At 72.6% G+C, this 230686-nt stretch carries 196 protein-coding genes, 1 tRNA gene and 2 pseudogenes (1 of these 199 cut by a window edge); 108 read left to right on the top strand and 91 right to left on the bottom strand.

Features of this window, described 5'->3' with window-relative positions; translation table 11 throughout:
• Positions 1-473: the final stretch of an MFS transporter gene (locus MTP10_RS13165; RefSeq protein ID WP_310709411.1), read on the top strand. The gene continues 1009 nt to the left of window position 1, outside the view; only the last 473 of its 1482 coding nucleotides appear in the window; the start codon falls outside the window, past its left edge; it ends in the stop codon at positions 471-473.
• 305 nt (positions 474-778) lie between these two features.
• Here the strand turns inward: MTP10_RS13165 and MTP10_RS13160 are convergent, their stop codons facing one another.
• From MTP10_RS13160 to xylA, 3 genes are read right to left on the bottom strand one after another with little or no spacing between them, the layout of a single operon-like run.
• Positions 779-1882, bottom strand: a complete 1104-nt coding sequence (locus tag MTP10_RS13160; protein WP_310709410.1) for a Gfo/Idh/MocA family oxidoreductase — start codon at positions 1880-1882, stop codon at positions 779-781.
• The gene (locus MTP10_RS13155) at positions 1879-2625 is read right to left on the bottom strand and encodes a sugar phosphate isomerase/epimerase (protein WP_310709409.1); all 747 of its coding nucleotides are present in this window, start codon (positions 2623-2625) and stop codon (positions 1879-1881) included. Before MTP10_RS13155 ends, MTP10_RS13160 begins: the two co-directional genes overlap by 4 nt.
• Positions 2622-3785, bottom strand: a complete 1164-nt coding sequence (xylA, locus tag MTP10_RS13150) for a xylose isomerase (protein ID WP_310709408.1) — start codon at positions 3783-3785, stop codon at positions 2622-2624. Before xylA ends, MTP10_RS13155 begins: the two co-directional genes overlap by 4 nt.
• A gap of 79 nt (positions 3786-3864) precedes the next feature.
• Here xylA and MTP10_RS13145 point away from each other — a divergent pair, with 79 nt between their 5' ends.
• Positions 3865-5064 carry an ROK family transcriptional regulator gene (locus MTP10_RS13145; RefSeq protein ID WP_310709407.1) on the top strand — a complete coding sequence of 400 codons (1200 nt, stop codon included), beginning with the start codon at positions 3865-3867 and terminating at the stop codon, positions 5062-5064.
• A 6-nt stretch (positions 5065-5070) separates the two neighbouring features.
• Here the strand turns inward: MTP10_RS13145 and MTP10_RS13140 are convergent, their stop codons facing one another.
• On the bottom strand, positions 5071-5934 hold the full coding sequence (locus MTP10_RS13140) for an arginase family protein (RefSeq protein ID WP_310709406.1): 864 nt from the start codon (positions 5932-5934) through the stop codon (positions 5071-5073).
• Positions 5935-6003: 69 nt separating this feature from the next.
• On the opposite strand from MTP10_RS13140, the gene MTP10_RS13135 reads away from it, so the two are divergent.
• Positions 6004-6537 carry a CGNR zinc finger domain-containing protein gene (locus MTP10_RS13135; RefSeq protein WP_310709405.1) on the top strand — a complete coding sequence of 178 codons (534 nt, stop codon included), beginning with the start codon at positions 6004-6006 and terminating at the stop codon, positions 6535-6537.
• 16 nt (positions 6538-6553) lie between these two features.
• Here MTP10_RS13135 and MTP10_RS13130 read toward each other — a convergent pair whose 3' ends face one another.
• The 5 genes and pseudogenes from MTP10_RS13130 to efeU all read right to left on the bottom strand — a co-directional run bounded on the left by MTP10_RS13130 (position 6554) and on the right by efeU (position 11299).
• The gene (locus MTP10_RS13130; protein ID WP_310709404.1) at positions 6554-7744 is read right to left on the bottom strand and encodes an aspartyl protease family protein; all 1191 of its coding nucleotides are present in this window, start codon (positions 7742-7744) and stop codon (positions 6554-6556) included.
• A 27-nt stretch (positions 7745-7771) separates the two neighbouring features.
• A pseudogene (locus MTP10_RS41955) lies at positions 7772-7888 on the bottom strand (twin-arginine translocation signal domain-containing protein); the annotation flags it as partial.
• Between the two features lie 91 nt (positions 7889-7979).
• Positions 7980-9278, bottom strand: a complete 1299-nt coding sequence (gene efeB / locus MTP10_RS13125; protein ID WP_310709403.1) for an iron uptake transporter deferrochelatase/peroxidase subunit — start codon at positions 9276-9278, stop codon at positions 7980-7982.
• Positions 9275-10432: an iron uptake system protein EfeO gene (gene efeO, locus MTP10_RS13120; protein ID WP_310709402.1), complete on the bottom strand. Its 1158-nt coding sequence runs from the start codon at positions 10430-10432 to the stop codon at positions 9275-9277. The genes efeB and efeO overlap by 4 nt, the downstream gene beginning before the upstream one ends.
• Positions 10433-10447: 15 nt before the next feature.
• Positions 10448-11299, bottom strand: a complete 852-nt coding sequence (gene efeU / locus MTP10_RS13115) for an iron uptake transporter permease EfeU (RefSeq protein WP_310709401.1) — start codon at positions 11297-11299, stop codon at positions 10448-10450.
• 236 nt (positions 11300-11535) lie between these two features.
• Here efeU and MTP10_RS13110 point away from each other — a divergent pair, with 236 nt between their 5' ends.
• A complete protein-coding gene (locus tag MTP10_RS13110) occupies positions 11536-13980 on the top strand; it encodes a lantibiotic dehydratase (protein ID WP_310709400.1) in 2445 nt (814 codons plus the stop codon).
• Here MTP10_RS13110 and MTP10_RS13105 read toward each other — a convergent pair.
• Complete coding sequence (locus tag MTP10_RS13105; protein WP_310709399.1) at positions 13972-14580, bottom strand: rhomboid family intramembrane serine protease; 609 nt, start codon at positions 14578-14580, stop codon at positions 13972-13974. The two genes, MTP10_RS13110 and MTP10_RS13105, sit on opposite strands and share 9 nt — an antisense overlap.
• Before the next feature lie 32 nt (positions 14581-14612).
• Entirely contained in the window at positions 14613-16055 is a 1443-nt protein-coding gene (locus MTP10_RS13100; protein WP_310709398.1) for an MFS transporter, read from the bottom strand.
• Between the two features lie 74 nt (positions 16056-16129).
• Between MTP10_RS13100 and MTP10_RS13095 the strand changes: the two genes are divergently transcribed.
• On the top strand, positions 16130-16753 hold the full coding sequence (locus MTP10_RS13095) for a TetR/AcrR family transcriptional regulator (RefSeq protein ID WP_310709397.1): 624 nt from the start codon (positions 16130-16132) through the stop codon (positions 16751-16753).
• On the opposite strand, the gene MTP10_RS13090 is transcribed toward MTP10_RS13095, so the two are convergent.
• From MTP10_RS13090 to MTP10_RS13075, 4 genes are all read right to left on the bottom strand, one after another.
• A complete protein-coding gene (locus MTP10_RS13090; RefSeq protein WP_310709396.1) occupies positions 16750-18114 on the bottom strand; it encodes a cellulase family glycosylhydrolase in 1365 nt (454 codons plus the stop codon). The two genes, MTP10_RS13095 and MTP10_RS13090, sit on opposite strands and share 4 nt — an antisense overlap.
• Before the next feature lie 2 nt (positions 18115-18116).
• Positions 18117-18935: a carbohydrate ABC transporter permease gene (locus tag MTP10_RS13085; RefSeq protein ID WP_310709395.1), complete on the bottom strand. Its 819-nt coding sequence runs from the start codon at positions 18933-18935 to the stop codon at positions 18117-18119.
• Positions 18932-19807, bottom strand: a complete 876-nt coding sequence (locus MTP10_RS13080) for a sugar ABC transporter permease (RefSeq protein ID WP_310709394.1) — start codon at positions 19805-19807, stop codon at positions 18932-18934. Before MTP10_RS13080 ends, MTP10_RS13085 begins: the two co-directional genes overlap by 4 nt.
• Positions 19808-19890: 83 nt before the next feature.
• The gene (locus MTP10_RS13075; RefSeq protein ID WP_310709393.1) at positions 19891-21174 is read right to left on the bottom strand and encodes an extracellular solute-binding protein; all 1284 of its coding nucleotides are present in this window, start codon (positions 21172-21174) and stop codon (positions 19891-19893) included.
• Between the two features lie 141 nt (positions 21175-21315).
• Between MTP10_RS13075 and MTP10_RS13070 the strand changes: the two genes are divergently transcribed.
• Positions 21316-22329, top strand: a complete 1014-nt coding sequence (locus MTP10_RS13070; RefSeq protein ID WP_310709392.1) for a LacI family DNA-binding transcriptional regulator — start codon at positions 21316-21318, stop codon at positions 22327-22329.
• 14 nt (positions 22330-22343) lie between these two features.
• Here the strand turns inward: MTP10_RS13070 and MTP10_RS13065 are convergent, their stop codons facing one another.
• Positions 22344-24080, bottom strand: coding sequence for a serine/threonine-protein kinase (locus MTP10_RS13065; RefSeq protein WP_310709391.1), 1737 nt, complete (start codon positions 24078-24080; stop codon positions 22344-22346).
• Between the two features lie 70 nt (positions 24081-24150).
• Here MTP10_RS13065 and MTP10_RS13060 point away from each other — a divergent pair, with 70 nt between their 5' ends.
• From MTP10_RS13060 to MTP10_RS13050, 3 genes are all read left to right on the top strand, one after another.
• A complete protein-coding gene (locus tag MTP10_RS13060) occupies positions 24151-24639 on the top strand; it encodes a DUF6789 family protein (protein ID WP_310709390.1) in 489 nt (162 codons plus the stop codon).
• A 47-nt stretch (positions 24640-24686) separates the two neighbouring features.
• Positions 24687-25043, top strand: coding sequence for a nucleotide pyrophosphohydrolase (locus MTP10_RS13055; RefSeq protein WP_310709389.1), 357 nt, complete (start codon positions 24687-24689; stop codon positions 25041-25043).
• 64 nt (positions 25044-25107) lie between these two features.
• Positions 25108-28323, top strand: coding sequence for a BTAD domain-containing putative transcriptional regulator (locus MTP10_RS13050; RefSeq protein ID WP_310709388.1), 3216 nt, complete (start codon positions 25108-25110; stop codon positions 28321-28323).
• A gap of 3 nt (positions 28324-28326) precedes the next feature.
• Here MTP10_RS13050 and MTP10_RS13045 read toward each other — a convergent pair whose 3' ends face one another.
• A complete protein-coding gene (locus MTP10_RS13045; protein ID WP_310709387.1) occupies positions 28327-28782 on the bottom strand; it encodes an SRPBCC domain-containing protein in 456 nt (151 codons plus the stop codon).
• A 91-nt stretch (positions 28783-28873) separates the two neighbouring features.
• Positions 28874-29332, bottom strand: coding sequence for a hypothetical protein (locus tag MTP10_RS13040; protein WP_310709386.1), 459 nt, complete (start codon positions 29330-29332; stop codon positions 28874-28876).
• A gap of 329 nt (positions 29333-29661) precedes the next feature.
• On the opposite strand from MTP10_RS13040, the gene MTP10_RS13035 reads away from it, so the two are divergent.
• The gene (locus tag MTP10_RS13035) at positions 29662-29805 is read left to right on the top strand and encodes a hypothetical protein (protein ID WP_310709385.1); all 144 of its coding nucleotides are present in this window, start codon (positions 29662-29664) and stop codon (positions 29803-29805) included.
• 583 nt (positions 29806-30388) lie between these two features.
• Here MTP10_RS13035 and MTP10_RS13030 read toward each other — a convergent pair.
• The 3 genes from MTP10_RS13030 to MTP10_RS13015 form a co-directional block, all read right to left on the bottom strand.
• Positions 30389-30724 (bottom strand): helix-turn-helix transcriptional regulator, encoded by a 336-nt coding sequence (locus MTP10_RS13030; protein ID WP_310709384.1) that lies wholly within the window; start codon positions 30722-30724, stop codon positions 30389-30391.
• Positions 30721-30930: a type II toxin-antitoxin system RelE/ParE family toxin gene (locus MTP10_RS13025; RefSeq protein ID WP_310709383.1), complete on the bottom strand. Its 210-nt coding sequence runs from the start codon at positions 30928-30930 to the stop codon at positions 30721-30723. The genes MTP10_RS13030 and MTP10_RS13025 overlap by 4 nt, the downstream gene beginning before the upstream one ends.
• A 403-nt stretch (positions 30931-31333) precedes the next feature.
• Positions 31334-31675: a hypothetical protein gene (locus tag MTP10_RS13015; RefSeq protein WP_310709382.1), complete on the bottom strand. Its 342-nt coding sequence runs from the start codon at positions 31673-31675 to the stop codon at positions 31334-31336.
• Between the two features lie 714 nt (positions 31676-32389).
• Here MTP10_RS13015 and MTP10_RS13010 point away from each other — a divergent pair.
• On the top strand, positions 32390-32887 hold the full coding sequence (locus MTP10_RS13010; RefSeq protein ID WP_310709381.1) for a GNAT family N-acetyltransferase: 498 nt from the start codon (positions 32390-32392) through the stop codon (positions 32885-32887).
• A 157-nt stretch (positions 32888-33044) separates the two neighbouring features.
• On the opposite strand, the gene MTP10_RS13005 is transcribed toward MTP10_RS13010, so the two are convergent.
• Positions 33045-33380: a hypothetical protein gene (locus MTP10_RS13005; protein WP_310709380.1), complete on the bottom strand. Its 336-nt coding sequence runs from the start codon at positions 33378-33380 to the stop codon at positions 33045-33047.
• 244 nt (positions 33381-33624) lie between these two features.
• The gene (recQ, locus tag MTP10_RS13000) at positions 33625-35430 is read right to left on the bottom strand and encodes a DNA helicase RecQ (protein ID WP_310709379.1); all 1806 of its coding nucleotides are present in this window, start codon (positions 35428-35430) and stop codon (positions 33625-33627) included.
• A 104-nt stretch (positions 35431-35534) separates the two neighbouring features.
• Here recQ and MTP10_RS12995 point away from each other — a divergent pair, with 104 nt between their 5' ends.
• The 3 genes from MTP10_RS12995 (at position 35535) to MTP10_RS12985 (ending at position 36949) form a co-directional block, all read left to right on the top strand.
• Entirely contained in the window at positions 35535-36335 is an 801-nt protein-coding gene (locus MTP10_RS12995; RefSeq protein ID WP_310709378.1) for an SDR family oxidoreductase, read from the top strand.
• Positions 36336-36363: 28 nt separating this feature from the next.
• A complete protein-coding gene (locus tag MTP10_RS12990; protein WP_310709377.1) occupies positions 36364-36609 on the top strand; it encodes a type B 50S ribosomal protein L31 in 246 nt (81 codons plus the stop codon).
• Positions 36610-36709: 100 nt separating this feature from the next.
• On the top strand, positions 36710-36949 hold the full coding sequence (locus MTP10_RS12985) for a DUF3040 domain-containing protein (RefSeq protein ID WP_310709376.1): 240 nt from the start codon (positions 36710-36712) through the stop codon (positions 36947-36949).
• Positions 36950-37032: 83 nt separating this feature from the next.
• Here the strand turns inward: MTP10_RS12985 and MTP10_RS12980 are convergent, their stop codons facing one another.
• The 3 genes from MTP10_RS12980 to MTP10_RS12970 form a co-directional block, all read right to left on the bottom strand.
• Positions 37033-37278, bottom strand: coding sequence for a DUF6343 family protein (locus MTP10_RS12980; protein ID WP_310709375.1), 246 nt, complete (start codon positions 37276-37278; stop codon positions 37033-37035).
• 34 nt (positions 37279-37312) lie between these two features.
• Complete coding sequence (locus tag MTP10_RS12975; RefSeq protein ID WP_310709374.1) at positions 37313-38017, bottom strand: maleylpyruvate isomerase family mycothiol-dependent enzyme; 705 nt, start codon at positions 38015-38017, stop codon at positions 37313-37315.
• A 135-nt stretch (positions 38018-38152) separates the two neighbouring features.
• A complete protein-coding gene (locus MTP10_RS12970; protein ID WP_310709373.1) occupies positions 38153-38875 on the bottom strand; it encodes a hypothetical protein in 723 nt (240 codons plus the stop codon).
• Between the two features lie 185 nt (positions 38876-39060).
• On the opposite strand from MTP10_RS12970, the gene MTP10_RS12965 reads away from it, so the two are divergent.
• Positions 39061-39933: a sugar kinase gene (locus MTP10_RS12965; protein WP_310709372.1), complete on the top strand. Its 873-nt coding sequence runs from the start codon at positions 39061-39063 to the stop codon at positions 39931-39933.
• 4 nt (positions 39934-39937) lie between these two features.
• Here the strand turns inward: MTP10_RS12965 and MTP10_RS12960 are convergent, their stop codons facing one another.
• From MTP10_RS12960 to MTP10_RS12950, 3 genes are all read right to left on the bottom strand, one after another.
• A complete protein-coding gene (locus MTP10_RS12960) occupies positions 39938-40807 on the bottom strand; it encodes an oxidoreductase (protein WP_310709371.1) in 870 nt (289 codons plus the stop codon).
• A 49-nt stretch (positions 40808-40856) separates the two neighbouring features.
• Positions 40857-42215, bottom strand: coding sequence for a N,N-dimethylformamidase beta subunit family domain-containing protein (locus tag MTP10_RS12955; RefSeq protein WP_310709370.1), 1359 nt, complete (start codon positions 42213-42215; stop codon positions 40857-40859).
• Positions 42216-42322: 107 nt separating this feature from the next.
• Positions 42323-43159, bottom strand: coding sequence for a hypothetical protein (locus tag MTP10_RS12950; RefSeq protein ID WP_310709369.1), 837 nt, complete (start codon positions 43157-43159; stop codon positions 42323-42325).
• 133 nt (positions 43160-43292) lie between these two features.
• On the opposite strand from MTP10_RS12950, the gene MTP10_RS12945 reads away from it, so the two are divergent.
• Positions 43293-43652: a DUF1622 domain-containing protein gene (locus tag MTP10_RS12945; RefSeq protein WP_310709368.1), complete on the top strand. Its 360-nt coding sequence runs from the start codon at positions 43293-43295 to the stop codon at positions 43650-43652.
• A 2-nt stretch (positions 43653-43654) separates the two neighbouring features.
• On the opposite strand, the gene MTP10_RS12940 is transcribed toward MTP10_RS12945, so the two are convergent.
• The 7 genes from MTP10_RS12940 to MTP10_RS12910 form a co-directional block, all read right to left on the bottom strand.
• Entirely contained in the window at positions 43655-44650 is a 996-nt protein-coding gene (locus MTP10_RS12940) for a LacI family DNA-binding transcriptional regulator (protein ID WP_310709367.1), read from the bottom strand.
• 35 nt (positions 44651-44685) lie between these two features.
• The gene (locus MTP10_RS12935) at positions 44686-46056 is read right to left on the bottom strand and encodes a GH1 family beta-glucosidase (protein ID WP_310709366.1); all 1371 of its coding nucleotides are present in this window, start codon (positions 46054-46056) and stop codon (positions 44686-44688) included.
• Positions 46053-46856: a carbohydrate ABC transporter permease gene (locus MTP10_RS12930; protein ID WP_310709365.1), complete on the bottom strand. Its 804-nt coding sequence runs from the start codon at positions 46854-46856 to the stop codon at positions 46053-46055. The genes MTP10_RS12935 and MTP10_RS12930 overlap by 4 nt, the downstream gene beginning before the upstream one ends.
• On the bottom strand, positions 46853-47812 hold the full coding sequence (locus MTP10_RS12925) for a sugar ABC transporter permease (protein WP_310709364.1): 960 nt from the start codon (positions 47810-47812) through the stop codon (positions 46853-46855). The genes MTP10_RS12930 and MTP10_RS12925 overlap by 4 nt, the downstream gene beginning before the upstream one ends.
• Positions 47809-49092: an extracellular solute-binding protein gene (locus tag MTP10_RS12920; protein ID WP_310709363.1), complete on the bottom strand. Its 1284-nt coding sequence runs from the start codon at positions 49090-49092 to the stop codon at positions 47809-47811. The genes MTP10_RS12925 and MTP10_RS12920 overlap by 4 nt, the downstream gene beginning before the upstream one ends.
• A 151-nt stretch (positions 49093-49243) precedes the next feature.
• Positions 49244-50134 (bottom strand): serine/threonine-protein kinase, encoded by an 891-nt coding sequence (locus MTP10_RS12915; RefSeq protein WP_310709362.1) that lies wholly within the window; start codon positions 50132-50134, stop codon positions 49244-49246.
• A 54-nt stretch (positions 50135-50188) separates the two neighbouring features.
• Positions 50189-52102 (bottom strand): N-6 DNA methylase, encoded by a 1914-nt coding sequence (locus tag MTP10_RS12910; protein WP_310709361.1) that lies wholly within the window; start codon positions 52100-52102, stop codon positions 50189-50191.
• A gap of 75 nt (positions 52103-52177) precedes the next feature.
• Here MTP10_RS12910 and MTP10_RS12905 point away from each other — a divergent pair, with 75 nt between their 5' ends.
• On the top strand, positions 52178-52948 hold the full coding sequence (locus MTP10_RS12905) for a protein phosphatase 2C domain-containing protein (protein ID WP_310709360.1): 771 nt from the start codon (positions 52178-52180) through the stop codon (positions 52946-52948).
• Between the two features lie 93 nt (positions 52949-53041).
• Positions 53042-53926, top strand: coding sequence for a CHAP domain-containing protein (locus MTP10_RS12900; RefSeq protein ID WP_310709496.1), 885 nt, complete (start codon positions 53042-53044; stop codon positions 53924-53926).
• Between the two features lie 27 nt (positions 53927-53953).
• On the opposite strand, the gene MTP10_RS12895 is transcribed toward MTP10_RS12900, so the two are convergent.
• Positions 53954-55006 (bottom strand): glucose 1-dehydrogenase, encoded by a 1053-nt coding sequence (locus tag MTP10_RS12895; RefSeq protein ID WP_310709359.1) that lies wholly within the window; start codon positions 55004-55006, stop codon positions 53954-53956.
• 86 nt (positions 55007-55092) lie between these two features.
• Here MTP10_RS12895 and icmF point away from each other — a divergent pair, with 86 nt between their 5' ends.
• Both icmF and tpx read left to right on the top strand, forming a co-directional pair.
• On the top strand, positions 55093-58317 hold the full coding sequence (icmF, locus tag MTP10_RS12890; RefSeq protein WP_310709358.1) for a fused isobutyryl-CoA mutase/GTPase IcmF: 3225 nt from the start codon (positions 55093-55095) through the stop codon (positions 58315-58317).
• A 99-nt stretch (positions 58318-58416) separates the two neighbouring features.
• Positions 58417-58917 carry a thiol peroxidase gene (gene tpx / locus MTP10_RS12885; RefSeq protein ID WP_310709357.1) on the top strand — a complete coding sequence of 167 codons (501 nt, stop codon included), beginning with the start codon at positions 58417-58419 and terminating at the stop codon, positions 58915-58917.
• Positions 58918-58981: 64 nt separating this feature from the next.
• On the opposite strand, the gene MTP10_RS12880 is transcribed toward tpx, so the two are convergent.
• Complete coding sequence (locus tag MTP10_RS12880) at positions 58982-59785, bottom strand: SAM-dependent methyltransferase (protein ID WP_310709356.1); 804 nt, start codon at positions 59783-59785, stop codon at positions 58982-58984.
• 169 nt (positions 59786-59954) lie between these two features.
• Here MTP10_RS12880 and MTP10_RS12875 point away from each other — a divergent pair, with 169 nt between their 5' ends.
• Positions 59955-60734 carry a helical backbone metal receptor gene (locus MTP10_RS12875; protein ID WP_310709355.1) on the top strand — a complete coding sequence of 260 codons (780 nt, stop codon included), beginning with the start codon at positions 59955-59957 and terminating at the stop codon, positions 60732-60734.
• Between the two features lie 19 nt (positions 60735-60753).
• Here the strand turns inward: MTP10_RS12875 and MTP10_RS12870 are convergent, their stop codons facing one another.
• The 5 genes from MTP10_RS12870 to MTP10_RS12850 are packed head-to-tail and all read right to left on the bottom strand — an operon-like array spanning position 60754 to position 65988.
• Complete coding sequence (locus tag MTP10_RS12870) at positions 60754-61920, bottom strand: ROK family transcriptional regulator (protein ID WP_310709354.1); 1167 nt, start codon at positions 61918-61920, stop codon at positions 60754-60756.
• Positions 61921-61923: 3 nt separating this feature from the next.
• Positions 61924-62805 (bottom strand): carbohydrate ABC transporter permease, encoded by an 882-nt coding sequence (locus MTP10_RS12865; RefSeq protein ID WP_310709353.1) that lies wholly within the window; start codon positions 62803-62805, stop codon positions 61924-61926.
• Entirely contained in the window at positions 62789-63709 is a 921-nt protein-coding gene (locus MTP10_RS12860) for a sugar ABC transporter permease (RefSeq protein ID WP_310709352.1), read from the bottom strand. Before MTP10_RS12860 ends, MTP10_RS12865 begins: the two co-directional genes overlap by 17 nt.
• Positions 63706-65067, bottom strand: coding sequence for an extracellular solute-binding protein (locus tag MTP10_RS12855; RefSeq protein ID WP_310709351.1), 1362 nt, complete (start codon positions 65065-65067; stop codon positions 63706-63708). Before MTP10_RS12855 ends, MTP10_RS12860 begins: the two co-directional genes overlap by 4 nt.
• Before the next feature lie 33 nt (positions 65068-65100).
• Entirely contained in the window at positions 65101-65988 is an 888-nt protein-coding gene (locus tag MTP10_RS12850; RefSeq protein WP_310709350.1) for a sugar phosphate isomerase/epimerase, read from the bottom strand.
• 112 nt (positions 65989-66100) lie between these two features.
• Here MTP10_RS12850 and MTP10_RS12845 point away from each other — a divergent pair, with 112 nt between their 5' ends.
• From MTP10_RS12845 to MTP10_RS41950, 3 genes and pseudogenes are all read left to right on the top strand, one after another.
• Entirely contained in the window at positions 66101-67129 is a 1029-nt protein-coding gene (locus tag MTP10_RS12845) for a zinc-binding alcohol dehydrogenase (RefSeq protein ID WP_310709349.1), read from the top strand.
• Positions 67130-67134: 5 nt separating this feature from the next.
• Positions 67135-67920 carry a sugar phosphate isomerase/epimerase family protein gene (locus MTP10_RS12840; protein WP_310709348.1) on the top strand — a complete coding sequence of 262 codons (786 nt, stop codon included), beginning with the start codon at positions 67135-67137 and terminating at the stop codon, positions 67918-67920.
• Positions 67917-69095: pseudogene (locus tag MTP10_RS41950) on the top strand (MGH1-like glycoside hydrolase domain-containing protein); the annotation flags it as partial. The gene MTP10_RS12840 and the pseudogene MTP10_RS41950, both read left to right, overlap by 4 nt.
• Before the next feature lie 9 nt (positions 69096-69104).
• Here MTP10_RS41950 and MTP10_RS12835 read toward each other — a convergent pair.
• Both MTP10_RS12835 and MTP10_RS12830 read right to left on the bottom strand, forming a co-directional pair.
• Positions 69105-70265, bottom strand: a complete 1161-nt coding sequence (locus MTP10_RS12835; RefSeq protein WP_310709347.1) for a zinc-binding dehydrogenase — start codon at positions 70263-70265, stop codon at positions 69105-69107.
• Complete coding sequence (locus MTP10_RS12830) at positions 70258-71226, bottom strand: Gfo/Idh/MocA family oxidoreductase (RefSeq protein ID WP_310709495.1); 969 nt, start codon at positions 71224-71226, stop codon at positions 70258-70260. Before MTP10_RS12830 ends, MTP10_RS12835 begins: the two co-directional genes overlap by 8 nt.
• A 99-nt stretch (positions 71227-71325) precedes the next feature.
• Between MTP10_RS12830 and MTP10_RS12825 the strand changes: the two genes are divergently transcribed.
• On the top strand, positions 71326-72300 hold the full coding sequence (locus tag MTP10_RS12825) for a glucosyl-3-phosphoglycerate synthase (protein ID WP_310709346.1): 975 nt from the start codon (positions 71326-71328) through the stop codon (positions 72298-72300).
• Positions 72297-73427, top strand: coding sequence for a glycosyltransferase (locus MTP10_RS12820; RefSeq protein WP_310709345.1), 1131 nt, complete (start codon positions 72297-72299; stop codon positions 73425-73427). The genes MTP10_RS12825 and MTP10_RS12820 overlap by 4 nt, the downstream gene beginning before the upstream one ends.
• A 28-nt stretch (positions 73428-73455) precedes the next feature.
• Here MTP10_RS12820 and MTP10_RS12815 read toward each other — a convergent pair whose 3' ends face one another.
• Together MTP10_RS12815 and MTP10_RS12810 are read right to left on the bottom strand one after the other, a co-directional pair.
• The gene (locus MTP10_RS12815; RefSeq protein ID WP_310709344.1) at positions 73456-75876 is read right to left on the bottom strand and encodes an FtsX-like permease family protein; all 2421 of its coding nucleotides are present in this window, start codon (positions 75874-75876) and stop codon (positions 73456-73458) included.
• Between the two features lie 17 nt (positions 75877-75893).
• On the bottom strand, positions 75894-76625 hold the full coding sequence (locus MTP10_RS12810; RefSeq protein WP_310709343.1) for an ABC transporter ATP-binding protein: 732 nt from the start codon (positions 76623-76625) through the stop codon (positions 75894-75896).
• A gap of 98 nt (positions 76626-76723) precedes the next feature.
• On the opposite strand from MTP10_RS12810, the gene MTP10_RS12805 reads away from it, so the two are divergent.
• Positions 76724-77332, top strand: coding sequence for a response regulator transcription factor (locus MTP10_RS12805; protein ID WP_310709342.1), 609 nt, complete (start codon positions 76724-76726; stop codon positions 77330-77332).
• Between the two features lie 7 nt (positions 77333-77339).
• On the opposite strand, the gene MTP10_RS12800 is transcribed toward MTP10_RS12805, so the two are convergent.
• Positions 77340-79412, bottom strand: coding sequence for a histidine kinase (locus MTP10_RS12800; RefSeq protein ID WP_310709341.1), 2073 nt, complete (start codon positions 79410-79412; stop codon positions 77340-77342).
• Positions 79413-79482: 70 nt separating this feature from the next.
• Complete coding sequence (locus MTP10_RS12795; protein WP_310709340.1) at positions 79483-80277, bottom strand: universal stress protein; 795 nt, start codon at positions 80275-80277, stop codon at positions 79483-79485.
• Positions 80278-80467: 190 nt separating this feature from the next.
• On the opposite strand from MTP10_RS12795, the gene MTP10_RS12790 reads away from it, so the two are divergent.
• Positions 80468-81016 (top strand): phosphatase PAP2 family protein, encoded by a 549-nt coding sequence (locus tag MTP10_RS12790; protein WP_310709339.1) that lies wholly within the window; start codon positions 80468-80470, stop codon positions 81014-81016.
• On the opposite strand, the gene pip is transcribed toward MTP10_RS12790, so the two are convergent.
• From pip to mscL, 3 genes are all read right to left on the bottom strand, one after another.
• The gene (gene pip, locus MTP10_RS12785) at positions 80970-81941 is read right to left on the bottom strand and encodes a prolyl aminopeptidase (RefSeq protein WP_310709338.1); all 972 of its coding nucleotides are present in this window, start codon (positions 81939-81941) and stop codon (positions 80970-80972) included. The two genes, MTP10_RS12790 and pip, sit on opposite strands and share 47 nt — an antisense overlap.
• 19 nt (positions 81942-81960) lie before the next feature.
• Entirely contained in the window at positions 81961-82551 is a 591-nt protein-coding gene (locus tag MTP10_RS12780) for a hypothetical protein (protein WP_310709337.1), read from the bottom strand.
• A 121-nt stretch (positions 82552-82672) separates the two neighbouring features.
• Positions 82673-83107, bottom strand: a complete 435-nt coding sequence (gene mscL / locus MTP10_RS12775; RefSeq protein ID WP_310709336.1) for a large conductance mechanosensitive channel protein MscL — start codon at positions 83105-83107, stop codon at positions 82673-82675.
• A 157-nt stretch (positions 83108-83264) separates the two neighbouring features.
• On the opposite strand from mscL, the gene glgX reads away from it, so the two are divergent.
• From glgX to MTP10_RS12755, 4 genes are all read left to right on the top strand, one after another.
• Complete coding sequence (glgX, locus tag MTP10_RS12770; protein WP_310709335.1) at positions 83265-85358, top strand: glycogen debranching protein GlgX; 2094 nt, start codon at positions 83265-83267, stop codon at positions 85356-85358.
• Positions 85351-87573 carry a malto-oligosyltrehalose synthase gene (treY, locus tag MTP10_RS12765; RefSeq protein WP_310709334.1) on the top strand — a complete coding sequence of 741 codons (2223 nt, stop codon included), beginning with the start codon at positions 85351-85353 and terminating at the stop codon, positions 87571-87573. Before glgX ends, treY begins: the two co-directional genes overlap by 8 nt.
• Positions 87563-89305: a malto-oligosyltrehalose trehalohydrolase gene (treZ, locus tag MTP10_RS12760; protein ID WP_310709333.1), complete on the top strand. Its 1743-nt coding sequence runs from the start codon at positions 87563-87565 to the stop codon at positions 89303-89305. The genes treY and treZ overlap by 11 nt, the downstream gene beginning before the upstream one ends.
• 290 nt (positions 89306-89595) lie before the next feature.
• A complete protein-coding gene (locus MTP10_RS12755; protein ID WP_310709332.1) occupies positions 89596-90831 on the top strand; it encodes a hypothetical protein in 1236 nt (411 codons plus the stop codon).
• 131 nt (positions 90832-90962) lie between these two features.
• Here the strand turns inward: MTP10_RS12755 and MTP10_RS12750 are convergent, their stop codons facing one another.
• From MTP10_RS12750 to MTP10_RS12740, 3 genes are all read right to left on the bottom strand, one after another.
• The gene (locus tag MTP10_RS12750; protein ID WP_310709331.1) at positions 90963-94469 is read right to left on the bottom strand and encodes a serine/threonine-protein kinase; all 3507 of its coding nucleotides are present in this window, start codon (positions 94467-94469) and stop codon (positions 90963-90965) included.
• A 395-nt stretch (positions 94470-94864) separates the two neighbouring features.
• Positions 94865-96463: an FAD-dependent monooxygenase gene (locus MTP10_RS12745; RefSeq protein ID WP_310709330.1), complete on the bottom strand. Its 1599-nt coding sequence runs from the start codon at positions 96461-96463 to the stop codon at positions 94865-94867.
• A gap of 132 nt (positions 96464-96595) precedes the next feature.
• Positions 96596-96886, bottom strand: a complete 291-nt coding sequence (locus MTP10_RS12740; protein WP_310709329.1) for an MTH1187 family thiamine-binding protein — start codon at positions 96884-96886, stop codon at positions 96596-96598.
• 549 nt (positions 96887-97435) lie between these two features.
• Between MTP10_RS12740 and MTP10_RS12735 the strand changes: the two genes are divergently transcribed.
• The 16 genes from MTP10_RS12735 to MTP10_RS12660 all read left to right on the top strand — a co-directional run bounded on the left by MTP10_RS12735 (position 97436) and on the right by MTP10_RS12660 (position 118191).
• Entirely contained in the window at positions 97436-97591 is a 156-nt protein-coding gene (locus MTP10_RS12735) for a hypothetical protein (protein ID WP_310709328.1), read from the top strand.
• On the top strand, positions 97588-100821 hold the full coding sequence (locus tag MTP10_RS12730; protein ID WP_310709327.1) for a penicillin-binding transpeptidase domain-containing protein: 3234 nt from the start codon (positions 97588-97590) through the stop codon (positions 100819-100821). Before MTP10_RS12735 ends, MTP10_RS12730 begins: the two co-directional genes overlap by 4 nt.
• A 40-nt stretch (positions 100822-100861) precedes the next feature.
• Positions 100862-102394 carry a UDP-N-acetylmuramoyl-L-alanyl-D-glutamate--2,6-diaminopimelate ligase gene (locus tag MTP10_RS12725; RefSeq protein WP_310709326.1) on the top strand — a complete coding sequence of 511 codons (1533 nt, stop codon included), beginning with the start codon at positions 100862-100864 and terminating at the stop codon, positions 102392-102394.
• Positions 102391-103842, top strand: coding sequence for a UDP-N-acetylmuramoyl-tripeptide--D-alanyl-D-alanine ligase (murF, locus tag MTP10_RS12720; RefSeq protein WP_310709325.1), 1452 nt, complete (start codon positions 102391-102393; stop codon positions 103840-103842). Before MTP10_RS12725 ends, murF begins: the two co-directional genes overlap by 4 nt.
• Positions 103839-104894 (top strand): phospho-N-acetylmuramoyl-pentapeptide-transferase, encoded by a 1056-nt coding sequence (gene mraY / locus MTP10_RS12715; protein WP_310709324.1) that lies wholly within the window; start codon positions 103839-103841, stop codon positions 104892-104894. The genes murF and mraY overlap by 4 nt, the downstream gene beginning before the upstream one ends.
• Complete coding sequence (gene murD, locus MTP10_RS12710; RefSeq protein WP_310709323.1) at positions 104891-106291, top strand: UDP-N-acetylmuramoyl-L-alanine--D-glutamate ligase; 1401 nt, start codon at positions 104891-104893, stop codon at positions 106289-106291. The genes mraY and murD overlap by 4 nt, the downstream gene beginning before the upstream one ends.
• Positions 106288-107598, top strand: a complete 1311-nt coding sequence (gene ftsW, locus MTP10_RS12705; protein ID WP_397334455.1) for a putative lipid II flippase FtsW — start codon at positions 106288-106290, stop codon at positions 107596-107598. Before murD ends, ftsW begins: the two co-directional genes overlap by 4 nt.
• A gap of 9 nt (positions 107599-107607) precedes the next feature.
• A complete protein-coding gene (gene murG / locus MTP10_RS12700; protein WP_310709322.1) occupies positions 107608-108684 on the top strand; it encodes an undecaprenyldiphospho-muramoylpentapeptide beta-N-acetylglucosaminyltransferase in 1077 nt (358 codons plus the stop codon).
• Positions 108681-110081, top strand: a complete 1401-nt coding sequence (murC, locus tag MTP10_RS12695; protein WP_310709321.1) for a UDP-N-acetylmuramate--L-alanine ligase — start codon at positions 108681-108683, stop codon at positions 110079-110081. The genes murG and murC overlap by 4 nt, the downstream gene beginning before the upstream one ends.
• A 222-nt stretch (positions 110082-110303) precedes the next feature.
• Positions 110304-110966, top strand: a complete 663-nt coding sequence (locus MTP10_RS12690; RefSeq protein ID WP_310709320.1) for an FtsQ-type POTRA domain-containing protein — start codon at positions 110304-110306, stop codon at positions 110964-110966.
• Positions 110967-111345: 379 nt separating this feature from the next.
• Positions 111346-112758, top strand: coding sequence for a cell division protein FtsZ (gene ftsZ / locus MTP10_RS12685; RefSeq protein WP_310709319.1), 1413 nt, complete (start codon positions 111346-111348; stop codon positions 112756-112758).
• Between the two features lie 435 nt (positions 112759-113193).
• Positions 113194-113886, top strand: a complete 693-nt coding sequence (locus MTP10_RS12680; RefSeq protein ID WP_310709318.1) for a YggS family pyridoxal phosphate-dependent enzyme — start codon at positions 113194-113196, stop codon at positions 113884-113886.
• A gap of 139 nt (positions 113887-114025) precedes the next feature.
• Positions 114026-114526 carry a cell division protein SepF gene (locus MTP10_RS12675; RefSeq protein ID WP_175588709.1) on the top strand — a complete coding sequence of 167 codons (501 nt, stop codon included), beginning with the start codon at positions 114026-114028 and terminating at the stop codon, positions 114524-114526.
• An 80-nt stretch (positions 114527-114606) separates the two neighbouring features.
• A complete protein-coding gene (locus MTP10_RS12670; protein ID WP_310709317.1) occupies positions 114607-114897 on the top strand; it encodes a YggT family protein in 291 nt (96 codons plus the stop codon).
• 108 nt (positions 114898-115005) lie between these two features.
• Positions 115006-115878 (top strand): DivIVA domain-containing protein, encoded by an 873-nt coding sequence (locus MTP10_RS12665; protein ID WP_310709316.1) that lies wholly within the window; start codon positions 115006-115008, stop codon positions 115876-115878.
• A 42-nt stretch (positions 115879-115920) separates the two neighbouring features.
• Positions 115921-118191, top strand: coding sequence for a hypothetical protein (locus tag MTP10_RS12660; protein ID WP_310709315.1), 2271 nt, complete (start codon positions 115921-115923; stop codon positions 118189-118191).
• Between the two features lie 145 nt (positions 118192-118336).
• Here MTP10_RS12660 and MTP10_RS12655 read toward each other — a convergent pair whose 3' ends face one another.
• Together MTP10_RS12655 and ileS are read right to left on the bottom strand one after the other, a co-directional pair.
• On the bottom strand, positions 118337-119887 hold the full coding sequence (locus MTP10_RS12655) for a carboxylesterase family protein (protein ID WP_310709314.1): 1551 nt from the start codon (positions 119885-119887) through the stop codon (positions 118337-118339).
• 225 nt (positions 119888-120112) lie between these two features.
• Positions 120113-123259, bottom strand: a complete 3147-nt coding sequence (gene ileS / locus MTP10_RS12650) for an isoleucine--tRNA ligase (RefSeq protein ID WP_310709313.1) — start codon at positions 123257-123259, stop codon at positions 120113-120115.
• 452 nt (positions 123260-123711) lie between these two features.
• Here ileS and MTP10_RS12645 point away from each other — a divergent pair, with 452 nt between their 5' ends.
• Genes MTP10_RS12645 through MTP10_RS12635 form a run of 3 tightly spaced genes read left to right on the top strand, consistent with a single transcriptional unit; the run spans position 123712 to position 125590 of the window.
• Positions 123712-124101 (top strand): TraR/DksA C4-type zinc finger protein, encoded by a 390-nt coding sequence (locus MTP10_RS12645; RefSeq protein WP_175588704.1) that lies wholly within the window; start codon positions 123712-123714, stop codon positions 124099-124101.
• Entirely contained in the window at positions 124065-124664 is a 600-nt protein-coding gene (gene lspA / locus MTP10_RS12640) for a signal peptidase II (protein WP_310709312.1), read from the top strand. The genes MTP10_RS12645 and lspA overlap by 37 nt, the downstream gene beginning before the upstream one ends.
• The gene (locus MTP10_RS12635) at positions 124661-125590 is read left to right on the top strand and encodes an RluA family pseudouridine synthase (protein WP_310709311.1); all 930 of its coding nucleotides are present in this window, start codon (positions 124661-124663) and stop codon (positions 125588-125590) included. The genes lspA and MTP10_RS12635 overlap by 4 nt, the downstream gene beginning before the upstream one ends.
• Before the next feature lie 69 nt (positions 125591-125659).
• Here MTP10_RS12635 and MTP10_RS12630 read toward each other — a convergent pair whose 3' ends face one another.
• The 3 genes from MTP10_RS12630 to MTP10_RS12620 all read right to left on the bottom strand — a co-directional run bounded on the left by MTP10_RS12630 (position 125660) and on the right by MTP10_RS12620 (position 130934).
• Positions 125660-127225 carry a protein kinase domain-containing protein gene (locus MTP10_RS12630; RefSeq protein ID WP_310709310.1) on the bottom strand — a complete coding sequence of 522 codons (1566 nt, stop codon included), beginning with the start codon at positions 127223-127225 and terminating at the stop codon, positions 125660-125662.
• A 75-nt stretch (positions 127226-127300) separates the two neighbouring features.
• A complete protein-coding gene (locus tag MTP10_RS12625; protein ID WP_310709309.1) occupies positions 127301-128932 on the bottom strand; it encodes a serine/threonine-protein kinase in 1632 nt (543 codons plus the stop codon).
• 10 nt (positions 128933-128942) lie between these two features.
• A complete protein-coding gene (locus MTP10_RS12620; protein WP_310709308.1) occupies positions 128943-130934 on the bottom strand; it encodes a serine/threonine-protein kinase in 1992 nt (663 codons plus the stop codon).
• A gap of 284 nt (positions 130935-131218) precedes the next feature.
• Here MTP10_RS12620 and MTP10_RS41945 point away from each other — a divergent pair, with 284 nt between their 5' ends.
• Positions 131219-132208, top strand: a complete 990-nt coding sequence (locus MTP10_RS41945) for a chorismate mutase (RefSeq protein WP_397334454.1) — start codon at positions 131219-131221, stop codon at positions 132206-132208.
• A 39-nt stretch (positions 132209-132247) separates the two neighbouring features.
• On the opposite strand, the gene MTP10_RS12610 is transcribed toward MTP10_RS41945, so the two are convergent.
• Positions 132248-132685, bottom strand: coding sequence for a hypothetical protein (locus MTP10_RS12610; protein WP_310709307.1), 438 nt, complete (start codon positions 132683-132685; stop codon positions 132248-132250).
• 144 nt (positions 132686-132829) lie between these two features.
• Positions 132830-133381 carry a hypothetical protein gene (locus tag MTP10_RS12605; protein WP_310709306.1) on the bottom strand — a complete coding sequence of 184 codons (552 nt, stop codon included), beginning with the start codon at positions 133379-133381 and terminating at the stop codon, positions 132830-132832.
• A 176-nt stretch (positions 133382-133557) separates the two neighbouring features.
• Here MTP10_RS12605 and dnaE point away from each other — a divergent pair, with 176 nt between their 5' ends.
• Both dnaE and MTP10_RS12595 read left to right on the top strand, forming a co-directional pair.
• Complete coding sequence (gene dnaE / locus MTP10_RS12600) at positions 133558-137082, top strand: DNA polymerase III subunit alpha (RefSeq protein WP_310709305.1); 3525 nt, start codon at positions 133558-133560, stop codon at positions 137080-137082.
• A gap of 114 nt (positions 137083-137196) precedes the next feature.
• On the top strand, positions 137197-138567 hold the full coding sequence (locus MTP10_RS12595; protein ID WP_310709304.1) for an amidase: 1371 nt from the start codon (positions 137197-137199) through the stop codon (positions 138565-138567).
• A gap of 18 nt (positions 138568-138585) precedes the next feature.
• Here MTP10_RS12595 and MTP10_RS12590 read toward each other — a convergent pair whose 3' ends face one another.
• On the bottom strand, positions 138586-139098 hold the full coding sequence (locus MTP10_RS12590; protein ID WP_310709303.1) for a hypothetical protein: 513 nt from the start codon (positions 139096-139098) through the stop codon (positions 138586-138588).
• Between the two features lie 121 nt (positions 139099-139219).
• Here MTP10_RS12590 and murA point away from each other — a divergent pair, with 121 nt between their 5' ends.
• A complete protein-coding gene (murA, locus tag MTP10_RS12585; RefSeq protein ID WP_310709302.1) occupies positions 139220-140530 on the top strand; it encodes a UDP-N-acetylglucosamine 1-carboxyvinyltransferase in 1311 nt (436 codons plus the stop codon).
• A gap of 70 nt (positions 140531-140600) precedes the next feature.
• Positions 140601-142997 (top strand): transglycosylase domain-containing protein, encoded by a 2397-nt coding sequence (locus tag MTP10_RS12580; protein ID WP_310709301.1) that lies wholly within the window; start codon positions 140601-140603, stop codon positions 142995-142997.
• Positions 142998-143002: 5 nt separating this feature from the next.
• Here MTP10_RS12580 and ybaK read toward each other — a convergent pair whose 3' ends face one another.
• Both ybaK and MTP10_RS12570 read right to left on the bottom strand, forming a co-directional pair.
• Positions 143003-143494 carry a Cys-tRNA(Pro) deacylase gene (ybaK, locus tag MTP10_RS12575; protein ID WP_310709300.1) on the bottom strand — a complete coding sequence of 164 codons (492 nt, stop codon included), beginning with the start codon at positions 143492-143494 and terminating at the stop codon, positions 143003-143005.
• A gap of 36 nt (positions 143495-143530) precedes the next feature.
• Positions 143531-144010 carry a nucleoside deaminase gene (locus MTP10_RS12570; RefSeq protein WP_310709299.1) on the bottom strand — a complete coding sequence of 160 codons (480 nt, stop codon included), beginning with the start codon at positions 144008-144010 and terminating at the stop codon, positions 143531-143533.
• A 150-nt stretch (positions 144011-144160) separates the two neighbouring features.
• Between MTP10_RS12570 and hisD the strand changes: the two genes are divergently transcribed.
• The 9 genes from hisD (at position 144161) to hisF (ending at position 150257) form a co-directional block, all read left to right on the top strand.
• Positions 144161-145468, top strand: a complete 1308-nt coding sequence (hisD, locus tag MTP10_RS12565) for a histidinol dehydrogenase (RefSeq protein ID WP_310709298.1) — start codon at positions 144161-144163, stop codon at positions 145466-145468.
• On the top strand, positions 145465-146550 hold the full coding sequence (locus MTP10_RS12560) for a histidinol-phosphate transaminase (RefSeq protein WP_397334452.1): 1086 nt from the start codon (positions 145465-145467) through the stop codon (positions 146548-146550). Before hisD ends, MTP10_RS12560 begins: the two co-directional genes overlap by 4 nt.
• Positions 146547-147140, top strand: a complete 594-nt coding sequence (hisB, locus tag MTP10_RS12555; protein ID WP_310709297.1) for an imidazoleglycerol-phosphate dehydratase HisB — start codon at positions 146547-146549, stop codon at positions 147138-147140. Before MTP10_RS12560 ends, hisB begins: the two co-directional genes overlap by 4 nt.
• Entirely contained in the window at positions 147137-147292 is a 156-nt protein-coding gene (locus MTP10_RS12550; protein WP_310709296.1) for a hypothetical protein, read from the top strand. Before hisB ends, MTP10_RS12550 begins: the two co-directional genes overlap by 4 nt.
• Positions 147286-147918 carry an imidazole glycerol phosphate synthase subunit HisH gene (gene hisH, locus MTP10_RS12545; RefSeq protein WP_310709295.1) on the top strand — a complete coding sequence of 211 codons (633 nt, stop codon included), beginning with the start codon at positions 147286-147288 and terminating at the stop codon, positions 147916-147918. Before MTP10_RS12550 ends, hisH begins: the two co-directional genes overlap by 7 nt.
• A gap of 107 nt (positions 147919-148025) precedes the next feature.
• Entirely contained in the window at positions 148026-148355 is a 330-nt protein-coding gene (locus tag MTP10_RS12540) for a hypothetical protein (protein WP_310709294.1), read from the top strand.
• Positions 148355-149083: a bifunctional 1-(5-phosphoribosyl)-5-((5-phosphoribosylamino)methylideneamino)imidazole-4-carboxamide isomerase/phosphoribosylanthranilate isomerase PriA gene (gene priA, locus MTP10_RS12535; protein ID WP_310709293.1), complete on the top strand. Its 729-nt coding sequence runs from the start codon at positions 148355-148357 to the stop codon at positions 149081-149083. Before MTP10_RS12540 ends, priA begins: the two co-directional genes overlap by 1 nt.
• Before the next feature lie 20 nt (positions 149084-149103).
• Positions 149104-149499 carry a Rid family hydrolase gene (locus MTP10_RS12530; protein ID WP_310709491.1) on the top strand — a complete coding sequence of 132 codons (396 nt, stop codon included), beginning with the start codon at positions 149104-149106 and terminating at the stop codon, positions 149497-149499.
• A complete protein-coding gene (hisF, locus tag MTP10_RS12525; RefSeq protein ID WP_310709292.1) occupies positions 149496-150257 on the top strand; it encodes an imidazole glycerol phosphate synthase subunit HisF in 762 nt (253 codons plus the stop codon). The genes MTP10_RS12530 and hisF overlap by 4 nt, the downstream gene beginning before the upstream one ends.
• 160 nt (positions 150258-150417) lie before the next feature.
• Here the strand turns inward: hisF and MTP10_RS12520 are convergent, their stop codons facing one another.
• From MTP10_RS12520 to MTP10_RS12505, 4 genes are all read right to left on the bottom strand, one after another.
• Complete coding sequence (locus tag MTP10_RS12520) at positions 150418-151779, bottom strand: glutamine synthetase family protein (RefSeq protein ID WP_310709291.1); 1362 nt, start codon at positions 151777-151779, stop codon at positions 150418-150420.
• Between the two features lie 61 nt (positions 151780-151840).
• Entirely contained in the window at positions 151841-152002 is a 162-nt protein-coding gene (locus MTP10_RS12515; protein WP_175588658.1) for a hypothetical protein, read from the bottom strand.
• A gap of 103 nt (positions 152003-152105) precedes the next feature.
• Complete coding sequence (locus MTP10_RS12510; RefSeq protein ID WP_310709290.1) at positions 152106-152573, bottom strand: ABA4-like family protein; 468 nt, start codon at positions 152571-152573, stop codon at positions 152106-152108.
• Positions 152570-153538 carry a hypothetical protein gene (locus tag MTP10_RS12505; RefSeq protein WP_310709289.1) on the bottom strand — a complete coding sequence of 323 codons (969 nt, stop codon included), beginning with the start codon at positions 153536-153538 and terminating at the stop codon, positions 152570-152572. The genes MTP10_RS12510 and MTP10_RS12505 overlap by 4 nt, the downstream gene beginning before the upstream one ends.
• A 93-nt stretch (positions 153539-153631) precedes the next feature.
• On the opposite strand from MTP10_RS12505, the gene MTP10_RS12500 reads away from it, so the two are divergent.
• The gene (locus MTP10_RS12500) at positions 153632-154255 is read left to right on the top strand and encodes a MerR family transcriptional regulator (protein ID WP_310709490.1); all 624 of its coding nucleotides are present in this window, start codon (positions 153632-153634) and stop codon (positions 154253-154255) included.
• 27 nt (positions 154256-154282) lie between these two features.
• Here MTP10_RS12500 and MTP10_RS12495 read toward each other — a convergent pair whose 3' ends face one another.
• Complete coding sequence (locus MTP10_RS12495; RefSeq protein ID WP_310709288.1) at positions 154283-154912, bottom strand: TIGR03085 family metal-binding protein; 630 nt, start codon at positions 154910-154912, stop codon at positions 154283-154285.
• A 117-nt stretch (positions 154913-155029) separates the two neighbouring features.
• Here MTP10_RS12495 and MTP10_RS12490 point away from each other — a divergent pair, with 117 nt between their 5' ends.
• From MTP10_RS12490 to MTP10_RS12410, 17 genes are all read left to right on the top strand, one after another.
• Positions 155030-156886 carry an ABC transporter ATP-binding protein gene (locus tag MTP10_RS12490; RefSeq protein WP_310709489.1) on the top strand — a complete coding sequence of 619 codons (1857 nt, stop codon included), beginning with the start codon at positions 155030-155032 and terminating at the stop codon, positions 156884-156886.
• A complete protein-coding gene (locus MTP10_RS12485; RefSeq protein ID WP_310709287.1) occupies positions 156883-158670 on the top strand; it encodes an ABC transporter ATP-binding protein in 1788 nt (595 codons plus the stop codon). The genes MTP10_RS12490 and MTP10_RS12485 overlap by 4 nt, the downstream gene beginning before the upstream one ends.
• An 82-nt stretch (positions 158671-158752) precedes the next feature.
• Positions 158753-159103, top strand: a complete 351-nt coding sequence (gene hisI / locus MTP10_RS12480; RefSeq protein WP_310709286.1) for a phosphoribosyl-AMP cyclohydrolase — start codon at positions 158753-158755, stop codon at positions 159101-159103.
• Entirely contained in the window at positions 159100-159885 is a 786-nt protein-coding gene (locus MTP10_RS12475; protein WP_310709285.1) for a Trp biosynthesis-associated membrane protein, read from the top strand. Before hisI ends, MTP10_RS12475 begins: the two co-directional genes overlap by 4 nt.
• A 181-nt stretch (positions 159886-160066) precedes the next feature.
• Complete coding sequence (locus MTP10_RS12470; protein ID WP_310709284.1) at positions 160067-160753, top strand: DUF4190 domain-containing protein; 687 nt, start codon at positions 160067-160069, stop codon at positions 160751-160753.
• A gap of 158 nt (positions 160754-160911) precedes the next feature.
• On the top strand, positions 160912-161466 hold the full coding sequence (locus MTP10_RS12465) for a CD225/dispanin family protein (protein WP_310709283.1): 555 nt from the start codon (positions 160912-160914) through the stop codon (positions 161464-161466).
• A gap of 5 nt (positions 161467-161471) precedes the next feature.
• Positions 161472-161897 (top strand): DUF2752 domain-containing protein, encoded by a 426-nt coding sequence (locus MTP10_RS12460; RefSeq protein WP_310709282.1) that lies wholly within the window; start codon positions 161472-161474, stop codon positions 161895-161897.
• A 119-nt stretch (positions 161898-162016) separates the two neighbouring features.
• Positions 162017-162862 (top strand): indole-3-glycerol phosphate synthase TrpC, encoded by an 846-nt coding sequence (trpC, locus tag MTP10_RS12455; RefSeq protein WP_310709281.1) that lies wholly within the window; start codon positions 162017-162019, stop codon positions 162860-162862.
• 17 nt (positions 162863-162879) lie between these two features.
• Positions 162880-164100: a tryptophan synthase subunit beta gene (trpB, locus tag MTP10_RS12450; RefSeq protein ID WP_397334457.1), complete on the top strand. Its 1221-nt coding sequence runs from the start codon at positions 162880-162882 to the stop codon at positions 164098-164100.
• 167 nt (positions 164101-164267) lie between these two features.
• Complete coding sequence (gene trpA / locus MTP10_RS12445; protein ID WP_310709280.1) at positions 164268-165068, top strand: tryptophan synthase subunit alpha; 801 nt, start codon at positions 164268-164270, stop codon at positions 165066-165068.
• Between the two features lie 176 nt (positions 165069-165244).
• Entirely contained in the window at positions 165245-168448 is a 3204-nt protein-coding gene (locus tag MTP10_RS12440; protein WP_310709279.1) for an endo-alpha-N-acetylgalactosaminidase family protein, read from the top strand.
• A 467-nt stretch (positions 168449-168915) separates the two neighbouring features.
• Complete coding sequence (locus MTP10_RS12435) at positions 168916-169419, top strand: MauE/DoxX family redox-associated membrane protein (protein ID WP_310709278.1); 504 nt, start codon at positions 168916-168918, stop codon at positions 169417-169419.
• Complete coding sequence (locus MTP10_RS12430) at positions 169416-170177, top strand: thioredoxin domain-containing protein (RefSeq protein WP_310709277.1); 762 nt, start codon at positions 169416-169418, stop codon at positions 170175-170177. Before MTP10_RS12435 ends, MTP10_RS12430 begins: the two co-directional genes overlap by 4 nt.
• Positions 170178-170202: 25 nt before the next feature.
• Positions 170203-171321, top strand: a complete 1119-nt coding sequence (gene lgt / locus MTP10_RS12425; protein ID WP_310709276.1) for a prolipoprotein diacylglyceryl transferase — start codon at positions 170203-170205, stop codon at positions 171319-171321.
• Complete coding sequence (locus MTP10_RS12420) at positions 171318-172022, top strand: VIT1/CCC1 transporter family protein (protein WP_310709275.1); 705 nt, start codon at positions 171318-171320, stop codon at positions 172020-172022. The genes lgt and MTP10_RS12420 overlap by 4 nt, the downstream gene beginning before the upstream one ends.
• Positions 172019-172837, top strand: coding sequence for a hypothetical protein (locus tag MTP10_RS12415; protein WP_310709274.1), 819 nt, complete (start codon positions 172019-172021; stop codon positions 172835-172837). Before MTP10_RS12420 ends, MTP10_RS12415 begins: the two co-directional genes overlap by 4 nt.
• Complete coding sequence (locus MTP10_RS12410; protein ID WP_310709273.1) at positions 172837-173436, top strand: hypothetical protein; 600 nt, start codon at positions 172837-172839, stop codon at positions 173434-173436. Before MTP10_RS12415 ends, MTP10_RS12410 begins: the two co-directional genes overlap by 1 nt.
• 32 nt (positions 173437-173468) lie before the next feature.
• Here the strand turns inward: MTP10_RS12410 and MTP10_RS12405 are convergent, their stop codons facing one another.
• A complete protein-coding gene (locus tag MTP10_RS12405) occupies positions 173469-174302 on the bottom strand; it encodes a MurR/RpiR family transcriptional regulator (RefSeq protein WP_310709272.1) in 834 nt (277 codons plus the stop codon).
• 65 nt (positions 174303-174367) lie between these two features.
• On the opposite strand from MTP10_RS12405, the gene thrC reads away from it, so the two are divergent.
• The 3 genes from thrC to MTP10_RS12390 all read left to right on the top strand — a co-directional run bounded on the left by thrC (position 174368) and on the right by MTP10_RS12390 (position 177680).
• Positions 174368-175432: a threonine synthase gene (thrC, locus tag MTP10_RS12400; protein ID WP_310709271.1), complete on the top strand. Its 1065-nt coding sequence runs from the start codon at positions 174368-174370 to the stop codon at positions 175430-175432.
• 135 nt (positions 175433-175567) lie between these two features.
• Positions 175568-176122, top strand: coding sequence for a hypothetical protein (locus tag MTP10_RS12395; RefSeq protein WP_310709270.1), 555 nt, complete (start codon positions 175568-175570; stop codon positions 176120-176122).
• Between the two features lie 31 nt (positions 176123-176153).
• Positions 176154-177680 (top strand): helicase HerA-like domain-containing protein, encoded by a 1527-nt coding sequence (locus MTP10_RS12390; protein WP_310709269.1) that lies wholly within the window; start codon positions 176154-176156, stop codon positions 177678-177680.
• Positions 177681-177689: 9 nt separating this feature from the next.
• On the opposite strand, the gene MTP10_RS12385 is transcribed toward MTP10_RS12390, so the two are convergent.
• Together MTP10_RS12385 and MTP10_RS12380 are read right to left on the bottom strand one after the other, a co-directional pair.
• Entirely contained in the window at positions 177690-178736 is a 1047-nt protein-coding gene (locus MTP10_RS12385; RefSeq protein ID WP_310709268.1) for a hypothetical protein, read from the bottom strand.
• A 237-nt stretch (positions 178737-178973) separates the two neighbouring features.
• Entirely contained in the window at positions 178974-179363 is a 390-nt protein-coding gene (locus tag MTP10_RS12380) for a MarR family transcriptional regulator (protein ID WP_310709487.1), read from the bottom strand.
• On the opposite strand from MTP10_RS12380, the gene MTP10_RS12375 reads away from it, so the two are divergent.
• Positions 179301-180005 (top strand): SDR family oxidoreductase, encoded by a 705-nt coding sequence (locus MTP10_RS12375; protein WP_310709486.1) that lies wholly within the window; start codon positions 179301-179303, stop codon positions 180003-180005. The two genes, MTP10_RS12380 and MTP10_RS12375, sit on opposite strands and share 63 nt — an antisense overlap.
• Positions 180006-180131: 126 nt before the next feature.
• On the opposite strand, the gene MTP10_RS12370 is transcribed toward MTP10_RS12375, so the two are convergent.
• Positions 180132-180599 carry a PaaI family thioesterase gene (locus MTP10_RS12370; protein ID WP_310709267.1) on the bottom strand — a complete coding sequence of 156 codons (468 nt, stop codon included), beginning with the start codon at positions 180597-180599 and terminating at the stop codon, positions 180132-180134.
• A 122-nt stretch (positions 180600-180721) separates the two neighbouring features.
• Complete coding sequence (locus tag MTP10_RS12365) at positions 180722-181414, bottom strand: MBL fold metallo-hydrolase (RefSeq protein ID WP_310709266.1); 693 nt, start codon at positions 181412-181414, stop codon at positions 180722-180724.
• Positions 181415-181525: 111 nt separating this feature from the next.
• Between MTP10_RS12365 and MTP10_RS12360 the strand changes: the two genes are divergently transcribed.
• On the top strand, positions 181526-182473 hold the full coding sequence (locus MTP10_RS12360; RefSeq protein ID WP_310709265.1) for a LysR family transcriptional regulator: 948 nt from the start codon (positions 181526-181528) through the stop codon (positions 182471-182473).
• A 50-nt stretch (positions 182474-182523) separates the two neighbouring features.
• Here the strand turns inward: MTP10_RS12360 and MTP10_RS12355 are convergent, their stop codons facing one another.
• Complete coding sequence (locus tag MTP10_RS12355; RefSeq protein ID WP_310709264.1) at positions 182524-183141, bottom strand: TetR family transcriptional regulator; 618 nt, start codon at positions 183139-183141, stop codon at positions 182524-182526.
• A gap of 87 nt (positions 183142-183228) precedes the next feature.
• Between MTP10_RS12355 and MTP10_RS12350 the strand changes: the two genes are divergently transcribed.
• Positions 183229-184149, top strand: a complete 921-nt coding sequence (locus tag MTP10_RS12350; protein ID WP_310709263.1) for an SDR family oxidoreductase — start codon at positions 183229-183231, stop codon at positions 184147-184149.
• Positions 184150-184170: 21 nt separating this feature from the next.
• On the opposite strand, the gene MTP10_RS12345 is transcribed toward MTP10_RS12350, so the two are convergent.
• Entirely contained in the window at positions 184171-184656 is a 486-nt protein-coding gene (locus MTP10_RS12345) for an inorganic diphosphatase (RefSeq protein WP_310709262.1), read from the bottom strand.
• Between the two features lie 87 nt (positions 184657-184743).
• Between MTP10_RS12345 and MTP10_RS12340 the strand changes: the two genes are divergently transcribed.
• Positions 184744-185412: a hypothetical protein gene (locus MTP10_RS12340; RefSeq protein WP_310709261.1), complete on the top strand. Its 669-nt coding sequence runs from the start codon at positions 184744-184746 to the stop codon at positions 185410-185412.
• Positions 185413-185442: 30 nt separating this feature from the next.
• Here the strand turns inward: MTP10_RS12340 and MTP10_RS12335 are convergent, their stop codons facing one another.
• The gene (locus tag MTP10_RS12335; RefSeq protein WP_310709260.1) at positions 185443-186993 is read right to left on the bottom strand and encodes a bis-aminopropyl spermidine synthase family protein; all 1551 of its coding nucleotides are present in this window, start codon (positions 186991-186993) and stop codon (positions 185443-185445) included.
• A gap of 222 nt (positions 186994-187215) precedes the next feature.
• Here MTP10_RS12335 and gltB point away from each other — a divergent pair, with 222 nt between their 5' ends.
• Both gltB and MTP10_RS12325 read left to right on the top strand, forming a co-directional pair.
• Positions 187216-191724 carry a glutamate synthase large subunit gene (gltB, locus tag MTP10_RS12330; RefSeq protein WP_310709259.1) on the top strand — a complete coding sequence of 1503 codons (4509 nt, stop codon included), beginning with the start codon at positions 187216-187218 and terminating at the stop codon, positions 191722-191724.
• A gap of 14 nt (positions 191725-191738) precedes the next feature.
• Positions 191739-193217 carry a glutamate synthase subunit beta gene (locus MTP10_RS12325; RefSeq protein ID WP_310709258.1) on the top strand — a complete coding sequence of 493 codons (1479 nt, stop codon included), beginning with the start codon at positions 191739-191741 and terminating at the stop codon, positions 193215-193217.
• Positions 193218-193290: 73 nt separating this feature from the next.
• Here MTP10_RS12325 and MTP10_RS12320 read toward each other — a convergent pair whose 3' ends face one another.
• Both MTP10_RS12320 and MTP10_RS12315 read right to left on the bottom strand, forming a co-directional pair.
• Positions 193291-194394 (bottom strand): glycoside hydrolase family 16 protein, encoded by a 1104-nt coding sequence (locus MTP10_RS12320; RefSeq protein WP_310709257.1) that lies wholly within the window; start codon positions 194392-194394, stop codon positions 193291-193293.
• A gap of 84 nt (positions 194395-194478) precedes the next feature.
• The gene (locus MTP10_RS12315; RefSeq protein ID WP_310709256.1) at positions 194479-195516 is read right to left on the bottom strand and encodes a pectate lyase; all 1038 of its coding nucleotides are present in this window, start codon (positions 195514-195516) and stop codon (positions 194479-194481) included.
• A 297-nt stretch (positions 195517-195813) separates the two neighbouring features.
• Between MTP10_RS12315 and MTP10_RS12310 the strand changes: the two genes are divergently transcribed.
• The 5 genes from MTP10_RS12310 to MTP10_RS12290 all read left to right on the top strand — a co-directional run bounded on the left by MTP10_RS12310 (position 195814) and on the right by MTP10_RS12290 (position 201211).
• Positions 195814-197013 carry a cytochrome P450 gene (locus MTP10_RS12310; RefSeq protein ID WP_310709255.1) on the top strand — a complete coding sequence of 400 codons (1200 nt, stop codon included), beginning with the start codon at positions 195814-195816 and terminating at the stop codon, positions 197011-197013.
• Positions 197014-197078: 65 nt separating this feature from the next.
• Complete coding sequence (locus tag MTP10_RS12305) at positions 197079-198869, top strand: S8 family serine peptidase (RefSeq protein ID WP_310709253.1); 1791 nt, start codon at positions 197079-197081, stop codon at positions 198867-198869.
• Positions 198870-198899: 30 nt separating this feature from the next.
• A complete protein-coding gene (locus MTP10_RS12300) occupies positions 198900-199250 on the top strand; it encodes a DUF2784 domain-containing protein (protein ID WP_310709251.1) in 351 nt (116 codons plus the stop codon).
• A 35-nt stretch (positions 199251-199285) separates the two neighbouring features.
• Positions 199286-200716: a pyruvate kinase gene (pyk, locus tag MTP10_RS12295; RefSeq protein WP_310709249.1), complete on the top strand. Its 1431-nt coding sequence runs from the start codon at positions 199286-199288 to the stop codon at positions 200714-200716.
• Positions 200717-200785: 69 nt separating this feature from the next.
• The gene (locus tag MTP10_RS12290) at positions 200786-201211 is read left to right on the top strand and encodes an Rrf2 family transcriptional regulator (RefSeq protein WP_310709247.1); all 426 of its coding nucleotides are present in this window, start codon (positions 200786-200788) and stop codon (positions 201209-201211) included.
• A 59-nt stretch (positions 201212-201270) separates the two neighbouring features.
• Here MTP10_RS12290 and dapD read toward each other — a convergent pair whose 3' ends face one another.
• From dapD to MTP10_RS12275, 3 genes are all read right to left on the bottom strand, one after another.
• A complete protein-coding gene (gene dapD, locus MTP10_RS12285) occupies positions 201271-202233 on the bottom strand; it encodes a 2,3,4,5-tetrahydropyridine-2,6-dicarboxylate N-succinyltransferase (RefSeq protein WP_310709246.1) in 963 nt (320 codons plus the stop codon).
• A gap of 78 nt (positions 202234-202311) precedes the next feature.
• Positions 202312-202731 (bottom strand): pyridoxamine 5'-phosphate oxidase family protein, encoded by a 420-nt coding sequence (locus tag MTP10_RS12280; RefSeq protein WP_310709244.1) that lies wholly within the window; start codon positions 202729-202731, stop codon positions 202312-202314.
• 244 nt (positions 202732-202975) lie between these two features.
• A tRNA-Leu gene (locus tag MTP10_RS12275) sits at positions 202976-203049 on the bottom strand.
• Between the two features lie 115 nt (positions 203050-203164).
• Here MTP10_RS12275 and MTP10_RS12270 point away from each other — a divergent pair.
• Positions 203165-203749 carry a response regulator gene (locus MTP10_RS12270; RefSeq protein ID WP_310709242.1) on the top strand — a complete coding sequence of 195 codons (585 nt, stop codon included), beginning with the start codon at positions 203165-203167 and terminating at the stop codon, positions 203747-203749.
• A 12-nt stretch (positions 203750-203761) separates the two neighbouring features.
• Here the strand turns inward: MTP10_RS12270 and MTP10_RS12265 are convergent, their stop codons facing one another.
• Complete coding sequence (locus MTP10_RS12265) at positions 203762-204427, bottom strand: hypothetical protein (protein WP_310709241.1); 666 nt, start codon at positions 204425-204427, stop codon at positions 203762-203764.
• A 371-nt stretch (positions 204428-204798) separates the two neighbouring features.
• Between MTP10_RS12265 and MTP10_RS12260 the strand changes: the two genes are divergently transcribed.
• Entirely contained in the window at positions 204799-206094 is a 1296-nt protein-coding gene (locus tag MTP10_RS12260) for an ABC transporter substrate-binding protein (RefSeq protein WP_310709240.1), read from the top strand.
• A 76-nt stretch (positions 206095-206170) separates the two neighbouring features.
• On the opposite strand, the gene MTP10_RS12255 is transcribed toward MTP10_RS12260, so the two are convergent.
• From MTP10_RS12255 to MTP10_RS12230, 6 genes are all read right to left on the bottom strand, one after another.
• Complete coding sequence (locus tag MTP10_RS12255; protein ID WP_310709239.1) at positions 206171-206656, bottom strand: hypothetical protein; 486 nt, start codon at positions 206654-206656, stop codon at positions 206171-206173.
• Between the two features lie 73 nt (positions 206657-206729).
• Entirely contained in the window at positions 206730-207596 is an 867-nt protein-coding gene (locus tag MTP10_RS12250) for an ABC transporter ATP-binding protein (protein WP_397334450.1), read from the bottom strand.
• The gene (locus tag MTP10_RS12245) at positions 207593-208561 is read right to left on the bottom strand and encodes an ABC transporter ATP-binding protein (protein WP_310709238.1); all 969 of its coding nucleotides are present in this window, start codon (positions 208559-208561) and stop codon (positions 207593-207595) included. The genes MTP10_RS12250 and MTP10_RS12245 overlap by 4 nt, the downstream gene beginning before the upstream one ends.
• Entirely contained in the window at positions 208551-209537 is a 987-nt protein-coding gene (locus MTP10_RS12240) for a branched-chain amino acid ABC transporter permease (protein ID WP_310709237.1), read from the bottom strand. Before MTP10_RS12240 ends, MTP10_RS12245 begins: the two co-directional genes overlap by 11 nt.
• 11 nt (positions 209538-209548) lie before the next feature.
• Positions 209549-210700 (bottom strand): branched-chain amino acid ABC transporter permease, encoded by a 1152-nt coding sequence (locus MTP10_RS12235; protein ID WP_310709236.1) that lies wholly within the window; start codon positions 210698-210700, stop codon positions 209549-209551.
• Between the two features lie 565 nt (positions 210701-211265).
• Positions 211266-211649, bottom strand: a complete 384-nt coding sequence (locus tag MTP10_RS12230; RefSeq protein WP_310709484.1) for a hotdog fold thioesterase — start codon at positions 211647-211649, stop codon at positions 211266-211268.
• 176 nt (positions 211650-211825) lie between these two features.
• Here MTP10_RS12230 and polA point away from each other — a divergent pair, with 176 nt between their 5' ends.
• The 9 genes from polA to MTP10_RS12185 all read left to right on the top strand — a co-directional run bounded on the left by polA (position 211826) and on the right by MTP10_RS12185 (position 225270).
• Complete coding sequence (gene polA / locus MTP10_RS12225) at positions 211826-214516, top strand: DNA polymerase I (RefSeq protein WP_310709235.1); 2691 nt, start codon at positions 211826-211828, stop codon at positions 214514-214516.
• 658 nt (positions 214517-215174) lie between these two features.
• On the top strand, positions 215175-216326 hold the full coding sequence (locus tag MTP10_RS12220; RefSeq protein WP_310709234.1) for a polysaccharide deacetylase family protein: 1152 nt from the start codon (positions 215175-215177) through the stop codon (positions 216324-216326).
• Positions 216327-216529: 203 nt separating this feature from the next.
• Entirely contained in the window at positions 216530-218020 is a 1491-nt protein-coding gene (rpsA, locus tag MTP10_RS12215) for a 30S ribosomal protein S1 (protein WP_310709233.1), read from the top strand.
• A 412-nt stretch (positions 218021-218432) separates the two neighbouring features.
• Positions 218433-219953, top strand: coding sequence for an ABC transporter ATP-binding protein (locus MTP10_RS12210; protein ID WP_310709232.1), 1521 nt, complete (start codon positions 218433-218435; stop codon positions 219951-219953).
• Positions 219950-221713: an ABC transporter ATP-binding protein gene (locus MTP10_RS12205; protein ID WP_310709231.1), complete on the top strand. Its 1764-nt coding sequence runs from the start codon at positions 219950-219952 to the stop codon at positions 221711-221713. Before MTP10_RS12210 ends, MTP10_RS12205 begins: the two co-directional genes overlap by 4 nt.
• Before the next feature lie 71 nt (positions 221714-221784).
• The gene (locus MTP10_RS12200) at positions 221785-222915 is read left to right on the top strand and encodes an epoxide hydrolase (protein ID WP_310709230.1); all 1131 of its coding nucleotides are present in this window, start codon (positions 221785-221787) and stop codon (positions 222913-222915) included.
• A 93-nt stretch (positions 222916-223008) separates the two neighbouring features.
• Complete coding sequence (locus MTP10_RS12195) at positions 223009-223461, top strand: GNAT family N-acetyltransferase (RefSeq protein ID WP_397200691.1); 453 nt, start codon at positions 223009-223011, stop codon at positions 223459-223461.
• 32 nt (positions 223462-223493) lie between these two features.
• The gene (gene coaE / locus MTP10_RS12190; RefSeq protein ID WP_310709228.1) at positions 223494-224096 is read left to right on the top strand and encodes a dephospho-CoA kinase; all 603 of its coding nucleotides are present in this window, start codon (positions 223494-223496) and stop codon (positions 224094-224096) included.
• Between the two features lie 145 nt (positions 224097-224241).
• Entirely contained in the window at positions 224242-225270 is a 1029-nt protein-coding gene (locus MTP10_RS12185; RefSeq protein ID WP_310709227.1) for a pentapeptide repeat-containing protein, read from the top strand.
• Positions 225271-225403: 133 nt separating this feature from the next.
• Here MTP10_RS12185 and MTP10_RS12180 read toward each other — a convergent pair whose 3' ends face one another.
• Entirely contained in the window at positions 225404-230461 is a 5058-nt protein-coding gene (locus MTP10_RS12180; protein ID WP_310709226.1) for a pentapeptide repeat-containing protein, read from the bottom strand.
• Positions 230462-230686: the final 225 nt, after the last annotated feature.

The raw sequence follows: 230686 nt of genomic DNA, 5'->3' as shown, positions 1-230686 counted from the left end.
TCATCACCTCAGGACTCGGCGTCGCGCTCGCCGCCAAGGCCGGCAGAGCCCTGCTGATCATCGGCTCGCTCACCATCGCGGCATCCCAGCTCGTCCTGTGGGCGATCATCAGGGACGGCAACGATCCCGGATACTGGCACCTTGCCCTCGCTCTTTTCATCGGCGGCCTCGGGCTCGGTCTTGCCGCACCCATCCTCGTCAACGTCGTCCTGGCCGGCGTCCCCGGACGCAACGCCGGCGCCGCGGGGGGCGTGCTCTCCACCGTCAACCAGATCGGCGGCGCCATCGGCATCGCCGTTCTCGGCACGGTCTTCTTCACCGCCGTCGCCGGATCGACGACCGGCACGCCGGGACTGGCCCACTATGGTCACGCGCTCAGCATCGTCCTCGTCGTCTCTGCGGTGCTCTACGTCGTGGCGGCACTCGTGATGCTCGCGCTCCCGCAGACCGCGGCCGAGCACGTCGACCGGTGAACCCGTGTGGGGGAGGACCGCACCGCTCAGCTTGCTGTTCAGCCACTGGTGGTCGATGTTCCTGCGCCGCTTCGACCTTGAGCACACGTTCCGCATGCTCAAGCAGATCCTCGAATGGACCGCCCGATGCTGCGCTCACCGGCCGCCGCCGACCGGTGGGCTGGATCATCTTGACCGCGCACACCCATCGGCGGCCGGACGGAGATGAACGGCGCCTCGAACGGCGGCGTCGCCGCCGCCGTTCGAGACGTCTTGATCCTCACGCCGGCCAGGCCCGGCCGGCTTCGGCAGGCCGGGCACGACGGTCAGGCCAGGGTCGCGGCGTGGGGATCCCAGTCCGCCGGGAGCGGCTCCGGCACGGGCGGGGCCGAGCGGACCCGCCGGAACTCACCCCGCTCCCCGGACTCCGTCACAGCCGTCATGATCTCCAGGACGTGCAGCGCCAGCTCGCCCGACGCGCGGTGCGGCGTGCCCGCCCGGATCGACCGGGCGAGGTCGAGGACGCCGATGCCGCGCCCCGCGACCGTCCCCTCCACCGGCAGCTCCCGCCAGTCGGCGTCGTGGAGCCCGCGGGCCAGCAGCGGCCCCTCGAAGGTGTTGGGGTCCGGAAGCGACAGCGCGCCCTCGGTGCCGACGATCTCGATGAGCCGCTTGGGGATCGGCGAGTCGAAGCTGAACGTCGCCGCCGCCCCGCCGCCGCCCGCGAAGTCGATGAGGGCGTCGACGTGCGTCGGCACCTCCACCGGGATCATCGTGCCCGCCTTCGGCCCCGACCCGACGACCCGCACGTCCCGGGCCCGGCGGGTGAGCGCCGAGACCCGCGCCGCCGGGCCGAGCAGGGCGGCCAGCGTGGTCAGGTAGTACGGGCCGAGGTCGAACAGCGGCCCGCCGCCCCGCTGGTAGAAGAACTCGGGACTCGGATGCCACGACTCCGGCCCGAGCCCCTGGGTGGCCGCGGTGACCGCGACCGGCTCGCCGATGAGGCCCGAGCGCAGCGCCCGCAGCGCCGACTGGATGCCGGCGCCGAGGAACGTGTCCGGCGCGTTGCCCACGCGCAGCCCGAGGTCGGCGGCCACGGCCAGCACCTTGGCCGCCTCCTCGGCGTCCAGCGCCAGCGGCTTCTCGCCGTACACGTGCTTGCCCGCCCGTAAGCAGGCCAGCGCCACCGCGGCGTGCGCGACCGGGACGGTGAGGTTGACGACGATCTCCACCTCGGGCAGCGCGAGCACCGTGTCGATGCCGCCCGAGACCGGCACGCCGTACCGCCCGGCGACCTCCGCCGCGCGGCCCTCGTCGAGGTCGGCGACGCCGAGCACCCGCACGTCGGGGAACGCCGTGAGGTTGCTCAGGTACTGGCCGCTGATCACACCCGCGCCGACGAGAGCGACTCCGACCGGCCCGCCGCTCACGCGTCCTCCAGGGAGCTCAGGTAGGCGCGGCTGGTCGCCAGCGCCTCGAACACGTCACCCGCGCAGTGGTCGAGCTCCACGATCCGCCACGCCCCGGCGGGCGCCGCCGCCAGGATCTCCGGCACCGGCATGACGCCCGCGCCGACCGCGGTGTGGGGGGCCTCCTTGCCGCCCGGCCCGTCCTTGACGTGCAGCGCGCTGACCCGGTCGCCGAGGCGGCGCAGCAGCGCGGGCACGTCCGCGCCGCCGACCGCCGCCCAGTACGTGTCCACCTCCAGGAACACCTCCGGCGCCAGCAGGCCGGCCAGCTCCTCCAGCGCGTGCCGCTCGCCGACCAGCGGCTCGATCTCCCACCAGTGGTTGTGGTAGCCGAGCCGCATCCCGTGGGCGGCGGCCCGCTCGGCCAGCCCGTTCAGCAGGTCGGCGGTGCGGGCCAGGCCGTCGCGGGTGGTGAACTCCTCGTGCGCGATGCCGCCCGGGATGACCACCAGCTCCGCGCCGATCGTCGCGATCGCGTCGAACACCGCCGCCGGCTCCTCGCTCAGCAGCGCGTACGCGTGCGTGATCGGCACGGACAGCCCGAGGTCGTCCGCCACCCGGCGGAACCCCTTCGGGTCGGTGGTCGGGTCGAACGGCTCGACGGCGCCGTACCCGAGCTCGGCGACGCGGCGCAGGACGCCGTCGCGGTCGGCGGCGATCGCGTCGCGGACGGTGTAGAGCTGTAAGGCGAGGGGGTTCGTCATCCGGCCACCCCGCCGCGCACGCCGAGCAGGTGCTCCAGCGCGAGCTGGTTGAGGTGGGTGAAGTGGTAGCCGCGCTCGGCCGCCGCCTCCGGGTCGAACTCGTCGGCGGCCAGGTCGGCGAGCGTCTCGCCGGGCGCGAGCGTGGGCACGGCGAGCTGGTCCACGCGGGAGGCGGCCAGCGCCTTCTGGACCTCCGGGTCGGCGCGGAAGGCGCGGGCCTTCTCGCGCAGGATGAGGTACGTCCGCATGTTGGCCGCGGCCGAGACCCACACGTCCTCGGGGTCCTCGGTGCGCAGCGGCTTGTAGTCGAAGTGGCGCGGTCCGTCGTAGCCGCCGTGCTCCAGCAGGTCCACCAGGAAGAACGCGCTCTTGACGTCGCCGTGGCCGAACACCAGGTCCTGGTCGTACTTCGGCCCGTGCTGGCCGTTCAGGTCGATGTGGAACAGCTTGCCCTGCCAGAGGGCCTGCGCGATGCCGTGGACGAAGTTCAGGCCGGCCATCTGCTCGTGCCCGACCTCGGGGTTGAGGCCGACCATCTCGGGGTGCTCCAGCTCGTTGATGAACGCGAGCGCGTGCCCGATGGTCGGCAGCAGGATGTCGCCGCGGGGCTCGTTCGGCTTGGGCTCGATGGCGAAGCGCATGTCGTAGCCCTGCTCGATGACGTACTGGCTGAGCAGGTCGAGCGCCTCCTTGTAGCGGGCCAGCGCCGCGCGGATGTCCTTGGCCGCGTCGGACTCGGCGCCCTCGCGCCCGCCCCAGCACACGTACGTCGTCGCGCCCAGCGAGGCGGCGAGGTCGATGTTGCGCATGACCTTGCGGAGGGCGTAGCGGCGGACGTCGCGGTCGTTGCTGGTGAACGCGCCGTCGCGGAACACCGGGTGGGTGAAGAGGTTCGTGGTGGCCATGGGGACCTTCATCCCGGTCTCGCCCAGCGCCTTGCGGAACGCCTCGATGGCCCTGTCCCGGTCGGGCTCGACGGCCAGCAGGTCGTCGTCGTGGAAGGTGACGCCGTAGGCGCCGAGCTCCGCCAGGCGGTGTACGGTCTCCACGGGGTCGAGCGCGGGCCGGCTGGCGTCACCGAAGGGGTCACGAGCCTGCCATCCGACCGTCCACAGGCCGAAGGTGAAGCGATCATCGGGGGTTGGATTGAACGAGCTCATGGTGCCCTCTCGCCGGTCTAGGATTAAGTCCACAATCTGCACATAATCCTCGGAGGCAGATGTGGCATCGTCAAGAGGCGTGCGGCACGATTCCATGCGCGCCCGCAATCTCGCCGTCGTGCTCGGTGAGATCCGCGCGGCGGGCCCGCTCACGCGGGCCGCTCTCGCCGAGCTGACCGGGCTGACCAAGACCACCGTGTCCAAGCTGGTCTCCGACCTGCTCGACGCCGGTGTGGTCGTGGAGAACGGAGCCGTCCGCGACGGCGAGCGCGGCCGGCCGGGCGTCGCCGTGAGCCTGAGCGGCCACCGGGTCGCCACGCTCGGCCTGGAGGTCAACGTCGACTACCTCGCGGCCTGTGTGGTGGACCTCACCCGCGCCGTCCGCGTGCGCCGTACCCGGCCCGCCGACAACCGCGGTTCCCGTCCCGAGGCCATCCTCGCCGACCTGCGGGAGCTGGCCGTCCAGGCCGTCGCCGAGGCCGAGCGCGCCGGGCTGCGCATCACCGGCGCCGCCCTGGCCGTGCCCGGCCCCGTCCAGGACGGCCTGCTGCGCAACGCGCCCCATCTCGGCTGGCGCGACCTCGGCGTGGCGGGCCAGCTCGGCCTGCACGACCTGGCGTGCGAGGTGGACAACGAGGCCAACCTGGCGGCGCTCGGCGAGCTGTGGTTCGGCTCCGGGGAGACCGACTTCCTCTACGTCTCGGGCGAGATCGGCATCGGCGCGGGGCTGGTGGTGGACGGATCGCTGTTCCGCGGCACGTACGGGCTGGCCGGCGAGCTGGGGCACGTCGTCGTCGTGCCCGACGGCCCCGCCTGCCGCTGCGGCGGCCGCGGCTGCCTGGAGGTGTACGCGGGGCAGGACGCGCTGCTCGGAGCCGTGGTGCCGATGCGCGGGCGCGTCGCGGCGCTGCCCGGTGCGGCGGCGGCCCTGCCCGCGGCCGCCGCCTCCATCGAGGGGCTCGTGTCGCTGCTGGAGGCGGGCGACCGGTCGGCCCTCGCCGCGGCCGGCCAGGCGGGGGAGGCGCTCGGGCTGGCGCTCACCTCGGCGGTCCATCTGCTCGACCCGGGGACGATCGTGCTGGGCGGGGCGTTCGCGCGGCTGTTCCCCTGGCTCGAACGGCCCGTGTCGGACGTCCTGTCGGCCCGGCTCCGGCAGATGCGGCGCACCGCGCCGCGGCTCGCGGTCTCGGCGATCGGCGCGGACGCGGCGATCCTGGGTGCGGCGGGCCTGGCGATGCAGCGGGTGATCGCGGACCCGGCGGGCGCCCTCGCCCTCTGATCTCTTTCAGGCCGTCAGTGCCCGGGTGAGGACGTCCGCGAGCAGGGCCGCCTGCGACCCGTCCTCGTCCAGGTCGGGGTCGAGGATCGTCACCTGGAGGCCCGCCGCGCCCGGCAGCCGCAGCAGGCCGCGCAGCAGTCGTACGAGCTCGTCGGGGGAGAGCCCGTCGGGGCTGGGGCAGTCGACGGCGGACATCACGGACGAGTCGAGCACGTCGGCGTCCAGGTGGATCCAGAACCCGTCGAGCTCCTCGCGGGCCAGCACCCCCGCCGCCGCCTCCTCGCCCCGGGACGCCACCTCGCCGGCGAGCACGTACGCGAGGCCGACGTCCGCGATGTCCGGCAGATCCTCGTCGTCCCGGACCCCGAGCACGATCACGTCCTCGTCGCGCACGTACGGCCGCAGGCCGTCGATGTCGGTCAGACGGCCGTCGCCGCGCCCGGTCACCAGCGCCAGGTCCTCACCGGCCGCCGCGACGCCGGCGTCGGATGAGTTGCCCTGGTGGCGGAAGTCGGCGTGCGCGTCGAGGTAGGCCAGCCCGTACCGGCCCTCGCGCCGCAGCGCCAGCGCGGACCCGAGCACGATCGAGCAGTCGCCGCCCAGCACCACGGGGAACCGCCCCTCGCCGCGCAGTCCGGCGATGCGCCCGGCCAGCTTCTCCGTGTAGGCGGCGATGGCCTGGCCGTTGCGAACACCGTCGCCGGGCTGCCAGGTGGCCACGTACCGGGGCGGCACCACGGCGCCGGCGTCGCTCGCGCCGAGCCGCTGGAGCAGCCCGGCGTCGCGCAACGCCCACGGGGCCTTGTAGCAGCCGGGGACCGTGCCGGACGCGGGCGGCCGCAGGCCGAGGTTGGACGGGGCGTCAAGCACGACGAGGCTTCTGTCAGTGGTTATACTGCTCATACTCCTGACGGTAGCACGGGATGATGGGATGGCGGAATGCGGGACTACGCGGAAACGGGCCTGGTGGCCCTCGACCTGGCCAACACCTGGGACCCGTACCTGGACGACCCGGAACGCCTGCCGGACGTGGACGCGCTGCGCCGCTTCTGCGCGGCGCTGCAGGTGGACGGGGGCGCGAACGGGCCGGAGGACCTGGAGGCGGTCCGATCGACGCGTTACCGGCTGCGCGCCGTGCTCTCCGTCGACCCTCAGGACCGGGCGCACGCCCTCGCCCGCTGGACGGAAGGCCTCCCGCTGCGCCCGGCCATCGAGGACGCGAACGGCGCCCCCCGGCTCCGCCTCGCCCCGGCACCCGGCGCCCCGCTCGCCGACCGCCTGGCCGTACGCGCCGTCCAGGAGTTGCTCGACCTCGCGGCGGAGGGCGACTGGGACCGCGTCCGGATGTGCGCCGCCGCCCCGTGCCGGGACACCTTCGTGGACCGCAGCCGCCCGGGCCGTCGCCAGTTCTGCTCCACCCGCTGCGCCAACCGCGCCCACGCCGCCGCCTCCCGCGCCCGCCACCGCCCCTGACACCTGTTTGGGCCACTCAGGCGATGTAGACGTTCATGCCTGCGTAGTCGAAGGTGATGGCGTGGGGCTTGAAGAACTCGTGCGTGAAGTTGGCGATCGTCTCGAACCCGAAGAGCTGGAGCCAGGGCCACCCGCCGACGACACCGGGGACGTTCCGGCCGACGGTCTTGCCGAGGCTCATCCTGGCGGGAGTGATCGGGTAGACCGTCATCCCGCCACCCGTGTCCGGATGGGCGTAGTCGATCTCGATGCCCGCCTTCTTGGCGTTCTCCTCGGTCGTCATGACGCCCATGCCCATGCCTCCCGTGTCGAGGGAGGCCACCCGTGGCCCGTAGTCGTTGAGGCTCCCCAGCGTGCAGGGCACGTGGTCGCCGGCCAGCCACAACGGCAGGCGGTCGGCCCCTGCGCGCCCGGCCTCCGCCCGGAGGTCGCGCAGCTGTGCTCCCGTCTTCCGCCGTAGGACGAGCGCCTGGTTCGCGTAGTCCATCGTGGCCAGGAAGTGGTAGAGCAGCGTGGTCCCGATGACACCCGACGGGCGAGAGCCGTCCGGCAGGTCCGGCATTCTCAGGTCGTACCAGACGACGGGAACGTTGCGCAGCACGATGTCACCCAGCTGGAACGACTCCATGACGCCGTGGTAGGTCGTCAGGGTCTGCCCGGCGGGATGGCTCGTGCTCGTGGACAACGCGCGCAGACCGGCCTGCTCCGCCATCTCCGTGGAGAAGGCGAGCGTCGCCCCGGTGTCGATGAGGAACCGCTTCGGCTTCGACCCGTTCGCGGCGGCCTCGACGCAGGGCAGAGGATCGACGCACACCAGGGGAACCCGCGTCCTCTGAGCGCCGCGCATCTCGTACGGCGTGCCGGTCACGCCGGCGTACTGGGTGGCGACCGCCGCGTCGCTCTGGTCGCCGGTGCTCCTCAGCAGCGGCACCGCGCGGGCGAGCCTGTCCTGCCGGACGTAGCATTGCGCGAGCTGCCGCCTCGAAAAGGTGTCGTCGGGCGCCAGGCGGACGGCCTTGCTCAGGAACCTCTCGGCATCCTCGAACTTGTTGGACAGCAGCGCGATGCGTCCGCGCTGCGCCACGCCGTGGGCGTTGCCGGGGTCCTGCCGCAAGAGATGCGCGTAGCCCCGATCGGCCTCCTTGAAGCTGCCGGCTTTGAACAGCTGGTCGGGGTCGATGGTCGATGACGAGGAGCTCAGGGTCATCGAGAGGGGCGCGCTTTCCGGGGGGCCCAGGTGCGGAGCCAGCGCGGCAGCTCCCGCGGCCAGGCCCGCACGCCGCAGGAACTTACGTCGATCGATGTTCTCAGGGGTGCTCGGCGTGGACGAGGATGTTCGGGGTCGAATCATGGGAGGTATTGCATCCAGCGATGTGTTCACTCCGTATAAACCCGGCGATCAGCGCCACGCGGGTCCTGTACGCGGGGGTGCAGGGGGACGGTCAGGCGAACAGGGCGCGGCCCCAGTAGTCGCCGGCGTCCCGGACTCCCGGCGGGCATGCGAACAGCCCGCTCGACACGTGCTTGATGTACTCGTTCAGCGCGTCGTGCCTGGCCAGGTTCATCTGCACGGGCACGAACTGGGTGCGCGGGTCGCGCTGGTAGGCGATGAAGAACAGACCGGCGTCGAGCCGCCCCAGGCCGTCGGAGCCGTCCACGTAGTTGTAGCCGCGCCGCAGCAGGTGGGCGTTGGCGTTGTGGCTGGGGTGGGCGAGTCGTACGTGGGCGTCCGCCTTGATGTACGGCTGGCCGTCCGGCCCCGTGGCGTTGAAGTCGGGCGTGTCGAACTCGGCCTTCCGGCCCAGCGGCGCCCCCGCCCCCTTGTCGCGCCCGAAGACGGCCTCCTGCTCGGTCAGCGAGGTGCGGTCCCACGTCTCGACGGTCATGCGGATCTTGCGCGTCACCATGTACGTGCCGCCGGCCATCCAGTCGGAGCCCGACGCCCACAGGTGGTCGCGCAGGAGCTGGGCGTCCTCCAGCTTCATGTTGTTGGTGCCGTCCTTGAAGCCCATGAGGTTGCGCGGCGTGGCCTGGGCCCGGGAGGTGGACGACGTACGGCCGAAGCCGAGCTGCGACCACTTCACCGACACCTTGCCGAACCCGATCCGGGCCAGGTTGCGGATGGCGTGGACCGCGACCTGCGGGTCGTGGGCGCACGCCTGCACGCAGATGTCGCCGCCGGAGATGTCCGGGTTGAGGTGCTCGCCGGGGAACTTGGGCAGGTCGGCCAGCGCCGCGGGCCGCTTGGCCGCCAGCCCGAACCGGTCGTCGAACAGCGACGGCCCGAACCCGATCGTCAGCGTCAGCCCGGAGGCGGGCAGGCCGAGCGCCTCGCCGGTGTCGTCCGGCGCGGCCTCCGGGGAGCCGCCGACGGCGCCGAACGTGCCCGCGTCCTTGCCCTGCGTCAGGCGGGCCGCCGCGGCGGTCCACTCCTGGAGCAGCTCGACCAGCTCGGCCCGCTTGTCGGTGATCACGTCGAAGGCGACGAAGTGCAGCCGGTCCTGGGCCGGGGTGACGATGCCGGCCTGGTGCTCGCCGTAGAACGGGACGGGGTCGGAGGTGGAGGCCGCCCGGGCCACCGGCTCGTCGAGCAGCGAGCGCGTGGCGACGGCGCCCGCGCCCACGACCGCCACCCCCGCCGCGCCGAGTCCGAACAGCTTCCTGCGGCTCAGCCCGCTTCCGTTGCCGCCCGCCTGGTCGCCGTGCTCGTCCACCGTCACCCCTCCTTGCCCGCTGTTCACTTCGCCACGATGGGGGCGATCTGGCTGATCGGCTCCCCGAGGGCGTTGATCGCGTCCGACAGCTTCTTCAGGTCGGCCTTGGACAGCTTGTCGTGCAGCTCCCAGCCGTCGCCCTTCTGGTGGACGGCCAGCGCCGCCTCGGCCGCCGCGAACCTCTCGTCGAGCGTCTTGACCAGGTCCGGCGCCCGCTCCTCCAGCACCGGCCGGAGCGCCTGCACGGCTGCCTTGGAGCCCTCGACGTTGGCGTCGAAGTCCCACAGGTCGGTGTGCGACCAGATGTCCTCCTCGCCGGTGATCTTGCCGGTGGCGACCTCGTCGAGCAGCTCCTTGGCGCCGTTGGCGAGGTTGAGCGGGGTCAGCTCCGTCGCGTTGGCCTTGGCGACGATGGTCTTGACGTCGGCGATCAGCTTGTCGGCGACGGGGCTGTCCTTGCCGACGTCCTTGGTCACCCACAGGTCCTTCTCGATGCGGTGGAAGCCGGTCCACTCCTCGCCCTCGGCGAGGTCGGCCTCGCGGGCGTCGATGGCGGGGTCGAGGTCGCCGAAGATCTCCGCCACCGGCTCGATCCGCTCCCAGTACGTACGGGAGACCGGGTAGAGCTCCTTGGCCTTGGCGACGTCGCCGGCCTTGACCGCGTCCACGAACTCCTGCGTCTTGACCAGCAGCGTGTCGCTCTGCGACTTGACGTACCTCTTGTACTCGGCGGTCGCGGCGGCCAGCTTGGCGTCCTTGGTGAGCGGCTTGTGCTCGCCCGTCACCTTCAGCGGGTTGCGGATGCCCTTGCCGACCATGCCGGGCTTGCAGGTCGCCTCGTACGTGCCGGCCGGCAGCTCGGCGACCACCTCGCGGGTCAGGCCGGGCACGATGTTCTCCACCTCGGCCATGACGCGGTCGCCCGGCGCGTACACGTAGAACTCGGTGACCTTGCTGCCGCCGTTGGTGATCGCGAACGTGCTGGTGCCGGCCGTCACCTCGGAGGCGGCCACCTTGCACTCGGTGTCGGACGCGGCCACGGTGATCTTCCCGGGCTTGCCGGCGGCCGCCGAGCCGGTGGCCGGCTGCTCGCCGGAGCCGCAGGCGGCCAGGCAGAGCAGGGCCAGAGCGCCGGCGGCCGGGATCAGGCCGTGCCGGGCGAGGGGGGTGCTGATGCGCATGGTGCTCCTCAACGGTCAGGCGGACGGCCGGGCGGCCGGGGTCGTGGACGTCGTGGTCGGCGTCGTCCTGGTGCGCTGCGGGCGCAGGAAGAGGAAGAGCGTGGGCACGAGGTACAGCAGCCAGGCGAGGGCTTCCAGCACGCTGGGCTGCGGCGTCAGGTTGAGCGTCCCGGCCAGCAGCGCACCGTACCAGGAGTCGGCGGGGACGACCGCGCTGACGTCGAAGGCGTAGGTGTTGAGCCCCGGCAGGATGGCAGCCTCCTGCAGGTCGTGCACACCGTACTTGAAGATGCCGGCGGCGACGAGGATGAGCAGCAGCCCGGTCCAGGTGAAGAACTTGGTGAGGTTGATCCGCAGGGCGCTGCGGTAGAGGCCCCAGCCGATCAGCACGGAGGTGAGCAGGCCCAGGCTGATGCCGGTCAGCGGCGCGGCGGTGGCGGTGGCGCCCTGGACGGAGGCGAAGAACAGCAGCGCCGTCTCCAGGCCCTCGCGGGCGACGGCGAGGAACGCCATGACGACGACGGCCAGGGAGCCCATCTGCAGGGCGTCGGTGAGCTTGCCCCGCAGCTCGCCGGAGAGCGCGCGGGCGGTGCGGCGCATCCAGAAGATCATCCAGGTGACGAACACCACGGCCAGCAGGGACGTGATCGCGTCGAAGAGCTCCTGGCCGGTGTGGCCGAGGTTGGCGGCGGTGAAGGTGAGCAGCGCCCCGAAGCCCACGGACAGCGCGACGGCGCAGCCGACGCCCACCCACACGTGCGGGAGCCGGTCCCTGCGGTCGCTCTTGACGAGGAACGCGATGAGGACCGAGACGACGAGCGTCGCTTCCAGTCCCTCGCGCAGTCCGATCAGGTAACTGGCGAACACGGTCACTCCCGCAGCGGCGTAGGAAAGGCTTACCTAAATTAGGGCAGGTGGAGCCTACCCAATGCAAGCGGGTCGACTGACACGCCCCTCCTCTTCGTGCCCCATCGCAGGTCAAAAGGGGAACGTCTACGGCGGCCTATTTCACCGCGTCCAACCGGTAAAGCCACGGCGCGCGTTGCCGCTGGACCGGCCGGGCCGAGGAAGGTGGCCCCAGGAGTCCGTACAGGGGGATCGCGATGGACGATCAGATGGGTGACGCCTTCGGCGTGCGGGTGGCGGGACTGCCGGCCGACGGGCTGGAGGAGTTGCGGTTCACGCGCACCTGGGCGCTGGTGGACGAGATCCTCGCGGAGGACCACGCCGAGGCGGGACGCGGTCACCACGGCGAGCCCGGCGACGAGCCGGACGACGACGACCAGGACGACGAGCCGGACGGCGGCCCGTACGGCGCGGGCGGACACAGGTTCGGCCGCGACCCGTACGGCGCGCCGGTCGAGGAGGGCGACGACGGCGACGGCTGGGCCGACGAGGCGCCGGGCGCGCTGGCCGAGGCGCTGGCGGCCGAGCTGGCCGACCGGGCCGACGCGCTGCGCTCCCTGGGCGGCGACGACGCGTTCCTGCGCGGGCTGGCCTGCGCCAGCCCCGGCCTGTCGGCCACGATGGAGAGCTGGCTGGCCAGGCCCGGCGCGGTGCCGAGACGGCCCAGGCTGGCACGCCTGGCCAGGAACGTCGCCCGCGCCGCTTCCACGGCCAGCCCGCACGCCGCGTTCACGATCAACGGGCTGGGCCGGTGGGCGGACACGGGACCGGCTCTGACCCCGGCCAGCGAGCTGCGCTGGAGCGCCGTGCCCGAGGTGGACCTCGCGACGGTGCGCCGCGTCTGGGCGGCGCTGGCCGAGCGGCCGGCGCTGCGCGAGGCCGTGCGGGTGCGGGTCAACCCCAGCCTGTGGCAGGAGGACGGCCGGCTGTGGTTCCTCGGAGCCGGGTCGCGCGCCGGAGACGGGGACGAGGGCGGGGGCAGCGGCGGCGGCCGGTCGGCCGGCGGTCCGTTCCGCGAGCCGGTCGAGGCCCCGGCGCCCGCCGCGGTCCTGGCCGAGCCGGCCGTCGCCGGGGCGCTGGCCTGGGTGCGCGCCACGCCCGAGCCGACTGTCGGGGCGCTGGAGCGCGCCGTCGCCGAGCCGGGCGTGGTGAAGCGGCTCCTCGACCTGGGGCTCCTGGAGCGGCTGCGGCCGTTCGCCGACCAGGCGCTGGACCCGCTCGCCGACCTCGCCGCCTGGGTGGAGGAGGTCCTGCCCGGCGACTCGCCGGACCGGCCGTGGCTGCCCAACGCGCTGCGCGAGGCCGTCGAGGCGACGTACGGCGAGCGCATCAGGCCCGTGGCCGGCTGGCTGCTCGCCCGGCTCGGCGACACGGTGGGGCTCGGCGAGCGCGGCGTCCGGCTGGAGACAGCCGTGTCGACGGCCCCGCCGGCCGTGTGCGGGCGGGCCGCCTGGCAGCCGGTGCTGCGCGACCTGGACGCCGTGCGCCGCCTGGCCGCCGTGTTCGACCCGGACCTTCCGGTCAAGCTCACCGCCGCCGAGCACTTCGTGGAGCGCCACGGGGCGGAGGCGTCGGTGCCGTTCCTGGCCTTCTACCGCGACGCCCCCGCCGCCTGCGCGGACCTGCGGGCGCTGCTGGACCGGACCGGCCCGCCCGGCGGCTCGCCGGGACGCCGGGTGGCCCGGCTGCGGCGCGAGACCTGGAACGCCCTGTACGCCTCGCCGCCCGACGAGCGGGGCGTGCTGGTCGCCGACCCGGACATCGTGGAGAAGATGGCGGTGTCCTGGCCCGCCTACGTCCGCCCGCCCGGCTCCATCACCTGCTACGGCCACCTGACGGCGGGCCCGGAGTTCGTGCTGAGCACGGTCACCACCGGCTACGGCCGGGGCGCCGGCAGGACCCGCCACCTGCTCGCCCGCGCGGGCGTGAGCGTGCCCGACGGGACGCGGCAGCCGGTGGCCGAATGCCTGGGCAGCTTCGGCAACCACCTGAACCTGCGGCCCGCCTCGGCCGTGGGTGTCGACTACCCGTTCACCGTCACGGACGGCGCGGAGCTGTCGCTGACGGACCTGCGCGTCTCGTACGATCCCGGCACGCTGCTCCTGGTGCTGACCGGCGCCGACGGCGAGCCGGTGCGGCCCGCCCACCTCGGCATGTCGGCGCCGCGCGCGCTGCCGCCGGCCTGGTCGTTCCTGGTCCGGGTGTTCGGCGAGCCGATGGGGCTGGCGCCGGTGCCGTGGCGTTCGGCCGCGGCCGTCGACGAGGTGCAGGCCAGGCCGCGGCTCCAGCTCGGCCGGGTGGTGCTGGCGCGGGCCGGCTGGCGGATGCCGGTAGCCGAGCTGCCCGTGCCGTACGAGGGGGAGAGCGACGCGGCGTTCGTGCTGAGGACGGCGCGCTGGCTGGAGCGGCACGGTATCCCCCGGCGGTTCTTCGTCCGCTTCGGCTCGGGGCGGCGCGCGGCCCGCAGGCCGTTCTACGTGGACGTCACCGACCACTTCCTGCTGCTGGCGATGGCCCGCTCGGCGGCCGGCAAGGACGGGAACGTGGTGCTGGAGGAGGCCCTGCCGGACCCGGCGGACGCCCCTTCCTACGGGGTGCACGGCAGGCGGGTCACGGAGTACGCGCTGGACGTCTCAGGCTGAGGTGCGCCGGGGCCGGAGGTCCGTCAGCGACGGCACGACGCGCATCGTGCGCAGGAACACCGCCCCGAGGAGGGCGCCGGAGAGCAGGGGCAGGCCGTGGTTGTCGCCGATGACGGCGAGCGCCACGGCCCCCGCGAGCAGCGCGCCGGCCGCCAGTCGCGGAGGCGCGGGGAGCCCGGCGCGGCCGGTCAGCACCCAGACGGCCAGGCCGCCGGCCAGTCCGGCGACGGCGACCGAGCTGCCCGCGCTGTACTGGCCGGTCAGGTAGCCGACGGCGTTGCCGGCCAGGGCGCCGGCCGCGTACAGGACGGCCCAGCGGAGCCGGCCGAGGACCCGCTCGGCGGCGGCGCCGACCACCAGCAGCATCAGCCCGTTGAAGACGACCTGGTGCCAGCCCTCGGGGTTGACCAGGATCGGGCTGGCCAGGCGCCACCACTGGCCGTGGAAGAAGCCGGGGGTGCGGGCGAGAGCCTGGGTGAAACCGGGCAGCAGCACGCCGAGGGCGGTGGTCACGGCGGTGACGCCGAAGACGGCCCAGGTGAGGACGGGGCGGGCCCCGGGATGCCGGGGGAAGACGAGATTCACGAGTGGTCCTTCCATGGCTCCTCCCATGATGGGGGCGCCGGGCATGGTCAGGCGGCGGGGACGAGCTCCTCCTGCGGGGCGGTCCGCGCCCGGCCGGCCGCGCGCAGCAGCGCCGCGCAGAGCAGGGCGGCGGTCATGACGGCCGCGGCCACCGCGAACACCACGTCGAGCGAGGAGACGAACGCCCCGACGGCGGCCGGGTGCGTGGCGAGGTCCGCGAGGTCGAGCCCGCCCGTCTTCTCGGCGAGCACGCGGGCCAGCAGTGAGCCGAAGGCGGCGGACCCGAGGGCCATGCCGAGGTTCTGGAACCAGCGGATGCCGGTGGTCGCCACGCCGAGGTGCGCGGCCGGCGCCTGCTGCTGGACGAACGTGATGAGCTTGCCGAGGAGCTGGCCGAAGCCGAGACCGACCAGCAGGAGCGCGGCCCGCACCAGCCACAGGGAGGTGTCCTCGCGCAGGAACGCGAGCCAGACGAGGGCGAGCGCCGTGGCGGACGTGCCGGCCACGAGCGAGGCGCGGACGGAGGCGTTACGCCCGACGAAGCCGGACGCGGTCAGCCCGATCGCCATGAAGACGAGGTAGCCGGCGGCCCCGGTGGCGCTGACCCCGCGCGCCACCTGGAGGTAGAGCATCAGGTAGATCATGGTGCCGACCATGGCGACGCTGCACAGGATCTGCACGAGGTAGGCGCCGCGCAGGCCGCCGACGCGGAAGAGGCTCAGGGGCAGGATCGGGTGCGCCGCCGTGGCCTGCCGCCGGACGAACAGCGCGAGTGACACGACCGCGGTGGCGCCGAGGCCGAGGATCATCGGCGAGCTCCAGGCGTACTCGGTGCCGCCCCAGTCGCAGACCAGCAGCAGCGAGCCGGCGAAGGCGGCGGCGAGCACGGCGCCGGCGACGTCGATGGAGCCCCTGGCGGCGTGCCGGGGGATGCGCACGGCCCACAGGGACCCGCCGATGATCAGCACGGTGATCGGGAGGTTGACGAGGAAGGCCATCCGCCAGTTCCCGTGGTCGGCGAACAGACCGCCCACGAGCGGGCCGACGGCGAAGCCGATGCCCCCCACGAGGCCGGCGAGCGCACTGGGACGGCCGTCGTCGCCGGGCTCGCGCAACTGCGCTATCAGCACCATGGTGACGCTCATCAGGCCGCCCGCGCCGATGCCCTGCACCGCGCGGAAGGTGATGAGCTGGGACATGCTCTGCGCCAGGCCGCACAGCAGCGAGCCGGCGGCGAACGTGCCCACCGCGCCGATGAAGACCTGCTTGGCGCCGAGCGCGTCGCACAGCCGGCCGTACAGGGGGAGCACCGAGGTGGCGCCGAGGGCGAAGGCGGTGACGAGCCAGGCGACGTGGTCGAGGCCGCCCGCGGGGTCGAGCTCGCGGACGATCGGGACGATGGCCGAGGAGACGATGTTCTGGTCGAGGACGGCGACGACGATGGTGAGAAGGCAGAGTACCTGCGCCACGCCGCGCTGGGTCTTGGTCATGGCGATACTCTAGGACGAAATTTACACCAAGACAACTTTTTAACTTGGTGTATTCTTGCGCCATGGAACTAGGCTTGCGTGAGTTGAAGAAGCAGCAGACCCAGCGCTCGTTGTGGCGGACGGCGATCGAGCTGTTCCTGGAGCGCGGCTTCGACAACGTGTCGGTGGCGGAGATCGCCGCGGCGGTCCAGGTGTCGAAGAAGACGGTCTTCAACTACTACGCAACGAAGGAGGACCTGGTCCTCTCCCCGATGGAGGCGCACGTGGACGACGCCGCCCGCATCGTGCGGGAGCGCGCGCCCGGCGAGACGGCCGTGGCGGCGCTGCGCCGTCACTTCCTCGCCATGCTCGCCGAGCGCGACGCCTCGACGGGGCTCAACGACACGCCGGAGGTCCTGAGCGTCATGCGGCTCATCCAGAGCACCCCCGCGTTGCAGGTCAGGGCGTTCGCCTTCCACCGGCACGCCCAGGAGCTGCTGGAGCGCGAGCTCGCCGCGCAATCCGGGCGCGACGACGTGACGGCCCGCGTGGCGGCGGCGCAGATCATCTACACGCGCGCCGCCCTCGTCACCGAGAACCTGCGCCGCCTGTTCGCCGGCGAGCCGGCCGACGCGGTCTACCCCGACGCGTCGGCCGACGCCGAGCGGGCCTTCGACCTGCTGGAGAAGGGGCTCGGCGACTACTGCGGCGGCCCCTAGCGGAGGCTGTCCGCCAGCAGGCCGAGCAGCGGCTCGCGCCGGTCGCACCGCTCCAGCAGGAACGAGTCGGCCAGCGCCACCAGCTCGTCGTCGCCGAGGCCCCTGAACAACTCGGCGTACTCCGGCAGCAGGGCCTGCGCGATGAGGATGTGCCTGACGAGGTCGTCGGTCTGGTACCGGGCGCCCCACGGGTAGGGGTTCCAGCCGGGGGCCTCGGTCTCGACCAGCCGGTGCAGCGGCGCCAGCTCGCTCGCCGTCTCCTCCATGGTCGAGCCCCACCGGTCGGCGCCCAGCCGCCGCTTCTTCTCGATGAACGGGCCGAACCGCTCCAGGTACGGCCCCCGGGCGCAGACCAGACCCTGCAGGCCCACGTCCTTGTACGTCCACAGCGACCAGCCGGCGTCGTACCCGTCGTAGATCTCCAGCTGGTCCCGCAGGATCTGGTAGCGCTGCCGGTCCGTGTCGGGGTCGCCGGTGTAGACGGGCCCGAACTCGCCCACCCACAGCGGCGTCCCCGTCTCCCGCTGGAACCGCGAGCGCCGCTCGAAGGCCCGCTCCAGCTCGCCCCGGTCGCACCACTCGCCGCGCGTGTACCCCGGGTACGGCCCGCCGTGGGCGAACCCGGCCAGGGCGTAGTCGTGGCAGACGAACACCGTGTTCTCGTACATCTCACGGAAGACCGTGAAGTCCGTGGCGTAGGTGTTGCCGTCGAGGAACAGCACGTGGCGCGGGTCGGCGGCGCGCAGCGCCTTCACCAGCCGGTCGTAGAACGGCCCGACGACCTTGCCCGACGGGTCGCCCGGCTCGTTGACCGGGTTGTAGCCCGCCACCCACGGATGGTCGCGGTAGTGGTCGGCGATCGCCTCCCACAGGTGCACGACCCGGTCCTGGAAGTGCCGGTGCTGCCACAGCGCCGCGACGTGTGTGGGGTTGTCGGAGTGCCAGTGCTGGTTCTGCGAGCCGGGCAGGGCGTGCAGGTCGATCACGCTGTACAGGCCGTGCGCGCCGAGCGCGTCGATCACCCGGTCCAGGTGCCGGAAGCCGTCCTCGATGATCTCGAACGGCCGGTCGTCGGACTCGAAGTGCCGGTAGTTGACCGGGATGCGCACGCAGTTCATGCCCAGCCCCGCCAGCAGCGCCGCGTCGTCCTCGGTGAAGAACGAGCCGAGCAGCCGCTCGAAGAACAGCGCCGCCCGATCCTCGCCCAGCACCTCGCGCACGGCCAGCCGCATCGACGACTCGTTGGCGGGGTACCCGGTGATGAAGTTCTCCATGTTGAGCCAGCCCCCGAGTCCCACGCCGCGCAGCCGCACCGGCGTGCCGTCGGAGGTCAGGAGCCGTGTTCCGGACACATGCAGCATGGTCACCCTTTCGTCGCGCCCGCGGTCAGTCCGCCGATGAGGTGCCGCTCGGCGACGGCGTAGAAGCCCAGCGCCGGCAGCATGGCCAGCACCAGGTAGGCGAGCACCCGCGCGGTGTCCGAGGCGTACTGGCCCTGGAACTGCTGCACGCCCAGCGGCAGCGTCCACGCCGACTCGTCGCTGAAGACCACCAGCGGCAGCATGAAGCTGTTCCAGCTCCCGACGATGGCCAGGACCGAGACGGTGGCGAGCGCGGGGCGCGCCATCGGCAGCAGGATGCGCCAGAAGAACCCGAACGGCGTGCAGCCGTCGATGGTGGCGGCCTCCTCGACCTCGCCGGGGATGCTGCGGAAGAAGCCGCGCAGGATGATGATCGTCAGTGGCAGCCCGAAGGCGGCCTGGGTGAGGATCACCCCGAGCGGGTCGTCGATCAGCCCGAACGTACGCAGCAGCACGAAGATGGGCAGGATGGCCACGGCGAACGGGAACATCAGCCCCACCGTGAAGACCGTGAACAGCAGCTCCCGGCCCCGGAAGGCGAAGCGGGCGAAGACGTAGGCCGCCATCGCCGACAGCAGCACCACGATCACGGTCGTCGCCACCGCGATGAACGTGCTGTTCCAGAGCTGGCGCCAGAACGACCCCGAGCCGAGCACGTCGGTGTAGTTGCCGATCACCCACGGGTCGGGCAGGCCGAAGGCGTTGGTGGAGAGCTGGTCGGTGCTCTTGAATCCGCCGAGCACCGCGTACACGACCGGCACGAGGATGAACGCGCCCACGATCCAGGCGACGGCGTGCAGGGGAAGGGTGTTGCGTCTCACCGGTGGTCTCCCATCGACGTCGTCGCGCCCTCCAGGTCGCGCCGCATCACGAACCGCTGGTAGAACAGCGCGAAGACGAGGCTCAGGCCGAACATCACCACGCTGATCGCGCTGGCGTAGCCCACCTGGTTGCGGCCGAAGCCGAACTCCATCATCGTGACCGCCATGGTCTCCGAGGCGTGGGAGGGGCCGCCCTCGGTGAGGATCCAGACGAGGTCGAAGAGCTGGATCGTGTAGATGACCGACAGGAACACGCTGATCCGGATCGTCGGGCCGAGCAGCGGCAGGGTGACGTGGCGGAACACCTTCCACGGCGTGGCGCCGTCGATCTGCGCGGCCTCGATCAGCTCGTCCGGGATGTTCTGCCGCCCGGCCAGGTAGATCATCATGTGGAACCCGAAGTACTTCCACGTCATCACGAGGAACAGCGACGGCATGACGGTGCCCGTGTCGGCCAGCCACTCCGAGTCCAGCCCGACCACGCCGAGGATCTGGTTGGCCAGGCCCGCGTCGGGCGAGAGCAGGAGCGAGAACAGCACGCCCGTGATGACCTCGGACAGCACGTACGGCGCGAAGAAGACCAGCCGGTAGACGGCCCTGCCGCGGACGCGCTGGTGCAGCAGCATGGCGATGGCCAGCGAGAACGGCAGCTGCACGCACAGCGACAGGAGGATCAGCAGGACCAGGTGCCACACGTCCTGCCGGAAGACCTCGGTGCCGAACAGCCGGGTGAAGTTGTCCAGGCCGACGAAGTCCGTGGGCAGGCCGCCGAAGCCGTTCCACTTGAACACGCTCGCGTACAGCGCGACCGCGATCGGCGCCACCACGAGCAGCAGGAACAGCACCAGGGCGGGCAGGACGAACAACGTCATCGTCACCCAGGGCCGGCGCGGGCGCCCGGGCGGCCGCGCGCGGGCCGGGAGCGCGGGCGCCTGCGGCCCTCGCGTCAGCGTCGTCATTCGCTCTTGGCCACTTCCGTGATGGCCTCGACGACCTGCTGCGGCGTCTTGGTGCCGCCGATGAGCTGGGCCACGCTGTCGTTCACCTCCGCGCCCACCGCGGGCGGGTACGCCTGGTCCAGGTAGAGCTGGAACCCGGTCGCGCCGGCCAGCGACTCCGCCACGATCTTGAGGTTCGGGTCCTTGACGGAGCTCTCCTCGCCTTGGAGGACGGGCAGCACCCCGCCCGCCTCGACCGCCCTGCTGTGGTTGGCCATGGCGGTGAAGAACTTGACGAACTCGACGGCCTCGGGCGGCGCGTCGGCGCCGACGGCCAGGCCGCCACCGCCGCCGAACGCCTCGGTGACCGTCCCCTTGCCGCCGTCGACCGCGGGGAAGGGGAAGAAGCCGAGGTCGTCGCCGAGGCCCTTGCCGGACGACTTCTGCACGGCCGGCGCCCACTGGCCCATCAGCTCCATGGCGGCCTTGCCGTTGGAGACGGACGCGGACTGGCCGTCGGGCGTGGAGTAGCCGGCCCCGAGGAAGCCCTTCTGGAACGGCTGCAGGTCGGCCAGCGCCTTGAGCTGCTGGCCGGCGGCCACGAAGTCGGGGGTGTTGAAGTTCTTGTCGACCGCGGCCTGGTGCATGGCCGGCACGCCGCCGATGCGCATGGCGAGGTAGGCCCAGTAGTAGTGGCCAGGCCACTTCTCCTTGCCGGCCAGCGCGATCGGGGTGGTGCCGGCCGCCTTGAGCTTCCTGACGTCGTCGAGGAGCTCGGCCCAGGTGGCGGGCGGCTGCTGGATGCCGGCCTTGGCGAAGAGCTTCTTGTTGTACCAGAAGCCGACCATGCCGATGTCCGTCGGCAGGCCGTACGTCTTGCCGTCGAACTGGTAGGCGGTCAGCGACGCCTTGGTGAAGGTGCCGAGGATGGGGGCGACGTCGGCGGAGATGTCCTTGACCAGGCCCGCGTCGATCTGCTGCTGAAGGACCCCGCCGCCCCACGAGGCGAACACGTCGGGTGCCTTGCCCGACTGGGTGAGCGTAGTGATCTTGGACTTGTACGCCTCGTTCTCCAGGACGGTGGCCTTGATGGTGACGTTGGGGTGCGCGGCCTCGAACTCCTTGGCCCGCTGAACCATGATCGTCTTCATCGGTTCGGTGGTGGACAGGTGCCACAGCTCGAGCGTCACCTTGGCGGGGGAGCCCGCAGTGCTCTTCTGCGGCTCGGCGGCGCCGCCACCGCCGCCACTGCAGCCGGTGACGAGAACGGCCGTCGCGATCAGCAGGAAACCACGTTTCATAGGGGTTCTCTCCTTCAGGCCGAAAGTTTCGTGAAACCCCCCGATAATTTCGTTGCCCGGAGCATAGGTAAACGGCCTGTTACGCGTCAATAGCAGGAACGGGAGCATCGCGGTGCCGAAAGTTTCGGTACACTTTCGAGCATGTCAGCGAAGAGACGGGTGACGATCGCCGTGATAGCCGAGGAGGCCGGGGTGTCCATCCCCACGGTCTCCAAGGTCATCAACGGCCGTCCCGAGGTCGCGCCCGCGACCCGCTCCCGCGTCGAGCGGCTGCTCCAGCAGCACGGCTACCAGCGGCGCGCCAGCGCCGGCGACACCCACGCCGGGCTGGTGGACCTCGTCTTCGCCGAGATCGAGTCACCGTGGGCCATGGAGATCGTCCGTGGCGCCGAGAGCGCCGCCCACGAGGCCGGGTCCAGCGTCGTCATCTCCGTCCTGCACACCCACGCCGGACCTGGACGCGACTGGATGGAGCGCCTGGCCGGTCGCCGCACCGACGGCGTCGTCATCGTCGCCTCACGCCTGTCGGCCGGCGTGCAGGACCAGCTCCGCGCCCGCTCGCTGCCGTTCGTCGTCGTCGACCCCGAGGGCGAGCCCGCGCCCGGCGTCGTCTCCGTCGGCGCCACCAACTGGAACGGCGGGCTCGCCGCCACCCGCCACCTGGTCGAGCTGGGCCACCGCCGCATCGGCGTGATCAGCGGTCCCGCCGACATGCTGTGCAGCCAGGCCCGCATCGACGGCTACCGCGCCGCCCTGGAGACCGCCGGCATGCCGGTCTCGCCGGAGCTGATCCGGCGCGGCACCTTCCTCGTCGACTCCGGCCACGACAACGGCCACGCCCTGCTGTCCCTCGACGACCCGCCCACGGCCATCTTCGCGGGCAGCGACCTGCAGGCGTTCGGCGTCTTCGAGGCCGCCCGGCAGCGCGGGCTGCGGGTGCCGGAGGACCTGAGCGTGGTCGGCTTCGACGACCTTCCGCTCGCCCGCTCGGCCTGGCCGCCGCTCACCACCGTCCGGCAGCCGTTGCAGGAGATGGCCGCGCTGGCCGCCCGCACGGTGCTCGCGATGGGACGCGGCGAGGTGCCGGAGTCGCGGCGCGTGGAGCTGGCCACGGAGCTGGTCGTCCGCGAGAGCACCGCGCCTCTTCGCCGCTGACCCGGCGGGATCGGTCAGGGCCGGAGGAACAGGGCGCGCCTCGTCTCCGTGCCCACCACGCTGCCCACGCACCGGTAGAAGCGCGCCCCCGCCGTGAACTGGGCCGCCGACGGCGGCATCACCTCCGACTCCAGCTTCCGCCCGGCGCGCTCGGCCGCGGCGTTGCGCGTGGCCAGCATCACCCGCGGGGAGCACACCCGCTTCACCGTCGGGTGCCTGGCCAGGTCGTGCTGGTCGTACGTCATGGAGTCGTCCGGTATCGGCGCCACCGCGTACGTCTCCCAGGAGTGCGTCTCCTCGCAGCCCACCCGCCGGGCCGTGGTGTCGCCCGCGATGATGACGAGGCCGCCCCAGCACTCGGCCTCCTTCACGCATGCCGCGCCGGCCGCCGCTGCCGCCGCCGGGCAGTCCTCGGTGTAGGTGTCCAGGCCGCTGAGCGGGCCCTTGGCGGGGCGTCCGGTCGCCGGGGCCGTCCCGGTGGGCCCGGTCCTGGACGGATCTGTCCCGGTCGGATCGGTTTCGGACGGGTCGGCCGGGGCGGTGGCCTGCCGGTCGGACGGCTCGCCGGTGACGCGGTCGTGGACCACGACGCCGACGGCGGTCGCGGACACGACCGCGAGGACGGTCACGAGCGTCAGGAGCAGTTTGGAGGCGCCGAGCCGGGCGGGCGCCTCGGTGTCGGCCTCGCGGCCGCCGCGCCGCCGGTGGCCTGTTCCGTCGTCCGCCGCGTGCGCCGGACCTGGACCGGGTCCGTGGGGCGCGGGATCGCGGGGCCCGTACGCGGGGTCGTCCGTCCTGTGCGCCGGGCCATGAGGAGCAGCCGGGACGTGCGCGGGCCCCGGGGACCCTGTGCCGAGGGACCCTGTGCCGAGGGGGACGGAGCCGAGGGGATGCGAGCCGAGGGGAACCGAGCTGGGGGGAACCGAGCCGAAGGGGGCGGCGGCGAGGGGGACGGCGGCGAGCTCGTCACGGAAGGTGGCCGCGTCCGGGGTGCGCTCGCGCGGGTCCGACGCCAGCGCCCGTCTCAGCACCGCCGTCAGCTCCGGCGGCACCCCCGGCAGGTCCGGCACCGGCAGACGGTGCAGCGCCAGGATCACCGCCAGGTGCGGCACGCCGCTCTCCGGGAAGCGCGGCGGGCGGCCCGACATGAGCGCGTAGACGGTCGCCGCGAGCGAGTAGACGTCACCGGCCGGGGTGGGCCCGGCCAGCTCGAACGCCTCCGGCGGGGCGTAGGCGGGCGTCAGCGACTCGCGGGTGACCGAGGCGTCCAGGCCCGGCGCGGCCCCGGATGCCGGCATCGTGGCCAGCCCGAAGTCGGACAGCGCGACCTGGCCGTACCGGTTGAGCAGGATGTTGGCGGGCTTGACGTCGCGGTGCAGCACGCCCTGCGCGTGCGCGGCGGCCAGCGCGCCGGCGATGCGGACGCCGACGTCGCGGGCGTCCGCCGGGGTGAGCCGCCGCCCCTTGAGCGACCCGCCGGGGCACAGCTCCAGCACCATGTACGGCCGGGCGTCGGGCAGCAGACCGGCGTCATAGACGGGCACCACGTGCGGATGACCGGACAGCGCGCCGGCGGCGGTGACCTCGCGCATGAAGCGGCGCCGGTCCCGGTCGGAGAGCAGGACCCGGTTGTCGACCTTGAGGGCGACCTCCCTGCCCACGGCCGACTGCAGGGCCCGGTAGACGACGCCGAAGCCGCCCTGCCCCAGCACGCCCCGGATCTCGTACCCGGGGACGGATAATTCCGACACGCGCGGAAGCGTAGCGCGTGCGGCCAGGCGTCCGAGTTTTCTGGTCGGCTACCGGGGCAGCCGGTACGACATGCTGCGAAACCTGGTGAACGGAGCCGTCGGGGGAGCCCTGGCCACGGCGGCGATGAGCGCGGTCATGGTGGCGGGCGAGCGCGCCGGTCTGATGGGGGACCAGCCGCCCAAGCGCATCGTCCGCGCGATCCTGCCCGGCCACCGGCACAGGAGCAAGCCGGGGGAGGGCGTGCTCGGCGCCGTGGCCCACTTCGGGTTCGGGGTGGGGTCCGGGGCGCTGTTCGGCGCGCTCGCCCGCGGCCGTCGCGCCCGGGTGCCGCTCGGCATCGCGTACGGCCTGGCGATCTGGGTGGCCAGCTACGCCGGATGGGTGCCCAAGCTGGGCACGATGCCGCCGCTGCACCGTGACCGGCCGGGCCGCCAGGCGGTGATGGCCGCCGGGCACGTCGTGTACGGCGTGGCCCTGGCCAAGGCCCTCAACCGCCTCGATCACCGTACCTATCACAGCACCGATCACAGCACCGATCACAGCACCGGCGCGGCCTGACGGCCGCCGGTGGCCGGGGCAGGTGGGGGCGGGTAGGGTCGGCGCACGTGAGCACCGAGTTGGAGCGGCTGACCGCACGGCTGCGCGCGTTCGCCGAGGCCCGGGACTGGGAGCAGTTCCACACCCCCAAGAACCTCGCGATGGCGCTGGCCGGCGAGGTGGGCGAGCTGGTGGCCGAGTTCCAGTGGCTCACCCCGGCAGAGTCGGCGAGCCTCGACCCGGCCACCCTCGACCGGGTCCGCTCCGAGCTGGGCGATGTGACCGCCTACCTGGTGCGCTTGGCCGACGTCCTCGGGATCGACCTGGTGGAGGCGGCGGGCGCCAAGCTGGACGAGAACGAGCGCCGCTACGACCCCGGCCGCTACCGCGGCTCGGCCAGGAAGGCGCCCCCGCTGTCCTCCTGAGCCGAACCCAACAGGGCTTCGGATGCTCTTCTCGCCGGCTCAAGGTCCCCCTAAGGTGACGGGCATGCGATTCGGCGTGCTCGGCCCGCTGGCCGTCTGGACCGACGCCGGGGAGAGCGTGGCGATCCCCGGCCTGAAGGTGCGGGCGCTCCTCGCCGATCTCCTCGTCAGCGAGGGGCATGTGGTGTCGGCCGACCGGCTGGTCGACGACCTGTGGAGCGGCGAGCCGCCGGGCAACCCCGCCGGGGCGCTCCAGGTCCGGGTCTCCCAGCTCCGGCGGGCGCTGGAGGACGCCGAGCCCGGCGCCAAGAACCTCGTCGTCTCCCGCGCTCCCGGCTATCTCCTGAGCGCCGAGCCCGGAGCCGTGGACGCCGCCCGCTTCACCGGCCTGCTCGCGCGGGCCGAGGCGGCCGACGGGCCGCGCGCCACGGCCGCGCTGCTGTCGGAGGCTCTCGGGCTCTGGCGCGGACCGGCGTTCGCCGACTTCGCCGACGAGGAGTTCACCAGGTCGGCGATCGTCCGTCTGGAGGAGCAGCGGCTCGCCGCGCTGGAGCGGCACGCCGAGGCGCGGCTGGAACTGGGCGAGCACGGCCTGCTCGCGGGCGAGCTGGGTGAGCACGTCGCCCGCCACCCGCTGAGGGAGCGGCTGCGCGCCGTCCACATGCGCGCCCTTTACCGGGCGGGGCGGCAGAGCGAGGCACTGGCCAGTTACGCCGGGCTGCGCGAGCGGCTGGCCGAGGAGCTCGGCCTCGACCCCGGCCCGGAGCTGGCCGAGCTGCACCAGGCGATCCTCGGGCAGGACCCCGCGCTCAGCGCCGTGACCGAGCGCCCGCCCACCAACCTGCCCGCCCCCGTCAGCAGGCTCATCGGCCGCGACGACGCGATCACCGAGGTCGCCGCGCTGCTGGCGGACCACAGACTCGTCACGCTGACCGGCAGCGGCGGCGTCGGCAAGACCCGGCTCGCGCTGGAGGTGGCCCACAGCCTGTCCGGCGCGTACACCGACGGGGCCTGGCTGGTGGAGCTGGCCTCGCTCGACCGCGCCACGGGCTCGCCCGCCGAGGCCGTCATGGAGGCGCTGGGCATCCGCGAGGGCACCGACGGCGCGACGCCCGCCGCCCGGCTCGCCGAGGTGCTGCGCACCCGCGAGACGCTGCTGGTGCTGGACAACTGCGAGCACGTCGTCGACCGGGTCGCCGACGTGGCCGACGCGCTGCTGCGGGCCGTGCCCGGGCTGCGCGTGCTGGCCACCAGCCGCGAGCCGCTGTCCCTGCCCGGCGAGGTGCTGTGGAGCGTGCCGCCGCTCGACGTGCCCGACCTCACCGCCTTCGACGCCGTCCTCGGCGCCTCGCCCGGCGCCGCCCTCGCCGCCGCCGAGCGGTCCGACGCCGTCCGCCTGTTCGTCGCCCGCGCCGCCGCCTCCACGCGCGGCTTCACGCTCGACGCGGGCAACGCCGAGGCCGTCGTACGGCTCTGCCGCCGGCTCGACGGCATCCCGCTGGCGCTGGAGCTGGCCGCCACCCGCGTACGGGCGCTCGGTCTGCGCGGGGTGGTGGCGCGGCTGGACGACCGGTTCCGGCTGCTCGCCTCCGGGCACCGCGGCGCCCCGCCCCGCCAGCAGACGCTGACCGCGGTCATCGACTGGAGCTGGGAGCTGCTGACCCCGCCCGAACGGGTGGTGCTGCGCCGCCTGGCCGTCCACGCCGACGGCTGCACGCTGGAGGCGGCCCAGGAGGTCTGCGCCGGCGACGGGACAGGCCGGGACCGGATCGACGAGCTCGCGGAGATCGCGGAGCTCGACGTCCTCGACCTGCTCGCCCGGCTGGTCGACCGGTCGCTGGTGGTGGTCGTGGAGGGGGCCGCCGGCGTCCGGTACCGACTGCTGGAGTCCGTCGCCGAGTACTGCCTGGACCGGCTGGCCGACGCCGGCGAGCTGGAGTCCGTACGGCGGGCGCACGCCCGCCACCACCTGGCGCTGGCCGAGCAGGCCGAGCCCGCCCTGTACGGCCACGACCAGCGGGAATGGCTGCAACGGCTCGACGCGGAGGCCGCCAACCTGCGCGCGGCGCTGGAGACGGCGGCCCGCGGCGACGACGCCGGCACCGCGATCCGCCTGGTCAACGCGCTGAGCTGGTACTGGTACCTGCGTGGCAGGCCGGGCGAGGCCCGGCGCTCCCTGGAGACGGCGCTCGCCCTCCACGGCGACGCCCCCGGCCGGGCCAGGGCGGCGGCCTGGCGGGCCGGGTTCGCCCTCATGCTGGGCGACCAGGCGACCTGGGACACCGCCGCCATCGAGGACGCCCGCGACCGGGCCAGGGCCGAGCTGTTCCTCGGCATGGCCGTGGCCGACGTTCCGACGGCGCAGGCGCTGATGGGCGGCGCTCTGACGACGTTCCGCGCCATCGGCGACGAATGGGGCATCGCGACAGTGCTCAGCAAACGGGCCCGTGACGCCTTCACGCAGCGCGACGTGGTCGCCCTCGAACGCGACAGCGAGGAGAGCGTCCGGCTGTTCGACAAGCTCGGCGACCAGTGGGGACGCCTCCAGGCCCTGGAGTGGCTGGGCGGCCTGGCCGAGATGCGGGGCGACGGCGAAGGGGCCAGGCTGCTGTTCGAGGACGGGCTGCGGGTGGCCGAGGAGCTCGGGCTGTGGAACGAGGCCGCCCGCCGTACGGCCTGGCTGGGCTGGGGGGCGCTGCAGGCCGGAGCCTACGAGCGGGCGATGGAGTTGTGCGGCCGGGCACTGCGGCTGTCGGTCGAGCAAGGGTTCCGGGAGGGCAAGGTGATGGCCGAGATGGGCCTCGCCTTCGCCGCGCGCCGGGCGGAGCGGTTCGACCTGGCCGAGCGGCACCTGCTCCACCTGCTCGAAGGGGTGCCCCGCCACCCCGGCGCCGAGCCCGCGCTGCACCTGCCCACCACGCTCGTCGAGCTCGGATACCTGCGCGAACGGCAGGGCGACGCCGAGGAGGCCCGGAAGCTGCACCTGGAGGCGCTGGCCGCGGCCCAGAGGGTCGGCGACCCGAGCAGCGTCACGTTCGCGGTCGAGGCGCTCGCCGCCGCGCTGGCCGCATCCGGCTCGCCGGACCGGGCAGCGCGCCTGCTGGGCCTGGCCGCCGCCGCCCACGAGGCCGGCCGGACGCCGGCGACGCCGTCGCAGACGGAGGAGATCGACCGGGTCACCGATCGGGTGCGGGAGGCACTGGGGGAGGAGGGTTTCGCGGCCCTGTACGAGGAGGGCAGCCGCCTGAAGCTCGACGACGCACCAGGCCTCGCCCTCTGACCTTCACGCCTGGGCGGCCACGTACTCGGCCAGACGGTCGAAGAACTCGATCCAGCCGGCCTTGGCCTGCTGGGCGTGCTCCTCGTCGGTGTTGACGCCGAACTGGTGGAAGCGCATCTCGGTCCGGCCGTCCTTCCCGGTCAGCTCCAGCGTGGCCACGGAGGCGGGGCCGTCGCCGGGGTTGTCCGGGTCGCCGGTGGTGAACACCAGCCTGCCGGGGCCGTCCACCTCGCGGTAGGTGCCGCCGAGCGGGGCCTCGAAGCCGCCCTCGCCGACCAGGACCACCTGCCACACGCCGCCGGGCCGCAGGTCGACGACGATCCGCTCAACGGGGGCGGTGAAGGAGCGCGGCCCGAACCACCGGGACAGGCGCTCCGGCTCGGTCCAGGCGGCGAACACCGCCTCGCGGGGGGCGTCGAGGACTCGGGTGATCTCGTACTGCGCGGTCTGCGTGGTCATCGGGGTGCCTTTCTCCGGTGGTCGTCGGCTTGACGAGTTCCACGATGCCGGAGCGGCCTTACGGTCTCCTTCAGGTGCTCTTAAGACCCGTTCAGCCGGCTTCCACCATGGGGTCGGCGGCCAGATAGCCGGTGACGTCGGGGGCCTGCGGCCGGGCCAGCACGTGCTCCACCCAGGCCCGCCGTTCATGCTCGATGGCCACCAGGTGCCAGACGCAGCCGATGGGCGCGTCGAGCGGCAGCCTGCGCAGGTCGGTCGTGCCCGGCTCGGCCCGCCACAGCCGCTGGAACAGGATGTCGGACTGCCACCAGCACACGTTCGCCCACAGCGCGTCGGTGCCCCGGTCCACGATCACGAACGCCACCCCGCCCCCCTCGGGCAGCTCCTGCTCGACGGCTCGCAGCGCGGCCTCCACCTCGAAGTCGTCCGGCAGCTCCCCGCCGGCGGTGATCCCGACGACCTTCACGCTCCATCCGCCCACCATGGTCACGCCCAGGGACCGGGTCCGGCGCGGGCGGTAGGGGGCTCTCGGTGGCTCCAGTGCGGTCATGGATCAGAAGGTAGTCCTGGACGTGCCGGGACCAGAAGCCCGTTCGGCACTCTCATCCGAACCGTTGCGCGGACGCGGCGATCAAGAGTGGTAAGCAACCGTCCGTGATCTTTGCATGACTTAATTAGATCTTGTTGTCATTAGCGGCTCTGGGTCCTCGTCGTCCACCACGCCGGCTGTGCGAACGTCTCACCCTCAAGAAGTCGCAAGGTCACATCGCCCTGTTGTCCGCGTACAGTTGGACCGCAGAGTGAGTACGGGTACTCGTCGTCCGCTGTTCCCCGCCCTCGTGGCTGCGGTTGTCGGTCCTGCCTGGCAGCGCGCACCTCATGCGCGACGACGAACTGGACGAGTTGAAGCAGAATCTGCGCCCTTGGAACGACGCCGGATTCGAGTGCATCATGGTTTCCCGCGATGATCTTCAATCCGGTACGTTCGCGAGCGTTGCTTACGAACAGGATGGTCTTCACTGAGGGCAGCCGGCCTTGGGACTGCGCCTGCTCCACACCCGATCGCCAACGGCGACTTCAATGCGTACCGACGCCATCTACAACACCCGCCGTCGACACAGCGCCGCCGACGGGCAACCCCCGATCGTCTACGAGCGGCAGATCATGACCGCCCGAACAGCCAGTAAGGCGAAGCCTCAGAGGACCATCGCCGCATAACCGAGTCTCCACGCTTTCGGGGGATGGACACGAGCCACAGGCGAATGTCCTTGGTGGTGAGCCGGCTGAGTTTCTTCTTGATCAGGTGTGTTGGGAAGTAGAGGCGTAGGCAGGCGCGGTGACGACGGTTGGACCCCGGGTGTCCGGCCCGGCATGGTGGAGCGTGCCCGAGGAGGAGATGACCACCCAGGACGAGGACTGCTGGTGGAAGGCGAAAACCTGGCGCTACGAGCACATCGGAGACCCGATATGGCAGCGCCAGCGGAATGACGGCCACATGCTTGAGACGCCCCGAGCTGATCGGAAGCCCGCAAGGCTGGGAGCCGTGCCCGCGCAGAGAAAGTATCCCCAAGAGTCGCGTGATCGGGCCGTGGAGATGGCGTTCGAGTTATGCGGCGTGGGTGTCGGTGCCACGCAGGATGTACAGGTCATCGCCGAACACCGCCGAGATCTGGAGTTGCCCGCCGAGGGCCTGCACGTACCGGGCGATGGCCTCCACGGTAGACACCTCACCGCGTTCGATCTGGGAGATCCGGCTCTTGGTCACTCCCATCAGGTCAGCGACCTCGGTCTGTGACATGCCCAAGCTCTTGCGCCGTTCGGCTAGCCGGTAGCCATCGATGTAGGCCTGATTGCGTCGCCGGGCCTCAGCCACGGCCTCCTCGCCGCCGGAGGTGGCCACGATGTCGGCGCGGACGTCGCTCCACTTGGGAAAATTCGTCATCGGTCCTTCTCTTCCGCCTCGCGTTCGGTCAAGTACTCCGCAGACAGCTCTTCGGCGCGGGGGATGGTCCGCCGATACCAGCCCGACCAGTCACCGGACTTATCCCCGCCGACCAGCAAGATGGCCGACCGCCACGGATCGAACACAAACAAGATCCGGATCTCGGAGCTACCCGCCGAGCCGGGACGTAGTTTCGGATCTCCCACTCCTCCACACCCAGAAGTGTAGCAAATGCTTTACCTGGAGGGAGGGCTTCACGACGCCGAATCGCTGACGACAGTCGGTCCGGCTCGCCCTGCGGTGCCCGGCCCGCCCCGGCGGTGGGGCGGGTGCCGAGCGGTCCGAACTCGTCGAAACCAAGCGGGCGATGACCGACACGGCATTGCCACCGCCGAGGTCGGCGCGATCATCGCCCGCCGGCAGCGGACCGTGCTGGTCGTGCCGCGCCGCACGATCCGCTGCAGCTGCTGGCCTACGTGGTCCGTGAGCCTGCGGACCTCGACCGGTTGCGTCCCTCGGCCTCCCGCGTGCCGATCGAACGTGATCAGCACCATCCAACCGGGAGGGACGCCCTACGCGCCAACCAGGTGATCATTTCCGGTCAAAGCACTAGCGCACGGCTAGCCACACCTGGCCGGAGCCGCGTGTCCTGGACAGCTCCAGCCTCCAGCACCCCGGCTTGGGGAACACGAAGCCCGTTCCCCACTCCTCGCCCGGTCGTTTCCAGTTGGACCCGCCATGCTGCTCGGGTCCGAACGTCCGGCGGGCCCGCGTGCCGTCCGGCAGCGTGGCGGTGACCGTCAACGGCCCTTCACCGGTCATCCGCCACACGATCTTCACCTCGCGACCCTTCCGGAACGGCACCGGGGCGAACAGCAATCCCCACACCTCCGCGCCCCGGCCCTCACCCCGCACCTCCGGAAACCCGCCGTCGGACGTCAGCACCGGCATCCCATGACACCCCTTCCCCGCCCCCGCGACGGCCGGGCTGGTCCCGTCACTCGTCCCAGGAGTCGCCGCCTCGTCACTCGCCGTGGGGGTCGCCGCGGCGCCGCCATTGCCGCTGGGCTTCGCCTCCTCGTTCGAACCGGGAGTCGTCGCCGGGGCGGTCGCCGGCGTATCCGGGTCTCGCCCTGGACCGCCCGCCTTCTCGGCTCCGCCGGCCGTGCAGCCGGCGGCCAGCAGCAGAAGCGCTGCTCCCATCGCCGTCCATCTCATGAGGCCTCCTCACTCGCTCACGTCCCATACACCGGGAGGCGGCAGAAGGTTCCCGTCATGATTTATGATCGTAAAAGGAAATAAAGGATCACGCCGAGAGCAATGAGCCAGATAATTGCTCCTATCGCCCCGATGACCAGGCATCCGGCCACCACGGTGCGTTTTCTTCCTCGGTCGCCCCATTCCTCGCGACCGTGATCCGGGTCCATGGCAAGAGGCTACGCCGGCAGCTTTTACCATCGTGGTGCCAATTCCCGTGATTGTCGGCGGTAATTCCGTCGCGGTGCCGAATGGTTCCACGGATGGATGCTCTTGAGGGGACCTCGTGAGGCCGGGGGAGGGAGTCGATCGGGAAGCGGTGCGGATCACCACCGTCTGGGATGTGACCGCTGGAGGTGCCGTGGTGCAGGGATCAGGAGGCGGCTGCCTGCTCGGTAGGCTGCCGCCATGACATGGTTGCCCGCTGATTTCGTCCATCCCACCCATGTCGAGCTCCCGGGTGGCGGCTGTCACCTACGCCCGATCACCGGCGCGGACACCGACCTGGACTACCCCGCCGTGATGGGTTCGCAGGCACGGCTCTGGTCGATCTACGGTGAGGCGTACGGCTGGCCCACGGCCGACATGACCTACGAGGATGACCTGAAGGACCTCGAGCGGCATGCGAGAGAGATCGAGGCGCACGAGTCCTTCAACTACGCGCTGTTCGACGACGCGGAGACCGCACTCCTCGGCTGCGTCTACATCGACCCGCCGGAGCGCCAGGACGCCGACGCCGAGGTGTCCTGGTGGGTGGTGGACGATCGCGTCGGCACCGACCTGGAACGCGCGATGGACGCGCTGGTCCCGCAGTGGATCGCGGAGTCCTGGCCGTTCGAGCGCCCGCGCTTCATCGGACGCGACCTGTCGTGGAAGGAATGGCTGGCCCTCCCCAAGCTCGCCTGAACCCGCCTGGCGCGTACCCGTAGGGACTGTGAATCACGGGTCCCTTGGGCTGGGGTGGACCGGACTCGGACTCTGGACAAGCCCGGTCCTCCAGCTCAAAGGCCCTTTTCTCGGGTAGGTGGCTGTGCTGGCCACGGCTCCCGGTGAGAGCGCGAGGCTAGTCCTGCAGCTCGTCGGCGTTGTCGTTCTCGTACAGTGCGGCGCCGTCCGCGTCGTCGAATGCGGCGGCGTTGTCGGTCTCGGTCTGGATGTTCTCCCACCAGTACGGGCGCCAGCCGATCGCGGGGTTCTTGCACCTTTCCGAGGAGTAAAACCCGGACACCACTTCGTCGTTGACGGAGTACACCCAGGTGGACGTGGTGCGTGAGGACGCGCTGCACTCGATCCCGATGCCGTCGTCCCCATGTGTGGCGGCGGCGGCCGGACCCGCCACCGCTCCGGCCAGTGCGAAGGCGGCGATCAACGGCCCGCCGGCGGCGATGAGGCTTCTCATGGTTCCCCCTGTTACCACGAAGTGACGATGCGTGATCACTGTATGTAGCGGCCGAAAGGGTTGCCGAGAGCGCCACGCCGATTGTCCGGCTAATGTGGCAGTGAAGCTGACCGCCCGATTTTGGGTGGCAGCGCGGTGGCGACGACCGTTCTTCGTGGGGCCGTCGCCACCGCCTCGCGCGACTGGCTGTGCTTCGGACCGTCACCGTCCGTGCCCAGGTCCTTCCAGAAGCGCCGGCCTCCGGTCAGGAGGCCAAGGTTTCCAGGACCTGTTCGCCGTATTTGGCGAGTTTGTTCTCGCCGACCCCGCTGACCGTGCCGAGCTCCGCCAGCGAGGACGGCCCCAGGGTGGCGATCTCGCGCAGGGTGGCGTCGTGGAAGATGACGTAGGCCGGGACGCCCTGCTCCTTGGCCGTGGCGGCGCGCCAGGCACGGAGGCGTTCGAAGACCGGGGCCGCCTCCGGCGGCAGCTCCACCACCGGACGCGAGGAGCCGCCGCCGGAGGTTCTGGAGCGGGCGGGGCGCTGGGCGTCGCGGCGCAGGTGGACCTCGCGCCGGCCGCGCAGCACGTCGGCGCTGGCGTCGGTGAGCACCAGCGTGCCGTGGGCCGGCTCCACGGCCAGCAGCCCCTGCGCCAGCAGCTGGCGCACCACTCCGTGCCACTCGGTGTTGCCCAGCTCGGCCCCCACGCCGAACACCGTCAGCGAGTCGTGGCCGTGCTGCAGCACCTTGGCCGTCTTCTTGCCGAGCAGGATGTCGACGATCTGCCCCACCCCGAACCTCTGCCGTCGCTCCCGGTCCAGCCGCAGGACCGTGGACAGCACCTTCTGGGCGGGGACCGTGGCGTCCCAGGACTCCGGCGGGGCCTGGCAGGTGTCGCAGTTGCCGCAGGGCTCGTCGAGGCGCTGGCCGAAGTAGTCGAGGAGCATGGCGCGGCGGCAGCCGGCGGTCTCGCACAGGGCCAGCATCGCGTCGAGGTGGAGGACCTGGCGCCGCCGGTGCGCCTCGTCGCCCTCCAGCGCCAGCCGCCGGTGCTGGACGACGTCCTGCAGGCCGTAGGCCATCCAGGCGGTGGCGGGCAGGCCGTCGCGCCCGGCGCGGCCGGTCTCCTGGTAGTAGCCCTCGACGGACTTGGGCAGGTCGAGGTGGGCGACGAACCGCACGTCGGGCTTGTCGATGCCCATGCCGAACGCGATCGTGGCCACCACGATGAGCCCGTCCTCCCGCAGGAAGCGGGCCTGGTGGGCGGCGCGGGTGGGGGCGTCGAGGCCCGCGTGGTACGGCACGGCGGGGATGCCGTTGTCGGCCAGGAACTCGGCGGTCTTCTCCACCGAGGAGCGCGACAGGCAGTAGACGATGCCCGCGTCGCCCGGGTGCTCGGCGCGCAGGAACTCCAGCAGTTGCCGCTTCGGCTCGCTCTTGGCCGTGATGCGGTACTGGATGTTGGGGCGGTCGAACCCGGCCACGAAGTGCCTGGCCTGGTCGAGGCCCAGCCGGGAGGAGATCTCGGCGTGCGTGGCCGGGGTGGCGGTCGCGGTCAGCGCGATGCGCGGCACGTCGGGCCAGCGCTCGTGCAGCCCGGACAGCGCGAGATAGTCGGGCCGGAAGTCGTGGCCCCACTGGGACACGCAGTGCGCCTCGTCGATGGCGAACAGCGAGATGTCGCCCTTGCCCAGCAGTCGCAGGGTGGAGTCGGTCCGCAGCCGCTCGGGCGCGAGGTAGAGCAGGTCGAGCTCGCCGGCCAGGAACGCGGCTTCGACCGCCTGCCGCTCGTCGAAGCCCTGCGTCGAGTTGAGGAACCCCGCGCGCACGCCGAGCGCTCTCAGCGCGTCGACCTGGTCCTGCATGAGCGCGATCAGCGGCGAGATCACCACGCCGACCCCGGGCCGCACGAGCGCCGGGATCTGGTAGCACAGCGACTTGCCGCCGCCGGTCGGCATGAGGACGAGCGCGTCGCCGCCCTTCACGACGTGCTCGATGATCTCCTGCTGGCCTTCGCGGAAGGAGTCGTAGCCGAACACCCGGTTGAGGACGTCGATGGGGGTATCCATGCGGCTACCTTACGTGTTCGCCGAGCCTCCGGCGCCGTGTTCGCCCACGGCGATCCTAGGCGAATCCTGTGATGACCCGGTGGGAGCGGGAAAGCCTGGGGATCATGAGTGTTTCGTATGTGGTGACCGGTGGAGGGCGTGGCATCGGCAGGGCGGTCGTGGAGCGGCTGCTCCGCTCCGGCGGACCGGGCGTGAAGGTGAGTGTGGTGGCCGTCGAGCGCGACGCCGAGGCCCTCGCCTGGGCGGGCGGCGGAGTGGTCCCCGTCGTCGGCGACGCCTCCGACGAGGCCGTCGTCGAGCGGGCGGCCGACCTGGCCCAGGAGGCCGGCGCGCTCGCCGGCTGGGTGAACAACGCCGCCGTCTTCCGTGACGCCTCCGTCCACACCTCGTCCACCGCCGAGATCCGCGCGCTGATCGCGGCCAACCTGGATCTGGCCGTCACCGGCTGCGCCGTCGCCGTGCGCCGCTTCCTGGCCGCCGGTACGGCCGGCGCCATCGTCAACGTCACCTCCCACCAGGCCCGGCGGGCGGTCCCCGGGAGCCTGCCGTACTCCACGGCCAAGGCCGCCATCGAGGGGCTGACCAGGGCGCTCGCCGTCGAGTACGGCAAGCGTGGCATCCGGGTCAACGCCGTCGCGCCCGGGTCGGTGGCGACGGAGAGGTACGAGGAGTTCCTCGCCTCGCTCGGGCCCGAGGGGGCGGCCGGCATCGAAGAGGAGATGGCGCGGTTGCACCCGCTCGGCAGGGTGGCCTCGCCGGCCGAGATCGCCGCCGCCGTGGCGTACCTGCTGGGGGAGGACTCGGGGTTCGTCAGCGGCGTGACGCTGCCCGTGGACGGCGGCCGGTCGGTGCTCGGGCTCGACCCCGAAGGGCAGGACCGAGACCCGGCCACAGTTTGGGAATGAAAACCGTTGTCATCGGGTTGGAGGGGGCATGAAGAAGAACCTGCACCCGTCGTACCGCCCCGTCGTCTTCCGCGACCCGAGCGCGGGGGTCGCCTTCCTCACCCGGTCCACCGTGACCAGCGCGAAGACCGTCGAGTGGGAGGACGGCCGCACGTACCCGGTCGTCGACGTGGACGTCTCCTCCGCGAGCCACCCCTTCTACACCGGGCGCGGGCGGATCGTCGACAGCGCCGGACGCGTCGAGCGTTTCCAGCAGCGGTACGGCAAGCGCTGACTCGAACACACTGACGAATCGCCTTCGGACAGACCGGGTCGCATGCCCCCATTACCAGTGGGTACAAAGCCTTCACCGGCGTGGGAGCAGGGTGATCGCGATGAGTCTCTCAGGAAAGGAACGCCGCATCCTCGCGGAAATCGAGTACGCCCTGGCCTTGGAGGACCCGGACCTGGCCAGGCGCGTCGCGGCGATCAACAGCATCGAATCAGGCGGCGAAGGGTACATGCGGCCGTACGGGGATCGGGCGCGGGTCTGGGTGACACGGCACGTATGGCTCATCGTGGGGTCCGTGGTGCTCGTGGTGGCGCTGCTCACCCTGGCCGTACTCCTCGCCTGACCGCCCGTCCGGCACTCCTGGGCCTCGTGGGCCCAGGAGGCGGCAGCGCCCCGCCAGACCCACGGGGCGGCCACAGGAAGGGCTCAGCGGCCCGGCGATCGACGGTGCCGCTTCAGGACCACGAGGTCGATCGCCGCGATGACCGCCACCGCGGCGGCGATCGCCGCCTCCCAGACCCACACCTCCTCGCCCGTCCGCATCGCGCGGACGGCGAAGAACACGGCCGCCGCGATGCCGATCACCAGCGCCACCCTGGACAGTCCCCGCCGGGCTCCCAGCGGGCTGCGCGCGTTCGCCGGCTCGTACCCCGCGCGGTCACGCAACCACATCGTTCCTCCCCCTTCCCCCCGGGAGATCGCCTGGTCAGGCCAGGCAGCGCAGCTTCGCGGCGAGCCGCGGGTCGAGCCCGTGCCCGGCCGGCAGCCGTCCCACGGTCGCGTGCACGAACTCGGGGTACGACAGCGTCGCGCTCACCCCGTCGGCGTGCGCCCAGATCTGGTCCGCCGTCTGCTCCACCTGGACGTCCGCGCTCTGCTCCGCCAGCGCGAACCGGCCCACCGCCACCCGCCACAGCGTCCGGCCGTCGGCCTCCTCCTCGGAGACGGGCGCCCCGACGTCGTCGGCGTGCGTGGCGTACTCCGAGTCGTAGTGGAACGTCTGCAGCCCCACCGGGTACGGCCCGGCCATGGTGTCGATCAGGTGCTCGGCTCCCAGCTCGCGCATGCGCCGCCGGGTGTCGCCGTTCTGCTCGCGCCACTCCGCCAGGACGTCCCGTACGGGCGTCGACCGGCGCTGCCGTACGGACCACTCGTTGAAGTCGTGGAAACCGTTCACCCCCTCGCGGGCGAGGCGGGTCAGCAGGCTCTGGACATTGCCGTCGAGGCAGGCGTGGTTGTACAGCTCCTCGCCCGCCAGATGCCCCAGGACGTCCCTGACCGACCACCCCTCGCACTGCGACGGCCGCTCCCACGCCTCGTCGTCCAGCCCCGAGAAGAACCGGTCGAGCCTGGCCGCCTCGGCGTCGAAGATGGCGAACGGATCGAACTCTTTCAGCAGGTCCTCAGCCATATTCCGACGCTACCCGCAGGACGCCGCCTCTCACGGCCACCCCCTGTGGGGGCCCGGGAAACACGGGAGCCCGGCCCCAACGAAGGGGCCGGGCTCCCGCTCAGACGTGCTCAGCGGTCGTGAGGACCGGTCGTGCTAGCGGCGCCAGGTGTACACGCGGACGTAGTCCGTGCGGCTGGTGCTGCCGTCGAGCTCGTCGTTACCGTCGTACACGGCCTTGAACGTGCCGCTCTTCCAGGCGCGCGTCGTGGCGGTGAACTTGCCGCCCCACTTGGTGGTGCCGGAGGCGACCCACTTCCAGCCGCTGGAGCCGTTGGCGCGGTAGTAGACGTTCACCTTCTCGCCGCGGACGCCCTCCCAGCCGTCGTCATCCACCTGGAGACGGCCGGAGAACCAGATCGACTTGCCCTTGCGAACCTTGTACGGGTCGGCGCTGAAGCGGGAGACCCGCGTCTCGGCCTTGCCCTCTTCGATCTCGACGCTGAAGACGGCCTCGTCGGTCGCGACGACCTTGCCGTCCTTGAACGCCTGGGCGGTGGCGCGCCACTTGCCCTCGGCGTCGTCGGAGTTGAACGGGACGCTGAAGCGCCACGACTCGATCTGCTTGGCCTCCTGGGCGCGCAGCGTGCGCACGCCGAGGGGCGAGACGCTCAGCTTGACGTTGTCCACGTCGCTGCTGGCGTCGACCTTGAAGAACGCCTCCGTCTCGCCGCCGTCCTTGACGACGACCGGGTTGGGCGTGATGTCCCTGATGTCGATGGTGGCGGCCTTGGTCTTCGCCATGGCGGCGCTGCCACCCGACACGAGCATGGCCCCACCGACGAGGGTGGAGACGATACCTACAGCGATCTTTCTCATGAGGGTGCTGATTCCTCTCCCCGTATCGCTGGAGTCGGCCCGGGAAGCCGACTCGCTTTACTACTTAGAGCCACTGTATGGGGAAAAGGTTGTCTAAAGTTCGTGCAAAAATTTGATCACAGGCGCTACCAGGGCAATCACCCGAAAATCCTTTTCGGATAGGCAGACCGGCTACAGTCTCGCCCATGACGGACGTCTACACCCTGGGCGAGGCGCTGGGAGTCGTCTCCAGCGGCCGGGTCCGCCACGAGACAGAGGCCCGGCTCGACGTCTGCGGGCCGGAGTTCACGCTGGCCATCGCCCTGGCCAGGCTCGGCCACCGGGCGTGCTTCCTCGGCAAGGACGGTGGGGACGAGCTGGGGGCGAGAGTCCTCACGGTGCTCAGGGGTGAGGGCGTCGACGTGGCCGACGTACGGGTCAGCGAGGGCGTCCGCACCGGGATGCTCCTCAGGGAGTCGCGCGTGGGCCGGGAGCCACTGGTGACGCACTACCGGGTGGGTTCCGCCGGCTCGGCCCTCACGCCGGGGAACGTGCCGATCGACCGGATCGCCGCCTCCAAGATGCTGCACGTCACCGGACTGACGGCGGGGCTCGGCCGGGACGCGCTCGAAGCGGTCCGCGCCGCCGTGAGCGCCGCGCGCACCGCCGAGGTGGTGATCTCGTTCGCCGTCCACTACGTCCCGGAGCTGTGGCCCTCGGTGCGGGAGGCGGAGGAGGTGCTGAGCGAGCTGGCCTGCGAGTCGCATCTGCTGTTCCTCGCCCAGGACGAGCTGGACCTGGTCAAGCCCGCGCTCACGCCCGAGCGCGAGGTCGTGGTGGACCGGGGCATGAAGGGCGCCAGCGTGCGGGCCCACCGGATGCGGTACGACGCGGCGGGGCTCCAGGTGCCGATCGTGGACCCGGCGGGCTCGGGCGACGCGTTCGTGGCCGGGTACATCAGCGCGGCGCTGGAGGGGCTGACGCCGCAGGAGCGGCTGCACCGCGGCACGGTGCTGAGCGCCGCGGCCGTGAGCAGCGCCAGCGACTGGCAGGGCCTCCCCACCCGCGCGGACCTCTAGGCGGTCACCCCGGCCGCCCCGCGAGCTCCGCGAGATCGTCCGCGCCGAGCTTCAGCGCGCCGGCGGCCACGTTCTCCTCCAGGTGCTCCAGCGAGCCGGTCCCGGGGATCGGCAGGACGTTCGGGGACCGGGCCAGCAGCCAGGCCAGCGCCACCTGCGGCACGGTCGCGCGGTGGCGGGCCGCGACGGCGTCCAGGCGCTCCGCCGTGATCGGCTGGAAACCGCCGACCGGGAAGAAGGGGACGTAGGCGATGCCCGCCTCGGCGCAGGCGTCGACGAGCGGGTCGTCGTCGCGCTGGGACAGGTTGTAGAGATTCTGGACGCAGGCGATGGGCGCGATCGCGCGAGCCTCGGCCAGCTCGGCGGCGGTGACGTTGGAGACGCCGAGGTGGCGGATCAGGCCCTCCTCACGCAGCGCGAGCAGCGTCTCCAGAGGCGCGGCGAGCGGGGTCCCGGACCGGTCGAGGTCGCCCATCCGCAGGTTGACCACGTCCAGGCGGTCCACGCCGAGCGAGCGCAGGTTCGCCTCGACGCCGCGGCGCAGACCGTCGGGGGTGAGACCGTTCTTGCGCTCCGCCGGAAGCGCGATGTCGGAGCCCTCGACCAGCGCCCCCACCTTGGTCACGATCACCAGGTCGTCCGGGTAGGGGTGCAGCGCCTCCCGGATCAGCTCGTTGGCCGCCACCCCGTCGCGCGCGTAGTAGTGCGAGGTGTCGATGTGGTTCACCCCGAGCTCCACGGCGCGGCGCAGGACGGCCAGGGCGGTCTCCCTGCCGGGCCGCTCGCCCCTCGGCCAGCCGGTCAGCTTCATCGCGCCGTACCCGATCCTCGCGACGCTCAGATCGCCGCCCAGCGCCCATCGTTCGGTGGTCACGATCACAGAGCCTAGGGCTTCCCGTGGTGCGGCCGGCCGGGTCGCGGCGTCAAGGGCGGTTCACGGGGCCCTGGGCGAACCGGGTCAGCAGGTTGCGGGTCGCGCGGCGGGTGAAGACCGCGGCGGCGTCGGTCACGCCGTGCCCGCACCGCCGGCCCCGCATCGCGCACACCCAGCGCATCGTCCCCGACGCGAACACCCTCGCCCCGCTGGGCGCGACGTAGTACGTGCTGGTGCTGACGGTGGACCGGCCGCCGCAGTTCACCGGCGACTCCGCCAGCACCTGGACGTCACGTGGTGACCCCGTCCCCACCCGGTCGGTCTCCACCCCGGTCATCCCCGGGAAACGGGTGCCGTGGGTGCCCTCGTAGATCCAGTGGTCCGGCCGGGTCACCACGTAGGCGGCCTCGGCCGGGAAGCAGTCGTACATCTGCCCGACCAGCGCGCTCTCCGGCTTCGACGCCCGCCACAGCGTGCAGGTGCTCTCCTTGTCGCAGGCCACCGTCCGGTCGTTCAGCCCGATCCGCCAGTAGACGGCGTTCGCCCCCAGGAAGGCCAGGTTGGTGCCCTGGTCGCGGGCGCGGGTGACGGCGGCCCGCATGCCGGGCGACCAGTACTCGTCGTGCCCCATCGACACCACGGCCCGCGCCCCGTCCAGCACCCCGGGCCGCAGGTCCAGGCTGGTGAGGTAGGCCAGCGGCACGCCGCTCCGCTCGGCCACCTCGATGGCGTCCAGCTCGAAGGCGAGGAACAGCCTGGCCCCCGTGGTGTCGTAGGGGCGGTCGAAGGTCACCTCGCGGGACCGGTCGGCGAACCCGCCGGGCCCCAGGTAGAGGCTGCGTCCACCCCAGAAGTTGTACGCCTGCCAGGTGGTGACGGCGTTCAGCAGCACGACCCGGCCGCGGGTGGAGGCCGAGCGCACGGTGATGGGGACGTAGCGCTGGCCGCCCGTGGAGGCGTCGAGGCGCAGCAGGTAGGCGCCCTCCCGCCAGCCCGTGGTGTCGACGGTGAGGGAGGGCTTCCAGTGCGCGGCCGTCACCGTGCCCTCGACGGTCCGCGCCGGCGGCTGCCGTCGCCCGGGGACCCGCTCCGAGCGCCACACCTCCTCCGCCTGGGCGCCCATCCGGAACGCCCGCGCGGTGAAGCGCGGCGCGGTGGTGGAGACGTGCAGCCGGAACCGCTCGCCGGGCAGCACGCTGGTGTGGTCGGCGTACCCCTCGATCTCGTGCTCGCCGCCCCGATGGGTGATGCGCCACTTCGCCGGCCGGCCCGGCGGCGCGGCGCTCGGCCGGGCGGGCGGCGCCGTCTGCGCCAGGGGCGGGGACGGGGCCGGGCGGCCTGGAGGGGAGGAGCTGCATCCGGTGAGCAGCAGGGCGAGGACGCCGAGGAGAGCGAGGGTTCTACGCACGGCTCCATGGTCATGGCGGCGGGTTCCGCGAGCACGGAGGCGCGGGCGGGCGGGGCAGGCTTGGCGGACCGCTGACGCCTACGTTGCCCGTAACGGGTGGCGGCCGGTCACGCGCGGTCGCGGGCCGGGGCTCCGGCCGGGCGGGGGCGGCGGGCCAGCAGGCCGCCGAGACCGGCCCCCATGATCAGCACCGACCCGCCCAGGACGAGGGCCCGCCCGTCCGGCCCCGCCTCCCCGCCGCCGCCCGTGTCCGCGCCCGCCTTGGGGACGGCGGACGATCTTTTGCGCGTGCTCTCCGGCTCGGAGGTCCCATCGGTTTCGGAGGAGGTCTCGGAGGAGGAAGCGTCCGCGGACGAGCTCTCCGAGGAGGAGACGTCGGACGAGGGGGAGGTGTCCGGGTCCGTGCCGGTGCCTGCGGCGACCGTCAGGGTGTACGCCGACAGCGCCCCGGGGGTGCGTACCTCGCACTCGATCAGGGGATCGTTCTCCATCGTCCCGATGTTGATGGCGCCGGGCCGGACGGCGCCGGTGCCCGCGTTCCGCGCCGTGGTCGTCATCTCGACGGAGGCCGGCAGGGGGATGGCCTGACCGGGGGTGATGGCGCCCAGTGGGGCGGTCCCGGTGGCGGAGGTGAGCTGCGGCAGGCCCGAGATCCCGGCGTGCGCGTAGAGGCTCACCCCCGCGGACAACCCGCTGCTCGGCGCCTTCAGCTCCGCGCCCGCCTCGTACTCGGCGCGCCAGCCGATGGAGAACGGCTGCCCCACCACGGCCGAGGCCGGCATGGTCAGCGTCACCCGGACGCGCACCGTCTGGGCCGGTACGGACTCGCCGGAGCAGGAGTACTCGACCACCTCCGCGCTCGCTCCCGCCGCGGGCGGCGAGCCGAGCGGCAGGAGGGCCGCCGCCAGCGCCACCGCCGAGGCGGCGAGGCGGATGCGAGCCATGGACCCAAGCACCGGCATGACGCTCCCAACGGCCGCGGTTCGACTGGGACCCCAGCATTCCACTCGTTGATCACGGGCAGATTGAGATCCGCGAGGGGACGGATGGGCATGAACAGGGCGAGGAGGCGGTCGCGTGAGGCACGTCATCGAGGTCATCGGCGAGCTCATGGACTTCGCCGGCGTGCTCGTCATCGCCGTGGGCACGCTCGTCGCGAGCGTGGCCTTCGGCCTGAGGTACGTCCGGACGCGTGAGGTGACCGGCCTCTACCCGGTGTTCCGGCAGGGGGTGGGCCGGGCGATCCTGCTCGGCCTGGAGCTGCTGGTGGCGGCCGACATCATCAGGACCGTGGCCGTCTCGCCCACGTTCCAGAGCGTGGGCGTGCTGGCCGTCATCGTGGCGGTGCGGACGTTCCTCAGCTTCTCGCTCCAGGTGGAGCTGGAGGGCCGGCTGCCCTGGCAGCGGGCCGTGCCGCCGAGCGAGCCGTCCCGCTGAGGTCAGGCGGACTCGCGCACCACCAGCTCCGTGGGCAGGATGACCGGGTCGGCCGGTTCGCCCTCGAACAGCCCGAGCAGCAGCCGCACCATCGCCGTCGCCTGCTCCACCACCGGGTGGCGGACCGTCGTCAGCGGTGGCTCGGTGTACTGGGCGGCCTCGATGTCGTCGAAGCCCACCACCGCCACGTCGTCCGGCACCCTGCGGCCGGCCTGCCGCAGCGACTGGAGCGCGCCCACCGCCATCAGGTCGTTGGCCACGAACACCGCGTCGAGGCCCGGGTCGTCGCGGAGGAGCTGGCGCATCGCCACCGCGCCCGACTCGCGCGTGAAGTCGCCCACCGCGACGATCGAGCGGCGGTCGGAGTCGCGCAGCACGGTGCGGTAGCCGCTCAGCCGGTCCTGGCCGCCGATCATGTCCTGCGGGCCGGCGATCGTGGCGATCCGCCGCCGCCCGAGGCCCACCAGGTGGCGGACCGCCAGCTCGGCCCCGCCCACGTTGTCGTTGTCCACGTACGGGATGTCGACGGGCACCGCGGGCCGGCCGTACGAGACGACCGGGACGCGCAGCCGGGACAGCGCGGCCGGGAGCGGGTCGGCGCCGTGCATGGAGATGAGCATGACCCCGTCCACGTGGCCGCCCGTGATGTACCGCTCGACCCGCGCGTGGCTGCTGGCCGAGGAGGCCAGCATGAGCACGACCTGCTTGTTGACCGTCTCCAGCTCGACGCTCGCCGAGCGGATCACCGTCGAGAACAGCGGATCCTCGGAGAACACCCGGGTCGGCGGCTCCGACACGACGAGCGCCACCGAGTCGGTGCGCTGGGTGACGAGGCTGCGCGCGGCCGGGTTGGGCACGTAGCCCAGCTCGTCGATCGCGTGCAGCACGGCGTCGCGGATGTGCGCCGCCACGGTCGTCTGCCCGTTGACGACCCGGGAGGCGGTGGCCCGGGAGACCCCGGCACGGGCGGCGACCGCCTCCAGGGTCGGACGCCTCATGTCTGCGCCGGCGAGAGGGTGAGCACGGGCAAAATCTACAGCCCGTTCCTGACGATCACGTCCCTGAACCACAGCGCGCTGTCCTTCGGGGTACGGGCCTGCGTGGCGTAGTCGACGTGGACGATGCCGAACCGGCGGCGGTAGCCCTCGGCCCACTCGAAGTTGTCCAGCAGCGACCACACGAGGTAGCCGCGCAGGTCGGCGCCCGCCTCGATGGCGCGGTGCGCCTCGCGCAGGTGCCCGTCGAGGTAGGAGACCCGGTCGGCGTCGTGGACCCGGCCGTCCACGACGACGTCCTCGAAGGCCGCGCCGTTCTCGGTCACCATGAGGGGCGTGCCCGGATAGTCCCGTGACAGCCGCAGGAGCAGCCGCGACAGGCCGTCCGGCACGATGGGCCAGCCCATGGCCGTGGCCGGGGCGTCGGCGCCCCGGAAGCCGACGTCCTCCGTGCCCGGCCAGGCGGCGTCGGCCGGCTCGCCGGGGCTGGCCTCCACCACGCAGGGGTTGTAGTAGTTCACGCCGATCTGGTCGATCGGCGCGGAGATCAGCTCCAGGTCGCCGTCCAGGATGTGGCCGGTGCCACCGTTGCGCCGCGCCGCCTCCAGCACCGCCTCCGGGTAGCGGCCGTGGACGGCGGGGTCGAGGAACTGCCCGGTCAGCAGGGCGTGGACGCGCTCCACCGCCGCCGCGTCCGCCTCCCCGGGCACCGCGGACGGGTCGCCGACCTGGGCGGGGGTGAGCACGGGCGCCGAGTTGACGACGAGCATGAGGCTCTCCGCCCCCAGCTCCCGCAGCCGGGCTGCCGCCAGGCCGTGGCCGAGCATCAGGTGGTGCGCGGCGCGCATCGCCGCCGCCGGGTCGCGGCGGCCGGGCGCGTGCACGCCGTTGCCGTAGCCGAGGTACGCCGCGACCCACGGCTCGTTGAGCGTGGTCCAGTGGCGGACCCGGTCGCCCAGCCGGGCGTGCACGGCCTCGGCGTACCCGGCGAAGCGGTACGCGGTGTCGCGGGCCGTCCAGCCGCCGCGGTCCTCCAGCGCCTGGGGCAGGTCCCAGTGGTAGAGCGTGGCGTATGGCGTGACGCCGGCGGCCAGCAGCTCGTCCACGAGCCGGTCGTAGAAGGCGAGGCCCCGGGAGTTGGCGGGGCCCGTGCCGTCCGGCTGGACGCGGGGCCAGGCCACGGAGAACCGGTAGGCGGCCAGCCGCAGCTCCCGCATGAGCGCGACGTCGTCGGCGTAGCGGTGGTAGTGGTCGCAGGCGACGTCGCCGGTGTCGCCGCCGGCCACGTTGCCGGGGGCGTGGGAGAAGGCGTCCCAGATCGACTGGCCGCGCCCGTCCTCCTTGACCGCCCCCTCGATCTGGTACGAGGCCGTGGCGGCACCCCAGACGAAACCTTCCGGAAAAATCATCCTTTGACTGCTCCTTGCATGATTCCGCCGATGATCTGCCTGCCGAACAGGGCGAAGATCAGGACGAGGGGGAGGGTGCCGACCGCCGTGCCGGCCAGGCCGAGCACGTAGTCGTTGACGTAGCCGCTGGCCAGCGTGGACAGGGCCACCTGCACGGTCGGGTTGTCCGGGGTGAGCACGACCAGCGGCCAGAAGTAGTCGTTCCAGGCCGACATGAACGTCAGCATGCCGAGCACCGCCGCCGCGGGCCGCGCGACCGGCAGCACGACGTGCCAGAACAGTCCCCATGTCGTGCACCCGTCCACCCGCCCCGCCTCCAGCAGCTCGCCCGGCAGGGCGCGCGACAGGAACTGGGTCATGAAGAACACCCCGAAGGCGTTGACCAGCGCGGGCACCACCAGCGCGTACATGGTGCCGGTCCACTCCAGCTTCACCATGAGCAGGTAGAGCGGGATGATGCCGAGCTGCGCCGGGACGGTCATGGTGGCGACCGTGACGAGCAGCAGGGCGTTGCGTCCGCGGAAGCGGAGCTTGGCGAACGCGAACCCGGCCAGCGTGGACAGGAACATGACCGCGACCGAGATCGACCCCGCGACCAGCACCGAGTTGACCAGGGCCAGGCCGAACGGCACGGTGTCGAAGACGCGGGCGACGTTGGCGAAGAAGTTGCCGCCCGGCCAGAGCGGCGGCGGCACCTGGGCCAGCGCCGAGTTGTGCCGGGAGGCCACCACCACGCTGTAGTAGAGCGGGAAGGCGGAGAAGAAGACGACCGCGATCAGGGTGAGGTAGCGCAGCCTCATGCCACACCGCCCTTCAGCCGGCGCGTGAGCAGGTAGTTGACCCCGGCGACCAGCACGACGGCGAGGAACATGAGCCAGGACGCCGCCGCCGCGTAGCCGAAGTCGAACTTGGTGAAGCCCTGCTCGTAGACGAACAGCGCCAGCGTCTGGTACTGCCGGTCGGGCCCGCCGCTCGCCCCGACGCCCCCGGCGCCGCTGCTCGCGCTGAACAGCAGCGGCTCGGCGATGATCTGCACGGCGCCGATCGTGGAGACCACGACCACGAAGACGATCGTCGGCCGGATCATGGGGATCGTGATCCTGCGGAGCTGGGTGAACCCGCCGGCGCCGTCGAGGGTCGCCGCCTCGTACAGCTCGCGGGGGACGGCCTGCATGGCGGCCAGGAAGATCAGCGCGTTGTAGCCCGTCCAGCGCCACATGATCATCGTGGACAGGGCGACGTGCGAGGTGGCCGTGCCCGCCGCCCAGTCGACCGCGCCGGCGCCGAACCAGGACAGCACCCAGTTGATCAGCCCGAAGTCCCGGCCGAAGAGCTGGCTGAAGATGACCACGACGGCCACCACGCTGGTGACGTTCGGCAGCAGTAGCGACACCCGGAACAGCGTCTGGAAGCGCAGCGGCCGGTTGAGCAGGTGCGCGAGCCAGATCGCCAGGACGAGCTGCGGCACCGTGGACAGGACGCCGATGGACAGCGTGTTGGCCACGGCGTTCCAGAAGTAGCCGTCGGCGAGCAGCGTGCCGTAGTTGGCGGCGCCCACGAACGCGTGCTCGTCCGACAGCAGCGTCCAGTCGTGCAGGCTCACCCAGGCGGTGTAGGCCAGCGGGAACAGCCCGAAGGCGCAGAAGAGCAGCAGGAACGGCGCGACGTAGGCGTACGGCGACACCCTCACGTCGAGGGTGTGCCGCACGCCCCGCCGGTGCCGCCGCCGGGCCACGGCGAGGGGGAGAGAGCTCATTTGATCTTCTTGACGTCCTCGAGGACCTGCGCCCACGCCTGGTCGGGAGTCTGCTTGCCCTGCTCGACCCGGCCGAGCCCGTCACCGATGACGACGCGGACCTCGGCCTCCTTGGGCCCGAGGTGCTGCGGTTTGAGCGCCTTGGCGGCCTCGGAGTAGATCTTGCCGATGGGGGCGTCGCCGAAGAACGGCTTGGTGAAGCTCTGGATCGACGGGTCGTCGTACAGGGCGGGGATCGACGGGAACGTGCCCTCCTCCTTGAAGACCTTGGCCTGGTTCTCCTTGGAGGTGAGGAAGTCGATCAGCTCCGCCGCCTCCTTCGGGTGCTTGCTCTGCTTGGGGATCATCAGGTGGGAGCCGCCGCTGTTGCCGGAGCCGCCCGGCACGGTCGCGATGTCCCACTTGCCCGTCGCGTCCTTGGCCTGCTCCTGGATGAAGCCGGTCATCCAGGCGGGGCAGATGATCGTGGCGAACGAGCCCTTGGCGAAGCCGGTGTTCCACGGCGGCGAGAAGGCGGCCAGCTTGGCGGTCAGCTTGTCGGAGGTGAGCTGGTTGGACAGGTCCCACGCCTGCTTCACGGCCGGGTTGGAGCCCACGATGATCGTGTCCTGGTCGTCGTACAGGCCGGTCGGCGCCTGGTTGACCATGGCGCGGAAGATCTCGCCGGGGCTGTCGACGAACTTGGCGCCGGCCACGTTCGCGGCGGCGAACTTCCGGCCGGTCTCGATGTACTTCTCCCAGGTCGGCCAGAGCGCCGCCACCTCGGCCCGGTCGGTGGGCAGGCCGGCCTTGGCGAACAGGTCCTTGCGGTAGCACATGGCCAGGCCGCCCACGTCGGTGCCGAGGCCGAGGAGCTGGCCGCCCTGCTTGCTCAGCCCCTGCTGCCACTTCCAGTCGAGGTACTCGCCCTGCCGCTTGTCCAGGCCGTACTGCTTGAGGTCCTGGAACTTGGCGGGCTGGGCGGTGAACGTGCTGATGTAGCCGACCTCGACGGCCTCGATGTCGTCCGCGCCGGCGTTGGTGGCCAGGCGCTTGACCAGGTTGTTGTGGTGGTCGTTGAACTGGGTGACGTTCTCGGTGATCTCGATGTTCGGGTGGGTCTTCTTGTACTCCTCGTAGAGCGGCTTGAAGCCGAAGTCGCCGAACAGGCCGATGCTGAGCTTGACCTTCTCGCCGGGCTTGGCGGCGGTCCCGTCGCTGTCACCTCCGCCGCCGCACGCCGTGGCCAGGAGGGACGCGGCGAGCAGGGGGACGGCGAGGCGCTGGAGACGAGGGGGCATGGGACCCTCCTGGGTCGGAGCGGGGGGTGTCGGTCGATGCGAGAGAGCGCTCTCTCGACAGAGTCGCGGGCCTCACCCAAGGCTGTCAATTGCTGTGAGATAACGATCAGAAAGGCTGAGAGAGCGCGTTCACGCCTATGGCGATCCGGTCTCAGGCGGTGAGGACGCGGCCGACCATCCGGGCGTACATGCGGCCCGGGCTCGGCGCCTTGGCCAGGAAGCCGGGCAGCATCGGCAGCCCCACCGCGTACGGCTCCAGCCGCTCGTACAGCTCGTCCGCCCCCGCCGGCCGGTCGTCGGGCCGCTTCTCCAGCAGCTCGGCCAGCAGCTCGCCGAGCCCGGCGGGCAGGCCCGGGATGGCCGGGGGTCGCTCCTTGACCTGCTTCTCGAACACCACGTAGTCCGTCGGCCCCGTGAAGAGCTGCCGGCCGGTCAGCATCTCGTGCATGACGCAGCCCAGCGCGTACAGGTCGCTGCGGGGCTCGGCGACGCCCCGCTGGATCTGCTCGGGCGCCATGTAGGCGGGTGTGCCGAGAATCTGCCCGATCCGGGTGAACGTCGTGACGTCGGCGTCGCGCAGCATGGCGAGGCCGAAGTCGAGCACCTTCACGCTGCCGTCGGGGCACAGCATGAGGTTGGTCGGCTTGAGGTCGCGGTGGCAGATCGACAGGGCGTGGGCGGCCGACAGCACCGCGCACGCCTGCGCGGCGATCGCGGCGGCCCACGGCACCGGCAGCGGCCCGTGCTCGCTGACCACGTCGGCCACCGTGACGCCCTCGATGAACTGCATCACCTGGAACAGCCGCTGCTCGTGGGTGCCGAAGTCGTAGAGCACCGGCGCGCCCGGGTGCTCCAGCCGGGCCAGGATGCGGGCCTCCCGGATGAAGCGGCGCTCCAGCTCGCCGTCCGGCCCGCTCGGCAGCCGCAGCAGCTTCACCGCGACCCGGCGGTCGAGATGGCGGTCGTGGCCTGCGTAGACGGCCCCCATGCCGCCCTGCCCGAGGGGGAAATCACCGAGCACGTAGCGGTCGCCGATGACCATTCGCCCCTCCACACCGCCTTTCCGGAAGAAACTACACCGTCAACCTCCCCTGCCTCACGGGGTGAGGCCAGGAGCGGGCGGGTGCAGGTGACCGTCGGCCAGCCCGTCGAGGCCCAGCCGGATGAGCGTCTGGCCCAGCGCCGAGGTCTCGCGCAGCGCGTCCTCCAGCACCGCGAGCTGCCGGAACGCCTCGCCGTACGCGCGCTGCTCCTCCAGCGACAGGCGCGGCAGGCGGGTGCGGCGCACGTCGAAGCGGCTGGAGCCGGGGGCCGCGCGGCCCCCGGCGGCCCGCAGGAAGCCGGCCAGGAAGTCGGGGTCGAGGCGACGCTGGTCCACCCGGTAGAGCGTGAGGTGCGGCCCCAGCACGCAGCCGCCCTCGGCCATGACCCGGACGCTGGAGTAGGACGCCACCACGTCACCGGGGCGCACCTGCACCAGGCCCTGCTGCCCGCCCGCGCGGCCGGAGGGCGGCGCGCCGCCGGCCACGTCGTCGGCCGTGAGCACCGCCAGGTCGCCGCCGTCGGCGGCCATCTTGGGCGGCGCCTGGAGCACCGTCACGAGGCCCTCCTTGATGAGGTCGCCGACGGTGGTGGCGGGCTGGTCGAGCGGCTGGTCCAGGACTTTCAGGTCGGGCGGTGTCGTGGAGGCGGCCAGGAAGCGGTCGCGCGCCTCGGTGAAGGCCCGCCCGACGTCGTCGCGGCGCTGGTGACGGGCCGGCGTCATGTCCACCTCGTCGGCCAGCAGGTCGATGATGCGCACCGTACGGTCGGAGCGGTCGTCGAGGTAGTCGCGCCAGGCCGGCTCGACGGCGGACAGGTCGGCCGTCGCGTCGAGGATGAGCACGTCGGACGGCGGGCGCTCGCCCGCGCGCGGCCGGCGCAGCAGCCACAGGTCGGAGCCGGGCAGCGCGACGACGCCGCGCAGGGCGCCGGCCCGCAGCAGGTTGGCCCGGATGCGGCGGCCCGCCTTGCGGCTCGCGGCCGCGGGCGGCATGAGGATCGCGACCAGGCCGCCCGGCTTGACGTGGGTCAGGCAGTGCTGCACCCAGGCCAGCTCCGGCTCTCCACGCGGCGGCAGGCCGTACTCCCAGCGCGGGTCGCCGGTCAGCTCCTCGTAGCCCCAGGCGCGCTCGTTGAACGGCGGGTCGCACAGGACGGCGTCGGCCTTCTCCCCGGCGAAGGCGTCGTGGCGGATGGCGTCGCCCGCGACGACCCGCGCCTCGGCGCCGCGCAGCCGCAGCCGGGCGGCGGTGATGCGGGCGGAGGTGTCGCTGAGGTCCTGCCCGAGCACGCGGGCCGCCTCGGGCGCGAGCAGCAGCGTGCCGACGCCGCACGCGGGATCCAGGATCGTGCCGGGCGCCGAAGGGTCCGCCACGGAGCGGCCCTCCATCAGGGCGGTCGGGGAGCGGCCGTCCACCAGGGAGGTCGTGGGCCGGCCGTCCGTCGCGGGGTGGGCGTCCGCCGGGACGGTGCTCACCAGGCGGACCATCAGCGCGGCGACGTCCTCCCGGGTCACCGAGAGCTGCCGCGAGTGGGCCTCCAGGTAGCGCTCGCACAGGAACTCGTACGCCCTGAGAGGGCCGTCGCGATCGGCCAGCTCGGTCAGCAGCCCCGCCAGCTCGGGCTCCAGCTCGCCACCGCCCCCGTCGGTGGACAGGTCCGTGGACAGGCCCGTGGAAAGGCCGGTGGAAAGAAACGTGCCCGCCGCGGCGACAAGTTCACCCAGGCGTAGATCTCCGGCGGCTTTCAGGCGCTGCCACACACGATCTCCGAGGGATACCTGGTAGGACTTCCCGTAGCGGCGCAGCCACGCCTCCACCTGCCGCAGCGAGAACAATGGCTGATTCGCGGTTCCGCCGACGGGACGGGGGAAGTCGTCGTGGCGGCGTCGCCAGTTGCTCACCGCGGCCCGCCCGACCCCCGCGAGCCGGGCGATGTCCCCGGCGTTCACGGTCGGGTCGTGGCTCATGCGACCAGAGTAGTTCACAAGAGTCTTCAGCGCATCTGCTTGTGAAGTCTTTCAACCAATGATTTACTGCTAGGTATGAAGCACAACATCCGCTATGCCGCCGGATCAGATGTGGGGCGCCGCAGGGAGCAGAACGAGGATTCCGGCTACGCGAGCGGCCGGTTGCTCGTGGTGGCTGACGGGATGGGCGGCCACGCGGCCGGCGAGCTCGCGAGCTCGGCGGCGATCGCCGTCATGCGCGAGCTGGATGCCACGCTTCCGGAGACGGGCTCCGACCTGGAGGCGGCTCTTGAGGGCGCCGTGCACGAGGCGGCGCGCCGGCTGGTCGAGCTGGCGGAGATCGATCCCGCGCGCAGGGGAATGGGAACCACGGTGACCGCCATGCTCTGGGACGGTTACCGGTTCGCCCTGGCTCATCTCGGTGACTCCCGCGGATACCTGCTTCGCGATGGTGCTCTTTACCAGATGACCAAGGATCACACACTTGTGCAGTCGATGGTGGACGAAGGGCGGATAACGGAGGATCAAGCCGCCGTTCATCCCCGTCGCTCCATGGTGCTGCGGGTGCTCGGCAGCGAGGGCCGGGCCGAGCCCGACATGGCGCTGCGCGAGGCCGAGCCCGACGACCGCTACCTGCTGTGCTCCGACGGGCTCACGGCCGTGCTGGGCCCGGAGACGCTGCACGAGGTGCTGACCACGCACCCCGACCCGGCGCTGGCCGTGCAGCGCCTCATCGACCTGGCCAACGAGGGCGGCTCGCCCGACAACGTGACCGTGATCGTGGCCGACGTGGTGGCGCCGGGCACGGGCGATGAGCAGGTCTACCGCGTCGGCGCGGGCGCCTAGGCCCGCCCCTTCGATCCCTTCGGTCACAGAAGTGCCTTTTCTCCTCAGAGCTAGCCACTTTCGCGGTGGGCGGCCCGCGCTCGCCGCGCGGCGATTACCGTACATCGTGATCTGCCGGATTTTCTGGGAGGAGTCGCACTGGACCCCATCGCGGAAGCTCTGCTGCGGCAAGTCCGTCCGGAAGTCGGCTACCGGGAGAAGAGCGGCCAGAACACCAAGTTCGGCCACTGGTACGCCGAGCGCGTCCAGGACGCCCAGTACCGGGACGCGCCCTGGTGCGACATGTTCATCGCCTGGGCGGCGGACCGGGCCGGCATCGCCGACTACGTCGGCCGGTTCGCCTGGACGCCGTCCCACGCGGCGTGGTTCATCAAGCAGGGCGCCTGGTCGTCCCGGCCCGAGCCGGGGGCGCTGGTCTTCTTCGACTGGAAGGGCGGCACGAGCTACCAGGGCATCGACCACGTCGGCATCGTCGAGAGCGTCGCCGGCGGAAAGATCCACACCATCGAGGCGAACGTCGACGGCGTCTGGCTCAAGCGCAAGGTCCGCGAGACCGACAAGGTCGTCGGCTACGGCCTGCCGCGCGTGGTCAAGGCCAACGCCACGCTGAGCGAGATCCGGGCCACCGAGCATCCGCTCGCGCCGTTGCCCAGGGCGCGGGAGCCGCAGGGGTCGGTGTTCGACGTGCTGGGCACGCCGCACGCGCTGCTCGCCGTCATGGTGCTGACGACGATCGTGCTCTCCTTACGCTTCGCCGGACGCCGCCGCGGCACCCACCGCCGCTTCACCTGGCCCTGGAACGCGCCGTCCGGCCCCCGCCCCACCGTCGTGTCCTGGACCGAGGCGGACCCCTCCTGGCTGGACGTGGACGACCACGACGGCGACCGTGTCCCCGTCGTCGCGGGCCACGGCTCCGGAGGTACCGCGCGCGGAGGCGCCACCCCCTCCCGTCGCCGCCCGTACGAGCCGAAACCCTGACGCCGGCACGGAGCGGCGCGGCCGGGATCAGCCGCCGAGGTCGATGACCAGCTTCACGTCGTCGCCGTGGCTCTCGATGGCCTGCGGCGCCTCCTCCAGCGGCAGCCGCCTGGTGATCATCCGCTCCAGCCAGGCGCGATCCGCCGCCGCCAGCGCCTCCGCCGCGGCCCGGAAGTGGCGCTGGTTGGCGTTGACCGAGCCGAACACCACGTCGTTCTCCAGCACGATCTCCCGGTTGATGCGCCCCACGTCCGCGTCCAGCACCTTGCCCGCCGCCGACACGCCGGTCAGGCAGACGACGCCGGCGGCCCCGCTCGCCACCAAGGCGTCGAGCACCATCGGACCCGCCCCCGTGGCCTCGACGATGATGTCCGGGCGCAGGTCGCGCACCGGCTCCAGCGTGCTCCCGGAGTGGAAGACGGCGCCGAGCGAGCGCACCAGATCGGGCTTGATCCCCTCGGTGACCCGGTCGATGACGTGGACCTCCAGCCCTCGCTGCTTGCCGAGCAGCGCGGCCAGCAGGCCGATCGGCCCCGCCCCGACGACGAGCGCCGTACGCGGTCCGAACCACGCCCGCGAGCCCACGGCCTCGATCTGCTCCCACGCCTTGGCCAGGACCGAGGCCGGCTCCATCAGCACCCCGACCCGCTCCAGCCCGGGGTGGAGCCGCACCGCGTAGTCCTCCTCCACGGTCCACCGCTCGCTGCCGTAGCCGTCGAGCGCCTTGATGCCGCGCTCGGTGTAGCGGCCGTTGCGGCACATGTCGAACTCGCCTCTCGCGCAGGCCGGGCACGGCTCCGGGTCGGGCCGGCGCACGACGCCCACGACGAGGTCGCCGGGGGAGAAGGAGGACCCCTCGGGAGCCCGGATCACCCTGCCGAGCGACTCGTGCCCGATGATCATGGTCTTCTTGTCGGCCTGCTCGAAGCCGTACTCGCCGGAGGCCAACTCCCGGTCCGTGCCGCAGATGCCCAGCGCCAGCCCCTGGACGAGCAGTTCGCCCGGTCCGGGCTCCGGGTCGGGCACCTCTTCGACGCGCAGCGTCCCCGGAGCTCCCGGCTGGAAGGTGATCGCACGCATGCCGTACCTGTACCCGGCGGGCGACAGGAAATAGTAGGACGTCCTAGTATCTTGAGAGTAGGCCGCTCAAAGAGGAGTGATCAGGCGTGCACGTTCCGGTCCATCCCGTCCGCTTCGTGACGGCAGCCGCCCTGTTCGACGGCCATGATGCCGCGATCAACATCATGCGGCGCATCCTCCAGTCACAGGGCGCCGAGGTCGTCCACCTCGGCCACAACCGGTCGGTGGACGACATCGTCACCGCCGCCATCCAGGAGGACGTCCAGGGCGTCGCGATCAGCTCCTACCAGGGCGGCCACGTCGAGTTCTTCACCTACCTCGTCGAGCTGCTGCGCGAGCGCGGCGCGGGACACGTCAGGGTGTACGGCGGAGGCGGCGGCGTCATCGTGCCGGAGGAGATCGAGCTGCTGCACTCCCGGGGCGTCAGCCGGATCTTCTCGCCCGAGGACGGCCAGCGTTACGGCCTGCCCGGGATGATCAACAAGCTCGTCGAGGAGTGCGACGTCGAGCTCGGCGACCCGCCCTCGGTGGACGCCGTGGTCTCGGGCGACCAGGCCGCCCTGGCCCGCGCGATCACCCTGGTCGAGTCCGGCCGCGCCCCGGCCGGGCTGCTCGACGGGCTGCGCACGGCGGGGGGCGCCGACGGGCCGGCGGGGCGGCGCGCGCCCGTGCTCGGCATCACCGGCACCGGCGGCTCGGGCAAGTCCTCGCTCACCGACGAGCTGGTACGGCGGCTGCGCGTGGACAACGACGACAAGCTGCGCATCGCGATCGTCGCCATCGACCCCACCCGCAGGCGCGGCGGCGGCGCGCTGCTCGGTGACCGCATCCGCATGAACAGTCTCGGCCCGCAGACCTACTTCCGCTCGCTGGCCACCCGGGGCGCCGCCAACGAGGTGCCCGCCTGCCTGGACGACGTGGTCGCCGCCTGCCGCGCCGCCGGGTACGACCTCGTGATCGTGGAGACGCCCGGAATCGGCCAGGGCGACGCCGGCATCGTGCCGCACGTGGACGTGCCGATCTACGTCATGACCCCCGAGTTCGGCGCGGCCTCCCAGCTGGAGAAGATCGACATGCTCGACTTCGCCGAGGCCGTGGTGATCAACAAGTACGAGCGGCGCGGGGCCGAGGACGCCCTGCGCGACGTGCGCCGCCAGCTCGTGCGCAACCGGGAGGCGTTCGGCGTCTCGCCCGACGACATGCCGGTGTTCGGCACGATCGCCGCCCGGTACAACGACGCGGGGGTGACGGCCCTCTACCACCACCTCAAGGGCCTGCTCGTGGACCGTGGCCTGCCGGCCGGGCCGGGGCTGCTCGCGCCCGTGCGCGGCCGTACCTCCGAGACCTCCGCCGCGATCGTCCCGCCCGCCCGCGTCCGCTACCTGGCCGAGATCGCCGAGACCGTCCGCGCGTACCACGCCGAGACGCTCGCCCAGGCGGAGGTGGCCCGGCGGCGCCAGCAGCTCACCGCCGTGCGGTCCATGCTGGAGGGCGAGGACGAGCGGCTGGCCGAGCTGGAGGCGCGGGCCGGGCGGGAGCTGACCCGCGAGAGCCGGGCGCTGCTCGACTCCTGGCCCGCCACCCGGGAGCAGTACACCGCCGACGAGCTGGTCGTCCGCGTCCGCGACCGGGAGATCCACACCCCGCTGTGGCGCGAGACGCTGTCCGGCAGCCGCATCCCCCGGGTGGCCCTGCCCCGCTACACCGACCACGGCGACCTGCTCCGGTTCCTGCGCTCGGAGAACCTGCCGGGCCGCTTCCCGTTCACCGCCGGGGTGTTCCCGTTCAAGCGCGACGACGAGGACCCCACCCGGATGTTCGCGGGCGAGGGCGACCCGTTCCGCACCAACCGGCGCTTCAAGCTCCTCTCGGAGGGACAGCCCGCCACACGGCTGTCCACCGCGTTCGACTCGGTGACGTTGTACGGCAACGACCCCGCCCCCCGCCCCGACATCTACGGAAAAGTCGGTACTTCGGGGGTGTCGATCGCGACGCTCGACGACATGAAGGCGCTCTACGACGGCTTCGACCTGTCGGCGCCCAACACGTCCGTGTCGATGACCATCAACGGCCCGGCGCCCACCATCCTGGCGTTCTACCTCAACGCCGCCGTCGACCAGGCCCTCGACCGGTTCCGCGCCGAGCAGGGGCGGGAGCCGTCGGAGGAGGAGGCGCGCGACCTGCGCGCCCGCACCCTCGCCACCGTCAGGGGCACGGTCCAGGCCGACATCCTCAAGGAGGACCAGGGGCAGAACACCTGCATCTTCTCCACGGAGTTCTCGCTGCGGATGATGGCCGACATCCAGGAGTGGTTCATCGCCAACGGCGTGCGCAACTTCTACTCGGTGTCGATCTCCGGCTACCACATCGCCGAGGCCGGGGCCAACCCGATCAGCCAGCTCGCGTTCACGCTGGCCAACGGCTTCACCTACGTCGAGGCGTACCTGGCGCGCGGCATGAACGTCGACGACTTCGCCCCGAACCTGTCGTTCTTCTTCTCCAACGGCATGGACCCCGAGTACAGCGTGCTCGGACGGGTGGCCCGGCGCGTCTGGGCCGTCGCGATGCGCGAGAGGTACGGCGCCGGGGAGCGCTCGCAGAAGCTGAAGTACCACATCCAGACGTCGGGCCGCTCCCTGCACGCCCAGGAGATGGACTTCAACGACATCCGCACCACCCTCCAGGCGCTGATCGCCGTCTACGACAACTGCAACAGCCTGCACACCAACGCCTTCGACGAGGCGGTCACCACCCCGTCGGCCGACTCGGTGCGCCGCGCCATGGCCATCCAGCTCATCATCAACCGCGAGTGGGGCCTGGCCCGCAACGAGAACCCGCTCCAGGGCTCGTTCGTCATCGAGGAGCTGACGGACCTGGTGGAGGAGGCCGTGCTGAGTGAGTTCGAGCGGCTGTCGGATCGGGGCGGCGTGCTGGGCGCGATGGAGACGGGCTACCAGCGCGGGCGCATCCAGGACGAGTCGATGCTGTACGAGACGCGCAAGCACGACGGCTCGCTGCCGATCATCGGCGTCAACACGTTCCGCAACCCGCGCGGCGACGAGCCGCACGAGCGGAAGCTGGAGCTGGCCCGCGGCACCGAGGAGGAGAAGCGGTCACAGCTCGACCGGCTGAGCTCCTTCCACGAGCGGCACCGGTCCGAGGCGCCGGCGGCGCTGGCCCGGCTGCGGGAGGCCGCCATGTCGGAGGCCAACGCGTTCGAGGTGCTGATGGACGCCGCGCGGGTCTGCTCGCTCGGCCAGATCACCGACGCCCTGTTCGAGGCGGGAGGCCAGTACCGGCGCAACGTGTGAGACGACGCTCCTGGATGCCGCCCCGGACGTCGGCACGGTGATCGATCCACGCGCGGATAGGATCGCCACCGGGGACCACAGCTAACAGGAGGTTTTCTCATGTCCGAGATCACGTTCAAGGGCAACCCGGTCACGGTCGGGGGCACGTTCCCGGAGCCCGGTGACACGGCGCCCGAGTTCAGGCTGGTGGGCAAGGACCTCGCCGACGTCACGCTCGGGTCGTTCGGCTCCTCGGTGAAGGTGCTCAACATCTTCCCGAGCGTCGACACCGGCGTCTGCGCGGCCTCGGTGCGCCGCTTCAACCAGGTCGCCGCCGAGCACCCGGAGGCCGTGGTGCTGTGCGTGTCGGCCGACCTGCCGTTCGCGCAGCAGCGCTTCTGCGGCGCCGAGGGGCTCGACGGCGTGACCATGCTGTCGCTCATGCGGGGGCGGGAGTTCCTGGGCGAGTACGGCGTCGCGCAGGAGTCCGGGCCGCTGGCGGGGCTCGCCGCCCGCGCGGTGGTCGTGCTCGACGGCGACAACCGGGTGGTCCACTCCGAGCTGGTGCCGGAGATCACCCAGGAGCCGGACTACGACGCCGCTCTCGCCGCCCTGAAGTAACCGCCTGTCCGTGCCGGGGCGTCGCGCGATGGTCGCCGCCCCGGCCGTACGGGCCGCACGGGCCTCAGCTCTTGCGGCCGACCCCGCACACGATGAGGGACGACTGGGGGTCGTCGGCGAAGTCGATCATGTCCGTCTCGTCGGGCCGCCACTGCGGCAGCCACACCATGCCCGGCTCGACCAGGTCGAACCCGGCGAACAGCTCCCTGACGCGGTCACGGCTGCGCAGGACCAGGGGAGAGGTCGCGCTCCGGTAGACCTCGACGCCCTTGTCCACGGCATCGGGCCGGGCGTCGCTGGTGCCGTGCGACATGACCAGGTAGCTGCCGGGGGCCATCGCCTCGCGCAGCGTCCCGATGATCTGCTCGGGGCCGTCGTCCTCGCTCACGAAGTGCATGACCGCGACGAGCAGCACCGCGACCGGCCGGCTGAAGTCGATTAACTTCAACACATCCGGATTTTTCAGGATGCTGCCGGGGTCGCGAGCGTCGCCCTCGACGACGGTGGTGTTCTCGTCGTCGGCCAGCAACGCGCGGGCGTGGACGAGCACGACGGGATCACGGTCCACGTAGACGACGCGCGCCCCCGGCGCGACCTCCCTGGCGACCTCGTGCACGTTCCCCTGCGTGGGCAGCCCGGTGCCGATGTCCAGGAACTGGGTGACCCCGGCCGCGGCCAGATGCCGCACGGCCCGCCCGAGGAACGCCCGGTTGGCCCGCGCGGCGAGGCGTACCTCGGGCGCGACGGCCAGGATCTTCTCGGCGGCCTCACGGTCGGCCGGGAAGTGGTCCTTGCCCCCGAGGTAGTAGTCGTAGAGCCGGGCGACGTTGGGCGTGTTCGGATCGAAGCCCAGCGATTCTCGCTCCAACCGGAGATCCCCCGATCAAGATGTAACGATCTTTATGGGGGATTCTACGGATTCGTTATGTCTCTTGTGGAGAAGCTGCGCACATTCGGCTCAAAATTCACTTGATTTCACTCTTTTTCGGTCAGGCTCTCCGGGAAGAGATCGTAGGAGACCAGGCAAGGGGGCATCTGTGGCGGAACGGGACGCGGACGACGACACCGGGACAGACGACACCGGGACAACCGTGCGGGTGCCCGAGGTCGTGACCAGGATCGTGTCGCTGGTGCCGTCGCTGACCGAGTCGGTGGCGGCGACCGTTCCCCACGCGCTCGTCGGAGCCACCGACTGGTGCTCGCACCCCGCGGACCTGGACGTCACGCGCGTGCGCGGCACCAAGAACCCCGACCTCGACGCGATCCGCGACCTGCGTCCCGACGTCGTCCTGGCCAACGCCGAGGAGAACCGGGAGCCGGACCTCGCCGCCCTGCGCGCGACAGGGGTGGCCGTCTGGGTGACCAGGATCGAGACCCTGGACCAGGCGTTCGTCTCGCTGGAGCGGATGTTCCGGCACGCCTGCCGCGCCCGGCCGCCCGCGTGGCTGGAGGAGGCCCGCGAGGTGTGGCGCGAGCCGGCTCGGGGGCCGCGGCGCACGGCGATCATCCCGATCTGGCGGCGGCCGTGGATGGTGGTGGGGCGCGACACGTTCACCGGCGACGTGCTGCGCCGGCTCGGCGTGGACAACCTGTACGCGGGTCATCCCGAGCGCTATCCCAGGGTGCCGCTGCCCGAGCTGGCCGCGAAGGCGCCCGACCTCGTGGTGCTGCCCGACGAGCCGTACGCCTTCAGCGCCGGCGATGGCCCGGAGTGCTTCCCCGGCCTGCGGTGCGCGCTGGTCAGCGGGCGCGACCTGACCTGGTACGGCCCCTCCCTCGTGACGGCCCGCGACCGCCTCGCCGGCGCGCTGGCGTGACATCCGGGGGAGAGGGGGGTCAGGTGCCGGTCCTGGAGCGCCCGGACGGGGCGGCGAGGGCGGCGTCCACGGCCTCCGGGCTCAGCACGTGCTCCATGACGATCACCGCCGTGCCCACGATCCCGGCCCGCCGCCCCAGCGAGCTGGTCACGATCTTCAGGTTGCGCGTGGTGTACGGCAGGCTGCGCCGGTAGACGCTCTCCCGGATGCCGGTCAGGTAGTGCTCGCCGGTCTCGGCCATGTCGCCGGCCAGCACCAGGACGCCCGGGTTGAGCAGGCTGACCGCGGTCGCCAGCAGCACCCCGAGCGTCCGGCCCGCCTCCTGGGCGCGGGCGATGGCGGCTGGGTCGCCGGCCTGGACGAGCCGCACCACGTCGCGGCTGGACTCCATGCCGAGGTCGGTGGCCAGGGCGTGGCCGCTGGCCAGCGAGGCGACGCAGCCGCGCGAGCCGCACGTGCAGACCCGGTCGTCGCTCTCGCGCAGCCGTACGTGACCGAGGTTGCCGGCGGCGTCCTCGACGCCCCGGTAGACACTGCCGTCGAGCACCACGCCGGTGCCGATGCCGGTGGAGACCTTGACGAGGAGCAGCGCCCGGGTGCTCCGCCAGGAGCACCACCACTCGCCGAGCGCCATCGCGTTCGCGTCGTTCTCCACGAGCACCGGCACGCCGAACGCCGCGCTGAGGCTCTCCCCGATGGGGTGGTCGTCCCAGCCGGGCATGAGGAACGATCTGATCAGCCTGCCGGTGCCGTGGTCCACCGAGCCGGGCAGGTCGACGCCGATGCCGCACACCCGCTCGCGCGGCATGCCGGTCCGGTCGAGCAGCCGCTGGAACGCCTGCCGCACCCACGTCAGCACGGCGTCGGGCCCCCGGTCGATGCGCATCTCGCTGTGCTCCTCGGCCAGCGGCCGGGCGGCGAGATCGGTGAGCGCGACATGGGCGTGGCCGGCGCCGAGGTCGGCCACGAGCACCAGGCGCTTGCCGGCGTCCAGGTCGAGCACGGAGGGCGGCCGGCCGCCCCCGGAGCTGGCGACGCCGGACTCGTGGATGTAGCCGGCCTCGATCAGCCGGTCCACCCGGTCCGTGATCGTGGAGCGGGACAGACCGGTGTACTCGATGAGTTCCTTACGGGTACGGCAGGAGCCATCGCGGATGAGCTGGAGGATGTGCCCCGCCGTCAGCATGGTCTACCCCTTCTCCGCTCCTGCCGTGAGGCCCTCGGTCAGCAGACGCTCGCCGGCGAAGAACACGATCACGATGGGCAGCGTGAGGACCACGGATCCGGCCATGAGCACCGTGGTCGGGATCTCGATGCTACCCGCGAGCTGGGACAGTCCCAGGGAAACCGTCCAGCTCTCCCGCCTCTCGACGAGGAAGAGCAGGGCGAACAGGAACTCGTTCCAGGCGATCATGAACACGTACAGACCGGTCGCCATGAGCGCGGGCTTGGACAGCGGCAGCACCACCCGCCAGATGGTCGACAGGCGCGAGCAGCCGTCGATCGCGGCGGCCTCCTCCACGCTACGCGGCACGGTCTCGAAGTAGTTGCGGAGCATGTATACCGTGACCGGCACGGTCTGCGCGATGTAGACGAGGATCAGGCCGGGCAGCGACCCGCGCAGCCCCATCATCGTGAACAGCACGAAGAGCGGGATGGCCAGCACGATCACCGGGAAGAGATAGACCGACAGGAACAGGAAGTGGACCTGCCGGTGCCCGAAGAAGCGCAGCCGGGCCACCGCGTACGCGCCGGGGATGGAGATCAGCAGCGTGACCACCACGGACGCCACGGCGACGATCGCGCTGTTGCGCATGAAGGTCAGGAACCCCTGCCGGTCCAGCACGTCCGCGTAGGTGGACAGCGTGAGGTTCCGGGGCCAGAGGGAGCCCGGGTCGAGGATGAGCTCCTGGATGTCGCGGACCGACAGCGTGATCATGTAGAGGAACGGGAACGCGGTGACGGCGACCAGCGCCGCGATCACCAGCGGCTTGAGCACACGCAGCGCCGCCCGCTCCACCCGGTCCCTGCTCATCGGCCTGGCGCTCGTCCGCTCAGCCGTTGCGCTCACGTTCGCCTCCCGCGAAGAACCTGAGGTAGAGGACCAGGAAGACGACCAGCACGACGGCGAGCACGATGGCCTGGGCGGCCGAGGCCCCGATGTCGTCGCGCGCGGTCAGGAAGTTGTAGACGCGCACGCTGACCACCTCGGTCCCGGCTCCGCCGCCGGTGAGCAGGTACACGTCGTCGAACTTGGTGAAGGTGAACACGAAACGCAGCACGGCCAGCAGCGCGATGACCCGCGCGAGCTGCGGCAGGACCACGTGCCGGAAGCGCTGCGTGGGCGTCGCCCCGTCCACCAGGGCCGCCTCCTCCAGATCGGCGGGCAGCGCCTGGAGCCTGGCCAGGATGAACAGGAACGCGAACGGGAAGTACCGCCACGCCTCGAACGCGATGACCGTCAGCAGCGCCACCGGCACCTCCACCCCGAGGAAGGTGCCCTTGGCCTGGCTGAGGAAGGCGATCGGCTGGCTGAGCCAGGTGTTCACGATGCCGTACTGGGGGTTGAGCATCGTCTCCCACAGGAACGCGACGGCCACGACCGGAGCCACGTACGGCACGAGGATGGAGGCCCGCACCAGCGTGCGCCCCCTGAACCGGTCGCGCAGCGCCAGCGCGGTGACCAGCCCGACGGCGATGGACAGCGCCGTGCCGGCCACGGTGTAGACGAGCGTGTTGACCAGCGCGGTCCAGAAGCCCGGCTCGGAGATCACGTACCGGAAGTTCTCCAGCGTGTAGTCGCCGAACAGGCCCTTGCTCCGGATGTTGATGAGCCGCACGTCCTGGAAGGCCAGCATGATCGCCCACAGGAGCGGCAGCACGACCACGACGACCGTGATGACCAGGGTGGGCGAGATCAGCGCGAGCCCGGCCCGCCCCTCCTGCTGCCTGAGGGTGCGGGGGCGCGGGCTCACTGGCGGATCCCGCGCTTGATGGTCTCGACGTCCTTCTTGGCCTGGGCGGCGGCGGCCTGGGGTGTCAGCGAGCCGTCCGCGACCTGGCTGAGCGCCTTCGGCACCGGCAGCTCACCCATCGTGGCGCCCACCAGCTTGCCCTGGCCCTGCGTGATGCCCCAGCGGCCGAAGTGGTCGGGGCCGGCGCGCAGCGCGTCGAGCACGGAGACCGGGTACACGTCGGCGAGCGGCTTCTTGGTGTCGACGCCGGCGGGCAGCTTGTTCCAGGCGGCGGCGTAGGTCTTGCGGGTGGGGAACTTGCCCTCCGGGGCCATCCCGATCCACCGCTCGTAGCCCTCGTTCATCGCGTACGCGACGAACTTGGCGGCGGGGTCCTTGGCCGCGTCGCGGGTGACGACCCACGAGACGATCTCCCCGTACTGGGCGGGCGCGCTCCCGTCGGGCCCCTTGAGCGCGGTGACGACGCCGGTGTTCCTGGCCAGCCAGCCCGGGTCCTTCTTGCACTGCTCACAGCTCGGCAACGCGTCCTTGCGCAGCCCCGCCAGCTCGTCGAGGATGAACGACGACCAGATGACCATGGCGGCCTTGCCGGAGAAGTAGGTGGCGCGGGTGGAGTCGACGTCCTGCTTGCCCTTGACCGAGTAGTTCCTGACGAGGCCGGCGTAGAAGCCGAACGCCTTAACGCACTGCGGCGAGTCGAGCGTGACGTTGCCGGAGCCGTCCACGAGCTGACAGCCGTTGGCCAGGGCCACGTGCTCGAAGCTCTGCGCGGTGAAGGAGTCCTTGGGGGCGATGGCCAGCGTGATGCCGGCGACGCCGCCGGTGTTGAGCTTGCGCGCCGCCGCCTCCAGCGCCTCGTACGTGTCGGGTGGCGCCAGCCCGGCCTTGTCGAACAGGTCCTTGCGGTACAGGACGAGCTGGGCCCAGGCGTCGCTGGGCACGGCCAGCAGCTTGCCGCCGGAGCTGTCGAGGTCGAGGGCGCGCTGGGAGAACGTGCCACGGCCCAGCTGGTCGACGACCTTGGCCGGCGTCTCGGTGTCGAGCAGGTCGTTGGCCTCCAGCTCGCGCACCGACGACAGCGGGAGGGCCCCGATGACGTCGGGCAGCTTGCCGGCGGCGGCCGCCGAGGTGACGATCTGGCTGAACTGGTCCTCGGCCACTCCGACCAGGTTCACCTTGATCCCGGTCTTCTTGGTGAAGTCGGCGGCGATCCGCTGCTGCACGGCCATCCGGTCGGGCAGGTTCTCCTCGGTCCAGACGGTGATCTGGTTGCTCGCCTTCTCCTCGTCGCCGCAGGCGGCCAATGTGGCCGTGGCCATCAGGGCGACACAGAGCACGGCGGTTGTCCTCTTCGGCATGGCGCGCTCCTCCGTTGCGGGGATATGCCGCACTTACCCCCGCACGAGATGGCGCAACGTCCGGTACGCGATACCGAGACCGGTCTGTACCCTGTCCGTGCTGCCGGTCCACTCGGGGTCCTCGTGCTCGACGGAGACCACCCCGTCGTACCCGCCCCGGCGCAGCGCGCCGATCACCATGGTCCAGTCGACCTGGCCCAGCCCGGGCACCCGGAACCGGTACCACCCCTTCTCGCCGCTGATCGGGCCGTAGAAGCCGAAGCGGTTGATGGTGCCCGGCAGCAACTCGGTGTCCTTGGCCTGCACGTGGGAGATCTGCGACATGTACGGCATGGCGGCCGCGACCGGGTCGATGCCGAGCGCGACGAGGTGCGAGGGGTCGTAGTTGAGCCGCAGCCCGAGCGTGAACATCCACTCCCACAGCTCGGGGGAGTAGGCCAGGTTGCCCGGGTAGCCGTCGGGGTGCCAGCTCTTCATCAGGCAGTTCTCGATGACGAGGTCGACTCCGTGGTCGCGGGCGTGGGCGACGAGGGGGCGGAAGACGCCCTCGGCGCGTTCGAGGTTGTCGCGGACCGACAGGCCGGGGTCACGGCCGACGAACGTGCCGACGGTGGGGCAGCCGAGCGCCGCCGCGGCCTCCACGCACCGGCGCACGTGCGCGTTCACCTCCGCCCCAGCGCGAGGGTGCAGATTGTTCTCGTAATAGGCGATCGAGGAAAGGGTGAGTCCGGTCTCTGCGAAGATTCTCCCGACCCGCTCTCTTTCGGCTTCGTCGAAACGGTCCACTCTGATGTGATTTCGGGTATCCGTCGACGGCCATCCGGCGACTTCGAGCGCCTCGAAACCATGCGCGGCGGCCCAGCGGGCGACATCCACGAGATCGAGCTCGGGGAGACAGGCGGTCAGGAAACCCAATTTCATTGTTACCTCCGTCGAAGTCCTGGACTTAAGAGTGTTATCCGCTCAACTATGGTCTGCGTGCACGTACTAATTCCTTGACTTTCGTTTGATCAATAATCGTAAGCGTGGGGGAATGCGCGTCATCACCTTTGAAGGACCAGGCCGCGTCCGTGTCGGCGTCGAGCCGCCCGCCGCCCTCGGTCCGGGCTCCGTCCGGGTCCGCACCCTGTATTCCGGGGTTTCGGCGGGCACCGAACTCACCGCCTACCGCGGCACCAATCCGTACCTCACCCGCAGGTGGGACGTCGAGCGCCGGCTCTTCGTCGACGGCCGCACCCACGCCTATCCGCTCACCGGATGGGGCTACCAGGAGGTCGGCGAGGTCGTCGAGGCCGCGCCCGAGGTCGCCGACCCGCCCGTCGGCAGCCTCGTGTGGGGCATCTGGGGCCACCGGGCGGAGGCCGTCGTGCCCGCCGAGCGGCTGGCCGGCCACGTGCTGCCGCCCGGCGCCGACCCGCTGACCGGCGTGTTCGCCCGCGTCGGAGCCATCGCGCTCAACGCCGTCCACGCGGCCGACCTGCGCCTCGGCGACCAGGTCGCCGTCTTCGGCCAGGGCGTCATCGGCCTGCTCGCCACCCGGATGGCCGTGCTCAGCGGCGCCCGGGTCCTCGCGGCCGACGCCATCCCGGCCCGGCTGGAGCTGGCCCGGGCCTTCGGGGCCGCGGAGACGTTCGACGTGCGCTCCGGCTCGGTCGCCGAGATCGTGCGCAAGCGCGTCGAGGGCGCCGACAGCGCCATCGAGCTGAGCGGCAGTCACCAGGGTCTGCACGAGGCCATCAGGACCGTGCGCCGGGGCGGCCGGGTCGTGGCCGCCGGCTTCTACCAGGGCGACGCGACCGGCCTGCGGCTGGGCGAGGAGTTCCACCACAACCAGGTGCAGCTCGTCTCCTCCCAGATCGGCGGCGTCGCCTCATGGCTGTCCCACCGCTGGGACGTCGAGCGGCTCCAGCGCACCTTCATGGAGCTCGTCCACCGGGCCGAGGTGAGCGTCCTCGGCCTGGTCAGCCACGTGGTCCCCGCAGGGGAGGCCGCCACGGCCTACGAGCTGCTCGACCACCGGCCGTCGGACGTCCTCCAGCTCGTCTTCCGATTCGAGGAGTGAGACAAGTGAAGCTTTCCGTCCAGGAGCAGCTTCTGCCCGGCCGCACGCTGCAGGAGAAGTTCGCCTTCGCGGTCGACGCCGGCTTCGACGCCATCGAGCTGCGCGGCAAGGGCGACTTCCACTTCGCCACCCGCCTGACCGAGCTCAAGCGCGCCCTGGCCGACGGCGTCGTCATGCCGACCGTGTGCGTGGACATGCCGCACTTCATCGGCGACTTCGACCCGGTCCGGCGCAAGGACGCCATCCAGCAGCTCAGGTCGCAGCTCACCGTGATCGCCGAGCTGGGCGGCATCGGCGTGATGACGCCGGCCTCCTGGGGCCAGTTCTCGCGCCGGCTGCCGCCGTTCGAGCCGCCCCGCGGTCCGGACGAGGACCGCGAGGTGCTGGCCGAGGCGCTCACCACGCTCGGCGAGCACGCCCAGCGCAACGGCGTGCTCATCATGCTGGAGCCTCTCAACAGGTACGAGAATCACATGGTGAACACGCTGGCCGAGGCCGTGTCGTACTGCTCGATGGAGGCGATCCGGGTGGCCGGCGACACCTACCACATGAACATCGAGGAGGACGACCCCTGCCGCTCGATCCTGCGGGCCGCCCCCTACCTTGCTCATATGCAGGTCAGCGAGTCCAACCGCAACCAGCCCGGCACCGGCCACCTCGACTGGGGCGCCCAGATCGCCGCCCTCGACGCCGCCGGCTACGACGGCTACCTGGCGCTGGAGTGCCGCCTGCGTGGCGAGCCGGACATCGTCCTTCCCCAGACCGCCTCCTTCATCAGGAAATTCCTATGATCCTCCGCGATGCCGTCCGCGTGCTCGTCGCCAACTGGGACGGCAGCTACACGGTCCCCTCCCGCACCCTCTACCCCCACCAGTGGAGCTGGGACTCCGCCTTCATCGCCATCGGCAACGCCCAGTGGTCGCCGCGCCGGGCCAGGTCGGAGCTGCTGACGTTGTTCGGGGCACAGTGGCGCGACGGCCGGGTGCCGCACATCGTGTTCAACCCGGCGGTGCCGGAGGGCGCCTACTTCCCCGGACCGGAGTTCTGGCAGGTCAGCGCGCCCTCCGGGGCGCGGACCTCCGGCATCGTGCAGCCGCCCGTCCACGCGCTGGCCGCCTGGCGCGTCCACCTGGCCGACCCCGACACGGCGTTCCTGCGACGGATCTATCCCCGCCTGGTCGCCCAGCAGGAGTACCTGCGCACCGCCAGGCGCTCGCCCGAGGGGCTCATCTCGATCGTCCATCCGTGGGAGTCGGGCATGGACAACAGTCCGGCCTGGGACGCGCCGCTGGGCGCCGTCGAGCCCGAGCCGTCCGCGTTCGTGCGCCGCGACACCACCTACGTCAGCGTGGACGAGCGGCCCACCGACCGCGACTACGCGCGTTACACGACCCTCGCCCGCGCCTACCGCGACACCGGTTACCGTCGCTCCGACGCCTTCCGGGTCGAGGACCCGCTGTTCAACACCGCGTACGGCGTGGCCGAGGTGGCGCTGGCCCGGATCGCGCGGGCTGTCGGGCACGACCCCGAGCCGCACCTGCGTGAGGCCGCCGCGCACACCTCCGCGATGGCCGAGCACCTCTACGACGACGGCCTCTTCCACGCCCGCGACATGCTCACCGGCTGCCTGGTGCGCTCCAACAGCGCCGCCGGGCTGACCCCGCTCATGCTGCCCGGCCTGCCGCGCGAGCTGGTCAACGAGCTGATCGGCACCGGGCTCGACCGTTTCGGGCTCAAGGACGGGATCCTGCCGAGCTTCGCGCCGGCCGCGCCCGAGTTCGACCCGGTCCGCTACTGGCGCGGCCCCGCCTGGATCAACCTCACCTGGCTGATCTGGCGGGGCCTGCGGCGGCGCCGGCCCGACCTGGCGGCGCCGCTCGCCGAGGGCATGGTCCGCGCCGTCGCCGAGTCCGGGTTCCGCGAGTACTTCGACCCGTTCACGCTGGAGGGGCACGGCTGCCACGACTTCAGCTGGTCAGCCGCCCTCGTCCTCGACGTCGCAGCGGAGGACGGCCTGGACGGCGTGACGCCGGCGGGCGGCCAGATCCGCGAGGAGGCCCGGCGCCTCGGCGAAATCGGCGACCTCGGTGACGAGGTGCTCGCGTAGCACCGCGCCGCGCTGCCCGAGCAGGGCGATCGTCTCGTACGAGAGCCGCTCCCTGTCCCAGGCGTGCGCGAGCCCGCGCGGCACCCGGCCGATCTGCGCGCACCGCAGCGACAGGCCGTTGTGGTGGAACTCCTCGCCGAGCCGCACCTCGTCCGCGCCGCCGGTGTAGAAGGCCAGGTCCACGACCGTGCCCTGTGGCCGCAGCATGCGCAGGGCCAGCGCGAGCGCCCAGGCCTGCCCACGGCACTGGAACACCACGTCGGCGCCCCGGTCGTCCGGGCCGTGCCGCCAGCGGCGCTTGAGCTCCACCGCCGGGTCCTCCTCCGTGGCGAGGGCCCCGGCTTCCAGGGCTCGGGCGCCCAGGGCCTCGGCGATCCGCAGCCGGGCGGGCGTCTCGTCCGCCACCACGACCTCCGCCGCCCCGTGCGCCAGCGCGAACGAGGCCGTGAGCAGCCCCACCACGCCCGCCCCGACCACGGCCACGCGCCGCCCGCGCACGCCGTCACCGAGGTCCCGCACCGCGGGTCCGTGCAGGTCGGCGGCGGCGTGCAGCAGCCCGTTGGCGCAGATCGGCCCCATGTGCGCGACGTAGACGCCGAGCACCGGGTCGAGGCCGGCCGGCAGCTCCACGAACCGGTCGGTCAGCGGGTCGGCCACGTACCCGGTGCGGTGGCCGTACGCCATCGCGACCAGCGCGCCCTCGCGCACGGCCGCGGTACGGGCCTCGACCACCCGGCCGACCTGCATGTACCCGATGCCGCGCACGGGATAGCGGACCGCCGGCGCGCCCGGCCGGAACAGGCCGAGCACCCGGTCCCAGGAGGCGGCGAGGTATGGGTTGGTGCCCTTGACGTAGGTCAGCTCGGTGCCCGCGGAGATCCCGCTGTAGGCGGTCGCCACCCGGAACCCGCCCTCGGGCACCTCGGGCAGCTCCTCCTCGGCCAGGGCGATCTTGCCGGGGGCCTCGACGCACAGCACGCGGCTGCGCACCGTCGCGCCGCCCGTCACTCCGGCGCCGTGGTCAGTCATCCAGGGTCACCGGCCTTCCCTCGGCCGCCGATCTGGCCAGCGCGAGCGCCACCCGGTGGGTGCGCAGCGCCTCCGCGTACGGCACCCGCACGTCGCCGTCCGCGCCCCGCACGGCGTCGACGAACGCCCGGTCCACCAGCGTCTTCGCCCGTCCGGCGTCCTCGACGACCTGGCCGCCGTCGACGGTCAGCGAGGTCTCGGTCAGCTCCAGGGCGACGCCGTCGGCGTAGACCTCCAGTCCCGCCCGGTGCTTGTGCCGCAGCAGGCTCGTGGTGGCCAGGGTGCCGGTGGCGCCGCCCGCGAAGCTCAGCACGGCGGCCACGGCCCGGTCCACCTCCCCGGCGGCGCCGTCGCCGCCGGGCGCGGCGGGCACCGCGTGGACCATGGTGACCTCGCCGACCAGGACCCGGGCCAGGTCGAGGACGTGGACCGCCTGCTCGACGACCTGGCCGCCGGACCGGGCCGGGTCCAGCCACCAGCCGACCGGGGGAACCTTGTCGAGCCAGTGGCCGAGCGCCAGCCGTACCGGACGGTCGGCCAGCAGGTCACGGGCCCGGTCGAGAACGTCCAGGTAGCGCCAGTGATGCCCGACTGCCGAGGGCAGTCCACGCCGCTGGATTTCGGACGCGATGTTTTCCGCGGTCTTCAGGTCGAGTGCGAGCGGCTTTTCCACGAAAATCGGGAGATTACATGACAGAACATCATGCTCTGGCTTACCGTGCGCGAATGGGGGCACACAGACGTATACTGCGTCGAGTCTGCCCGCCTCCAGGAGCCCGGCATGGCCGTCAAAAGCCGGGACTCCGTGACGCGCGGCGAGCGCCTCGGCCTTGAGGGGATCGACGTCGGCGATTCCGGCGATCACCACATCGGGAAAACCTGACAGCACGTCCGCGTGACGCGCGGCGACATTTCCGGCACCGATGATGCCTACACGGGTGGTTGAGGACACATCTCGCATATCCCACTTTTGCGCAAAATCAAACAACACGTTCAAACGTGCGGCTATAGGGAACATATGCGCGACCGTGAACCCCTAAAACAGAACGGGGCTGAGTGCATGGAGACAGAACTGCGGGCCTTGGCCAGGGCTCGGGAATGGTACGGTCCCCACTCGAGCACCGCGACCGAGTGGGTCCCCGAGGCCCTGCTCCTCGCCAAGGGAACGACCACGGTGAGCGTCGTCCTGCCGGCTCGCAACGAGGAGTCGACGGTCGGCGACATCGTCACCGTGATCCGCCGCGAGCTCGTCGAGCGGGTTCCGCTCGTGGACGAGGTCCTCGTCGTCGACTCCAACTCGACCGACGCGACGGCCGAGCGGGCCGCCGCCGCGGGAGCACGCGTCGTGGCACAGAACGCGGTGCTCTCCCACCTGCCGCCCCTCACCGGCAAGGGTGAGGCCCTGTGGAAGGGCTTGGCGGCCTCCAGCGGGGACATCGTCGTCTTCGTCGACGCCGACCTGCGCGACTTCGGCGCGCACTTCGTCATCGGCCTCCTCGGGCCGTTGCTGACCGACCCCGGCATCCAGTTCGTCAAGGGCGCCTGCGAGCGGCCGTTCACCGGCGCCGACGGGGTGCGGCGGCGAGGAGGCGGCGGGCGGGTCACCGAGCTGGTGGCACGCCCGCTCATCAACATGTTCTGGCCCGAGCTGGCCGGGTTCCAGCAGCCGCTCGGCGGCGAGTACGCCGGCCGGCGCGAGACGCTGGAGCAGGTGCCGTTCGTCACCGAGTACGGCGTCGAGCTCGGGCTCCTCGTCGACCTGCTGGAGCTGGTCGGCCTCGACGCCATGGCCCAGGTGGACCTGGGCGTCCGGGTGCACTCCCACCAGTCCACCGCGGCACTCGGCCGGATGGCCGGGCAGATCCTGCACACCGCCTGGACCCGTCTCGAACGCCAGGGGCGGGTCATGGCCGCCCAGCCGCCCGCCCGCACGCTCCTGCAGTTCGGGCTCGACGGGCAGGCCTCGCTCATGAACGTCGTCGTGGCCGAGCGTCCTCCGCTCGCCTTGCTGCTCGCCGAGGAGGACGTCGCATGAACGTGCTGATCAACACGGGACCCTGGCTCCAGGTCCCGCCCTCCGGCTACGGCGGCATCGAGAACGTCGTGGCCACGCTCGTGCCCCCGCTGCGGGAGCGCGGGGTGCGGGTCGTCCTCGCCTCCGTCGGGTCGAGCACGCTGGAGGTGGACGAGCTGGTCAGCGTCTACGACTCCGGCCAGTTCGCGGAGCTGCAGAAACCGTACAACCAGGTCATGGGGCTGGCGCACGCCCACCAGGCCATGGTGGCGCGCGAGCTGCGCCGCCGCGACGACGTGGACCTCGTCCACGACCATCTGGAGGTGGTCGGTCCGGCCGTGCTCTCCGCCCTCGACGGGCCGCCCGTGCTGCACACCCTGCACTGGGACCTGCGCAAGCACGCCGCGTTCTACGGCGCCTTCCCCGAGTCGGTCGCCGCCAACGGCGTGTCGGAGTCACAGCTCCGCACCGCGCCGGCCGCCCTGCGCGAGGCGGCGCTCGGCGCGGTCCACCTGGCCACCCCGCTCGCCGGCGCCGCGCCCCGGGTGGAACGCGGCGAGCACCTGGTGGTCATGGGGCGGATCTGCCGGCTCAAGGGCCAGCACGTCGCGGCCCGCATCTGCCAGAAGCTGGGGCAGCCGCTGGCGCTCGCCGGGCCGGTCAGCGGCCTCGGCACGCCGGCCGAGCTGGACGCCGTCGTCCAGGACCCGTACCACCCGCTGCACGGCCACCCGGACGTCCGCTACCACCTGGAGGCGGTCGGCCCCTACCTCGACGGCGACCTGGTCCGCTGGGAGGGGGCCGTCGCGGGGCGGCGGCGCGACGAGCTGTACGGCTCGGCGCGGGCCGCCCTGTTCCCCGTCCAGTGGGACGAGCCGGGCGGCACCGCGGTGGTCGAGGCGCTCGCCCTCGGCGTGCCGGCCGTGGGGCTGCGCCGGGGCTGCCTGCCGGAGCTGATCGACCACGGCCGCACCGGATGGCTGGCCGACACCGAGGAGGAGCTGGCCGAGTACATCCTGCGGGTGGACGAGATCGACCCCGAGGAGTGCCGGGCGGAGGCCACCCGCCGCTTCTCGCCGGGCGTCATGGCGGACCGCTACCTGGAGCTGTACGAGGCCACGATCAGGCGGCGGCGAGCCGGCGCCTGATCGTGGCCGCCACGCTCGGGCGGCGTCCTCAGTGGACCGCGGGGCGCCGCCCGAGCACCAGCCGGGCCGGCAGGGCGGTGGCGGCGAGCGCGAGCGCCGCCGCCGCGCCGGCCACGGCCAGGTAACCCGGCACGGGCACGGACGGCGCCGCCGAGCCCGTCATGCCCGCGGCGAACGCCGTCAGCGTCACCAGCGCGATCAGCGTGCCCGCCCCGACCGACACGAGCACCGCGGCCAGCGTCTCCAGCCGCAGCACGCGCAGCACCTGCCGCCTGGTCGTGCCCACCAGCCGCAGCAGCGCCAGCTCGCCGGCGCGGTCCGAGGTGGACATGGCCAGCGTGTTGACCACGGCGATCGCGGTGAAGGCGATGACCAGTCCCATGGCCACGTAGTTCACCCCGGCGTCCGGGGCGCTCACCTCGGCGGCCTCGGCGCGGTCGAGCACCCGCAGTCCGGGCAGGGCCGCGGCGAGCCGGTCCCGGGTCAGCGCGGGAGCCGACACCAGCAGCGTGCCCGACGGGTCGTCCACGTGCGCGGCGACGAGCGCGTGGTCCAGCGTCACGTCGCCGAACCCGAGACCGCGGGAGTAGAGGGCGGCGACCCGCGGCGCGACCGGCGTGCCGTCGCCGAGCGTCAGCTCCAGCCGGTCGCCCACCCCCACGCCGAGCCGGGAGGCCGCGGTCCGGCTCAGCGCGACCGAGCCGGGGCCGAACCCGTCCAGGGACCCGGCCACGACGCCCAGGTCCACGGTCCGGGCGTCCGGCGTGAGGCCCTGCGCGCCGTACCGGTCGAGCCCGGCCCTGACGGAGGTGCGCACCACCTCGGTGACGGCCTCCACCCCGGCCACCCGGCGTACCCGGGCGGCGGGCGTGCCCTCCCGGAGCTCCGGACCCGTCGCGGCGGGCCGTTCGCGGCCGGACAGGACGAACCCGGCGCGGATGCCGGCGTCTGCCTGCTCGCCGGCCGCCTGACCGAGGGTGACGGGGACGAACAGGATCGTGCACGTCATGGCGACCATGAGAGTGAGCGGCGCCATGACCGAAGCCGTCCGCCCGGCGCGGGAGCGCAGGTTGCGCGCCGCGAGGTGGCCGGCGGCGCCGAGGGCGCCCAGCGGCGTCCCGAGCGCCGCGACCGCCGCCCGCGCCAGCACCGGACCGAGCAGCGCCACGGCCGCCGCCCACACCAGCGCGGTGAGCATCGTCACCGGGCTCGCCGCCGCCTCCGTCTCCAGCCCGGACAGCACCAGCGCGAGCGCCGCGCCGCCGGCGGCCAGCACCGCTCCGGCGACGATCCGGCCCGTCGCCGGACGGCCGCTCTCCAGCGCCGCCTCGCCCAGGGCCTCCCCCGGCCTGATCCGGGTGCCCCGCCGCGCCGACACCAGGGCCGCCACCCAGGCCGCCGCCACGGTCGCGACGAGCGCGGCCAGCGCCGGGAACGGGCTCACCACCAGCTCCAGGTTCTCCGGCATCGCGCCGAGCGCCACGAATCTCGACCGCAGCCAGAACCCCAGTCCCATTCCCGCCGCCGAGCCGAGCGTCCCGGCGGCCAGCCCGAGCAGCACCGCCTCGCCGCCCAGCAGCCGGCGCACCTGCCGCGGCGTGGCGGCCACGGCCCGCAGCAGCGCGATCTCCTGCTGCCGCTGCTGGACCGACAGGGCGAACGTGCCGGCCACGACGAGGATCGCCACCAGCAGCGAGGTGCCGCCGAGCGCGCCGCCCAGGCTCACCAGCCGGGTCCGCGCCTTCTCCGCGTCCAGGAACTCGACCGCCCCGCGCTCGTCCCCGGTGTAGGCGACAGGAGCGGCGTTCCGCCTGTCGCCCGCGTGCGCGGCCAGCACGGCGGAGACGTCCACCCGGGGGAACACCCCGATCGCGCTCACCAGCCCCGCGCGGCCGGCCAGCCGGCGCGCCTCCGCCGTGGACAGGAACACCGTGTCCTGCCCCGGCAGCGCCTGCGCGGTCACGCCGACGATCTGATGACGGCCCAGCCGCGCGCCGACGGCCAGCCCGGCGCGGGCGTCGACCACCACCTCGCCCGCCCTCCGCGGCTCCCGTCCCGACGCGATCGTGAACGGCGTGAGCGCGGCCGACTCCCACCCGTGCCCCAGCGCCGCGCCGAACGGGAACGTCACCTCCGGGACCACCCGCGACACCCCGGGCGCCGCGCGCAGCTCGTCCGCCAGCCCGGCGGGGATCCACGCCCGCTCCGCCAGCGGCTTGGCCTTGGTCTTCACCTTGTCGCCCGAGGTGACCGTCTGCCGCACGAAGCGGTCACCGGCCACGACCAGCGGCGCCCCCGCGTAGCGCTGCGGCGCGACCGTGCCGCGCAGCCCCGTGTCCAGCAGCATCAGGCAGGCGCACACCAGCGCCGCGGCGCAGAGCAGCGCCACGAACGCCCCCGCCACCCCCGCCTTGCGGTGCCGCAGCGAGCGGACCGCGAACCCCGTCATCCCCTGGGACCTCGCCATCACGTCCACGCCCCCAGCCGCGTCATGCGCTCGGCCACCTTGTCGGCCGACGGCGCGCCCATCGCGTCCACGATCCGCCCGTCGGCCAGGAACAGCACGGTGTCGGCGTACGAGGCGGCCACCGGGTCGTGGGTGACCATCACCACGGTCTGGCCCATGCCCTCCACCACCTCGCGCAGCAGCGTCAGCACGCCCCGGGCCGTCATCGTGTCCAGCGCCCCGGTCGGCTCGTCGCCGAAGACCACCTCCGGCTTCGTCACCAGCGCCCGGGCGATCGCCGCCCGCTGCTGCTGGCCGCCCGACAGCTCCGCCGGCCGCCGCCCGGCCCGCCCGTCCATGCCGACCCGGCGCAGCAGCTCCGCCGCCCAGAACGCGTCCACGCGGGCCCCGGCCAGCCGCAGGGGCAGCGTCACGTTCTCCGTCACCGTCAGCGACGGGACCAGGTTGAACGACTGGAACACGAACCCGACCCGCCGCCTGCGCAGCTCGGTCAGCCGGGTCTCGTCCATGCCGGCCAGCTCCGTGCCGCCCAGCCGCACCGAGCCCGAGGTCGGGACGTCCAGCCCGGCCGCGCAGTGCAGGAACGTGCTCTTGCCCGAGCCCGACGGCCCCATCACCGCCGTGAAGCTCCCGCGCGGGATCGCCACGGACACCTCGCGCAGGGCGGCCACGGCCCCCTGCCCCTTCCCGTACACCTTGCTCACGGCGTCGAGCCGCACCACGTCCGTCATGCCCTCAAGCCTGCTCAGCGGGCCGCCCCCGGACCAGAGACGCGATCACCGGTCGACCATGACGCCATCATGAACCGGACACTGATAGACATGTGCCCGTGATTCGCGTACTGCTGGCAGAAGATCAGCACGTGGTCAGGGGCGCGCTGGCGGCGCTGCTGGGCCTGGAGGCCGACCTGGAGGTCGTGGCGGCCGTGGACTCGGGCGACGCCGCCGTCGCCGCCGCGCCGGCCCACCGGCCGGACGTGGCCGTCATGGACATCGACATGCCGGGCCGGCTCGACGGCCTCGACGCGGCGAGCGAGATCCGCGCCCGGGTCCCCTCGTGCCGCATGCTCATGCTCACCGGGTACGGCAAGCCGGGGCACCTGCGCCGGGCGCTCGCGGCCCAGGTGGACGGCTTCCTGCTGAAGACGGCGCCGCCGGAGGACCTGGTGGCGGCCATCCGCAAGGTCGCGGCGGGGGAGCGGGTGCTGGACCCCTCGCTCGCGGTGGCGGCCTGGGGGCTGGCGGAGAACCCGCTGACCGGCCGCGAGGCGGACGTGCTCCGCCTGGCCGCCGGCGGCGCCGACGCCACGGACATCGCCGCCCAGCTGCACCTGACGGCGGGCACGGTCCGCAACTACCTGACGGGCATCGTGGCCAAGCTCAACGCCCGCAACCGCACCGACGCGGTCCGGATCGCCACGGAGGCCGGCTGGATCTGACGCCCGCTCACGCCGCCGGGATCGGGCAGGGCGTGGCGAGGAGGGGTGTCACGGCCTCCAGCTCGAACCAGCCGTCCCCCGCGGCGGTGGTCAGGCGGCCGTCGAGGGCGGCCAGCCGGGTCGTCAGATTGCCGATGCCGGACGAGCCGTGCCGGGCCCGCGCGCCCCGGGCGCCGTCGTTGCGGACGCGCAGCCGTACCACGCCGTCCTCCAGCGCCGTGGAGACGGCGCAGTGGCGTGCGGAGCTGTGGCGCAACACGTTCGTCACGGCCTCCCGCAGGACGGCGCTCAGCACCGTCTCGGCCTCGGCGGGCAGCGGCGGGTGGGCGAGGTCCACGGTGACCTCCACCCCCGCGGCCGACAGCACCGAGCGCGCCGAGGCCGCCTCGGAGGCCAGCGACAGGTCGCGATGCTCGCCGGAGACCGAGCGCAGGTCCGCCTCCGCCTGCTCGGCCAGGGCGATGACGCCCGTCAGCTCCGCACGGGCCCGCGCGGGGTCGAGCCGCCGGGCCAGCTCGCACTTCAGCAGGATGGCGGCCAGGCTGTGGCCGAGGAGGTCGTGCAGGTCGCGGGCGGCCCGCAGACGCTCCTCGACGACGGCCGCGCGGGCCAGCTCCTCGCGGGCAGCCTGGAGCTCCTTCACCTGCCGGGCCAGCCGCACCAGGCCGTACACGACGAGACCGGTGACCAGGGTGCTGACCGTGAAGTTCGCCGTGGCGGCGGAGGGCAGCCCGAAGGCCGTCCCCGCGACGGCCACCGCGGCCAGCACGGCCGCCACGAGCGGCCACGCCACCCGCCACCGGAACGCCAGCAGCACCGGCCCCGCCACGAACCCGGCCACACCCAGCCACACCGGCCCGAACACCGGCACGGGCGCGACCGCCAGCACGGTCATCACGCCCAGCGCCACCATGTGCCGCCCGTTGACGGACCGCAGCTGCATCGCGACGACCACGGCCAGGACCGCCGCCGCGGGCGCCACCATGCCCGCGGGCAGCGCCAGCAGGGCCTTCACGCTGAACCCCACCAGCACGGCCGCGAGCAGCCCGAGGACCACGCCGTACGACTCGCCGTACGTCGCCCGGCCCGTCTCCGCCTCGTCCTCGCCGGCGGCCCGGTGGGGCAGCGCGGCCTCGACGACGTAGCGGCCGTCCGGTGCGAGCCCCGCGGACAGGACGCCGCCCGCCGCCTCCACCTGCGCGGCCGTCGCGCCCGGCCGGCCGTCCTCGGCGGTCCGCCGGCCGTCGTCCGTGATCCGCAGCCGCACCGTCCCGTCCGTGTCCAGCGTCTCGATCAGGCACGTACGGGCGGCGCCGAGCCGGACGACGTCCGTCACCGCCTCCCGCAGCACGGCGGCGGGCACGGCGCCCGCCGGGCCCAGCGGCTCGGCGTGCCCCTCGCGCACCTCGGCCCCGATCCCGGCGGCGGCCAGCAGAGCGCGGGCGGTCGTCAGCTCGGGGCCGAGGGACATGGCCCGGTAGCCGGCGGCCGCCTCCCGGGCCATGGCCAGCGACTCCCGCGCCGTCCGCACCACCTCGGCCGGCATGTCGGCGCCCGCGAGGGCCCGCCGCACACCCTCGACGATCACCGCCAGGCTCCGGCCCAGGCCGTCGTTCAGCTCCGCCGCGATCCGCAGCCGCTCGTCGGCCGCCGCGCCCGCCGCCAGCGCCGCGCGGTTCGCGTGCAGCTCGCCGGCCCGGTCCACCAGCCGCCCCATGCCGTAGATGAGCAGCGACAGCAGCGCCGTCGTGATCGTGGCGTCCAGGGTGGCCCGCACCTCGCCGTGCCGCGCGTGCTCGATCACCGCCGCGCCCAGCCCCGCCAAGGGCGTCAGCGCCCCCCACCGCGACAGCAGCAGCGCCCCGCCCAGGAACCCGATCACCGCCACGGACGACCCGAGCCCGGCCGACAGCCCGGCCACCAGCGCGGCCTGCGCGGTGAGCAGCCACCCGCAGCGGCGCCACAGCACGTACGCGACCTGGACGCCGAAGACCGCCAGCGCCCCGGGGAATCCCGCGATCACGTACACGCCGGCGAATCCGGCCAGCACCACGACCACGATCAGCCGCGCCTGACGCACCCTTGCCCCCCTGTGACCCGACCCGTGAGGGCACCAGCCTAGGAGGGGCGGCGCGCCGATCGAATCCGGCTCAGCCGAACCCGCGCGGCAGCACCGTGACCGGGCACGGCGCCGCCCGCAGCACCTTCATGGCCAGCTCCCCGAGGAAGACCCGGTGCGGCTGCGCGTCCTCGCTGGCCGCGCACACCAGCAGCTCGCCGGGCGTCCACTCCAGCGTCTCCAGGGCCGAGGCCACGTCGTGCCCCTCGGCGATCTCCGCCTCGGCCTCGATGCCGGTCGACTCCCACGCCAGCCGTACGGCGAGGGCCAGGTCGTCGCCGAGCCGGCCCGGGTCCTCCGTCCGGAGGTCGAGCGTGATGAGCCGCAGCGGCACGCCCAGCCGCAGGGCCGTCTGCGCCACCCGCTCCACGGCGGCGTCGCACTGGGGCCGGTGGACGTAGGCGAGCGTGAGCCGCCCCGCCTCCTCGGGCGGGCGGTACCCGGCGGGCGCCAGCATCACCGCCTCCGGCGACAGGTGCAGCAGGTGGTCCGAGGTGGACCCGATCGCGATGCGCCCCCGCTGACCGCCGTCCGCCGACCCTGCCACGACCAGGTCGGCCCGGATCCGGCTGGCCAGGACGGACAGCCCGCGTCCCACGCCCCGGCTCTCGTAGGTGATGTACTCGGCGGGCATGCCGCCCAGCTCCTCGGCGGCGTGCGCCAGGTTGGCCTGCGCCTCCACGGCCTCGCCGGGACTGCCGGGCGGGTAGACCGTCGCCACCGTCAGCTCGCCGCCGGTGACCCGCGTGATGGCGGCGCCGAGGGCGAGAGCGTCACGTCCACCCGCGTCGGCGGTGTAGCCGACGATCACGTGCTCTCCGATCACGCATGCCTCTCTACCCGGCCGGAACTCCGCCTACGCCGCCGATCCGGCGTGCCGCGCCCTGACCTTCGTCCAGCCCGGCCCTCGGCCGATCGGCCGATCGGCGACACTCCGGGATCGGCCGGGAGTCGGACGCGAAAGCGGGTGATCTTCCGTAAAGTCGTGTCACTGCTCGTTCACCGATTGGACACGTGTGTACCGCGACATCGTCGACTTCGCCCTCGGCACGCCCGCATGGCTCCACACCCTCGCGGAGGTGGGCACCGACGCCGGCCTGTTCCTGTTCGCGGCGTTGTTCGTGCTGTGCTGGTGGCGGACCCGCAACGGGCCCGCGCGCGACCTGGCGATCGCGATCGCCGGCCCGGCCGGAGTGGTGTGCGCGTACGTCGTCAGCGAGGTCGTCAAGACCGTCGTCAGGGAGGACCGGCCGTGCCGGGGCGGCGTGGCGACGATCACCGCGTGCCCGCCGCCGGACGACTGGTCGTTCCCCAGCAACCACGCCGTGATCGCCGCCGGCGCGGCGGGCGCGCTGGTGCTGGCCTGGCGCGCGCTGGCCTGGCTGGTGCTGCCGCTGGCGGCGGTCATGGCGTTCTCGCGGGTGTTCGTCGGCGTCCACTACCCGCACGACGTGGCGGCGGGCTTCCTCATCGGCGTGACGCTGGCGCCGCTGTGCACGTTGCTGCTGGTCGGCGCGGTCACGCCGGTGGTACGGCTGGCGCGAAGCCGTCTGTCGCCGCGATGAGCCGGTCCACGATGCCCGGCTCGGTGGCGGAGTGCCCCGCGTCGGCCACCACGTGGAACTCGGCCTCGGGCCAGGCGCGGTGCAGGTCCCAGGCCGTGACCATGGGCGTGCAGGCGTCGTAGCGGCCCTGCACGATGACGGCCGGGATGTGGCGGACCTTGCCGACGTCGCGGATGAGCTGCTCCGGCTCGAACCAGCCCAGGTGGGTGAAGTAGTGGTTCTCGATCCGGGCGAAGGCCACCGCCATGCGCTCCTGGCCGAAGTCCGCGATCAGCTCCTCGTCCGGCAGCAGCGTGACCGTGGAGCCCTCCCACTGCGCCCACGCTCGCGCCGCCGCCAGCCGCGCCTCGGGGTCCTCGCCCTCCAGCCGGCGGCGGAAGGCGGCGATCAGGTCGCCCCGCTCCTCCTCGGGGATCGGCGCCACGTACGCCTCCCACCGGTCGGGGAACAGGTACGAGGCGCCCTCCTGGTAGAACCAGCGCAGCTCCTGGGGCCGCAGCGTGAAGATCCCCCGCAGCACCAGCTCGGTCGTGCGCTCCGGGTGGGTCTGCGCGTACGCCAGGGCGAGCGCGCTGCCCCACGACCCGCCGAACACCTGCCACGCCTCGATGCCGAGATGCTCGCGCAGGCGCTCCATGTCGGCGACGAGGTGCCAGGTGGTGTTGTGCTCCAGCGACGTGGCGGGGTCGCTCGCGTGGGGGCGGCTGCGCCCGCAGTTGCGCTGGTCGAACAGCACCACCTTGTACAGGTCGGGATTCCACTGCCGGCGGTGCTTGGCCGTGCACCCACCGCCCGGGCCGCCGTGCAGCATCACGGCCGGCTTGCCGGCGGGGTTGCCGCACAGCTCCCAGTAGATCTCGTTGCCGTCCCCCACATCCAGGAAGCCGGAGTCGTAGGGCTCGACGGGCGGGTAATGGGTTCTCATCCCGCCGATCCTGCCACCCTCAGGACCACTCGTGCCGGCTCAGGAAGGACCGGTCGCCGGTGGCGTACTCGTGGAACGCCTGCCGGACATCGTCGAGGCGCGGCATCAGCGTCCGCACCATGTGCCCTTCCTTGTACTCCACCTCGTACGCGGGCTCGCCCTGCTCGGCGGGGGACACCTGGATGAAGTGGTGCCCGAAGGTCACCAGGGCCGCGAACGGGTTCTGCGCCGACAGGGTGGCCAGCACGTCGTGGACCAGCCCCAGGTCCGGGTCGTGGACCACCATGCCGTCGCCCGTGTGGAGCTGCATGCCCTGGTGGACGCCGAGCGGGCCGACGTTGTGGACGAGGTCGCGCTGCGGGTCGTAGCAGACCAGCCCGTGCGCCCGCGCGACGGTGAACACCTGGCCGGACATCTCGTCCATCGACTCCAGGTCCATCGTCACCAGCACGTGCCCGGGGAACACCGTGACGAGCCCCGGCAGCTCCTTGGCGACCTCCGGCAGCGCGCCCTGGACCGGCCTGCCCTTCTTCGCGGCCAGGTACGCGGCCCGCGCCTGATCCCTGGAGATCGGCACGGGCTCGTCCCAGACCATCAACTCAACGCTCACCCGCCCATCCTGCCCAACCCCCGGCCCCTTTGAAGCCCACAACCTGCCAAAACCCCACACCCCATGCGTACTGGGCACCTCTGCGCCTTCCGCCCGTCCCTGCCCGGTCCACCCCAAGCTTCTACCGGGGCTCGGTCACGGCCGGCTTCTCGGAGTCGGGGACCAGCGGCGAGGTGCAGTGGGCGCACCGGCGCGCCTCCGTCGGGACGTCGCTCAGGCACTCCGGGCACTGCCGGGTCGGGACCTCCTGGTCCCGGTCGAACAGGCTGACCAGCCGCGTCATCGGCAGCACGACCAGCCAGTACACGACGGCCGCGATGATGAGGAAGGTGATGAGATGGTTGAGGAAGTCGCCGTACCTGAACTGGCTGCCGTTGACGGTGAAGGAGTACTGAGCGAAGTCCGGCTTCCGCCCGCCGGTCACGGCGCCGATCAGCGGGGTGATGAGATCGGCGACGAGCGCCTGCACGAGCCCGCTGAACGTCGCGCCCACGATCACCGCGACGGCCAGCTCCACGATGTTGCCCCGTAAGAGGAACTTCTTGAATCCACTCATGGAACGCCTACGTGACCGGGGGACGGGCGGTCAAACGCGACGCGGAGACAGGCTAAGGGGCCGTTCTGTGGGAAGGACCTGATCCGTCTACGGGGAGCCGGCCTTGTCCGGTGGAGCGGGGGAACGGAACATGGGGAAGAGCCGTAAGGGAGCCTTGATGATCGAAGTGTGGCCGGGAGACCCCTATCCGCTCGGGGCCACCTATGACGGCGCGGGCACCAACTTCGCGCTGTACACCGAGGCCGCCGACAAGGTGGAGCTGTGCCTGTTCGACGAGAAGAACAAAGAGACGCGGGTGGCTCTGACCGAGGTGGACGGGTTCATCTGGCACGGCTACCTGCCCGGCGTGAACCCCGGCCAGCGTTACGGCTACCGCGTCCACGGGCCGTACGACCCGGCGCAGGGCATGCGGTGCAATCCGAACAAGCTGTTGCTCGACCCGTACGCGACGGCGATCGAGGGTGACGTCAAGTGGGACGAGGCGGTGTACGGCTACCGGTTCGGCCAGCCCGACTCGCGCAACGACATGGACTCCGCCCCGTACATGCCGCGGTCCATCGTGATCAACCCGTTCTTCGGATGGGGCCACGACCGGCCGCCCGCCACGCCGTACCACGACACCGTGATCTACGAGGCGCACGTGCGCGGGCTCACCATCGCGCACCCGAAGATCCCCGAGCACCTGCGCGGCACGTACGCGGCGCTGGGTCACCCGGAGATCCTCGACCACCTGACCAAGCTCGGGGTGACCGCCATCGAGCTGATGCCGGTGCACCAGTTCGTCACCGACCACATCCTGGAGGAGCGGGGGCTGGCGAACTACTGGGGCTACAACTCGATCGGCTTCTTCGCCCCGCACAACCGCTACTCCAGCCAGGGGCAGCGCGGCGGGCAGGTGCCGGAGTTCAAGGCCATGGTGCGCGCCCTGCACGAGGCGGGCATCGAGGTCATCCTGGACGTCGTCTACAACCACACGGCCGAGGGCAACCACCTGGGGCCCACGCTCGGGTTCAAGGGCATCGACAACGCCAACTACTACCGGCTGGTCGACGGCGACCCGCGCTACTACATGGACACCACGGGCACCGGCAACAGCCTGCTGATGCGCTCCCCGCACGTGCTCCAGCTCATCATGGACTCGCTGCGGTACTGGGTGACGGAGATGCACGTCGACGGCTTCCGCTTCGACCTCGCCTCCACCCTGGCGCGCGAGCTGCACGAGGTGGACCGGCTGAGCGCCTTCTTCGACCTGGTGCAGCAGGACCCGGTGCTGTCGCAGGTCAAGCTCATCGCCGAGCCGTGGGACGTCGGCCCGGGCGGCTACCAGGTGGGCAACTTCCCCTCGCGCTGGACCGAGTGGAACGGCCGCTACCGCGACACCATCCGCGACCTGTGGCGGGGGCAGGCGGCGACGCTGCCGGAGTTCGGCTCCCGGCTCACCGGCTCCAGCGACCTCTACCAGGACGACAGCCGCCGCCCCGCCGCCTCGATCAACTTCGTCACCTGCCACGACGGCTTCACCCTGCAGGACCTCGTCTCGTACGACCACAAGCACAACGAGGCCAACAAGGAGGGCAACCGCGACGGCAGCGACGACAACCGGTCCTGGAACTGCGGCGCCGAGGGCCCGGCCGACCTGGCCGTCGAGTCGCTGCGCGAGCAGCAGAAGCGCAACTTCCTGACCACGCTGTTCCTGTCGCAGGGCGTGCCGATGCTCTCGCACGGCGACGAGCTCGGCCGCACCCAGCGCGGCAACAACAACGGCTACTGCCAGGACAACGAGCTGACCTGGGTCGACTGGTCGGACGTGCGCGAGAACTGGCTGCTGCTGGAGTTCACGCAGAGCCTGGCCGCGCTGCGCAAGAAGCACCCGGTGTTCCGGCGCAGGCGGTTCTTCTACGGCCGGCCGGTGCGCGGCCTGAGCGACATCGCTTGGCTCACCCCGGCCGGGGATGAGATGACCGACGCCGACTGGAACGTCGGATACGCCAGGTCGCTGGCCGTGTTCCTGAACGGCGACGCCATCACCGAGCCGGACCGGCGCGGCCGGCCCATCCGCGACGACTCGTTCCTGCTGCTGTTCAACGCCCACCACGACACCATCAAGTTCACGATCCCCAAGGACTACGGAGAGATGTGGCAGACCGAGATCGACACGGCGATGCCGATCAGCCTGGACATCCGGGTCTGCCGGGCCGGTGAGAAGGTGGGCGTCCCCGGCCGCAGTGTGAGAGTGCTGCGTCGTGTCTAGGCCCCTGTCGACCTACCGCGTCCAGCTCACCCCCGACTTCGGCTTCGCGCAGGTGGCGCAGATCGCCGGCCACCTGCGCGACCTGGGGGTCACCCACGTCTACCTGTCGCCGATCCTCCAGGCGACCCCCGGCTCGCTGCACGGCTACGACGTCACCGACCACTCGCGCATCCGCGAGGAGTTCGGCGGCGCCAAGGGCTTCAGGGAGATGGCCGAGCAGCTCGCCGCCCACGATCTCGGCATCGTGGTCGACATCGTGCCGAACCACATGAACACCACCAACGCCCAGTTCTGGTCGGTGCTGCGCGACGGGACCGCCTCGCCGTACGCCCGCTGGTTCGACATCGAGTGGGAGGACGGGAAGGTGGCGCTGCCCGTGCTGGGCGACGACACCGAGCCCGTCGTGGACGGCGACGTGCTGCGCTACCACGAGCACGAGTTCCCCCACCCGGGGCACTACCGGCTCGTGGACTGGCGCGAGGGGCCCGGCTACCGGCGCTTCTTCGACGTCTCCACGCTGATCGGGCTGCGGGTCGAGGACCCCGAGGTGCTCTTCGCCACCCACGAGGTGATCTTCTGGCTGCTCGACGAGGGGCTCGTCGACGGGCTGCGGATCGACCACCCCGACGGCCTCGCCGAGCCGCGTGGCTACCTCGAACGGCTGCGCGCCAGGACCGGCGACACGTGGACCGTCGTGGAGAAGATCCTCATCGGCGGCGAGCGGCTGCCGGAGGACTGGCCGTGCGACGGCACCACCGGCTACGAGGTGCTCAACCGCGTCAACGGCCTGTTCGTCGACCCGGCGGGTGCGCCGCCGCTGCTGGAGCTGTTCACCCGCCTGACCGGGCAGCCCGCCGACTACCGGGAGGTGGTGGCGCGCTCGAAGAGCGAGGTCCTGGACCTGTTCTTCGGCGCCGAGGTCCGGCGCCTGGCCCAGGCGACCGGCGCCGAGCCGGAGACGGTGGCCGAGCTGCTGGCCGCGATGCCGGTGTATCGGGCGTACATCGTGCCGGGGGAGCCGCCGCCGCCCGAGTCGGTCGAGATCGTCGAGCGGGCCGCCGCGGCCTGCTCCCCGGCCGCGCAGCGGCTCGCCCAGCAGGTCCTGTACGGCCCGCCGGAGGTCGTCACCCGCTTCCAGCAGGCGTGCGGGCCCGTCATGGCGAAGGGCGTCGAGGACACGGCGCTGTACCGGTGGTTCCCGCTGTCCTGCCTCAACGAGGTGGGCGGCGAGCCGGACGTATTCGGGATCCCGGTCGAGGAGTTCCACGCGTTCTGCGCGCAGATGTGGCCCCACTCGATGACCACGCTGTCCACGCACGACACCAAGCGGTCGGAGGACGTGCGCGCCCGGCTGTCGGTGCTGTCGGAGCTGCCCGAGGAGTGGGAGGAGGCCGTCACCGCCTGGTCGTCGGCTGTCTCCCACGACCCCCACCTCGACTACCTGGCCTGGCAGAACCTCATGGCGGCCTGGCCGATCTCCGCCGACCGGTTCGCCGGCTACCTGCTCAAGGCGGCGCGGGAGGCCAAGACCGCCATCTCCTGGGTCGACCCCGACCCCGGCTACGAGCAGCGGCTGCGCGACTTCGCCGAGGCCGCCGTCAAGCTGCCCGTCGGGGAGTTCACCTCGCGGATCGACCGCTACGCCATGTCGAACTCGCTGGGCGCCAAGCTGGTGCAGCTCATGATGCCGGGCGTCCCGGACGTCTACCAGGGCAACGAGACGACCGACTTCTCCCTGGTGGACCCGGACAACCGGCGGCCCGTCAGCTACCCGCGCACCCCCGAGTCGGAGTGGGACGCGGCCAAGCTGCTGGTCACCACCCAGGCGCTCCGGCTGCGCCGCCGCCTGGGCGCCGACGCCGCGTACACGCCGCTGGCGGCGGACGGCGAGGCCGCCGAGCACGTGATCGCCTTCGCGCGGGGCGGCGGCGCGTTCGCCGGCTCTGTCACGGACGGCGCGCTCACCACCGGCGGCCCGGCGGCCGCGGGCGGCACCGGCACCCCGGGCGACGAGGGGCGGGCGCGGGCCGTCGCCGTCGCCACCCGCCTCCCGGTGCGCCTGGCCCGCCGCGGCGGCTGGGGCGCCACCACGCTCACGCTGCCCCCCGGCTCCTGGCGTGACCTGCTCACCGGCGCCGTCCACACGGGCCGAGTCCCGCTCGCACACCTGCTCAACCGGCATCCCGTCGCACTTCTGGAGAGACATGACCTTTAGCGACAAGACCTTCGAGGTCTGGGCACCGAAGGCCACGGCTGTCGAGATCGACGTCCTCGGCGGCAGGCGGCCCATGCGGCAGCGGCCGGACGGCTGGTGGACGGCCGACGTGCCGGAGGCCACCCACGGGACGCGGTACGCGTACGTGGTGGACGGCGGCGGGCCGTACCCCGACCCGCGCTCGCGGCGGCAGCCCGACGGCATCTTCGGCCCGAGCGCCGTCTACGACCACGGCCGCTTCACCTGGTCCGACGACGAGTGGACCGGCCGCGACCTGCGCGGGTCGGTCGTCTACGAGATGCACGTCGGCACGTTCACCCAGGAGGGGACGTTCGAGGCGGCCGTCGAGCGGCTCGACCACCTGTCGGAGCTGTGCGTCGACTTCGTGGAGGTCATGCCGGTGGCGCCCGTGCCGGGCGGGCGCAACTGGGGCTACGACGGGGTGGACCTGTACGCGGTCAACGAGACGTACGGGGGGCCCGACGGGCTCAAGTCCTTCGTGGACGCCTGCCACCGCAAGGGCATCGGCGTCATCCTCGACGTGGTCTACAACCACCTCGGCCCGTCGGGCAACTTCCTGCACCCGTTCGGCCCGTACTTCTCTGGCTTCGCCGGGAGCTACTGGGGCGAGGCGGTCAACCTCGACGGGCCCGGCTCCGACGAGGTGCGCCGCTACTTCATCGAGAACGCGTTGCAGTGGCTGCGCGACTACCACATCGACGGGCTGCGGCTCGACGCCGTCCACGCGCTGCACGACAAGCGCGCCACGCACCTGCTGGCCGAGCTGTCGGCCGAGGTGGACGCGCTGGCCTGCGCCGTCGGCCGGCCGCTGTCGCTCATCGCCGAGTCGGACCTGAACGACCCGCGCATGGTGCGCTCGCTGGACGCCGGCGGCCTCGGCATGACCGCGCAGTGGAACGACGACGTCCACCACGCCCTGCACACCGCGGTCATCGGCGAGACCCACGGCTACTACGAGGACTTCGCCGGCCTGGACGCCCTGGCCAAGGTGCTGACCTCGGGCGTCGTCCACGACGGCGGCTACTCCACGTTCCGGGGCCGCACGCACGGCAGCCCGTACACGGGGGTGCCCGGCCACCGGCTCGTCGCCTGCCTCCAGAACCACGACCAGATCGGCAACCGCCCGGCGGGCGACCGGCTGCCCGTTCCCGCGCTCAGGCTGGGCGCGGGGCTGCTGCTGACGTCGCCGTTCACGCCCATGCTGTTCATGGGGGAGGAGTGGGGGGCGCGCACGCCGTTCCCGTTCTTCTCCGACCACGTCGAGCCGGAGCTGCGCGAGTCGGAGGACCACCGCCGCGAGCAGGAGTTCGAGGGCTTCGGCTACGCGTGGGAGGCGCCGCACCCGTCGGACGAGCAGACGTTCCTCAACGCCAAGCTCGACTGGGGGGAGCTGAAGGAGGAGGCGCACTGGTCGCTGCTGTGCTGGTACCGCGACCTGATCGCCCTGCGCAAGGCGCTGCCGGAGCTGTCGGACCCGCGCTTCGACCGGGTCCGCGTCGAGCACGACCCGGGGGGCGACTGGCTGGTCATGTGGCGCGGCGAGTCGGTGTGCGTGGCGGTGAACTTCGGCGCCGACGCGGTGACACTGCCGGTGCGGGTGGCGTCTGTGCTGCTGGCGGCGGACGACAACGTGTCGGCGGGCGAGGACGGCCTCCGACTCCCCTCCCAGAGCCTCGCCATCTGCCGCACGACCCAGGCCCCGCCCACCTGACGCCCCCTGTCACCAGAGCCCCTGTCACCAGAGGCCCTGTCACCAGAGGCCCTGCCGGTGCGCCCTCGCCACTACGTACCGGCGAGGGCGCACTGGCCTGATCCGGCGGGATGCCCACGAGTCCTGCCCCGCCCCTGCCATCCACGGAACCGGTACGTCAGCCTGCCCCGGGCCCCGTCATCCACAGCCGCCCGGTGCCCGGCCCCACCATCCACAGAACCGCATTCGGCCGCACCGCCCACCCACCCTCTTCGCCACCCTGAGGGCCTCACCCCGTCCCGGAGGCCCACATGAAGATCACCCTGCCCGTCCCCGCATCCCTGACGTGCCGGTTCGTCGTCGCCGTCGAGCGCCTGCCACGCCCGGTCCCGGAGCTGGTGCCCTGGCGCGTCGGCCGCCCGTTCCGCAAGGCCGCGATGATCGCCTACGGCACACCCGGCCTCGAAGTAGCCACCCAGGCTCCCCTCCCGCCATGGGAAGATCCCCATCCCACCCCCTGGAGACCGACGGCCGCCACGCTGCACCACGACGAGCGGCAGCTACTACGCCGGGCGAGACACCACCTCGTCGTCTCCTCGACGGCGCCACCGCACGCACTCCCCGGCAACGCGCAGGTCGCCCGCGCCACGGCCCGGGCCCTGGCCCGGCAGTGCGGCGGTCTGGTCATCGACCCGCTGACGGGCACGACGGTGCCCCACTGCGACCGGTGCCCCGACGAGCCCGCCGAGTTCCGGCCGGCCGACGACTGGCTGGGCTGGGACATCCAGGTCCACGACGACGCGACGTGCCCGCCGTGGGACCCGGCCGACACGGCGGCGTGCGACTGCCTGCGGGTGACCTCCCGGGGCCTGCGCCGCTTCGCGCTGCCGGAGATCACCATCGACGGTGCGGCCTGCGCGCACACGCTGTGCGCGACCAACCTGCTCCGCGCGGTGGCCCACCGCCTGGTGGCGGACCACCTGACGTTCCTGGCCGCGCACCCGGAGGCCGACGTCCGCGTGATCGACGACCACCTCCACATCGGCCCACCGGCCGAGCCGCTGTCCGGCATATCGGCCGAGCGGCTGCGACCACCCGGCTGCGCCACGTCCGTCCCGGCCGTACAGGCCCCGCGTGTCACGTCCGTCCCGGCGGCGGCCGTACAGGCCCCGCCTGCCGCCTCCGTCCCGGCGGCCGTACAGGCCCCGCCTGCCACGTCCGTCCGGGCGGCCGTTCTGGCCCGGCGCGCCACGTCGGTCCCGGCGGCCGTTCAAACCCGGCGTGCCACCTCTTCAGCCGCTACCGCGTTCGACGGTCCGTCCTTCGGCGTACGCCTGACCCCCTGCGAGCCGCAGGCCCCGGGCGCGGGCCGGCCCGGCAGCGTCCGCCGCCTCAAGGTCGCCCCGGTCCCCGGCACGGGGCAGGCGACGTGCCTCAAGGTCGGCCCGCCCTCCGGCTTCACCGGCTCCCTCAACGACTGGCTCTGCGCCACCCAGGAGGCGACCCCGTTCCGACACACCCCTTCGCCCTACCCCCTCGCAGCATGAGCGGCAACCTGCGCCCGGCTCGTGGTCCGGCAGGCACGGGGCGACTGCCCGTTCGCCGCGCCCGTCACGATGCCACAGTTCGTCCGGGGCATCCTCGGCGGCGACCCGCTACGCGGCTGACGAGGCTCTCCTCAGCACCCAGCCCGGTACGGCCGGCCGGGGAGGTGGCGCGCCCACTCCGCCGCGGTGAGGGTCCGCCCGGCCCGGGCGCACACCGCCTTGAGCAGCGGCCCGACCGCCACGGGCAGCCGTGTCAGCCGTGCCTTCCTGCCGATCGCCACCACTTCCGCGTCGTCGGTGAAGGCGACCGACCGCGCGCTGTCCGTCAACTGCACCACAGGCCCCACCTGCTGCCCTCGCCGCACGTCCCAGACGGTCAGCGTGTTGTCCTGCGCCGCGAACGCGAACAGCCCGCCGTCGGCCGAGAACGCGGCCGCCCACGACGGCGCCCCCGCCCGCAGCCAGTCGCCCACCTGGGCTCCCGTGCGTGTGTCCCAGATGCCGACCTTGCCGGCGAAGTTCGCGGCGACCAGCCTCAGGTCCGCGCCGAACCAGACCTCCTCCGTCGCGCCCGGGAACGGCAACCGCGGCCCGTAAGGCTGCCCGCTCTCCAGGTCGACCATGCGCAGCCGGTCCGCGTCGAGGCCGACGAGCCGGCCATCCGCGTTCGCCGTCCACCCGAACAGGCGCGGCCTGGACACCTGCTTGACCCGCCGCCCGCCAGGCAGCGCCCAGAGGGTGAACGTCTTCTCCTCGGCCGTCCACAGCCCGGCTGGGCCGGGGAGCGCGCCGTCGGTGATGCCGGCGAGCGGTACCCTGGCCAGTTCGCCTCCGGTGGCGGTGTCCCAGACGACGACGTTGTCGCTGCGCCGCAGCGCGAGCCGGCCGCCGTCGCGGCTGAAGGTGAGCTCGCTGTCGTACGGGTCCGACGGACCAGCGGCCAGCGCCCTGCCGGCCGTCCGTACCCGGGACTCGGCCCACGTGCGGGAGTCGGCCAGCCGCACCTCCGGCGCTTTCAGCGCGTGGGAGGCGAGCCGCCGGCCGTGCGGGTCGAGCTCGACCTCGTCCACGGGCTCCGCCGAGACCGCCTGCGGCGGGAGCGTGACGACCGTGTCCTCGCTCAGGTACCGCAGGCCGTCCGGCCCGAACCCGACCGCGGACGCAAGGTCGGGTAGCTCGCGTTCGTACACCAGGGGATCGTCGGCGTCCACGTCGTAGAGTCGCAGCGTCGTGCCCAGCCCCGCGAGCAGCCGGCCGTCCGGGCCGAAGACCGGTGTCGCCATGCGGTCCCAGTCACCGATGAAGGCGATCTCCTTGCGGGTCCGGGCGTCGAAGACGGTGAGCCCTTTGTCGTCGGCGATGGCGAGCCGTTGCCCGTCGCGGCTGAAGGCCGCCCAGGCGGCGCAGTTCGAACAGATGCCAGGGAATCCCGGCAGGGCCTTGCCGGAGGGCAGTGCCCAGCGCTTTCCGCCTCCCACGGCGTAGTCACCGCCGGGGTGGACCGCCACCTTGTCGAGCGTGGGAAGCATGGTGGTCCGTCCGGTACGCGGGTCGCGGATGTCCTTGCCCTGCCCGTAGTCGATGACGAGGAGACCGCCATTGAAGGAGACCTCCAGGTCGATCTCGTCGCTGGCGGGCACGCGCGGGCCCACCCGGGTGCCGGTGGCGAGGCTCCACAACGCCACGCCCTTGGTGTCGGCCACGGCCAGCAGCCGGCCGTCCTCGCTGACCGCGACCTGCCGCAGCCGCGCGGCGGGCCGGCCCGGGGCGGTGAGGCTGCCGGTGAAGCCGCCCGTGCGGCGGCCGGTCGCCACGTCCCACATCCGCACCTCGCCGGGGCTGACGCTGACCAGCGTGCGGCCGTCGGCGCTGAGCGCGCGGGCCACGTCCGGGCCCGTCGCGGGATCGTGGAAGGCGCCGGTGGCCGGATCGGCGATCGAGGCGAGCAGGCTCGATCGCGCCTCGGCCGTGGGCGAGAGCCGTCCGGCGGCCGCGCTGAGCAGCATGGCGAGCACGGGGTCGCGGCCGCGCACCGACTCCGCGACGCCCGCCAGCCTGGCGGACTCGGCCGTGTCGCGCTGCCGGACGAGCGTGTCCCCCTGCTCGGCCAGGGTGGTGCTCTGCCGTACCGCGAAACCGCCCGCGACCAGCGACACCACCAGCAGGACGCCTAGGCCGGCGGCCAGCGCCCTGGTACGTCGCGAACGACGCCTGGTGAGCGCGGCGCCGGCCTCCAGGAAGTCCCGCTCGGCGGGCGTGAGGGTGATGTTGCGGCGTTCGGCGGCGGCCCAGCGCAGCGCGTCGTCGAGAGAGCTGCCGTGCAGGAGGTCGGCGTCCTTGCGCCCGCGCTCCTTCCAGCGTTCGGCGGCCGTGAGGATCTGCCGGTGGATGGACAGTCCGTCCCGGTTGGCCGCGATCCAGGCCCGCAACCGAGGCCAGGCCAACGGCAGGGCGGGCCGCAGCAGCCGGAGCCGTTCCCCGCCGTCCACGGCCGACACGAGGTAGGCGAACGCGGCCAGCGCGCGGTCGGCGTTCGGGGGGAGCTCGGACCTGCGCGACTCGCGTGGCACGAGGGTACCGTCCTCGGTGACCGTGACCAGGCGCAGGAAGATGTCCGGCACCAGTTCCCTGTCGGCGGGGGAGAGGGCGGCATAGGCGTCCTCGGCGATGACGCCGAGCGCCGGGTCGCCGCCGGCCACGCCGATCCGCTTGCCGTCGCTCGCGCCGCGCGCCAGCAGCTGCGCCGTGTCCACGGCCCCGTCCGCCTCGGTGAGCCCGTCCGCCTGTCCGGTGAGCCCGTCGGTGCGGAGCAGGCCGTCCGCCGGTCCGACGAGCCCGTCCGCGCTGAGGAGCCCCAGCAGCAGCTCGCGCGAGCGCGGGCGGCGCGCGCCGTCCTTGGCCAGCGCCGCGCGGACCAGGCTGCGCAGCGAGCCGGGGAGCACGGCGAGGTCAGGCTCGTGCGAGAGCACGCGGTGCATGACCGCGCCCAGCGACTCGCCCGAGAACGGGTCCTTGCCGGTGGCGGCGAACAGCACCACGGCGCCCCACGCGAACACGTCCGCAGCCGGCCCCGCCCGCTCCCCCGAGAACACCTCGGGCGCCATGTAGCCGGGCGTGCCCGCCACCACCCCGGTCGTGGTGAGCGACATCTCCTGTGTCCTGGCCACGCCGAAGTCGATCACCCGGGGGCCGTCGGGCCCGAGCAGCACGTTGTCGGGTTTGAGGTCGCGGTGGACGACGCCCGCGTCGTGGACGGCGGTCAGCGCGGTGGCGATCGCCGTGGCCAGCCGGTGCAGGTCGTCCCCGGCGAAGCGCCGCCCGCCCGTCACGGCCGCCCGCAGGCTCGGGCCCTCGACGTACTCGCTGACGATGTACGGCCTGGGCCCGTCGAGATCCGCGCCGAGAACGCGGGCGGTGCAGAACGACGCAACCCGCTGCGCCGCGACGACCTCCTTGGCCATCCGCCCCCGCACCTCGGTCACGCCGGCCAAATCGCCCCGCAGCAGCTTGACCGCCACCCGCGTGCCGGCCTGGTCGTACGCCTCGTACACGACGCCCTGGCCGCCCGCGCCAAGCCGCCCGGCCAGCCAGTACGCGCCCAGCCGCTGCGGGTCCCCGTCGATCAGTGCGCTCCTCACACGGGGTTGGACTACCAGCGAGACCGGGTGGTTGCCGAGCGCAGAGGGGAAAACCGCAGGACCACGCAGCCCCTGCCCGCCTCGGTCCCGAGCGGGGAGCTCAGCTCCGGGCGTGGCCTGCGCCACCTCGGACTTCCCGCGCCACCAGGTCCAGCCCGATCGGCGGCGCGGCCGGCGCGGGTCAGGGACTACCTGGCGGGCAGTCGCGGGGGGCGGGCGCGGAAGTCATGACGCGGCGCGCGATGGGCGTCCACGCCACGACGGGGCCGGCCTCGTCATGTCTCCGGGCGCCGGCCGCCAAGAGCGCCCGCCGCCCGAGACACCCTGGAACTGCGACGGGCGCCGGCCTCCACGAGCGCCCGTCGCCCGAGACGCCCTCGAACCGGTGCGGCGGCTCAGCGGCTGAGGAGACGGCGCAGGACGCGCTCCAGCGTGGCCGCCGACGCCGGGTCCGGTCCCGGTGAGCGCCAGGCGACGTATCCGTCGGGCCGTACCAGCACGGCGCCGCCCCCGCCCACGCCGTACCGCTCCTCGAAGACCCCGTCCACGTCCTTCAGCTCGTCGCCCACTATGACGCGCGTGAGCTGGATCCCCAGCAGGTCCTGCACCCGGCGTCCGGCGTCCGTCCACGCCCTGCCCTTCGGCCCGGTCATCAGCACGAACCCCGTCGCGAACAGGTCGATGGTCGAGATGTGCCGGCCGTCCCAGTCGAGGACCACGTGCGGGGCCCTGCTGCCGGGACGGCCGCTGGGCACGCGCGGGTCCTCCAGCAGCGAGCCGTCGTCGCCCGGCTCGTCCAGGATGGCCGTCGAGTGGTAGCGGTAGCCGATGAGGACCGCCGCCGGGTCCTCCAGCGGCTCGGGGTAGTCGACGCGCTGGGCGGGCGGCATCCGCACCCCCAGGTTGGCGAGCTGCGCGTCGGCGGTCAGGGCGCCGATGGGGCGGCGCTCGGCGTCGTAGGTGTCGAGGAAGCCGGGCCCGGCCTGGCCGGTGAGGACGAGCCAGAGCCGCCAGGCGATGTCACAGCCGTCCTGGAGCGCCGTGCTGCCGCCCTGCCCGCCCGTGGGCGGCATGGTGTGGGCCGCGTCGCCGGCCAGGAACACCCGCCCGTGGCGGTACCGCTCGGCCAGGACATGCGCCATGGTGAACGAGGTCGTGTCGAGGAGCCGCACGTCCAGGTCCGGTACGCCGGTGGCCAGGCGTACCAGCTCCACGCAGCGCTCGGGGGTGAAGTCGGCGTCGCTCTCGCCCTTGGCGGGGTCGTAGTTGACGCCGACCACGTGCGCGCCGACGCCGGTGCCGGTGACGATCACGCCGGTGAAGACGTCGTTCCGCAGGTACCACAGCGTGACCTCGCGCTCGCGCACGAGCCCGGTGAGATCGGCGTCGAACATGATCGAGTACATCCGCCCGAGCTCGCCCTTGCCCATGGTCGGGATGCCGAGCGCCTCGCGCAGCGGGCTGCGGTAGCCGTCGGCGGCCACCACGTAGTCGGCCCGGACCACGCTCTCGGCGCCGTGGGTCCGGATGACCGCCGTCACGCCGTCGCCGTCCTGGTCGAGCGTGACCAGCTCGGTGGAGAAGCGCAGATCGGCGCCGAGCTCCTCGGCCTTGGCCCGGAGCAGGCGCTCCACCTCGGCCTGCGGGGCGCCGACCCTGATGGCCGGGGTGAGCGCGTGGAGGAAGCCGAGCGACTCGTCCTCGCTGTCCATGATCATGTGGGGGTCGGGCGCGCTGAGGCTGGGGGCGATGGCCATGCGCATGCCGTCGCCGATGCCCTGGGAGATCTGGCCGAGGAGGTGCTCGACGCCGGGTACGGGGCGCAGCAGCTCGACGGCGCGGGGCATGACGCCGAACGCCTTGGGCTGGATCGAGGTGCTGGGATGCCGCTCGACGAGCATGACGGGGATGTCGCGCCAGGCGAGCAGCAGGGCCGCGCTGAGCCCGGCGTAGCCGCCGCCGACCACCAGGACGGGCACTCGCTCGTGCTTCATGTCCACCTCTCAGAAGGATCAGGACACGCGTAATATCGCGTTCGAGTAACACGATATGTCGCGTCTGCGAACAGGTCAAGACATATCGCGTTTGCGTGCCTGATGCCCCCGGGGCTTCCGGGGGCAGGGCCCTCAGGGGAGGTGGCGTTCCAGGGACTCGAGCTTGCTGGTCATCCCGTCCGTGACGCCCTCGCGCAGGTCGGCCTTGAGGACGAGGCTGACCCGGGGCGCGACCTCCGCCACCGCGTCGACGGCCCGCTTGACCACGGCCATCACCTCGTCCCACTCGCCCTCGACCGTGGTGAACATGGCGTCCGTGCGGTTGGGCAGCCCGCTCTCCCTGACCACCCGGACGGCGCGGGCCACCGGCTCGGCGACCCCTTCGCCGACGCCCAGCGGGGTGATGGAGAATGCGACGATCACGCTGTGCCCCCTCGTGCACGGTCTCGGCTGGACTGGCGGCGGGGGGCCGCGGGGGGGGGGGGGGGCGCCCCCCCCCCCCCCCCGCCGGGCGGCCGCCCCCCCCCCCCCCCCCCCCCCCCACCCCCCCCGCGCCCCGCCCCCCCCCCCCCCCCCCCCGCCCCCCCCCCCCCCGCCCCCCCCCCCGGGGGGGCCCGGCCCGGGGGGGGGCTCCGCGGCCGCGGCCTGGTCGCCGCCCCCCTGCCCACCCCCACCCCGGCGCGGGCCCCGACCCCCGCCCCGGGGCGGCGCGGCGAGACCGCCGCCGCCCGCCAGCACAACGAGCGGCTCAAGCAGCTGATCGAGCAGGAGACGCAGGCCGACGTCATCGCCAGGCGCGCCGAGGACCAGGGCCTCCACCTCGACAACACCATCAACCCGCTCACCCTGGGCGACAAGGGCACGGGCACCGCCGCCAAGCCGGGCACCGGCACGGGTACGGGCGCCGACAAGCGCACGGGCACCGGCGAGGAGACCGCGACCGGCACCCGTACCAGCACGGGCGCCGACACCGTGACTGGCAAGCCTGGCGCCACGGCGGATTCCGGCACCGGCGGCACGGCGGACACGGCCGACACCGGTGCCGCGACCAGCGGCACCGCCGACAGCACCGCAGACAGCGCGGCCGACACCGGGGCCGACGCCGGGCGGGTGGGCCAGACCCGGTGAGCACCACAGGCGGCAGGGGCCAGGGGCCCGGCCGTGGCGGGGGCGGCGCCGGCTCTCAAGGAGGGCCCGGCGCCGCCCGTCGTACGTCCGGCGGCCCCGGCCGGTCGGGAAGACAGGCGGGCTCGGCCCGTTCGGAGGGGGCGGACCGTCCGCCGTCCGACGAGCGGCGCGACCCGCGTAAGCGGCCCGACCCGTTCGACCTGCCTTTCGACCTCTCGTCCGGCCCGTCCGGCGACGACGCCGGCGACCAGCCCCGCGGCCGTGCGCCGCGGGGACGCGCCCCGCAGGACCCGCGCACCCGCCAGGACCCGGCGACCGGCCGCGACCCCGCACGCGGCCGCACGCGCCGCGACCGTGACGACGACGCCCAGGACGCTCCACGTGGTCGTACGCGCCAGGATCGGGACGGGGAGCCCGAGGATCTTCCGCGCGGCCGTCTGCGCCGCGACCGGGCCGCCGACCCGCAGGACGTCCCGCGCGGTCGCCCGCGCCGTGACCGCGACGAGGACCCCCAGGACGTCCCGCGCGGCCGTCTGCGCCGTGACCGCGACGACGACGCGTCAGGCACCGGACGCGGCCCCACAGGCCGGGACCGGGACGACGCCCCGTCGGACGTGCCGCGCGGCCGTACCCGGCGGGACCGTGACGGGGACCCGCAGGAGGCTCCACGTGGGCGTCTGCGGCGCGACCGGGACGGCGATTCCCGGGACACCCCGCGCGGCCGTGCGCCGCAGGACGAGGTCCGCGGGCGGTCCGCCGACCGCGGGCCGGCCGACCGGTCCGGCGGCCGGGCGGCCCCGGACCGGATGACCGGCCGGCCCGAGCGGGACGCCGGAGAGCGCAGCCCCCGCCACGACGACGAGACCCCGGACTGGGACCCCCTCGCCGGCTCCGCCCGCGCCCGGCGCACGGCGCGGGGCCGCGACGACCTCCCGCCCGTCCGGGGAGCGCGCGACGACGCGCCGCCGGCCCGCGCCCGACGCCAGGACGACGGTGACGGCCCCCGCGCCCGCTCACGCCAGGAGGCCCCGGGCCGGGCCGCCCGCGCCCGGCAGGACGACGACGCCCCCGCCGGACGGGGCCGTACGCGCGCGGGCACCGAGGGGCCGGCCGGACGAGACCGCGCCGACGCCGGGGAGCCGGGCGTCCACGGCCGTGCCCGCCAGGACGGGCCGCAGGGCACACGCGGGGCCGCCCCCCAGGACCGCGACCCCCGCGACCGGGCCACCGCACGCGACCGCGCCACCGCCCAGGACCGTGCCAGGGACAGGGCCGCTCAAGGCAGGATGCCGCAGGACGGCCAGGAGCGGCTCAGGGGGCGCGCGCCCAAGGACGGCCCCGGCGGGCCTCGGGGCGGCGCTCCCCGCCGCGGCGGCCCTTCCAGCCCCTTCGGGCGCGGCCTCGGCGCGCTGCTCCGGCGTGCCGCCGGCGGCCGCGACGGTGGCGGCCGCGACGGCGGGCGCAGGCCGCCGTCGTCCCGGCCCGCCAAGCCGCCCCTCGTCCTGCGTCTCGGCAGCCCGCGCCGGCGCATCAACGTGGGGCTCATCGGCATGACCTTCATCCTGTCGATCTTCGCCGGCCGGCTGATCCAGATGCAGGGCCTCGACTCCAAGGTGTACGAGGCGCGGGCCGCCGACCAGCGCCTGCAGACCCAGCAGATCCCCGCCAAGCGCGGCACGATCACCGACGTCAACGGCCACCCGCTGGCCGTCACCGCCGAGGCGCGCGAGATCGCCATCGACCCCACCGTGGTGCCCGTCCCCAGGCGGCCCGTGGTCGCCCAGGCCCTCGCCGCGCACCTGGGCAGGACCGAGCAGGAGATGGCCGCCAAGCTGGCCCAGCCCGGCACCCGCTACCAGTTGCTGGCCCGGGACGTCGACCCGGTCGTCGCGAGCCGCCTGCTGAAGGCCGGCGTCCCCGGGCTGACCGCGAAGAAGACCTACCGGCGGCTCTATCCGGCGGGCGACCTGGCGGGCAGCCTCATCGGGTTCGTCGGTGACGAGGGCAAGGGCCTCGGCGGCATCGAGGCGACCAAGAACTCCCTGCTGGCCGGCCGCGACGGCGAGCAGCGGGCCGAGACCGGCCGTGACGGTCAGCCCATCCCCATGACCAGCACCCGGCGCACCGCTCCGGTGGACGGCCGCGACGTGCGGCTGACCATCGACCGCGACATCCAGTGGGCCGCCCAGCGGTCCCTCACCGAGCAGGTGAAGGAGGCCGGCGCGAGCAGCGGCACCGTCATCGTCATGGACGTCCGGACGGCGCAGATCATCGCCATGGCCAACAGCCCGGAGCTCGACCTGAACAACTGGAGCAAGTCCCCGGCCAGCCTGTACGTCAACCGGGCCGCCGCCGACGTGTTCGAGCCGGGCAGCACCAACAAGGTCATCACCGCGGCGGCGACCCTGGAGGCCGGCGTGGTGAGCCCGGACACGGTCTTCCAGGTCAAGGACAACATCCAGTGCGCCGACCGGGTGCTGCGCGACGCCCACCCGCATCCGGCCGAGGCGATGACGTTCCGCGAGGCCATGGCCCAGTCCAGCAACGTCGCGACCATCATGGCCGCCCGCAAGATCGGCAGCGAGCGGCTGTACCGGATGCTCAAGGCGTTCGGCTTCGGCGCGGCGCCCGGCGGCGGCGTGCCCGGCGCCGGGGCCGGCCTGCTGCCCGACTACAAGACCTGGTCCGGCAGCCAGAGCTGCACGGTCGCCTACGGGCAGGGCGTGTCGGTGACCGCGCTGCAGATGGCCAGCGTGTACCAGACGATCGCCAACGGCGGCGTGAAGATCGACCCGCAGATCGTCGCGGGCACGACCGACGCGTCCGGCAGGTTCGTCCCGTCGGCTCCGGGCAGGAAGACCCGGGTGGTCAGCGAGAGGACCGCCAAGGAGATCGGCACCATGCTCGAGGCCGCGGTGAGCGCCCAGGGCACCGGCGAGCTGGCCGCCATCCCCGGATACCGGGTGGCGGGCAAGACGGGCACCGCGGACCGCTACGATCAGCAGTTGGGCCGTTACGACGGCTATACTGCCTCGTTCGCGGGGTTCAGCCCCGCCGACGCGCCTCGGCTCGTGGTGCTGTCGGTGCTGCAGAACCCGAAGAACGGTCACTTCGGCGGGCAGATCGCCGCGCCCGTGTTCAAGGATGTGATGACGTTCGCCATCAAGAGCAGGAAGATCCCGCCCACGGGTTCCGCCGCGCCCGCGGTGCGGACTCGCGCGGGACAGTGACAGGGAAAGGTACGCTGCCGCCGTGCGTCCCCCGTCGTCTATGCGTCCAACGACCAGTCCGCCCCGTCCGCTGACCGGGCTGGCGACCATGCTCGATGCCGAGCCCGGCTCGGCGAGGTCGCCCCACGCCGCGCTGACCGGCGTCACCATCGACTCGCGCGAGGTGCGGCGCGGCGATCTCTACGTGGCCCTGCCCGGCCGGCAGGCGCACGGCGCGGCCTTCGCGGCGCAGGCCATGGCGAGCGGCGCCGCGGCCGTCCTCACCGACGAGGCGGGCCGTGAGCAGGCCGTGGCCACCGGGCTGCCGGTGCTGGTCGTCCCCGATCCGCGCGCCCTGCTCGGGCAGATCGCCTCCTGGGTGTACGGCCAGCCGGCCCACGACATCCAGGTGCTCGGCGTGACCGGCACCAGCGGCAAGTCCACCACCACGTTCCTGCTGGAGGCCGGACTGCGGGCGGCCGGCCACACCACGGGCCTGGTGGGCGGCGTCGAGATCCACGCGGGCGGCCTGGAGTTCGTGCCGCGGCTGACCACCCCGGAGGCGTCGGACCTGCACGGCCTGTTCGCCCTCATGCGGGAGCGGGGCGTGACGGCGGCGGCCATGGAGGTCTCCAGCCACGCGCTGGCGCTCGGCCGGGTCGACGGCGTCTTCTACGACGTGGCGCTGTTCACCAACCTGTCGCAGGACCACCTCGACTTCCACAAGGACCTCGACGACTACTTCTCCACCAAGGTGCGGCTCTTCCAGCCCGAGATGTGCCGCGTGGGCGTCACCAACCTCGACGACCCGCACGGCCGTGAGCTGCTGTCGCGGGCCAAGGTGCCGATGACGACGTTCTCGGCGCTCGGCGACCCGCAGGCGTCCTGGCGAGCGCTCGACACACGGCTCGGCGCGGACGGCAGCTCGTTCCGCGTGGTGGGCCCCGGCGGGGTCGAGGCCGACGCGCAGATCTCGCTGCCCGGCCCGTTCAACGTGGCCAACGCGCTCGGCGCCGTCGTCACCCTCGTCGAGTCCGGCGTGCCGCTCCAGACGGCCGTCCACGGCGTCGGCACGCTCACCGGGGTGCCCGGCCGCATGGAGCGGGTCACGGGCGCGGGCGACGAGTTCCAGGCCGTCGTCGACTACTCGCACAAGCCCGGCGCGGTCGAGTCGGTGCTGCTCTCGCTGCGTGAGGTCACCGCGGGCCGGCTCACGGTGGTGATCGGCTGTGGCGGCGACCGTGACACCGGCAAGCGGCCGCTCATGGGCGAGGCCGCGGCCCGGCTGGCCGATGTGGCGATTTTCACCAGTGACAATCCCCGTTCCGAGGATCCGCTGGCCATCCTGGCCGCGATGATGGACGGAGCGCTCCGCGTTCCGCAGCAGGACCGCGCTCATGTGATCATTGAGCCTGACCGCGCGGCCGCGATCGAGCTGGCGGTCGGCCGGGCCGGCCGCGGCGACGTAGTCGTGGTGGCGGGCAAGGGCCATGAGCAGGGCCAGTACATTTCAGGCGAGGTGATCCCCTTCGACGACCGCGAGGTCGTCGCCCGGGCGATCGACGCACGCAAGGAAAGCAGGAAGCACGCATGATCCCGTTGCCTCTGGCCAGGATCGCCGAGATCACCTCGGGGGCCCTGTCGGGCATGGCCGACCCCCGCGCGGTGGTCCGCGGCCCGGTGGTGATCGACTCGCGGGACGTCGGACCGGGATCGCTGTTCGTCGCCTTCGCGGGCGCGCGCGTCGACGGTCACGACTACGCCGCCCAGGCGGTCCGGGCCGGAGCCGTCGCGGTGCTCGCGAGCCGGCCGGTCGACGCGCCCGCGGTCGTGGTGCCCGACACCGCCGCGGCGCTGGCGGCCCTGGCCACCGCGCACGCCGCGGCGCTGCCGGACGCCACCGTGGTGGGCATCACCGGCTCGGCCGGCAAGACGACCACCAAGGACCTGCTGGCCCGGCTGACGGCCCGCATGGGGCCCACGATCGCGCCGGTCGGCTCGTACAACAACGAGATCGGCCACCCGCTGACCGTGCTCAAGGCCGACCACGAGACCCGGTTCATGGTGCTGGAGCTGAGTGCCCGCAACATCGGCCACATCCGCGCGCTGACCCGCATCGCGCCGCCCCGCATCGGCGTGGTCCTCAACGTCGGCACCGCCCACCTCGGCGTGTTCGGCGGCAAGGAGGCCATCGCCAAGGCCAAGGGCGAGCTGGTCGAGGCCCTGCCGCGCACCGGCGTCGCCGTGCTCAACGCCGACGACCCGCTGGTGCGTGAGATGGCCTCGCGCACCGAGGCGCGCGTCACCCTGTTCGGGCGCTCGCCGGAGGCCGCCATCCGCGCCGAGGACATCACAGTGGACGAGCGCGGCCGCGCCTCGTACACGCTGACCACCCCCTCCGGCTCCGCGCGGATCTCCCTCAAGCTGTACGGCGAGCCGGCGGTCGAGAACTCCCTGGCCGCCGCCGCGGCTGCGTACGAGCTGGGCCTGCCGGTCGCCACCATCGCCGCGGAGCTGAGCGAGGCCACCCCGCGCAGCCGGTGGCGGATGGAGGTCACCGACCGGCCCGACGGCGTCACCGTGATCAACGACGCGTACAACGCCAACCCCGACTCCATGCGGGCCGCCTTCGCGGCGCTCGGCACGCTCGGCGGCGGCAGGCGCCGCTTCGCCGTCATCGCCGCCCTGCGGGAGCTGGGCGAGGACGGCACGGCGCTCAACACGGACCTGGGCCGCCTGGCGGGCGGCGCGGGCCTGGCGGGGCTGGTCGTCGCCGGCCCGGACGCCGCCCCGGTGCTGGAGGGCGCGTTCGCGGCGGCCGGCGGCCACGGGGCCGCCCCCGAGCCGCGGGAGACCCACACCCAACTGACGGACATGTCCGGAACGGGCGACATGCCGATCGTGCACGTTCCTGACGCGGAGGCCGCCGCGGCGCAGCTGTCGCAGTGGCTGCGGCCCGGCGACGTCGTGCTCGTCAAGGGGCCCCGCGCGATGAGCCTTGAGAGGACGGCCGAGCTGCTGCTCGGGGGTGCCACCCAGTGACCAACATCATCATTGCCGGCGCGGTGGGACTCATCCTGTCGATGCTCGGCACCCCCCTGGCCATCCGGCTGCTCTCCCGTCGTGGCTACGGCCAGGAGATCCGCGAGGAGGGCCCGTCCGGCCACTACGACAAGCGCGGCACCCCCACCATGGGCGGCATCGTCATCGTGCTGGCCTCGCTGCTGGCCTACGGCGGCTCCCACCTCGCCACGCTGGCGCCGCCGACCGTCTCGGGCCTGCTCGTGCTGTTCCTGATGACCGGCCTCGGCGCCGTCGGCTTCCTCGACGACTTCATCAAGATCTACAAGCAGCGCAGCCTGGGCCTGCGCAGCGGCGCCAAGGCGCTGGGCCAGCTCGTCGTCGGCGCCGTCTTCGCGGTGATGGTGACGCAGCAGGCCAACGTCTACGGCATCACGCCGGCCGAGACCCGCCTGTCGTTCCTGCGCGACTTCGGGCCGTCCATCGGCCTCTTCGGGTTCACCATCTGGGTGCTGATCATGATCGTCGGCTTCTCCAACGCGGTGAACCTCACCGACGGCCTCGACGGCCTGGCCAGCGGCGCGACCGGCGTGGTCCTGGCCGCGTACGTGCTGATCGGCAACTGGCAGCTGCGCAACAACTGCATCGACCAGCTCGGCCCGAACTGCTACTGGGTCCGCGACCCGCTCGACCTGGCCGTGGTGGCCGCCGCCGTGCTCGGGGCGCTGATCGGGTTCCTGTGGTGGAACGCGCCCCCGGCCAAGATCTTCATGGGCGACACCGGGTCCCTGGCGCTGGGCGGCGTGCTCGCCGGCCTGGCCATCGCCACCCGCACGCAGCTCCTGCTCATCATCCTCGCCGGGCTGTGCGTGATCATCACCCTGTCGGTGATCATCCAGGTGGGCTCCTTCAAGATGACCGGGAAACGCGTGTTCAGGATGGCGCCGCTCCAGCACCACTTCGAGCTGAAGGGCTGGGCTGAGACCACGATCGTGGTCCGGTTCTGGCTGATCGCCATGCTGTGCGCGGCCCTCGGCCTCGGCCTGTTCTACGTCGAGTGGATGCCGCGGTGAGCCCGGCCCCGTCATCGGCACAGGGCGTCACCTGCGTCGCCGGGCTCGGCGTCTCAGGCATCGCCGTGGCCGAGGTGCTGGCCGTGCGCGGGGAGCGGGTCGTGGTCGTGGAGGCCGCCGAGGGGGAGCGCCAGCTCCGGGCCGCCGCCGAGCTGGCCCCGCTGGGCGTCGAGGTGCGCTTCGGCGCCGCGGGGCTCCCCGAGGGCGTCACCCGGCTCGTCACCACCGGCTGGGCGCCCCACCACCCGCTGATCGCCGCCGCCCTCCGCGCGGGCGTCGAGGTGGTCGGGGAGGTCGAGCTGGCCTGGCGGCTGCGCCCGGCCGGCGCGGCCCCCTGGCTCGCCCTGACCGGCACCAACGGCAAGACCACCGCCGTGCGCATGCTGACGTCCATCCTGCTCGCCTCCGGACGCCGGGCGCTCGCCGTGGGCAACGTCGGCGAGCCCGTCATCCGGGCCGTCACCCGTACCTCCGGGGAGCCGTACGACGCGCTCGCGGTCGAGCTGTCCAGCTTCCAGCTCCACTGGTCGGGCTCGCTGGCCCCGCTGGCCGCCGCGGTCCTCAACGTCGCGCCCGACCATCTCGACTGGCACGGCTCGATGGAGGCGTACGCCGCCGCCAAGGGCCGCGTCTTCGAGCGGGCCGGCACCGTCGTCTACAACGCCGACGACCCCGAGGCCGCCCGGCTGGCCGAGCCGTACCCGGGGGCCGTCGGCTTCACGCTGCGCGTGCCGAGGCCCGGGCAGGTGGGCGTGGTCGAGGACATCCTCGTGGACCGGGCGTTCGTCGCCGACCCGGTGGAGGCCGCCGAGGAGCTGGCCACGCTGGCCGACGTGCGCCCGCTCGCCCCCCACAACGTGGCCAACGCCCTGGCCGCCGCCGCGCTGGCCCGCGCCGCCGGCGTCCCGGCCTCCGCCGTACGGCAGGGCCTGCGCGACTTCGTGCCCGACCCGCACCGCATCGCCCATGTCGCCCGGATCGGCGAGGTGGACTACGTGGACGACTCCAAGGCCACCAACCCGCACGCCGCGGCGGCGGCCCTGTCGGCCTACCCGTCGATCGTGTGGGTCGCGGGCGGCCAGCTCAAGGGCGCCGACGTGGACGACCTGGTGCGCCGGGCCGCCCCGAGGCTGCGCGGGGCCGTGCTGCTGGGCGCCGACCGGGGCGTCATCGCCGAAGCACTCGCGCGACACGCCCCGAATGTCCCCGTCGTGGACATCCCCGCCCAAGACACTGGTGCGATGGACAGAGTCGTCACCGAAGCCGCCCGCCTGGCCCGTCCGGGCGACACCGTGCTGCTCTCCCCGGCCGGCGCGTCGCTCGACATGTTCGCCGGGTACCCGGCCCGGGGGGAGGCCTTCGCGCGTGCCGTACGCGAGCTGAAGGCCGCCACGTGAGCGCCACCACCGAGGACCGGCCGCGCCAGAGCGCCGTCGAGGGACCGTCCGGCTGGGCGCGCGAGCACCTCGCGTCGCTGCGGGAGCTGCTGGGCAAGCCGCTGACCACGTACTACCTCATCATCGGGTGCAGCGCCCTGCTGCTCGCGCTCGGGCTGATGATGGTCCTGTCGGCTTCCAGCATCGAGGCGATGCAGAAGACCGGCAACCCGTTCTCCTGGTTCATCAAGCAGTCGTTCTCGGCGGCGCTGGGCGTGCCCGTGATGTGGGCCTGCTCGCGGCTGCCGCACCGGTTCTTCCGGTGGGCCGGCTATCCCCTGATGGCGCTGTCGATCATCGCGCTGGTCATGGTGCTGTTCATCGGCTCGTCCGAGCTGGGCGCGCAGCGCTGGATCTACGTCGGCCCGCTCACCCTCCAGCCGTCCGAGCCGGCCAAGCTGGGCCTCGCGCTGTGGGGAGCCGACCTGCTGGCCCGGCGGGCCCGGCACGGCCGCATCGAGTGGCGGCACATGCTGATCCCGCTCATGCCCGGCACGGTGATCCTGGCCGTCATGGTCATGCTCGGCCGTGACCTCGGCACGACCCTCGTGCTGTTCATGATCTTCCTGGCGCTGCTGTGGGTGGTGGGGGCGCCGATCAAGCTGTTCGCCGGCATCCTGGCCCTCGCGGTGCTGGCCGCCATGATCATGATCAAGGTCGAGCCGTACCGGATGGCCCGCATCAGCTCGTTCCTCGACCCGTGGGCCGACGCGCAGGGCTACGGCTACCAGGCGGTGCAGGGGCAGATCGCGATGGGCTCCGGCGGCTGGTTCGGGCTCGGCCTGGGCAGCAGCCGGGCCAAGTGGAGCTGGCTGCCCCACGGCGAGAGCGACTTCATCTTCGCCATCCTCGGCGAGGAGCTCGGCCTCATGGGGACCCTGGTGGTCGTGGCGCTGTTCGGCCTGCTCGGCTACGCGGGGCTGCGCGTGGCCACCCGGGTCGACGACCCGTTCGTCCGGCTGGCCGCCGCCGCGATCGTGGCCTGGATCGCCGGTCAGGCCATCGTCAACATGGGCGCCGTCCTCGGAGTGCTGCCCATCACCGGCATCCCGCTGCCCCTCGTCTCGTACGGCGGGTCGGCCCTGCTGCCCACGCTGGCCGCGCTCGGCATGCTGCTGTCGTTCGCCAAACGCGAGCCGGGCGCCCGCGAGGCCCTCGCGGCCCGTGGCCCCGGACCGGTCCTCCGGGCCCTAAGCTGGCTGGGCCTGGGAGGCATCGCCAGAGGCAGGGCACGGCGCCAGGGCACGACGGTCGGGGCACGACGGTAGGGAGTGGACATGAGGGTGGTCCTCGCCGGGGGCGGGACGGCCGGCCACATCGAGCCGGCGCTCGCCCTTGCCGACGCGCTGCGCCGTCTGGACCCGGCCGTCGGCATCACGTGCGTGGGCACCGAGCGGGGCCTGGAGACGCAGCTCGTCCCGGCCCGCGGCTACGACCTGGACCTCGTGCCGGCCGTTCCGCTGCCCAGGGCGCTCACCCCGCGCCTGCTCACGGTGCCCGGCCGGCTGGCGGGCGCCGTCAACGCCGTCGCCGCGGTCCTCGACCGCGTCTCAGCCGACATCCTCGTGGGGTTCGGCGGGTACGTCGCCACGCCCGCCTACCTGGCCGCCAAGCGGCGCGGCCTGCCGATCGTCGTCCACGAGGCCAACCCGCGCCCGGGCCTGGCCAACCGGCTCGGCGCGCGGCTCGCCGACCACGTCTTCAGCGGCTTCCCCGAGCCGGCCCTGGCCGGAGCCGCGTACATCGGCACCCCGCTGCGCCGCGAGATCGCCACCCTGGACCGGCTGTCCACGGGCGACAAGGCCCGCTCCTGGTTCGGCCTGGAGAACGACCGGCCCACGCTGCTCGTCTTCGGCGGCTCGCGGGGCGCGCGGTCGATCAACCAGGCGGCGCTGGCCGCGGCCCCCGCCCTGCGCGCGGCCGGCATCCAGGTGCTGCACGTGCTCGGCCCGGACAACGTCCCCGACCACGAGCCGCCGCCCGGCGACCCGCAGTACGTCCTGCTGCCGTACGTCGACCGCATGGACCTGGCCTACGCCGCGGCCGACCTCGCCCTGTGCCGGGGCGGGGCGCTCACCTGCGCCGAGCTGACCGCGGTGGGGCTGCCCGCGGCGTACGTGCCGCTGCCCCACGGCAACGGCGAGCAGCGGCTCAACGCCGAGCGCATCGTGGCGGGCGGCGGCGGGTTCGTGGTCGACGACGCGGACCTGTCCCCCCAGTGGATCGTCCACCACGTGCTGCCGATCCTGCGCGACCCCGAGCGGGTCGCCGTCATGTCCGAGGCGGCCTCCCGACTGGGGCGCAAGGACGCCGATATCATGCTCGCAAGGAAAGTCTTGGAGATAGCCGGATGAGTCTGGTCAAGCTGGTCGATCCCATCGCCGCCGAGGAGCTGGGCCGGGTGCACTTCATCGGCATCGGCGGCGCGGGGATGTCGGGCATCGCCCGCATCCTGATCAAGCGCGGCGTGCGCGTGTCCGGGAGCGACGCGCGCAGCAGCGACCTCGTGGGCGAGCTGCGCCGGCTGGGCGCCACCGTCCACATCGGGCACGCCGCCTCCCACATCAAGGACGTCGACACGGTCGTGGTCTCCACCGCGATCCGCGACTCCAACCCGGAGCTCGGCGAGGCGCTCAGGCAGGGGCTGCGCATCATCCCGCGGGCCGCCGCGCTCGCCTCCGTGATGGCCGGGCGCACCGCCGTAGCCGTCGCCGGCACCCACGGCAAGACCACCACCTCCTCGATGCTCACCGTGGCGCTGCAGAAGTGCGGCGCCGACCCGTCCTACTGCGTCGGCGGCCAGCTCGTCACCACCGGGCTCGGCGCGGACGAGGGCTCCGGCGAGGTGTTCGTCGCCGAGGCCGACGAGAGCGACGGCTCGTTCCTCATGCTGGCCCCCGACATCGCCGTGGTCACCAACGTCGAGGCCGACCACCTCGACAACTACGGCGACCCGCGCGCCGTCCACGACAGCTTCGCCCGCTTCGCCGAGCGGATCGGCTCGCTGCTCATCGCCTGCGCCGACGACCCCGGCGCCGCGGAGCTGGCCGAGACGGCGCGGGCGCGCGGCCTGCGCGTGCGCACGTACGGAGCGGCCGGCGACCTGCGCGTGACGGACGTGCGGCCCGACGGGTTCGGCACGAGGTTCACCACCGAGGGGCGCGGTGACGTCCGGCTGGCCGTCCCCGGCGCCCACAACGCGCTCAACGCCACCGCGGTGATCGCCGTGGCCGACGAGCTGGGCCTGCCGTTCGAGGAGATCAGGGACGGGCTCGCCGCCTTCGGCGGGGCCAAGCGGCGCTTCGAGTCCAAGGGCGAGGCGGGCGGCGTCGCCGTGTTCGACAGCTACGCCCACCACCCGACCGAGCTGGCCGCCGACCTGCGGGCCGCGCGCGACGTCGTGGCGTCCTACTCCGGCGACGGGCGGGTCGTCGCGATCTTCCAGCCGCACCTGTACTCGCGTACCCGCTTCTTCGCCGACGACTTCGGCACGGCGCTCGCGCTGGCCGACGAGGTGATCGTGCTCGACGTGTACGGCGCCCGCGAGGACCCGGAGCCCGGGGTGTCGGGGGCGATGGTCGCGGGCCGCGTGCCCCTGCCCGCCGAGCGGGTCGCGTACGCGCCGGACCGGTCCGCGGTGCCGTCGCTGGCGGCCTCCCGCGCCCGGCCGGGCGACATCGTGCTGACGATGGGGGCCGGCGACGTGACCGAGCTGGGCCCGCAGATCCTCGCGGAGCTGTCCGGCCGCTGACCCGCCCCTCATGCGCGGGGGAGGGACGGCTCCGGGCGCGCCTCGGGCGGTACGGGCGGGATGCGGCGTAAGTTCGGTCCCACGGCTGCTCCGGCCCGGAGATCGGCGATGCCGTCCTTTCGCCGGCGGCCGTGAAACCGGCGGTCGTGAAGCCGGGTGTCGTGAAGCCGGGTGTCGTGGAGCCGGGTGTCGTAGGCCGGGTGTCGTGGAGCCGGGAGAGTGATGAGGGCGCGGACGGCGTTGCTGGTGCTGCTGACGGTCGGGGTGGTGGGCGTCGCGGCGTGGCTGGTGTTCTTCTCGCCCGTCCTGGGCGTCCGATCTGTGGAGATCGTGGGAAATCTCACAGTGCCCCAGGACCGGGTCAAGGAGAAGGCCGCCGTTCCCGCCCTGCATCCGCTGGCCACGGTCGACCTGGACGAGGTCGAGGCGCGCGTCCTGACCCTCCCGCAGCTCGCCACGGCCAAGGCCGACCGCGTCTGGCCGGGAACGCTGCGCATCCAGGTCACCGAGCGGCGGCCGGTCGCCTCCCTGCCCGTGGGCGGCCGGGCGGCGCTGATCGACGGGCACGGCGTGGTGATCGAGGTGCGGGATCTGGCGCCGGCCTGGCTGCCGGTGCTCAAGGTCGACCGGCCGGCCGCGGGCGACCCGGCGACGATGGCGGCGCTCAAGGTCGTACAGAACCTGCCCCGCTCCCTGTCGGGAAAGGTACGGCAGGTCCGCGCCACCACGGCCGAGGGCGTGTCGCTGGAGCTGACCGACGGGCGCACGGTGTTCTGGGGCGGCGCCGAGCGCGGCGAGGAGAAGGCGCGCATCCTGGAGCGCGTGCTGGGCCGCAAGGCGGACCTCTACGACGTCAGCTCGCCGGACGTGGTGACGCTCAAGTGATCTTATCGCGGACATCCGGTAATGATCCTTACCGATCTTCCCCGCGAGGCGTTTCCGCCGTCCGATCAGGGCGTGCGCGGGTGAGTCGCCGCGCCGGTACACGGGGGCGGCCCGGCCGTGAGAGCCTGTACGCGGGACATGCGGCGGAGGAGTGCCCCGACCTGGCGAGACCGCGGAGCGAATCGGACAGCCCGCGACACGCCGGACGTGATTGCGGCGCGGTTAGTTGACCCGCCCGGAGCGTACTCCTACTGTCCGTATCAATCCTCAGGTTGACATAAATCTAAATCTCAACTTGAGGTTGAGACTTACCCGAACTGAAGAACGCGGAGACATCCGCACCGAAATGGCAAGTAAACGAGCGGAAAGGCCCCTCGTCGTGGCAGCACCGCAGAACTACCTCGCGGTCATCAAGGTTGTCGGCATCGGCGGCGGCGGAGTCAACGCCGTCAACCGGATGATCGAAGAGGGACTCAAGGGCGTCGAGTTCATCGCGATAAACACCGACGCCCAGGCGCTGCTGATGAGTGACGCCGACGTCAAACTCGACGTGGGCCGCGAGCTCACGCGCGGACTTGGCGCCGGCGCCAACCCCGACGTGGGGCGCAAGGCGGCGGAAGACCACCGTGAGGAGATCGAGGAGGTCCTCAAGGGGGCCGACATGGTCTTCGTGACGGCGGGCGAGGGCGGCGGCACCGGCACGGGCGGCGCGCCCGTCGTGGCCAACATCGCCCGCTCGCTCGGCGCCCTCACCATCGGCGTCGTCACCCGGCCGTTCAGCTTCGAGGGCCGGCGCCGCGCCATGCAGGCCGAGGCCGGCATCGAGACGCTGCGCGACGAGGTCGACACCCTCATCGTGATCCCCAACGACCGGCTGCTGTCGATCTCCGACCGTCAGGTGAGCGTGCTCGACGCGTTCAAGGCGGCCGACCAGGTGCTGCTGTCCGGTGTCCAGGGCATCACCGACCTGATCACCACGCCCGGTCTGATCAACCTGGACTTCGCCGACGTCAAGTCGGTCATGTCCGGCGCCGGCTCGGCGCTCATGGGCATCGGCCACGCGCGCGGCGACGACCGCTCGGTCGCGGCGGCCGAGATGGCCGTCTCCAGCCCGCTGCTGGAGGCCAGCATCGACGGCGCCCACGGCGTGCTGCTGTCGATCGCGGGCGGGTCGGACCTCGGCCTGTTCGAGATCAACGAGGCGGCCCAGCTCGTGTCCACGGCCGCGGCGCCCGACGCCAACATCATCTTCGGCACGGTCATCGACGACGCCCTGGGCGACGAGGTGCGGGTCACCGTCATCGCCGCCGGCTTCGACGACGTGCCGCCGCCGGTGGAGAAGCTGCCGCGCCCGCAGAGCCGTCCCGCCCAGGCCGCCCCGCCGGTCTCCTCGCCGGTACGGCCCAGCGTCGCCCCGCCGACCGTGAAGGCCGAGCCCGCGCCGCGCATGGAGCCGCGCACCGAGCCCCGCATGGAGCCCCGCATGGAGGCCCGTCCGGAGCCGAGGACCGATTTCCGGCCGGAGCCGCGCCCCGAGCTGAGGGCCGAGCCGCGGCCGGAGCTCAGGGCCGAGCCGGTGCGACCCGTGGAGAGCGTCCCCGAGCCCGCTCCCGACCCCGAGCCGGTCGTGGCCGAGGAGCCGCCGAGCCCCGTGTCGATCCCGCGCCCCACGCCCGAGCCGGCCAACCCGCCCACCCCGATCAGCTCCCGCATGTCGGAGCCGGCCAAGCGCCGACCGGTCGTCTTCGAGGAGCAGGAGGAGGAGCTCGACGTCCCCGACTTCCTGAAGTGACCGTCGTGCCCTCGCCGCTCCGCTCCCGCTCCAGGGGTACGGCGGAGCGGCGCCGCTGTGTGCGGGGGCGCCTCGGCGCCTCGGGGCGCACAGCGCCGCGCCGGCCGTACAGGACGGTGATCGGCCCGGTCGGCGGGCCCGGACGGGCGCGCGGCATGATGGGATCCGGCGGAACGGGGTCCGGCGGGAAGCCGCGAAGGCGCCGTCACGGCGGCCCCCGGCGGCGGCGCCCGGTACTCGGGCGACGGCTGCCGGTGGAGGGTGTCGACGGCGGCCCATGACGGCGGCTTCTGACGGCAGCTCTTGACAGTGGGCCGGTATGGCGGGCGGGTGTGGCGGCCGTGGGCCGGGACCGCGGGAGCCGGGCGGCGTGACTGAGGCGGGACGAGCGGGGCAGTCCTCGGCAGGGCGGTCCTCAGGGGAGGGGCAGGCGCGATGAGGCGGGACGAGATCGCGGCCGGGTTGGCCGACGTGGAGCGGCGCATCGCGGACGCGTGCCGGGCGGCCGGCCGCGACCGCGGCGAGGTGACGCTGATCGCCGTCACCAAGACGCGTCCCGCCGAGGACGTCCGGATCCTGGCCGGGCTGGGCGTGCGCGAGGTCGGCGAGAACCGCGACCAGGAGGCCGCGCCCAAGGCGCGCGAGCTGGCCGCCCTCGGGCTGACCTGGCACTTCGTCGGCCAGCTCCAGAGCAACAAGGTGCGCTCCGTCGCCGGCTACGCCGACGTGATCCACTCCGTCGACCGGATCCGCCTGGCCGCCGCCATCGACAAGGAGGCCGGGCGGCAGGGCCGGGAGATCGGCTGCCTCGTCCAGGTGTCCCTCGACGACGACCCGGCCAGGGGCGGCGCCGCCCCGGCCGACGTTCCGGCGCTGGCCGACCGGATCGCCGCGCTCGACCACGTCTGGCTCGGCGGCGTCATGGCCGTGGCGCCGCTGGGGGAGGACCCGGGCAAGGCGTTCGCGCGGCTGCGGGAGGTCGCGCTGGCCGTTCAGGAGCGCCACCCGCGCGCCACCATGATCTCGGCGGGCATGAGCGAGGATCTGACCGAGGCCGTCGCGCACGGCGCGACACACGTGCGGATCGGTACGGCGTTGCTCGGCCGTCGCAAGCCCTTCGTCAGGTAATGTCCCCTCAAGTGGGCCTTCAGGCCCGCGCATCCAGTAGAGGTCGATCAGCGGTGAGCTTCAAGGGGGTACGGCTACCGCCTCGGGCGCTGCGACAGGCCCGAGCGAGTGCGACCATGAGCAGGAGGACGACGTAGCGATGGCCGGCGCGATGCGCAAGATGGCGGTCTACCTCGGTCTCGTGGAGGACGACCGTTACGAGAGGTACGACACCTACCCGGACGAGTACGCCTACGAGGACGAGGCCCCCCGCACCGGCGAGGAGCGGCCCGTGACGGTCCAGGACCGCGACGAGGAGACCGACCCCGGCGTCCCCGCGCCCCGGCCCGCCACGACCGTCCTGGAGCGCCGCACGACCGATCTGGCCCGCATCACCACGCTCCACCCCCGCACCTACAACGAGGCCCGGACCATCGGCGAGCACTTCCGCGACGGCACCCCGGTCATCATGAACCTGACCGAGATGGTTGACAGCGACGCCAAGCGGCTGGTCGATTTCGCGGCAGGTCTGGTCTTTGGCCTACACGGCAACATCGAACGTGTTACCAACAAGGTGTTCCTGTTGTCCCCAGCCAATGTCGAGGTGACCGCCGAGGACAAGGCCCGAATCGCGGAACGCGGGTTCTTCAACCAGAGTTAGAGTCTCTGTATGCCTATCGCACCCAACCGGGTCTCGCCGAGGCCGGAAGGGCACATCAGAAGGGGAGGCGCGGCCAGCCCGTGGGGATCGTAAGTCAGATCTTGGTCGTCGTCCTGTCGCTCTACCTGGTGCTGCTCATCGGCAGGATGATCTTCGAGACGGTTCAGGCCTTCGCCCGCCAGTGGCGCCCCTCCGGGGTCGTGCTGGTGCTGGCCGAAGCCACGTACACCGCAACAGACCCACCCCTCAAGTTCCTCCGCCGTTTCATTCCTCCGCTCCGGTTGGGTACGGTGGCCTTTGACCTAAGCTTCACAGTCCTCTTCATCGTCGTCCTGCTCCTGATCCAGATCGTTGGATGGATAGGCCGGTGACGGGGACTGCGGGGGCACCGGTCGAGATCCAACTCGTGTCCGCGCTGAAGTGATTCGGAATCCCCGTCCCTCCGGACAGACTCCAAGCGCGCCAAGGAGACCAAAAAGATGCCGCTGACGCCCGCTGACGTGCGGAACAAGCAGTTCAGTACCACCCGGTTGCGGCCGGGCTACGACGAAGAGGAGGTCGACGCCTTCCTCGACGAGGTCGAGGCTGAGCTTGACCGCCTGATCCAGGAGAACGAGGAGCTGCGCGCCAAACTGGGCGAGTGCCTGCGCGGGAAGGTGCCGGGCGGCATGAACATGCCCATGGCCTCCGCGCCGGTGCAGGAGCAGCCGAAGCCCGAGATGATGGCGCCCCCGCAGCCCGAGCCCATGCGGGCTCCGGAGCCGCAGCCTCAGCCCCAGCCCGTCCCCGTGGCCATGAGCATGCCTCCGGCCGAGGACAACATGGACACGGCGGCCCGCGTTCTCGCCCTGGCCCAGCAGACCGCCGACCAGGCGATCTCCGACGCGCGCCGCGAGGCCGACGAGACCGTCACCCGCGCCCGCCGCGAGGCCGACGAGATCCTCACCAAGGCCCGCCGCCAGGCCGAGCAGGTCATCGGTGACGCCCGCGCCCGCGCCGAGACGCTGGAGCGCGACGCGCAGGAGCGCCACCGCCAGGCCATGGGCTCCCTCGTCCAGACCCGTGACGAGCTGGAGCGCAAGGTCGAGGAGCTGCGTAGCTTCGAGCGCGAGTACCGCAGCCGCCTCAAGCTCTACCTGGAGAACCAGCTCGCCGAGCTCAACGTCTCCGCCGAGGGCAGCGGTGCCTTCCCGGTGATGTCGGGTGGCCCGTCGGCCGCGGCTCCGGCCATGTCCCACGCGGTGCCGCAGGGTGGCCAGCAGCCTCTCCCCGCTGGTCCGAGCCCGTTCGGCGGTGACGGCCCGCAGGGTGCCTTCCCCGGTGGCGACGGTCAGCACAACGACCGCCGGTAAAGTAACGGGTCAACCAGGCCCGTCACTTCGAAAGAGCCCTCTGTGATCCTTATCAGCGCTGGTTTGGTGCTCGCGGCGGTCGTCTTGCTGATCGCGGGCTTCGTACTGGCCAAGGTTTACCTGATCATGTGGTCCATCGTGGTCAGCGTGCTGTCCGCGCTGTTCCTGGTGATCGGGGCGTTCCTGCGGCGTCACGAGCTGTTTCCCAGTGGTGGGCGGGCCGCCGAGCCGGCCGTCCCTCCGGTGGGTCACGTGCCGCCCGGCATGCCGTACGGCCAGACCGGCCCGGTGGGAGCGCCGCAGACCAGTCCGATGGGAGCGTCGCCGTCCCCGCGTCCGCGGGTACCGCAGCAGACGGCGACCGTCCCCGCGGCCGCCCCGCGCCGCACACCGGCGATGGGGGTCTCCCCGGACGCCCTCGTCCTGGTGATCCCGGGACGCAAGCGCTACCACGTTCCGGGGTGCCGCCAGCTGGTCGGGCGAGATCACGAAGAGCTCACCTACGAGGAGGCGCGCGAGGAGGGCTTCACGCCCTGCACGACGTGCCTGCCCGACGCCGCCCTCGGCGGACGGCAGCTGCCGCCCGTCGCCGATCCCGAGCCCGCGGCATCCCCCTCTTTCCCGGCTTCGACCGGTCCCGCGGCTTCCAAGGCTCCCTCGGCTTCCAAGACTCCCTCGGCCTCCAAGGCCCCCTCGGCTCCGGCCGGGGTCTCCACGGGCAGCCGTGCCGAGTCGGCCGATCCCGACGAGCCCTCCGAGGCTTCCGAGCCGTCCGAGACCACGCGGATCCTGCGCCCACCGGCTCCCACCGGCACGGGCCGTCCCCCCGCCGCGCCGAAGCCCGCCTCCAAGGCTTCCACCCCCACCTCGGAGCCGTCGGCCAAGCCCGGCCCGGACCCCACGTCCCGCCCCGGCACCGACCGTGCCTCCCAGCCCTCCGGATCCAAGTCCGGTGCGGGGACGACCTCCAAGCCCGGCTCGGGCTCCTCCTCTTCCCCGCCCTACGCGTGGTTCGCCCGCCCCGAGTCCACGGACGAGGACACGGCCGACGGGGACACGGCCGGCGGGGACACCGCTGACCGGGACACCGCCGGCGGCGACACGAAGGGCGCGCCCGGCAAGGGGCCGACCGGCAAGGACGCGACCGGCAAGGACGCGACCGGTAAGACCGTGACTGGCAAGGACGCGACTGGCCAGGGCGCCGCCGAGCGGACGCCGGCCGCCGCTCCCGGAGCGGACTCCGGTGACGACGAGGCGGACGACCAGCAGACTTCACCCTCCATCGCCTTCACACCCGCCGCGCGCGGCCCCAAGGCGCCGCCCGCCAAGCCGGCCGCGGCCGGTTCCCGGCCCGCCGATTCGCGACCCGGAGATGCCCGGGCTCCCGAGCCCGTCCGTCCCGCCACGGGCGCCGAGGCCAAGGAGCCCACGCTTGAGCGCCCTGCAGGGGCGGACGGGCCTTCGCAGCGCGCGAAGGGTGCCGAGGCCGGGGACGACGAGCAGGGTCCGGAGACGAGGCCGCAGCGCGCCTTGTCCGCCACGGGTGAGCCGGTCGAGCGACCTGCCGGGAAGGCCGGGTCGCGTGAGCGCGATGTCGTTCCCGAGCGTCCCGCGTCGGCGGCGGAGTCCTCGGCCAAGCCGAGCGGCCCCCTCCCGACCGGTGCCGAGCCGACCCCGGAGAGCGGGGCCGACGCGGGCGACACGGTCGTGGTCACCCCTCCCGGTGCGGGGGACACGGTCGTGGTCACCCCTCCCGGTGCGGGAACGCGTTCAGGGGAGGGGGTCGACCGCAAGGGCGCCACGTCCGGCGATCGTCCCGGCGAGGGCCAGTCCGGGGCCGCGGGCAAGACGTCCGGATCATCGAGCATGAAGTCCGGGACGTCCGCTGGGACGTCCGGAGCTGCGGGCAAGACGTCCGGGGCGTCCGCTGGGACGTCCGGAGCCGCGGGCAAGACGTCCAGGGACCCGGGCGGGGCGTCCGGCGCTTCCGCAGGGGCGGGTGCCGGCGACGGGAAGACCGGCGGCGGGAAGGCGGCCGGGCCGGGCGGCGGCTCCAAGCAGGGCAAGGCCGCTCCGGCCGCGTCAGGCGACGCCTCCGCCGAGGAGCCGGCCGCTGATCCCAAGGGTGCGGCCGGGAAGGGCTCGACCACGGTCAGGGTGATCGAGGGCACGAGCCGCTACCACGCCACCGCCTGCCCTCTGGTGCGCGCCGCGGGCGACAGCGGCGTCCGGACCATGACTCTCGCCGAGGCCGAGAAGGACGGCCTGACGAGCTGCTCGGTCTGCCGCCAGGACAGCGACGCCACCTCCTAGACCCGCCCGTCCTGGGCCCCTCGACTTCATGGGCGCGTACCTTTCGGCCTCGCCGCTGCTTCATCCCTCGTGGCCGTAAGAGGGTCGGGGCCGCCCGGCCCCCGGCGCGCACCGCGCCCGCCGGAGGCCGTGATCGTGCTGCCGGTCAGCTCGGGTTGAGATCGTTCTTCCAGATCTCCCGCTCGTCGCGGCGCGGGTCGTGGACGATGACGTTGTTCGGCGTGTTGTCGCGGTAGAAGGTCATCACCGGGCGTTCGGTGGTGTTGTAGGGAGCCCACTGGCCGAGCTCGCCGGTCTTGACGAACTCGACCCAGCGTCCGTGCAGAGCGTCCGCGAGAGCCTGGGGCGGGTTGGGGCCGGTGAACTCCGCGCTGTGGGGGTTGTCGAGCGTGTCCCACGCGAAGGGGAGCGGCAGGCTGTGACAGGCGCCGAGCTTGACGCGGAGGTTGTTGGGAGTGGTGGGTGACCGCCAGCCGAACTCGAAGACGTGGGTGGTGGCGGGCGCGTCGCTGCGGGCCTCGGCGATGCGGTAGGTGGGGATGCGGAACATGCGGTCGGTCAGCGTCGCGCAGGCGACGCCGGAGGGGGCGTTGCGGAGGTACGGCTCGACGTTGGTCTCGGCGTAGCGGTCATAGAAGCCGGCCGGGGCGCCGTAGACCTCGGTCCTGGTCCTGAACGGCGCCGCGCCGGGCCAGCCCACCATGGCCGTGGGAACCACGAAGGTCCTGAACTCCTCGGCCGTGGTGCCGATCAGCAGCGGCACGTCAGCGCCCCGGCCGTCGGCGATGGCGTCGATCGGCAGTCGCGGAACCACCTCGCCGTCGATCACCGGCATGAACGACATGCCGCACGAGGCGATGGTGCTCGCCCCGTACAGCTCGGGGTCGGCGCTGGAGGTGACGTCGTCGCTCACCTGACCCTGCGCCGTCATCAGGGCGGCGATGCCCACCTCGGCGAGCGCCCGGGCGGTCGGCTGCACACCCAGCCGGGTGGCGACGGCGGCGGTGAGAAGGGCGGCGTCCTGGAGGGTCTGGCCGATGTGCGCCGTGCCGCTTTCGACGATGGCCTGGTGGAACAGCTCCCGGCCGAGGGAGAGCAGGGTCAGCACGCTCATCGCGCCGGCGGACTCGCCTGCCACGGTGATGTTGCCCGGGTCGCCGCCGAAGCCGGCGATGTTGTCCCGCACCCACTCCAACGCGAAGATCTGGTCGAGCAGGCCGCGGTTGGCCGGGACGGGAGCGTCCTCGATGTAGGCGAAGCCGTCCACTCCGAGGCGGTAGTTGATGGTGACGCAGACGACGCCGTCGCGGGCGAAGGTGGCGCCGTCGTAGGTCGTCACCGCGGAGGAGCCGGTGGTGAAGGCGCCGCCGTGGATCCACACCAGCACCGGCATGGCGGCGCCGGGGCTTGTGGCGCTGGTCCACACGTTGAGGTTGAGGTAACCGTCCCCGGGGACGACCGGGTTGTGGAACAGCTCGCCGAGCTTCCCCTTGAGCGGCGGCTGCGGCGGGGTCGGTCCGAACTCGTGAGCCGGCAGCGGCGCGTCCCACGGCCGGGGCGGCACGGGCGCGGCGAACCGGTTCGGCCCGACGGGAGCGGCGGCGTAGGGAATCCCGCGGAAGGACGCGATCCCGTTCTCGATCAGCCCCGATACCGGGCCGTAGGCGGTCGGGATCTCGACGGTGGTGGGCGACATGGCACTCCTCGGCCGGTACAGGGCGGCATACGCTCGTACAGGGCCGGCAGTCCCCCCGGAGCACCGTCCAGGCCGCGAGCCGCGGCCGGACACCACACCATTACCCAGAGTGACGACTGTTCATCTCGGAGTGCCGGAACCGACGATCTGAAGACCTCACCCGAGGCCGGCACGCGGAGAGGCGGGACACCCCGGCAAGGATGTCCCGCCTCTCGCGTCGCCGGCTCAGGCGCGGGTCAGCTGGAACCTCAGGCCCAGGTCCGCGTCCTCGTGCACCGGCAGGCCGTCCTGTGCCCCCTCCGTGAGGGACGTGGCCAGCACCTCGTCCGCCACCAGCGACCCGCCCGACTCCAGGGCGGCCGTCAGGTCGGCGTTCGAGGACGTCCACCACAGCGTGATCCGGTCCGTGATCGACAGGCCCGACGCCTTGCGGGCCTCCTGCACCAGGCGGATGACCTCACGCACCAGCCCGGCCCGGCGCAGCTCGTCCGTGAGCTCCAGGTCGAGGGCGACCGTCTCACCCGTGCCGGTGTCGATGGCGCCCGTCTCGACCGCCCAGCCGGAGCGCGGCTGCTCGGTGACGATCACGTCGTCGGGGCCGAGTGTGACCTCGCCCAGCTCGCCCGCCTCCAGCGTGACCGTGCCGCCGCCCCGCAGTGTGCGGGCCAGCGACGCGGCGTCGGCGCCGCCGACGGCCGCGGCCACCACCTTGGTCTGCGAGCCGAACCGCTTGCCGAGCGCCCGGAAGTTCGGCTTCACCGTGTACGACACGAGGTCGGCGCTGAAGCCGGACATGTCCTCCAGGGCCTGGACGTTCAGCTCGTCGGCGATGAGGTCGCGCAGCTCGGCCGGGAGCGCCGGCCAGCCGTGCGCCCCGACCAGCGCCCGTCGCAGCGGCTGCCGCGTCTTGACGCCCGAGGACGCGCGGGCCGAGCGGCCCAGCTCCACCAGCCGGCGGACCAGCGCCATCTGCTCCGACAGCGCCGGGTCCAGCAGGTCCTCACGGGTGACCGGCCACGAGGCCAGGTGCACGGAGCTGGGCGCGTTCTCGCCGCGCAGCACGTCCCACAGGTAGTCGGTGACGAACGGGGCGATGGGCGCCATCAGCCGGGTGACCGTCTCCAGGCACTCGTACAGCGTCGCGAACGCGTCGTGCGACCCCTGCCAGAAGCGGCGGCGTGAGCGGCGTACGTACCAGTTGGACAGGTCGTCCAGGAAGTCGGCCAGGCGGCGGCCCGCCCGCTGCGTGTCGTACTCGTCCAGCGAGGCCGTCACGTCGGCGACCGTGCGGTGCAGCTCGGCCAGCGCCCACCGGTCGAGCAGCGGCCGCTCGGACACGGGCGGGGCCGAAGCCAGCATCGCGGGCGACCACGACTCGGCGTTGGCGTACAAGGTGAAGAACGAGGCGGTGTTCCAGTAGGTCAGCAGGACCTTCCGGACGATCTCCTCCAGCGCGTTGTGGCCGACGCGGCGCGCCGCCCACGGCGAGCCGGAGCAGGCCATGAACCAGCGCAGCGCGTCGGCGCCGTGCTCGTCCATCAGCGGGATCGGCTCCAGCACGTTGCCGAGGTGCTTGCTCATCTTGCGGCCGTCCTCGGCCAGGATGAGGCCCAGACAGAGCACGTTCTCGTACGACGACTGGCCGAACACCAGCGTGCCGACGGCCATCAGCGAGTAGAACCAGCCGCGGGTCTGGTCGGTCGCCTCGCAGATGAACTGCGCGGGGTAGACGCCCTCCGGCTTGCCGCGGGCGCCCCACTGGGCGAACGGCATGGAGCCCGAGTCGTACCAGGCGTCGATGACGTCCGGGACGCGGCGCGCCTCCGCCCCGCAGTCGGGGCAGGGGAAGGTGACGTCGTCCACGTACGGGCGGTGCGGGTCGAGCGCGGAGACGTCGCGGCCGGCGAGCGTGCCGAGCTCCTCCATCGACCCGACGCACGTGACGTGCGTGTCGTCCTCGCCGCACACCCACAGCGGCAGCGGCGTGCCCCAGTAGCGCGAGCGCGACAGCGACCAGTCGACGTTGTTGCGCAGCCACTCCCCGAACCGGCCCCACTTGATCGTGTCGGGGAACCAGTTGGTCCTGGCGTTCTCCTCCAGCATCTGGTCCTTGACCGCGGTGGTGCGGATGTACCAGGACGGGAGCGCGTAGTAGAGCAGCGGCGTGTGGCAGCGCCAGCAGTGCGGGTAGCTGTGCTCGAAGTGGCCGCCGCGGAACAGCAGGCCACGGGCCCGCAGGTCCTCGGTCAGCTCCTCGTCGGCGTCCTTGAAGAAGCGCCCGCCGACCATCGGCACGTCGTCCAGGAAGCGCCCGTCGGGGCCGATCGGGTTGACCACCGGCATGTCGTAGCGCCTGATCACCGCCAGGTCGTCGGCGCCGAACGCCGGAGCCTGGTGGACCAGGCCGGTGCCGTCCTCGACCGTCACGTACTCGCCGGTCACCACGTAGTGGGCGCCCGGGATGTCGACCAGGTCGAACGGCCGGGAGTAGGTGGTGTGCTCCAGCTCGCGGCCGGTGAAGCGGGCCACCTCGGTGGCGCCGTCGCCCAGCACCGACAGCAGCGGCTCGGCCACCACCAGCACCTCGCCGTCGGCGGTGCGCGCGGCGACGTACGTCACGTCGGGGTGGACGGCGACCGCGGTGTTGGACACCAGCGTCCACGGCGTGGTGGTCCAGATGAGCAGCGAGGCGCCCAGCTCCGCCAGCCGCCCGGAGGTGGCGGGCATGCGGACGTAGACCGAGGGGCTGGAGACGTTCTCGTAGCCGCCCGGCTGGCCCAGCTCGTGGTCGGACAGGCCGGTGCCGCAGCGCGGGCAGTACGGCGTGATGCGGAAGTCGCGGAACAGCAGGCCCTTGTCGAAGACGACCTTGAGCGACCACCAGACCGACTCGATGTACGAGGGGTCCATGGTCCGGTAGGCGGTGGACAGGTCGATCCAGTAGCCCATCCGCTCGGTCATCTGCTCGAACGCGTCGACGTGCCGCAGCACGGACTCCCGGCACTTGGCGTTGAACTCGGCGATGCCGTACGCCTCGATGTCCTTCTTGCCGGTGAGACCGAGCTCCTTCTCGATGCCGACCTCGACCGGCAGGCCGTGGCAGTCCCAGCCGGCCTTGCGGGGCACGCTGAAGCCCTGCATCGACTTGTAGCGGGGGAACAGGTCCTTGAAGACCCGGGCCTCGACGTGGTGGACGCCGGGCAGGCCGTTGGCCGTGGGCGGGCCCTCGTAGAAGACCCAGGCGGGGTTGCCGTCGTTCTGCTCGACGGAGCGCTCGAAGACCTTCCCGTCCCGCCACCGTTCGAGGACCTCGCGCTCGAGCGCGGGCAGGTCGACCTGCGCGGGAAGAGAGCGGAAACTAGGGGAAGACATCTGGGGCGCGCCTCCACGCGGTCACTGTCGGACAGGATGCGTGAAGGGACGAAGCCGTGCGGCTCCGCGGTACCACCCTTCTTGGCCTCGGCGAGCGAGGCCCACTTCATTGGTCTGCTGCCGGGTCTAATGAGCTCCGGGGAGCCGTTCTTCCGGCGGCTCCGGGGTGATGTCCCTCACATTCCGGGCCCCATCGACGCCTTGCAGATTCACACCATAACGCAGAGTGGAGCCCTGGTCTTCCCGGTTTCCCTGGTGAGGTGCCTGTCTCCGGTACGGAAGTCGTAAACGGCGACAAAGTTGCGGGAATGGAGTGGCTGCGGGAGGAGTTGAAAGCGCGCGGCGGGATAGTACGGGAGAGGTAATCGGGACGGCGGGTCGTTTGCCGTTCTGTTATGGGGCACCTAAGCTGCCCGCACCATTCACCGGCCTTGATCAGCATGGAGGCACCCATGGCGGCAGTCACGCAGACCACCACTCCGTCGATGTGGTCGGACGAGGAGCTGGCCGAGGTACGCGGCACGCTGCAGCGCGAGATCGACGAGCTCAACGCGGACATCCGCCGCCACGAGTCGGAGATCGCCTCCGGCGATGTGACCCAGGGAGCCGGTGACGACCAGGCGGACGCCGGCGCCAAGACGTACGAGCGCGAACGCGAGATCGCCCTTACCCTGAATGCGCGCGACCTGGTCGCGCAGAACGAACGTGCGATCGCCAGGATCGACGCAGGGACCTATGGAGTGTGCGAATCGTGCCACAAGCCGATCGGCAAGGAACGCCTGCAGGCGTTCCCGAGGGCGACGCTGTGCGTGGCCTGCAAGCAGAAGGAGGAGCGCCGGTAGCAGGACCGGCAGCGGCGGCGCCGGCGGCGAAGCGGCGCACCCGCCTCGTCGCGGTCCTCGTCGCGCTGGCCGCCGTCGTCTACGTGATCGACGTCCTCACCAAGACGGTGGTGCTGCGGGCGCTGGAGGGCAAGGCGCCGCTCGTCGTCATCCCCGACGTGCTGCAGTTCAGGGTGATCTTCAATTCCGGTGCCGCGTTCAGTCTCGGCACCGGAATGACGATAGTCTTCACCTTCATCGCCGCCGCGGTCGTGGTCGCCATCATCCGCACCGCCCGCAAGCTGCTCAGCCTGCCGTGGGCGATCGCCCTGGGCCTGCTGCTGGGCGGGGCGTTCGGCAACCTGACCGACCGGCTGCTGCGCTATCCTTCGGGTTTCGGCAGGTCCACCCAGTTCCAGGGGCACGTGGTCGACTTCATCGAGGTCCTGCCCGGCCACTTCCCGGTGATCGACTACTTCCCGGTGTTCAACGTCGCCGACTCCTCGATCGTGTGCGGCGGCATCCTGGCCGTGCTGCTGGCCTGGCGGGGTTACCAGATCGACGGATCGAGGGAGGGCAAGTGACCGAGCGGCGAAGCCTGCCCGTGCCCGACGGGCTGGAGGGCGAGCGCCTGGACGCCGCCCTGTCCCGGCTGTTCGGCTTCTCCCGTACCCGGGCGGCCGAGCTGATCGGCGCCGGCGAGGTGACGATCGACGGCCGCGAGCCCGCCAAGTCCGACCGCGTCCACGCGGGCGCCTGGCTGGAGGTCGTGCTGCCGCCTCCGGTCAGCACGCCCATGCCGGTCGCCGAGCCGGTGCCCGGCATGCGGATCGTCTACGAGGACGACGACATCGTCGTGGTCAACAAGCCGATCGGCGTGGCCGCGCACCCCACGGTCGGCTGGACCGGCCCCACGGTGATCGGCGGGCTGCTGGGGTCCGGCCACACCATCGCCACCAGCGGCGCCGCGGAGCGCCAGGGCATCGTGCACCGGCTCGACGCCAACACCACCGGCGCCATGGTCGTCGCCAAGAGCGAGCACGCCTACTCCCACCTCAAGCGCGCCTTCAAGGAGCGCACGGTCGACAAGCGCTACCACGCGCTGGTGCAGGGCCATCCCGACCCGTTCCGGGGCACGGTCGACGCCCCCATCGACCGGCATCCCTCGGGCGACGGCCGGTTCGCGGTGGTCGCGGGCGGCAAGCCGTCGGTCACCCACTACGACACGATCGAGGCGTTCCGGGCGGCGTCGCTGCTCGACATCAAGCTGGAAACGGGCCGCACCCACCAGATCCGGGTGCACATGTCCGCGCTGCGCCATCCGTGCGTGGGCGACCTGCTGTACGGAGCCGACCCGACGCTGGCCGCGCGGCTCGGGGTGGGGCGGCAGTGGCTGCACGCGGTGTCGCTCGGGTTCGAGCACCCGTCGAGCGGCGCGTGGATCTCGTTCCAGACGGACTATCCCGAGGATCTGCAGAAGGCCCTCGACCTCGTCCGCGCGGAGTCCTGAGGCCCGCCAACTCCTGAGGTCCGCCGAGTCCTGAGGCTCGCGGAGCCCTGAGGATCCCGGCGTCCGCCGTCAGGCCTTGCCGTCCTTGGCCTTCTTGACCTTCTTCGGCTTCTTGGTCCTGCCGGCGGAGCGGCCGGTGCCGACGGGGTCCACCTGGCCCGGCGTGCGCGACGAGGGCTGCTCGTCCTCCTTCCTCGACTTGGCGGGGGTCGGCTTCTTGGTGGGCTTGGCCGTCGGCTTCGTCGAAGGCTTCGTGGTCGGCTTCTTGGTGGGCTTCGTGGTCGGCTTCCTCGTGGGCTCGCGTGTCGCCCTGCCGGTCGGCCCGGTCGTCGGGCGGTGTCGCGTGGGCTCGGCCGTCGGCCGGTGCGAGGCGGGGCCGTTCGTCGGAACCGTGCCCTGCCGTGGCCCGCTGTCGGTGGGCGGGTCCGACGGCGTTCTCGTGGCGGGGTGGCTGACCGGCTCCGAGGCGGGCTTGGACGGCATCGCCGAGGTGACCACGGCCGGGGCGGTCGTGGGCGTAAGGGCGTCGCCGACCGGCCGGTTCGTCCACCAGGCGGCGCCGCCCGTGAGGACCGCCACGGCCGCGACCCCCGCGACGAGCGCCGACAGCGGTGGCCTGCGCCGCCGGACCGCCGGGTGGAACGCTGCGGACGACGGTCCGGCGACCGGCCCGTCGGGCGGCCCTGCGAGCGGCTGTGAGGGAGTCACGGGAGTGGCGGCGGCGACCGGAACGGCCGGCGTGTCACTCATGGACGAGGGGCCCGGGTCGCTCAGACCGCCCGCCGGGATGGCGACCGGGGCCGTCGGCTCCGGCACGTTGCCCGCGACGAACGCGTGCAGCCGCCACCGCGCCTCGTCCAGGCCCATCCGCTGCGCCGGGTCCTTGCGCAGCAGCCCGAGCAGCACCGGCCCGAGCGCGCCCGCGCGGGCCAGCGGCGGCGGCTCGGAGTGCATCACGGCGCCCAGCGTGGCCAGCGCGTGCGCGCGCTGGAACGGCGACTGACCTTCGACGGCCAGGTACAGGGTGACGCCCAGCGACCACAGGTCCGACTCCGGCACGGCCTGGCCGCCCGCCGCCCGCTCCGGCGCCATGAAGGCGGGTGTGCCGACGAGGATGCCCGTCCTGGTGACGGGCGCCTCGTCCTCGGTGGTGGCGATGCCGAAGTCGGTCAGCACCGCCCGGCCGTCCTCGGCGAGCAGCACGTTGTCCGGCTTGACGTCGCGGTGCAGGACGCCGGCGGTGTGCGCGGCGCGCAGCGCCTCCAGCAGTTGCAGCCCGATGTCCGCGACCCTGGCCGGTGGCAGCGGGCCCTCCTCGCGGACCAGCTCGCCCAGCGTCCGAGACCGGACGAGCTGCATGACGATCCACGGGTGGCCGTTCTCCTCCAGCACGTCGTAGACGGCCGCCACGCCGGGGTGCGCGACGCGGCCCGCGGCCCGCGCCTCCCGGAAGGTGCGCACGCTGAAGACGTCGCGCTCCGGCCCGTTGAGGTCGGGGGGCGGGTGGACCTCCTTCACGGCCACGTCGCGGCCGAGCACCTCGTCGTGGGCGTGCCAGACCGTGCCCATGCCGCCCTGGCCAATGGTCCTGAGCAGCCGGTATCGTCCACCGACCATCACCGCTGAATCGGACATGCGGGCCGACTACCCGATAAAGTCCCTCCCAAGCGCGCATCCCTGCCGATTAAAGAACAGGCCGGATAGGACCGGTCAGCGCAGGGTGAAGGTCTTGGTGAAGGTGTCGAAGAAGTGGCGGTCGCGGGCCCAGCGGGAGTCGGGCGCCTCCCAGTACAGGGCGAACGGCCGGCCGGACGCCGTGCGGAAGCCGCGGTTGACGACGTGGACGACTGTCCCGCCACGCCGCCAGGTGAACTCCCAGTCGGCCGCCGGCCGCCCGAGGTAGGTGGTGGCCCCGATGCCGATCCGGTGGTAGCCGGGGAACTCGCCCCGGCCGAGGATCTCTTTCTCCAACCCCTGCCAGTGCCGTACGGGGCCGAGCCATGGCTGGTCCGGCACCGTCCACTCCACGATGAACGCGCCGGGGGAGCCGGGGCCGCGCACGGTCACGCTGTCGCGGGTGGGGTGCTTGGTGACCTTCCACCGGGCCGGCACGGCCATCGTGAACCCGCCCGCGGAGCTCCGGTACGGGACCCAGCCCGCCGGCGCCGCCGTGGCCGTCGCCGCGGGAGTGGCCGACGGCCCGCCGGTGGGCGGATTCCTGGTGGCCGATGCCTGCGCCGTGGGGGAGTCGTCCGGCGGTCCGGCGGGTGTCGCGGTGACGGGCGGGGTCGCCCCGCCGGTCGTGGCCGTGGCGGCGGAGGGCGTGCCGTTCCCCCCGGGGAAGCCCGTCATACGGGCCGCCAGCAGCGCCCCGCCGGCGGCCAGGACCGCGACGGCGACCAGCGCGGCGGGCACGGCGAGCCGCCGCCCCACGGACGGCCGGCTCCCCGTGACGGGCACGGGAACGGGGTGACCGGGATGCACGGGGCCCGGGGGTCCGGGGCCGGCCGGATGCCCGGAAGGGGCGGCGTGGCCGGTGGCGGAGGCGATTCCGCGCAGCAGGTGCGCGGCCTCGCCCGCCGGCATCCGCGCGGCCGGGTCGCGGCGCAGCAGCCCCATGATCACCGGTGTGAGCGCGCCCGCGCGGACGGGCGGCGCCGGCTCGTCGCGCAGGATCGCGGCCACCGTGGCGGCCCAGGAGTCGCGCCGGTACGCCGGGGCGCCCTCGGCGGCGGCGTACAGCGTCGCGCCCAGCGACCACAGGTCGGACTCGGGCCGCGCGGGCTCGCCGTTGAGCCGCTCGGGCGGCATGTACGCGGGCGTGCCCACGAGCCCGCCGGTGGCGGTAAGCCCCGGCTCCGCCTCCAGCGTGGCGATGCCGAAGTCGGTCAGCACCACCCGGCCGTCGTCGGCGAGCAGCACGTTCTCCGGCTTGACGTCGCGGTGCAGGACGCCGGTCGCGTGGGCGGCGCGCAGCGCGCCGAGCACCCGCTCGCCGATGAGCGCCACCTGCTCGACCGGCAGCGGCCCCCGCTCGCCGATCGCCTGCGCCAGCGACCGGGACGGGACGAGCTGCATCACGATCCACGGCCGCCCGTCCTCCTCGACGACGTCGTGGATCACCACCACCGACGGGTGGTCGAGGCGCCCCGCCGCCCGCGCCTCCCGGATGGTGCGGCGGTTGAGGTCGGCCCGCTGGGCGTCGCCGACACCGGTGTAACGCACCTCCTTGACCGCCACCGTGCGGTCGAGGAGCCGGTCGTGGGCGCGCCAGACCACGCCCATGCCGCCCTCGCCGAGCGGCTCGATGAGGCGGTACCGGCCGCCGACCTCCCTGTCCACGCGACGCACCCTACTTGGCTGGCTTGAAGGTGGCGCAGAACCCCTCGAAGAAGTGGTAATCGGCCTTCCAGTGACTCTTCAGGGTGTGCCAGTAGATGGCGTAGGCGCGCCCGTTGTCGGTGACGAAGCCGCGGTTGCGGACCCGGGTCTTGCCCGTGTTGGTGTTCCAGGTGAAGTCCCAGTCGGCCGCGGCCTTCTGGAAGTCCACCTTCTTGATGTCGAGCTTCTTGTAGCCGCCGAAGTTGTTCTTGAGGACGGGCTCCTGCTTCTTCCAGTCCTTGTACGGGTCCGTGCCGGGCTTCTCCGCCTCCTCGATCATGAGGTACGCGTTGGAGGCACCGCCCGGGCCCTTGAACTTGACCTGCCGGCCGCCGCGGTCCCACACGTCCCAGCCCTTGGGCAGCCCGACGGAGAAGCCCAGCTTCTTGTCCTTGTACATCTTCCAGCCCTCGGGCAGCGCGTCGGCCGGGTCGGACGCCTTGGAGGAGGGCGACGAGGTGGGCGTCGGCGAGGTCGTGGCGCTGGGCGTCTCGGACGGGGACGCCGACGGGGACCCCGAGGCCGGGGGCGCGGTGCTCGCCGGGGGCGTCGCCGGCGCGGAGCCCGTGCCGGGGTCGCCGCTCTTGGGGCCGGTGGCGGGTTCGCTCACCGAGGCGGTGGACCTGCCGTCCTCGGTGCCGTCGGGAACCGAGCTCAGGCCGAGGTAGCCGCCCACGCCGGCGACGAGGACGACGACGGCCGCGGCCGCGATGACGGGGCCGAGCCTGCGGCCGCCCTCAGCGCGCGACGACGAGATCGTGGGCTCCTCCGCCTGCTCCGGCTCGGAGCTCGCCGCGGTGATCCGCACACCCGTCTCCGGCAGGTCCGGCTCACGGCCTGGGCCGCCGGACCCCGCGCCACCCGGGCCGGACGCCCGATCACGGGGTGTGGGCGTGGGCGGCGCCGCGGCAGGACCGTCCGGCACGGCCAGGTTCGGGTCGGTCGGCATGTCGTCCTCGACCGGAGCCTGCGGCTGGACCGGGGGGACCTGGCGCGAGAACCGGCCACCGGTGCGGCGCCGGGGCCGCGCGTCCGGATCGGCGTCGCGGCTGCCCGGCCCTGCCTGCGGCTGGACCGGCAGCTGCGCGGTCGCCGCGGGCATCCGCGCGGTCTGCGCCGGGGCGGGAGGCTGCTGCGGGACCGGGGGAGTGGAGACCTGGCGCAGCATCCGCGCCGTCTCCTCGTACGTGGGCCGCTGGACCGGCTCCTTGGCGAGCAGGCGGTCGATCACCTCGGCCAGCGGACCGGCGTGCGGAGCGGGGTCCGGCGGGTCGGTGAGGACGGCGTGCATGGTGGCCAGCGCCATGCCGCGCTCATGCGGCGAGCGGCCCTCCACGGCCGTGTAGAGCGTCGCGCCGAGCGACCACAGGTCGGACTCGCGCCGCGCGGGCAGGCCCTTGAGCCGCTCGGGCGCGATGAACGCCGGGGTGCCGGCCAGGCCGGTCATCGTGAGCTGCGTCTCGGTCTCCAGCGTGGCGATGCCGAAGTCGGTCAGCACGACCCTGCCGTCGTCGGCGAGCAGCACGTTCTCCGGCTTGACGTCGCGGTGCAGCACGCCCGCCTCGTGGGCCCGGTGCAGCGCCTCCAGCACGGCCAGGCCGATCTCGGCGACCCGCCTGGGCTTCAGCGGCCCGTCCTGCTTGATCACCGCGCCGAGCGAGCGCGACTCGACGAGCTGCATGACGATCCAGGGACGGTCGTCCTCCTCGATCACGTCGTGAACGACGATCACGTTGGGGTGCTCGAACCTGGCAGCCGCCCTGGCCTCACGCATCGTGCGCCGGTTGAGGAGCTGCACCTCGTCGCCCAGAGCGGCGGCGTAGCGGACCTCCTTGACGGCGACCTCCCGGTCCAGGAGCTCGTCATACGCCCGCCACACGATCCCCATGCCGCCCTTGCCGATGGGTTCCTGCAACTGGTACCGGCCGGCGATGCGGCGTCCATCCCGTTTACGATCCGACATCAACGGCCTCAAACCCTCCCTCTAGGCCAAGAAATACTCCCATAGCCAGGGATCAACGGCGACTCGCCTGAAGGACAGTCCGTCATGTGAGAACGGGAGTCCAGCAGGTGGAGAGCGGGTGTAGGGTTCCGGACATGACTTGTCGCCACGCGTTTACCGAGCCGGCTCCGGGAGAGCCGGTCGTGAGCTAGCGACCACCTGGAGTCGGCACAGGCAGAGACGCCTCGTCTCTGCCTTTTTCGTTTCGCCGGCTCCGGCGAGCCGGCCCTGCATGAGGAGCCGAGATGTCATCGACCTTGGAGCACCGCGTGGTCGCGCTGGGCGGGACCCGCGTGGGCGCCGGGCCCGCCGTGGTGGTCGCCGGCCGGATCAGCCTGCGTGCCCGTCCCGTCGTTTCCGGCGGCCCGGCGCCGTCCCTCCAGGAGGCGGTCGCGGCGGCCCGATGGCGGGGAGAACGGCAGGGTGACCAGTGGGGTGAACGGCCGGGGAGCCGTGGGGGAGAGGCGCCGCCGGGGCGGGAGGCCCGGGCTCCCCTGGTCGAGCCGGCGGACGCCGGCGACCTGCCCGCCATCGCGGAGCGCGCGGACGGCGTGGTGGTCGGCGCCTCCTGGACCCGCGACATCCCCCTCGTGCGCGGGGCGGCGGCCCTCGGCATGCCCGTCGTGGTGGAGCGGCGGCCCTCGGCGTCGCTGGAGGAGTGGCTCGCGCTGGCCGACTACTGCGCGCTGGAGGGCAGCGGCGAGGTGATCCTGTGCGAGGGGGGCCGGCTGGACCTGGGGCTGCTGCGGGCGGCCCGGGAGGCGTCGGGGCGCCCGGTGCTGGCGGACGTGACGGGCGCGCCGGGCCTGTCGGCGGCGGCGGTCGCGGCGGGGGCGGACGGGCTCGTCCTGGGCGGTCTCCCCGCGGCGCCGGACCCGTCCGCGCCGGGTGTCGTGGACGCGGAGGAGTTGCGGGCCGCGAGGGAGGCGGTGACGCTCGTGGGGGCGCTCCTGCGGCCTGAGGCGCCCGCCACGCTGCCGGAGTGCCGGGAGGCGATCGACCGGGTGGACGCGGCCCTGGCGACGCTCCTTGAGCGGCGTGCCGCGCTGGCCGGCGTCGTGCAGACGCTCAAGCCGGTCGGCGGCTTCGCGGGTCGCGACCCGGAGCGCGAGCGGTCGCTGGTCGCGCGGATGGCCCGCCGCGCCCCCGGACTGGGCGAGGAGCGGCTGGCGGCCGTCATGAACGCGGTCATCGAGGCGGGCCTCCACCTGGCCGAGGAGCGCCGCCGCCCGTGACGACCCGGCCCGCGACGAGGCCGGGCCGGTGCGGCCGGGTCAGGGCCGGGTGAGGACGAGGTTGTTCATCGGGCGGCCCGGGCCCGTGACGATCTGGCGGTCGACCAGCTCGGCGAGGCGCCGGTAGCCCTCGCCCGTCGGGTGGAAGCTGCGGCCGTCCACCCGCAGCTCCTTCACGTGCACGATGAGCCGGTTGAGGTACGGCCGGGCGGTGCCCGCCTCGTGGCCGTCGAACGCGTCGTAGGCGTCCACGAACTCCACGCTCCCCGGCCCGCCGAACGCGGCGACGGCCCGGTCGAGACCCAGCGCCGCCTCCCGCATGACGTCGTTCAGCCGGCGGGTGACGCCGTTGAGCCAGAGCTGGTCCTCGGGACTGAGGTTCTCCACCCGGTCGGCCGGGCGGGCGGGGAACGGCCTCGGGTAGCCGAGCACGACGATCCGGGCCCGCGGCGCTCTGACGCGCAGCTCCCGCAGCACCCCGAGCAGGCTCTCCCGCAGCCCGGCGACCCCGCCGGGCCACCTCGCCGTCCTGGTCCACGCACGCCGACGACCAGGGCAGCTTGACGATGCACGCGGTCAGCACGCGGGCGAACCCGGCGTCGTTGCCGCCGATGGTGACCGTCACCAGGCTGGTCGAGGGCTCCACCCGGGCGACCTGGGGGCGCTGCCCGTACTGGCCCCGGAGGAGTTGGCCGGTGGTGGCGCCGCTGCACGCCCAGAACCCCGCGCCGCCGCCGAAGCGGTGGGCGCCCGCGACCAGCGGCACGTACGAGCCCTGCGCGCGGTGGCAGCGGGCCGCGCCCTCCCCGGCCGGCTCGCCGCCCGGGTCCCCGGCGTTCCCGCCGGGCTCGGCCGGGGCGTACACACGCCCTCGCCGGAGGAGTACGAGTCGCCCAGGCCCGCGTAGGAGCCGCTCAGCGCCACCTGCACGGCCGTCAGCCGGGTCGCCCGCGGCAGGCTGCCCGCCGGTGGCGCCGTGGCGGGACAGCCCGCCTGGAGCGCCGCGCAGGCGAGCCGCTCGTACACCCCGAGCGGCAGCCCCGCGACGGCCAGCAGCGCGCCGAGGACCGCGGCCGCGACCATGGAGGCGAGGGGAACGGCGGGGACGATGCGGGTGATGCGGACGTTCCTGCGCCTCTCCAGCCCGGCCTCCCCGAACGCGACGACCCCCACGCCGGTCCGGACGCATCGGTCGGAGCACCCCGTTCCGCCGGCCCGCACGAGCAGCGTAACCCGCGCCGCGCGCCGCGGCACGGCCGCGAACGGAAGCCTGGCGCAGGGGTAGGCGGGCTGTCGGCGGGGAGCATGGAGGTCGGGGGCGTAGAACATCAGGCGGGAGGCGCCGCTCCATGCCGTCCAGCGACTCGTTCGTCCATCTGCACGTGCACACCGAGTACTCCATGCTCGACGGGGCCGCGCGGCTGAAGCAGATCTTCGAGCGGGCCGGCGAGCTGGGCATGCCCGCGATCGCGATCACCGACCACGGCAACATGCACGGCGCCCACGACTTCTACACGCAGGCGACCGCGGCGGGCGTCAAGCCGGTCATCGGCATCGAGGCCTACGTGGCGCCGGAGCTGCGCCACGGCAAGGAGCCGGTCCTGTGGGGCGAGCCGTACCAGAGGAAGGACGACGTCTCCGCGGGCGGCCACTACACCCACCTGACCATCTGGGCGCGCGACAGGACCGGCCTGCACAACCTCATGAAGCTCAGCTCGCGCGCCTACACCGAGGGCCTCGTCCGCAGGTGGCCGCGGATGGACGCGGAGCTCCTCGCCGAGCACGCCGGCGGTCTGATGGCCACCACCGGCTGCCCCTCCGGCGAGGTGCAGACCAGGCTCAGGCTGGGCCAGTACGACGAGGCGCTGAAGGCCGCCGCGAAGTACCAGGAGATCTTCGGCAAGGACGGCTTCTTCCTGGAGATCATGGACCACGGCCTCGACATCGAGCGCCGGGTCCGTGACGGGCTGACCCGCATCAGCCGCGACCTGGACATCCCGCCGCTGGTCACCAACGACTCCCACTACACCTACGCGTCCGACGCCGCGTCCCACGACGCCCTCCTGTGCGTCCGGACGGGCAAACGCCTGTCCGACCCCGACCGGTTCCGGTTCGAGGGCAGCGGCTACTCCATCAGGTCCGCCGACGAGATGCGCGCCGTCGACTCCTCCGAGCTGTGGGCCGAGGGCTGCCGCAACACGCTGCTGGTGGCCGAGAAGGTCGATCCGGCCGGGTTCTTCGCGGTCAAGAACCTGATGCCGGCCTTCCCCGTCCCCGACGGGATGACGGAGGAGGCGTACTTCCGGCAGGAGGTCCGCAAGGGCCTGGAGCGCCGCTTCCCCGGCGGCGTGGACGGGGAGCACCGCGCCCGGGCGGAGAAGGAGCTCGGCGTCATCCTCCGGATGGGCTTCCCGAGCTACTTCCTCGTGGTGGCCGACGTCACCATGTGGGCCAAGAGCAACGGCATCCGCGTCGGCCCCGGCCGGGGCTCGGCGGCCGGCTCCCTGGTGGCCTACGCGCTGGGCATCACCGACCTCGACCCCATCCCGCACGGCCTGATCTTCGAGCGCTTCCTCAACCCCGAGCGCGTCTCCATGCCCGACGTGGACATCGACTTCGACGAGCGCCGGCGGGCCGACGTGATCCGGTACGTGACCGAGAAGTGGGGCGCCGGCAAGGTCGCCATGATCGTCACGTTCGGCACCATCAAGGCGAAGGCCGCCGTCAAGGACGCCGGTCGCGTCCTCGGCCACCCCTACGCGCTCGGCGACCGCGTGTCCAAGGCGTTCCCTCCGGCGGTGATGGGCAGGGACATCCCGCTGTCGGGCATCCTCGACAAGGACCACCCGCGGTACGCCGAGGCCGGCGAGCTGCGCAGGCTCTACGAGGAGGACGCCGAGGTCAAGGCGACGATCGACCTCGGCAGGGGCCTGGAGGGCCTGATCCGGCAGACCGGCGTGCACGCCGCCGGCGTCATCCTGTCGGCCGAGGCGCTGACCGACCACATCCCGATCATGCGCCGCGACTCCGACGGCGCGATCGTCACGCAGTTCGACCATCCGACCTGCGAGACGCTCGGCCTGCTGAAGATGGACTTCCTGGGCCTGCGCAACCTCACGGTCATCGACGACTGCCTCAAGGCCGTCCAGGCCACCACCGGCGAGCGGATCGAGCTGCTCGGCCTGCCGCTCGACGACGCCAGGACGTACGAGCTGCTGGCGCGCGGCGACACGCTCGGCGTCTTCCAGCTCGACGGCGCCGGCATGCGCTCGCTCATGCGGCTGATGCGTCCCGACGGCTTCGAGGACATCTCCGCCGCCCTCGCGCTCCACCGCCCCGGCCCGATGGGCGCCGGCTCGCACACCAACTACGCGCTGCGCAAGAACGGCGTGCAGGAGATCGTCCCGATCCACCCCGAGTTGGAGGAGCCGCTCAGGGACATCCTCGACACGACCTACGGCCTGATCGTCTATCAGGAGCAGGTCATGGCCATCGCGCAGAAGGTCGCCGGCTACTCGCCGGGCGGCGCGGACCTGCTGCGCCGCGCCATGGGCAAGAAGAAGAAGGCGGAGCTGGACCGGCAGTACGAGTCCTTCGAGAAGGGCATGCGGGACGACGGCTTCTCGGCCGCCGCCGTCAAGGCCCTGTGGGACGTCCTGCTGCCGTTCTCCGACTACGCCTTCAACAAGGCGCACACCGCCGGCTACGGCCTCGTCGCCTACTGGACCGCCTACCTGAAGGCCAACCACCCGGCCGCGTACATGGCGGCGCTGCTGACCAGCGTCAAGGACGACAAGGACAAGTCGGCCCTCTACCTCCACGAGTGCCGCCGCATGGGCATCAAGGTGTTCCCGCCGGACGTCAACGACTCCGACTCCGACTTCACCCCGCGCGGCACCGGCATCCGCTTCGGTCTGTCGGCGGTGCGCAACGTCGGCGGCGACGTCGTGGACGGCATCATCGCGGCGCGCGAGGAGAAGGGCCGCTTCACCGACTTCAAGGACTTCCTGCGCAAGGTGCCCGCGATCGTCTGCAACAAGCGGGTGATCGAGTCGCTGATCAAGGCGGGCGCGTTCGACTCGTTCGGGCACGTGCGCAAGGGCCTGGTCATGGTGCACGAGCAGGCCGTCGACGCGATCGTCGGCATCAAGAGGAACGAGGCCGCCGGGCAGGACCCCCTGTTCGGCGCGGCCGGCGGCGAGGATCGGACCCTCGACGTGCAGATCCCGGTGGGAGAGTGGGACAAGAACACGCTCCTGCGGTTCGAGCGGGAGATGCTCGGCCTGTACGTGTCGGACCACCCGCTGTCCGGCGTGGAGCACGTCCTGGCCTCCGGCGCCGACTGCACGATCGCCGCCCTGCAGGACGAGAGCCGGTCCGACGGGCAGATCGTCACCGTGGGCGGCATCCTCAGCGGCCTCCAGCGGAGGATCACCAGGAGGGGCGACACCTGGGTGCTGACCCGGCTGGAGGACCTCGAAGGCTCGATCGAGATCATGATCTTCCCGTCGGCCCACCGGCTCTGCTCGACGATCCTGGCCGAGGACGCGATCGTCCTCGTCAAGGGCCGCATCGACCGGCGTGAGGACGTCGCCAAGCTCGTCGCCATGGAGGTGACGGCGCCCGACCTCACCCAGGAGGCGGGCGGCCCGCTGCTGGTCAGCCTGCCGCTCGACCGGTGCACGCCGCCGGTCGTGGCCCGGTTGAAGGAGATCCTCGCCGCCCACCCCGGCGCCTCCGAGGTGCGCCTCCAGGTGCGCGACGGTCCGAGGACGACGGTCATGCGGGTGGCGGACCGGCTGCGGGTGACGCGGTCGCCGGCCCTGACGGGCGAGCTCAAGGAGCTGCTGGGCCCGGCCTGCCTCGGCGGCTGACCCCCCGCGCCCCGAGCCGGGGGCGGCGGGAGGGCAGGAGCTGATAGAACGGCGGCGGCGAGTCGGTGAGGCTCGCCGTGGTCCGCCGGTGGCGGGGTGGGGCAGGATCGGAGGGTGACCGAACTGCACTACCTCACCGCCGCCGAGATGGCCCGGCTGGTCCGCGCCCGGCAGGTGAGCGCCGTCGAGCTGCTCCAGGCGTGCCTCGACCGGATCGAGCAGGTCAACCCCCGGGTGAACGCCGTCGTCACCCTGGCCGCCGAGCAGGCCATGGACGCCGCCAAGGCGGCCGACGCGACCGAGCCGCAGGGGCCGCTGCACGGCGTCCCGGTGGCGCACAAGGACCTGGTCGACACGGCCGGCATCCGCACCACGTACGGCTCGCCCCACTACGCCGGCCACGTGCCCGGCGCCGACGACCTGATCGTGCGCCGGCTCCGGCACGCCGGCGCGATCACCGTGGGCAAGACCAACACCCCCGAGTTCGGCACCGGCTCCCACACGGTCAACGAGGTGTTCGGCGCCACCCGCAACCCGTACGATCTGTCCCGCTCGGCGGGCGGCAGCAGCGGCGGCGCGGCGGCGGCGCTGGCCGCCGGGATGGTGCCGCTCGCCGACGGCTCCGACATGGGCGGCTCCCTGCGCAACCCGGCCTCGTTCTGCAACGTCGTGGGGCTGCGGCCCACCCCCGGCCGGGTGCCCGAACCCTCCGACGTGGCGGCCTGGTACACCCTGGCGGTCCAGGGGCCGATGGCGCGCACGGTCGGCGACGTGACGCTGATGCTGTCGGCCATCGCCGGGTTCGACCCGCGCTCGCCGTTCGCGATCATGGAGAGGTTCGCCCCGGACCCGGAGGAGGGCGTCGCCGGGCTGCGGGTGGCCTGGAGTCCCGACCTGGGCGGCCTGCCGGTGGACCCGGCGACGACGGCGGTCACGGCGACCGCGCCCGCCGTATTCGAGCGGCTGGGGGCGCGGGTGGAGCGGGTGGAGCTGGACCTGTCCGACGCCGAGGACGCCTTCCGCGTGTACCGGGCCTGGTACTACGCCCTGGCGTTCGGCGACCTGACCGGACTCGGCCCGAACACGAGCTGGAACGTCGAGCGGGGACGGCAGGTCACCGGCGCCGACCTGGCCCGCGCCGAGCGGCTGCGCAGCGGTCTCTACCAGCGCATGGCCGGCTTCTTCGACACCTACGACGTGCTCATAGCGCCGGTCAGCCAGGTGCCGCCGTTCCCGGTCGAGGAGCCGTACGTCAGGCGGATCGACGGCGTGGAGATGCCCGACTACCTGGCCTGGATGCGCTCGGCGTACTGGATCAGCGTGCTGCACGCGCCGGCCGCGTCGGTTCCGGCCGGCTTCACCGAGAACGGGCTGCCGGTGGGCGTGCAGATCGTCGGGCGGCCGTTCGCCGACGCCCAGGTGCTGCGCGTGGCCGCCGCGTTCGAGCGGGCGACCGGGCACGGCCTGCGCCGCCCACCCCTGTGAACGCCGCCGGCGGCCGCCTCAGCCGCCGAGCCCGTACGGGGTGCGCAGGGGCGACTCGCGGTAGCCGTGCATGCCCTCCATCAGGCCGAAGATCGCCACCGCGCACAGCGGCCAGGCCACCAGCACGCCCCTGGCGGTCAGCCGGAGCGACCCGGCGACCACCTGCGCCCCCGGCACGGCGGCGGCCTCCACGGTCACCGCTCCGAGCGTGAAGGTCGAGCCCACCCACAACGTCACGAACGCCGCCAGCACCCCGCCGGCGCACAGCGCGAGCAGCACGGGAAGCTGGACGCGGCGGCTGAGGAACCAACCGGCCGCGCCGCAGAGCACTCCCAGCCCGCCCGTGACGACCGCGAACCAGCCGTCGGCGGCGATCAGCGCCTGCGTGGCCGGGTCGGCCAGGATCGGCCCCTGCCTCGTCACCTCGTACGGGGCGCGCGGGGAGAGCGCCGACCACAGCAGCCCGGCGAGCACGGCGAGCCCGGCGAGGGCGAGGACGGTGACCGCGAACGCCCGCACTTGCCTCGCCACGCGATTCCCCCTCAGCCGTGCTCGCGAAAGCCGTGCTCCCGAGATTCGGGCTCCCGAAACTCGGGCTCCTGAACCGGATCACCGGACCAGGTTGATGGTATCTCCCGGTTAGGCTCGCTTCGTGAATCATGACGAGGTCTGGCTGATCGATCCTTCCGGCCCGCTGCGCGGGGACGTGGAGGTGCGCGGCTCCAAGAACGCGGTCTCCAAGCACATGGTCGCCGCCATGCTGGGCGACGGTGAGAGCACGATCCAGAACGCCCCGGAGGTGGGCGAGGTCGGCATCACCGCGGCCATGCTGGAGTCCCTCGGCATCCATGTGGAGATCACCGAGAAGGAGATCCGCGTCGCGCCGGGCGCCGAGATCCGGCCGCGCGTGCCGGACGCGTTCACCGGGCTGAACCGCATCCCGATCCTCATGCTCGGCCCGCTGCTGCACCTGGCCGGCGAGGCGTTCGTGCCGCTGGTCGGCGGCGACCCCATCGGGCGGCGGCCGGTCAACTTCCACGTCGAGGCGCTGCGCGCGATGGGCGCCGAGGTCGAGGTGGGCGACGGCGGCATCTTCGCCAAGGCCAAGCGGCTGCGCGGCACCCGCCTGGAGCTGCCGTACCCGAGCGTGGGCGCCACCGAGACGATCCTCATGTCGGCCGTGCTGGCCGAGGGCAAGACCGTGGTGAAGAACGCCGCCATGGAGCCGGAGGTCGTCGAGCTGGCCCTGTTCCTGCAGCGGATGGGCGCCCGGATCGAGCTCTCGCCGGACCGCCGGATCGTCATCGAGGGCGTCGAGCGGCTGCGCGGCGCGTCGATCTGGCTGGCCGGCGACCGCATCGAGGCGTTCTCGTACCTGGCGGCGGGGCTGATCACCGGGGGAGAGGTGCGGGTGCACGGCTGCCCGCAGGACCGGCTGGTCACGGCGATCACCACGCTCGCCCGGATGGGCGCCCGCTTCGACATCAACGACGAGTACCTGTGCGCCACCGCGCCGCCCGAGGGGCTGCGCTCGGCGGCCGTGCAGACCGACACCCATCCGGGCTTCATGACCGACTGGCAGACGCCGCTCATGGTGCTGTTCACGCAGAGTCAGGGCATGTCGGTGCTGCACGAGACGGTCTTCGAGAACCGCCTGGTGTACGTGCCGGCGCTGCAGCGGATGGGCTGCGAGATCGAGGTGTTCGACCAGTGCCTCGGCGGCCCCGCCTGCCGCTACCACGACACCAACGCCCGGCACTCGGCGGTCGTGCGCGGCGTGTCCAAGCTCACGGGCGCCGACGTGACGCTGCCCGACATCCGGGCGGGCTTCTCCGCGGTGCTGGCCGCGGCCGTGGCCGACGGGACGTCCACGTTGCGCGGCGTGCACCACATCGTGCGCGGTTACCACAAGCCGTTCGAGCAGTTCGTGTCGCTGGGTCTGAACATCCGCCGCGAACAGTAAAGGTGTCGGCTCCCCGGGTTTGCCGAGGAGCCGGTCGCCGCAGATCGTGTGCGTGAGAGTGTTGCGATGCGTGAGCGCGCTGGGGCTCGTGGGAGCGCTCTGCGGGGTGCTGGCCGCCTCCCTGGTCGCCCCCGCCGTCAGCGGTGCGGGGCTCGCCGCCAAGAGCGTCGCGCACACGTTCGTGGACCTGCCGCCGGCGCCGCGCGAGGAGCCGCTGTCCCAGGTGACCCGGCTGCTGGACCGCAACGGCAAGCCGTTCGCGCAGTTCTACCAGGCCAACCGGCGGGCGGTGCCGCTCTCCCGGGTGGCCCCCGTGATGCGCCAGGCCATCGTCGCGATCGAGGACGCCCGCTTCTACGAGCACGGCGGCCTGGACGTGCGCGGCACGCTCCGGGCGCTGCTCACCAACACCCAGGCGGGCGGCATCCGGCAGGGCGGCTCCTCGCTCACCCAGCAGCTCGTGAAGAACATCCTGGTCGAGAGCGCCAGGACGGACGACGAGCGCGACCGGGCGCGGGCGCCCAACCTCAGCCGCAAGATCACCGAGCTGCGCCTGGCGCTGGCGATGGAGCAGAAGTACAGCAAGGACCAGATCCTGGAGAGGTACCTGAACATCGCCTACTTCGGCGCCGGCGCGCACGGCGTGGAGGCGGCGGCCAGGCGGTTCTTCTCCACCACGGCCGCGGACCTCACCCTGACGCAGGCGGCCACGCTGGCCGGCGCGGTCCGCATGCCGTACTCCACCGACCCGTCGATCGGCGCGGCGCAGCGGGCGCGGCTGAAGGAGCGGCGCGACCTCGTGCTCGACCGGATGGCCGAGCTGCACATGGTGGACGCGCGGGCGGCCGCCGCCGCCAAGGCGACCCCGCTCGACATCCAGCTGCGGCCCGAGCCCGGCGGCTGCGCGCAGAGCGCCTACCCGTTCTACTGCCTGTACGTCCAGCGGGAGCTGCTCACCAACGTGGCGTTCGGCGCCACCGCGGCGGAGCGGCGCTCCCGGCTCGCCACCGGCGGGCTGGTGATCAGGACGGCGCTGGACCCGGTGGCGCAGCGGGCGGCCGAGCGGGCGATCCGCGCGCGGGTGAGCCCGAGGGACACCGAGGTGGCCGCCGAGGCCATGGTGGAGCCGGGCACGGGGCGGATCCGGGCGATGGCGGCCAGCAAGGACTTCGGCCGCAACCCCGGTGACCGCAAGAACGGGTCGCGGACGACGTTCAACCTGGTGGCCGACATGGCGCACGGCGGGGGAATGGGGCTGCAGGCCGGCTCCACGTTCAAGGCGTTCACGCTGGCGACCGCGCTCCAGCAGGGATGGCGCTTCGACCAGGGCTACGAGACGCCGGGCGTGCTCGTGCCGTCGCAGGGCTACCGCGACTGCCGCGGCCGGCCCGTGAACGCGCCCGGCGTGCGGGTGCACAACGCCAGCGGGGAGGGCGAGGGCGGCCCGTACAGCCTGTCCACCGGCACGTGGAAGTCGGTCAACATCTTCTACATGATGCTGGAGCGCAAGGTCGGCCTGTGCAACGTGGTGCGGACCGCCAAGGCCCTCGGCATCACCCGGGCCGACGGCCGGCCGCTGCGCGAGGTGCCGACGTTCACGCTGGGCGTCAACGAGATGGACCCGGTGACGGTGGCGGCGGCGTTCGCGGCGTTCGCGGCGCGCGGCAGGTACTGCCGGCCGCAGGCCATCGTGGAGATCGCCGGCCGTGACGGGCGGAGCACCCGCGTGCGGCCCACCTGCGAGCAGGCGCTCGACCGCAAGGTGGCCGACGCCGTCAACCACGTGCTCCAGGGCGTGTTCGACAAGGGCACGATGACCGGGCAGGGCATCGGCCGCCCGGCCGCCGGCAAGACGGGCACGAACAACGGCTACACCTCGGCCTGGTTCGCCGGCTACACGCCGGACCTGGCGGCGGCGGTCAGCGTAGGGGACATCCGGGGTTCCTACCGGTTCCCGCTGCAGAATGTGGAGATCGGCGGCCAGTACTACGGGTCGGTCCAGGGGGCGTCGCTGCCGGGGCCGATCTGGGTGGACTCGATGGAGTCGGCCCTGCGCGACACCCCACCCGGCGACTTCCACGGTCCTGACATGTCACGCTTCGGCGGTGGTTTCACGCCGGGGCTGAAGGAGGCCGAGGAGGCGGAGAAGATGCGGGCCATGGTCCGCAGGCAGCGTCAATGGCTGCGGTGGGCGCGCCGCAACGGCCACCTGCTGTGGCCGCCCGGCACGAACGTGCTCGGCGAGCAGAGGCCGGACGGCCGCGCGCACCGGCCGGGCCGGTCGGGAACCGTCCCCGTGCGGCCGGGCGCGACAGGAACCGTTCCTGTGCGGCCGGGCGGGACGGGAAACGTCCCCGTGCGGCCGGGGCGGACGGGGACCGTGCCCGTCAGGCCGGGGGCCGCCGTTCCGGGGGCGCCGGTGCCCGCGCCCGCTCCCGGCTCCGGGGCGGGGACCGTACCGAGGTAGGAAAGTCAGCGCTTGGCGATCGGGGAGGTCACGGCGCGGGTGAGCGCGATGAGGTTGGCCGGGGCGGTCTCGATCTGCAACCCCCGCCGGCCCGCCGAGAAGTAGATCGTCCCGAAGTCCAGCGCGGAGGAGTCCACCACCGTCGGCAGCTGCTTGCGCTGCCCGAGCGGGCTGATCCCGCCCACGACGTAGCCGGTCACCCGCTCCACCTTCGCCGCGTCGGCCATGGCGGCGCGCTTGCCGCCGAGGGCGGAGGCCAGGGCCTTGAGGTCGAGCCTGCCCGCGACCGGCACCACCGCCACCGCGAGGCCGCTCTCCACCTCGGCCACCAGCGTCTTGAAGATCCGCTCGTACGGCACGCCGAGCGCGTCGGCGGCCTCCTCGCCGTACGCCTGGGCGGCGGGGTCGTGGTCGTACGGATGGAGGCTGAACTCGGCCTTGGCCTTGGTCAGCGCCACCGTGGCCGGGGTTCCCCCCGGCGCCTTCGCCTTGCCCACGTCTGCCCCTTCCCGTGATCTACTTTGTAAAGGCGCTCAGCCGGCGCGGTGGAACCTGCGGTGCAACTCGCGTACCTCCTCGTCGAGCCCCGGGACCGGCCCCTCGACCACGACCCGCGGCGCGACCTCGGACACCGGCAGGGGACGCACCGGCGGCTCCGGCACGCCCAGCTCGCTCAGCCAGCCCACGAGCTGCGCCGACGAGGCGACGTACACGATGCGGCCGAGCCCGACCCAGCCGTGCGCGGCGGCGCACATGGGGCAGTGCTCGCCGGAGGTGTAGACGGTCGCGGCGGCGCGCTCCTCCGGCGTCAGGTGGGCGGCCGACCAGCGCGCCAGCTCGAACTCCGGATGCCTCGTGTGGTCGCCCCCGGCCACCCGGTTGTGGTCCTCGGCGAGCACCTCGCCGTCGCCGGACACGAGCACGGAGCCGAACGGCTCGTCGCCCACGGCCAGGGCCTCGGCGGCCAGCTCCACACAGCGGCGCAGGTGCCGCAGCTCGTTCTCCATCACCATGAGAGCTCCATCACCATGACCGGCCTCTTGCATTCCCGGCCTCTCGAATCGGGGGTCATGGTATCGGCCGGTTCGAGGCTTGACGTGATCTGGATGTCCGGATGGTGGACGGAAGAGGATCCACGGGTGGGACTCCGTAGACTGGGGTGCGTGATTTCCCGTATCGACTTGCGCGGTTCCCTGCCGGGAGACCTGCGCGACGTGCTGCCCCGCGCCGAGCTCGACGTCGAGGCCGCCCTGGACAAGGTGCGGCTCATCTGCGACGAGGTCCGCCATCGCGGGGCCGCGGCCGTGCGGGAGCTGACCGCCAGGTTCGACGGCGTGGAGATCGAGCACGCGCGGGTTCCGCGTGAGGCGCTGCGTGAGGCGCTCGCCGGGCTGCGGCCCGAGGTGCGGGCGGCGCTGGAGGAGTCGATCCGCCGGACCCGGCTGGTCCACCGCGACCAGCGGCGCGCCGACGTGACGACGCAGGTGGTGCCGGGCGGCACGGTCACCGAGCGGTGGGTGCCGGTCGAGCGCGTGGGCCTGTACGTGCCGGGCGGCCGGGCGGTCTACCCGTCCAGCGTGGTGATGAACGTCGTGCCCGCGCAGGAGGCCGGGGTGCCGTCGCTGGCGGTGACGAGCCCGGCGCAGAAGGACTTCGGCGGGCTGCCGCACCCGACGATCCTGGCGGCGTGCGAGCTGCTGGGCGTGGACGAGGTGTACGCGGTGGGCGGCGCCCAGGCGGTGGCCATGTTCGCGTACGGCACGGAGGAGTGCCCGTCGGCCACCCTGGTGACCGGGCCGGGCAACATCTGGGTGGCGGCGGCCAAGCGGCTGCTCAAGGGCCGTATCGGCATCGACTCCGAGGCCGGGCCGACGGAGATCGCGATCCTGGCCGACGAGACGGCCGATCCGGTGCACGTGGCGGCCGACCTGATCAGCCAGGCCGAGCACGACGTGATCGCGGCCGCGGTGCTGGTGACCGACAGCGTGGAGCTGGCCGAGGCGGTGGAGAGGGAGCTGCCGGGCCAGGTGGAGGCGACCAAGCACTCCGAGCGGATCGCCGAGGCGCTGCGCGGCCGGCAGTCCGGGATCGTGCTGGTGGACGGCCTCGACGAGGGCGTGGAGGTGGTCAACGCCTACGCGGCCGAGCACCTGGAGATCCACACGGCCGACGCGGCGGCGGTGGCGGCGCGGATCCGCAACGCCGGCGCGATCTTCGTGGGCACGTACGCGCCGGTGTCGCTGGGCGACTACCTGGCGGGGTCCAACCACGTGCTGCCGACCGGCGGCTGCGCCTGTCACTCCAGCGGGCTGTCGGTGCAGACGTTCCTGCGGGGCATCCACGTGGTCGACTACACCCGCGAGGCGCTGGCCGGCGCGGCCGCGCACGTGTCGGTGCTGGCTGACGCCGAGGACCTGCCGGCGCACGGCGCGGCCGTGCGGGCGCGCTTCGGTTGGGGGATCCCCTCATGACGCCGCACGACATGACGTTGAACGATCTGCCGATCAGGGACGACCTCCGGGGCAGGACGCCGTACGGCGCGCCCCAGATCGACGTGCCGGTGCGGCTCAACACCAACGAGAATCCGTATCCGCCCTCCCCGGAGCTGGTCGAGGACCTGGCCGGGGAGGTGCGCGGCGGGGCGGGCGCGCTCAACCGCTACCCCGACCGTGACGCGCTGGAGCTGCGCGCCGACCTGGCGGGTTATCTGGGGCACGGGCTCGACGCGAGCCGGGTGTGGGCGGCCAACGGCTCCAACGAGGTGCTCCAGCAGATCCTGCAGGCGTTCGGCGGTTACGGCCGGACGGCGCTGGGGTTCGAGCCGTCGTACTCGATGCACCCGATCATCACGACGGGCACGAGCACGGAGTGGATCGGGGGCGCGCGGGAGGACGACTTCTCGCTCGACCCGGCCAAGGCGGCGGCCGCGGTGGAGGAGCACCGGCCGGACATCGTGTTCCTGACCTCGCCGAACAACCCGACCGGCACCGCCCTGCCGCTGGAGACGATCGCCAGGGTGCTGGAGGCGGCCCCGGGCATGGTGGTGGTGGACGAGGCGTACGCGGAGTTCGCGCGTGAGGGCACGCCGTCGGCGCTGAGCCTGCTGCCGTCGCACCCGCGGCTGATCGTGACCAGGACCATGTCGAAGGCGTTCGCGATGGCGGGCACCCGGCTCGGTTACCTGGCGGCCCACCCGGCGGTGGTGGAGGCGCTGCTGCTGGTGCGCCTGCCGTACCACCTGTCGACGCTGACGCAGGCGGCGGCCCGGGTGGCGCTGCGGCATCGCGCGGAGCTGCTGGGCACGGTGGACGCGCTGCGCCGCGAGCGTGACGCCACGGTGGAGTGGCTGCGCGGCAAGGGCTTGACGGTGGCCGACTCCGACGCCAACTTCGTGTTGTTCGGGAGATTTTCCGAGCGCCGTGCGGTCTGGGAGGGCCTGCTGGCGAGGGGCGTGCTCATCCGTGAGGTGGGGCCGCCGGAGTGGCTTCGCGTGTCGATCGGCACCGGCGAGGAGATGGCGGCGTTCCGTGCCGCTCTGGAGGGGGTTCTGTGAGTCGGGTCGGCCGCGTGGAGCGTGTGACGAAGGAGACGTCGGTCCTGGTCGAGGTGGGTCTCGACGGCACCGGGCGGGTGGACGTGGCGACCGGCGTGGGGTTCTTCGACCACATGCTGGCGCAGCTCGGCAAGCACGGGCTGTTCGACCTGACGGTCAAGACCGAGGGTGACCTGCACATCGACGCGCACCACACCATCGAGGACACGGCGCTGGCCCTGGGCGCGGCGTTCCGCGAGGCGCTGGGCGACAAGTCGGGCATCAGGCGGTTCGGTAGCGCGTCGTGCCCGCTGGACGAGTCGCTCGCCCAGGTGACGGTCGACCTGTCCGGCCGGCCGTACCTCGTGCACTCCGAGCCCGAGGGCATGGCGCCGATGATCGGCCCCGAGTACGACACGACGATGACCCGCCACATCCTGGAGTCCCTGGTCGCGCAGGCGGCGATCTGCCTGCACGTCCACGTCCCGTACGGGCGCAACGCCCATCACATCGTCGAGGCCCAGTTCAAGGCCCTGGCCAGGGCGCTGCGCGAGGCGTCCGAGCTGGACCCGCGCGCGACGGGGGTGCCGAGCACCAAGGGCGTCCTGTGAGTGACAACACGCTGGCCATCGTGATGGTGTTCATCGGGCTGTTCCTGGTCGGCGGTGTGTTCTCGCTGTTCAGGCAGGGGCTCAAGGTGGGCGCGGCCGTCTGCGCGGTCGGTGCGGTGCTGGCGATCACGGCGGGGGTGATGTGGTGGTGAAGCGCGTGGTGGTGCTCGACTACGGGTCGGGCAATCTGCGCTCGGCCGAGCGGGCGCTGGCCCGGGTCGGCGCCGACGTGACCGTGACGTCCGACCTGGACGCGGCGATGGAGGCCGACGGCCTGGTCGTGCCCGGTGTCGGGGCGTTCGCGGCGTGCATGGCGGGGCTGCGGGGGGTGCGCGGCGAGCGCGCCGTCGGCCGTCGCCTGGCCGGCGGGCGGCCGGTGCTGGGCATCTGCGTGGGCATGCAGATCCTGTTCGCCAAGGGGGTCGAGCACGGCGTCGAGACCGAGGGCTGCGGCGAGTGGCCGGGCACGGTCGAGCCGCTGGAGGCCCCGGTGCTGCCGCACATGGGGTGGAACACGGTCAAGGCGCCCGAGGGCAGCGTGCTGTTCCGCGGGCTGGACGCCGACACGCGGTTCTACTTCGTCCACTCCTACGGTGTGCGCGAGTGGGAGCTGCGGCCCGGCGACGGGTTCGCCGAGCCGCTGGTGACGTGGGCCGAGCACGGCGTGCCGTTCGTGGCCGCCGCCGAGAACGGTCCCCTCATGGCCACCCAGTTCCACCCGGAGAAGTCCGGTGACGCGGGCGCCGCGTTGCTGACCAACTGGCTCGGCGTCCTGTGAGCGACGGCCGCGCACCTTCCCGGGTGAGAGGCCCCGGTCCATGAGTGCCGTGATTCGTCGGTGCTGTGCCGTGAGTCCTGGTGCCGTGAGTCGTGGTGCCGTGAGTCGTGAGTAAGGAGCGGGCGCGCCGCCGCGCCGAGCGCGAGGCCGGGCGGGAGCGCGCCGCGCGGCGCAACGAGGAGCGCCAGTCGCGCGCCTCCCGCCGCCGCGCACTCGTGGCCCGCCTCACGCCCCGCCCGGTGCGGATCGCCCGTCAGGGCGGCCTGCTCGCCCGCCGCCGCCGTGTCCAGAACACTGTCGTGGCGATCGCGTTCGCGCTCGTCCAAGTGGTGGTATGGGTCGTGTGGGGGTCCCCGGCCGTCAGCTTCGGCGCCCTCGTCCTGTCCCTGTTGCTCGTCCCTGTTGTCGTGACCCTTGCCTTCGACCGGAGGATCTGATGTCGCTCGTACTCCTTCCCGCCGTGGACGTCGCGGACGGCCAGGCCGTACGCCTGGTCCAGGGTGAGGCCGGGACCGAGACCGGCTACGGCGAGCCGCTGGCCGCCGCGCTGGCCTGGCAGGAGGCCGGGGCGGAGTGGATCCATCTGGTCGACCTCGACGCCGCGTTCGGCCGGGGCTCCAACCGGGAGCTGATCACCGATCTGATCGGCCGGCTGGACGTGAACGTGGAGCTGTCCGGCGGCATCCGCGACGACGAGTCGCTGGCCGCCGCCCTGGCCACCGGGTGCCGACGGGTGAACATCGGCACGGCCGCCCTGGAGAACCCCGAATGGTGCCGCAAGATCATCGCCGAGCACGGCGACCGGATCGCGGTCGGCCTGGACGTGCGCGGCACCACGCTGGCGGCGCGCGGCTGGACCGAGGAGGGCGGCGACCTGTGGGAGGTGCTGGACCGGCTGGAGGCCGACGGCTGCCCTCGCTACGTCGTCACCGACGTCACCAAGGACGGCACGCTGCGCGGACCCAACCTCGACCTGCTGCGCCAGGTGTGCGCCCGCACCGACAGGCCGGTCGTCGCCAGTGGAGGCGTCTCCTCCCTGGAGGACCTGGTCGCGCTGTCGGGCCTCGTGCCTGACGGCGTGGAGGGTGCGATCGTAGGCAGGGCGCTGTACGCCCAGGCGTTCACACTGGAGAGCGCCTTGGCCGCGGTGCGCGGTAGAGGGTAGGAGGGGCCGTGGTGAGCAGCATGAGCATGGAGAGCACCGGTTCGCGGGTGTTTTCGGGCGGCGTGTGGGAGGAGCGTTACGGCTATTCCCGGGCGGTCGTCGTCGGGGACCGGGTCATCGTGTCGGGCTGCACCGCCACGATCGACGGCGAGGTGCGGTACGTGGGCGACGCCTACCGGCAGAGCCTGACGGCCATCGGCATCGCGGTGGACGCGGTGGAGCTGGCCGGACTGACCAAGGAGGACGTGGTGATGGTGCGCTACTACGTGGTGGACCAGCGCCACTTCGACCTGGTCGGCCAGGCGATCGGGGAGGTGTTCGGCGAGGTCCGCCCCGCCTGCACGGGCGTGCGGGTCGCCGGGCTGGTGGACCCGCGGATGCTCGTCGAGGTCGAGATCGAGGCGGTGCGCGCATGACCGTGGCCGTCAGGGTGATCCCCTGCCTGGACGTCGACGCGGGCCGGGTGGTCAAGGGCGTCAACTTCGCCAACCTGCGCGACGCGGGCGACCCCGTCGAGCTGGCCAGGCGCTACGACGCCGAGGGCGCCGACGAGCTGACCTTCCTCGACATCACCGCCTCCTCCGGCGAGCGGGACACGATGCTGGACGTCGTCCGCCGGACGGCGGAGCAGGTGTTCATCCCGCTGACCGTGGGCGGCGGCATCCGCGCGGTCGAGGACGTCGACCGGCTGCTGCGGGCGGGGGCCGACAAGGTCTCGCTCAACACCGCGGCCATCGCCCGGCCGGAGCTGCTGACCGAGGCGTCGCGGCGGTTCGGCGCGCAGTGCGTGGTGCTGTCGGTCGACGCGCGCCGCGCGCCGGGCACGCCGAGCGGGTTCGAGGTGACCACGCACGGCGGGCGGCGCGGCACGGGCATCGACGCGGTGGAGTGGGCGGCGCGCGGCGAGGAGCTGGGCGTGGGCGAGATCCTGCTCAACTCGATGGACGGTGACGGCACCCGCGAGGGCTACGACCTGGAGATGCTGCGGGCGGTGCGGGCCGTGGTGCGCGTGCCGGTGATCGCCAGCGGCGGCGCGGGCCGGCTGGAGGACTTCCCGCCGGCGGTGGAGGCGGGCGCGGACGCGGTGCTGGCGGCGTCGGTCTTCCACTTCGGGACCCTCAAGATCGCGGATGTGAAGGAGACGCTCCGCACGGCGGGCCACCCGGTGCGCTAGACGCGGGCCGTCCGGCCGGGCGTTCCGGGGTGAGCCCCCGGGGCCCCGGCGCGGGCCTCGGCGTGCGGGCACGACGCCATCGCGGTGCGCGGGGGAGAGGCCGCGACGCCTCACAGGGACCGGGGCGGGGCGCCTCACAGGGACCCGGGGGCGGGGCGCCTCAGAAGACCTTCATGTGCTGGAACAGCTCGTACGCCTCGTCCATGGCCGCGAACGCGGCCGCCTCGGAGCGTTTGACCGCCAGGTAGGCGCTGCCCCGCAGCGGGCCGAGCGCCTCCATGAGGACCTCGTCGGCCTCCAGCGCGTCCAGCGCCTCGTCCAGCGACGCCGGCAGCCGCGGGTAGCGTCCCGGCCGGGTGTCGGGGTCCACGTCGACCGACTCGCCCGGGTCGAGCCTGCGGCGCAGCCCGTCGAGGCCGGCGTGGATGACGGCCCCGAGCGACAGGTAGGGGTTGGCCGAGGAGTCGGACGGCTTGAGCTCCAGGTTGGGCTCGCCGGTCTCGCCCAGGGGTGAGCAGATCCGTACGGCCGCCTCCCGGTTGTCGGGCCCGTGGACGGCGTACGCGCCGGCCCAGGAGCGCGGCGCCAGGCGGCGGAAGCCGTTGACGGTGCCGCAGGTGAGGGCGGTCAGGGCGGGCAGGTGGGCGAGCAGCCCGCCGACGAAGGACTCCAGCTCCCCGCCGTCGCCGGCGAACACGTTGGTGGTCCCCCGCCACAGGGACAGGTGCAGGTGGGCGCCGTTGCCCGCCTGCTCGGCGAGGGGCTTGGGAGCCAGCGTGGCCCACATGGACATGCGCAGCGCCACGCCGCGCACGGTCTCGCGGTAGAGGACGTGGTTGTCGGCGGCGCGCAGCGCGGGGGCGTGCCTGATCGACAGCTCCTGCTGGCCCGGGCCGAGCTCGGGGTGGTAGTGCTCGACCCGGAGGCCCTGCGTCTCCAGGGCCCGGATGAGCTTGATCGTGTAGTCGTGGGCCGTGTCGAACCCGGTGCCGGCGTAGCAGAGGGTGTCGTCGATCGGCACGATCCGGTCGGGGCCGCCGGCGGGGTCGGGCAGGCGCCGCCCGAGTGTGAACTCCGGCTCGAACGCGGCCATCAGGGTGTAGCCCTCGGCGGCCAGGGCGTCGATCGCGTCCTTGAGGAACGTGCGCGGGCAGGCCTCCCACGGGGAGCCGTCCTGCCGCCGCAGATCGGAGAGCATCGCGGCGGCGCCCGGTGCGTAGGGGAGCGGGACGTACGTCGTGGGGTCGGGGACGATGCGCACCTCGCCCACCGGACCCATGTGCTCGACGTCCTGCAACTGGTCGAGCATGTTCATCGCCATCATGGCCACCGTGTGCCCGATGCCCGTGGTGAGGCGCTCGGCCAGCCGTGACCGGGACGCCGCCTTGCCGCGGATCACCCCGCCGTGGTCGGCGTACAGGAAGCGGACGAGCTCGACACCTTCGAGCTCGGCCCGCTCCAGGACGCGCCGCACGTGGGGATCAGGCTGGATGATCTTGGTGGCGGTCGGGCGATCTCTCATCCTGCCTGCGTAACACGTTCCGCCGGTACGGGGAAGCGTCCAACGCAGACAGGTGTCCCGCTCACGCTAGAACATTGGTAAAGAAGACGGCCAACTGGTTGGCACCATGGACAATTCCGTCGAACACGCCGTTGACCGCGGACGCGGCCTGGGCCGGCCGGGTGAACAGGTAGAAGATCACGAACGCCACGAGCACGTAAGTGGCTACCTTCTTGACCTGCATGGGGGCCTCCTGCAGTCCATTCCCAGCCGTATATACCCGGATCTGGGCGATCACTGGCATCTTCTATGAAGATGTTCTTGATCCTAACCGGGGGGCTTCCTTCTCACGCCATGCTAGTGATCTCGGGCCCTGTCGCGGAGGTCTCAGAGTTGTTGCCCCCGAACGGCAGGCGCAGCAGGAGGTAGACCGGCAGCCCGATCGGCGACAGCAGGATGGTCAGGATCATGACCGGGGCCATGAGCAGCGGGTGCACGCCCCGCTCCCTGCTGTCCAGGTAGATCCAGCGGCCGAGGAACAGGTCCCAGGCGATGATCTGGGCCCACAGCGCGGCCAGGGCCTCGGGGGTGGCGACGAGGGCCGTGAGACCCGCCAGGGACGGCCTGGTCACGACCGGCCAGACGGCGCCGAGCACGGGCACCAGCAGGACCAGGTTCACCGCCAGGGCGGGCAGCACGATGAGCGGGGAGGCGGCCACCCTCCGGGTGAGCGACCAGGCGGGGGCGAGGATCATCAGCGCCCAGAACGGCGCGGCGGCGCAGAAGCTGAGGTCGAACAGGGCCGCGGTGCTCATCGGACGGCCTCCACGGCGGCGGTGGTGGCGGCGGGGGCGGGGCTGGTGGTGGCGGTTCGCGTCGTGGACCGGCCGGGGGCACGGGTCGAGGCTGCCGCCCCGGCGAGCCCCAGCACGACCAGGACGCCCGCCGCGGCCAGGGTGGGCCCGTCGGGGCGCACCAGCGACTGGCCGCGCAGCGCCTGCCACAGGACGAGCGCGAACCCCCCGGCGTACGGGCCGCCCGCCGTGAGCGTCAGGCCCTGCCGTACGCGCTCGGGGGCGAGGACGGGGAAGCGGCGGGACAGGGCGGCGAGCGCGAGCGGCAGCAGCGGAAGGAGCTGGAGGGCGTGCATGCCGACGAAGTGCGGCACGCGCAGGTCGCCGGCGACGACGCTCCAGCCGAGGAGGGGCAGGCCGGGCCCGCCGTCGGGCGCGCTGACGGTGTGGGCGCCGATGACGCCGCCGGCGAGGCTCTGGCCGGGACGGGGGCCGAGCATGAGGCCGCCGCTCGCGAGGCCCAGCGTGGAGATCACCAGCCCGAAGCGCACGGCCCAGGTGGAGGGCCCGTCGGCCTGGCGGTCGAGGAGCACGGCGACGGCGGCGACGATGTTGGCCACCATGAGGCCGATGATCATGACGCCCATGACGCCGAAGAGCGCGGAGTCGAAGGGAGTGGCGGCGTTGAAGTGGCTGCGGTGCGCGCGGGCCGCCTGGAAGGTGATGACCGCGACCTCGGCGACGCCGGCCACCGCGAGGACGGTGCCGGCCCGGCGGCCCCAGCGGCGGTCGCGGCGCTGCAGGGAGAGCAGCCAGGCCCAGGTGAAGGAGTAGACGGCGACGGACATGGCGAACTTCAGCGGCTTGGCCCAGACGGGCATGCCGTCGAGCGTGCGGTCGTCCAGGACGAGCGCGACCGCGGTGGCCGCGGCCAGGACGGACATGAGCCCCGCCGAGACCATCAGCGGTCGGTGCCAGTGCGACACGGGGTCTCCTCGATATAGATAGCGGATAGTGTCACTCTCTACTATCTATAGCTAAACTCTCCACTAACCACAAGAGGGGAGTCATACGTGCGCATGGCGGAGCTGAGCGCGGACACCGGAGTGCCCGTACCGACGATCAAGTACTACCTGCGGGAGGGGCTGCTGCCCCCTGGGCGGCCGGTGGGCCGCAACCAGGCCGAGTACGGCACCGCGCACGTCCGGCGGCTCAAGCTCGTCCGCGCGCTGGCCGAGTACGGCGGCCTGAGCATCGCCGCGATCCGCGAGCTGGTCCAGCACCTGGACGACCCGGACACCAGCGGCAACGACCTGCTGGGGCTGGGCCAGCTCACGGTCACCGCCCGGCAGGAGCCCCAGCCGGGGCCGCACCTGGAGGAGGCCCGCCGGATCCTCGACGACATCTGCGCCCGCCACGGGTGGAAGGACATGCGCGACCACCCCGCGTACGCCACGGTGGTGGGAGTGATCGCCAGCCTGCAGGATCTCGGCCGCGAGGACATGCTCGGCGTGCTGCCCGAGTACGCCGCCGCCGCCGAGCGGATCGCCGAGGCGGACATGACCGTCGTCGGCGACCTGAGCGACCGGGAGCGGGCGCTGGAGGTGGTGGTGCTCGGCACGCTCGTGGGCGACACCCTGCTCACGGGGCTGCGCCGGCTCGCCCAGGCGCACGTCGCGCTGCGCGCCTACGGGGAGGACTGAGACAGGGTCCGCGGGGGCCGGGGGCGGTCAGATGCCGAGGCGGGCGCTCTTGAGGCGGGAGATCGCCTCGGGGTCGCCCGTCAGCTCCACCCGCGTGTGCTCCTGCCGGCCGAAGCAGAACAGCAGGAGCTCCGCCGCCGGCCCGGTGACCTCCACCTTGGGGCCGATCCTCGGGCCGCCGAGCGCCACGCCGCCGCCGGTCCGGTGCAGCACCACGCCCACCGGCGAGCGGCGCAGCATCAGCTTCCCGCCGGCCGACACGCGCTTCCACATGAGCCGTTCGAGGTCCTCGGGCATCTGGCGCGGCTCCCAGGCGGGCTGGGCGCGGCGCACGTCCTCGTGGTGGACGAACATCTCCAGCGTGTTGACCGCGTCGTCCAGGAACGGCACGAGCCCGTAGACGCCGCCCGGCCTGCGCACCAGGCCGACCAGCTCCGGGTACGGGTGGCGCGCCTTCAGGGCGGACTGGACGGCGGCGGTGTGGCCCGCCAGCGGTTTGAGCGCGATGCCCGCCGCCGCGTCGAGCCGGCGCTCCCGCAGCACCAGGTGGGCGGCCAGGTCGTAGGTCGTCCACCCGTCGCACAGGGTCGGGGCGTCCGGGCCGAGCCGGTCCAGCAGGTCGCACAGGGCCGCGCGTTCGCCGCGAGCGTGAGTCACGTTCTCCAGCTTACCCGCGGGAATAACGGCATGATCGGGCGTGATTGGGTCTTAAGGACAAAGCAGCCGTGACGGAAGGAAACCCAGCGAGTGGCGAGCAAGGTGACCTCGGCCGTCATGCGTCAGGGACTACGTGTCCTCGGCGTGGCCATCAGGGCGGAGAAAGCGGTCTTCACCGCCGCCGTCCTGTCCAGCGCCGTGTACGGGGGCATGACGGTCGGCTCCGCCTGGGCGTTCGGCTGGGCCACGGAGAACGTCGTGCTGCCCGCCTTCTCCACCGGCTCCGTCACCACGGGCGTCCTGTGGACGGGCGTGCTGCTCATCATGGGCGCGGCGCTGCTCAAGGCGATCGGCGTCGCGGGCCGGCGCATCCTGGCCGGGCTCATGCAGTACCGCATGCAGGCCCGCTCCCGCCGCGAGGTGACCAAGCAGTACCTGCGGCTGCCGCTCGCCTGGCACCACCGCCACCCGACCGGCCAGCTGCTGTCCAACGCCAGCTCCGACGCCGAAGCCGCCTGGGCGCCGCTCGCGCCGCTGCCCATGGCCGTGGGCGTCGTCGTCATGCTGGTCACCGCGGCCGTCGCGATGGTCCTCACCGACCCGGCGCTCGCCGCGGTGGGCTTCCTGATCTTCCCGGCCATCGCCGTGCTCAACCTGGTCTACCAGCGCCGGCTCAGCCCGCTCGCGACCCGCGCCCAGCAGTTGCGCGCCGAGGTCAGCGAGATCGCGCACGAGAGCTTCGACGGCGCCCTCGTCGTCAAGACCCTCGGCAGGGAGGCGCTGGAGACCGAGCGCTTCCGCCGCCGCGCCGAGGAGCTGCGCGACGCCAACATCGCCGTCGGGCGGGTCCGTGGCCTGTTCGACCCGATGCTGGAGGCGCTGCCCACGCTGGGCGTGCTCGCGGTGCTCGCCGTCGGCGCCGCGCGGCTGGCCTCCGGCTCCATCGACGCGGGCGACCTCGTGCAGGTCGCCTACCTGTTCACGCTGCTCGCCTTCCCCATCAGGGCGCTCGGCTGGGTGCTCGCCGAGCTGCCGCGCAGCGTGGTCGGCTGGGAGCGGGTGCGGGCCGTGCTGGAGGCGCGCGGCTCCATGGAGTACGGCGCCACCGCGCCGCCCGCGAGCTCCGGCCCCGCCCGGCTGGAGGCCGCCGGCCTGTCCTACTCCTACGGCGCCGGCGAGGTGCTGCGGGACGTCGCCTTCGAGGTGGCGCCGGGACGCACCGTCGCGCTGGTCGGCCCGACCGGCTCCGGCAAGTCGACGCTGGTGCAGCTCCTCGTCCGGCTCGTCGATCCGGCGCGCGGGCGGGTGCTGCTCGACGGCGTGGACCTGCGCGAGCTGCCGTACGGCGCGGTCGCCGAGTCGGTGGCGCTGGTGCCGCAGCAGACGTTCCTGTTCGACGACACCGTGCGTGGCAACATCACGCTCGGCCTGCCCATCGCCGACGAGGACGTGTGGGCCGCGCTGCGCCTGGCGCAGGCCGACGGGTTCGTGGCGCGGCTGGAGTCCGGCCTGGACACCCGCGTGGGGGAGCGGGGCGCCACCCTGTCGGGCGGGCAGCGGCAACGGCTGGCGCTGGCCCGCGCGGTCGCCCGCCGGCCGCGGCTGCTCATCCTCGACGACGCCACCTCCAGCGTCGATCCGCAGGTCGAGGCCCGCATCCTGCACGGCCTGCGCGACGCGGCCTCCTCCTCCAGCGTCGTGGTCGTCGCCTACCGGATGGCCACGATCGCGCTGGCCGACGAGGTCGTCTACCTCGACCGGGGCCGCGTCGTGGACCACGGGACGCACGAGGAGCTGATCGGGCGCTGCGAGGGCTACCGCAACCTGGTCACCGCCTACGAGCGCGAGGACGCCGAGCGCGCCGCCCTCTCGGCCGAGGAGGAGGAAGCCGCCGCCGCCCGGAGCGCGGCCGTGCGGGAGGAAGCCGAGCAGGCCGCCGTCGCGGCCGCCGAGGAAGAGGGGATCATCGCGTGAGCGACGCCCGGGGCATCGGCGCCGGCGCCGAGCGATCGGCGCTGGCCACCATCCGTCATGGGCTGTCCCTCACGCCCGAGTTCCGCAAGGGGCTCGCCGGGACGCTCGCCCTGGCGGTGGTGGCCACGGCCGGCAAGGTCATCGTGCCGGTCGCGGTGCAGCAGACGATCGACACCGGCCTGAAGAACTCCTCGCCCGACGTCTCGTACGTGACGCGCGCCGTGCTGCTGTGCGCGGCGGCCGTCGTGCTGACCGCGCTGGCCGGCTACGTCATGAACGTCCGCCTCTACAAGGCGACCGAGTCGTCCCTGGCGACCCTGCGCGTCCGCGGCTTCCGCCACGTCCACGACCTGTCGGTGCTCACCCAGAACACCGAGCGGCGCGGCGCGCTGGTCTCCCGCGTCACCAACGACGTGGACCAGATCAGCACGTTCATGCAGTGGGGCGGGCTGATGATCATCGTGTCGCTCGGCCAGGTCCTCGTCGCCAGCGTCCTCATGCTGGTCTACTCGTGGCAGCTCACGCTCGTCGTGTGGGCGTGCTTCCTGCCGCTGATGGTCGCCCTGCCGCGCTTCCAGCGGTGGCTGTCGGGCGCGTACACGACGGTCCGCGAGCGCACCGGCGACATGCTCGCCGCCGTCAGCGAGTCCGTCGTCGGCGCCGCCGTCATCCGCGCGCACGCGGCCGAGGGGCGCACCGCCGAGCGCGTCGACACGGCGGTGGACGCCAACAAGGCGGCCCAGACCCGGGCGCAGACCATCGTCGGCTTCGTCTTCCCGCTGACCGAGATCGTGGCCGCCCTGGCCATCTCCGGGATCGTGCTGCTCGGCGTCCGGCTCGGGCTGTCCGGCGACATCACGGCCGGGCGGCTGGTGGCGTTCCTGTTCCTCGTGACGCTGTTCGTCTCCCCGATGCAGACCGCCACCGAGGTGCTCAACGAGGCCCAGAACGCGGTCGCCGGCTGGCGGCGCGTCCTCGGGGTGCTGGACACGCCGCCCGACGTCGCCGACCCCGGCCCCGGCGGCGTGGAGCTGCCGCGCGGCCCCATCTCCGTCGCCTTCGAGAGCGTCGGCTTCGCCTACCCCGGCGGGCCGCCCGTGCTGCGCGACGTCACGGCGGAGATCCCGCCGCGCTCCCGCATCGCCGTCGTGGGGGAGACCGGGTCGGGCAAGACGACGTTCGCCAAGCTGCTCACCCGGCTCATGGACCCCGTCTCCGGGCGCGTCACCGTCGACGGCCACGACCTGCGGGAGGTGCGCTTCTCCTCGCTGCGCGAGCGCATCGTGATGGTGCCGCAGGACGGGTTCCTGTTCGACGGCACGCTGGAGGACAACGTCCGGTACGGCCGGCCGGGCGCCACCCGCGAGGAGATCGAGCTGGCCATGACCGAGCTGGGCCTGGCCGACTGGGTGGACGGCCTGCCGGCCGGGCTCGGCACGCCCGTGGGGCAGCGCGGCGAGTCGCTGTCGGCCGGTGAGCGGCAGCTCGTCGCCCTGGCCCGCGCCTACCTCGCCGACCCCGACCTGCTGCTGCTCGACGAGGCCACCTCCGCCGTCGACCCGGCCACCGAGGTGCGCCTGGCCCGGGCGCTGGAAGGGGTCACCCGTGGCCGTACGGCCGTCTCCATCGCCCACCGGCTGTCCACGGCGGAGAACGCCGACGAGGTGCTGGTGTTCGACGGCGGCCGGCTGGTGCAGCGCGGGCCGCACGACGAGCTCGTCCGGCAGGAGGACGGCGTCTACGCGGCCCTGCACGCCTCCTGGGTCTCCGCCGCCCGCTCCTGAGCACCGGGCCGCACCGGAGGGAGGTCTCGCCCGGCCTGCCGCCGGTGCGGCGGGCGGTCATGACGGCTGGTTGAATGGCGGCATGTCCCTCGACCCGAAGGTCGCCGAGCGGCTCAAGCGCAACGGCGACGGGCTGGTGCCCGCGATCGTCCAGCAGTACGACACGGGCGAGGTCCTCATGCTCGCCTGGATGGACGACGAGGCGTTGCACCGCACCCTCACCACCGGCAGGGCCACCTACTGGTCGCGCAGCCGCGCCGAGTACTGGGTGAAGGGCGCCACCTCCGGTCACGCGCAGCACGTCAAGGCGGTGTCGCTCGACTGCGACGGCGACACGCTGCTCGTCCAGGTCGACCAGGTGGGCGCCGCCTGCCACACGGGCGACCGCACCTGCTTCGACGCCGACCCGCTGGAGGTGTCGGCCACGCCATGACCGGTCCGCACGACCCCGGCCACGGGGACGCCGCCCGAGCCGCCGAGCCCTCGCAGGCCGCGCACGCCCCCGCGACCCCCGAGGCCGCCGGGGACCATGCCGCCCCCGAGGCCGACGCACGGGACCGCGAGCCTCTGGAGACCACCCGCGCCTCCGGCTCTCAGGACGCCGCGGGGGCCCCGCCGGCCTCCCCGAGGGCGCGGGGGCGTGGCCGTGAGCTGTGGCGGTGGGTGGCCCTGACGGCCGCCGGCTGCGCGCTGGTGCTGTTCGCGGCCACCCGCGCCTGGATCACGGTGCGGGCCGGGCACGCCACCGGCGTCCCGGGCGGCGCGGGAGCCGATCCCGTGACGCCCTCCGGCGGCGACCTGGCCCCCGTCCTGACGCCGCTGGCGCTGGCCGGGCTCGCGGGCGTGGTGGCGGCGCTGGCCTCGAAGGGGCTCACGCGCCGCCTGGTGGGGGCGTTGCTGACGCTGTGCGGGCTGGGCGCCGGGCTCGCCACGTGGCTGGCGGTGGCCGGCGACGCCCCGACGGTGTGGCTGCGCGAGCACGACGCGCTGCGCGGCCTGGGCTCCTTCACGTGGGACGTCGTGGCGGCCTGGCCGGCGCTGTCCGCGGTCGGGGCGGCGCTGATGGTCGCGGGCGGGGTGCTCGCCGCCGTGCGCGGCCCCCGCTGGGCGGGCATGTCCGACCGCTACGAGCGGACCCCGGCGGCCGGGCGCCCACGGGTGTCCGACGACCGCGCCCTGTGGGACGCCCTCGACCGGGGCGACGACCCCACCTGAGGCTCCAGCACCTGCCCGGCGGCGCCGGTTTTGTCCTGGAACGACCTCTCTGAGGCGTCTGTCGCAGTCGCGGCTGTCGCGCCGAGGTTACAACTCGCCGTCGGTGTCCCCGCCCGGCGGACCGCCGTTCCCCTTGTCAATAAGCTGCCCCTGAAACGGGCCACGACGACGGAGGATCGACATGGGCTACGGGGACCAGAGCGGCAGCGGAGGATACGGTTCTCAGCCGCCCGGTGGAGGGTACGGTCAGCAGCCTCCGAGCACGGGCGGCCCCGGCCAGCCGCCGCCCGACGGCGGCTACGGCCAGCCGCCGAGCGGCGGCCAGGGCTACGGCCAGCAGTCCGGGAGCGGCGGATACGGCGGGGGGTACGGCGGCCAGCCCGCGAGCGGGGGCTACGGCGGGCAGCCGTCCGGCGGCCACGGCCAGCAGGGCTATGGCCAGCAGGGTCACAGCCAGCCGGGATACGGCCAGCAAGGCTATGGGCAGCAGGGCTACGGGCAGCAGGGTTACAGTCAGCCGGGGTACGACCAGCAGGGCTACGGCCAGCAGCCGTACGGGCAGGCCCCCTACGGGGCGTACGGCGCTCCCCCGCCCCGCACCACCAACGGCCTGGCGGTCACCTCGCTCGTCCTCGGCATCGTCGGCCTGGTGTTCTGCGGCCTGACCAGCATCCCCGGCGCGATCGTCGGCCACATGGCGCTCAGCCGGATCAAGCGGACGGGCGAGGAGGGGCACGGCATGGCCATGGGCGGCCTGGTCACGTCGTACATCACGATCGTGCTCTGGGTGGTCCTGTGGTTGCTGTTCGGCAGCATGTGGCTGGCGCTCATGGGCCTGGCTACGGCCGGCGCGGCAGGGTCGTCCTGACCTCTCCTCACCTCCGGTGAGCGGTGTGACCCGATCACGGATACTTCCGGTCTGATCACAAATTGTCCGCAAAGTGGACGTATACCCACGTCCGAGATGGTTTGTCGCTAGGCTGCCGCGCGCAACTCGCCTGAGATGAACACATGAGGAGTCACAGCATGAGCTACGGGAACCAGGGCGACGGCGGCTACGGCGCCCAGCCCCCGGGCGGCGGTTACGGTCAGCAGCCCCCGAGTGGTGGCGGCGGTTACGGCCAGCAGCCTCCGAGCGGCGGCGGCTATGGTCAGCAGCCCCCGAGTGGCGGTGGTTACGGTCAGCAGCCCCCGAGTGGTGGCGGTGGTTACGGTCAGCAGCCCCCGAGCGGCGGCGGTTACGGCGGTGGCTACGGCCAGCAGCCCCCCGGCGGCGGCTACGGCCAGCCCGGCGGCTACGGCGCCCCGCAGACCCCGCCGGACAACCACCTGGTCGCCGCCATCCTGACCACGCTGTTCTGCTGCCTCCCCCTCGGCATCGTGTCGATCGTGAAGTCGTCGCAGGTCAACTCCAAGTGGCAGGTCGGCGACTACCAGGGCGCGGTGCAGGCGTCGGAGGAGGCCAAGACCTGGTGGAAGCGCTCGCTGATCGTGGGCATCATCTGGTGGGTCCTCGTGATCATCGGGTACGTCGTCCTCTTCGTGATCGTCGCGGCGAACGCCCCGAGCACCACGTACTGATGGGTATGGCGAACATCGAGTGGCGCGGCCACGACCGGCTGCGGTCGGTGCTCGCGCCACTCGGCGTCGCCGCCGCCACGGGCGTGGTCTTCGCCGTGGTGGGCACGATCGACCCCAACGAGCCGGGTCACTACCCGACCTGCCCGTTCCTGTGGGCCACCGGCCTGTACTGCCCCGGCTGCGGCACGCTGCGCACCATCCACGCGCTGGCTCACCTCGACCCCGTCGCCGCCGTGGGGCTCAACCCGCTCGCCGTCGCGATGATCCCGTTCCTGGTGTTCTGGTGGGGACGCTGGCTGGTGCGCGCCTGGCAGGGCCGGCCGCGCAGGACGACGCTGGCCCATCCGGCATGGCTCTGGGCGTTCCTCGCCGTGGTCCTGCTCTACTGGCTGGTGCGAAACCTTCCCTTCGGGGCATTCCTCGCGCCCTAGCCGGGGCCGGTGGCCGAGCGACGCCGCCGGGGCCGATACCATCGCAAAGACAGGCCGGGAGCGGACGCGACGCGAACTTCCTGCCATCCCCTACTGCCGACCGGAGGGATCCCAAGCGCGTGAGTGAGCGGACGGAAGGACCGAGCGTCCTCGACGACATCCTCGACGGGGTGCGTGCCGACCTCGCCGCACGCCAGCAGGCCGTGTCGCTCGACGAGCTCAAGCGGCAGGCCGAGCGGGCTCCCGCCCCCCGGGACGCGCTCGCGGCGCTGGGCGGCTCCAGGGTCTCGGTGATCGCCGAGGTCAAGCGTTCCAGCCCGTCCAAGGGCGCGCTCGCCGCGATCGCCGACCCCGCGGCGCTGGCCGCCGACTACGAGGAGGGCGGCGCGCACGTCATCAGCGTGCTCACCGAGCGCCGCAAGTTCGGGGGCAGCCTCGACGACCTCGCCTCGGTCCGCGCCCGGGTCGACATCCCCATCCTGCGCAAGGACTTCGTCCTCACCTCCTACCAGCTCTGGGAGGCCCGGGCCCACGGCGCCGACCTGGTGCTGCTCATGGTCGTGTGCCTGGAGCAGGAGGCGCTGGTCTCGCTGATCGAGCGGGCCACCTCCATCGGGCTGACGCCGCTGGTCGAGGTCCACACCGAGGAGGAGCTCGACCGCGCCGTCGCGGCGGGCGCCCGGGTCATCGGTGTCAACGCGCGCAACCTCAAGACACTCGAGGTCGACCGCGACGTCTTCGCCAAGATCGCGCCCAAGATCCCGGATAATGTGATCAAGATCGCGGAGTCGGGCGTCCGCGGACCGCATGACCTGCTCGCCTACGCCCGCGCCGGCGCAGACGCCGTGCTGGTGGGCGAGAGCCTGGTCACCGGCAAGGATCCGCGCAAGGCGGTGGAGGCGCTGGTGACCGCCGGCGCCCATCCGGCGACGCGCCCCGACCACGGAGCAGAGGGACAGCAGTGACACACGAGGGCTCCATCCTGACCGCCGCCGACCTGGCCGGCAACGGCGTCCACGGCGACGATCCCGACAGGAACGGCAAGTTCGGCGTCTTCGGCGGGCGCTACGTGCCGGAGGCGCTGATCCCGGCGCTCGACGAGGTGGCCTCCGTCTACGAGAAGGCCAAGAACGACGCGCAGTTCCTGCAGGAGTTCGACCACCTGCTGCGCACGTACGCGGGCCGGCCCACCACGCTGACCGAGGTGCCGCGCTTCGCCGAGCACGCCGGCGGCGCGCGCATCATCCTCAAGCGCGAGGACCTCACCCACACCGGCGCCCACAAGATCAACAACGTGCTCGGCCAGGCGCTGCTGACCAGGCGGCTCGGCAAGAAGCGCGTCATCGCCGAGACCGGCGCCGGCCAGCACGGCGTGGCCACGGCCACCGCGGCGGCCCTGCTCGGCCTGGAGTGCGTCATCTACATGGGCGCGGTCGACTGCGAGCGCCAGGCCCTCAACGTGGCCCGCATGAAGCTCCTCGGCGCCACTGTGGTCCCCGTCCACAACGGCTCCTGCACGCTGAAGGACGCGATCAACGAGGCGTTCCGCGACTGGGTGACCAACGTCGACACCACCCACTACCTGTTCGGCACCGTGGCCGGACCGCACCCGTTCCCCGAGATCGTGCGCGACTTCGCGCGGATCATCGGCGTCGAGGCGCGCCGCCAGATGCTGCAGCTGACCGGCGCGCTGCCCGACGCGATCTGCGCCGCCGTCGGCGGCGGCAGCAACGCGATCGGCATCTTCCACGCCTTCATCGGCGACAGCGACGTCCAGCTCCACGGCTACGAGGCCGCCGGCCACGGCCTGGACAGCGGCGAGCACGCGCTCACCCTCACCGCCGGCTCCGTCGGCGTGCTGCACGGCTCGCGCACCTACGTCCTGCAGGACGACGAGGGCCAGACGATCGAGTCCCACTCGATCTCGGCCGGCCTCGACTACCCGGGCGTCGGCCCCGAGCACGCCTGGCTGAAGGACACCGGCCGCGCCACCTACCACGGCGTCACCGACGACCAGGCGATGGCCGCCTTCTCGCTGCTGGCCAGGACCGAGGGCATCATCCCGGCCATCGAGTCGTCCCACGCCCTCGCCGGGGCACTGGACCTCGGCCGGGAGCTCGGGCCCGAGGCCACGATCCTGGTCAACCTGTCCGGGCGCGGCGACAAGGACATGGGCACGGCGATGAAGTACTTCAACCTCTGACACCGGCCCACCCCCTCGCGGGGCCGTGAGCCGGCTCCGCGAGGTCTCCTCCGCCCCAGGCGCGGCCCGGGCGAGGTCTCCTTCGCCCGGCGCGGGCCGGGCCCTGGTGACGGCATGATGGGAAGGGCGGCGGCGAAGCGGCCTCCGACCACCGAGAACGGACGATCATGACTACTCTTCAGACGGTGTTCGCCAAGGCGAAGACGGACAACCGGGCCGCGCTGGTCGGCTACCTTCCCGCGGGCTTTCCGTCCAAGGACGGCGCCATCGCCGCCGCGGCCGCCCTCGTCGAGGCGGGTTGCGACGTCATCGAGATCGGCCTGCCCTACTCCGACCCGCTCATGGACGGGCCGACCATCCAGGACGCCGTCCACCGGTCGCTGATCAACGGCACCCGCATCGCCGACGTCATGCGCACCGTCGAGGGCGTGGCCGCCACCGGCGCGGCGACGCTCGTCATGACGTACTGGAATCCGATCGACCGCTACGGCGCCGAGCGGTTCGCCCGCGACCTGGCGAGCGCCGGCGGCGTCGGCACCATCACGCCCGACCTGACGCCCGAGGAGGCGGGCCCGTGGCGCGAGGCCTCGGCCGCCGCGGGCATCGACACGGTGTTCCTGGTGGCGCCCAGCTCCACCGAGGAGCGCATCCAGGCGGTCGTCGACTGCTGCACCGGGTTCGTGTACGCCGCGTCGCTCATGGGCGTCACCGGCGCCAGGGAATCGGTCAACGTCGCGGCCGAGGGCCTGGTCAAGCGCACCCGCGCCCACACCGACCTGCCGGTGTGCGTCGGGCTCGGCGTCGGCACGGGCAAGCAGGCGGCCGAGGTCGCCGGCTACGCCGACGGCGTCATCGTGGGGTCGGCGTTCATCCGCCGCATGCTCGACGCGCCGGACGAGGCCGCCGGCCGCGCCTCGATCGGCGAGCTGGCCCGCGAGATGTCCCAGAGCGTCCGCACGCGCGCCTGACCCCCCCGGCTCGGCCCGTCCTTCCGGCCGACCTGTCGTCGCTGACGACACGCCCGGGCTCGCGCCGATGAGGTGCGGCCCGGTCGTGTCCGTCCCATGCCGATGGTGGCGCGTCTTGACACGTGCGAGTCGGGAGATGTCAGTATCTCGGGGAGAATCTCCGACGAAGGACACGTATGCGCCGTCCCGCCGCGCTCGCAGCCGCCCTCGCGTTATCCACCGTCTTCTCCCCCCTCGCTCCCCTCCCCGCGCTCGCGTCCCCGCCGGCACCCACGCCCGCCCCGACGCCGCCGACGTACGAACTGGCCTCCCCCGAACCGGAGCCGGAATCGCAGCCGGAACCGGAGGCAGAGCCGGAGCCGGACCCCGAGTCGTCGGGTGGCACCACGATCCAGGGCCTCGCACCCCGGCCCACCACCGTGGCCACGCCCCTCACGATCTCCTCCGACCGGCTCACCGTCGATCTCGACCCGGCCTTCCCGCGCGTCCTCGGCTACACCGACCGCGCCACCGGGGCCACGCTCGGCGGCAGCACCGGCGTGCCCGCCGTGGTGGTGAACGGGCAGCCCTACGACGTCACCGTCCGGCAGGCCGGTCACGACGCCGCGAGCGCCCGCTACCGCCTCGCCTTCCCCGAGCTGCCCGGCGTGCGCCTGACGGCGAGCGTCAGCGTCCGCGGCCGGGTGACGACGTTCGCCGTCGACCAGGTCGCCGACACCGCCGCGTTCCGCGTCAACACGATCGACCTGCCCGGCCACGACCTGGTCTCGGTGGCGAGCGACCAGCCGGGCGCGGCCACCGCGTTCACCCGCCTCGACCCCGACTCCACCCGCACCGCTGACGTCTTCGCCGCCGTGACCGGGGCGACCCCGGCCGACGCCGCGCCGGTCGGCGCCACGTACGCCATCGTGAACACCGGCCGGCTGGCCGCCGCCGTCGAGTCCGACTCCAGCTACGACCGGCCGGCGGGCCCCACCGGCAAGGACGCCGCCCGCCTCTGGCACCAGGCCAGGAAGGACGCCGACGGCACGGTCAGGGTCGGCGTGTGGAGCGGCCAGTGGACCCACCGCGCCACCGGCTCCCCGTTCACCGAGGAGCGTCCCTGGGCCAGGGTCGTGGTCACCGGCGACGCCAACGGCGACGGCGACCTCGACTGGCAGGACGGCGCCGTCGCGTTCCGCGAGATCGGCGTCAAGGCCCCGGGCGCGGACAGCACCAAGGACCGGGTCGTCACGCACATCCCGTTCAACTTCTCCAGCCAGGCCACCCACCCGTTCCTGCGCACCCTGGACGACGTCAAGCGCGTCTCCCTGGCCACTGACGGCCTCGGCCAGCTCGCCATCCTCAAGGGCTACCAGTCGGAGGGCCACGACTCGGCCCACCCGGACTACGGCGGCCACTACAACGAGCGCGCCGGCGGCCTGGACGACCTCAACACGCTGCTGAGAGCCGGCCGGCGGTGGAACGCCACGTTCGGCGCCCACATCAACGCCACCGAGGCATACCCGGAGGCCCGCGCCTTCGGCGAGCCGCTCGCCGACCCGAAGGCCAAGGGCTGGGACTGGCTCGACCAGGCGTACCTGATCGACCAGCGCGGCGACCTGACCCGCGGCACACTCGCCGCGCGGCTCAGACGGCTGCGCCAGGAGACCGACCCGAACCTCGCGCTGCTGTACGTGGACGTGTTCCGGCCGTTCGGCTGGGTCGCCGACCGCACCGCGCGCGAACTGCGCGAGCAGGGCTTCCAGGTGGCCACCGAGTGGTCGGACAAGCTCGAACGCTCCTCCCTGTGGTCTCACTGGGCGAATGACCTCAACTACGGCGGCGCCACCAACAAGGGACTGAACTCGCAGATCATCAGGTTCATCCGCAACGGCGAGAAGGACGTCTGGAACGCCCATCCCATCCTGGGCAACGCCCGGATCGTCGAGTTCGAGGGCTGGACCGCGGAGAACGACTACACCGCCTTCTCCCGCAACATCTGGGAGAACAACCTGCCCGCCAAGTTCCTGCAGCGCCACCAGATCCTCGACTGGAACGCCGACGAGATCGTCTTCTCCGGCGGTGTGCGCGGCACCATGGCCGCCGGCCGGCGGCACCTGTACGCGGGCGGGCACGTGGTCCTCGACGGCGGCGCGTACCTGCTGCCGTGGGACGGGCGCCTCTACCACTACAACGCCGCCGGAGGCGAGACCACCTGGGACGCCGACTGGCCGCTGACCGTCTACCGGCTCACCGACCAGGGCCGGGTCCGGACCGGGACCGTCACCCCGGTGGACGGCCGGATCACGCTGCGCGCCGAGCCCGGCGTGCCCTATGTGCTCTACCCCGGCCGCGCGCCCGCCCTCCCGGACCCCGCGTGGGGCGAGGGGAGCGGCGTTCGCGACCCCGGCTTCGGCGACGACCGGCTCCGCGCGTGGACGACCGGTGGAGCCGTCGGCGTCGAGACGAACGCGCTCGGCCACCGCGTCGCCCTGCTCGGCGGCGACGCCCCGGCGAGCCTCGAACAGCGGCTGACGGGACTGCGCCCCGGCGTCCCCCACACCGTGTCGGCCGCCGTGGAGATCGAGCCCGGCCGCACCCGCCCGACCACGCTGGAGGTCACCGGCCCCGGCCTGCGCCGGAGCGTGACGCTCACCCGCTCGACGGCCAGGAACTACATCGCCTCCGACGAGAAGCACGACACGTTCTTCCAGCGGGTGCCGCTGCGGTTCACGCCCCAGGGGTCCTCCGTGACGCTCCGGATCGCCGCCGGCGACGGCTCCGGCCGGGTGCGCGTGGACGACGTGCGGCTCATGCGGACCGCCGCGCCGGGGCCGGTGGAGACGTTCGAGTCGCCGGAGCCGGGATGGGGGCCGTTCGTCAAGGGCGACGCCGGAGGCGCCTTCGACGCCCGCACCCACCTGTCCGAACGGCACGAGCCGTACACGCGGGCGGGCTGGAACGGCAAGGCGGTCGACGACGTCATCGCCGGCCGGTTCTCGCTCAAGGCGCACGAGGAACGGCGCGGCCTGGTCTACCGCACGGTCCCGTGGACCGCGCGCTTCGAGCCGGGCCACGCCTACGAGGTGTCGTTCCGGTACCAGAGCGCGCTGGCCGGCGCCTACGCCTGGGTGACCGGTTACGACGAGGGCGGCGAGTCCGTCGAGACGCGCGGCACCCCTTTGCCGGAGCGGCGCGTCACGACCCGGTTCGCCGAGCGGGTGGTGGCCGGCTGCGGTGACGTGTGGGTGGGGCTGCGCTCGCTCCAGGCGGAGCAGGAGGGGGCCGACCTCGTCCTGGACGACTTCGCCGTCAGGGACCTGGGGGAGCCCCCCGAGACCGGGGCGTGCGCGCCGCCGACCGACACGCCGGGGTTCCAGCAGGGGGGCGGCGGGTGAGGTGACCGTCCGGTTCGCCGGTCGCGAGGACGTGCGGCGGGTGAGGTGACCGTCCGGTTCGCCGCCGCGAGGATGTGCGGCGGGCGAGGTGACCGGCCGGTTCACCGGCCGCGAGGACGTGCGGCGGGCCGGGTCCCGCGAGGGGCCGGCGCGCCGTGCGAGCTGACGGCCGGCCTCCGTGGTGGCTGTTATGTCGAGCTTGTCGTGGACGACGGCGGAGACGGCGTGGGAAACGACCACGCTGACCGGGAAGGCACGCGTTTCCGCTGCTAGCCTGGATCAGGCCCGGGACGTCGCGAAACTCCAGGCGGAGCCACCTTTCCGCCTTAACCGACGCTTATCGACTCCGTGATCGGATGGTCTCCGGGCAACCGCGCGCATCCCGGCGCGGCCGCAGCGTGGAGACGAGGAGAGGGCCCGTGATCGCGTCGTCTGTGTCACTGCCAGCGAGATCAGCGATACCCTTGGTGACGACCGCCGCCCGGCTCGTCCTGGGTGGGGTGCTGATCGCGGCCGGCTGGCTGAAGATCGGCAATCCGTCCGACAGCGTCGTGGCGGTCAAGGCGTACCAGCTGCTGCCCGACTCGGTCGCCACGACGGTGGGCTACGGCCTGCCGATCCTCGAGATCGTGGTCGGCGTGCTGCTGGTGGTCGGCCTGATGACCAGGGTGGCCGGGGTGATCGCCGCGCTGCTGATGCTGGCCTTCGTCTTCGGCATCGGCTGGGCGTGGGCCCACGGTCTGCGCATCGACTGCGGCTGCTTCGGCGGCGGCGGTCAGCTCGGCGTCGGGCAGGAGCCGTCCTACCTGCTCGACATCCTGCGCGACTTCGGCCTCGTGCTGCTGGGCGCCTGGATCGTCCGGTTCTCGCCGGGCGCCTTCGCGCTCGACTCGCCGCTCGGCCTGGCCGGCGACACGGGGCAGCGCGGGCCGGGCGACGGCGACCGCGCCGACACGGAGGGGGAGGCATGACCATGAGCAAGGGGGAGCGGATGAAGTCGGCACGCGAGAAGATCAAGGAACAGCAGGCCGTGGAGCGCGTGCGTGAGCGGCGCCGGCGCACCATGACCTACGTCACCGTGGGCGTCGTCGCGGTGGCCGCCGTCGGGGCCGGCTGGCTGTACGCGGCGAGCAGGTCGCAGTCGGAGGAGGCCGCGAGCGGCACGCAGGCGCCGGCCGCCGTGCAGCCCGACGGCTCGGTGGTGATGGCCATGGCGGGCGTCGACAAGCCCGTCCTGGACGTCTACGAGGACTTCCAGTGCCCCGCCTGCAAGCAGCTGGAGACGGTCAGCGGCCAGACCTTCAAGAACCTCGCCGCCGAGGGCAAGGCCAAGGTCGTCTACCACCCGATCTCGATCTTCCAGCAGGAGCCCACCAAGGGCAACTCCCAGCGGGCCGGCGCCGCCGCCCGCTGCGTCGCCGACGGCCGGCAGTGGCTGGCCTTCCACGACCTGCTCTACAAGAACCAGCCGTCGGAGACCGTCAAGGGCTTCACCACCAGCGACCTCGTGAGCTGGGGCAAGGAGGCCGGCGTCACCGCCTCCGGCTTCGAGCAGTGCGTCACCTCGCAGCAGCACGCCCAGGCCCAGAGCTCGTACAGCGCCAAGATCATCAAGGAGCAGAAGATCCAGGGCACGCCCACCGTGAAGCTCAACGGCACGGACCTGCCCAACAATGTCGCCTTCGCGCCTCAGCAGCTACGCGATCAGGTCACGAAGGCGGCCAAGTAGTCCGGTGTCCGCTACCCTCACCGACATGCCCCTTGCCTCGATTCCCAGCCCTGCCCAGGGGGTCTGGTATCTCGGATTCATCCCGATCCGGGCCTACGCCCTGTGCATCGTCGCGGGTGTGATCTTCGCCGTCTGGCTGAGCGAGCGCCGCTGGCGCGCCCGCGGCGGCCAGAAGGGCACGATCATCGACATCGCCGTGCCCGCGGTGATCTTCGGCCTCATCGGCGGCCGCCTCTACCACGTCATCACCGACTGGCAGACCTACTTCGGCGAGCGCGCGATCAAGCCCGCCTACAAGGCGCTGTTCATCTGGGAGGGCGGCCTCGGCATCTGGGGCGCGATCGCCCTCGGCGGCGTCGGCGTGTGGATCGCCTGCCGCCGCCGCGGCCTGTCGCTGAGCGCCGTGGCCGACACGGTGGCGCCGGGCATCGCGTTCGCGCAGGCCATCGGCCGCTGGGGCAACTGGTTCAACCAGGAGCTGTACGGCAGCCCGACCACGCTGCCGTGGGGGCTGGAGATCGACCAGATGCACGGCGGGGAGCCGGGGGTGCTCTACCACCCGACGTTCCTGTACGAGTCGCTGTGGGACCTGGCGCTGGGTTTCGGGCTGCTGCTGATCGGCAGCCGGCTCACGCTGCGCCACGGCCGGCTGTTCGCGCTGTACGTGGCGGGCTACACCCTGGGGCGGTTCTGGATCGAGGGGCTGCGGATCGACCCCGTGGGCGGGGTGGACCACGCCGTGATGTTCCTGGGGCTGCGCCTCAACCAGTGGACCGCGCTCGTGGTCTTCGTCGGGGCGCTGATCTACTTCTGGGCGACGCGCAACAAGGACGCCGTGGAGCACGTGGTCCCGCCGCAGGCCCACTCCCTCGAAGGACTCGCAGGGCTCGAAGGCGAGGACGCGCAGGCGGCGGACCCCGCCCACCCCGCCGACCAGGCGGACGAGACCGAGGCCCCGGCGGCCTCCTCCCCGGGAGACGGCGAAGAGGCCGGCGGGGAGACGGGCGGCTCCGCCCGTACGGGTGCCGTGGAGCCGGGGGAGCGCCCGGAGGGTAGCGTTGATCCCGAGGGCGAGCCGGAGGCGGAGGGGCCGGACCGGGCGCCCGGTGAGCACGCCAGGGCAGAGGAGAAGCACGCGCGATGACCGGACGCGCGGAGATCCACCACCAGCATCGCGACGTCACCGGCGGCTGGCTGCGGCCGTCGGTGTTCGGCGCCATGGACGGCCTGGTGTCCAACTTCGCGCTCATCGCCGGTGTCGCCGGCGGCACCTCCGACGCCAAGGTCGTGCTGCTGGCCGGGGGCGCGGGCCTCGCGGCGGGTGCGTTCTCCATGGCCGGCGGCGAGTACGTGTCGGTGGCCAGCCAGCGCGAGCTGGCCCTGGCCGAGATCGCCGTCGAGCGCCGTGAGCTCCAGCACAACCCTGAGGCCGAGCAGGCGGAGCTCGCCCAGGCTCTCGTCGACAAGGGCGTCCGGCCCGACACCGCCGCCGAGGTGGCCGCCCAGATCTCCCGCGATCCCGAGGTCGCCCTGGAGGTCCACTCGCAGAACGAGCTCGGCGTCGATCCCCACACGCTGCCCTCGCCCAGGGTGGCGGCCGTCTCGTCGTTCCTGTCCTTCGCGGTCGGCGCGATCCTGCCGCTCGTGCCCTACCTGTTCGGCGTCACAGGTCTGCTGCTGTCGGCCGTGGTGTCCTGCGTGTCGCTGTTCGCCGCGGGCGCGGTGGTGTCCACGGTGACGGCGCGCAGCTGGTGGTACACCGGCCTGCGCCAGCTCTTCGTCGGCGCGCTGGCCGCCGGGCTCACCTTCGCCCTGGGCAGCCTGATCGGGGCGTCCGGGCTGTGACCACCACCAAGCAGGCGCCGCGCAAGCGGCGCCGCCCGCCGCGCTCGGACTGGCAGCTTCCGCTGCTCACCGACCTGGGCCTCGCCCCCAAGCAGCAGAAGATCATGGTGATCGTCGCCACGGTCATCGGCGTCGTCGCCGCCTCGTACGCGCTCGTCGTCGCCGTGACCTCGCTCGGCAGCGGTTACATCTCCAAGCGGGAGCCCGGCGGCACGGTCGGCGGCGACGCGCTGCTGCCGGCCACCTACCACGCCTGGGCCTCGCCCAAGCTGTTCGAGCCGGTCCTCGACCGGGCCAAGGACGCCAAGCCGCTCACCGACAAGGAGGTCTTCGCCCAGAAGACCCTCACCGGCGAGAAGAAGCTCACCCTCAAGCTCGCCGCGCACCGGCTCGACGCCGACTGCGCGGCCGCGGTGTGGGGCGAGGAGCTGCGCGAGCAGGTGGCCGACGCCGAGTGCAGCCAGGCCGCGCGCGGCCTCTACACCAGCTCCGACGGCCGCTACATCGGCCAGTACACCTTGCTCAACCTGCGCGACGGGCAGGCCGCCGGGCAGCTCGTCGAGGCGCTCAACCTGGGCTACCGGGGCGGCTGGGTCCAGCCGCTGGCCGCCGGCGCGACCGCGTTCCCCCGGGGCGGCCACTCCGAGGGCGCCGGCTACGCGCTCGGCCACTACGTCGGCCTGGTGTGGCTGGCCAGGACGGACGGGTCCGAGCCGACCGCCCGGGACGACTTCGTCTCCCTCGCGCTGGCGCTGCGCGGCGCCGAGAAGGCCGTCTACCGGCGGGTCGTCACGATCACGGGACCGAGGTCCTGATGCGGCGCCGTCTCATCGTCGCGCCGGCGGCCGTCGCCGGGCTCGCGGTGGTCGCCGCCGGGGCCTGGCTCTGGCTCGGCCGTGACCAGCCCCGGCCGGCCGCGCTCCGCAGTGAGCGAACCTCCGCCCTGTACTCCGTCATCGACTCCCGCCAGGCCGACGCGCGGCCGTTGACGGTGGACGAGGTCTTCACCGCCGGCACCGCCACCCTCGGCACGCTGCGGCGCGTGTCGGCCGAGCAGCTCGACGACTGCGAGGACGCCCTGTGGGGGGTCTCCGCCGCCGGGTGCACCCAGGCGCTGCGGGCCACGTACGAGGGACCGCAGGGGGTGGCGGGCCAGTTCGTCATCTTCAACCTGGCCGACGGGCGGGCAGCCGACGCCCTCGTGGCGGCGCTCGGCAAGAACGGTTTCGTCCGCCCGGCGGCGTCCTTCGACGCCGCCCGCAGCCGGGCCGCGGCGCGAGCGATGGGCCACTACGTCACCGTGAGCTGGGTGGGCACGTCGGAGGGCGGGAAGGGCGCGGACCTGGTGAGCGCGCTCATCTCCCTCGACCGGCTGGGCCACGTGGTCCAGTCCCGCGTCGTCGCCGCCGCCTGACGCGCCCCGGGCCTTCCGGGGCTCTTACGCGGTCAGGTGGCCTCCGAGGACAGCTCCCGCGTGAGCGTGTCGAGGTCGGCGAGCCGGGGGGAGGCGTCGAGACGGGTGGCCGTGGCGACGAGGATGAGCTCCGTGACCGCGATCTCGTGGGTGAGGGGCGCGATCGGCCCGGCCGCCTCGCGGGGCAGCCGTACCAGCACCTCGGCCATGTCGGCCAGCGGCGACTCCCAGGCGTCCGTGACCAGGATCAGACGGGCTCCCCGCCCCCGCGCCGCCCGGACGAACCGGGCCGTGTCGGGGGAGTAGCGGCGGAAGTCGTAGGCGACCACCACGTCGGAGGGTCCCAGGTCGAGCAGGGCCCGTGCGCGGGCCGGCGGGGTCTCGGGGACGCGGCGCGCTCCCGGGCGGAGGCCGGCGAGCTGGCGGACCAGGTAGTCGGCGGCCAGCTCGCTCAGCGGCCCGCCCAGCGCCCACACGCCGCCCGCCGCGGCCAGCCGGGTCGCGACCGCGTCCAGCAGCGGCCCGGTCACCGCCGCCAGGGCGCCCTCCAGGCCGGCCCGCAGCTCGTCGGCGGCGCGGGCGGGGTCGGGCGGCCGGGTGACGAACTCCCGCAGCCGTGACCGGTCCGCCTCCCGGGCGCCGGCCCGTACCGCGGCCTGGAACTCGGCGAAGCCGGCGAAGCCCAGCCGGCCCACCAGGCGGGAGGCGGTCGGCGGGCTGACGCCGGCCCGCTCGGCGAGGGCGCGCAGCGAGCCGAGCGCCGCGAACGGATAGTCGTCGAGGATCACCCGGGCGATCGCCCGCTCGCCTGGAGGAAGCTCGGAATAGACCTCGCCGAGGCGGGCCGCCAGCGCGTCGGACTCCATGTTGACAGATGTTACACGAGGACCGTCTTGGCCAGATAGATGAAACGAATGTTATGGTCTCGGGTATGAGCACCTGGCATGGACTGATCGACAGCGCCTACCGGCGCTGGCTCCCCGTCACCGACGACACCCCCTCCGTCTCCCTCCACGAGGGCAACACCCCGCTGCTCCGCTCCGCCCACCTGTCGGCGCTGACCGGCTGCGACGTGTGGCTGAAGGTCGAGGGCGCCAACCCGACCGGGTCGTTCAAGGACCGCGGCATGACCATCGCGGTCAGCCGGGCCGCCCAGGCGGGCGCCGAGCTGGTCATCTGCGCCTCCACCGGCAACACCAGCGCCTCGGCCGCCGCCTACGCCGCCCGCGCCGGGCTCGCCGCCGCCGTCCTCATCCCGCGCGGCGCCGTCGCGCTCGGCAAGCTCGGCCAGGCCGTCCGGTACGGGGCGCGCATCGTGGAGATCGACGGCACCTTCGACGACTGCCTGCGCGTCGCCCGCGAGCTGGCCGCCCACCACCCCGTCGCGCTGGTCAACTCCGTGCGCAACGAGCTGCGGCTGGCCGGGCAGCGGACCGTGGCGTACGAGATCGTCGACGCCCTCGGCGACGCGCCCGACCTCCACTGCCTGCCGGTGGGCAACGGCGGCAACATCACCGCCACCTGGCGCGGCTACCGGACCTACGCCGCCGAGGGCCCGGCCACGCGCACCCCTCAGATGTGGGGATTCCAGGCGGCGGGCGCCGCCCCCCTCGTCCTGGGCGCGCCCGTCGCCGAGCCTGCCACGGCGGCCAGCGCCATCCGCGTCGGCAACCCGGCCACCTGGGACGGCGCCGTCACGGCCCGCGACGAGTCCGGCGGCCTGATCGCCGCGGTGACCGACGAGCAGATCTTCGACGCGTACCGCATGATCGCCCGCCATGACGGCGTCTTCGCCGAGCCCGCCTCGGCCGCGGGCGTCGCCGGCCTCCTCGACCAGCACGAGCGCGGCAACCTGCCCGCGGGGCGGCGCGTCGTCATCACCCTCAGCGGCGACGGCCTCAAGGACCCGGACGCCTCCCTGCGGGACGGCTACACCTCCACGCGGACGGGGGCGGCGACGGGCGAAGTGGCCCGCGCCCTGAACCTGGCCGCCTGACCCGGTGCCCGGATAAATCCGCTTGTCGTCGGGAGAACATGAGGAAACGCGCATTTTAGTCACCCCCACGTGTCGCCGGATGGGGCAAGGGGAGGAATTCCCACGCAGCGTCGCCCGCGTGAAAGGAATGCCGCCATGGGCCAGGATGCCGATGTGCTGATCATCGTGCCCGCGCCTCAGCAATTCCAGGACGCCACCGGCATCGCGTGGTGCACGGCGTCCGACGGCGACTCAGGTCTGGTCATCTCCGGCTTCAGCCAGGACGGAAAAGAGGTGGGAACCCTCACGGCGGGGTTCTCGGACGGCATCGAGCTGGTCATCGCCGAAGGCTCCGAGCAGACCACGCTCATGGGCAGCATCTCGGCGCCGCAGGGGTACACCTACGAGGTCGACGGCCAGGAGGTCGGGCAGTGGGGGAGCTTCTCCGTCCACAACACCGAGGCCGGCGGCAATCCCGCCTTCACGGAGCTCCTCCAGAACTGGGCTTTCGTGGGCGACTCGTTCATCACCGTTGGATACGCGCTCCAGAACGAGAACATGCGGAGTTTCTCCTGCCGGGCGCTCGCCACGGGGATGCTTCTGGAAGGCGTCAGATTCATTGTCGACCAGAACAACTTCCAGGAATGGAGCAGAATAGGGGACGCCGTCCTCACTTACCTCGGCAACGATTGCGGCTCCGCCTCCATGTGAGAATGCGCGGTCGATCCAGGCGGGGGGAGCGATGAAGGGGTACGACTTCGAGGGGCCGGCGCTGGAACTCGGCGCGCTGGTGCGCGCGGACGGCGCCGCCGATCCGGCGGAGCGGATCAGGATCCCCCTGAGCATGCTCAACCGGCACGGACTGGTGGCCGGCGCCACCGGAACCGGGAAGACCAAGACCCTCCAGCTCATGGCCGAGCAGCTCGCGGCCCAGGGAGTCCCCGTCTTCCTCGCCGACATCAAGGGCGACCTGTCCGGGCTCGCCTCGCCGGGCACGGCCTCCGACCGCGTCACCCGGCGTGCCGCCGAGGTCGGGCAGACCTGGCAGCCCGTGGCCTGCCCGGTGGAGTTCTTCTCGTTGGGCGGGCTCGGGTCCGGCATCCCGATCCGCGCCACCATGACCGCCTTCGGGCCGACCCTGCTGGCCAAGGTCCTCGGACTCAACGAGACGCAGGAGTCGTCACTCGGACTGATCTTCTACTTCGCCGACAAGCACGGCATGCCGCTGCTCGACCTCAAGGACCTGATCGCGGTCATCCGGTATCTGACCGCCACGCCGGAGGCGCTGAGCGGGATCGGCGGGCTGTCGGCGGCGACGGCCGGGGTCATCCTCCGCGCCTTGACCAACTTCGAGGCGCAGGGCGCCGAGGCGTTCTTCGGCGAGCCGGAGTTCGACGTGCGCGACCTGCTCCGGGTGGCGCCGGACGGCCAGGGGACGGTCTCCGTCCTGGAACTGCCCGCCGTACAGGACCGGCCGCAGCTCTTCTCCACCTTCCTGATGTGGCTGCTCGCCGACCTCTTCCACGAGCTTCCCGAGGTGGGCGACGCCGACAAGCCGAAGCTCGTGTTCTTCTTCGACGAGGCGCACCTGCTGTTCGACGACGCGTCCAAGGCGTTCCTGCAGTCGATCGCCCAGACGGTGCGGCTGATCCGGTCGAAGGGCGTGGGCGTGTTCTTCGTGACCCAGACGCCGAACGACGTGCCGGGCGACGTGCTGGCCCAGCTCGGCGCGCGGGTGCAGCACGCGCTGCGCGCCTTCACCCCGCAGGACGCCAAAGCGCTCAAGTCCACCGTCTCGACCTTCCCCGCCTCCTCCTACGACCTGGAGCGGCTGCTCACCGAGCTCGGCATCGGCGAGGCCGTCGTCACGGTCCTGTCGGAGACCGGCGCGCCGACCCCGGTGGCCTGGACGCGCCTGCGCGCCCCTCGGACGCTCATGGCGCCGTCGAGCCCGGACGTGATCGCGAACGTCATCGCCGCCTCGCCGCTCCAGCAGAAGTACGGCACGGCGATCGACCGCCAGTCCGCCTACGAGATCCTCGCCGCGAAGCTGGCCCCGGAGCGGCCCGCCGAGACTCCTGCTGCCCCCTCCGGCCAGACCCGGCGCGAGCCGGAAGGGCAGCGGGAGCGGGAGGAGCCGAAGCGGTCCGTGCTGGACAGCGTGCTGGAGTCGAAGGAGCTCCGCTCCCTGGCACGGTCGGCGGCGTCCGCCTTCGGCCGGGAGATCACCAGATCCATCTTCGGCACCGCCCGCCGCGGCCGACGCTGAGCCGTTGTCTCACGTTCGCTCCGGTGCAGATCCCGAGGACGCACCGTCGAGCGTGGGAGCGGCGATGGACCCGGAGGTTGTCGAGCGGTTGCGAGTGGATCCCTCGGCGGAGGCGCGGCGGCGGTGCTCCCTCAGCAAGGTCAGCAGGACGGCGACGCCCGTGACGATCGCGATCGCGTGCTCGGCCACGGCCACGCCCCGATACTCGTACGGCCGGTAAGCGCCGGGCAGCAGCACCCACAGCAGCTTCCACGACCCCCAGGCGAACAGCGAGCCCGAGGCGACGAAACCGGCGGCCATGGGCAGCCACAGCGGCGTCCGCGGGCCGCCCCACCGGCTGAGCGCCCACACGCTCCAACCCGCCAGGGCCGCGCACAGCGCGCCGTCGCCGACCAGGACCCGCGCGTTCGCGTCCCATCCGGCGAGGGCCGCCGGATCCAGGCCGGCCCGCCCGCCCGCCGCCCAGAACGACCACACCACGGCGAGCGCCGCCACCGGGAGCAGCGTCCACGCGCGGCCCGCCTCCGGGCCCGGCCGGCCCACCCGCCCCGCGAACGCGTGCGGCCACCGCTCCGCCAGGTAGATCGGCAGGGCGACGACCAGCCCCACCGCCATCCCGGCGAACCCCACCGAGATGAACACCGCCTCCCACGCCGGCATGGCGGCGCCGTCGCCCGGCGCGGGCGGGTCCTGCTCCAGGAAGCTGCTGACCAGCATGTACGGCAGCAGGGACACGAGGAAGCCGCTGCCGATCCAGGCGAACGGCAGCACCAGCCAGGCCGGCAGCCGCATCCCCCACGACTGCCCGAGCGCCAGGCCCAGGGTGATCCCGGTCAGCGCCATCACGACCGTGACGAGGTTGAGCATCACCCAGTCGGCCGTGCCGTGACGCAGCTCCAGGGTGATCCAGACGATCTTCACCGCGAGGTAGAGGGACATCGAGCCCGCCGCGACGAACGCGGCGGCGCGGCGCAGCATCGTACGCCTGCGGCCCCCGGCGCTCTCGCTGGTGATACCGCGACTCCTGTCGCTGCGGTTATCGAATTCGGCGTGCATGGTCATGAGCCTCGGGGCCGGGCGGCCATCCGCGCCTCCCCGGGAAGAGGCATGCGCCTCCCCCGGCAGAGGGAGGGCCGCCCGCCCCGGGGCCATCGGTCAGTACGACGTCACTCGCCCTTCAGGGGTCACCCGTCAGTTCAACGGTCACCCGCATGTCAACGGTCACCCGCATGTCAACGGTCACCCGCATGTCAACGGTCACCCATCAGCCAACGGTCACCCCCCGCCGCGAGGTCACTCCTCCGTCAGGGCGGTCTCGTCGACGAGACCGCGCAGACGGGCATTGGCGTGTTCGAGGGCGAGGAGGGTGTTCTCGCGCTGTTCGTCGCTCACCCCGCCCATCGCCTCCTCCGCGAGCTTGGCCCAGGCGCGCTCGATCCGGGGGACCAGCGCGTGGCCGGCCTCCGTGACGACGATGCGCACCTGGCGGCGGTCCGTGGGCACCGGCTCGCGGCGGAACCAGCCGCCCCCCTCCAGCCGGGCGAGGCTGCGGGTGGCGGTCGGCGGTTCGATCCCGAGCCGGGCCGCGAGCTCCGAGACCGTGATCCCCTCCGGCTCGGCATCGGCCGGGCGATCGCCGCGACGTTCGCCCGCGAGGGCGCTCTGGTCGCCGCCGGGTGGCACAGCGACGAGGAAGGCGCGCGCGGCCTCGTCGAGGAGATCGCAGGCTCCGGTGGGAAGGCCGTCGCGGTGCGCGTCGACCAGAGCGACCCGGAGTCGATCACGTCCGCGGTGGGCGAGGTCGAGCGCGGGCTGGGCGCCGTGGCCGTCCTCGTCGCCAACGCGGTGGCCTGGCCGGAGAGGGGGCCGGAGAGCTGGCGGACGCTGAACGACGGCTTCACTGCGAACGTGACCGGGACGTTGATGCTGGTCGACGCGATGCTCCCCGGGATGCGGAGCGCCGGGTGGGGACGGCTGGTGCTGATCTCGTCCGACGTGGTGGACCAGCCCATGCCGGCGGGCGTGACGTACCCGGCGGCCAAGGGCGCGCTGGAGGCGGCCGCGAAGGTGCTCGCCGTCAGGGAGGCCGGGCACGGCGTGCTCACGAACGTCGTACGGCCCGGCTTCACCCTCACCGACCGGGTGCTGTCCACGCCGTGGCTCGGGCAGGGCGCCGTGGACGCCGAGAGCGCGGAGACGCCGACGGGACGTATCTGCACGCCGGAGGACGTGGCGTCGGCGGCGGCCTACCTCGGCTCGGCGGCCAACGGGCACGTCAACGGCGAGATCCTGTCGGTGGCGGGCGGCAGGCACCTCACCCGCTAGGAGGCCCGGGGGAGCGGGGTCGCCGTCGGTGGAAAGGGGTCTGGCCCGGGTCCCGGTCGGTGGAAAGGGGGCCTGCTCCGGGCCGGCGGAAGGGGAGGGGGCTGGGCAGCGGGGTGTGGGCCGCGGTCAGCGGCGGATCGTCTGGATGTAGGCGGTCGCCGTGCCCGTGGCCACCGGCCTGCCGTCGGGGCCGGACAGCTCGCCCGCGAGGAAGCACACCTCTCTGCCGCGCCGCACGACCCGGCCCCGCCCCACGAGCCGTCCGGGACGGGCCGGGCGGAGGAGCTGGACGTGGAGGTCGAGCGTCGGCGCGAACCGGTCGGCCGGCAGCGTGAGGGCCAGCGCCGGACCCATGGTGTCGTCGAGCATCGCGGCCAGGAAACCGCCCTGGATCACGCCCACCGGGTTGGCGAACCGCTCACCGGCCTCGAACGCCACCTCGATCGTGCCCTGCTCCGGGTCCACCGCGATGAGCTCCCATCCCAGGGTGGCCGCCGCGGGCGACGGCGGGACGCGCCCCGTGATCACGTCCCAGATCGGCCCGCGCCGATCGGTCTCCGCATCCGTGGCGTGTCGGCCGGTCTCCGTGTCCATGGGACGCATTCAACAGCGCGCCACCGACATTTCTCCGGCCGGCACCCGAGAAGGCTCACGTGGGCGGCTTCCCCTCGACCGTCAGGACGGCGGAGGCTCGGGTGGGTCCGGGGTGAGGAGGATCAGAGGGCGGCCGCGGCGGCGGTCAGGGCGGCGCCCGCGTCCGGGATCGGCTCGCCGTGCCCGACGCAGGCGACCTTCACGTCGAGCCGCGCCAGCCGGGCGAACGAGCGGAGCAGCTCGGCGCGGTCCAGGTTGAACACCCCGGGCAGCACCTGCCCGCCGACGTGCGCCACGGTGTCCCCGGTGAACAGCACTCCCGGCCCGGGCAGGTGGACGGCGATGCTGCCGTCGGTGTGCCCCGGCGTGGCGATCACCCGGGCCCCGCCGCCGAAGGCGATCACGTCGCCGTCCTCCAGCTCGCGGTCCACGCGGCAGGGCGGCGCGGGCGGCAGCAGGTGGGCGCCCAGGTGGCGGTGCAGGGCGCGTTCCTCGTCGGTGAAGGCCGGCGCCGGGCCGGGCACGTCCCCGCGGATCACCGGCGCCTCCCGCCGGTGCGCCATCACGCTCACCTCGCCCCAGCCGGCGATCTCGGCCGCCGCGCCGCAGTGGTCCTCGTGGAAGTGGGTGAGCACGACCTGCCGCACGTCCGTCGTACGGCGGCCGAGCCGGCCGAGCGCCACGGCGATGTCCGGGCCCGAGGTGGCGATGCCGGTGTCGACGAGGGTCAGCGCGCCTTCGTCGTCCCACACGTACATCTGCCCGAACTCCAGCACCACCAGGTGCAGCTCACGGCGGATCTCCACGATGTCCACAGCGATGTCCCCTCTCGTCGGAGTCCCAGCGAAGCGGCCGGCCGGTCCCGTGTCCAACAGCGGTTCGCGCCGTATTGACAACCGGTGGTTGTCGGTCCAGGCTCGTCCGGCATGGAGGCGGACATCCACGGCCTGCGGGCGTTCGCCGTCGCCGCCGAGGAGCTGCACTTCGGGCGGGCGGCGGCGCGGCTGCACCTCAGCCAGCAGGCGCTGTCCAAACGCGTCCGCCGGCTGGAGGACGCCCTGGGGACGCGGCTGTTCGAGCGGACCACGCGCAGCGTGGAGCTGACCGCGGCCGGACGGCGGTTGCTTCCCGCGGCGGTGGAGGCCCTGGCCGCGTTCGACCGCGCCGTCCGGGGCGCCCGAGCGGACGACGAGCCGCTGCGCGTCGACGTCTACGACGAGCGGTTCACCCCGTTGCGGATGCTGCGCGAGGCGGCTGAGCCGGACCCGCCCCTGCGGGTCGAGCTGAGCATGAGACAAGGGCTGTCCGTGGCGCTGCCCGTCCTGCGGCGCGGGGAGCTCGACGCGGCGTTCGGCCGGGTGCACGACACGCCGGGTCCGTGGCCGGCCGAGCTGGCGTGCCGCCTCGTACGGCTGGAGCCGCTGCACGCCTTCCTGCCCGAGGACCACCTCCTGGCCGGCAGGGCGGTGCTGAGCCCCGCGGACCTGCGGGAGCACGGCATCGCCATGCCCGACCCGGCGGGCGCCGCGGAGTGGCGCGGCTACCTGAGGCGGCTGTGCGAGCGGTTCGGCGTCCCGCTCCGCTTCACCGAGCCGGCCATCGGGCAGCGGCACCTGGTGGAGGGGTTCCTGCGGGAGAAGGCCGCCGTCGGGCTGGGGGAGAGCAGCATCGACGCGTCCGGCAGCGGGCTGCGCCGGGTCCCGATCGCCGATCCGGAGATCCTGATGCCGTGGTCGATCGTCTGGCGCCGGCACGACCCGCGCCCGCCGCTGCGGACGCTGCTCCGGCGCCTGGGCCGCGGCCCCGCGCTCCCCGCGCCGGGCGACCCGCGGCGGTGGGTGCCGGACACCGACCGCCGGCCCGTGGACGCCTGACCGGCCCGTGGACGTTCGATCGTGACGGCCGCCGGGCGAACCCTAAAACCTCAGCTCGGACGGCTCGCCTCCATCGGTCGCTGAGCGGCGAGGGCGCGGGCGGCGGCGACCACGGCCGTGCGGCGGCGTGCGAGGGCGGCCCGCTCGTCGTCCTCGTCCAGCACCAGGCGGCAGAGCTGCGGCACCGCGAAGTTCCACGCCACCAGGCCGAGCAGCGTGAACATCCAGTCCTGCGCGGCGCGGGTGCGCGCCGGCTCGTCCAGGTCCGCGGCGACGCCCGAGCCGACCAGGTCGCGCACGTTGTCCCGGTACGCGGCGCGTCGCTCGTCCTCGCCCTGGAGCGGGCCGGCGCCGTTCTCCAGCGCCTCCCACAGCAGCATTCGGATCAGCTCCGGATGCTGCTGGTACCAGTCGAAGAGCTGCCCGACGGACTCGCCCAGCGCGTTCGGGTCGATCGAGCCGGTGTGGCACACCTCGTCCACCTTGGCGCGCACGACCGCGCCGAACAGCTTCTCCTTGCCGCCGAAGTACAGGTAGATGGCCTGCTTGTTGGCCCTGGCGGCGGCGGCGATCCGCTCGACCCGCGCCCCGGCCAGGCCGCAGGCGGCGAACTCGGCGGTGGCGGCCTCGAAGATGCGCCGCCGGGTGGCCTCCGCGTCGTAGCTCATGCCATGAATTAAACCATCCAGTTGACACTGGTGGCGGAATGCGGGCAGGATCTAAACCAACCAGATGGTTTACTTCAGGAGAACGTCATGACGACCGCCATCGCCACCGCACCCGCTCCCTCTTCCATTCCCGTACGCTCACCGCTGCCCACGGGCCTCGGCGGCTCGACGACCGTCGTCGTGGGCGGCAGCTCGGGGATCGGCCTGGCCGCGGCCACCCTGCTGCGCGGCCTCGGCGGCCGGGTGGTGCTGGTCGGCCGTGACCCCGCACGGCTGGCCGCGGCGGTCGCCCGCGTCCGCGAGGCGGCGGGCACGTCCGCCGCCGACCAGGCCCGGAAGGACGACCAAGCCCGGGGAGACGACAAGGCGCAGGGGGACGGCAAGGCGCAGGGAGACGGCAAGGCGCAGGGAGACGCTGACGCGCCGGCGGACGACGGGGTGCTCGGCGTGGCGGCCGACGGGGCCGACGAGGAGGCGCTGGCCCGTGCCTTCGACGGGGCCGGCTCCGTCGACCACGTGCTCGTCACGAGTGGCGGCCTGGTGGGCTTCGGGCCCGTCACCGAGGTCTCGGCCGGCGACGTCCGCGCGGTCTTCGAGGAGCGGGTCTGGGGCGCCTTCCCCGCCGCCCGCCTGGCGGCCGGGCGGCCCCCCGCGGGCGGCTCTATCACGTTCAGCTCGGGTCCGTCCGCGCTGCGCCCGCCCCCCGGCATGCCCGGCCCGCTGGCGGCCATCGGGGCCGTCGAGCCCTCCCCCCGCGGGCTCGCCGTCGAGCTCGCGGCCCGCCGGGTGCGGGTGAACGCCGTCCGCTACGGCGTGATCGACACGCCGCTGATGCGCGGCGCCTCGGGGCTGGCCACCGACGACGCCATGGCCGCCGCCGGCTCGGCCACCCTGCTCGGCAGGTACGGCACCGCGGAGGAGGCGGCCGCGTCGGCCCTGTTCCTCATGGCCAACCCGTACGTCACCGGGCAGGTGATCACCGTGGACGGCGGCCAGAGCCTCGTGTGACGGCGGGCACGGGGCGAGGGGTCAGCGGCCCTCGCCGGCCCGGCGCACCGCCTCGCCGATGATCTCCTCGGCGCACCGCCGGGGCTCCCAGCCACGGGTGCTGCTGCTCTTGCCGGGCTCCAGGTCCTTGTACACGTCGAAGAAGTGGCCGATCTCGTTGAGCACGTACCACTGCACGTCCTCCAGGTCGCGCACGTGGTCCGCGCGCGGGTCGCCGGCCGGGACGCAGAGGATCTTCGCGTCCGGCCCGCCCTCGTCGGTCATCCAGAACGCTGCGATCGGCCGCGCGCAGATCACGCACCCGGGGAACGTGGGCGTCTCCAGGAGCACCATGGCGTCCAGCGGGTCGCCGTCCTCGGCCAGGGTCTCCGTGACGTACCCGTAGTCGTAGGGGTAGGCGGTCGAGGTGAACAGCAGCCGGTCCAGCCGGATCCGCTGGATGGCCTGATCCATCTCGTACTTGTTGCGCGACCCCCCGGGTGTCTCCACGACCACGTCGACCCGCATGCGGCACCCCCTTACGGCGCTCCTCCCATGATAGGCCGGCGCCTCGCGGGCGAGCGGATCACGCCTGGAGTCCCTACCATGTGCGGTATGGACGATCTCCCGGTCTACGACGTGGTGCTCCTCCCGCCGCCGGATGTCAACGCCCGCTCCGCCGAGCTGAGCCGGAGATGCGCCGAGCCGGCCCCCACCGAGTTCGTCCTGCGCGAGGACGGGCCGTACCCGCACGTCTCGCTCTACATGGCCAATTTCACGGCGGCCCGGTGCGCCGCCGCGGTCGAGCGGCTGCGCGACATCAGCGCGCGCACGCCCGCGCTCCATCTGGTGGCCGACCGGTTCGCGGGCAACGAGCACGGCATGTTCGAGCTGTTCTACGTCAAGACCGGCGCCGTCACACGGCTGCAGGAGGACGTCATCGCCGCCCTCGCCCCGTTGCGCACCGGCCTGCGCCGCCTCGACCCGGTCGGCCGCGTGCTCGCCGACCACCGGCTCACCGCCCCGCCGCCCGCCCGCGACAACCTCGACAGGTACGGCTACGACGAGGTGGGCGACCTGTTCCGCCCGCACGTCACGATCACCCGGTTCCGGGAGCGGGGGCGGCGGGCCGAGGACGGGACCCTGCCGCCGGCCGAGTCGTTCACCGCGACGTACGACACGCTGGCGCTGTGCGTCATGGGCGAGCACGGGACGTGCACGGAGCTGGTCGAGACGTTCGCCCTGGCCGCCGACCCGGTCCAGCCGTCCCCCGTCGCGTCGTAAGAGGTCACGCGGCCGGCCCGCGTGCGCCCGTCAGCCGGGAAGGGTGCCGGACAGGGCCCTGACCGTGGCGGCCACCTGGGCGGGGAGGCTCTCCAAGCGGTGCAGGGGCGCCTCCAGCGGCGTCAGGCCCTCCGCCCACGGGGCCGTCTGCCGGATCAGGGCGCGGGCCTCGTTCTTGGTGAGCGTGGCGCCCTGCTCGCGGGCCAGGGCGATGAGCGCCTCGCGCCAGGTGTTGGCCAGCCGCCCGTGGGCGTTGTCGAGGATGCGCCGCAGCGCCGCCCCAGCCGCGTCCGCGGGCTGCGGCTGCCGTACCGCTTCCACCACGTCGCCGTCGCCGGTCGTCGCGTACACCGCGGACAGGAACTCCGGCAGCGGCCCCGCCGGCTCCGCGAGGCGGGCCCGCACGTGCTCGGCCCGGGTGGCCAGGAGCAGGCGCGGCAGCGCCGCCTCCAGGCCGGGCGGCACCGCGACGGCCACCCGGCGGACGGCGGCGGCGTAGGGCTTGGCGAGCCACGTGGTGATCTTGACCCGCGGCTGCGGCAGCTCCTTGGGCCAGTCGCCGACCAGCAGGTCGGCCCCCGCGGCGGCCTCGGCCGGGACCGGGGAGAGCGGCGCGGCGGACTCGACCGACTGCGGGCCCTGCGTGTAGATGGCGGTCGAGAGCCGCTCGACGCGGGCGGCCACCGCGGGACGGGTGCGGGAGGTGGGCCGCAGCACGTACAGGTCGGCGGCCGAGCCGATGGCCTCCGCGCCGTCGTAGCGGTTGAAGTCCGGATAGATCGCCTCGTAGGCGAGGTTGAGCGCCGACAGCGCCCCCTGCACCTTCAGGGCCAGCGCCGGCGTGCGCTCGCTCGCCCCGTACGCCAGCAGCACCCGCCCGTCCGGCTTGACGCCCTCCAGGGCGCGCGCCACGAACAGCCCCACCCCCTCCGGCGTGTACGGCGGGTCGGTGACGGCCAGGTCGTGGTCCGTCGCGGACGGCGGCAGGCCGAGCCGCAGGTCGGCCCAGCGGGTGCGGACCCCGAGGTCCTGGGCGTCGATGTGGCGCAGGATGCGCTCGTCGATGTCGACGACGGTGACGTCGGTCTCGGGGTGGACGAGCTTGACGGCCAGCGAGGTCAGGTCGTGGTCACCGACGCACAGCAGCCGCGCGCCGGGCAGCCAGAACCGGGCGCCGAGCAGCAGCGCCCGGCGCAGCACGGTCTCGGGGGTGGCGGCCACGTGGTCGAGCGCGTGCCGTGAGCGCGGGCCGGACGCGACGAGCTCCGTCAGCCGCTCCAGCACGTGCCGGTAGTGGGGCAGCAGGTGGGCGACCGGGTCCTCGGGCGGCGGGGCCATGGCCAGCAGATCCTGGTAGCCGGGGGAGTCGGCGGGCGGCACCCGGAAGCGCTCGTCGCCGGAGCGCTCCAGCCGCACCTCGCGCAGCAGCGCCTCGATCGTCCGCCGCGAGGTGGCCGTCTCCCGGACCAGGTCTGCCAGAGTCCACCACTGGCCGTCGCACAGGAGGGTGAGGGCGTGCCTGAGCCGCCTGCTGTCCACCCCGGCCTCGGTGAGCAGCCGCTCCACCCCGTCACGGTCCATGCCTGAAACCCTATCGGCCCCGCGCAAGGGAATTCGGGGCATGGTTTACGGTGTTGCCCGAGTGGATATGCCCAGCTCCAGATAGGTGCAATGTTCGCAATGCGGACAGAGCGGGCACCATGTGAGATGGGTGCGGTAACCTCTACGCACAACGCAGCAGGGCCAACGTCGTCCCCGCCTGTTGAGCAGTTCTGGACAGACGATGACGACGGGAGGGATTCAATGCCTGCTGCCCACCTCGGGTTTCCTGAGCCCCAGGGCCTTTACCACCCCGCCAACGAGCATGACGCCTGTGGCGTGGCCATGGTGGCCGACGTCGCCGGCCGCCGCGGGCACGGGATCGTGGTCAAGGCGCTGACGGCGCTCCTCAATCTCGACCACCGGGGGGCGAAGGGTAGCGAGCCGGACACCGGCGACGGAGCCGGCATCCTCACGCAGATCCCCGATGCCTTCCTGCGCGGGAGCGTGGACTTCGCGCTGCCCGAGGCCGGTCGCTACGCCGCCGGCATGGCGTTCCTGCCGGCCGGCGAGGACGAGCGCGCCGCCGCCGTGCGGCTGATCGAGCAGCTCGCCGCCGAGGAGAGCCTGACCGTGCTCGGCTGGCGCGAGGTGCCGGTCGACCGGGCCCTTCCCGGGCCGAGCGCGCGGGCGGTCATGCCGCACTTCGCGCAGCTGTTCGTCGCCGGCCCGGCCGGCGAGTCGGGCATCGAGCTCGACCGGTTGGCCTTCTGCCTGCGCAAGCGCGCCGAGCACGAGGCCGGCGTGTACTTCCCCTCCCTGAGCTCCCGGACGATCGTCTACAAGGGCATGCTCACCCCCGAGCAGGTCGAGCCGTTCTTCCCCGACCTGGCCGACGAGCGCTACGAGACGGCGATCGCGCTGGTCCACTCGCGCTTCTCCACCAACACGTTCCCGAGCTGGCCGCTGGCCCACCCGTACCGCTACATCGCGCACAACGGCGAGATCAACACGGTCAAGGGCAACCGCAACTGGATGCGCGCCCGCGAGGCGATGCTGTCCTCCGCCCACATCCCGGGCGACATCTCGCGGCTCTTCCCGATCTGCGACCCGGACGGCAGCGACACCGCCAGCTTCGACGAGGCGCTGGAGCTGCTGCACATCGGCGGCCGGAGCCTCCCGCACGCCGTGCTCATGATGATCCCGGAGGCGTGGGAGAACCACACCGAGATGGACCCGGCCCGCCGGGCCTTCTACGAGTTCCACTCCTCGATGATGGAGGCGTGGGACGGCCCCGCCTCGATCACCTTCACCGACGGCACGCTCGCCGGCGCCGTCCTCGACCGCAACGGCCTGCGCCCCGGCCGCTTCTGGGTGACCGCCGACGGCCTGGTCGTGCTGGCCTCCGAGGCCGGCGTGCTCGACTTCGCCCCCGGCGACGTGGTCCGCAAGGGCCGCCTGCAGCCCGGCCGGATGTTCCTCATCGACACCGCCCGCGGCAAGATCATCGAGGACGACGAGATCAAGGCCGAGCTCGCCGCCGAGCTGCCGTACGAGGACTGGCTGCACGCCGGCCTGGTGCGCTTCGAGGAGCTGCCCGCCCGCCAGCGGGAGGTCCCGACCCACGAGGCGCTGGTCAAGCGGCAGCAGACCTTCGGCTACACCGAGGAAGAGCTGCGGATCATCCTGTCGCCGATGGCGAAGACGGGCGCCGAGCCGATCGGCTCGATGGGCACCGACACGCCCGTCGCGGTGCTCAGCGAGAAGCCGCGGCTGCTGTTCGACTACTTCACGCAGCTGTTCGCGCAGGTCACCAACCCGCCGCTGGACGCCATCCGCGAGGAGCTGGTCACCTCCCTGGCCAGCGTGCTCGGCCCCGAGGGCAACCTGCTCGACCCCGGCCCCACCTCCTGCCGCCAGCTCGTCCTGCCGTACCCGGTGATCGACAACGACGAGCTCGCGAAGATCATCCACATCAACGACGAAGGCGACCTGCCCGGCTTCCACCCGCACGTCGTCTCCGGCCTCTACCAGGTGTCGGGCGGCGGCGAAGCGCTGCTGCACCGCCTGGAGGAGATCCGCGCCGAGGTGTCCGAGGCGATCGCGGAGGGCGCACGCATCATCGTGCTGTCCGACCGCGGCTCCTCGGCCGAGCTGGCGCCCATCCCGGCGCTCCTGCTGACCGGCGCGGTGCACCACCACCTGATCCAGGAGAAGACCCGCACCAAGATCGGCCTGGTCATCGAGACCGGCGAGGCCCGCGAGTGCCACCACATGGCGCTGCTCATCGGCTACGGCGCCGGCGCGGTCAACCCGTACCTCGCGATCGAGACCGTCGAGGACCTCGTCGAGACCGGCGTCATCCCGGGCGACAAGCGCAAGGCCGCGCGCAACCTCATCAAGGCGTACGGCAAGGGCGTCATCAAGGTCATGTCCAAGATGGGCGTCTCGACCGTGGCCTCCTACACCGGCGCGCAGATCTTCGAGGCGCTCGGCCTGAGCCAGGAGGTCATCGACTCCTGCTTCACCGGCACCACCTCCCGGCTCGGCGGCGTCGGCTTCGACGTGCTGGCCCGCGAGGTCGCCGAGCGGCACCGCCACGCCTACCCGCGCGTGCCCAACGCGCACCGCAGGCTCCAGGTCGGCGGTGAGTACCAGTGGCGGCGCGAGGGCGAGCCGCACCTGTTCAACCCCGAGACGGTCTTCAAGCTGCAGCACGCCACCAGGACGCGCCGCTACGAGATCTTCAAGGAGTACACCGAGATGGTGGACTCCCAGGCCGAGCGGCTCATGACCCTGCGCGGCCTGTTCACGTTCAAGACCGGCCGGACGCCGATCCCCATCGAGGAGGTCGAGCCGGTCTCCGAGATCGTCAAGCGGTTCTCCACCGGCGCGATGTCGTACGGCTCGATCTCGATGGAAGCGCACGAGACGCTCGCCATCGCGATGAACCGGCTCGGCGGCAAGTCCAACACCGGCGAGGGCGGCGAGGACCCCGAGCGCCTCTACGACCCCGAGCGCAGGTCGGCCATCAAGCAGGTGGCCTCCGGCCGGTTCGGCGTCACCAGCGAGTACCTCGTCAACGCCGCCGACCTGCAGATCAAGATGGCCCAGGGCGCCAAGCCCGGTGAGGGCGGCCAGCTGCCCGGCCACAAGGTCTACCCGTGGGTCGCCAAGACGCGGCACTCCACGCCCGGCGTCGGCCTCATCTCGCCGCCGCCGCACCACGACATCTACTCCATCGAGGACCTCGCCCAGCTCATCCACGACCTGAAGAACTCCAACCCCGCGGCGCGCGTGCACGTCAAGCTCGTCGCCGAGGTCGGGGTCGGCACGGTCGCGGCGGGCGTGTCCAAGGCGCACGCCGACGTGGTGCTCATCTCCGGGCACGACGGCGGCACCGGCGCCTCCCCGCTCACCTCGCTCAAGCACGCGGGCGCGCCCTGGGAGCTCGGCCTGGCCGAGACCCAGCAGACGCTGCTGCTCAACGGGCTGCGCGACCGCATCGTCGTGCAGGTCGACGGCCAGCTCAAGACCGGCCGCGACGTCGTCATCGCCGCCCTGCTCGGCGCCGAGGAGTACGGCTTCGCCACCGCTCCGCTGGTCGTGTCCGGCTGCGTCATGATGCGGGTCTGCCACCTCGACACCTGCCCCGTGGGCGTCGCCACGCAGAACCCCGAGCTGCGCAAGCGCTTCAGCGGCAAGCCCGAGTTCGTGGTGAACTTCTTCGAGTTCATCGCCGAGGAGATCCGCGAGTACCTCGCCGAGCTCGGCTTCCGCTCACTGGACGAGGCCATCGGCCACGCCGAGCTGCTCGACATCTCCGCGGCCGAGAACCACTGGAAGGCAGCCGGCCTGGACCTGTCGCCGATCCTGCACCGGCCGGAGCTGCCCGAGGGCACCCCGCTGCGGCGCACGATCGAGCAGGACCACGGCCTCCAGCACGCCCTCGACAACACGCTCATCCAGCTCGCCGAGGGAGCGCTCAACGACGGCACCCCCGTCACGCTGGAGCTGCCCATCCGCAACGTCAACCGCACGGTCGGCACCATGCTCGGCCACCAGGTGACCAAGCGGTACGGCGGAGCCGGCCTGCCCGACAACACGATCGACATCTCCTTCACCGGCTCGGCGGGCAACTCGCTCGGCGCGTTCCTGCCGCGCGGCGTCACGCTTCGGCTGACCGGCGACGCCAACGACTACCTCGGCAAGGGCCTGTCCGGCGGCCGCATCACGGTCCGCCCGCACGACGAGGCGCCGCTCGACGGCCACATCATCGCCGGCAACGTCGCCCTGTACGGCGCGACCTCCGGCGAGGTGTTCGTCCGCGGCGTCGTCGGCGAGCGGTTCTGCGTGCGCAACTCGGGCGCCACCGCCGTCGTCGAGGGCGTCGGCGACCACGGCTGCGAGTACATGACCGGCGGCAGGGTCGTCGTCCTCGGCCCGACCGGCCGCAACTTCGCGGCCGGCATGTCCGGCGGCGTCGCCTACCTGCTCGACCTGCGGCCCGAGCGGGTCAACCGCGAGATGGTCGCCGTTGAGGAGCTCACCGACGAGGACGCCGAGTTCCTGCGCGAGACGGTCGAGAAGCACTTCGCCGAGACCGGCTCGCCGGCGGCCAAGGAGCTGCTCGCCGACTGGCAGTCCGCGCTCGGCCGGTTCGGCAAGATCATGCCGACCGACTACAAGAGGGTCCTGCTGGCGGCCGAGGCCGCCCGCGTCGAGGGCCGCGACGTCGACGAAGCGGTCATGTCCGCTGCGGTTCAGGGTTAAGGGAGGCGTAACCGATGGCCGACCCCAAGGGGTTTCTCACGTACGACCGCGAGCTGCCGGCGCGCCGCCCCGTGGACGTCCGCATCAGCGACTGGCAGGAGGTCTACCAGGACTTCCCGCAGGAGAAGCTGACCAAGCAGGCGGCCCGCTGCATGGACTGCGGCATCCCGTTCTGCCACAACGGCTGCCCGCTCGGCAACCTCATCCCCGAGTGGAACGACCTGGTCTTCCGCACCGACTGGCGGGAGGCGATCGAGCGGCTGCACGCCACCAACAACTTCCCGGAGTTCACCGGCAGGCTCTGCCCGGCTCCGTGTGAGGCGGCGTGCGTGCTCGGCATCAACTCCGACCCGGTGGCGATCAAGCGGGTCGAGGTCGAGATCATCGACCGGGCGTTCGCCGAGGGCTGGGTGACGCCGCAGCCGCCGGTCCGCAGGACCGGCAAGCGCGTCGCCGTGGTCGGCTCCGGCCCCGCCGGGCTGGCCGCCGCCCAGCAGCTCACCCGCGCCGGGCACGACGTGGTGGTGTTCGAGCGGGCCGACCGCGTCGGCGGCCTGCTGCGCTACGGCATCCCCGAGTTCAAGATGGAGAAGCGGCACATCGACCGCAGGCTCGCCCAGATGCGCGCCGAGGGCACCGAGTTCCGCACCGGCGTCAACGTCGGCGTGGACGTCACGGCCGCCGAGCTGCGCGAGCAGTTCGACGCCGTCGTGCTGTCGGGCGGCGCCACCCAGTGGCGCGACCTGCCCGTCCCGGGCCGCGAGCTGAACGGCGTGCACCAGGCGATGGAGTACCTGCCGCTGTCCAACAAGGTCCAGGAGGGCGACCTCGCCGAGGCGCCCATCACGGCCAAGGACAAGCACGTCGTGGTGATCGGCGGCGGCGACACCGGCGCCGACTGCATCGGCACGGCCATCCGCCAGGGCGCCCGCTCGGTCACCCAGCTGGAGATCATGCCAAGGCCGCCGGCGTCGCGGCCCGGCAGCCAGCCGTGGCCGACGTTCCCCATCCTGTTCAAGATGGAGAGCGCGCACGAGGAGCTGGAGAGCGGCGCCGGAGACCGCGTCTACGCGGTCTCCACCACCGCGTTCGTCGGCGACGAGGCCGGCAACGTCCGCGCGCTGCGCCTGGTCGAGGTCGAGGGGCCGCAGAACGGCTTCCGGCCCGTCCCGGGCAGCGAGCGGGAGATCCCGGCCGAGCTGGTCACCCTCTCCATGGGCTTCCTCGGCCCGGAGAAGGGCGCCCTGCTGGAGGACCTCGCCCAGGTCGCCGGCGACGGCTTCTACGACCCCCGGGGCAACGTGGCGCGCGACAAGACGTACATGTCCAAGGTGGACGGCGTCTTCGTGGCGGGCGACATGGGCCGCGGCCAGTCGCTGATCGTCTGGGCCATCGCCGAGGGCCGCGCCGCCGCCTCCGGCGTGGACCGGTACCTCACCGGCGAGACGGCCCTGCCGTATCCGATCCTGCCCACGGCGCGCCCGCTCGTCTGACGCGCCCCCCGCCGCACGGCGACGCCCGCCCGGACCTGGTCCGGGCGGGCGTTCTCGGTGTCTGCGGGACCTGTCAGGCCAGCGGCTTCTGGTAGACGCGCACGTGGTCCACCACGAGCTTGGCCGGGAACACCGTGCCGGCGTCCGGGTCGCCGACCCAGTCGCCCGCGCCGCCCACGGCCAGGTTGAGGATCAGCGTGTGCGCGTGGCGGAACGACTGCCCCCACATGGTGCCGGCCGCGGCGGCCGTCAGCGTGCGGGTGACCACGCCGTCCACCGACCACTTGATGGAGCCGGTCGCGCTCGCGTCCCAGTCGACGGCGTAGGTGTGCCAGCCGGCGATGCTCTGCCCGGCGGGCAGCGGAGTGCTGTCGCCCCACTGCCGGTACGGGTCGCCGCCGTGGACGTGCTGCTCGACCAGCGCCGGCTCCTGACCGCGGGTCTCCACCACGTCGATCTCGCCGCTGAGCGGCCACTCGACCGTGGCGGCGTTGCCGCCGACCGCCCAGAACGCCGGCCACAGGCCCTTGCCGACCGGCGCCTGCATCCGCACCTCGAGGTGGCCGCCCGCCTGCGACCAGGAGGGGAGGCCGTCGTCGCCCTCCCAGTCGAGCATGGTCAGCCGGGCCGCGGCGTACCGGCACGCCACGTCGCCGCACATGGCGCCGGGCGTGACAGCCTTGTCGGCGGTCAGCACGAGGTGGCCCTGCCCGTCGAGCCGGGCGTGGTCCATCCTGTACTCGGCGATGCTGCCGGTGCACGCCTGCCGCCAGCAGGGGTCGTTGAACCACACCGGCCTGCTCAGCCCGGTGTTCGGGCCACCGCCCTGCGCGCCGTCGAAGGTCTGCTCGAACGTCACCGGGTCGGCCGCGACGGTGAACGACTTGACCGGCGTCAGGTTCGTCCACACGCCACCGGCCAGGTATGCGACCCAGTAGGTGTAGGTGCCCGCGGGACAGGCCCTGGACTCGGTCCCGAACGTCTTCGCGGTGGTGGTGAGCGTGGTCGCGATCGCGCCGGGGAAGTCGACGATCGCGCCGGCCGCGTCGCGTACGGCGACGGTGAGCGCGTCCACGGCCAGCGCCTGCGAGGCCCGCACCCTGGCTGTGGCGCTGAAGGGTCGGCTCGCCACGGGGGAGGCGAGGCTGGTGCGCAGGGCCTCCACGGTCACCGTCACGGCCGCCGCCCCCGCGGCGGACGCGGACGCGCTGGAGACGGCGGCCGTGCCGAAGACGGCCGTCGGCGAGCTCGCGGTCCGCCGTCAGAGCGGCGCCACCTGCCCGGCCGCGACGGCGAGCTTGCCCGCGCCCGCGCCGGCCCGCACCGCCGCCGGGACGCTCTGCGCGGGGTCCACCGTGTACGGGTAGTACGTGCGGGGCTCCACGACCGTGCCCGCCGTCTCCGGCGTGCCCGAGCCGACGAAGACGTTGCCGCGCTGGACGGCCCGCCCGGGGCCGCTGTCGGCGTACCCGCCGGCCGAGTGGAGCGGATGCGCCACATTCTCGAAGTAGTTGCCCTCGACCAGCACCCCGGCGTTCTCCGTCGAGGCCACGCCGTACAGCTCGTTGCTGAGAAAGTAGTTGTTGAGCACGTGCACCGGCTCGCCGAACCGGACGCGCGGATGCCGCTGGCGGCTGTGGTCGAAGAAATTGTGGTCGATGGTCACCTTCAGGTGGCCGACGTCGGTGCCGGCCGCCCCGTCGGAGTGACTGATCAGCATGGTCTTGTCGGAATGGTCGAAATGGTTCCACGAGACGGTGACGTAGTCGGCGCCCCGCACGATGTCGACCGAGCCGTCCACCGCGCCGGAGAAGGTGTTGTGGTCGATCCAGATGTGGTGCGACTGCTGCCCGATGTTGACGGCGTCGTCCTCGGCGTCGGTGAAGCGGAGGTTGCGCACGATCACGTTGTACGACCGGTAGAAGTCGAGGCCGCCGCCGGTGATGTGGCCGGAGGCGCCGACGCCCACGATGGTCTTGTTCGGGCGGACCCCCTGCTTGCTGGTGATGGAGATGGTGCCCGACACCTGGATGACCAGGGGTTCGAGGCTGTCGATGTACTCCAGGAACTGGGCGGCGTTCGTCGCGGTGACGGTCCGGCCGCCCGCGCCGCCGGTGGTGCCGTTCTGCCCGAGGGCGTTGACGGAGGCGAAGCCGAGCGGCACGTCGGCGGCGGCCGCCGGCGCGCTGTTCCGGGCCGTGCCCTGGACGGGGTGGGAGACGGTCAGGGCGAGAAGGGCGGCGGCTCCGGCGATCGCCGCTCGCCGTAAAGCCGGGAGTTTCCGCGTGTTGAATGCCATGGTGCCTTTCCGTCCTTTCGGGCCGTCGTCAAACGGGGCGAATTATCGCTCAAGTCGGGAAAGCGGTTTCCTGAAACGCATCGTAAAGAGCCGGGGCGCTTTTGCGAAGGCTTCTCGCGCGAAAGCCGGTGCCCTCCGGGACGGGACGGCGGCGCGGCCGGGCCCCCACCTGTCCGAGCGCTCCCGTGAGCCCACGGGGCGGGGCCTGAAAGTTTCAGCCCCGAGCTTGTCAACCTATCGCTTGGTTGGTTGAGTGGGGTGGCACAGGCGGCAGCCGGCGAAGGGGCGGGAGCAGCAGTGCCAGATCATCCGGTCAACGACGCCATCGACCTCACCAGCGGCGCCTTCTGGGGCCGCGACCCGCACGCGGAGCTGCGCTGGATGCGGGAGAACGCCCCCGTCTACTGGGACGGGCAGGTGTGGGGCGTGGCCTCCTACCGCGACGTCCGTCACGTCTCGCTGAACCCCCGGACGTTCTCCAGCGCGCAGGGGATCAGGCCCGACTCCGGCCCCCTCCCCATGATGATCGACATGGACGACCCCGCGCACCACCTGCGCCGCCGGCTCGTCAGCAGAGGCTTCACGCCGCGCCGTGTGACCGGCCAGGCCGAGCGGATCAGGCGGCTGTGCGACCAGATCCTCGACCGGGTGTGCGAGCGGGGGGAGTGCGACTTCGTCTGGGACATCGCCGCCCCGCTCCCGCTGATCGTCATCGGCGACGCCCTGGGCGTGGCGCCCCAGGACAGGGACGCGCTGATGCGCTGGTCCGACGACATGCTGCGCGGCCTCGTCGGGCAGTCCGACAGCGAGCTGCTCGTGCGGGCCGGCGAGGCGTTCGAGCAGTACGAGGCGTACGCGGGGCGGGTGATCGCCGACCGGCGCGCCTGTCCCCGCGACGACCTCATCAGCACGCTGGTCCACGCCCAGGTCGACGGCGACCGGCTCGACCACGACTCGCTCGTCTACGAGAGCCTGCTCATCCTCATCGGCGGCGACGAGACCACCCGCCACGTCCTGTCCGGCGGCGTCTACCAGCTCCTCACCCACCCCGGGCAGCGCCACGCGCTCGCCGAGGACCCCTCCCGCATCCCGGCGGCGGTCGAGGAGATGCTCCGCTGGGTCTCGCCGATCAAGAACATGAGCCGCACCGTCACCGCGGACACGGAGCTGGGCGGCCGGCGGCTGCGCGAGGGCGAGCAGGTGCTGCTGCTCTACCCGTCGGCCAACCGCGACGAGACCGTCTTCGCCGACCCGTACCGCTTCGACGTGGCACGCACCCCGAACGACCACATCGCCTTCGGCTTCGGCAGCCACTTCTGCCTGGGCAACAGCCTGGCCCGGCTGGAGGTCCGCACGATGGTCGAGCGGCTGCTGCGGCGGCTGCCCGACATGGAGCCCGCCTCCGGGGGAGAGCCCGCCCTCCGTCCCGCCAACTTCGTCTCCGGGTACGAGGCGATGCCCGTGCGCTTCACCCCCGGGCCGCCGGTCGGCGCCTGAGTTGCATCCGCGGCCATGTGCCGGAAGGATGCGAAATCTGCGCAAGCGCGGCGAATGGGGGAAGAATGCGGCGACTTGTCTCGGGCCTGGCGGCCGTCACCGCGGCCGCCGCGCTCACAGCGTGCGGGCCCGCGAGCACGCCCGCCGCCGCGCCGATGGCCTCCTACCTCGTCTTCTACGCCGGCGGACGGCAGGACGACGCCAGGGCCGCCGTGAGCCGCGCCGGGGGCGACGCCGTCGGCGGCGACGCCAGGCTCGGCTACCTGCTCGCCGAGGGCGGGGGAGACGCCTTCGTCGACGCGCTGGGCGACGACCCGGCCGTCGTGGGCGTGTCCACCGACCGGGCGATCGGCTACGCCTCCTCCACCGGCGCCTCCTGGCGCGGCTTCCCCTCCGGCCGTACCACGGCGGCGCCCCCGGCCTCAGCCGCCGCTGTGAACGCCGCCGCTGTGAACGCCGCCTCCGTGAACGCCGCCGATGTGAACGCCGACTCTGTGAATGCCGGCTCCGTGAATGCCGTCTCCTCTTCGGCCGGCGACTCCCGGGGAGCCTTCCCCGACGGGCCGTCCATCGCGACCGGCGAAGCCTCCGGCGAGCCGCTCGCCTCCCGTCAGTGGGACATGCGGATGATCGGCGCCGACAAGGCGCACGCCAAGACCAACGGCAGCAGGAAGGTGCTCGTCGGCATCATCGACACCGGCGTCGACGGCACCCACCCCGACATCGCGCCCAACTTCGACCGCGCGCTCAGCCGCAACTTCGTCACCGACCGGCCCAAGGACGGCAACGGCGACACCCTCGACGGCCCGTGCGAGGTCAGCGGCTGCAAGGACCCGGTCGACCGCGACGACGACGGACACGGCACCCACGTGGCCAGCACCATCGGCTCGCCCATCAACGGCATCGGCATCGCCGGCGTCGCGCCCGGCGTCCGGCTGGTCAACATCAGGGCCGGCCAGGACTCCGGCTACTTCTTCCTCAAGGCCAGCCTCGACGCGCTCACCTACGCCGGCGACATCGGCGTGGACGTCGTCAACATGAGCTACTACGTGGACCCGTGGCTGTTCAACTGCGCCCACAACAAGGCCGACAGCAAGAAGGAGCAGCTGGAGCAGCGCGCCATCATCACCGGCATGCAGCGGGCCCTCGACTATGCCCGCAAGAAGGGCGTCACGCTCGTCTCCGCCCTCGGCAACGGCGCCACCGACCTCGGCAGGCCCAAGGTCGACCGGGACAGCCCCGGCTACCCGCGCGGCGACGAGAAGGTCCGCAAGATCGACAACTCCTGCCTCAACGTGCCGGCCGAGTCCAAGGGCGTCATCTCCGTCTCCGCCGTCGGCCCGTCCGGGCGCAAGGCCATCTACAGCGACTACGGGACCGAGCAGGCGGACCTGTCCGCGCCCGGCGGCGACACCCTCGACGGCAAGGGCACCTCCGCCGTCCGGGGGATCCTGGCCGCCGCGCCCGAGTCGGCGCTGCGCGCCGCCGGCAAGCTCGACGGCTCCGGCAAGCCCAAGTCCGCCGAGATCGTCCGCAGCTGCGCCAAGGGCGCCTGCTCGTACTACCAGTACCTGGAGGGCACCTCCATGGCCGCGCCGCACGCCACCGGCGTCGCGGCCCTGCTGGTCAGCCGCTTCGGCAAGCCCGGCAAGGGCGGCGTGGGGCTCGACCCCGCCACCACCGAGCGGCTCCTCTACCGCACCGCCCGGCAGAAGGCCTGCCCCAGTCCCCGCGCGTACGTCTACAAGGTGTACGGCGAGACCGAGACGCAGACCTGTGAGGGCGGGGCCGCCAAGAACGGCTTCTACGGCCACGGGATCGTGGACGCGCTGAAGGCCGCCACCGTCGAGAAGTAGGCCACCGTCAAGAAGTAATAGCGTGGAGTAATGACGTATCGCCTGGTCGCGGACCTTGCGATGGTGGCGCACTTCACGTTTCTCGCCTACGTCGTCGTGGGCGGGTTCGTCGCCTGGCGGTGGAGGCGCACGATCTGGGCTCACCTGGCAGTCGTATGCTGGGCACTGCTGTCCGTCACCGCGGGCGTCGACTGCCCGCTGACGGTCCTGGAAGACTGGGGCCGCCGTGGGGCCGGCCTGCCGGCTCTGCCTCGCAGCGGCTTCATCGACCACTACATCGAGGGAGTCATCTACCCGGAGCAGTATTCCGGCGTGGTCCGCCTGGCCCTCGCGGCCGTCGTGACGGTGAGCTACGCGGGCTACGTTCTCCGTCGTCCATGACTGCCAAGTGGTCTGTACCAATTAAGGTAGGACTCGTGACTCGTCGCGCGAAAATCGTTTGCACCCTAGGCCCCGCCACCTCGTCCCCTGAGCGCCTGCGCGAGTTGATCTCCGCCGGCATGGACGTGGCACGCTTCAACCTGAGCCATGGCACCCATGAGCTGCACCGGGAGATCTACGACCGGGTCAGGGAGGTGGCGGCCGACCTCGGCCGAGGTGTAGGCGTGCTCGCCGACCTGCAGGGACCCAAGATCCGCGTCGGCAAGTTCGAGGAGGGGCCCGTCCGGCTGGGCTTCGGCGACGTCTTCACCATCACCACCGAGGACGTTCCCGGCGACCGCGAGCAGGTCTCCACCACCTACAAGGGCCTGCCCGGCGACGTGCGCCCCGGCGACACGATCCTGGTCGACGACGGCCGCCTCGTGCTGGAGGCGACCCGCGTCGACGGCGACCGGGTCGTCACCCGCGTCGTCATCGGCGGCATGATCTCCGACAACAAGGGCCTCAACCTGCCGGGCGTCAACGTCAGCGCGCCCGCGCTCACCGACAAGGACGAGGCCGACCTGCGCTGGGCGCTGCGCACCGGGTGCGACATGATCGCCCTGTCGTTCGTCCGCCGCCCCTCCGACGCCGACGTGGTGCGCAACATCATGGAGCAGGAGGCCGTCCGCCTGCCGCTGCTCGCCAAGATCGAGAAGCCGCAGGCCGTCGACCGCCTGCCCGAGATCGTCGAGGCGTTCGACGGCATCATGGTCGCCCGCGGCGACCTCGGCGTGGAGCTGCCGCTGGAGCAGGTGCCGATCGTGCAGCGGCGCATCATCGAGCTGTGCCGCGAGAAGGCCCGCCCGGTCATCGTCGCCACCCAGATGCTCGACTCGATGATGAACGCGCCCCGCCCCACGCGCGCCGAGGCGTCCGACGTCGCCTACGCGGTCATGGACGGCGCCGACGCGGTCATGCTCTCCGGCGAGACCTCGGTCGGCAGCTATCCCATCGAGTCCGTGTCCACCATGGACCGCATCGCCCGCGCGGCCGAGGAGCACTCGCTGCGCGCCACCCACTCCCTGGAGCGTCTGCCGGAGACGACGGGCGGCGCCATCGCCCGCGCCGCCGCCGAGGTGGGCGCGATAGTCGGCGCCAAGGCGCTGATCGCGTTCACCATGTCGGGCGAGACGGCCCGCCGCCTGGCCCGCTACCGCTCGCCGATCCCGCTGATCGCCTTCACCTCCGCCCCGCACGTGCGCGGCCAGCTCTCGCTGACGTGGGGCGTGGAGACGTTCCATGTGCCGTTCGTCCACCACACCGACGACATGGTGCGTCAGGTGGAGGCGTCGCTGCTGTCGCTCGGGCGGCTGGAGAAGGGCGACAAGGTCGTCATCGTGGCCGGCTCGCCTCCCGGCACGCCCGGCTCCACCAACGCCCTGCGCGTCCACACCATCGGCTCCGCCGTCTCCCACGCCAACTAGCCCGATCGCGGCCCGCTCCACCCCGGCATGCCCGGCGCGCCGGGGTGGTGGCCCCCCTACGGTAGGGGTATGCGGCTGACGGCCTTCACCGACATCTCCCTGCGCATCGTCATGCGGCTGGCCGTGGCCCGTCGCGAGGAGCTGATGACCACCCGCGCCGTGGCCGGCCTGCTGGCCGTCCCGTACGCGCACGCCGCCAAGGCGGTGGCCCGGCTGAGCGAGCTCGGGCTGGTCGAGGCCCGGCGGGGGAGGGGCGGCGGCCTCCAGCTCACCGAGAAGGGGCGGCGCGCCTCGGTGGGCGGGATCGTCCGGGCGCTGGAGAGCGCGGGCGACGTCGAGATCCCCGAGGGGGCCGTCGCCTACCTGTGCGGGCCGCTGCCGTTCATGCGCGACGCCCGCGCCCAGCTCATCGCGGCGGGCGTCGCGCCCCGCGACGTCCACTACGAGGTCTTCGGCCCCGACCTGTGGCTGGCGCGCGGCCAGGAACAGGACTGACCGGGAGCAGGGCCGCGCGGCCGGCGGCCGGGCCACGCGGGCCCGGCCTCCGGCGAGCGTCAGTTCGCGTGCAGGGCGGCGTTCAGCTCGATGCCCCTGCCTGTGCGCGGCACGGCCTCGACCGCGCCCGTCTGCGAGTTCCTGCGCAGCAGCAGCCCGGCGCCGCCCGACAGCTCCCTGGCCTTGACCACGCGACCGTCCGGCAGGCCCACCTTGGTGCCGGCGGTCACGTACAGGCCCGCCTCCACCACGCAGTCGTCGCCCAGCGAGATCCCGACCCCGGCGTTGGCGCCCAGCAGGCAGCGCTCGCCGATGGAGATGACCTCCTTGCCGCCGCCCGACAGGGTGCCCATGATCGACGCGCCGCCGCCCACGTCCGAGCCGTCGCCGACGACCACGCCGGCCGAGATGCGGCCCTCCACCATGGAGGCGCCCAGCGTGCCGGCGTTGAAGTTCACGAAGCCCTCGTGCATCACCGTCGTGCCGGCGGCCAGGTGCGCGCCGAGCCGCACCCGGTCGGCGTCGGCGATGCGGACCCCCGCCGGCAGCACGTAGTCGACCATCCGCGGGAACTTGTCCACCCCGTACACCGTGACCGGCCCCCTGGCCCGCAGCCGCAGCCTCGTCTGCTCGAAGCCCTCCACGGCGCACGGCCCGTGGTTGGTCCAGGCGACGTTCGCCAGCACGCCGAACAGCCCGTCGAGGTTCAGCCCGTGCGGCCTGACCAGGCGGGCCGACAGCAGGTGCAGCCTGAGGTAGGCGTCGTGCGCGTCCGCGGGCGGCTCGGAGAGCTTGGCGATGCCGGTCCGCACCGCCACCACCTCCACGCCCCGCAGCGGGTCGGGCCCGACGAGGGAGGCGAGCTCGCCCGCTTCGGCGGCGTCGAGCCGCTCGGTGCCGGCGGCGGGCGGCTCGCCCAGCTCCGGAGCCGGGAACCAGGTGTCGAGAACGGTGCCGTCGGCGGCGAGGGTGGCCAGGCCGATGCCGTACGCGCCGGTCACGGTGGGGTCGATAGCAGTCACGCGTCTCAAAATACCGTCACCCGGAGGGGCGCGGCGGACGCGGGGGACACCGGCGGGCCCGGTGACGGCCGAGGGGGCTCACACGGCGCCGAGATCGGCGGACAGCCATCGTTCGGGCCGCATCCGGAACGTCACCAGCGCCCGCGTGTCCGAGCCGCCCACGTAGCCGGGCAGCGCGTCGGCCGGCAGGTACCGGGCGGCGATCAGGGTGAGATCGTCCAGGGTCGTGGGGCCGGAGCCGACGACGGGCCCCTCGACCGAGACGTACCGGTAGGTCGGGCTGGCGCGCTGGACCAGCAGCGAGAAGCGGCCGGCCTTGCCGATCAGCCTGGCCTTGGCCGAGTCGCCGCCGGTGAGGAACCACACCTCGCCGCCGGGGCTGTAGGCGTACCAGACGGGCACGGTCAGTGGCGCCCGCTCGGTCCCGGCCTCCACCGACAGCGCGGCGATGTGTGCTCCGGCCAGGAAAGCCTGCCGCTCCGCCTCGCTGAGCGCCATCGGCCCCACCTCCTGCCTGCTACATCACCGCTCGCCCCAATCCCTACGCATGCCCCGCAAGCCACAAAAGGCCCATATGGGTACGTCTCCGCAAGGTTTTACCGGGACATGGGCAACCGTGGGCACCAGCCCGGCACGGAGCCCGCCACTGTGGAAGTCGACACCGCGGGCGGTCACAAACCAGGGGAGCCCCGCCCGGAACGACGGAACCGCCCGGCATGATCGACCGAGCGGTTCGTCAGGGTGCCTCGGGTGGGACTCGAACCCACACTGCGCGGGTTTTGAATCCGCTTCCTCTGCCAATTGGGATACCGAGGCAAGAATCCGGACAAGTCCAGATCATTCGTCTCGCACGGCCAAAGCGTAGCCCAACTCGGCGGCCGGCCAGCACCGACGTGGCTCTAATCTAGCGGACATCTGTACTCTTCTGCTCGTGAGTACGCAGCGGCGAGTGGTGATCGCGGAAGACGAGGCACTGATCCGCCTCGATCTCAAGGAGATGCTCGAGGAGGACGGATACGTCGTCGTCGGGGAGGCCGGCGACGGTGAGCAGGCCATCAGGCTGGCCGCCGAGCTCAAGCCCGACCTGGTCATCCTCGACGTCAAGATGCCCGTCCTGGACGGCATCTCCGCCGCCGAGCGGATCGCGGCCGACCGGATCGCGCCCTGCCTCATCCTGACCGCCTTCTCCCAGCGAGACCTGGTCGAGCGGGCCAGGGACGCCGGGGCCATGGCCTACCTCGTCAAGCCGTTCACCAAGGCCGACCTCGTGCCCGCCATCGAGATGGCCGTCAGCCGGCACGAGGAGATGGTGGCGCTGAGCGCGGAGGTCTCCAGCCTCTCCGAGCGGCTGGAGACCCGCAAGCTGGTCGAGCGGGCCAAGGGGCTGCTCATGGCGGCCCACGGGTGGAGCGAGCCGCAGGCGTTCCGCTGGATCCAGAAGGCGTCCATGGACCGCAGGCTGAGCATGCGCGAGGTCGCGCAGATCGTCATCGACGACGCCGCCACCCGGTCCTGAGCCGGCCCCGTCTCACTTCTTCAGGCCGCACACCTGGAGCGCGTAGTCGATCAGCTGCTTCTGGCGGTCCGCCGGCGGCTGCACGATGACCACGCGCTCCTCGCCGCCGTCCACCGAGGCCCGTACGGGGAACAGGAACGCCTTCTTGGCCTCGGCGAACGCGTGCGGGTCGCACCGGCCGGGCGACAGCGCGACGGGCGCCTCGGCCCTCGTGGCGCCCGCCTCCAGCACCACCAGCGGCTTGGACCCCCGCGCCGGCGTGACCATGTAGTGCGTCGTGCCGTCGACCGAGCCGACTGCCACCTTGCCGGCGCCCCGCCTGGTCAGCACGAGCGTGCCGCGCATGAGGTCGCCGTCCCGCTTCCACACCGGCCCGAACGCGATGTCGGCCGCCTGCCTGACCAGGAACGCCGAGCACTCGTCGTGCAGCAGCCTGGCCAGCAGCGGGTCCGGGTGCGGCACGGGGAAGACCACCCTGCGCAGCGGCTCCGAGCCGGTGCGGACGCGCGCCAGGACCGTGGCGGGCCGCACCTCGGGCAGCCCCTTGGGGGAGCAGTTCGCCTCACCGTAGGGAATGCGGAGGTCGGTGCGTTCCGTGTGACCGATGGTGGCGTCCTTGCTTTCCGGGGGAAGGATTTTGAATGACGGCGAGATCAGCTGGACATCTGCGAAATACACCGGTGTGTCCGTGGTATTGCGGACAGCGACCTCCAGGGCGTGGGCGGGCTCGTCGGAGCGCCATTGGGCCAGGGAGACGGAGACCCCATAGGGTGGTCGCGACGAGGGTTCGGCCGGCTCGCCGGGGCCACCGCAACCCGACAGCATGACCACCATGACCAGGGGGACCCTAATGTGCTTCACTTCTCGCACATTAGGCAACCTTGAGCGGCTCTCGTAAGTTGAGGACTGATTACGACTCCGCATCCAAGTGCCGACAGTTCAGGGCGGCATCTGGTTCCAGGCCATGGTGGTTTTGTACGTTTCCGTCATTCGATCGGGAACGTCGGCGGTGCTGACCGATCCCGGCCTGCAGATGAAGGAGACACTTCATGGTCCGCATTGCTCCCGTGGGGCGGGCGCTGGCTGTTGCTGCTGCCGCCAGCCTCGCTCTTACGGCTTGCGGTGGTGGCAGCGACACCGCCACTCAGCCGTCCGAGTCCGCGGCGGCGCCGTCCTCCGCGGCCCCCGCGGCTAAGGGTGACGGCACGCTCACGCTTGGCACGCTACTGCCGCAGACGGGCTCGCTGGCCTTCCTCGGCCCGCCTGAGATCGCGGGCGTGGACGCGGCGATCAAGGAGATCAACGAGGCCGGCGGCGTGCTGGGCAAGCCGGTGGTCAAGTACGACACCGACTCGGGCGACACGACCACCAACATCGCCTCGCAGTCCGTGGACAAGCTGCTGGCGCAGAAGGCCGACGCCATCATCGGCGCGGCGTCCTCGTCGGTGTCGGAGTCGGTGATCGACAAGATCACGGGTGCCGGCGTGATCCAGTTCTCGCCCGCCAACACCTCTGACAAGTTCACCACCATCGAGGACAAGGGCCTCTACTTCCGGACGTCCCCGCCGGACAAGCTGCAGGGCCGCGTGCTGGGCGACCTCGTGGTGGCGGACGGCAACGACACGGTCGGCATCCTGGCGATGCAGGACTCGTACGGCACGGGCCTGGCCGACCAGGTCTCCAAGACCGTCACCGACTCGGGTGGCCAGGTCGTCGAGCGCGTCGACTACGACCCCAAGGCCGCCGACTTCTCCGCCGACGTGGCGAAGATCAAGGCCAAGAACCCGAAGGCCATCGTGCTCATCGGCTTCGAGGAGACCGCCAAGGTCGTGCAGGAGCTGATCAAGCAGGGCATGCCGGCCAGCAAGCACAAGTGGTACATGGTCGACGGCAACACCTCCAACACCAACTACGCGAAGATGCCCAAGGGCACGCTGACCGGCGTGAAGGGGACGATCCCGGGAGCCGCGGCTCCGGAGGAGTTCCAGAAGAAGCTCACGACCATCAACCCCAAGCTCCAGGACTTCAGCTACGGCCCCGAGTCGTACGACGCGACCAACCTGCTCGCGCTGGCCGCCGAGGCCGCCAAGAGCGACGCGGGCGGCGACATCGCCAAGAAGCTGGCCGAGGTCAGCAAGGGCGGCGAGAAGTGCAACGACTTCAAGTCGTGCGTCGAGCTGCTGAAGGCCGGCAAGGACATCGACTACGAGGGCGTCAGCGGCCCGGTCGAGTTCAACGACGCCGGTGACCCCGCGGTCGCCACGATCGGCATCTACCAGTACGGCGACAACAACAAGTACGCCACCAAGGCGCTCGAGTACCGCACCGGCAACATCGCCGGCTGACGATACGCGTGAGCCACGAAGAGGGCCCGGTCCGCTCGGACCGGGCCCTCTTCGGCGCCCGGCCCCCGGTGAGGGACTACGCGCAGCCGGTCCTGATCCGGTCGGCGGCGGCCCGGTACTGCTTCAGCAGCGCCACTTTCCGCGGGCGGGGCACGTCCGCCCTGGACAGGCCCGCCGTCGCCGTCTCGACGTCCCGTACGGCGGGCGCCAGCGAGTCGGGCAGGGCGGGGCCGTACTGCAGGGTGATGCCCCGGGCCTCGGCCAGGCGGCCCAGCACGGCGTCCTCGAAGTACTGGTCGTCCTCCTGGCCCCGGGGCTTCAGCAGGAGGTCGGCGTAGCCGATGGCGGACACGACCCGCGCGCACGGGTCGTCGGTGGGGTCGCCGCCCGTGCTGTACCTGCCGGCGGAGGCGGCGGGCGTGTGCTGGCAGGCGGCGACGATCGACAGGAGCGGCACGAGCAGCGCGGTCGCGGCGACTCGTCGCACGGCGTCCTTGAACACGGCGTTCTTGAACACTGCGTCCTTGAACATGACGTCGTTCGGCACAGGGTCATTCGGCACAAAGTCATTAAAACGGCGGAGGGGCCCCCAGGGGAGCCCCTCCGCCGTCGTACGTGAGAAACCGTTACGTGCGTTACGCCTTGGCCAGGGTGCCGAGGTACAGCTCGATCACCTTGGGGTCGTTGGCGAGCTGCCGGCCGGTGCCGGTGTAGGCGTTGCGGCCCTGGTCGAGGACGTAGCCGCGGTGGCAGATCTGCAGGCAGCGCCGGGCGTTCTGCTCGACCATGACGACCGTGACGCCCGCCTTGTTGATCTGCTGGGCCTGGATGAACACCAGGTCCTGCAGCTTGGGCGACAGGCCGGCCGACGGCTCGTCGAGCAGCAGCACCGACGGCTCGGTCATGAGCGCCCGCGCCATGGCCACCATCTGCCGCTCGCCGCCCGACAGGGAGCCGGCGCGCTGCTTGCGCCGCTCCTTGAGGGCGGGGAACAGCTCGGCGACGAACTCGAAGCGCTCCTTGAACTTGCCGGGCACCTGGAAGGCGCCCATCTCCAGGTTCTCCTCGATGGTGAGGCTGGGGAAGACGTTGTTGGTCTGCGGGACGTAGCCCACGCCGCGCGAGACCAGCTGGTGCGCCTTCATGTTGGTGATGTCCTCACCCTTCAGCCGCACCGTGCCGCTGCGGATGTTGACGAGCCCGAACATGGCCTTGAGCAGTGTCGACTTGCCGGCGCCGTTGGGGCCGATGATGCCGATCAGCTCGCCGTCGCCGACGTACAGGTCGGAGCCGTTGAGGATGTTGACGCCCGGCAGGTAGCCGGCGATCAGCTCGTCGCAGCGCAGCACGGCGCTCTCCGCGCCCCTCAGATGGGCGCTGCGGTCGGTGACCGCCTGCTGGGACGCCTCGGGCGCGGATGCCGCCACGGTGGACGTGGCGGCGCTGTGGGGGGCCTCCTGAGCGGTCTGCTCGGGCTCGGGGGACTCGGGGACGGTGTTCACTTCTGAGTCTCCTCCTCGATCTCGGCCTCGAGCGCCGCTTCCGCCTGCTGGAGCTGCTCCTCCAGCTCCGTCTCCGAGAGCGGCGCGTCGTGGTGCGCGCCCAGGTAGGCGTCGATGACGCGCGGGTCGGACATGATGGTGTCCGGCGGCCCCTCGGCGATCACCGAGCCCTGGGCCATGACGATGACCCAGTCGCTGATGTCGCGCACCATGTCCATGTCGTGCTCGACGAACAGCACGGTCATGCCCTGCTCGCGCAGGTTCTTGACGTGGCCGAGCAGCGACTGGGTGAGCGCCGGGTTGACGCCGGCCATCGGCTCGTCGAGCATGACCAGCTCCGGCTGGACCATGAGCGCGCGGGCCATCTCCAGCAGCTTGCGCTGGCCGCCCGACAGCGAGCCGGCGAAGTCGTCACGCTTGGCGTCGAGCTTGAACCTGGCGAGCAGCTCCTCGGCCCGCTCGGTGATCTCGTCCTCCTGCGCGCGCCAGAGGCTCGGCACGAGCGCGCGGAAGAAGCTCTCGCCCTTCTGCTGCTGGGCGCCCAGGCGCATGTTCTCCATCACCGTGAGCCGCGACAGGGCCTTGGTGAGCTGGAAGGTGCGGACCATGCCGGCGCGCGCCACCTTGTGGGCGGGCACGCCGTTCATCGCGCGGCCGTTGAACGTCCACTGGCCGGAGTCCGCGGTGTCGAAGCCGGTGAGCTGGTTGAAGAAGGTCGTCTTGCCCGCGCCGTTGGGGCCGATCAGCGCGGTGATGGAGCCGCGCTGGATCTCGACGTGCTCCACCTCGACGGCGGTCAGGCCGCCGAAGCGGCGCACCACCTTGTCGATCACGAGGATCGGGTCGGGCTTGGGGACGCCCGGGTCGCGGGCGAGGTCCTTGAACGCGGCCTGGGCCTCGGACTTGCGGGCGGTCGCCGCCGTCACGGTGCCGGCGCCGCCGTCGGCATGGGTTTCAGCGTGCATCGATTGCAATCTCCCTCTTGTCCCCGAAGATGCCCTGTGGCCGGTAGACGAGCAAGAGGACGAGTCCCACGCCGACCAGGAGGAAGCGGACGGGGCCCACCTGGGTGGGCTCCATGAAGGGCAGGTAACCCGCCTCGACCGCGCCGCTGAGCAAGCCGTTGACCAGGACCAGCAGCACCCAGAAGATCATCGAGCCGACGACGGGGCCGAGGACGCGCGCCGCGCCGCCGAGGATGACGATCGTGTAGGCGAAGAAGGTGGTCTCGGTGCCGAAGATGTCGGGCTGCACCGAGGCGAACGCCAGGCCGTAGATGAAGCCGCCCAGCGAGCCGATGACGCCGCCCAGGATCAGCGACTGCATCTTGTACGAGAAGATGTTCTTGCCGAGGCTGCGCACCGCGTCCTCGTCCTCACGGATGGCCTTGAGCACCCGGCCCCACGGGCTCTTCATCAGCAGGTACACGATGAGGCAGGACAGGCCGATGAGCACCCAGCCGACCAGCAGCACCCAGGTCACCCGGTGGTTGAAGGTGAACCAGCCGAAGCCGTAGTCCCCCTCGGGGAGCGGGTTGAGCGCGTAGAAGCCCTCGGAGAAGCCGCGCTGGCCGTCGGAGCCGCCGAAGACGTCCTTGAACGCCACCGACCGGAAGACGAGCCGGATGATCTCGGCCGCGGCGATGGTGACGATGGCCAGGTAGTCGGCGCGCAGCCGCAGCGTCGGGATGCCGAGGACGATGGCCAGCAGGACCGCGGCCAGCAGGCCGACGCCGATGCCGATCCAGAAGGGCAGGCCGAGCACGGTGACGGTGACCGCCAGGCCGTAGCCGGCCACGGCCATGAACGCCGACTGCCCGAAGTTCAGCAGGCCCGTGTACCCGAAGTGGACGTTGATGCCGATGGCGGCGAGCGCGTAGAGCACCGTCTCGACGCCTACGGCGGCTTTGACGGTGGTGGAGATGATCGTTACCCAGTCCATGGTTCCCCCCGTCAGCCGATCCGCTCTCGGCGGCCCAGGATGCCCTGCGGCCGGAAGAGGAGCACGATGATGAGCACGGCCAGCGCGCCGACGCTCTTGAGTTCCGGCGGCACCCACAGGGTGGACAGCTGGATGAACAGGCCGACGATGAGCGAGCCGACGAGCGCGCCGAACGCGGTGCCGAGGCCGCCGAGCGTGACGCCGGCGAAGATGAGCAGCAGGATGTCCTGGCCCATCGTGTACTTCAGGTTCTGCGACAGGCCGAGCATGACGCCGGCCAGCGCGGCGATGGCGCCGCCCATGGTCCAGATGATGCGGATGACCCGGTCGACGTTGATGCCCGAGGAGGAGGCCAGCGCCGGGTTGTCGGCGACGGCGCGGGCCGCCTTGCCGGTGCGTGTGCGCAGCAGCGCGAAGCCGACCACGACGAGGACGAGCAGCTCGATGCCCATGGCGACGAAGTTCTTGGGCGCCGCCGAGATCGGCCCGATCTCGATGCCGGGCTGGGCGGTGTACTGGGCGTACGCCTCGCTCTGGCCGCCGAAGAAGATGAGGAAGACGTACCGCAGGAAGAGCGCCACGCCGATCGAGATGATCATCATGGCGATGGTGCCGGTGCCCCGCTTGCGCAGCTGTCCCCAGAAGAACCTGTCCTGCGCGTAGCCGAGACCGCCCGCGAGGATCACCGCGATCACCGCGGCGGGGATGAGGTGCAGGCCCATGCCGACGTTGACGGCGTAGGCCAGGATGGCGCCGAGCGTGACCAGCTCGCCGTGCGCGAAGTTGGTCAGGCCGGTGGTGCCGTAGATGAGCGAGAGGCCGAGCGCCGCGAGCGCGATGATGAGGCCCAGGTTGAGGCCCTCGAAGGCGAGCTGCGCCGCCTGCGTCCAGAAGCCGCTCTGGCCGGCCTCGTCCTCCGCGGGCTGCCCGGGAGCTCCCTTGGCCTGCAGCGCGAACAGGGCGGTTGACATGTTGCCCTCGTACACGCTCAGGGTGCGGACGTTGCTCCCGCCCCGGACCGCCGCGTTCTTGGGCAGCGTGGCGACATCCAGCGTGACCTTGTATCTGCCGGGCTTGTCCACCGGCACCTGCCACGTACCTTGCGCGTTACTGGTGACCGCCGCCACGGGTTGTCCGCTCTCGGTGGTCACGACGATCTTCACGCCGTTCACTGGCTGGCCTTGGAATGTGAGTGTCCCTCTCAGGCCCTGGTCCGCCGTGGCCGCGTGGGCCGGGGCGGTGAGCAGGAGGACGAGTCCACTCAGAAAGGCCGTGAACGCGATCACGGCTCTGCGCAATGGTGCTCCCTCTATAGGTCAAGGTGGGGTGGGTGCCCCTCCATCTCGACACGCGCGCATCGCAGGCACAACTGGATGCTGTTGCGGGAGCTTATTGCGGGAAGGAGTGCCTTACTATCGTCCGTCACCAATTAGTGACATGTGCGTGTCGCAGGCGTGAGCAAACAACGTAGCAGGTCAAGTGGTGAATAGCCGTTAACGTGACGCGCGCCGTGCGACGGGACGGTGACACGGCGCCGCCTGGGGCGGGGCCGCGGGCCGGTACTCCGGGCCCATAACAAGAACGAGCCCGAGGGGTGACCTTTGGGACCGTGCGGGGCTTCCCCGGCCTCACACGTTATCTACTCGGTCACCCCTGCGGGCTCTGCTCTGGCACAACGGTAGCGACCCACGGGCCCCCTGCGCAAAGGGAGACGTGAGCGCGTGGCGTTCAACGATCGCGCAACATGCAGGTCAAACGAGACGTGCAGACGAGTCGTCCCTGGTCGTCGGTGATCTCGATGTGGTACGTCGCCAGCGTCCGGCCGCCGTGCAGCCGCGTCGCCACGCCCGTCACGTGGCCGGAGGTGGCGGAGCGGTGGTGGGTGGCGTTGATCTCGATGCCGACCGCGATGCGCTCCGGGCCCGCGTGGAGCGCCGCGCCCACCGAGCCGAGCGTCTCGGCCAGCACCGCGGACGCGCCGCCGTGCAGCAGCCCGTACGGCTGCGTGTTGCCCTCCACCGGCATGCGGCCCACGACCCGCTCCGGGGCGGCCTCGACGAACTCGATGCCCATGCGGTGGGGGAGCGTCCCTTCGTGGACCGCGGTGAACATGCCGATCCCGGCGGGGTCCGCCTGCGCGGGCCCGGCGGGGTCCGCCTGCGCGGGCCCGGCGGGGGCCGCCTGCGCCGACTCGGCGGGGTCCGTCTGCGTCAAGAGGAGGCCTCCAGTCTTTCCGGCTGTGTTCAGAGCTCGGGTTTTCTGTCGCAGTCGCAGACTAGGCTGCGGGTGTGGCGAAAGTTGAAGTGACCCCCAGCCGACCGTGCCTGCTGCTGCTCGACGGGCACTCCTTGGCCTACCGCGCCTTCTACGCGCTGAAGGACGCCAACCTGATGACCACCGATGGTCAGCACACCGAGGCGGTCTACGGGTTCACGTCGATGCTGACCAACATTTTGCGCGACGAGCAGCCCTCGCACGTGGCCGTGGCCTTCGACCGGTCCGAGCCCACGTTCCGGCACGAGGAGTACTCCGCGTACAAGGCCAACCGGAGCGAGACCCCGGAGGACTTCCGCGGTCAGATGCAGCTCATCTACGAGCTGCTCGACACGCTGCGCATCCCGCACCTGTCCAAGGCCGGCTTCGAGGCCGACGACCTGATCGCCACGCTGGCCACGCGCGCCTCCGCCGAGGGCATGAACGTCCTCGTCGTCACCGGCGACCGCGACGCCCTCCAGCTCGTCGACGAGCGCGTCACCGTCCTCATGACCCGGCGCGGCATCAGCGACATGACCCGCTTCACGCCGGAGGCCGTCGAGGAGAAGTACGGCCTGACGCCCGTCCAGTACCCCGACTTCGCGGCGCTGCGCGGCGACCCCAGCGACAACCTGCTCAGCATCCCGAGCGTGGGGGAGAAGACCGCGGCCAAGTGGGTGCGCGAGTTCGGCTCCCTGACGGCGCTGGTCGACCGGGTCGACGAGGTCAAGGGCAAGGTGGGCGACAAGCTGCGCGAGCACGTCGCCCAGGTCCTCATGAACCGCCGGCTCACCGAGCTGCTGCGCGACGTGCCCCTGGAGGTCGAGCTGACCGACCTCAAGCAGGGCGTCTGGGAGCGCGAGGAGGTCAACAAGCTCTTCGACACCCTGCAGATCCGCGGCGAGCTGCGCGAGCGCGTCTTCAAGACGCTCGGCACCGGCGAGCGCGAGCCCGACCAGGGCTTCGAGGTCGAGACCGTCATCCTCGGCCCCGACCGGGTGGCCGGCTGGCTGGCCGCGATGCCCGCGGGCCGCGCCGGGCTCGCCTTCCGCGGCGCCTACGGCCGCGGCACCGGCCGCATCGACGCCATCGCGGTGGCCTCGCCCGACGGCACGGCCGCCCACATCGACCCGGTCAAGCTCACCGAGGCCGACGAGAGCGCGCTGCGCGCCTGGCTGGAGGACGAGAGCCGGCTCAAGGCCGTCCACGACGCCAAGGGGCCGATCCTCGCCCTGTGGGCGCAGGGCATGGCCCTGCGCGGGCTCTCCTGCGACACCGCCCTGGCCGCCTACCTCGCCATGCCGGGGCAGCGCACGTTCACGCTGGAGGACCTCGCCCGCCGCTACCTCAACCGCGACCTGCGGGCCGAGGAGGAGCCCGGCGGGCAGGCCGCGCTGTTCGGCGACGACGAGGACGCCCCGGCCAAGGACCTCGCGCTGCGCGCCCACGCCGTGCGCGAGCTGGCCGAGGCCCTGGAGGGCTTCCTGGCCGGGCGCGGCGGCACCCAGCTGCTGGCCGACGTGGAGCTGCCGCTGGTGACCGTGCTGGCCGAGATGGAGCGGGCCGGCATCGCCGTCGACAGCGCGTACTTCACCGGCCTGGAGGCCGAGTTCGGCGCCGCGGTCAAGCACGCCACCGAGGAGGCCCACCGGGTCGTCGGCGAGCAGTTCAACCTCGGCTCGCCCAAGCAGCTCCAGGAGATCCTCTTCGTCCGGCTCAACCTGCCCAAGACCAAGAAGATCAAGACCGGCTACAGCACGGACGCCGACCAGCTCGCCTGGCTCGTCACGCAGACCGAGCACGAGCTGCCCACGATCATGCTGCGCCACCGCGACCAGCAGAAGCTGCGCACCACCGTCGAGGGGCTCATCAAGGAGATCGCCGACGACGGGCGCATCCACACCACCTTCAACCAGATCATCGCCGCCACCGGCCGGCTGTCGTCGGAGAAGCCCAACCTCCAGAACATCCCGATCCGCACCGCCGAGGGCCGCCGCATCCGGCAGGGCTTCGTGGTGGGGGAGGGCTACGAGACGCTCCTCACCGCCGACTACAGCCAGATCGAGCTGCGCATCATGGCGCACCTGTCCGGCGACGAGTCGCTGATCGCGGCCTTCCAGTCGGGCCACGACTTCCACCAGGCCACCGCGGCGCGCGTCTTCGGGCTGCCGCCGGAGCAGGTCGACGGCGAGCTGCGGGCGCGCATCAAGGCGATGAACTACGGCCTGGCCTACGGGCTGTCCGACTTCGGGCTGTCCACCCAGCTCAACATCCCGGTGGCCGAGGCACGGGCGCTCAAGGAGGAGTACTTCCAGGAGTTCGGCGGCGTGCGCGACTTCCTGCAGGACATCGTCCGCCAGGCGCGCACCGACGGCTACACCGAGACCATCATGGGCCGCCGCCGCTACCTCCCCGACCTGACCAGCGACAACCGCCAGCGCCGCGAGATGGCCGAGCGGATGGCGCTCAACGCCCCCATCCAGGGCTCGGCGGCCGACATCATCAAGGTCGCCATGCTGCACGTCCGCCAGGCCATCGCCGAGGAGGGCCTGGCCTCGCGGATGCTGCTCCAGGTCCACGACGAGCTGGTGTTCGAGGTGGCGCCCGGCGAGCTGGAGGCGCTCAGGCAGCTCGTCTGCGACCAGATGAACGCCGCCTACCACCTGCGGCTGCCGCTGGAGGTCTCGGTCGGCGTGGGCCGCACCTGGGAGGACGCCGGCCACTGACCCACCCCCGGGCTCCCCGGAGGCGGTCCGTTCCGTGCGCGCTGCATGCGCGCCGTGCACGCCCTGTGTGGTTTATGCGCTCCGTGTGTGCTCCCTGTGCTCGTTGAGCTCCGTGCGCCTTGAGCTCCGTGCGCCTTGAGCTCCGTGCGCCTTGAGCTCCGTGAGCTTGGTGCGCGTCGTGCGCTTCGTGCGCTCGGCCGGGACGTCGGTGATCTCAGGGCGGCCATGCCGGGAGATCTCGAAGCGCCGGGCCGCCCGCTGTCCGAGCCGCGGCGAGCGCGCATGTCCGCGCCATGCGCGTGGCCGGGAAGGTCTCTGGCCCCGGGTGCTCGGCGGCCTGCGGGCGGCGCCCGGTGCCCGGTGTCCGCGTCCCCGGGTCCGGCGGGCAGTGGGTGTCCGGGCGGTCGGCGTCCGGGGCGGTCGGCATCCGGGGTGGTCGGCATCCGGGGGAGTCGGCGTCGGGGGAGTCCGCGGTCGGCGTCCGGAAGAGGTCCGAACCAAAGCGGCTGTCCGGTTGTCTGAGATAACGGGCGCCGCTTCCCTTCACGGCTGTTTCACCGGTATATGGCCGGGAAGTGGGGTCTCTGTACGGAGGGCCGTTCTCTGGGCGGCTCTGCACTACCCTGAAATTCAGGTCCCCCGAGTGCACGGGAGTTCTGTGCGGTCAGTCTCGTCCTTCCCCCCGATCGTCGGCCCCCTCCTCGGCGTCGCGAACGTCGTGGTGATGGCCGTGGCCGTCGTCGGGCTGACGGTCGTCCCCTCCTCCGGTGAGCCCGTCCCGAGCCCTCAGGCGGCTCTGGCGGCGCCGCCGACCGAGAAGCCGCCCCAGGACCCCTCCGCCCCCGCCGGAACGCCCTCACAGGCCCCCTCGCCGTCCTCGACGGCCGGGCAGCCGCCCGGGGTGGCGGCCACACCCGAGTTCGCCCGCCAGGTGAAGGCCAACGAGGCCGGCGTGGTCCCGGTGCTGATGTACCACCGCATCATCGCCAAGCGCCACGCCTCCATCGACCGCACCCCCAAGCAGCTCCGGCAGGAGCTGGAGACGCTGGCCAAGCGGGGCTACGTGCCGATCACGGCCGCCGAGTTCGCCACCGGCGACATCCGGGTGCCCGCCGGGCGCTTCCCCGTCGTGCTGACCTTCGACGACGGCCACGAGAGCCACTTCCGGCTGGACGCCTCCGGCAATCCCGTGCCCGACACCGCCGCCGGGGTCATCCTCGACGTGGCCCGGCGGTACCCGTCGTTCCGGCCCACGGCCACGTTCTGGGTCAACCGGGAGCCGTTCGGGCTGCGTGACGAGGCGGCCCAGGCGGCGGCCGTGCGCTGGCTGGTCGGCCACGGGTTCGAGGTGGCCAACCACACCTGGTCCCACCCCAACCTCGGTGTCCTGTCGAAGAAGAAGGTCCAGAAGCAGATCGGCAAGGTCCAGCGGATGCTGGAGAAGCTCGGCGCGGGCACCCCGCGGACGCTCGCCCTGCCCTTCGGGGTGGCGCCGCACCCGCGCGAGCTGGCCCGCACCGGGAAGTGGGACGGCACGCGCTACGACTTCGCGGGGGTCTTCCTGGCCGGGGCGGAGCCGTCGCGTTCGCCCTACGCGAAAAATTTCCCGCGTGGCGCGATCCAGCGCATCCAGAGCAACGGCAAGAAGGGCGAGTGCCGGAAGTGGTGCTCGCAGTACTGGCTGGAATGGCTGGACAAGCACCCCGGTGAGCGTTACGTCTCCGACGGCGACCCGGGTCGGATCTCCATCCCGTCGCGACTTCGAGGTAATATCGGCGCCAAGTGGAACGACCGTGTCAACGCCTATTGATCAGGCCGCGCGCGTCCCTTGGATTGACCCCATGCTCCTGGTCTCATATGCTGATCGCTGCGCTGTGGGCTCGCGCGCGCCTCAGACGGAGCGGGCTCGCGCTCGGTCACGTCGATGTCGTAACTCCTCGGCTTGATGCGGAAGAGGGCCTGCCGCGCGTCCGCCACATCGACATCCTGTCCGCGTTCGGAGCAATTCCACACATGACGTCCAGCACTGAGGCCACCTCGAGCACCCCGCAGGTAGCGGTCAACGACATCGGGTCCGAGGAAGCCTTCCTCGCCGCGATCGATGAGACCATCAAGTACTTCAACGACGGCGACATCGTCGAGGGCACCGTCGTCAAGGTCGATCGAGACGAGGTCCTTCTCGATATCGGCTACAAGACCGAGGGTGTCATTCCCTCGCGCGAGCTTTCCATCAAGCACGATGTCGACCCTGCTGACGTCGTGGAGGTGGGTGAGCACGTCGAAGCCCTGGTTCTCCAGAAGGAGGACAAGGAGGGCCGCCTGATCCTGTCCAAGAAGCGCGCTCAGTACGAGCGGGCTTGGGGCACGATCGAGAAGATCAAGGACGAGGACGGCATCGTCACCGGCACCGTCATCGAGGTCGTCAAGGGTGGTCTCATCCTCGACATCGGCCTCCGTGGCTTCCTCCCGGCGTCCCTGGTCGAGATGCGCCGTGTCCGCGATCTGCAGCCGTACGTCGGCCGCGAGCTCGAGGCGAAGATCATCGAGCTCGACAAGAACCGCAACAACGTGGTTCTGTCGCGCCGTGCCTGGCTTGAGCAGACGCAGTCCGAGGTTCGCCAGACGTTCCTCAACACCCTCCAGAAGGGTCAGGTCCGCAAGGGCGTCGTCTCCTCGATCGTCAACTTCGGCGCGTTCGTGGACCTCGGCGGCGTCGACGGCCTGGTCCACGTGTCCGAGCTGTCCTGGAAGCACATCGACCACCCCTCCGAGGTCGTCGAGGTCGGCCAGGAGGTCACGGTCGAGGTCCTCGACGTCGACATGGAGCGCGAGCGCGTCTCCCTGTCGCTCAAGGCCACCCAGGAAGACCCGTGGCAGCAGTTCGCCCGCACCCACCAGATCGGCCAGGTCGTGCCGGGCCGCGTCACCAAGCTGGTGCCGTTCGGCGCGTTCGTCCGGGTCGAGGAGGGCATCGAGGGCCTGGTCCACATCTCCGAGCTGGCCGAGCGCCACGTGGAGATCCCGGAGCAGGTCGTCCAGGTCGGCGACGAGATCTTCGTGAAGATCATCGACATCGACCTCGACCGCCGTCGCATCAGCCTCTCGCTGAAGCAGGCCAACGAGGGTGTCAGCGGCGCCGAGGTCGAGTTCGACCCGACGCTCTACGGCATGGCGGCGACCTACGACGACCAGGGCAACTACATCTACCCCGAGGGCTTCGACTCGGAGACCGGTGAGTGGCTCGAGGGCTTCGACAAGCAGCGCGAGGAGTGGGAGCGGCAGTACGCCGAGGCCCAGACTCGCTTCGAGGCCCACAAGAAGCAGATCGAGGAGGCCCGCAAGGCCGAGGCGGAGGCCGGCGAGGCCGCTCCCTCGACCTACACCGGCGAGTCCGCGGCTCCGTCGAGCAGCTCCTCCTCCTCTTCGGCTCCGGCCGGTGGCGCCCTCGCCTCCGACGAGGCGCTCGCGGCTCTGCGCGAGAAGCTCGCCGGCGGTCAGAGCTGAGGTAGCAGCCCGCGCGCAGGCAGGTCCTGACGCAGGCACGTTCTGGGGGAAGCCCCGCACGGATCATCCGTGCGGGGCTTCCCGCGTTCCGGCCCGCTTCCGCTCGCGGCCCTGGCCTTGAGAGCCTGCCCTCGCCCTCTCATCGATCCGCGGCACCACCACCGGCCCGGGCTCGTCCGCCAGGCCGCGTACGCGGTGAGAGCAGGAGTGATCGACGCGAGCCGCGTGCACTCTCGGGATCGGCTGCGCGCCGACTACCGCGAGCGGGGCTTCGCGCACCGTGGCGACGTCGCCGTCACGGGCGCACCCGGGCAGTGCGGCAAGGAGGGACCGGTCACCCGGGTCGGCCGCGGCAAACGGCCGGCCGAGGGCGGGCAAAGAGTCGGAAAAGCCATGCTCTAGCGTGATCGCCATGAAGGCGGCTCGGTATCTGTGCCGGCTGGCCTGGGCGCAGAAGGGCCGGGTCACGCTGGGCGCGGCGCTGGGAACCCTCTGGATGGTGAGCCTGACGCTCCCGCCGTACCTGCTGTCCAGGGCGATCGACGACGATCTGGCGCCCGGCTGGGTGCTGGTGCTGCTCGGCTCGGGCCTGGTCAACGCCTGGCTGGCGATGCTGCGGCACCGCACGATGACCAAGATCCGGATGGACGCCCACTTCCGCACCGTGCGCGCCCTGGTCGAGCAGATCAACAAGCTGGGCGCCGACCTGCCCAAGCGCGCTTCGACGGGCGACGTGGTGACGATCGGCATCGGCGACGTCATCACCATCGCCGCCTCGCTGACGGTGACCGGTCCCGGCGTGGGCTCGGTGATCAGCTACGGCGTGGTGGCGGCGCTGCTGCTGCAGGTCTCCGTGGTGCTGGCCGTGGTGGTGCTGCTGGGCGTGCCGCTGCTGGCGATCCTGCTCGGCCCGCTGCTCGGGCGGCTGATGAAGGTGCAGAACGGCTACCGCGAGAACCAGGGCAGGCTGGCAACCCGCCTGGTCGACCTGATCGAGGGCCTCCAGGTGCTCAACGCCTTCGGCGGCAAGGGCACCTACGCCGAGCGGTACCGCGCCGACTCGGCGAGCCTGCGTGAGCAGGGCTACCGGGTGGCGTCGCTGACGAGCTGGATCGGCGCGCTGGGCGCCGGATTGCCCGCCCTGTTCCTGGCCGCCGTCACCTGGCTGGGCGCCCGGCTGGCCGCCGACGGGGCGATCACGGTGGGCGAGCTGGTCGGGGTGTACGGCTACATCGCCGTGCTGGTGGTGCCGGTCTCCTTCTTCATCGAGGGCAGCTTCCAGATCAGCCACGGCCTGGTCGCCGCCCGCCAGGTCACCCGCTTCCTCGCGCTGCGCGCCGGGGAGCGTCCCCCGCCCGCCGGGCCGGACTTCGCGCCGGGGAGCCTGGTGGGGCTGGTCAGCGCCCGGCCCGAGGAGAGCGTGGCGCTGCTCGAAGGGCTGGGCGGGTTCGACGGCACCTCGCTGATCGCCGACCACGACGCCGCCCTGTTCGCGGGTACGCTGCGCGAGGTCCTTCAGGGCAGGGGCGAGGCCGGCGACGAGGCCATCCACCGGGCCCTGCACGTCGCCGCGGCGCAGGACGTGGTCGCGGGGCTGCGCCACGGGCTCGACTCGATGATCGAACCCGGCGGCCGCAACCTGTCGGGCGGCCAGCGCCAGCGCGTGCGCCTGGCCCGGGCGCTGCTGGCCGAGCCTGAGGTGCTGCTGGCGGTGGAGCCCACCTCCGCGCTGGACGCGCACACCGAGTCCCTCCTCGCGGGGCGGCTCCGTACGGCACGCGCCGGCCGTACGACGGTCGTGGCCACCACCTCGCCGTTGCTGCTCGCCCAGGCCGACCAGGTGCTGTTCATCGAGGACGGGCGGGTTGCCGCCTCCGGCACCCACCGCGAGCTGATGGAGTCCACCCCCGGCTACCGGTCGGTGCTCGGATGAACCGCGCCCTACCCGTCGCCGACCGCCGGCAGGTACGGCGGGCCGCCCTGCGCCTGGTCAGGCGAGACGTGCCGGGCTTCACCGCGACGCTGCTGCTCAACAGCCTCGCGGCGGCCGCCGCGCTGGTCAGCCCGTGGTTGCTGGGCCGCATCATCGACTCCATCAGCGCCGGAGGCACGGTCGACCTGCTCGCCGCGATCGCCGTGGGCGCGGCGCTGGCCCAGCTGGTCCTGTCCAGGTACGCCGAGAAGATCGGCACCCGCTTCAGCGAGCGGGTCCAGGAACGCATCCGCGCCGAACTGCTGGACCGCGTGCTGGCCCTGCCCGCCGCCACGGTCCAGCACATCCGCACCGGCGACCTGACCGCCCGCGGGACCACCGACGTGGCCGTCGTCGGCCGCACCCTGCGCGACGCCGCCCCCGCGATCCTCGTCTCGAGCCTGCAGGCGCTCTTCCTGATCGTCGCAGTCTTCCTGGTCGACCCGGTCCTGGGCGCCTGCGGCCTGCTCGCGCCGGCCGGCATCGTGGCCGCCTCCCGCTGGTACCTTCGCCGCGCCCGCGCCGCCTACCTGGAGGAGGGCGCCGCCCGCTCGGAGCTGGCCGAGCACCTGGCCGCCGACGCCGCGGGCGCCCGCACCATCGAGGCCCTGGGCCTGCAGGCCAAGCGCACGCGGGCGGCGGAGCGGGTGATCGAGCGCAGCCGGGCCGCCCAGCTGCGGACCCTCTTCCTGCGCGGCGTGCTCTGGCCCTCGGTGGAGGTCTCCTCGCTCCTGCCGCCCGTGCTGGTGCTGCTGCTCGGCGGGGTGCTCCTGGACCGCGGCCAGGTCACGCTGGGCGCGGTCGTCACCTGCGTGCTCTACCTGCGCCAGCTCGGCCAGCCGATCGAGACGATCCTGATCTGGCTGGAGCAGCTGCAGAGCAGCGGCGCCTCCTTCGCCAGGATCGAGGGCCTCGCGACACCGGCGCGAGAGGAGGTCGGCGCCGCGGCGCCGCGGGGCGACCGCATCGAGGCGCGCGGCGTGCACTTCGCCTACGAAGGCGGCGACGACGTGGTGTCCGGCGTCGATCTGACCGTGCGGCCCGGCGTGCGCCTGGCCGTCGTCGGCCCCTCGGGAGCCGGCAAGTCCACCCTGGGCAAGCTGCTGGCCGGCATCGACCGCCCCCGCCTGGGCACGGTCACCGTCGGCTCGGTGCCCGTCGCCGACCTCTCGCCCGACCGACTCCGCGAGCACGTCGTCCTGGTCACCCAGGAACAGCACCTGTTCCTCGGCACGGTCCGCGACAACCTGCTGCTGGCGGATCCGACGGCCGGCGACGACCGCCTGTGCGAGGCGCTGGCGGCGGTCGGCGCCGACTGGGTCGCCTCGCTCGACGACGAGCTGGGGTCCCGGTCGTCCGGCGCCGGCCTCGGCCCGGACCGGGTCCAGCAGCTCGCCCTGGCCAGGGTCATCCTGGCCGACCCGCACACCGTCATTCTCGACGAGGCCACCGCCATGCTCGACCCCCGGACGGCCAGGCGCGCCGAACGCTCGCTCGCCGCCGTCCTGGAGGGGCGGACCGTCATCGCGATCGCCCACCGCCTGCACACGGCCCGCGACGCCGACCGGGCGGTGGTCATGGACAACGGCCGGGTGGTGGAGGTCGGACCCCACGACGAGCTGGTCGCGGCGGGCGGGGTGTACGAGGCGCTGTGGAGGTCCTGGCACGGCTCGCGGAGCGTCGGCGCCGAACATCGGGACGCGGGCGCGAGCGTGGAGTGAAGGAGAGATTCGCGACCCGGCGAGGAGATCGCGGAACGGAATGTTCCGCATTGGTTCCTAGTGTGGGAGCCATGAAGCCATTCCTGATCGACGTTCCCGCAGCCGACCTCGACGACCTGCGCGACCGTCTGCACCGCACCCGCTGGGCCGCGCAGTTGCCCGGCGGCTGGAGCAGGGGCGTCCCGGTGGACTACCTGCGCGACCTGGCCGCGTACTGGGCCGACGGCTTCGACTGGCGGGCGCAGGAGGCGCGGCTCAACGAGTGGCCGCAGTTCACCACAGACATCGACGGACAGACGATCCACTTCGCGCACGTACGCTCCCCCGAGCCCGGCGCGCTGCCGCTGCTCCTCACCCACAGCTGGCCCAACTCCGTCGCCGAGTTCCTGGAGGTCATGGGCCCGCTCACCGACCCCCGCGCCCATGGGCTCGACCCCGCCGTCGCCTTCCACGTGGTGGCGCCTTCCCTGCCCGGCTTCGGCTTCTCGCCGTTCCCCGAGCCCGCCGACGAGCGGATGTGGAGCATCGAGCGCGTGGCCCGTACCTGGGCCGAGCTGATGAGCCGGCTGGGTTACCGGCGCTACGGCGCGCACGGCAACGATGCCGGGGCCCTGGTGACGCCCCGGCTGGCCCTCCTGGATGCCGAGCACGTGATCGGCTCGCACATCACGGCCGGTCTCGGCATCCCCACCGGCGACCCGGCCGAGCTGGAGGGGGCCGGCGCCGAGGAGCTGGCGGAGCTGGCGGAGCTCGGACGGGCGATCGCGGGCCAGAGCGGCTACGGCCCGTACCTGGCGGCCCGGCCGCAGACCCTCGCCCACGGGTTCGCCGACTCGCCGGTGGCGCAGCTCGCGTACCTGGTGGAGAGGTTCAAGGAGTTCGACGGCTGGCCCACCGGCGACGTGGCCGAGCCGATCGGACGCGACCTGCTGCTCGTCAACGCCGCCCTCTACTGGCTGACCGGCACCGGCGGGTCGTCGTCGTGGACCTACTACGACGGGGCGGCCGGGATGCCGATCGACCAGACGGCCGTGCCGACCGGCGTGTCCCACACGACCCTCCCGCTGATGCGGCGCGTCGCCGAACGCAAGAACAAGATCATCCACTGGGGCGGTCACCGGAGCCCCAGCCACATGGTGGCCATGGCGGCGCCGGAGTCGCTGGTGGAGAGCCTGCGGACGTTCTTCGGCATGCTCGCCTGACGGGCAGGACCGCGGACAGCCGGGCCGTCGGGGCGGCTGGGCCCGGGAGCGTTCGCGGGACCGTGCACGGAGCCAGGGGCCTCGGCTAGGGTGCTGGGCGTGGAGATCCAGCGGGCCGAGGAGGCCGACGCGGGTGAGATTCTCACGCTGCAGCGGGCGGCGTACGTCACCGAGGCCCAGCTCTACGGCGATCCGTTCATCCCGCCCCTCGTGGAGTCCCTCCAGCAGGTCCGTGAGGCCATCCGCGACGGCGTCGTGCTCAAGGCCGTCGACGCGGGGCGGGTCGTCGGGTCCGTGCGCGGCCGCCTGTCCGGCGCGACCTGCCGGGTCGGGCGGCTCGTCGTGGCCCCCGACCGGCAGGGCGAGGGGCTGGGCACCGCCCTGTTACGTGCGCTGCACGAGCAGGTGCCGGAGGCGTCGGCGTTCGACCTGTTCACCGGCCACCTGTCCGACGGCAATCTGCGGCTCTACCGCCGCCTCGGCTACCGGGAGACCCGCCGCGAGCGCATGGACGATCATCTGACGCTGGTCCATCTGCGGCGGTGAGCGCGGAGGAGGAGGCTGGATAGGCTGTGCGGGTGCTGAAGATCGGACTGACCGGCGGCATCGGGTCGGGCAAGAGCGAGGTGTCGCGGCGGCTGGCCGCCAGGGGCGCCGTGGTGATCGACGCCGACAAGATCGCCCGTGAGGTCGTCGAGCCGGGCACGCCGGGGCTGGCGCGCGTGGTGGCGGCGTTCGGCGAGGAGGTGCTGCGGCCCGACGGCTCGCTCGACCGGGACAAACTGGGCTCGATCGTCTTCCACGACCCCGACCGGCTCGCCGCGCTCAACGCGATCGTGCACCCCCTCGTGGGGGAGCGGGTCGCGGAGCTGCAGGGGCAGGCGGCCGAGGACGCGATCGTGGTCTACGACGTGCCGCTGCTGGCGGAGAACAAGCTGGCTCCGATGTACGACGTGGTGATCGTCGTGGACGCCGCCGACGAGGTCCGCGTCGCCCGCCTGGCCGAGCACCGGGGCATGCCCGAGAGCGACGCCCGGGCCCGCATCGCCGCGCAGGCCGGACGCGACGAGCGGCTCGCGATCGCGCACGTCGTCATCCCGAACGAGGGGACGCTCGACGAGCTGGAGACCAGGGTGGCCGAGGTGTGGGACGACCTCCTGCGCCGGGCATCCCGCGGCTGACGGGACAGGCGTTCCCGCCGGGACGGGGATGTCCGCCGCCCGGGGCCGACGATCGTGAGCCGGGGGCCCGGAGCCGGCGCGAACGACGCTGTTCACCGCGTCGGTAGGATGTGCGGGAGTTCGGTTCGGGGAGCGGGGCGGGTACATGACGGTCGGGCACACGGGCCAGGACGATGCCGGAGCTCGGGGCGTTCGCCCGGCGCCGGATCGGCCGGAGCTGCGGGCCGACTGCGGGAGCTGTTTCGCCCTGTGCTGCGTGGCCCTGCCGTTCGCCAGGTCCGCGGACTTCGCCGTCGACAAGGGCGCCGGCCGGCCCTGCCACAACCTCCAGGACGACTTCCGGTGCGGCATCCACCAGCACCTCCGCCAGGAGGGGTTCCCGGGCTGCACGGTGTACGACTGCTTCGGCGCGGGTCAGAAGGTCTCCCAGACCACCTTCGGCGGGCAGGACTGGCGGAGCGCGCCGGGCACGGCCGGGCGGATGTTCGAGGTGTTCCCCGTCGTGCGGCAGCTCCACGAGCTGCTGTGGTACCTCACGGAGGCGCTGGCGCTGCCCGATGCCGCGCCGGTGCACGACGAGGCGCGGCGGGCGCGGGACGAGATCGACGCGCTCACCCGGCTCGGCCCGGAGGAGCTGACCGGGCTCGACGTGGCCGCGCGGCACGCCCAGGTCAACCCGCTGCTGCTGCGCGTGAGCGAGCTCGTACGAGCTCCCGCGCGGGCGGCCGGGCAGCCGGCCGGACAGGGGCGTGACCGCGGTAAGGACCGGCGGGGCGCGGACCTCATCGGGGCCCGCCTGCGGGGAGCCGACCTGCACGGCGCCGACCTGCGGGGCGCCTACCTCATCGGGGCCGACCTCAGGGGAGCGGACCTGAGGCTGGCCGACCTGATCGGAGCCGACCTCAGAGGGGCCGACCTCGCCGGGGCCGACCTCAGGGGCAGCGTCTTCCTGACCCAGCCGCAGCTCAACTCGGCCCGCGGCGACGTCGCCACGAAGATCCCGCGGGCGCTCACCCGTCCCGCCCACTGGGGCGCGGAGGAGGCCGGACGCACGGGCGGCCGCGCCAAGCGGCAGGACGGGCCGTCCACCGGGCAGGGCAGGCCGTCCAAGGGCGGGCCCGTACGGCGCCGTGGCGGGCGGCCGAAGGGCCGGGGCGGCAACGGGAAGGGCTGACCCCGCCAGGCCCTGACGGGGCCCCTCAGGCCCCGGAAGGGGCCCCGATCCCGCGAGCCCCCACCAAGGCTTCTCAGGCGCCGCCACGGACCGCGGTCCCTTGCGAAGCAGGCCCCGTCAGAGACCCGCCCGGTCAGAACGGGATGTCGAGCGGCACGGGGCGGACGTCCGGCAGGTACGGGTCCAGCTCGCCCGGCTCGAACCGCGACATCCCGATCACGTGCCAGAACTGCCCCGCCACCTCCCCCTCCACCTTGTACCGGCCACCCGGCGACAGCGCCGCCCATCCCTCCGGTAAACCGAGCAGCGTGGCGTGGCGGCTCTCGCCTCTCCACAGGATCACCACGCCGTCGTCCCCGGCCGTGGCCAGCAGGTCCGGGTCGGACGGGCTGTAGGCGACCGACCACACCCGCCGCGTGTGCCCCTTCAGCGAGTGGAGCAGCCGCCCGGTGATCGTGTCCCACACGCGTACGGTCAGGTCGTCGCCGCCGGTCGCGAGGCGCTCGCCGGTGAGGTCGAAGGCGACGGACCACAGCCGCCCCGTGTGCTCCTCCAGGGTGTGCCTGAGCACCGGCTGCCAGGGCTGGCCGGGCCGCAGCTCCCACACCCGGGCCGTGCCGTCGTTGCTGGCGCTGGCCAGGTAGCGTCCCGACGGCGAGAAGACGACCGCGTACACCCGGTCGGTGTGCCCTTCGAGGGTGGCCACCCGGCCGCCGGACTCGACGTCCCAGACGCGGACCAGCCGGTCGTCGCAGCCCGTCGCCACGTACCGGCCGTCCGGACTGAACGCGATCGAGCGGACCCGGCCCCGGTGGTCGGCCAGGTCGCTGACCAGGCGGCCGGTCGCGCGGTACCACACGCGCACGCTGTCGTCGTCGTTGGCCGTGGCCAGGAGCGTGCCGTCCGGGCTGAACGCCTCGGCCCACACGTGGTCGGTCTCGACGTTGAGCTCGCGCTCGTACTCGCCGGTGATGGCGTTCCAGAAGTGCACGCCGCCGTCGTTGCTGGAGGTGGCGAGCACGGGGCCGGCCGGTGAGAACAGCGCGGAGACGAGCCGGTCCGCGGTGCCCGTGAACTCGCGCAGCCGCCGCCCCGTGGCCGCCTCCCACACGCGTACGACACCGTCGTTGCCGCTGGTGGCGAGCATGGTGCCGTCGGCGCTGAAGCGGACCGAGGAGATGCGCCTGCCGTGGCCGCGCAGGACCCGCTGGCACTTTCCGGTCGGCGGGTCCCACAGGCGCACGGTGCCGTCGTTGCTGCTGGTGGCGAGCTGCTGGCCGTCGGGGCGGTAGGCGAACGGCCAGACGGAGCTGCGGTGACCGGTCAGCTCGACGCGTGCCGTGCCGCCCGTCTCCTGGAGGCGGACGACGCCGCCGGAGTCACCGCTGGCGAGGGTGCGACCGTCGGGGCTGAACGCCACCTGGTAAACGCTCGCGGAGTGGACCGTGTGCATGCCCCGCGGCTCGGCCGCGACCGGGTCCCACAGGCGGACGGCGCCGGCCGTGTCGCCGGTCGCGAGCAGCGTGCCGTCGGGGGAGAAGGCGACGCAGTAGACGGACCCGGCGTGGCCGGTGAGCGTGCCGCGCAGCGTCCACGTCGCGGTGTCCCACAGGCGTACGGCCCCCGCCTCGTCGCCGGTGGCCAGCAGGCGGCCGTCCGGGCTGTGGACCGCCCGGTAGACGGAGCCGCCATGGCCGTCGAGGGTGGCCACCACGTCGCCGGTGCCGAGGTCCCAGACGCGCACCACGCCCGCCGAGTCGCCCGTCACCAGCTCCGCGTGCCCGAACGAGGCCGTGTAGATGGGCGCCTGGTGCCCGGCCAGGCGGTGCGCCTCGCGGCCCGTGGCGGTCTCCCAGACGCGGACGATCCCGTCGCCGCCGCCCGCGGCCACCAGCTCGCCGCCGCGGCTGAGCCGTACCGGCCACACCCCGTCGGGGTGGCCCTCCAGCCGGCGCAGCAGTGTGCCGGTCACGGCGTCCCACAGCAGCACGACGCCGTCGCTCGCGCCGGAGGCGAGCAGGTCGCCGGCGAAGGAGACGGCGTAGACGCGGCCGTGGTGGCCCTGCAGGGTGCGCGCGGGGGAGCCGCCCACGCAGAGCAGCACGCCGCCGTCCTCGTTGCCGATGGCGATCGTCGTGCCGTCGGGGCTGTAGGCGATGGGCTCGGGCAGCCGGCTGGTCTGGAAGTGGTAGCCGTACGGGACGCCGATGGCGGCGGGCGCGAGCTGGGTCTCGACCGGCGTGCCGGGCACCACGGCGGCGCCCGGCAGGTCCGGCAGCGTGCCGGTGACATGGATGAGCGCCGCCCGGTGCCAGCGGGCGCCCTCGGCGGTCACGTCGCTCAGGTCGGTGTGGATGAGCCGGGCGCCGGACAGGTCGGCGCCCCGCAGGTCGGCCCCGGTCAGCAGGGCTCCGTCGAGCCGGGCCCCGGTGAGCCGGGCGTCGCGCAGCACGGCCTTGGACAGGTTGGTGCGGGCGAGCGTCGCCTCCGACAGGTCGGCGCCGGTCAGGTCGACCTCCTGCAGGTCGCGCTCCGACAGGTCCTCGCCCTTGAAGTTGGCGCCGCGCAGGTCGGCCTGCGCGGGGGTGCGCAGCCGTCCCGCGATCTTGACGGCGTTGGCGCCGGCGTGGTGCCCGGGGGGCGGGTCGTTCAGCCATGCCCGCAGGGCCCGTACGTCGGCCAGGTCGCACAGGAACTCGACGCTCAGCGGCGTCAGCGGCCCCCGCGCCAGCGTCACCGGGTCGTCGAGGGTGTCGGCGACGTGCCGGGCCACCAGCCACTCCATGACCGAGGAATGGATGAACCCGAACATGCCCTCCTCGGTGCGGACCAGCAGGCTGCCCGAGCCCATCGCGTACGCGGCGTGCGCGGCCGACAGCTGGCCGCCGGCCAGGTCCGTCAGCGTCTCGGCGAACTCCGTCAGCTCCTCCACGCCGAGCAGCGCCTCGCCCGCCTCCCACAGGCGCAGCGCCAGCGCCGTCACCGCCTGCCACAGCTCGGCCAGGGTCAGACCGGAGGCCGAGCCGGGCAGCGCCGTCCGCCGCTCCTCGAACATCAGCCACGACGTCAGGATCTCCTGGTAGAGCAGGGCGGGGCTGGTGGTGTGGCGGGCCCGGACCACGGTGCGCAGCCGCTCGGCGTCGAGGTCGGCGATGAAGCTCAGCATGCGCGGGTTCTGCGCCAGGTCGAGCAGGTCCTCGATGCTCTCCAGCAGCGACATGCGCGCCGCCGCCTCGTCGCCGTCGTCGTAGCGGTTGACCAGGTAGGAGTTGATCTGGTCGCGGGAGAAGTTCTCGACGGCGAGCAGCCGCCGCTGGGGCAGCACCCCGACCATCTCGCCGAGCGAGCGCAGCACCTGCCCGTGCGACCTGAAGTGCTGGGTGCGGCTGGCGACCACGATCTTCGCCTTGTCCTCGGCCGCGGCGAGCAGCGTCGCCAGGTGGTCGGCGGCCCGGTCGTAGGTGAGCCGGGCGACCAGCTCGTCGAAGCCGTCGAACAGCAGCACGATGCGGCCCTGCCGGAGCAGGTAGCGGAACGCCTTGAGGTCGATGAGCTCCTCGCCGTGGGTGGCCAGGTGGGCGGCCACGAGCGCGTCCACCGAGTGTGCCTTGTCCAGCGCCCGCAGCTCGATGAAGATCGGCGTCAGGTGGGGAAGCTCGGCCGGGATGCGCCGGGCCAGCTCGCGCAGCGCGAACGTCTTGCCGTGGCCGAAGTCGCCGAGCAGCAGCATGAACCGGCCGTGGTCGCTGGTGAGCAGCCGCATCAGCTCGTCGGTGAGCCCGTCCTTGACCGGGTGGCCGGGCCGGTCCAGCTCGCGGTAGCGCTGGGGGACGTACAGCCCCGGCGGGTAGCGGCGGTCGCCGGCCAGCCGGGCGGTCTGCTCGGCCACGTACCCGGACAGGTCGAGCAGGCCCTGGAACTCGGTGAAGCTGCGCAGCAGCACCCCTCTGCGCAGGAACGCGTCGCGCAGCGCGCGCTCGGGCGGCGGCCCCTGGTAGACCAGCTCGCCCTGCAGCCCGGCCGCGTGCGCCTGCCGGGCGAACGCCTCGGCGGCGGCCTCGTCGATCCGGCCCACGTGCGCGCCGATCATGGTCAGCCGGACGAACCCGTCGTCGGGGTGGGTGACGACGACGTGCGTGGGGAAGCGGCGGATCCGCGCGCGCTCGTGCCGGGCCTCGCACACCTCGGCGATCCGGTCGAGCAGCAGCTCGACCGGGCTGGGCTCGCGCTCCGGCGGCTCCTGGCGGGGCCGCGGCACCTGGGGGGTCTCGCCGGTGAACGGGGCGCGGGCGGCCCGCCAGCTCCGCGAGTCCCGCCGGGGCTCCTGGTCGGGCACCCACGTGCGGACGCCGCCGGGCATGATCTCGACGACGTGGTGGCGGCCCGGCCGGGGCGCCACCACACCCCCCTCGCCGTTCTCCTCCGGGCCGTGGGCGCGGCCGGCGCCGTGGAAGAGCAGGTTGAGCCGGTGCGACAGCAGGCGGTCGAACATGGGCGCGTCGCGCAGCGCCGACGGCGGGTGGCCCATCGCGCCGAGCCGCAGCCACTGGCTCTCCTCGTACGGCCGCAGCCGCTCGGCGAACCAGGCCGCCTGCGCCTCGCCGAGCTGCGCGTACGCGTCGCGCTCCAGGTGGCTCATGGCCATGGTGGAGTTGAGCCCGGCCACGACCACCTTGAGGTCGGGCACCTGGAACAGCGTCCACGGCTGCCCGCCGTCGAAGACCCGGTCGTCCAGCCCCTGGTAGACCTCGTCGAACAGCCCGGCGAAGTGGCGCCACTTCGGCCAGTACGGCGGCTGCGGGCTGACGTCGTCGGCCTCGCAGGTCATGAAGTAGGCGCTGGCGGCGGCCTTGGTGACATCGCGCGGGCCCGGCACGAGGATGAGGCGGTGCGGCTCCAGCCCGAGCAGCAGCCGCAGGTCCGTGACGAACCGGGTGGCCTGGCCGAACTGCCCGAGACTGCCCGACTCGGTCAGGTCGCCGCTGACCACGATGAGGTCGGGCCGTGGCATGCCCCGGTCGTACATGGAGGTGAGGTCCGCCCAGATGCGCGCCTGCATGTCCTCCGGAGTGAACGGCTCGCCCGGGTCGGGCAGCGCCCGGCCGAAGCGGGGACCGCCGACGTGCAGCACGCTGAGCGACTCCCGCCGGTGGTCGGGGCCGGTCGCGGGCGGGAACTTGGGGGCGGTCACCGGCGTGCGGCGGGCCCGGGAGCGCTCGGCCGGGGCGGCCCCCGGCCCCCCCCCCGCCCGGGGGGGGGGGGGGGGAGAAGCCTCAAACCCCATCCCCACAAAGGACCTTTGTCTTCGTCTTTTCCCTTTTAAAAAAAAAAACAATACAAACAGCCCCTACCCCTTCATTCCGCGTCTGCCACTGCTCATTACCTACGAGCCACTAGCCCATTCCTTCTACCCCCC

The organism is Nonomuraea sp. 3-1Str, assembly GCF_031570565.1.
Taxonomy (GTDB): Bacteria; Actinomycetota; Actinomycetes; order Streptosporangiales; family Streptosporangiaceae; genus Nonomuraea.
This window is presented reverse-complemented; position numbering and strand designations above follow the sequence as displayed.

Excerpts from the sequence above, each read along its gene's own strand:
- MTP10_RS12355 (WP_310709264.1), bottom strand. The coding sequence starts at position 183,141 with ATGAGCTACGACGCGGAGGCCACCCGGCGGCGCATCTTCGAGGCCGCC.
- MTP10_RS12420 (WP_310709275.1), top strand. The coding sequence starts at position 171,318 with ATGACCGGACGCGCGGAGATCCACCACCAGCATCGCGACGTCACCGGC.
- MTP10_RS12815 (WP_310709344.1), bottom strand. The coding sequence starts at position 75,876 with ATGACGGGGTTCGCGGTCCGCTCGCTGCGGCACCGCAAGGCGGGGGTG.
- MTP10_RS12905 (WP_310709360.1), top strand. The coding sequence starts at position 52,178 with ATGAAGCACAACATCCGCTATGCCGCCGGATCAGATGTGGGGCGCCGC.
- MTP10_RS12975 (WP_310709374.1), bottom strand. The coding sequence starts at position 38,017 with ATGGCTGAGGACCTGCTGAAAGAGTTCGATCCGTTCGCCATCTTCGAC.
- MTP10_RS12675 (WP_175588709.1), top strand. The coding sequence starts at position 114,026 with ATGGCCGGCGCGATGCGCAAGATGGCGGTCTACCTCGGTCTCGTGGAG.
- hisF (WP_310709292.1), top strand. The coding sequence starts at position 149,496 with ATGACCGTGGCCGTCAGGGTGATCCCCTGCCTGGACGTCGACGCGGGC.
- MTP10_RS12280 (WP_310709244.1), bottom strand. The coding sequence starts at position 202,731 with ATGGCGCTCAGCGAGGCGGAGCGGCAGGCTTTCCTGGCCGGAGCACAC.
- MTP10_RS12300 (WP_310709251.1), top strand. The coding sequence starts at position 198,900 with ATGACGTATCGCCTGGTCGCGGACCTTGCGATGGTGGCGCACTTCACG.
- MTP10_RS12460 (WP_310709282.1), top strand. The coding sequence starts at position 161,472 with ATGGCGAACATCGAGTGGCGCGGCCACGACCGGCTGCGGTCGGTGCTC.
- MTP10_RS13130 (WP_310709404.1), bottom strand. The coding sequence starts at position 7,744 with ATGACCCTGAGCTCCTCGTCATCGACCATCGACCCCGACCAGCTGTTC.
- MTP10_RS12925 (WP_310709364.1), bottom strand. The coding sequence starts at position 47,812 with ATGAGCTCTCTCCCCCTCGCCGTGGCCCGGCGGCGGCACCGGCGGGGC.
- MTP10_RS12475 (WP_310709285.1), top strand. The coding sequence starts at position 159,100 with ATGACCGGTCCGCACGACCCCGGCCACGGGGACGCCGCCCGAGCCGCC.
- MTP10_RS13080 (WP_310709394.1), bottom strand. The coding sequence starts at position 19,807 with ATGACGTTGTTCGTCCTGCCCGCCCTGGTGCTGTTCCTGCTGCTCGTG.
- MTP10_RS12430 (WP_310709277.1), top strand. The coding sequence starts at position 169,416 with ATGACCATGAGCAAGGGGGAGCGGATGAAGTCGGCACGCGAGAAGATC.
- MTP10_RS13045 (WP_310709387.1), bottom strand. The coding sequence starts at position 28,782 with ATGACCACGCAGACCGCGCAGTACGAGATCACCCGAGTCCTCGACGCC.
- MTP10_RS13015 (WP_310709382.1), bottom strand. The coding sequence starts at position 31,675 with ATGCCGGTGCTGACGTCCGACGGCGGGTTTCCGGAGGTGCGGGGTGAG.
- MTP10_RS13035 (WP_310709385.1), top strand. The coding sequence starts at position 29,662 with ATGCGCGACGACGAACTGGACGAGTTGAAGCAGAATCTGCGCCCTTGG.
- MTP10_RS12620 (WP_310709308.1), bottom strand. The coding sequence starts at position 130,934 with ATGTCGGATCGTAAACGGGATGGACGCCGCATCGCCGGCCGGTACCAG.
- MTP10_RS12745 (WP_310709330.1), bottom strand. The coding sequence starts at position 96,463 with ATGAAGCACGAGCGAGTGCCCGTCCTGGTGGTCGGCGGCGGCTACGCC.
- MTP10_RS12240 (WP_310709237.1), bottom strand. The coding sequence starts at position 209,537 with ATGGACTGGGTAACGATCATCTCCACCACCGTCAAAGCCGCCGTAGGC.
- MTP10_RS12405 (WP_310709272.1), bottom strand. The coding sequence starts at position 174,302 with ATGGAGTCCGACGCGCTGGCGGCCCGCCTCGGCGAGGTCTATTCCGAG.
- dnaE (WP_310709305.1), top strand. The coding sequence starts at position 133,558 with ATGCCGTCCAGCGACTCGTTCGTCCATCTGCACGTGCACACCGAGTAC.
- MTP10_RS12855 (WP_310709351.1), bottom strand. The coding sequence starts at position 65,067 with ATGCCGAAGAGGACAACCGCCGTGCTCTGTGTCGCCCTGATGGCCACG.
- MTP10_RS13005 (WP_310709380.1), bottom strand. The coding sequence starts at position 33,380 with ATGAGAAGCCTCATCGCCGCCGGCGGGCCGTTGATCGCCGCCTTCGCA.
- MTP10_RS12830 (WP_310709495.1), bottom strand. The coding sequence starts at position 71,226 with ATGCGAGATGTGTCCTCAACCACCCGTGTAGGCATCATCGGTGCCGGA.
- MTP10_RS12385 (WP_310709268.1), bottom strand. The coding sequence starts at position 178,736 with ATGCACGCCGAATTCGATAACCGCAGCGACAGGAGTCGCGGTATCACC.
- MTP10_RS12230 (WP_310709484.1), bottom strand. The coding sequence starts at position 211,649 with ATGTTCACCGCGGTCCACGAAGGGACGCTCCCCCACCGCATGGGCATC.
- MTP10_RS13105 (WP_310709399.1), bottom strand. The coding sequence starts at position 14,580 with ATGGAAGGACCACTCGTGAATCTCGTCTTCCCCCGGCATCCCGGGGCC.
- murG (WP_310709322.1), top strand. The coding sequence starts at position 107,608 with ATGAGGGTGGTCCTCGCCGGGGGCGGGACGGCCGGCCACATCGAGCCG.
- MTP10_RS12350 (WP_310709263.1), top strand. The coding sequence starts at position 183,229 with ATGACGACCGCCATCGCCACCGCACCCGCTCCCTCTTCCATTCCCGTA.
- MTP10_RS12570 (WP_310709299.1), bottom strand. The coding sequence starts at position 144,010 with ATGGTGATGGAGAACGAGCTGCGGCACCTGCGCCGCTGTGTGGAGCTG.
- MTP10_RS13040 (WP_310709386.1), bottom strand. The coding sequence starts at position 29,332 with ATGACCGCACTGGAGCCACCGAGAGCCCCCTACCGCCCGCGCCGGACC.
- MTP10_RS12980 (WP_310709375.1), bottom strand. The coding sequence starts at position 37,278 with ATGTGGTTGCGTGACCGCGCGGGGTACGAGCCGGCGAACGCGCGCAGC.
- MTP10_RS12520 (WP_310709291.1), bottom strand. The coding sequence starts at position 151,779 with ATGAGAGATCGCCCGACCGCCACCAAGATCATCCAGCCTGATCCCCAC.
- MTP10_RS12870 (WP_310709354.1), bottom strand. The coding sequence starts at position 61,920 with ATGCTGACGGCGGGGCACATCCTCCAGCTCATCCGCGATGGCTCCTGC.
- MTP10_RS13050 (WP_310709388.1), top strand. The coding sequence starts at position 25,108 with ATGCGATTCGGCGTGCTCGGCCCGCTGGCCGTCTGGACCGACGCCGGG.
- MTP10_RS12210 (WP_310709232.1), top strand. The coding sequence starts at position 218,433 with ATGAAGGCGGCTCGGTATCTGTGCCGGCTGGCCTGGGCGCAGAAGGGC.
- MTP10_RS12335 (WP_310709260.1), bottom strand. The coding sequence starts at position 186,993 with ATGGACCGTGACGGGGTGGAGCGGCTGCTCACCGAGGCCGGGGTGGAC.
- MTP10_RS12530 (WP_310709491.1), top strand. The coding sequence starts at position 149,104 with ATGAGCATGGAGAGCACCGGTTCGCGGGTGTTTTCGGGCGGCGTGTGG.
- MTP10_RS12500 (WP_310709490.1), top strand. The coding sequence starts at position 153,632 with ATGGCGGAGCTGAGCGCGGACACCGGAGTGCCCGTACCGACGATCAAG.
- gltB (WP_310709259.1), top strand. The coding sequence starts at position 187,216 with ATGCCTGCTGCCCACCTCGGGTTTCCTGAGCCCCAGGGCCTTTACCAC.
- treZ (WP_310709333.1), top strand. The coding sequence starts at position 87,563 with ATGACCTTTAGCGACAAGACCTTCGAGGTCTGGGCACCGAAGGCCACG.
- MTP10_RS12395 (WP_310709270.1), top strand. The coding sequence starts at position 175,568 with ATGGGCCAGGATGCCGATGTGCTGATCATCGTGCCCGCGCCTCAGCAA.
- thrC (WP_310709271.1), top strand. The coding sequence starts at position 174,368 with ATGAGCACCTGGCATGGACTGATCGACAGCGCCTACCGGCGCTGGCTC.
- MTP10_RS12920 (WP_310709363.1), bottom strand. The coding sequence starts at position 49,092 with ATGCCCCCTCGTCTCCAGCGCCTCGCCGTCCCCCTGCTCGCCGCGTCC.
- MTP10_RS13100 (WP_310709398.1), bottom strand. The coding sequence starts at position 16,055 with ATGACCAAGACCCAGCGCGGCGTGGCGCAGGTACTCTGCCTTCTCACC.
- rpsA (WP_310709233.1), top strand. The coding sequence starts at position 216,530 with ATGACGTCCAGCACTGAGGCCACCTCGAGCACCCCGCAGGTAGCGGTC.
- MTP10_RS12510 (WP_310709290.1), bottom strand. The coding sequence starts at position 152,573 with ATGAGCACCGCGGCCCTGTTCGACCTCAGCTTCTGCGCCGCCGCGCCG.
- MTP10_RS12820 (WP_310709345.1), top strand. The coding sequence starts at position 72,297 with ATGAACGTGCTGATCAACACGGGACCCTGGCTCCAGGTCCCGCCCTCC.
- MTP10_RS13110 (WP_310709400.1), top strand. The coding sequence starts at position 11,536 with ATGGACGATCAGATGGGTGACGCCTTCGGCGTGCGGGTGGCGGGACTG.
- MTP10_RS12755 (WP_310709332.1), top strand. The coding sequence starts at position 89,596 with ATGAAGATCACCCTGCCCGTCCCCGCATCCCTGACGTGCCGGTTCGTC.
- MTP10_RS12810 (WP_310709343.1), bottom strand. The coding sequence starts at position 76,625 with ATGACGGACGTGGTGCGGCTCGACGCCGTGAGCAAGGTGTACGGGAAG.
- mscL (WP_310709336.1), bottom strand. The coding sequence starts at position 83,107 with ATGAGTGGATTCAAGAAGTTCCTCTTACGGGGCAACATCGTGGAGCTG.
- MTP10_RS12410 (WP_310709273.1), top strand. The coding sequence starts at position 172,837 with ATGCGGCGCCGTCTCATCGTCGCGCCGGCGGCCGTCGCCGGGCTCGCG.
- MTP10_RS12345 (WP_310709262.1), bottom strand. The coding sequence starts at position 184,656 with ATGCGGGTCGACGTGGTCGTGGAGACACCCGGGGGGTCGCGCAACAAG.
- MTP10_RS12655 (WP_310709314.1), bottom strand. The coding sequence starts at position 119,887 with ATGTCGCCCACCACCGTCGAGATCCCGACCGCCTACGGCCCGGTATCG.
- MTP10_RS12360 (WP_310709265.1), top strand. The coding sequence starts at position 181,526 with ATGGAGGCGGACATCCACGGCCTGCGGGCGTTCGCCGTCGCCGCCGAG.
- MTP10_RS12315 (WP_310709256.1), bottom strand. The coding sequence starts at position 195,516 with ATGGCATTCAACACGCGGAAACTCCCGGCTTTACGGCGAGCGGCGATC.
- MTP10_RS12200 (WP_310709230.1), top strand. The coding sequence starts at position 221,785 with ATGAAGCCATTCCTGATCGACGTTCCCGCAGCCGACCTCGACGACCTG.
- MTP10_RS13060 (WP_310709390.1), top strand. The coding sequence starts at position 24,151 with ATGCTGCGAAACCTGGTGAACGGAGCCGTCGGGGGAGCCCTGGCCACG.
- MTP10_RS12970 (WP_310709373.1), bottom strand. The coding sequence starts at position 38,875 with ATGAGAAAGATCGCTGTAGGTATCGTCTCCACCCTCGTCGGTGGGGCC.
- ileS (WP_310709313.1), bottom strand. The coding sequence starts at position 123,259 with ATGTCTTCCCCTAGTTTCCGCTCTCTTCCCGCGCAGGTCGACCTGCCC.
- MTP10_RS12260 (WP_310709240.1), top strand. The coding sequence starts at position 204,799 with ATGGTCCGCATTGCTCCCGTGGGGCGGGCGCTGGCTGTTGCTGCTGCC.
- MTP10_RS12645 (WP_175588704.1), top strand. The coding sequence starts at position 123,712 with ATGGCGGCAGTCACGCAGACCACCACTCCGTCGATGTGGTCGGACGAG.
- MTP10_RS12440 (WP_310709279.1), top strand. The coding sequence starts at position 165,245 with ATGCGCCGTCCCGCCGCGCTCGCAGCCGCCCTCGCGTTATCCACCGTC.
- MTP10_RS13135 (WP_310709405.1), top strand. The coding sequence starts at position 6,004 with ATGCGGGACTACGCGGAAACGGGCCTGGTGGCCCTCGACCTGGCCAAC.
- lgt (WP_310709276.1), top strand. The coding sequence starts at position 170,203 with ATGCCCCTTGCCTCGATTCCCAGCCCTGCCCAGGGGGTCTGGTATCTC.
- MTP10_RS12665 (WP_310709316.1), top strand. The coding sequence starts at position 115,006 with ATGCCGCTGACGCCCGCTGACGTGCGGAACAAGCAGTTCAGTACCACC.
- MTP10_RS12850 (WP_310709350.1), bottom strand. The coding sequence starts at position 65,988 with ATGAAATTGGGTTTCCTGACCGCCTGTCTCCCCGAGCTCGATCTCGTG.
- xylA (WP_310709408.1), bottom strand. The coding sequence starts at position 3,785 with ATGAGCTCGTTCAATCCAACCCCCGATGATCGCTTCACCTTCGGCCTG.
- MTP10_RS12340 (WP_310709261.1), top strand. The coding sequence starts at position 184,744 with ATGGACGATCTCCCGGTCTACGACGTGGTGCTCCTCCCGCCGCCGGAT.
- MTP10_RS12465 (WP_310709283.1), top strand. The coding sequence starts at position 160,912 with ATGAGCTACGGGAACCAGGGCGACGGCGGCTACGGCGCCCAGCCCCCG.
- trpA (WP_310709280.1), top strand. The coding sequence starts at position 164,268 with ATGACTACTCTTCAGACGGTGTTCGCCAAGGCGAAGACGGACAACCGG.
- MTP10_RS12185 (WP_310709227.1), top strand. The coding sequence starts at position 224,242 with ATGACGGTCGGGCACACGGGCCAGGACGATGCCGGAGCTCGGGGCGTT.
- MTP10_RS12725 (WP_310709326.1), top strand. The coding sequence starts at position 100,862 with ATGCGTCCAACGACCAGTCCGCCCCGTCCGCTGACCGGGCTGGCGACC.
- MTP10_RS12930 (WP_310709365.1), bottom strand. The coding sequence starts at position 46,856 with ATGAGGCTGCGCTACCTCACCCTGATCGCGGTCGTCTTCTTCTCCGCC.
- MTP10_RS12950 (WP_310709369.1), bottom strand. The coding sequence starts at position 43,159 with ATGGCTCGCATCCGCCTCGCCGCCTCGGCGGTGGCGCTGGCGGCGGCC.
- MTP10_RS12995 (WP_310709378.1), top strand. The coding sequence starts at position 35,535 with ATGAGTGTTTCGTATGTGGTGACCGGTGGAGGGCGTGGCATCGGCAGG.
- MTP10_RS13090 (WP_310709396.1), bottom strand. The coding sequence starts at position 18,114 with ATGCTGCATGTGTCCGGAACACGGCTCCTGACCTCCGACGGCACGCCG.
- hisI (WP_310709286.1), top strand. The coding sequence starts at position 158,753 with ATGTCCCTCGACCCGAAGGTCGCCGAGCGGCTCAAGCGCAACGGCGAC.
- MTP10_RS12910 (WP_310709361.1), bottom strand. The coding sequence starts at position 52,102 with ATGAGCCACGACCCGACCGTGAACGCCGGGGACATCGCCCGGCTCGCG.
- MTP10_RS12940 (WP_310709367.1), bottom strand. The coding sequence starts at position 44,650 with ATGAGGCGTCCGACCCTGGAGGCGGTCGCCGCCCGTGCCGGGGTCTCC.
- tpx (WP_310709357.1), top strand. The coding sequence starts at position 58,417 with ATGTCCGAGATCACGTTCAAGGGCAACCCGGTCACGGTCGGGGGCACG.
- MTP10_RS13075 (WP_310709393.1), bottom strand. The coding sequence starts at position 21,174 with ATGAAACGTGGTTTCCTGCTGATCGCGACGGCCGTTCTCGTCACCGGC.
- MTP10_RS12680 (WP_310709318.1), top strand. The coding sequence starts at position 113,194 with ATGAGGCGGGACGAGATCGCGGCCGGGTTGGCCGACGTGGAGCGGCGC.
- MTP10_RS13070 (WP_310709392.1), top strand. The coding sequence starts at position 21,316 with ATGTCAGCGAAGAGACGGGTGACGATCGCCGTGATAGCCGAGGAGGCC.
- MTP10_RS12895 (WP_310709359.1), bottom strand. The coding sequence starts at position 55,006 with ATGCGTGCGATCACCTTCCAGCCGGGAGCTCCGGGGACGCTGCGCGTC.
- MTP10_RS12490 (WP_310709489.1), top strand. The coding sequence starts at position 155,030 with ATGCGTCAGGGACTACGTGTCCTCGGCGTGGCCATCAGGGCGGAGAAA.
- recQ (WP_310709379.1), bottom strand. The coding sequence starts at position 35,430 with ATGGATACCCCCATCGACGTCCTCAACCGGGTGTTCGGCTACGACTCC.
- murF (WP_310709325.1), top strand. The coding sequence starts at position 102,391 with ATGATCCCGTTGCCTCTGGCCAGGATCGCCGAGATCACCTCGGGGGCC.
- MTP10_RS12325 (WP_310709258.1), top strand. The coding sequence starts at position 191,739 with ATGGCCGACCCCAAGGGGTTTCTCACGTACGACCGCGAGCTGCCGGCG.
- priA (WP_310709293.1), top strand. The coding sequence starts at position 148,355 with ATGTCGCTCGTACTCCTTCCCGCCGTGGACGTCGCGGACGGCCAGGCC.
- MTP10_RS12205 (WP_310709231.1), top strand. The coding sequence starts at position 219,950 with ATGAACCGCGCCCTACCCGTCGCCGACCGCCGGCAGGTACGGCGGGCC.
- MTP10_RS12630 (WP_310709310.1), bottom strand. The coding sequence starts at position 127,225 with ATGTCCGATTCAGCGGTGATGGTCGGTGGACGATACCGGCTGCTCAGG.
- MTP10_RS12965 (WP_310709372.1), top strand. The coding sequence starts at position 39,061 with ATGACGGACGTCTACACCCTGGGCGAGGCGCTGGGAGTCGTCTCCAGC.
- MTP10_RS13030 (WP_310709384.1), bottom strand. The coding sequence starts at position 30,724 with ATGACGAATTTTCCCAAGTGGAGCGACGTCCGCGCCGACATCGTGGCC.
- MTP10_RS12935 (WP_310709366.1), bottom strand. The coding sequence starts at position 46,056 with ATGATTTTTCCGGAAGGTTTCGTCTGGGGTGCCGCCACGGCCTCGTAC.
- MTP10_RS12690 (WP_310709320.1), top strand. The coding sequence starts at position 110,304 with ATGAGGGCGCGGACGGCGTTGCTGGTGCTGCTGACGGTCGGGGTGGTG.
- MTP10_RS12835 (WP_310709347.1), bottom strand. The coding sequence starts at position 70,265 with ATGACTGACCACGGCGCCGGAGTGACGGGCGGCGCGACGGTGCGCAGC.
- MTP10_RS12915 (WP_310709362.1), bottom strand. The coding sequence starts at position 50,134 with ATGGTCATCGGCGACCGCTACGTGCTCGGTGATTTCCCCCTCGGGCAG.
- efeO (WP_310709402.1), bottom strand. The coding sequence starts at position 10,432 with ATGCGCATCAGCACCCCCCTCGCCCGGCACGGCCTGATCCCGGCCGCC.
- MTP10_RS12845 (WP_310709349.1), top strand. The coding sequence starts at position 66,101 with ATGCGCGTCATCACCTTTGAAGGACCAGGCCGCGTCCGTGTCGGCGTC.
- MTP10_RS13010 (WP_310709381.1), top strand. The coding sequence starts at position 32,390 with ATGACATGGTTGCCCGCTGATTTCGTCCATCCCACCCATGTCGAGCTC.
- MTP10_RS12245 (WP_310709238.1), bottom strand. The coding sequence starts at position 208,561 with ATGCACGCTGAAACCCATGCCGACGGCGGCGCCGGCACCGTGACGGCG.
- MTP10_RS12390 (WP_310709269.1), top strand. The coding sequence starts at position 176,154 with ATGAAGGGGTACGACTTCGAGGGGCCGGCGCTGGAACTCGGCGCGCTG.
- murC (WP_310709321.1), top strand. The coding sequence starts at position 108,681 with ATGAGTCTGGTCAAGCTGGTCGATCCCATCGCCGCCGAGGAGCTGGGC.
- MTP10_RS12985 (WP_310709376.1), top strand. The coding sequence starts at position 36,710 with ATGAGTCTCTCAGGAAAGGAACGCCGCATCCTCGCGGAAATCGAGTAC.
- MTP10_RS41945 (WP_397334454.1), top strand. The coding sequence starts at position 131,219 with ATGTCATCGACCTTGGAGCACCGCGTGGTCGCGCTGGGCGGGACCCGC.
- pip (WP_310709338.1), bottom strand. The coding sequence starts at position 81,941 with ATGAGAACCCATTACCCGCCCGTCGAGCCCTACGACTCCGGCTTCCTG.
- MTP10_RS12470 (WP_310709284.1), top strand. The coding sequence starts at position 160,067 with ATGGGCTACGGGGACCAGAGCGGCAGCGGAGGATACGGTTCTCAGCCG.
- MTP10_RS12305 (WP_310709253.1), top strand. The coding sequence starts at position 197,079 with ATGCGGCGACTTGTCTCGGGCCTGGCGGCCGTCACCGCGGCCGCCGCG.
- MTP10_RS12290 (WP_310709247.1), top strand. The coding sequence starts at position 200,786 with ATGCGGCTGACGGCCTTCACCGACATCTCCCTGCGCATCGTCATGCGG.
- MTP10_RS12560 (WP_397334452.1), top strand. The coding sequence starts at position 145,465 with ATGACGCCGCACGACATGACGTTGAACGATCTGCCGATCAGGGACGAC.
- MTP10_RS12370 (WP_310709267.1), bottom strand. The coding sequence starts at position 180,599 with ATGGACACGGAGACCGGCCGACACGCCACGGATGCGGAGACCGATCGG.
- glgX (WP_310709335.1), top strand. The coding sequence starts at position 83,265 with ATGATCGAAGTGTGGCCGGGAGACCCCTATCCGCTCGGGGCCACCTAT.
- MTP10_RS12515 (WP_175588658.1), bottom strand. The coding sequence starts at position 152,002 with ATGCAGGTCAAGAAGGTAGCCACTTACGTGCTCGTGGCGTTCGTGATC.
- MTP10_RS12990 (WP_310709377.1), top strand. The coding sequence starts at position 36,364 with ATGAAGAAGAACCTGCACCCGTCGTACCGCCCCGTCGTCTTCCGCGAC.
- MTP10_RS12825 (WP_310709346.1), top strand. The coding sequence starts at position 71,326 with ATGGAGACAGAACTGCGGGCCTTGGCCAGGGCTCGGGAATGGTACGGT.
- MTP10_RS13155 (WP_310709409.1), bottom strand. The coding sequence starts at position 2,625 with ATGACGAACCCCCTCGCCTTACAGCTCTACACCGTCCGCGACGCGATC.